General features: G+C 72.7%; 191 protein-coding genes, 3 tRNA genes, 3 pseudogenes and 1 riboswitch (1 of these 198 only partly in view). Of the genes and pseudogenes, 65 read left to right on the top strand and 132 right to left on the bottom strand.

From position 1 onward, the window contains the following. Positions 1–62 precede the first annotated feature (62 nt). The 6 genes from rlmN to rpsB all read right to left on the bottom strand — a co-directional run bounded on the left by rlmN (position 63) and on the right by rpsB (position 5774). Positions 63–1169 (bottom strand): 23S rRNA (adenine(2503)-C(2))-methyltransferase RlmN, encoded by a 1107-nt coding sequence (gene rlmN / locus ACH4TG_RS12020; RefSeq protein ID WP_398242055.1) that lies wholly within the window; start codon positions 1167–1169, stop codon positions 63–65. Positions 1170–1268: 99 nt separating this feature from the next. Further along, a complete protein-coding gene (locus ACH4TG_RS12015) occupies positions 1269–2249 on the bottom strand; it encodes a phosphatidate cytidylyltransferase (protein ID WP_398242054.1) in 981 nt (326 codons plus the stop codon). A gap of 78 nt (positions 2250–2327) precedes the next feature. Next, positions 2328–2885, bottom strand: a complete 558-nt coding sequence (gene frr / locus ACH4TG_RS12010; RefSeq protein WP_398242143.1) for a ribosome recycling factor — start codon at positions 2883–2885, stop codon at positions 2328–2330. Between the two features lie 102 nt (positions 2886–2987). Next, entirely contained in the window at positions 2988–3770 is a 783-nt protein-coding gene (gene pyrH / locus ACH4TG_RS12005; RefSeq protein WP_398242053.1) for a UMP kinase, read from the bottom strand. Positions 3771–3926: 156 nt separating this feature from the next. Further along, the gene (gene tsf / locus ACH4TG_RS12000; protein WP_398242052.1) at positions 3927–4763 is read right to left on the bottom strand and encodes a translation elongation factor Ts; all 837 of its coding nucleotides are present in this window, start codon (positions 4761–4763) and stop codon (positions 3927–3929) included. A gap of 96 nt (positions 4764–4859) precedes the next feature. After that, a complete protein-coding gene (gene rpsB, locus ACH4TG_RS11995; protein ID WP_398242051.1) occupies positions 4860–5774 on the bottom strand; it encodes a 30S ribosomal protein S2 in 915 nt (304 codons plus the stop codon). Between the two features lie 267 nt (positions 5775–6041). Between rpsB and ACH4TG_RS11990 the strand changes: the two are divergent. Further along, positions 6042–6527 (top strand): annotated as a pseudogene (locus ACH4TG_RS11990) (peptidoglycan DD-metalloendopeptidase family protein); the annotation flags it as partial. 149 nt (positions 6528–6676) lie between these two features. Here ACH4TG_RS11990 and ACH4TG_RS11985 read toward each other — a convergent pair. The 17 genes and pseudogenes from ACH4TG_RS11985 to proS form a co-directional block, all read right to left on the bottom strand. Continuing rightward, positions 6677–7240 carry a TetR/AcrR family transcriptional regulator gene (locus tag ACH4TG_RS11985; protein WP_398242142.1) on the bottom strand — a complete coding sequence of 188 codons (564 nt, stop codon included), beginning with the start codon at positions 7238–7240 and terminating at the stop codon, positions 6677–6679. A gap of 72 nt (positions 7241–7312) precedes the next feature. Beyond that, positions 7313–8146: an RNA polymerase sigma factor WhiG gene (whiG, locus tag ACH4TG_RS11980; protein WP_398242050.1), complete on the bottom strand. Its 834-nt coding sequence runs from the start codon at positions 8144–8146 to the stop codon at positions 7313–7315. A 320-nt stretch (positions 8147–8466) separates the two neighbouring features. Then, positions 8467–9759: a DNA-processing protein DprA gene (gene dprA / locus ACH4TG_RS11975; protein WP_398242049.1), complete on the bottom strand. Its 1293-nt coding sequence runs from the start codon at positions 9757–9759 to the stop codon at positions 8467–8469. After that, positions 9756–11381 (bottom strand): YifB family Mg chelatase-like AAA ATPase, encoded by a 1626-nt coding sequence (locus ACH4TG_RS11970; RefSeq protein WP_398242048.1) that lies wholly within the window; start codon positions 11379–11381, stop codon positions 9756–9758. The genes dprA and ACH4TG_RS11970 overlap by 4 nt, the downstream gene beginning before the upstream one ends. Beyond that, on the bottom strand, positions 11381–11743 hold the full coding sequence (locus tag ACH4TG_RS11965; protein ID WP_398242047.1) for a YraN family protein: 363 nt from the start codon (positions 11741–11743) through the stop codon (positions 11381–11383). The genes ACH4TG_RS11970 and ACH4TG_RS11965 overlap by 1 nt, the downstream gene beginning before the upstream one ends. A 112-nt stretch (positions 11744–11855) precedes the next feature. Continuing rightward, positions 11856–12182 carry a DUF2469 domain-containing protein gene (locus ACH4TG_RS11960; protein ID WP_109452549.1) on the bottom strand — a complete coding sequence of 109 codons (327 nt, stop codon included), beginning with the start codon at positions 12180–12182 and terminating at the stop codon, positions 11856–11858. Between the two features lie 76 nt (positions 12183–12258). Beyond that, positions 12259–12999 (bottom strand): signal peptidase I, encoded by a 741-nt coding sequence (gene lepB, locus ACH4TG_RS11955; protein WP_398242046.1) that lies wholly within the window; start codon positions 12997–12999, stop codon positions 12259–12261. A 34-nt stretch (positions 13000–13033) separates the two neighbouring features. Then, the gene (gene lepB, locus ACH4TG_RS11950; RefSeq protein ID WP_398242141.1) at positions 13034–13906 is read right to left on the bottom strand and encodes a signal peptidase I; all 873 of its coding nucleotides are present in this window, start codon (positions 13904–13906) and stop codon (positions 13034–13036) included. Between the two features lie 679 nt (positions 13907–14585). Beyond that, positions 14586–15299, bottom strand: a pseudogene (lepB, locus tag ACH4TG_RS11945) (signal peptidase I); the annotation flags it as partial. Beyond that, positions 15292–16008 carry a signal peptidase I gene (gene lepB, locus ACH4TG_RS11940; protein ID WP_398242045.1) on the bottom strand — a complete coding sequence of 239 codons (717 nt, stop codon included), beginning with the start codon at positions 16006–16008 and terminating at the stop codon, positions 15292–15294. The gene lepB (ACH4TG_RS11940) and the pseudogene lepB (ACH4TG_RS11945), both read right to left, overlap by 8 nt. Before the next feature lie 46 nt (positions 16009–16054). Further along, positions 16055–16405: a 50S ribosomal protein L19 gene (rplS, locus tag ACH4TG_RS11935; RefSeq protein WP_398242044.1), complete on the bottom strand. Its 351-nt coding sequence runs from the start codon at positions 16403–16405 to the stop codon at positions 16055–16057. 133 nt (positions 16406–16538) lie between these two features. Further along, complete coding sequence (gene trmD / locus ACH4TG_RS11930; RefSeq protein ID WP_398242043.1) at positions 16539–17360, bottom strand: tRNA (guanosine(37)-N1)-methyltransferase TrmD; 822 nt, start codon at positions 17358–17360, stop codon at positions 16539–16541. A gap of 1 nt (position 17361) precedes the next feature. After that, on the bottom strand, positions 17362–17952 hold the full coding sequence (rimM, locus tag ACH4TG_RS11925; protein WP_398242042.1) for a ribosome maturation factor RimM: 591 nt from the start codon (positions 17950–17952) through the stop codon (positions 17362–17364). Between the two features lie 131 nt (positions 17953–18083). Next, positions 18084–18323: an RNA-binding protein gene (locus tag ACH4TG_RS11920; RefSeq protein ID WP_398242041.1), complete on the bottom strand. Its 240-nt coding sequence runs from the start codon at positions 18321–18323 to the stop codon at positions 18084–18086. 2 nt (positions 18324–18325) lie between these two features. Then, on the bottom strand, positions 18326–18775 hold the full coding sequence (gene rpsP / locus ACH4TG_RS11915) for a 30S ribosomal protein S16 (RefSeq protein ID WP_398242040.1): 450 nt from the start codon (positions 18773–18775) through the stop codon (positions 18326–18328). A 212-nt stretch (positions 18776–18987) separates the two neighbouring features. Beyond that, positions 18988–19578, bottom strand: coding sequence for a hypothetical protein (locus ACH4TG_RS11910; protein WP_398242039.1), 591 nt, complete (start codon positions 19576–19578; stop codon positions 18988–18990). A gap of 233 nt (positions 19579–19811) precedes the next feature. After that, positions 19812–21224 (bottom strand): proline--tRNA ligase, encoded by a 1413-nt coding sequence (proS, locus tag ACH4TG_RS11905; RefSeq protein ID WP_398242038.1) that lies wholly within the window; start codon positions 21222–21224, stop codon positions 19812–19814. A 228-nt stretch (positions 21225–21452) separates the two neighbouring features. Between proS and ACH4TG_RS11900 the strand changes: the two genes are divergently transcribed. Continuing rightward, on the top strand, positions 21453–22328 hold the full coding sequence (locus ACH4TG_RS11900; protein WP_398242037.1) for an SAM-dependent methyltransferase: 876 nt from the start codon (positions 21453–21455) through the stop codon (positions 22326–22328). A 52-nt stretch (positions 22329–22380) separates the two neighbouring features. Continuing rightward, positions 22381–22974: a DUF402 domain-containing protein gene (locus ACH4TG_RS11895; RefSeq protein WP_398242036.1), complete on the top strand. Its 594-nt coding sequence runs from the start codon at positions 22381–22383 to the stop codon at positions 22972–22974. 27 nt (positions 22975–23001) lie between these two features. Here the strand turns inward: ACH4TG_RS11895 and ACH4TG_RS11890 are convergent, their stop codons facing one another. The 6 genes from ACH4TG_RS11890 to ACH4TG_RS11865 form a co-directional block, all read right to left on the bottom strand. Next, positions 23002–23517, bottom strand: coding sequence for a GNAT family N-acetyltransferase (locus ACH4TG_RS11890; RefSeq protein WP_398242035.1), 516 nt, complete (start codon positions 23515–23517; stop codon positions 23002–23004). Further along, on the bottom strand, positions 23517–25067 hold the full coding sequence (gene ffh / locus ACH4TG_RS11885) for a signal recognition particle protein (protein ID WP_398242034.1): 1551 nt from the start codon (positions 25065–25067) through the stop codon (positions 23517–23519). Before ffh ends, ACH4TG_RS11890 begins: the two co-directional genes overlap by 1 nt. An 85-nt stretch (positions 25068–25152) precedes the next feature. Beyond that, entirely contained in the window at positions 25153–27591 is a 2439-nt protein-coding gene (locus ACH4TG_RS11880; protein WP_398242033.1) for a [protein-PII] uridylyltransferase, read from the bottom strand. A 93-nt stretch (positions 27592–27684) separates the two neighbouring features. Next, entirely contained in the window at positions 27685–28023 is a 339-nt protein-coding gene (locus ACH4TG_RS11875; protein ID WP_398242032.1) for a P-II family nitrogen regulator, read from the bottom strand. Then, a complete protein-coding gene (locus tag ACH4TG_RS11870; RefSeq protein WP_398242031.1) occupies positions 28020–29363 on the bottom strand; it encodes an ammonium transporter in 1344 nt (447 codons plus the stop codon). Before ACH4TG_RS11870 ends, ACH4TG_RS11875 begins: the two co-directional genes overlap by 4 nt. A 281-nt stretch (positions 29364–29644) precedes the next feature. Beyond that, complete coding sequence (locus ACH4TG_RS11865; RefSeq protein ID WP_398242030.1) at positions 29645–31120, bottom strand: hypothetical protein; 1476 nt, start codon at positions 31118–31120, stop codon at positions 29645–29647. Positions 31121–31456: 336 nt separating this feature from the next. On the opposite strand from ACH4TG_RS11865, the gene ACH4TG_RS11860 reads away from it, so the two are divergent. Further along, positions 31457–32188 (top strand): bifunctional DNA primase/polymerase, encoded by a 732-nt coding sequence (locus ACH4TG_RS11860; protein ID WP_398242029.1) that lies wholly within the window; start codon positions 31457–31459, stop codon positions 32186–32188. Between the two features lie 121 nt (positions 32189–32309). Here ACH4TG_RS11860 and ftsY read toward each other — a convergent pair whose 3' ends face one another. The 5 genes from ftsY to ACH4TG_RS11835 form a co-directional block, all read right to left on the bottom strand. Next, positions 32310–33527, bottom strand: coding sequence for a signal recognition particle-docking protein FtsY (gene ftsY / locus ACH4TG_RS11855; protein WP_398242028.1), 1218 nt, complete (start codon positions 33525–33527; stop codon positions 32310–32312). A 79-nt stretch (positions 33528–33606) separates the two neighbouring features. Continuing rightward, entirely contained in the window at positions 33607–35022 is a 1416-nt protein-coding gene (locus ACH4TG_RS11850) for a sugar porter family MFS transporter (RefSeq protein ID WP_398242027.1), read from the bottom strand. Positions 35023–35271: 249 nt separating this feature from the next. Beyond that, on the bottom strand, positions 35272–39069 hold the full coding sequence (locus ACH4TG_RS11845; protein ID WP_398242026.1) for an AAA family ATPase: 3798 nt from the start codon (positions 39067–39069) through the stop codon (positions 35272–35274). A 256-nt stretch (positions 39070–39325) separates the two neighbouring features. Next, entirely contained in the window at positions 39326–39529 is a 204-nt protein-coding gene (locus ACH4TG_RS11840) for a hypothetical protein (RefSeq protein ID WP_398242025.1), read from the bottom strand. 301 nt (positions 39530–39830) lie between these two features. Beyond that, positions 39831–40112: an acylphosphatase gene (locus tag ACH4TG_RS11835; protein ID WP_398242024.1), complete on the bottom strand. Its 282-nt coding sequence runs from the start codon at positions 40110–40112 to the stop codon at positions 39831–39833. A 182-nt stretch (positions 40113–40294) separates the two neighbouring features. Between ACH4TG_RS11835 and ACH4TG_RS11830 the strand changes: the two genes are divergently transcribed. After that, complete coding sequence (locus ACH4TG_RS11830; protein ID WP_398242023.1) at positions 40295–41164, top strand: CAP domain-containing protein; 870 nt, start codon at positions 40295–40297, stop codon at positions 41162–41164. Between the two features lie 36 nt (positions 41165–41200). Here the strand turns inward: ACH4TG_RS11830 and mutM are convergent, their stop codons facing one another. The 9 genes and pseudogenes from mutM to ACH4TG_RS11785 form a co-directional block, all read right to left on the bottom strand. After that, complete coding sequence (gene mutM, locus ACH4TG_RS11825) at positions 41201–42067, bottom strand: bifunctional DNA-formamidopyrimidine glycosylase/DNA-(apurinic or apyrimidinic site) lyase (protein WP_398242022.1); 867 nt, start codon at positions 42065–42067, stop codon at positions 41201–41203. Between the two features lie 162 nt (positions 42068–42229). Further along, positions 42230–42982, bottom strand: a pseudogene (gene rnc / locus ACH4TG_RS11820) (ribonuclease III); the annotation flags it as partial. A gap of 7 nt (positions 42983–42989) precedes the next feature. Next, the gene (rpmF, locus tag ACH4TG_RS11815) at positions 42990–43163 is read right to left on the bottom strand and encodes a 50S ribosomal protein L32 (RefSeq protein WP_093787525.1); all 174 of its coding nucleotides are present in this window, start codon (positions 43161–43163) and stop codon (positions 42990–42992) included. Between the two features lie 2 nt (positions 43164–43165). Next, on the bottom strand, positions 43166–43771 hold the full coding sequence (locus ACH4TG_RS11810) for a YceD family protein (RefSeq protein WP_398242140.1): 606 nt from the start codon (positions 43769–43771) through the stop codon (positions 43166–43168). 153 nt (positions 43772–43924) lie between these two features. Continuing rightward, complete coding sequence (locus ACH4TG_RS11805; RefSeq protein ID WP_398242021.1) at positions 43925–45067, bottom strand: ATP synthase F0 subunit B; 1143 nt, start codon at positions 45065–45067, stop codon at positions 43925–43927. A gap of 10 nt (positions 45068–45077) precedes the next feature. Continuing rightward, on the bottom strand, positions 45078–45557 hold the full coding sequence (gene coaD, locus ACH4TG_RS11800) for a pantetheine-phosphate adenylyltransferase (protein ID WP_398242020.1): 480 nt from the start codon (positions 45555–45557) through the stop codon (positions 45078–45080). 64 nt (positions 45558–45621) lie between these two features. Further along, the gene (rsmD, locus tag ACH4TG_RS11795; protein WP_398242019.1) at positions 45622–46203 is read right to left on the bottom strand and encodes a 16S rRNA (guanine(966)-N(2))-methyltransferase RsmD; all 582 of its coding nucleotides are present in this window, start codon (positions 46201–46203) and stop codon (positions 45622–45624) included. A gap of 48 nt (positions 46204–46251) precedes the next feature. Beyond that, entirely contained in the window at positions 46252–48501 is a 2250-nt protein-coding gene (gene recG / locus ACH4TG_RS11790; protein ID WP_398242018.1) for an ATP-dependent DNA helicase RecG, read from the bottom strand. A gap of 122 nt (positions 48502–48623) precedes the next feature. Next, positions 48624–50375 (bottom strand): DAK2 domain-containing protein, encoded by a 1752-nt coding sequence (locus ACH4TG_RS11785; protein ID WP_398242017.1) that lies wholly within the window; start codon positions 50373–50375, stop codon positions 48624–48626. A 206-nt stretch (positions 50376–50581) separates the two neighbouring features. On the opposite strand from ACH4TG_RS11785, the gene rpmB reads away from it, so the two are divergent. Next, positions 50582–50767: a 50S ribosomal protein L28 gene (rpmB, locus tag ACH4TG_RS11780; protein WP_033173090.1), complete on the top strand. Its 186-nt coding sequence runs from the start codon at positions 50582–50584 to the stop codon at positions 50765–50767. Between the two features lie 117 nt (positions 50768–50884). Here the strand turns inward: rpmB and thiD are convergent, their stop codons facing one another. Together thiD and ACH4TG_RS11770 are read right to left on the bottom strand one after the other, a co-directional pair. After that, positions 50885–51664, bottom strand: a complete 780-nt coding sequence (gene thiD / locus ACH4TG_RS11775) for a bifunctional hydroxymethylpyrimidine kinase/phosphomethylpyrimidine kinase (protein WP_398242016.1) — start codon at positions 51662–51664, stop codon at positions 50885–50887. Between the two features lie 11 nt (positions 51665–51675). Further along, positions 51676–52641, bottom strand: coding sequence for a thiamine-phosphate kinase (locus ACH4TG_RS11770; protein ID WP_398242015.1), 966 nt, complete (start codon positions 52639–52641; stop codon positions 51676–51678). A gap of 161 nt (positions 52642–52802) precedes the next feature. Between ACH4TG_RS11770 and ACH4TG_RS11765 the strand changes: the two genes are divergently transcribed. Beyond that, entirely contained in the window at positions 52803–53036 is a 234-nt protein-coding gene (locus tag ACH4TG_RS11765; protein WP_205043521.1) for an Lrp/AsnC family transcriptional regulator, read from the top strand. 20 nt (positions 53037–53056) lie between these two features. Next, positions 53057–53536: a DUF3515 domain-containing protein gene (locus ACH4TG_RS11760; protein ID WP_398242014.1), complete on the top strand. Its 480-nt coding sequence runs from the start codon at positions 53057–53059 to the stop codon at positions 53534–53536. 26 nt (positions 53537–53562) lie between these two features. On the opposite strand, the gene ACH4TG_RS11755 is transcribed toward ACH4TG_RS11760, so the two are convergent. From ACH4TG_RS11755 to ACH4TG_RS11745, 3 genes are read right to left on the bottom strand one after another with little or no spacing between them, the layout of a single operon-like run. Continuing rightward, positions 53563–54705 (bottom strand): D-alanine--D-alanine ligase family protein, encoded by a 1143-nt coding sequence (locus tag ACH4TG_RS11755; protein WP_398242013.1) that lies wholly within the window; start codon positions 54703–54705, stop codon positions 53563–53565. Between the two features lie 12 nt (positions 54706–54717). Then, positions 54718–55719, bottom strand: a complete 1002-nt coding sequence (locus ACH4TG_RS11750; protein WP_398242012.1) for an NAD(P)H-dependent glycerol-3-phosphate dehydrogenase — start codon at positions 55717–55719, stop codon at positions 54718–54720. Continuing rightward, entirely contained in the window at positions 55716–56582 is an 867-nt protein-coding gene (locus ACH4TG_RS11745; RefSeq protein WP_398242011.1) for a lysophospholipid acyltransferase family protein, read from the bottom strand. The genes ACH4TG_RS11750 and ACH4TG_RS11745 overlap by 4 nt, the downstream gene beginning before the upstream one ends. Before the next feature lie 192 nt (positions 56583–56774). Here ACH4TG_RS11745 and cofC point away from each other — a divergent pair, with 192 nt between their 5' ends. Then, positions 56775–57443, top strand: a complete 669-nt coding sequence (gene cofC / locus ACH4TG_RS11740; RefSeq protein ID WP_398242010.1) for a 2-phospho-L-lactate guanylyltransferase — start codon at positions 56775–56777, stop codon at positions 57441–57443. Here the strand turns inward: cofC and ACH4TG_RS11735 are convergent. The 5 genes from ACH4TG_RS11735 to leuC form a co-directional block, all read right to left on the bottom strand. Beyond that, positions 57422–57640: a hypothetical protein gene (locus ACH4TG_RS11735; protein WP_398242009.1), complete on the bottom strand. Its 219-nt coding sequence runs from the start codon at positions 57638–57640 to the stop codon at positions 57422–57424. The two genes, cofC and ACH4TG_RS11735, sit on opposite strands and share 22 nt — an antisense overlap. A gap of 138 nt (positions 57641–57778) precedes the next feature. Then, positions 57779–58384, bottom strand: coding sequence for an HU family DNA-binding protein (locus tag ACH4TG_RS11730; protein ID WP_398242008.1), 606 nt, complete (start codon positions 58382–58384; stop codon positions 57779–57781). 133 nt (positions 58385–58517) lie between these two features. Continuing rightward, on the bottom strand, positions 58518–58742 hold the full coding sequence (locus ACH4TG_RS11725) for a hypothetical protein (protein ID WP_398242007.1): 225 nt from the start codon (positions 58740–58742) through the stop codon (positions 58518–58520). A 214-nt stretch (positions 58743–58956) separates the two neighbouring features. Continuing rightward, the gene (leuD, locus tag ACH4TG_RS11720; protein WP_398242006.1) at positions 58957–59550 is read right to left on the bottom strand and encodes a 3-isopropylmalate dehydratase small subunit; all 594 of its coding nucleotides are present in this window, start codon (positions 59548–59550) and stop codon (positions 58957–58959) included. Between the two features lie 5 nt (positions 59551–59555). Beyond that, positions 59556–60980 (bottom strand): 3-isopropylmalate dehydratase large subunit, encoded by a 1425-nt coding sequence (gene leuC / locus ACH4TG_RS11715; protein WP_398242005.1) that lies wholly within the window; start codon positions 60978–60980, stop codon positions 59556–59558. A 136-nt stretch (positions 60981–61116) separates the two neighbouring features. Between leuC and ndgR the strand changes: the two genes are divergently transcribed. Continuing rightward, positions 61117–61833, top strand: a complete 717-nt coding sequence (gene ndgR / locus ACH4TG_RS11710) for an IclR family transcriptional regulator NdgR (RefSeq protein ID WP_398242004.1) — start codon at positions 61117–61119, stop codon at positions 61831–61833. Positions 61834–61871: 38 nt separating this feature from the next. Here ndgR and ACH4TG_RS11705 read toward each other — a convergent pair whose 3' ends face one another. Then, the gene (locus ACH4TG_RS11705) at positions 61872–62447 is read right to left on the bottom strand and encodes a DUF4188 domain-containing protein (RefSeq protein WP_398242003.1); all 576 of its coding nucleotides are present in this window, start codon (positions 62445–62447) and stop codon (positions 61872–61874) included. 96 nt (positions 62448–62543) lie between these two features. Here ACH4TG_RS11705 and ACH4TG_RS11700 point away from each other — a divergent pair, with 96 nt between their 5' ends. Beyond that, the gene (locus ACH4TG_RS11700) at positions 62544–63188 is read left to right on the top strand and encodes a MerR family transcriptional regulator (RefSeq protein WP_398242002.1); all 645 of its coding nucleotides are present in this window, start codon (positions 62544–62546) and stop codon (positions 63186–63188) included. Positions 63189–63240: 52 nt separating this feature from the next. On the opposite strand, the gene ACH4TG_RS11695 is transcribed toward ACH4TG_RS11700, so the two are convergent. The 7 genes from ACH4TG_RS11695 to ACH4TG_RS11665 form a co-directional block, all read right to left on the bottom strand. Beyond that, positions 63241–63313 (bottom strand) — tRNA-Glu (locus ACH4TG_RS11695). A gap of 64 nt (positions 63314–63377) precedes the next feature. Continuing rightward, positions 63378–63450, bottom strand: a tRNA-Glu gene (locus ACH4TG_RS11690). A 19-nt stretch (positions 63451–63469) separates the two neighbouring features. After that, positions 63470–63541, bottom strand: a tRNA-Gln gene (locus tag ACH4TG_RS11685). Positions 63542–63628: 87 nt separating this feature from the next. After that, on the bottom strand, positions 63629–64348 hold the full coding sequence (locus ACH4TG_RS11680; protein WP_398242001.1) for an HAD family hydrolase: 720 nt from the start codon (positions 64346–64348) through the stop codon (positions 63629–63631). A 10-nt stretch (positions 64349–64358) separates the two neighbouring features. Then, complete coding sequence (gltX, locus tag ACH4TG_RS11675) at positions 64359–65846, bottom strand: glutamate--tRNA ligase (protein ID WP_398242000.1); 1488 nt, start codon at positions 65844–65846, stop codon at positions 64359–64361. Continuing rightward, positions 65839–66639, bottom strand: a complete 801-nt coding sequence (locus tag ACH4TG_RS11670; RefSeq protein WP_398241999.1) for a fumarylacetoacetate hydrolase family protein — start codon at positions 66637–66639, stop codon at positions 65839–65841. The genes gltX and ACH4TG_RS11670 overlap by 8 nt, the downstream gene beginning before the upstream one ends. A 65-nt stretch (positions 66640–66704) precedes the next feature. Beyond that, entirely contained in the window at positions 66705–66914 is a 210-nt protein-coding gene (locus tag ACH4TG_RS11665; RefSeq protein WP_398241998.1) for a hypothetical protein, read from the bottom strand. Between the two features lie 578 nt (positions 66915–67492). Here ACH4TG_RS11665 and ACH4TG_RS11660 point away from each other — a divergent pair. The 8 genes from ACH4TG_RS11660 (at position 67493) to ACH4TG_RS11625 (ending at position 78061) form a co-directional block, all read left to right on the top strand. Next, positions 67493–71404, top strand: coding sequence for a nitrate- and nitrite sensing domain-containing protein (locus ACH4TG_RS11660; RefSeq protein WP_398241997.1), 3912 nt, complete (start codon positions 67493–67495; stop codon positions 71402–71404). Between the two features lie 9 nt (positions 71405–71413). Beyond that, entirely contained in the window at positions 71414–71827 is a 414-nt protein-coding gene (locus ACH4TG_RS11655) for a roadblock/LC7 domain-containing protein (protein ID WP_398242139.1), read from the top strand. An 83-nt stretch (positions 71828–71910) separates the two neighbouring features. Further along, positions 71911–72318, top strand: coding sequence for a DUF742 domain-containing protein (locus tag ACH4TG_RS11650; protein ID WP_398241996.1), 408 nt, complete (start codon positions 71911–71913; stop codon positions 72316–72318). Next, on the top strand, positions 72299–72904 hold the full coding sequence (locus ACH4TG_RS11645; protein WP_398241995.1) for a GTP-binding protein: 606 nt from the start codon (positions 72299–72301) through the stop codon (positions 72902–72904). The genes ACH4TG_RS11650 and ACH4TG_RS11645 overlap by 20 nt, the downstream gene beginning before the upstream one ends. 465 nt (positions 72905–73369) lie before the next feature. Further along, entirely contained in the window at positions 73370–76444 is a 3075-nt protein-coding gene (locus tag ACH4TG_RS11640; RefSeq protein ID WP_398242138.1) for a nitrate- and nitrite sensing domain-containing protein, read from the top strand. A gap of 9 nt (positions 76445–76453) precedes the next feature. After that, entirely contained in the window at positions 76454–76867 is a 414-nt protein-coding gene (locus ACH4TG_RS11635) for a roadblock/LC7 domain-containing protein (RefSeq protein ID WP_398242137.1), read from the top strand. A 77-nt stretch (positions 76868–76944) separates the two neighbouring features. Then, on the top strand, positions 76945–77502 hold the full coding sequence (locus ACH4TG_RS11630; protein WP_398241994.1) for a DUF742 domain-containing protein: 558 nt from the start codon (positions 76945–76947) through the stop codon (positions 77500–77502). Then, on the top strand, positions 77483–78061 hold the full coding sequence (locus ACH4TG_RS11625) for a GTP-binding protein (RefSeq protein ID WP_398241993.1): 579 nt from the start codon (positions 77483–77485) through the stop codon (positions 78059–78061). Before ACH4TG_RS11630 ends, ACH4TG_RS11625 begins: the two co-directional genes overlap by 20 nt. A gap of 104 nt (positions 78062–78165) precedes the next feature. On the opposite strand, the gene ACH4TG_RS11620 is transcribed toward ACH4TG_RS11625, so the two are convergent. The 11 genes from ACH4TG_RS11620 to ACH4TG_RS11570 all read right to left on the bottom strand — a co-directional run bounded on the left by ACH4TG_RS11620 (position 78166) and on the right by ACH4TG_RS11570 (position 91093). Continuing rightward, positions 78166–78381, bottom strand: a complete 216-nt coding sequence (locus ACH4TG_RS11620) for an acyl-CoA carboxylase epsilon subunit (protein WP_398241992.1) — start codon at positions 78379–78381, stop codon at positions 78166–78168. 6 nt (positions 78382–78387) lie between these two features. Further along, positions 78388–79971 (bottom strand): acyl-CoA carboxylase subunit beta, encoded by a 1584-nt coding sequence (locus ACH4TG_RS11615; protein ID WP_398241991.1) that lies wholly within the window; start codon positions 79969–79971, stop codon positions 78388–78390. Between the two features lie 182 nt (positions 79972–80153). Next, a complete protein-coding gene (locus tag ACH4TG_RS11610) occupies positions 80154–81023 on the bottom strand; it encodes an HpcH/HpaI aldolase/citrate lyase family protein (protein WP_398241990.1) in 870 nt (289 codons plus the stop codon). After that, complete coding sequence (locus ACH4TG_RS11605) at positions 81020–82084, bottom strand: HpcH/HpaI aldolase/citrate lyase family protein (RefSeq protein WP_398241989.1); 1065 nt, start codon at positions 82082–82084, stop codon at positions 81020–81022. Before ACH4TG_RS11605 ends, ACH4TG_RS11610 begins: the two co-directional genes overlap by 4 nt. A gap of 66 nt (positions 82085–82150) precedes the next feature. Next, positions 82151–82681, bottom strand: a complete 531-nt coding sequence (locus tag ACH4TG_RS11600; protein WP_398241988.1) for a GNAT family N-acetyltransferase — start codon at positions 82679–82681, stop codon at positions 82151–82153. Positions 82682–82756: 75 nt separating this feature from the next. After that, positions 82757–83308 carry a hypothetical protein gene (locus ACH4TG_RS11595; RefSeq protein ID WP_398241987.1) on the bottom strand — a complete coding sequence of 184 codons (552 nt, stop codon included), beginning with the start codon at positions 83306–83308 and terminating at the stop codon, positions 82757–82759. Between the two features lie 186 nt (positions 83309–83494). Then, positions 83495–85105: a citramalate synthase gene (cimA, locus tag ACH4TG_RS11590; protein ID WP_398241986.1), complete on the bottom strand. Its 1611-nt coding sequence runs from the start codon at positions 85103–85105 to the stop codon at positions 83495–83497. 593 nt (positions 85106–85698) lie between these two features. Beyond that, positions 85699–86787, bottom strand: a complete 1089-nt coding sequence (locus tag ACH4TG_RS11585; protein WP_398241985.1) for a branched-chain amino acid aminotransferase — start codon at positions 86785–86787, stop codon at positions 85699–85701. 123 nt (positions 86788–86910) lie between these two features. After that, complete coding sequence (locus tag ACH4TG_RS11580) at positions 86911–87954, bottom strand: 3-isopropylmalate dehydrogenase (protein ID WP_398241984.1); 1044 nt, start codon at positions 87952–87954, stop codon at positions 86911–86913. 555 nt (positions 87955–88509) lie between these two features. Beyond that, the gene (gene pruA / locus ACH4TG_RS11575) at positions 88510–90141 is read right to left on the bottom strand and encodes an L-glutamate gamma-semialdehyde dehydrogenase (protein WP_398241983.1); all 1632 of its coding nucleotides are present in this window, start codon (positions 90139–90141) and stop codon (positions 88510–88512) included. A 22-nt stretch (positions 90142–90163) separates the two neighbouring features. Continuing rightward, positions 90164–91093 (bottom strand): proline dehydrogenase family protein, encoded by a 930-nt coding sequence (locus ACH4TG_RS11570; RefSeq protein WP_398241982.1) that lies wholly within the window; start codon positions 91091–91093, stop codon positions 90164–90166. A 144-nt stretch (positions 91094–91237) separates the two neighbouring features. Between ACH4TG_RS11570 and ACH4TG_RS11565 the strand changes: the two genes are divergently transcribed. Continuing rightward, a complete protein-coding gene (locus ACH4TG_RS11565; protein ID WP_398241981.1) occupies positions 91238–92575 on the top strand; it encodes a PucR family transcriptional regulator in 1338 nt (445 codons plus the stop codon). Between the two features lie 325 nt (positions 92576–92900). On the opposite strand, the gene serA is transcribed toward ACH4TG_RS11565, so the two are convergent. From serA to ACH4TG_RS11535, 6 genes are all read right to left on the bottom strand, one after another. Then, on the bottom strand, positions 92901–94493 hold the full coding sequence (serA, locus tag ACH4TG_RS11560; protein ID WP_398241980.1) for a phosphoglycerate dehydrogenase: 1593 nt from the start codon (positions 94491–94493) through the stop codon (positions 92901–92903). Positions 94494–94785: 292 nt separating this feature from the next. Continuing rightward, positions 94786–95784, bottom strand: a complete 999-nt coding sequence (gene ilvC, locus ACH4TG_RS11555; protein ID WP_398241979.1) for a ketol-acid reductoisomerase — start codon at positions 95782–95784, stop codon at positions 94786–94788. A gap of 126 nt (positions 95785–95910) precedes the next feature. Then, positions 95911–96438: an acetolactate synthase small subunit gene (ilvN, locus tag ACH4TG_RS11550; RefSeq protein ID WP_398241978.1), complete on the bottom strand. Its 528-nt coding sequence runs from the start codon at positions 96436–96438 to the stop codon at positions 95911–95913. Positions 96439–96479: 41 nt separating this feature from the next. Continuing rightward, complete coding sequence (locus tag ACH4TG_RS11545) at positions 96480–98354, bottom strand: acetolactate synthase large subunit (RefSeq protein ID WP_398241977.1); 1875 nt, start codon at positions 98352–98354, stop codon at positions 96480–96482. 225 nt (positions 98355–98579) lie between these two features. Then, complete coding sequence (locus ACH4TG_RS11540) at positions 98580–101453, bottom strand: putative bifunctional diguanylate cyclase/phosphodiesterase (protein WP_398241976.1); 2874 nt, start codon at positions 101451–101453, stop codon at positions 98580–98582. 261 nt (positions 101454–101714) lie between these two features. After that, positions 101715–102638: a 2-hydroxyacid dehydrogenase gene (locus tag ACH4TG_RS11535; RefSeq protein ID WP_398242136.1), complete on the bottom strand. Its 924-nt coding sequence runs from the start codon at positions 102636–102638 to the stop codon at positions 101715–101717. Positions 102639–102824: 186 nt separating this feature from the next. Here ACH4TG_RS11535 and ACH4TG_RS11530 point away from each other — a divergent pair, with 186 nt between their 5' ends. Together ACH4TG_RS11530 and ACH4TG_RS11525 are read left to right on the top strand one after the other, a co-directional pair. Then, positions 102825–103826 (top strand): aldo/keto reductase, encoded by a 1002-nt coding sequence (locus ACH4TG_RS11530; RefSeq protein ID WP_398241975.1) that lies wholly within the window; start codon positions 102825–102827, stop codon positions 103824–103826. A 178-nt stretch (positions 103827–104004) separates the two neighbouring features. Continuing rightward, positions 104005–105186 (top strand): PQQ-dependent sugar dehydrogenase, encoded by a 1182-nt coding sequence (locus tag ACH4TG_RS11525; RefSeq protein ID WP_398241974.1) that lies wholly within the window; start codon positions 104005–104007, stop codon positions 105184–105186. Between the two features lie 247 nt (positions 105187–105433). Here ACH4TG_RS11525 and ACH4TG_RS11520 read toward each other — a convergent pair whose 3' ends face one another. Beyond that, positions 105434–108589, bottom strand: a complete 3156-nt coding sequence (locus ACH4TG_RS11520; protein ID WP_398241973.1) for an AAA family ATPase — start codon at positions 108587–108589, stop codon at positions 105434–105436. Next, the gene (locus ACH4TG_RS11515; protein ID WP_398241972.1) at positions 108586–108798 is read right to left on the bottom strand and encodes a hypothetical protein; all 213 of its coding nucleotides are present in this window, start codon (positions 108796–108798) and stop codon (positions 108586–108588) included. The genes ACH4TG_RS11520 and ACH4TG_RS11515 overlap by 4 nt, the downstream gene beginning before the upstream one ends. 405 nt (positions 108799–109203) lie before the next feature. Between ACH4TG_RS11515 and ACH4TG_RS11510 the strand changes: the two genes are divergently transcribed. After that, positions 109204–111246 carry a protein kinase gene (locus ACH4TG_RS11510; RefSeq protein ID WP_398241971.1) on the top strand — a complete coding sequence of 681 codons (2043 nt, stop codon included), beginning with the start codon at positions 109204–109206 and terminating at the stop codon, positions 111244–111246. On the opposite strand, the gene ACH4TG_RS11505 is transcribed toward ACH4TG_RS11510, so the two are convergent. From ACH4TG_RS11505 to mnmA, 11 genes are all read right to left on the bottom strand, one after another. Further along, a complete protein-coding gene (locus ACH4TG_RS11505) occupies positions 111135–113453 on the bottom strand; it encodes an MMPL family transporter (RefSeq protein WP_398241970.1) in 2319 nt (772 codons plus the stop codon). The genes ACH4TG_RS11510 and ACH4TG_RS11505 overlap by 112 nt on opposite strands. A gap of 165 nt (positions 113454–113618) precedes the next feature. Further along, positions 113619–115127 carry an Asp-tRNA(Asn)/Glu-tRNA(Gln) amidotransferase subunit GatB gene (gene gatB / locus ACH4TG_RS11500; RefSeq protein ID WP_398241969.1) on the bottom strand — a complete coding sequence of 503 codons (1509 nt, stop codon included), beginning with the start codon at positions 115125–115127 and terminating at the stop codon, positions 113619–113621. Between the two features lie 15 nt (positions 115128–115142). Next, positions 115143–115367, bottom strand: coding sequence for a hypothetical protein (locus ACH4TG_RS11495; protein WP_398241968.1), 225 nt, complete (start codon positions 115365–115367; stop codon positions 115143–115145). After that, positions 115364–116857, bottom strand: coding sequence for an Asp-tRNA(Asn)/Glu-tRNA(Gln) amidotransferase subunit GatA (gene gatA, locus ACH4TG_RS11490; protein ID WP_398241967.1), 1494 nt, complete (start codon positions 116855–116857; stop codon positions 115364–115366). Before gatA ends, ACH4TG_RS11495 begins: the two co-directional genes overlap by 4 nt. Positions 116858–116954: 97 nt before the next feature. Further along, complete coding sequence (gene gatC / locus ACH4TG_RS11485) at positions 116955–117251, bottom strand: Asp-tRNA(Asn)/Glu-tRNA(Gln) amidotransferase subunit GatC (protein WP_398241966.1); 297 nt, start codon at positions 117249–117251, stop codon at positions 116955–116957. A 195-nt stretch (positions 117252–117446) separates the two neighbouring features. Next, on the bottom strand, positions 117447–119777 hold the full coding sequence (locus ACH4TG_RS11480) for a putative bifunctional diguanylate cyclase/phosphodiesterase (RefSeq protein ID WP_398241965.1): 2331 nt from the start codon (positions 119775–119777) through the stop codon (positions 117447–117449). A gap of 223 nt (positions 119778–120000) precedes the next feature. Continuing rightward, on the bottom strand, positions 120001–122250 hold the full coding sequence (ligA, locus tag ACH4TG_RS11475; RefSeq protein WP_398241964.1) for an NAD-dependent DNA ligase LigA: 2250 nt from the start codon (positions 122248–122250) through the stop codon (positions 120001–120003). Between the two features lie 14 nt (positions 122251–122264). Then, the gene (locus tag ACH4TG_RS11470; protein ID WP_398241963.1) at positions 122265–123275 is read right to left on the bottom strand and encodes a methionine synthase; all 1011 of its coding nucleotides are present in this window, start codon (positions 123273–123275) and stop codon (positions 122265–122267) included. A 132-nt stretch (positions 123276–123407) separates the two neighbouring features. Further along, positions 123408–124130 carry an SDR family oxidoreductase gene (locus tag ACH4TG_RS11465; RefSeq protein WP_398241962.1) on the bottom strand — a complete coding sequence of 241 codons (723 nt, stop codon included), beginning with the start codon at positions 124128–124130 and terminating at the stop codon, positions 123408–123410. Further along, positions 124127–124657 carry a TIGR00730 family Rossman fold protein gene (locus tag ACH4TG_RS11460; protein ID WP_398241961.1) on the bottom strand — a complete coding sequence of 177 codons (531 nt, stop codon included), beginning with the start codon at positions 124655–124657 and terminating at the stop codon, positions 124127–124129. Before ACH4TG_RS11460 ends, ACH4TG_RS11465 begins: the two co-directional genes overlap by 4 nt. After that, positions 124654–125760: a tRNA 2-thiouridine(34) synthase MnmA gene (mnmA, locus tag ACH4TG_RS11455; protein WP_398242135.1), complete on the bottom strand. Its 1107-nt coding sequence runs from the start codon at positions 125758–125760 to the stop codon at positions 124654–124656. The genes ACH4TG_RS11460 and mnmA overlap by 4 nt, the downstream gene beginning before the upstream one ends. 208 nt (positions 125761–125968) lie before the next feature. On the opposite strand from mnmA, the gene ACH4TG_RS11450 reads away from it, so the two are divergent. Together ACH4TG_RS11450 and ACH4TG_RS11445 are read left to right on the top strand one after the other, a co-directional pair. Continuing rightward, positions 125969–126829 (top strand): thioesterase family protein, encoded by an 861-nt coding sequence (locus ACH4TG_RS11450; RefSeq protein ID WP_398241960.1) that lies wholly within the window; start codon positions 125969–125971, stop codon positions 126827–126829. 110 nt (positions 126830–126939) lie between these two features. Continuing rightward, positions 126940–128106 (top strand): cysteine desulfurase family protein, encoded by a 1167-nt coding sequence (locus tag ACH4TG_RS11445; protein WP_398241959.1) that lies wholly within the window; start codon positions 126940–126942, stop codon positions 128104–128106. 171 nt (positions 128107–128277) lie between these two features. Here the strand turns inward: ACH4TG_RS11445 and ACH4TG_RS11440 are convergent, their stop codons facing one another. The 5 genes from ACH4TG_RS11440 to ACH4TG_RS11420 all read right to left on the bottom strand — a co-directional run bounded on the left by ACH4TG_RS11440 (position 128278) and on the right by ACH4TG_RS11420 (position 134514). Further along, entirely contained in the window at positions 128278–129324 is a 1047-nt protein-coding gene (locus tag ACH4TG_RS11440; protein ID WP_398241958.1) for an ABC transporter ATP-binding protein, read from the bottom strand. A 17-nt stretch (positions 129325–129341) separates the two neighbouring features. Beyond that, the gene (locus ACH4TG_RS11435) at positions 129342–130415 is read right to left on the bottom strand and encodes an ABC transporter ATP-binding protein (protein ID WP_398242134.1); all 1074 of its coding nucleotides are present in this window, start codon (positions 130413–130415) and stop codon (positions 129342–129344) included. A 116-nt stretch (positions 130416–130531) separates the two neighbouring features. Next, positions 130532–131542: an ABC transporter permease gene (locus ACH4TG_RS11430; RefSeq protein WP_398241957.1), complete on the bottom strand. Its 1011-nt coding sequence runs from the start codon at positions 131540–131542 to the stop codon at positions 130532–130534. Between the two features lie 105 nt (positions 131543–131647). Continuing rightward, entirely contained in the window at positions 131648–133423 is a 1776-nt protein-coding gene (locus tag ACH4TG_RS11425) for an ABC transporter substrate-binding protein (RefSeq protein WP_398241956.1), read from the bottom strand. A gap of 92 nt (positions 133424–133515) precedes the next feature. Continuing rightward, on the bottom strand, positions 133516–134514 hold the full coding sequence (locus tag ACH4TG_RS11420) for an ABC transporter permease (RefSeq protein ID WP_398241955.1): 999 nt from the start codon (positions 134512–134514) through the stop codon (positions 133516–133518). Positions 134515–134776: 262 nt separating this feature from the next. Here ACH4TG_RS11420 and ACH4TG_RS11415 point away from each other — a divergent pair, with 262 nt between their 5' ends. Beyond that, entirely contained in the window at positions 134777–136303 is a 1527-nt protein-coding gene (locus ACH4TG_RS11415) for a DUF885 family protein (protein ID WP_398241954.1), read from the top strand. 43 nt (positions 136304–136346) lie between these two features. On the opposite strand, the gene ACH4TG_RS11410 is transcribed toward ACH4TG_RS11415, so the two are convergent. Continuing rightward, on the bottom strand, positions 136347–137150 hold the full coding sequence (locus ACH4TG_RS11410) for an enhanced serine sensitivity protein SseB C-terminal domain-containing protein (RefSeq protein ID WP_398241953.1): 804 nt from the start codon (positions 137148–137150) through the stop codon (positions 136347–136349). 118 nt (positions 137151–137268) lie between these two features. After that, complete coding sequence (locus ACH4TG_RS11405; protein WP_398241952.1) at positions 137269–138009, bottom strand: enhanced serine sensitivity protein SseB; 741 nt, start codon at positions 138007–138009, stop codon at positions 137269–137271. Positions 138010–138179: 170 nt separating this feature from the next. Further along, a riboswitch (glycine riboswitch) is annotated at positions 138180–138278 on the top strand. 177 nt (positions 138279–138455) lie between these two features. Between ACH4TG_RS11405 and gcvT the strand changes: the two genes are divergently transcribed. From gcvT to ACH4TG_RS11375, 6 genes are all read left to right on the top strand, one after another. Beyond that, positions 138456–139595: a glycine cleavage system aminomethyltransferase GcvT gene (gcvT, locus tag ACH4TG_RS11400; protein WP_398241951.1), complete on the top strand. Its 1140-nt coding sequence runs from the start codon at positions 138456–138458 to the stop codon at positions 139593–139595. A 72-nt stretch (positions 139596–139667) separates the two neighbouring features. After that, on the top strand, positions 139668–140048 hold the full coding sequence (gcvH, locus tag ACH4TG_RS11395) for a glycine cleavage system protein GcvH (RefSeq protein WP_398241950.1): 381 nt from the start codon (positions 139668–139670) through the stop codon (positions 140046–140048). A 9-nt stretch (positions 140049–140057) separates the two neighbouring features. Further along, positions 140058–141317 (top strand): serine hydroxymethyltransferase, encoded by a 1260-nt coding sequence (gene glyA / locus ACH4TG_RS11390; RefSeq protein ID WP_398241949.1) that lies wholly within the window; start codon positions 140058–140060, stop codon positions 141315–141317. A gap of 87 nt (positions 141318–141404) precedes the next feature. Then, entirely contained in the window at positions 141405–142790 is a 1386-nt protein-coding gene (locus ACH4TG_RS11385; protein ID WP_398241948.1) for an L-serine ammonia-lyase, read from the top strand. Between the two features lie 92 nt (positions 142791–142882). After that, complete coding sequence (locus ACH4TG_RS11380) at positions 142883–143824, top strand: AraC family transcriptional regulator (RefSeq protein WP_398241947.1); 942 nt, start codon at positions 142883–142885, stop codon at positions 143822–143824. Positions 143825–143925: 101 nt separating this feature from the next. Then, the gene (locus tag ACH4TG_RS11375) at positions 143926–144786 is read left to right on the top strand and encodes a carbohydrate-binding protein (RefSeq protein ID WP_398241946.1); all 861 of its coding nucleotides are present in this window, start codon (positions 143926–143928) and stop codon (positions 144784–144786) included. Between the two features lie 474 nt (positions 144787–145260). Here ACH4TG_RS11375 and ACH4TG_RS11370 read toward each other — a convergent pair whose 3' ends face one another. Both ACH4TG_RS11370 and map read right to left on the bottom strand, forming a co-directional pair. Next, positions 145261–145923: a TlpA family protein disulfide reductase gene (locus tag ACH4TG_RS11370; RefSeq protein ID WP_398241945.1), complete on the bottom strand. Its 663-nt coding sequence runs from the start codon at positions 145921–145923 to the stop codon at positions 145261–145263. Between the two features lie 92 nt (positions 145924–146015). After that, positions 146016–146783 (bottom strand): type I methionyl aminopeptidase, encoded by a 768-nt coding sequence (gene map / locus ACH4TG_RS11365; RefSeq protein WP_398241944.1) that lies wholly within the window; start codon positions 146781–146783, stop codon positions 146016–146018. A gap of 54 nt (positions 146784–146837) precedes the next feature. On the opposite strand from map, the gene ACH4TG_RS11360 reads away from it, so the two are divergent. Continuing rightward, positions 146838–147107 (top strand): helix-turn-helix domain-containing protein, encoded by a 270-nt coding sequence (locus ACH4TG_RS11360; RefSeq protein WP_398241943.1) that lies wholly within the window; start codon positions 146838–146840, stop codon positions 147105–147107. A 486-nt stretch (positions 147108–147593) separates the two neighbouring features. On the opposite strand, the gene ACH4TG_RS11355 is transcribed toward ACH4TG_RS11360, so the two are convergent. Beyond that, positions 147594–149018, bottom strand: coding sequence for an MFS transporter (locus ACH4TG_RS11355; RefSeq protein WP_398241942.1), 1425 nt, complete (start codon positions 149016–149018; stop codon positions 147594–147596). 166 nt (positions 149019–149184) lie between these two features. On the opposite strand from ACH4TG_RS11355, the gene ACH4TG_RS11350 reads away from it, so the two are divergent. The 3 genes from ACH4TG_RS11350 to ACH4TG_RS11340 all read left to right on the top strand — a co-directional run bounded on the left by ACH4TG_RS11350 (position 149185) and on the right by ACH4TG_RS11340 (position 154177). After that, positions 149185–149859, top strand: a complete 675-nt coding sequence (locus tag ACH4TG_RS11350; RefSeq protein ID WP_398241941.1) for a TetR/AcrR family transcriptional regulator — start codon at positions 149185–149187, stop codon at positions 149857–149859. A 310-nt stretch (positions 149860–150169) separates the two neighbouring features. Continuing rightward, positions 150170–152572 carry an endonuclease/exonuclease/phosphatase family protein gene (locus ACH4TG_RS11345; RefSeq protein WP_398241940.1) on the top strand — a complete coding sequence of 801 codons (2403 nt, stop codon included), beginning with the start codon at positions 150170–150172 and terminating at the stop codon, positions 152570–152572. A 180-nt stretch (positions 152573–152752) separates the two neighbouring features. Continuing rightward, on the top strand, positions 152753–154177 hold the full coding sequence (locus tag ACH4TG_RS11340; protein WP_398241939.1) for a discoidin domain-containing protein: 1425 nt from the start codon (positions 152753–152755) through the stop codon (positions 154175–154177). 135 nt (positions 154178–154312) lie between these two features. Here ACH4TG_RS11340 and ACH4TG_RS11335 read toward each other — a convergent pair whose 3' ends face one another. The 5 genes from ACH4TG_RS11335 to ACH4TG_RS11315 all read right to left on the bottom strand — a co-directional run bounded on the left by ACH4TG_RS11335 (position 154313) and on the right by ACH4TG_RS11315 (position 159269). Continuing rightward, positions 154313–155239: an NADP-dependent oxidoreductase gene (locus tag ACH4TG_RS11335; RefSeq protein WP_398241938.1), complete on the bottom strand. Its 927-nt coding sequence runs from the start codon at positions 155237–155239 to the stop codon at positions 154313–154315. Between the two features lie 218 nt (positions 155240–155457). Next, positions 155458–156012, bottom strand: a complete 555-nt coding sequence (locus ACH4TG_RS11330; protein WP_398241937.1) for a hypothetical protein — start codon at positions 156010–156012, stop codon at positions 155458–155460. A 468-nt stretch (positions 156013–156480) separates the two neighbouring features. Continuing rightward, on the bottom strand, positions 156481–156972 hold the full coding sequence (locus ACH4TG_RS11325; RefSeq protein WP_398241936.1) for an ATP-binding protein: 492 nt from the start codon (positions 156970–156972) through the stop codon (positions 156481–156483). A 266-nt stretch (positions 156973–157238) separates the two neighbouring features. Then, positions 157239–158006, bottom strand: coding sequence for an enoyl-CoA hydratase/isomerase family protein (locus tag ACH4TG_RS11320; protein ID WP_398241935.1), 768 nt, complete (start codon positions 158004–158006; stop codon positions 157239–157241). A gap of 24 nt (positions 158007–158030) precedes the next feature. Then, positions 158031–159269: an Ig-like domain-containing protein gene (locus tag ACH4TG_RS11315; protein ID WP_398241934.1), complete on the bottom strand. Its 1239-nt coding sequence runs from the start codon at positions 159267–159269 to the stop codon at positions 158031–158033. Between the two features lie 299 nt (positions 159270–159568). Between ACH4TG_RS11315 and ACH4TG_RS11310 the strand changes: the two genes are divergently transcribed. Next, a complete protein-coding gene (locus ACH4TG_RS11310) occupies positions 159569–160468 on the top strand; it encodes an MIP/aquaporin family protein (protein ID WP_398242133.1) in 900 nt (299 codons plus the stop codon). A 127-nt stretch (positions 160469–160595) separates the two neighbouring features. Here ACH4TG_RS11310 and ACH4TG_RS11305 read toward each other — a convergent pair whose 3' ends face one another. Next, a complete protein-coding gene (locus ACH4TG_RS11305; RefSeq protein WP_398241933.1) occupies positions 160596–161657 on the bottom strand; it encodes an Ig-like domain-containing protein in 1062 nt (353 codons plus the stop codon). Between the two features lie 225 nt (positions 161658–161882). Here ACH4TG_RS11305 and glgX point away from each other — a divergent pair, with 225 nt between their 5' ends. Continuing rightward, complete coding sequence (glgX, locus tag ACH4TG_RS11300; protein ID WP_398241932.1) at positions 161883–164186, top strand: glycogen debranching protein GlgX; 2304 nt, start codon at positions 161883–161885, stop codon at positions 164184–164186. A 23-nt stretch (positions 164187–164209) separates the two neighbouring features. Next, entirely contained in the window at positions 164210–165601 is a 1392-nt protein-coding gene (locus ACH4TG_RS11295) for an MFS transporter (protein WP_398241931.1), read from the top strand. Positions 165602–165691: 90 nt separating this feature from the next. Here the strand turns inward: ACH4TG_RS11295 and ACH4TG_RS11290 are convergent, their stop codons facing one another. After that, complete coding sequence (locus tag ACH4TG_RS11290; protein ID WP_398241930.1) at positions 165692–167554, bottom strand: ABC transporter ATP-binding protein; 1863 nt, start codon at positions 167552–167554, stop codon at positions 165692–165694. Beyond that, positions 167551–169389, bottom strand: coding sequence for an ABC transporter ATP-binding protein (locus tag ACH4TG_RS11285; protein WP_398241929.1), 1839 nt, complete (start codon positions 169387–169389; stop codon positions 167551–167553). Before ACH4TG_RS11285 ends, ACH4TG_RS11290 begins: the two co-directional genes overlap by 4 nt. A gap of 178 nt (positions 169390–169567) precedes the next feature. On the opposite strand from ACH4TG_RS11285, the gene ACH4TG_RS11280 reads away from it, so the two are divergent. From ACH4TG_RS11280 to ACH4TG_RS11270, 3 genes are all read left to right on the top strand, one after another. Beyond that, positions 169568–170707: a peptidoglycan-binding protein gene (locus ACH4TG_RS11280; protein WP_398241928.1), complete on the top strand. Its 1140-nt coding sequence runs from the start codon at positions 169568–169570 to the stop codon at positions 170705–170707. 570 nt (positions 170708–171277) lie between these two features. Next, complete coding sequence (locus ACH4TG_RS11275; protein ID WP_398242132.1) at positions 171278–173620, top strand: M4 family metallopeptidase; 2343 nt, start codon at positions 171278–171280, stop codon at positions 173618–173620. Between the two features lie 232 nt (positions 173621–173852). Next, the gene (locus tag ACH4TG_RS11270; protein WP_069464908.1) at positions 173853–174056 is read left to right on the top strand and encodes a cold-shock protein; all 204 of its coding nucleotides are present in this window, start codon (positions 173853–173855) and stop codon (positions 174054–174056) included. Between the two features lie 131 nt (positions 174057–174187). Here ACH4TG_RS11270 and glgP read toward each other — a convergent pair whose 3' ends face one another. Then, positions 174188–176797, bottom strand: a complete 2610-nt coding sequence (gene glgP / locus ACH4TG_RS11265; RefSeq protein WP_398241927.1) for an alpha-glucan family phosphorylase — start codon at positions 176795–176797, stop codon at positions 174188–174190. A 392-nt stretch (positions 176798–177189) separates the two neighbouring features. Here glgP and ACH4TG_RS11260 point away from each other — a divergent pair, with 392 nt between their 5' ends. The 4 genes from ACH4TG_RS11260 to glgB all read left to right on the top strand — a co-directional run bounded on the left by ACH4TG_RS11260 (position 177190) and on the right by glgB (position 185627). Next, positions 177190–179172, top strand: a complete 1983-nt coding sequence (locus ACH4TG_RS11260) for an alpha-1,4-glucan--maltose-1-phosphate maltosyltransferase (protein ID WP_398241926.1) — start codon at positions 177190–177192, stop codon at positions 179170–179172. Beyond that, a complete protein-coding gene (treS, locus tag ACH4TG_RS11255) occupies positions 179169–180869 on the top strand; it encodes a maltose alpha-D-glucosyltransferase (protein ID WP_398241925.1) in 1701 nt (566 codons plus the stop codon). The genes ACH4TG_RS11260 and treS overlap by 4 nt, the downstream gene beginning before the upstream one ends. Before the next feature lie 296 nt (positions 180870–181165). After that, the gene (locus ACH4TG_RS11250) at positions 181166–182590 is read left to right on the top strand and encodes a maltokinase (RefSeq protein ID WP_398241924.1); all 1425 of its coding nucleotides are present in this window, start codon (positions 181166–181168) and stop codon (positions 182588–182590) included. 496 nt (positions 182591–183086) lie between these two features. Next, positions 183087–185627: a 1,4-alpha-glucan branching enzyme gene (gene glgB, locus ACH4TG_RS11245; protein WP_398241923.1), complete on the top strand. Its 2541-nt coding sequence runs from the start codon at positions 183087–183089 to the stop codon at positions 185625–185627. 90 nt (positions 185628–185717) lie between these two features. Here the strand turns inward: glgB and ACH4TG_RS11240 are convergent, their stop codons facing one another. After that, a complete protein-coding gene (locus tag ACH4TG_RS11240) occupies positions 185718–186947 on the bottom strand; it encodes a hypothetical protein (protein ID WP_398241922.1) in 1230 nt (409 codons plus the stop codon). 490 nt (positions 186948–187437) lie between these two features. Here ACH4TG_RS11240 and ACH4TG_RS11235 point away from each other — a divergent pair, with 490 nt between their 5' ends. Further along, entirely contained in the window at positions 187438–188520 is a 1083-nt protein-coding gene (locus tag ACH4TG_RS11235) for a chitinase (protein ID WP_398241921.1), read from the top strand. 120 nt (positions 188521–188640) lie between these two features. On the opposite strand, the gene ACH4TG_RS11230 is transcribed toward ACH4TG_RS11235, so the two are convergent. Both ACH4TG_RS11230 and ACH4TG_RS11225 read right to left on the bottom strand, forming a co-directional pair. Continuing rightward, a complete protein-coding gene (locus tag ACH4TG_RS11230; RefSeq protein WP_398241920.1) occupies positions 188641–189666 on the bottom strand; it encodes an ATP-dependent 6-phosphofructokinase in 1026 nt (341 codons plus the stop codon). A gap of 61 nt (positions 189667–189727) precedes the next feature. Continuing rightward, the gene (locus ACH4TG_RS11225) at positions 189728–190726 is read right to left on the bottom strand and encodes a 2-hydroxyacid dehydrogenase (protein ID WP_398242131.1); all 999 of its coding nucleotides are present in this window, start codon (positions 190724–190726) and stop codon (positions 189728–189730) included. A gap of 223 nt (positions 190727–190949) precedes the next feature. Here ACH4TG_RS11225 and pta point away from each other — a divergent pair, with 223 nt between their 5' ends. Genes pta through pyk form a run of 3 tightly spaced genes read left to right on the top strand, consistent with a single transcriptional unit; the run spans position 190950 to position 195732 of the window. Beyond that, a complete protein-coding gene (pta, locus tag ACH4TG_RS11220) occupies positions 190950–193031 on the top strand; it encodes a phosphate acetyltransferase (protein WP_398241919.1) in 2082 nt (693 codons plus the stop codon). Further along, positions 193028–194299, top strand: a complete 1272-nt coding sequence (locus ACH4TG_RS11215; RefSeq protein WP_398241918.1) for an acetate kinase — start codon at positions 193028–193030, stop codon at positions 194297–194299. Before pta ends, ACH4TG_RS11215 begins: the two co-directional genes overlap by 4 nt. Before the next feature lie 5 nt (positions 194300–194304). Then, positions 194305–195732 carry a pyruvate kinase gene (gene pyk / locus ACH4TG_RS11210; protein ID WP_398241917.1) on the top strand — a complete coding sequence of 476 codons (1428 nt, stop codon included), beginning with the start codon at positions 194305–194307 and terminating at the stop codon, positions 195730–195732. A gap of 170 nt (positions 195733–195902) precedes the next feature. Here pyk and ACH4TG_RS11205 read toward each other — a convergent pair whose 3' ends face one another. From ACH4TG_RS11205 to ACH4TG_RS11190, 4 genes are all read right to left on the bottom strand, one after another. After that, positions 195903–197186, bottom strand: coding sequence for a hydrogenase expression protein HypF (locus tag ACH4TG_RS11205; protein WP_398241916.1), 1284 nt, complete (start codon positions 197184–197186; stop codon positions 195903–195905). Then, positions 197176–197781 (bottom strand): DUF6114 domain-containing protein, encoded by a 606-nt coding sequence (locus tag ACH4TG_RS11200; RefSeq protein WP_398241915.1) that lies wholly within the window; start codon positions 197779–197781, stop codon positions 197176–197178. The genes ACH4TG_RS11205 and ACH4TG_RS11200 overlap by 11 nt, the downstream gene beginning before the upstream one ends. Before the next feature lie 98 nt (positions 197782–197879). Then, on the bottom strand, positions 197880–198509 hold the full coding sequence (locus ACH4TG_RS11195; RefSeq protein WP_398241914.1) for a DUF6230 family protein: 630 nt from the start codon (positions 198507–198509) through the stop codon (positions 197880–197882). A gap of 626 nt (positions 198510–199135) precedes the next feature. After that, complete coding sequence (locus ACH4TG_RS11190) at positions 199136–200098, bottom strand: co-chaperone YbbN (RefSeq protein WP_398241913.1); 963 nt, start codon at positions 200096–200098, stop codon at positions 199136–199138. A gap of 312 nt (positions 200099–200410) precedes the next feature. On the opposite strand from ACH4TG_RS11190, the gene ACH4TG_RS11185 reads away from it, so the two are divergent. Then, positions 200411–201067, top strand: coding sequence for a TetR/AcrR family transcriptional regulator (locus ACH4TG_RS11185; RefSeq protein WP_398241912.1), 657 nt, complete (start codon positions 200411–200413; stop codon positions 201065–201067). 6 nt (positions 201068–201073) lie between these two features. Here ACH4TG_RS11185 and ACH4TG_RS11180 read toward each other — a convergent pair whose 3' ends face one another. The 8 genes from ACH4TG_RS11180 to murJ form a co-directional block, all read right to left on the bottom strand. Further along, positions 201074–201241: a DUF397 domain-containing protein gene (locus ACH4TG_RS11180; protein WP_398241911.1), complete on the bottom strand. Its 168-nt coding sequence runs from the start codon at positions 201239–201241 to the stop codon at positions 201074–201076. Between the two features lie 138 nt (positions 201242–201379). Continuing rightward, positions 201380–203080: a methylmalonyl-CoA mutase gene (locus ACH4TG_RS11175; protein WP_398241910.1), complete on the bottom strand. Its 1701-nt coding sequence runs from the start codon at positions 203078–203080 to the stop codon at positions 201380–201382. Positions 203081–203152: 72 nt separating this feature from the next. After that, positions 203153–203497 (bottom strand): DUF3817 domain-containing protein, encoded by a 345-nt coding sequence (locus tag ACH4TG_RS11170; RefSeq protein WP_398241909.1) that lies wholly within the window; start codon positions 203495–203497, stop codon positions 203153–203155. Between the two features lie 155 nt (positions 203498–203652). After that, positions 203653–204159: a MarR family winged helix-turn-helix transcriptional regulator gene (locus ACH4TG_RS11165; RefSeq protein ID WP_398241908.1), complete on the bottom strand. Its 507-nt coding sequence runs from the start codon at positions 204157–204159 to the stop codon at positions 203653–203655. A gap of 75 nt (positions 204160–204234) precedes the next feature. Next, entirely contained in the window at positions 204235–205488 is a 1254-nt protein-coding gene (locus ACH4TG_RS11160) for an Ig-like domain-containing protein (protein ID WP_398241907.1), read from the bottom strand. 28 nt (positions 205489–205516) lie between these two features. Next, entirely contained in the window at positions 205517–206461 is a 945-nt protein-coding gene (locus ACH4TG_RS11155; RefSeq protein ID WP_398241906.1) for a hypothetical protein, read from the bottom strand. Next, positions 206454–207125: a SigE family RNA polymerase sigma factor gene (locus ACH4TG_RS11150; protein WP_398241905.1), complete on the bottom strand. Its 672-nt coding sequence runs from the start codon at positions 207123–207125 to the stop codon at positions 206454–206456. Before ACH4TG_RS11150 ends, ACH4TG_RS11155 begins: the two co-directional genes overlap by 8 nt. Positions 207126–208202: 1077 nt before the next feature. Further along, positions 208203–209726, bottom strand: a complete 1524-nt coding sequence (murJ, locus tag ACH4TG_RS11145; protein ID WP_398242130.1) for a murein biosynthesis integral membrane protein MurJ — start codon at positions 209724–209726, stop codon at positions 208203–208205. Positions 209727–210234: 508 nt separating this feature from the next. On the opposite strand from murJ, the gene ACH4TG_RS11140 reads away from it, so the two are divergent. Continuing rightward, complete coding sequence (locus tag ACH4TG_RS11140) at positions 210235–211371, top strand: lipid II:glycine glycyltransferase FemX (RefSeq protein WP_398242129.1); 1137 nt, start codon at positions 210235–210237, stop codon at positions 211369–211371. Positions 211372–211485: 114 nt separating this feature from the next. On the opposite strand, the gene ACH4TG_RS11135 is transcribed toward ACH4TG_RS11140, so the two are convergent. Then, on the bottom strand, positions 211486–212841 hold the full coding sequence (locus ACH4TG_RS11135; RefSeq protein ID WP_398241904.1) for an MFS transporter: 1356 nt from the start codon (positions 212839–212841) through the stop codon (positions 211486–211488). Between the two features lie 70 nt (positions 212842–212911). On the opposite strand from ACH4TG_RS11135, the gene ACH4TG_RS11130 reads away from it, so the two are divergent. Continuing rightward, a complete protein-coding gene (locus ACH4TG_RS11130; protein WP_398242128.1) occupies positions 212912–213943 on the top strand; it encodes a DUF5937 family protein in 1032 nt (343 codons plus the stop codon). Between the two features lie 76 nt (positions 213944–214019). Here ACH4TG_RS11130 and ACH4TG_RS11125 read toward each other — a convergent pair whose 3' ends face one another. After that, positions 214020–214313, bottom strand: a complete 294-nt coding sequence (locus ACH4TG_RS11125; protein WP_398241903.1) for an MTH1187 family thiamine-binding protein — start codon at positions 214311–214313, stop codon at positions 214020–214022. Then, positions 214310–214660 (bottom strand): DUF3817 domain-containing protein, encoded by a 351-nt coding sequence (locus ACH4TG_RS11120; RefSeq protein WP_398241902.1) that lies wholly within the window; start codon positions 214658–214660, stop codon positions 214310–214312. The genes ACH4TG_RS11125 and ACH4TG_RS11120 overlap by 4 nt, the downstream gene beginning before the upstream one ends. A gap of 219 nt (positions 214661–214879) precedes the next feature. Between ACH4TG_RS11120 and ACH4TG_RS11115 the strand changes: the two genes are divergently transcribed. The 5 genes from ACH4TG_RS11115 to ACH4TG_RS11095 all read left to right on the top strand — a co-directional run bounded on the left by ACH4TG_RS11115 (position 214880) and on the right by ACH4TG_RS11095 (position 218491). Next, positions 214880–215707: a DUF2127 domain-containing protein gene (locus ACH4TG_RS11115; protein WP_398241901.1), complete on the top strand. Its 828-nt coding sequence runs from the start codon at positions 214880–214882 to the stop codon at positions 215705–215707. Between the two features lie 2 nt (positions 215708–215709). Then, on the top strand, positions 215710–216348 hold the full coding sequence (locus ACH4TG_RS11110; RefSeq protein ID WP_398241900.1) for an AIM24 family protein: 639 nt from the start codon (positions 215710–215712) through the stop codon (positions 216346–216348). Continuing rightward, entirely contained in the window at positions 216348–216998 is a 651-nt protein-coding gene (locus tag ACH4TG_RS11105; RefSeq protein ID WP_398241899.1) for an AIM24 family protein, read from the top strand. Before ACH4TG_RS11110 ends, ACH4TG_RS11105 begins: the two co-directional genes overlap by 1 nt. Positions 216999–217092: 94 nt before the next feature. Then, positions 217093–217827: an AIM24 family protein gene (locus tag ACH4TG_RS11100; RefSeq protein ID WP_398242127.1), complete on the top strand. Its 735-nt coding sequence runs from the start codon at positions 217093–217095 to the stop codon at positions 217825–217827. Between the two features lie 178 nt (positions 217828–218005). Continuing rightward, positions 218006–218491 (top strand): MarR family winged helix-turn-helix transcriptional regulator, encoded by a 486-nt coding sequence (locus ACH4TG_RS11095; protein ID WP_398241898.1) that lies wholly within the window; start codon positions 218006–218008, stop codon positions 218489–218491. Between the two features lie 75 nt (positions 218492–218566). Here ACH4TG_RS11095 and meaB read toward each other — a convergent pair whose 3' ends face one another. After that, complete coding sequence (meaB, locus tag ACH4TG_RS11090) at positions 218567–219523, bottom strand: methylmalonyl Co-A mutase-associated GTPase MeaB (protein WP_398241897.1); 957 nt, start codon at positions 219521–219523, stop codon at positions 218567–218569. A gap of 60 nt (positions 219524–219583) precedes the next feature. Continuing rightward, entirely contained in the window at positions 219584–220795 is a 1212-nt protein-coding gene (locus ACH4TG_RS11085) for an acetyl-CoA C-acetyltransferase (protein WP_398241896.1), read from the bottom strand. Positions 220796–220936: 141 nt separating this feature from the next. Between ACH4TG_RS11085 and mce the strand changes: the two genes are divergently transcribed. The 5 genes from mce to ACH4TG_RS11060 all read left to right on the top strand — a co-directional run bounded on the left by mce (position 220937) and on the right by ACH4TG_RS11060 (position 228076). After that, entirely contained in the window at positions 220937–221374 is a 438-nt protein-coding gene (mce, locus tag ACH4TG_RS11080) for a methylmalonyl-CoA epimerase (RefSeq protein ID WP_398241895.1), read from the top strand. Between the two features lie 149 nt (positions 221375–221523). Beyond that, on the top strand, positions 221524–225114 hold the full coding sequence (gene scy / locus ACH4TG_RS11075; protein ID WP_398241894.1) for a polarized growth protein Scy: 3591 nt from the start codon (positions 221524–221526) through the stop codon (positions 225112–225114). A gap of 102 nt (positions 225115–225216) precedes the next feature. Further along, positions 225217–226155 carry a cellulose-binding protein gene (locus ACH4TG_RS11070; protein WP_398241893.1) on the top strand — a complete coding sequence of 313 codons (939 nt, stop codon included), beginning with the start codon at positions 225217–225219 and terminating at the stop codon, positions 226153–226155. Between the two features lie 111 nt (positions 226156–226266). Beyond that, positions 226267–227301 (top strand): ABC transporter ATP-binding protein, encoded by a 1035-nt coding sequence (locus tag ACH4TG_RS11065; RefSeq protein WP_398241892.1) that lies wholly within the window; start codon positions 226267–226269, stop codon positions 227299–227301. 1 nt (position 227302) lies between these two features. Beyond that, positions 227303–228076: an ABC transporter permease gene (locus tag ACH4TG_RS11060; RefSeq protein WP_398241891.1), complete on the top strand. Its 774-nt coding sequence runs from the start codon at positions 227303–227305 to the stop codon at positions 228074–228076. 39 nt (positions 228077–228115) lie between these two features. Here ACH4TG_RS11060 and ACH4TG_RS11055 read toward each other — a convergent pair whose 3' ends face one another. Continuing rightward, the gene (locus tag ACH4TG_RS11055) at positions 228116–228436 is read right to left on the bottom strand and encodes an ATP/GTP-binding protein (protein WP_398241890.1); all 321 of its coding nucleotides are present in this window, start codon (positions 228434–228436) and stop codon (positions 228116–228118) included. Between the two features lie 209 nt (positions 228437–228645). On the opposite strand from ACH4TG_RS11055, the gene ACH4TG_RS11050 reads away from it, so the two are divergent. After that, positions 228646–229674 (top strand): LLM class flavin-dependent oxidoreductase, encoded by a 1029-nt coding sequence (locus tag ACH4TG_RS11050; RefSeq protein ID WP_398241889.1) that lies wholly within the window; start codon positions 228646–228648, stop codon positions 229672–229674. 72 nt (positions 229675–229746) lie between these two features. Here ACH4TG_RS11050 and ACH4TG_RS11045 read toward each other — a convergent pair whose 3' ends face one another. Next, positions 229747–230139 (bottom strand): SCO5389 family protein, encoded by a 393-nt coding sequence (locus tag ACH4TG_RS11045; RefSeq protein WP_398241888.1) that lies wholly within the window; start codon positions 230137–230139, stop codon positions 229747–229749. Between the two features lie 242 nt (positions 230140–230381). Between ACH4TG_RS11045 and nucS the strand changes: the two genes are divergently transcribed. Beyond that, positions 230382–230686, top strand: the beginning of a protein-coding gene (nucS, locus tag ACH4TG_RS11040) for an endonuclease NucS (RefSeq protein ID WP_398241887.1). The gene runs 358 nt beyond the window's last position; the window shows 305 of its 663 coding nt (coding positions 1–305); its start codon is at positions 230382–230384; the stop codon falls past the right edge of the window.

The following is a 230686-nucleotide window of genomic DNA, read 5'->3' as shown; positions in this document are numbered from 1 at the left end:
CGGTGCGCATGCACCGTACCAGCAGCTTTGCCATCCGGTGCCGGCTGCTCCCCGGCGGCCGGTCAGCGCTCGGAAGCGGCGAGCTGCCCGCAGGCGCCGTCGATCTCCTGGCCGCGGGTGTCCCGCACGGTCACCGGGACGCCGTGTCCCTCCAGAGCGGCGACGAACGCCCGCTCGTCCTCGGGCCGGGACGCGGTCCACTTGGAGCCCGGGGTGGGGTTGAGCGGGATCAGGTTGACGTGCACGCGATGGTTCTTCAGCAGCCTGCCCAGCCGGTCGGCCCGCCACGCCTGGTCGTTGATGTCGCGGATCAGCGCGTACTCGATCGAGATCCGGCGGCCGGACTTCTCCGCGTAGTACCAGGCCGCGTCGAGCACCTCGCGGACCTTCCAGCGGGTGTTGACCGGCACGAGGGTGTCGCGCAGCTCGTCGTCCGGGGCGTGCAGGGAGACCGCCAGCCGGCACTTGAAGCCCTCTTCGGCGAACCGGTACATCGCCGGGACCAGGCCGACGGTGGACACGGTGATGCCGCGCTGCGACAGGCCCAGGCCGTCCGGCTCGGGGTCGGTCAGCCGGCGGATCGCGCCGATCACCCGCTTGTAGTTGGCGAGCGGCTCGCCCATGCCCATGAAGACGATGTTCGACAGCCGGGACTGCCCGCCGGGCACCTCGCCGTCACGCAGCGCCCGCATGCCGGCGACGATCTGGTGCACGATCTCCGCGGTCGACAAGTTGCGGTCCAGGCCGGCCTGCCCGGTCGCGCAGAACGGGCAGTTCATGCCGCAGCCGGCCTGTGACGAGATGCACATGGTGACCCGGTCCGGGTAGCGCATCAGCACGGACTCCACGAGCGTGCCGTCGAACAGCCGCCAGAGCGTCTTGCGGGTGTCCCCGCCGTCGCACTCGGCGTGCCGCACCACCGTCATCAGCTCCGGCAGCAGGTCGTCCGCGAGCCGCCCGCGGGCCGCCGCCGGGATGTCCGTCCACGCCGCCGGATCGTCGGCGTACCGCGCGAAGTAGTGCTGCGACAGCTGCTTGGCCCGGAACGGCTTCTCGCCGAGCGCGGCCACCGCCTCCCTGCGCTCCACCGGCGACAGGTCGGCAAGGTGCCGCGGGGGCTTCTTGGCCCCGCGCGGCGCGGCAAATGTGAGTTCTCCGGGTGCAGGCATGATGCCTACCAGTGTCGCAGACCCCCAGCACTCCCCCGTCCGCCCCGGTTTGCGGCCCGGTTGCGGCCCGGTTTGCGGCTGGTTTGCGGCCCGGGGGGGTCAGCCGTTGCCGACGAAGGCCACGAGGAGGAGCCAGACGACGGGGGCGGTGGGGAGGAGGCTGTCGAGGCGGTCCATGATGCCGCCGTGGCCCGGGAGGAGGGCGCCCATGTCCTTGATGCCGAGGTCGCGCTTGATCATGGACTCGCCGAGGTCGCCGAGGGTGGCGCTGGTGGCCGCCGCCAGGCCGAGCAGCAGGCCCTGCCACCACTGGCCGTCGTCGATGAGGTACTGCATCAGCAGGGCGCCGGCCACCATCGCGAAGGCCATCGCGCCGAGCAGCCCCTCGCGGGTCTTGCCGGGACTGATCCGCGGCGCGAGCTTGTGGCGGCCGAAGCGCCAGCCGACCGCGTAGGCGCCGGTGTCGCTGATCACGGTGAGCAGCAGGAACACCAGCACACGCCGCGGCCCGTCGTCCGCGGCGAGCATCATGACCACGAACGTGGCCAGGAACGGCACGTAGAACGCGGCGAACACGCCGGCCGTGACGTCCCGCAGGTAGTTCTCCGGCGGCTGGGCCATCCGCCAGACCAGCACCGCGAGCGCGGTCAGCGCCATGGCGATCCACGCGCCGTCCGCGCCGCGCAGATAGCCGAGCACGACCATCGCCGCGCCGCCGACCGCCAGTGGCACCAGCGGCGCGTGGATGTCCTTGCGCTCGGCCAGGCGCGACGTCAGCTCCCACAGGCCGGTCACCACGGCGGCCACCACGACGCCGACGAACACCGCCTTGACGATGAACAGGGACGCGACGATGACCACGCCCAGTCCGACGCCGACCCCTATCGCCGCCCGCAGGTTGCGTCCCGCGGACTTCTTCACCCGGGTCGGTTCCGGAGCCGGGTCCTGGGCGGGCGGGGGCTCGGCGGCCGGCGGCGGGGATGGCGGCATGGCGGGAGTCTTCCTGCTCGCCCCGGATTCCGTGGCGGAACCCGCCGCATGCGCGGCGCGTGGCGAAGCGCCCCAGGAAGAGTCGTTCACGGAGCTTCGCCTCGCGTCGTCGTCAGGTGGTGGTCGGCCGGGGAGTGTGCGGATGTGGCGCGGCGGGCGTGCCGGAGGTCAGACCTCCAGCAGCTCGGCCTCCTTGTGCTTGAGCAGCTCGTCGATCTGCGCCACGTACTTCGCCGTGGTGTCGTCGAGCTCCTTCTCCGCGCGGCGCACCTCGTCCTCGCCGGTCTCGCCGTCCTTGACGAGCTTGTCGAGCGTCTCCTTGGCCTTGCGGCGGACGCTGCGGATCGAGATCTTCGCGTCCTCGGCCTTGTGCTTGGCGACCTTGATGTAGTCGCGGCGGCGCTCCTCGGTGAGCTGCGGGAAGACCACCCGGATGATACGGCCGTCGTTGCTCGGGTTGACGCCGAGGTCCGAGTTGCGGATCGCCTCCTCGATGTTGCGCAGGCTGCTGCTGTCGAAGGGGGTGATCACCGCCATCCGGGGCTCGGGCACCGCGAAGGAGGCGAGCTGGTTGATCGGGGTGACGGTGCCGTAGTACTCGGCCACGATCTTGTTGAACATCGCCGGGTGCGCACGGCCGGTTCGGATCGCCGCGAAGTCGTCCTTGGCGACGGCCACGGCCTTCTCCATCTTCTCCTCGGCCTCGAGGAGGGTTTCTTCAATCACCATGTGCTCCTGGTCTTCAGAAGGCGGACGTCTGTGTGACGGCTTGTGACGGCGGACGCCATCGTGACGACGGTCGTGCGGCGGATGCGACGGCGGCGGCCGTCACGCCCGGGTGCCCTGGTCGTTGACCAGCGTGCCGATCTTCTCACCCTTCACGGCCCGCGCGATGTTCCCTTCCGCGAGCAGCTCGAAGACCAGGATCGGCAGCTTGTTGTCCTGGCACAGGGTGATCGCGGTGAGGTCGGCGACCCGCAGGTCCCGCGCGATGACCTCGCCGTACTCCAGCGCGTCGAACCTGACCGCGTCCGGGTTGTGCTTGGGGTCGGAGTCGTAGACGCCGTCGACCCCGTTCTTGCCCATGAGCATGGCCGCCGCGTCGATCTCCAGGGCCCGCTGGGCGGCGGTGGTGTCGGTGGAGAAGTAGGGCATGCCCATGCCGGCGCCGAAGATGACCACGCGGCCCTTCTCCAGGTGGCGGACCGCCCGCAGCGGGATGTAGGGCTCGGCGACCTGGCCCATGGTGATGGCGGTCTGCACGCGGGTCTCGATGCCCTCCTTCTCCAGGAAGTCCTGGAGGGCGAGGCAGTTCATGACCGTGCCCAGCATGCCCATGTAGTCGGAGCGGGCGCGGTCCATGCCGCGCTGCTGGAGTTCCGCGCCGCGGAAGAAGTTGCCGCCGCCGACGACGAGCGCGATCTCGTAGCCGTCCCTGACGACTGCCGCGATCTCGCGGGCGATGGCGTGCACGACATCGGGGTCGACGCCCAGCCCCCCTCCCCCGGCGAACGCCTCGCCGGACAGCTTGAGCAGGTAGCGGCGGGGGGCGATGCCGCCGCGGCCAGCGGTGGCGTGAGCCTTGGCGACGTGGTCGGCGCCTTCGTCCATGGGGTTCTCCTCGTGCACGTACAAAGGAGGCCATTGCCGCGGGTCCTCTGGGGTTCCCTCGACGGCAACGGCCTCCTCGTCACATCTGCGGCCGACGGGCGGCCGGCCGCGTACGACCCTAGCGGGGCCGCGGGTCTTTCGCTGCTCCGACGGCGATCAGACGCCGACGCGGAAGCGCGCGAAGCGCTTGAGCGTCACGCCGGCCTCGTCGAGCACCTTCTGGACGGTCTTCTTGGCGTCCTTGGCGAACGCCTGCTCCAGGACGACGTTCTCCTTGAAGAAGCCGTTGACCCGGCCCTCGACGATCTTCGGCAGCGCGCCCTCGGGCTTGCCCTCCTCGCGGGCGGTGGCCTCGGCGACGCGGCGCTCGTTCTCGACCGTCTCGGCGTCGATCTCGTCGCGGGTCAGGAACTTCGGGGCGAACGCGGCGATGTGCTGCGCGACGTCCTTGGCGGTCTGCGCGTCGGCCTTGTCCAGCTCGACCAGCACGCCGACCTGCGGGGGCAGGTCCGGGCTGGTGCGGTGCAGGTAGGACGCCACGTAGCCGTCGGTGAACTGGGCGAAGCGGTCGAGCACGATCTTCTCGCCGAGGGTCGCGTTCGCCTCGTCGACGTACGCCTGGACGGTCTGGCCGTCCTTGATCTCGGAGGCGAGCAGCGCCTCGAGGCCGGCCGGCTTGGTCGCGGCGACGTGCGCGGCGATCGCGTCGGCGACGGCGACGAACTTGTCGCCCTTGGCGACGAAGTCCGTCTCGCACTTCAGCTCGAGCAGGACGCCCTCGCTGTTGTCCGCGGCGATGAGCGAGACGACGGCACCGTTGGAGGCCGAGCGGCCCTCGCGCTTGGTGACGCCCTTCTGGCCCTTGACCCGGAGGATCTCGACGGCCTTGTCCAGGTCGCCTTCCGCCTCGGTGAGGGCGTTCTTGCAGTCCATCATGCCCGCGGCGGTCAGCTCGCGGAGCTTCTTGACGTCGGCGGCGGTGAAGTTCGCCATGGGTTTAATTCTCTTCCCGAATGGTCGGTGGATCTACGGGTGAACGGCGGGGGCGTGAGGCCCCCGCCGTCGTCACGCGTGGAACTGCTGAAGGCGTCAGGCCTGCGGGGCGTCGCCCTCGCCGGCGGCCGGGGCGTCCGCAGCCGGGGCGTCGGCGGCCGGAGCGTCAGCAGCCGGAGCGTCAGCGGCCGGGGCCTCGGCAGCGGCCTCGGCGGCAGGCGCCTCGGAGTCGGCCTTCTTCTCGCCCTCGAGCAGGTCACGCTCCCACTCGGCGAGCGGCTCGGCCGCACCCTCGGCCTTCTTGTCGCTCAGCGCGGCGCCGGAGCGGGCGATCAGGCCCTCGGCGACGGCGTCGGCGATCACGCGGGTGAGCAGGGTGACGGAACGGATCGCGTCGTCGTTGCCCGGGATCTTGTAGTCGACCTCGTCGGGGTCGCAGTTGGTGTCGAGGATGGCGACGACCGGGATGCGGAGCTTGCGCGCCTCACCGACGGCGATGTGCTCCTTCTTGGTGTCCACGATCCAGACGGCGCTGGGGACCTTCTGCATCTCGCGGATGCCGCCGAGGGTCTTCTCCAGCTTGTCCTTCTCGCGGGAGAGGACCAGGAGCTCCTTCTTGGTGAGGCCGGAGGCGGCCACGTCCTCGAAGTCGATCTCCTCGAGCTCCTTCAGGCGCTGGAGGCGCTTGTAGACGGTCGAGAAGTTGGTGAGCATGCCGCCCAGCCAGCGCTGGTTGACGTAGGGCATGCCGACGCGGGACGCCTGCTCGGCGATCGCCTCCTGCGCCTGCTTCTTCGTGCCGACGAACATGATGGAGCCGCCGTGCGCGACGGTCTCCTTGACGAACTCGTAGGCGCGGTCGATGTACGACAGCGACTGGAGCAGGTCGATGATGTAGATGCCGTTGCGCTCGGTGAAGATGAAGCGCTTCATCTTCGGGTTCCAGCGGCGGGTCTGGTGCCCGAAGTGGACGCCGCTCTCCAGCAGCTCCCGCATCGTGACGACGGCCATGGCCGTACTCCTTGAGGTACTCGGTTATCGCGGCCTCCGGATGGCTGCCGCGCCTGACGCCCCGACGCGCCGTGCCGCAAGGGACCGAGGAGCGCGGCCACCGCCCCTGTGACGGGGGTGAGTGGCGGGGCGTGCGAAGTCGACCCGGTGACCCGGATCGCCAGAGAAAGTGTACGGGACCCGCGGAGCGCCGGGCGACCACCGGGTTTTCCACAGGCCGGCGACCAAGATCATCGCGAGCGGCCCGCGGTCGTCCATCGTGGATCCATGATCTTCACGACGATGTGGTGGACGACGGTGGTGACGGCCGCACTGCTGGCCGCGGGCCCGGGCGGTACGGCGGGTGGCGGTGGGGCCGGCGCCTCGGGCGGCGGTGCGGCCGGTGCTGCGGGCCGGGCCGAAGCACCCGGTGCGGGCTGCGCCGGGCCGCCCGGCCCGGGGGCGCGGTGCTGGCCGGTGGCGGGACCGGGAGCGCGAGGGCGGCCGGCCGTGCTCCGGGCGTTCGACCCGCCGGCCGCGCCCTGGGCGGCCGGGCACCGCGGGGTGGACCTGAGGGCGGGTCCCGGTGCGGCGGTGCGGGCGGCGGCTCCGGGCAGGGTCGCGTTCGCGGGTGCCGTGGCCGGGGTGCCGGTGGTGGTGCTGGCGCTGCCCGGCGGGCTGCGCACCACCTACGAGCCAGTGCGGGCGGAGCTGCCGGTGGGCACGGAGGTGGCCGCTGGCCGGCGGGTGGGGGTGCTCGGCGGGGAGGTTCCGCACTGTCCCGGGCCGTGCCTGCACTGGGGGCTGCTGCGCGGAGACGTCTACCTGGACCCGCTGTCGCTGCTGCCTCCGGCGCTGCGCCGCTCGGGGCCGTCGCGACTGCTGCCGCTGTCCGGCCCGCTGCCCGCGGCCGCCGCCGCGAGTCATCCCCGCGGTGCGGGACCGCCCTGGCGGGTGACGCCGTGCAGCGCGATGCCGACGGCCGCCTCGACGATGGCGTCGGGGTCCTCCGCGGCACCCAGCTCGATGCGGCGGACCGCGGCGTCGACGATGCCCTGCAGCAGCATGGCCGTCAGCCGGGGCTCGGCGTGGCCGAGGGAGGACAGCGCGGCGACGACCATGGCGACCAGGCCGCCGTGCGCGGCGCGGATCTTCTCCCGGGCTCCGGCCTCCAGCTCGCCCGCGGAGATCGCCACCACGGCGCGGTGCCGGCGGTCGCCGACCAGGGTCAGCTGGCTGCGGACATACGCCTCGATCTTGTCCGCGGGCGTCTCCGCGGCCTGCATCGCGGCCTCGACCTCGGCGGCCCAGACCGGGAAGTCGACGGCGCACAGCTCCTCGACGACCGCCGCGCGGGAGCGGAAGTACTCGTACACCGAGGACCGGGCCAGGCCGGTGCGCTCGGCCAGCGCCGGGAAGGAGAGGGCGTCGGTGCCGCCCTCGGTCAGCAGGGAGCGGGCGGCGTCGAGCAGGGCGCGCCGCTGCATGGACCGGTGCTCGGCCACCGAGGCCGCTCGAATCCTGGGCATCCCCCCACTGTAGAAGGTCCCGCCGGCGGCTCAGCGGCCCACGTCTGCCAGCTTTGCCCGGAGTTGGAGGACGGACTTGGTGTGGATCTGGCTGACCCGGCTCTCGGTGACGCCGAGCACCTGCCCGATCTCGGCGAGGGTCAGGCCCTCGTAGTAGTAGAGCGTGACCACGGTCTTCTCCCGCTCGGGCAGGGTGTTGACCGCGCCGGCCAGCAGGCGGCGCAGCTCGCGGTCCTCGGCCACCTCGACCGGGTTGTCGGCGCCGGTGTCCTCCAGCGTGTCGACCAGGCTGAGCCGGTCGCCCTCGACACCGACGTGCAGCAGTTCCTCCAGGGCCACCACGTTGGCCAGCGACAGGGCGCTGAACACCCCGTGGAGCTCCTCGAGCGGGACGCCCATCTCGGCGGCGACCTCGGGCTCGCTCGGGGTGCGGCGCAGCGTCGCCTCCAGGGTGGCGTAGGCGCGCTCCACCGCGCGGGCCTTCTGCCGCACCGACCGCGGGATCCAGTCGAGGGCGCGCAGCTCGTCGATCATGGCGCCGCGGATCCGGGTGATCGCGTAGGTCTCGAACTTGATGGCGCGGTCCGGGTCGAACTTCTCGATGGCGTCGATCAGCCCGAAGACCCCGGAGGACACGAAGTCGGCCTGCTCCACGTTCGCCGGCAGGCCCACGCTGACCCGGCCCGCGACATATTTCACCAGCGGCGAGTAGTGCAGGATCAGCTGCTCGCGCAGCCGCTTGTCCCCCGTGGCCTTGTAGGTCCGCCACAGCGCGTCCAGGGACGTGGGGGCGGGGGGCCGAGCGGTGGCGCGGGCGGCGGTCGGTGCCGTCGCCCTTTCGGTCCCGGGGGTGTACTGGGGCATGCGTCGTGGTGAGCCGTTCTGGGGTGTCGTGGTCGATCGTGTGCGGGTCGATCGCGTGCTGGTGGGGTCGGCCGGGGAATCGAGCCTCCGCGAGCGTAGCGTGACCGCGGCGTCGCTGGCTGCTACGTCATCCGTCTGGGACATGCGCAGATACGTTCCTCTGCGGGTACGGGCCGGACAGGCCCGGTGGCGGTTCCCCGGTGGGGGTGAAGGGGCGGTCGTGTGCGCCATGATGCGGGTCCTGCGCGGGCGTTCTCGCAGGTCCTGTGATCACCCCAGGTCACGGCGTTTTCCTGTCACCTGATGGTGTGTCCATAGCGTCAACCGATCCGCCCCGACCGCCCGTCGTGATCGGTACGGACCAACATCCATCCGGCGTCCGTGCGTTCGACGAAGCCCAGGGCCCGCAATTCGTGCAGTCGTCCCAGCGTGTCGGGGACGCCGGCTCCCGCGGCGGCGGCGACGGCCTCGACCGCGGCTTCCCCGCGGGCGGGCAGCGCGTCCAGCACCTGCGCGGCCGCCGCGCCGAGGCGGTCGCGGGGCAGCGCGTGACCGCGGCGGGCCGGGGCGAGATCCGCGCCGATCTCGCCCACCATCTCCACCACTTCGGCCGCGTCGGTGACCACCACGGCCTCCTTGCGGAGGAGCTCGTGCACCCCTTCGGACAGCCCGCTGGTGCACGGCCCGGGAACCCCCATGGTGATCCGGCCGAGCGCCGCGGCCCGGCGGGCGGTGATCAGCGAACCGCTGCGGTAGCGGGCCTCGACCACCACGGTGCCGCGGGTCAGTGCGGCGATGACCCGGTTGCGGAGCACGAACCGGCTGCGGGTGGGGTGCTCGCCGGGTGGCAACTCGCCGATCAGCAGGCCGTGTTCGGCGATGGCGCCGATCAGGGGGGCGTTGCCCGGCGGGTAGGGCACGTCGACCCCGCTGGCCACCACGCCGATGGTGGCCCCGCCGGCGGCCAGGGCGGCGCGGTGGACCGCGCCGTCCACCCCGTAGGCGGCGCCGGAGACCACGGCCCAGCCGGCGGCGGCCAGGCCCGAGCCCAGCCGTACGGCCATGTGCACGCCGTAGTCGGTGCAGGCGCGGGCGCCGACCACGGCGACCGAGCGCAGCGCCCACAGCCGCAGCGAGGGCCCGCCGCGCACCCACAGCCCGTAGGGACGCTCGTCGCCGAGGTCGTCGAGCTGGGCCGGCCAGTCGCCGTCGCCCGGGCACACGAAGCGGCTCCCGGCCCGCAGCGCCGCCGCCAGGTCCGCCAGGGGGTCGGCACGCGGGGCGCGCAGCCGGTAGCCCTCGGTCCGCCGCGGGCTCGCCGCCGGCAGCCGCCGGCCCGCGCCGGCCGCCCGCAGCGCCTCCTCCGCGCCCAGCTCGCGCACGGCGCGCCCCATCACCGTGTCCCCGGGGTCCGCGATCCGGGTCAGGGAGACCCGTGCGAGCCGCTCGGGCCAGCCGGCCGCCGCGTCCAGCCCGTCCCGTCCCGCGCCCCCGCCGGAGGCGTAGTAGCGCCTCAGCTCCTCCTCGACGGCCCCGGGCCCGGCCGGTGCCTGCCCCTGGTCGCTCCCGCCCGGGGACGGGGTCCGCGGCGGGCCGGTCCGCCCGGCGGTCACGGGGTGCCGGCCAGGGCCGCGCCGCGGCTGAAGCCGCTGCGGAGCTGGAGGGCCTGCAGGACGTCGCCGGGGTCGGGGCGCGGGTGGCCGGCGAGGTCGGCGAGCGTCCAGGAGACGCGCAGCACCCGGTCGAGTCCGCGGGCGGTGAGCAGGCCGCGTTCCATGTCGCGTTCGGCGGCGTGCAGGGCGCCGGGGGCGACGTGCCAGCGGGTGCGGATCTCGTGGCCGGGGACCTCGCTGTTCATCCGCCAGGGCGTGTCCTGGTAGCGGGCGGCGGCGCGGTCACGGGCCTCCAGCACCCGGGCCGCGACGTCCGCGGTGGACTCGCCCCGGCCGTGGCCGATCAGCTCGGCGCGGCTGACCGCGTCCACCTCGACCCGCAGATCGACCCGGTCGAGCAGCGGCCCGGACAGCCGCGCCTGGTAGCGGCGCACCGAGGTGGGTGAGCAGTCGCAGCCGCCGAGGAGCGAGAAGCGGCCGCACGGGCAGGGGTTGGCGGCCAGCACCAGCATGAAGCGGGCCGGGAGCCGCATCACGCCCGCGGTGCGGGCGACGACCACGTGCCCGGACTCCAGCGGCTGCCGCAGGGCGTCCAGCGAGCGGACGCTGAACTCCGGCGCCTCGTCCAGGAACAGCACGCCCCGGTGAGCCAGCGAGACCGCTCCGGGGCGGGGCAGCCCGCTGCCGCCGCCGACGAGCGAGGGCATGGTCGCGGAGTGGTGCGGGGCGCAGTAGGGCGGGGTGTCGACCAGCGGGCGTCCAGGCGGCAGGATCCCGGCGACCGAGTGGACCGCGGTGACCTCCAGGGACTCCTGCCGGGTGAGCGGCGGCAGGATGCCCGGCAGGCGCTCGGCCAGCATGGTCTTGCCCGCGCCGGGCGGCCCCTTGAGGTACAGGTGGTGTCCGCCGGCCGCGGCTGCTTCCAGGGCCAGCCGGGCGGTGGGCTGGCCGGCGACGTCGGCCAGGTCGGGGCGGTCCACCGCTGCCGTGCCGCCGCCGAGGCTGCTGGCCAGCCCGCCGCCGAAGCCGCCCGGCATGGTGAGCCCGGCCAGCATGGGGTCGGGCCGGCCTTCCGGGTCCGCCCGCGGCTCCTCCTCCTCGGGCACGGGTTCGTCGTTGAGGACCGCGATGAGCTGGCGCAGCGAGCGGATCCCCAGGACGGAGACTCCGGGCACCAGCGAGGCTTCAGCGGTGGTGCGCTCGGGTACGACGACGTGCCGGTAGCCGGCGTCGGCGGCGGCCAGCACCGCCGGCAGCACGCCGCGGACCGGGCGCACCCGGCCGTCCAGGCCCAGCTCGCCGATCATCATCAGGTCGGCGATGGAGGACGGCGCGATCCGGTCGTTGGCGGCGAGCACGGCGCAGGCCACCGCGAGGTCGAAGCCGGAGCCTCCCTTGGGGACGGAGGCGGGGCTGAGCCCGACGGTGAGCTTCTTCTGCGGCCAGGTCTCGCCGCTGTTGACGATGGCGGCGCGGACCCGGTCGCGGCTCTCGGTGAGGCTCTTGTCGGGGAGGCCGACCAGGGCGAAGGCGGCCACTCCCGGTTCCAGGTCGGCCTGGACCTCGACCACGACGCCCTCCACACCGACCAGGGCGACCGAGCAGGTGCGGGCGAAGCCCATCACGCCACCCCCCTGGCGTGCTCGACGCGGGCGGCGCCGCGGGCGGGCAGGGTGACGCCGACCAGGTCGATGCGGACGCCGCCCGGCGGTGCGCCGCCGTGCTCGGCCGCCCAGCGTTCGGCCAGCGAGCGCAGCCTGGCCACCTTGGCGGCCGTCAGGGCGGCCATGGGCGCCTGGAAGACGCCCTCACGGCGTGTCTTGACCTCGCAGACCACCAGGGCGTCGCCGTCGACCGCCAGGATGTCGACCTCGCCCCGCCGCCCGCACCGCCAGTTCCTGGCCAGGACGTCGAGCCCGGCCTCCACCAGCGTCCGCGCGGCGACGTCCTCGCCGTAGCGGCCCAGCGCGCCTCGTGCGTTCATGGGAACCCCCTCTGTCACTCACGGTGAAATCCAGTGATCTCACTGTGACAGAGGGGGATCCCGCGGCGATGATCTTGAAAGCGGCCCTGTGGATAACTGTGGCGGGCCCGGCTCAGCCGTTGAAGCCGGAGTCGTCCGACGGCAGATCGAGATCGGACTTGTTCAGCTCCTCGATGTTCACGTCCTTGAACGTGAGCACCCGGACCTGCTTGACGAAGCGGGCCGGCCGGTACATGTCCCACACCCACGCGTCGGCCATGGACACCTCGAAGAACACCTCACCCTGCACCGAGTGCACCTGCATCTCGTAGTCGTTGGTGAGGTAGAAACGCCGTTCGGTCTCGATCACGTACTTGAACAGGCCGACGACGTCCCGATACTCCCGGTAGAGCTTCAGCTCCATCTCGGTCTCGTATTTTTCGAGGTCCTCGGCGCTCATGGCATGTTCCCCTTCAGCCGTACGTGCCCCCATTGTGCGTCACACGGTCTCACGAAGGAGGTGAAGTTCGACGTGGTCACCGCCGCCGCGTCACCAGCTTCGCCACCGGCTCGTACGCCGCACCGCCCAGGATCAGGGCGGCACCGGCGATGACCATGAAGACGATCCAGCGCAGCGGGCCCTGCGGCGACTGGCCGCCACCGGCCAGCGCGTCGAAGGCCGAGGTCGTGGGGAGCATGCCCATGTGGCCCGGCGGCCACGCCAGGGCGTCCACCCGGCCCTTCACGTCGCTCGCGGGCACCGAGCCGCCCTGGGCGTCGTCCAGGTGCACGCGCGAGTCCTCGGAGATCGACCGGTTGTCGCCGAGCATGAACAGCTCGCCCTTCGGCACCGTCGTGTGGAACGCGTCGAGCGAGGCCGGGCCGCCGCCGCGCACGTAACTCTCGTCGACCGGCTTGCCGTCGACCGTCATCCGGCCCTGCTTGTCGCAGCAGACGACGACGTCGCCGCCGACCGCGACCACCCGCTTGACCAGGGGCGCGTTGCCCCACAGCTTGTCCTTGAAGACCACCACGTCGCCGCGGTGCACGTCCGAGCCGGAGACCTTCTGCGCGAGCACCTTGTCGCCGGGGTGCACGGTCGGCTGCATGGAACCGGTCGGCACGGTGTACGGGCGGTACGTCAGGGCCGCCCAGCCGAATCCACCGAGGAACAGCACGCAGCCGAGGGCGATGGCCAGCCCGGACACCATTCGTCCGGACCGGCCCGCGCGGTCCCTGCGTATCGCGGCGGAGCCGCTGGTCGTCGTGGCGCTCATGGAGCCGAACCCTACCGGGCGGTACGAGCCGCGGTCAGCCCTTCTCAGGCGGGTTGTCACGCAACAGCCGCCTCCTGCGCACCAGGACCAGCGGCAGCGCGCCCGCCAGCCCCACCGCGGCCGGCACCGCGGTCCCGGCCGCGTTGATCCCCGGCTGCGAGAACGTGGACGGGATGGACAGCCAGTCCCAGCGGTTGATCGGCCAGGCGACCACGACGGCGCGGCCGACGACGTCGCTGTTCGGCACGAAGCCGTGGCCGGCTTCCTTGGTGTGGAAGCGCGAGTCCAGCGAGTCCTGGCGGTGGTCGCCCATCACCCAGATGTGGCCCTTGGGCACGGTGACCTTGAACGGCATCCCGGGGGTGCACGGCGTGTTGCCGGGGAACACGTACGGCTCGTTGAGCGCCTTGCCGTTGACGGTGACCGGACCGCTGCCGGTGCACGCCACGGTGTCGCCGCCGACCCCGATCACCCGCTTGATCAGGTCCTTCTCGTCCGCGGACGGCATCAGGCCGATGAAGCTGAGTCCCGTCTGGATCCCGCGGACCAGGGGGTTGCTGCTGGCCGGCGGGTTCTCCGGCAGCCAGCCGCCCGGGTCGTGGAAGACGACGACCTCCCCGCGGCTGGGAGTGGAGCCGAACCACGGGGTGAGCTTGTCGACCAGCACCCGGTCCCCGCGCTGCAGGGTGTTCTGCATCGAGTCCGAGGGGATGGAGAACGCCTGGACGAGGAACGTCTTGATCAGCAGCGCCAGCACCAGGGCGATGCCGATGAGCAGCGGCAGCTCCTTCCAGAACGACCGCTGCTTGCTGCCGGAGCTCGGTGCGGGACGGTCGCCGTCGACGTCCTTGTCGGCGCCGGGCGGGACCGCGGGGCCGCCGGTACCGGCGCGGTGGGCGCCGGCCATCGCGAGGCCGGGCGCCGGCTCCGGAGGAAGGCCGCCGGCGTTCGGCAGACCGTTGCCGTTCTGCAGGCCGCTGCCGGGCGCCAGTCCGTTGCCCTGGGCGGCGCCGTTGGCGGGCGGCGCCCCGTTGCCGGGCTGCACGCCGCCGCGCAGCGGGAGGCCGTTGCCCTGCGCCAGGCCGTTGCCGGCCGGCGGCTCGTAACCGGGAGCCGCGCCGTGCGCGGCTTCCCCTCCGGGACCGGGGACGATGCCGTCGGAATCCGCGTTGTCGACCGGGGGCACCTTGGCTTCCTCCTTCTCGGGCTCGCCGGATCCAGACCGCGCTCCGACCACCAGGTCCCCCACATCCACTCCTCACACCAGACCTCCGCCTGCCCCGTTTCCGGCGCAGGCCCACCACTCCCATAACGATCGGGAGTTCCGCAGGAGTCGGCAGCTGGTTCATCCTTTGACCGTTGTTGGCCGAGGCCACCCTAGTGGGCGTACCTGTGCCCATTGTCGTGCCAGTCGTGCCGTTCCTGCCCGGATCCGCGGGCGGTCCGGGGCCCGCCGCGGTCGTCCCGGCGGCCGTCGGGCCCGGCACCGAAGCGTACGTGCCCGGTTCCTGCAGGCGGCGCCAGTGGTCCAGCGGCCAGGCGATCACGAAGGCCCGGCCGACGACCAGGCTCTCCGGGATCGTGCCGCCGCCCGGTTCCTGCTCGTGGTAGCGCGAGTCCGCGGAGTCCGAGCGGTGGTCCCCCATCACCCACAGGCGTCCCTCGGGGATGGTGATGGAGAACTTGATCATCGACGGCGGGTTCCCGTCGTACACGTAAGGCTCCGTCAGCGGCGTGCCGTTGACGGTGAGGTGGCCGCCCTTGTCGCAGCAGGCGACGGTGTCGCCGCCGACGCCGATGACCCGCTTGATCAGGTCCTGCTCGCCGGAGGCCGGCAGCAGCCCGATGAAGGTGAAGAACTGCTTCACCTGCTTGATGACCACCGGGTCGGACTTGGGCTTGGGCTCGCCGCTGAGCCAGCCGCCGGGGTCCTTGAAGACCACGACGTCGCCGCGGTGCGGATGCGCGCCGAACCACGGGGTGAACTTGTCGACGAGCACCCGGTCGCCGATCTGGATGGTCTGCTCCATCGACCCCGAGGGGATGACGAACGCCTGGAGCAGGAAGGTCTTGAGCACCAGCGCGATGACCAGGGCCACCAGCACCAGTAGCGGCACCTCCCTGGCCAGCGAGCGGCGGCGCTTGCGCTGCACCTTGCGGGCGAGCTTGCGGCGCTCGACCCGGCTGCTGCCGGTGCGCAGCGGCGGCGCCTGCGGGGCGTCGGAGGGCTCGGCGCTCTCGGAGGCCGCGGCGGGAGCCGACGTGTGGTGTCCGTTGCGCGGTTTGCCCCGGTTACCCATGCCGGCCGGCCGAGGGCTGCGGGGCCGGCACGGCGGCGAAGTCGGCGGGGCGGTGCAGCCGGGTCCAGTGGCCGATCGGCCAGGCGATCCAGTCGGCGCGGCCGATCACCTTGCCGACGGGCACGGTGCCGCCGCCGGGATCGCCGAGGTGGTCACGGGAGTCGCGGGAGTCGTCGCGGTGGTCACCCATCACCCACAGCCTTCCCTCCGGGACCTCGATGTCGAACGGTACCCGGGACGGCAGGTCGCCCGGGTGGACATACGGCTCGTCGATCGGGTGACCGTTGATCATGAGCCGGCCCTGGGCGTCGCAGCAGGTGACACGGTCGCCGCCGACGCCGATCACGCGCTTCACGTAGTCCGTCCCGCCGCTGGTCGAGAAGGAGTCCTTGCCGTCGAAGACGATGACGTCACCGCGGCGCGGGGTGCCGCCGAAGCGGTAGGCGAGCTTGTTCACCAGCACCCGGTCGCCGACCCGCAGGGTGCTCTCCATGGATCCGCTCGGCACCTCGAACGGCTCCACCACGAAGTTGCTGACCAGGAGCAGGGCCGCCGTGCAGCCGAGGGCGAGCAGGACGGTGCGCCGCCACTCCGACCACCAGTGCGCGACGTTCGACCACCGGACGACGGAACGCGACCGCTCCTCCGGTTCCGCCTCGTCGGCGGGGAGGGAGCGGTCGCGTCCCGATGCCACTGCTTCGCTGTCCATTGCGGCGGCAAGCTTATCCGGCCTGCGCCAAGGACAGGTCAAGCGCTCAGTTCTCGCGCTTCTCCTTGATCTTCGCCGCCTTGCCGCGCAGCTCGCGCAGGTAGTACAGCTTGGCGCGCCGCACGTCACCGCGGGTCACGACCTCGATCTTCTCGACGATCGGGGTGTGCACCGGGAAGGTGCGCTCGACGCCGACGGAGAAGCTGACCTTGCGGACCGTGAAGGTCTCGCTGACGCCCGCGCCCTGGCGGCGGATGACGACGCCCTTGAACTGCTGCACACGGGAGCGGTTGCCCTCGATGACGCGCACGTGGACGTTGACGGTGTCGCCCGGGCGGAAGGCCGGGATGTCGGAGCGCACGGACGCGCTGTTGACGCCCTCGATCAGGTTGGTCACGGTGTTCTGCTTCCTCGCCGATGCCACAGGTCATCGACGGAACGTCGGTCGTTCGTCGGTTGGGGTGCCGTCCGGGTGCGGCGGGCGTCGTTCCCCCTGTGGCAGGGGCGCGCGCCGCACAGGCAGCAGCCGCTCATTCTTCCACGGCGTCGGGGTTCCGCCCAAATCGGCCGTCGGGGCCGGGCTGCCAGCCGAGGATGCTGAGCATCTCCCGGTCCTTCTTGTCGAACGCGGCGGGGTCGGCGCGCTCCAGCAGGTCGGGCCGGTGGGCGGCGGTACGGCGCAGCGCCTCGTCGCGGCGCCAGCGGGCGATCTTGCCGTGGTGGCCGCTGAGCAGCACGTCGGGGATGCCGCGGCCGCGCCACTGCGGGGGCTTGGTGAACACCGGGCCCTCCAACAGGTCGGCCATGGCGCCGGGCGCGAAGGAGTCGTCGGCGTGCGACTGCGCGTTGCCCAGCACGCCCGGCAGCAGCCGCGCGACGGCCTCGGTGACGACCAGGACCGCGGCCTCGCCGCCGGCGAGCACGTAGTCGCCGATGGACACCTCGTAGACCGGCAGCCGGGTGGCGTACTCGGCGGTGACGCGGCTGTCGATGCCCTCGTAGCGGGCAGGGGCGAAGATCAGCCAGGGGCGGCGTGCGAGTTCACCGGCCAGCTCCTGGGTGAAGGGCCGGCCGCTGGGCGTGGGCACCACCAGGGCTGGCTGGGACGCGCCGGCCTCGTACCCGTCGGCGAGGGTCGTATCCAGCGCCTCGCCCCACGGCCCGGTCATCATGACCATCCCGGGGCCGCCGCCGTACGGGGTGTCGTCGACGGTGTTGTGCCGGTCGTGGGCCCAGCCGCGCAGGTCGTGGACGCGTACGTCGAGCCGTCCCGCGGCCCGGGCCTTGCCGACGAGCGAGACGTTCAGCGGTTCGAGGTACTCGGGGAAGATGGTGACGACGTCGATCCGCATGTCAGGCGTCCCCGGCCGGCGCGCTGCCGGACTCCCCGGCCTGCTCGCTGCCGGCATCGCGGCTGCCCGCCACCTCGGCCTCGCCGTCGTCCAGCAGCCCGGGCGGCGGGTCGACCACCGCGCGCTGCTCGTCCAGGTCGATCTCCGGGACGATCTCGGTGACGAACGGGATGAGCACCTCGCCGCCCTCGGGCCGGGTCACGACCAGCAGGTCCTGGTACGGCAGGTGCGTGATCTCGGCGATCCGGCCGACCGTGCGCCCGTCGCGGGTCACCACGTCCAGGTCGATCAGCTGGTGGTCGTAGAACTCCTCGGGGTCGTCCGGCCGTTCCTCCGGGTCGACCTCGGCGATGAGCAGGGTGTTGCGCAGCGCCTCGGCGCCGGTGCGGTCGCTGACCCCCTCGAAGCGCAGCATCAGCCGGCCGCTGTGCACCCGCCCGGTGGCGATGGTGAGCGGGCCGGTGGACGCCGGGTCGGTGGCGAGCACCGCGCCGGGCGCGAGCCGCAGCTCCGGTTCGTCGGTGCGCACCTCGACGCTGACCTCGCCCTTGATGCCGTGGGCGCGGCCGATCCGGCCGACTACGAGCTGCACGGGAGACTCCTGCTCCTTCGGATGCTGCGGGATCACGCCGGCTGATCCCGGCGAAAAGCACGGGCCGGGGGCGGACTTGCCACCCCCGGCCCGTGCCGGTGTTCACATGTGCCGAGCGCCGGCCGGGTCCGTCAGTGGACCTGGTCCACGTCGACGAGGTCGACGCGTACGCCTCGACCGCCCAGGGCACCCACGACGGTGCGCAGCGCACGGGCGGTGCGGCCGTTGCGGCCGATCACCTTGCCGAGGTCGTCGGGGTGCACCCGGACCTCCAGCACGCTGCCGCGGCGCAGGTTGCGCATGCCGACCTGCACATCGTCGGGGTTGTCGACGATGCCCTTCACGAGGTGCTCAAGGGCCTCCTCGAGCATGCTCAGGCCTCGGTGGACTCGGCCGGGGCGGCAGCCTCGGCGTCGTCGGCCTTCTTCTCGGCCTTGTCCGCCTTCTTCGCCTTCGGGGTGATCGCCTCACCCTTCGGCTGGTCGGCGGTGTCCTTGGCGGCGGCCTCGAACAGGGCGCGCTTGTCGGCCTTCGGCTCGGCGACGAGCAGCGGGGCCGGGGCGGGCTCACCCTTGTACTTCTGCCAGTCGCCGGTCAGCTTCAGGATGGCGAGCACGGGCTCGGTCGGCTGCGCGCCGACGGAGAGCCAGTACTGCGCACGCTCCGAGTCGACCTCGATGCGCGACGGGTTCTGCACCGGGTGGTACAGGCCGATCTCCTCGATCGCCCGGCCGTCACGGCGGGTGCGGGAGTCGGCGACGACGATGCGGTAGTGAGGCGAACGGATCTTGCCCAGACGCTTCAGCTTGATCTTGACTGCCACGGGAGTGGGTTCTCCTGGTGTTGACGTGTTTGGGCGCGGCGAAATGCCACGTGGGGTGGTGGGAATCGGGCGCCCGGTGGACGCGTCAGCCGAAGGAGAGAGGGGTCCTGCACGGCTGTCGAGTTCTCAGCTGAACATTCTGCCACACCCGGCCGGGTGTCATGCACCCCGGCCGGGGATCGGCACGGCTCCACTCCCGGTCCACAGGACCGTCACGCGGCCCCCACGATCTCCGGGATGCGGAAGGGCTGCCCGCACGCGCCGCACATGATCGGCGCCTGGGCCAGCACGGAGGGGACGACCCGGACGTTGCGCCCGCAGTCGCAGACCGCCTTGACGCGCACGCCTCCGCCGGAGGAGCCGTGGCGGGCGGCCGGCCCGCGGAAGGCGCGGGTGGTGTCGGCGGTGGTGGCCACGGTGTGCGCCTTCAGGGCGCGCTGCAGCCGTTCGATGGTCACCCGATATCGCTTGCGGGTGTCGGGCCGCATGACCACCAGGGAGAACCCGCTGCTGGGGTGCGGCTCCTCGGCGTGGTCGAGGCCCATCTCGTCGGCGATCGCGAGGAAGCGGCGGTTGTGGTAGCGGCCGGCGCGCGAGGTGTCACGGATGCCGCGGGCGGCGGCGATGCCGTGCACGGCCTCGTGCAGCAGCCTTTCGAAGGAGAGCTCCGTGCCGCAGGCGGACGACGACTCTCCGATCAGGGACTCGGGGGCGGCCAGATCGGGCAGCTCGGGGTGGTGCCGTTGAATGTCGGCCCAGGCGACTGCCAGCTCGGCGGCGAGGACAGGTGGTGTCGTGCTCACGCCGTATCAACGAGCCGGACCGCCCTGGTGTTCCGATTCCGGGCCAGTCCAATTAATTTGCACTGATCGGTCAGTTCCGGATGATGGTGCATGACCGAGGGCGGGTGCGGAGGACCCCGGAGAAGCCGGAGAAGACCGGCGGATCCGGAGAAGCCTGCAGCACCCGCCCCAAGGCAGGATGTCCCGTGTTTTTTCCGGACGTCACCACGCCCGGCCGGACGATTTGCGGAGCGTCAGTACGCCCGGGCCACGATCGCCACGGTGCCCGGCTCGTCGTCCGCGGTGGGCACGGAGCCGTCCGCGGCGACCAGGCAGCGCACCGACACGCCCTGCTCGGCGAGCTTGGCCTCGCCCTCGGGGCCGAGGTCGGCCCACGGGATGCGGGCCCAGCCGGTGGCCGCGGCCTCGGCCGCCTCGTCGATGGTGGCGACGTCCACGGTCCTGGCGATCCGGCGCTCCCGGGCCTCCTGCAGCAGCCGCGCCTGGTCCTCCTCCAGCACCTTCGGCAGCAGGGTGTCCAGGCTGTCCAGCGCCACCGGCTCCTTGCCGCCGGGGATGCGGCGGGCCAGCATCGCGGTGCCGGCCTCCAGGTCGCGCGGGCCGACCTCGACGCGCAGCGGCACGCCCTTGAGCTCCCAGTCCACCGCGCGCCGGCCGAACGGGGTGTCGGTGCGGTCGTCCACGACGACCCGCAGCCCGGCCGCGCCCAGCTTGGCGCCGATCTCGCGCACCTTGGCCACGACCGCCTCGTCGTCCTTGATCGCGAGCACCACGACCTGGACGTGCGCCAGGCGCGGCGGGACGCGCAGGCCGTTGTCGTCGCCGTGCATCATCACCAGGGCGCCGATCATGCGGGTGGTGCTGCCCCAGGAGGTCTGCCAGACGAACTCCTGGTTGCCGTCCTTGGACAGGTACTGGGTCTGGAACGCCTTGGCGAAGTTCTGGCCCAGCTCGTGGCTGGTGCCCAGCTGCAGCGCCTTGCCGTCGCCCATCATCCCTTCCAGGGTGAGGGTGTTGATCGCGCCGGCGAAGCGCTCCTTGACCGTCTTGCGGCCCAGGACCACGTCCATCGCCAGGACGTTCTCCATGAAGTCGGCGTAGACGTCGCGCTGGATGCGGGAGGCGAACTCCTGCGCGTCGGCCCGGGTGGCGTGGGCGGTGTGCCCCTCCTGCCACAGGAACTCGGTGGTGCGCAGGAACAGCCGCGGACGCAGCTCCCAACGCACCACGTTCGCCCACTGGTTGATCAGCAGGGGCAGGTCGCGGTAGCTCTGCACCCACTTGGAGAAGTACTCGTTGATGATCGTCTCGGAGGTGGGCCGGACGACGATCGGCTCGTCGAGGTCCTTGCCGCCGGCGTGCGTGACGACCGCCAGCTCGGGGGCGAAGCCCTCGACGTGCTCGGCCTCCTTGGTCAGGTAGGACTGCGGGATGAAGAGGGGGAAGTAGGCGTTCTGCACGCCGGCCGCCTTGATCCGCGCGTCCATGTCCTGCTGCATCCGCTCCCACAGGCCGTAGCCGTACGGCCGGATGACCATGGTGCCGCGCACCGGGCCGTTGTCGGCCAGTTCGGCCTTGTTGATCAGGTCCTGGTACCAGCGCGGGAAGTCGTCCGCCTGGGGGGTGAGAACGGGAGCCTTAGCCATGGAGGCGATGGTACGGCCCGGCACCGCCGGAGCGTGAATCGGCCGGTGGTACCTGTCGGTAGCCGGAAGTTAACAAGAACGCCCCATCCAGACCCTGGACGCGGCGGCGAATCGGCAGTTGTCTGGCTTTCGGGGCCACCGGCGGCACTTCGCCGGAAAGTCCCCGAAAAGGATCACGGGGGGCACGGCGCACGGCAAGACGCTCGATCGCGGCTGATTGGGGCTTCCATGGCACCTACGCTCTATCGCGGATCCCGGCCCGGTGCGGAGGGCAGGGCGCGGGACTGGGCGGAAATCCAGGAACGGATGCTCGTTCCCCTGTACGAGACCGTGTACGACCGCCTCGAGGTCGGCACGGGAACCCGGCTGCTGGGCCTCGGCTGCGGATCGGGGCTGGCGCTGCTGCTGGCGGCGGCGCGCGGCGCGGCCGTGACGGGGTGCGAGTCCGACGCGCACCGGCTGGCGCTGGCCCGCCGCCGGTTCCGGCCGGAGCCGGGGTGGGGGCGCCGCGCACGGCCGGCCCCCGGGACGAGCCTGCTGGCCGGCTTCCCGGGCGGGAGCCCGCCGACGGCCGCTGGTGGTGGCGGCGGAGGTGACGGCGGGGGTCCCGACGGGCACGACGGTTTCGATGTCGTCACCGCGTTCGACCCGGCGGAGCCGGCTGCCGAACTGCGGCCCGCGCTGGCCGCGGTGGTCGCCGGTGCGCGGCGCGGCAGCGCGGTGGTGCTGGCCGGCTGGGGCCCGCCGGAGCGCTGTTCGGCCTCGCGGGTGCTGCGGGTCGCGGAGCGCCTCGCGGAGCCGCGCGGCCCGGCCTCGTTCGGTTACGGGATGCGGCTCAGCGGCCGGGACGACCTGGAGGACCTGGCCCGCGAGGCGGGTCTGCGGCCGGACGGTTCGGGGCGGGTGGCGTGCCCGTTCGGCTATCCGGATCTGGACAGCGCGGTCCGCGGGCTGCTGTCGACCGGGTTGTTCGACGCGGCGGTGGCGGCCACCGACCAGCAGCAGGTGGACAAGGAGATCGCCGAGGCCCTGCACCCCTACCGTCGCGCGGACGGCTCGGTCCGGATGGAGAACGTCTTCCGTTACGTGGTGGCGCGGGTCTGAGTGAAGCCGAAACCCGGTGGCCGCGGGGCGGGGGGTGCGCGAGGCTGGCTCCATGTCCGAGTCGTCCTCCCCGTCCGGTGCCGATTCCGACTCTCCGTCGGAATCCCCGTCCGGGCCGGGCTCCGTGCCCGGTCCCGCGTCCACCGTCCTGTCCCCCGGCGCCGTCACGTCCGTGCGGCTGGTCAAGGCCGGCCGCGAGAAGGTCCGCTACGACGCGACGGTGCTGAGCGACGACGGGGTGCGGGTGACCGTCCGGGCCCCGTGGTCGCTGCCGACGACACGGGACTTCGGGTTCGTGCGGTTCGAGCCCGGCGACGTGTTCACCGAGCACTACTGGCGCGACCGGTGGTTCGCGGTGAAGGAGGTGCGGGACGCGCAGGGCGGCCTCAAGGGCTGGTACTGCGACATCACGCGCCCGGTCCTGGCGACCGAGGACGGCGCGCTGGTCTCGGAGGACCTGGATCTGGACCTGTGGCTGTCGGCGGACGGCAGCGCCGTACTGCGGCTGGACGAGGACGAGTTCGCCGCGAGCGGTCTCGCCGAGCGCGATCCGCGGGCCGCCGGCCGGGCAGCACGGGCGCTGGACGAGCTGGAGGAGCTGGCGCACCGGGGCGGATTCCCGGCGCTGCTGGCCGCCCAGGGCTGACCCGGGCGGCCGCCGTGCCGCTGCGGCCTACAGGCCCGGCCACTCCTCGGCGGTCAGCGCGAACCGCTCGTGGTCGCGCCAGGCGTCGTTGATGTAGAGCATCCGCGGCGAGAAGCCCTCGTGGCGGAAGCCCAGGCGCTTGGCCATCGCTATGGAACGGCTGTTGTCCGGCTGGACGTTGATCTCCAGCCGGTGCAGCCCGAGGCCGTCCGGCCAGCTGCTGAAGCATCGGTCCACCACCTGCCGCATGCCCTCGGTCATCCGGCCGGTGCCGTTGTAGGGCAGGTAACTGTCGTACCCCAGCGCAGCGTTGCGGAAGCGGGCGCGCACGATGTTGGCGACGTTGCACTTGCCGACCAGGCCGCCGTCCTCCTCGTTGAAGATGAGGTACGTCTGCAGGTCGGGGCCCTGGCGGCGGAGCAGTTCGTAGAACCCGTCGGGGTCGACGGGGTTCCACGGGCTGAGGTGGTCCACGGAGCGCAGGATCGCGGCGCGGTGGGCGGCGTCGTCCTCGGGCCTGGGTGCCCGGATCGAGACCCGCATCAGTCCATGAACTTCTTGAACTCGTCGGGCAGTTCGAAGTCCTCGGGGGGCATGCCGAAGGCGTTGCCGTCCTGTCCCGGGCCCTGTGCCTGCTGCTCGCGGCGGGCGGCCGCGGCCGCGGCGTCCGCCTTGCGCTTCATCGGGTTGCCGGACTGGCGCTTGCCCTTGGCCTGCTTCTGCTGCTTCTTCTGCCGGCCGGGGCCGCCGCCCATGCCGGGCATGCCCGGCATCCCGGGCATGCCGCCGCCCTGCGCCATCCGCGACATCATCTTGCGGGCGTCGAAGAACCGCTCGACCAGGCTCTTGACCGCGCTGACCTCCACGCCCGAGCCCTTGGCGATACGGGCCCGGCGGGAGCCGTTGATGATGTGCGGGTCGGCGCGCTCGCCGGGCGTCATCGACTTGATGATGGCCGCGGTGCGGTCGACGTCGCGCTCGTCGAGGTTGTTGATCTGGTCCTTGATCTGGCCCATGCCCGGCAGCATGCCGAGCAGCTTGGACAGCGAGCCCATCTTCCTGACCTGCTCCATCTGCTGGAGGAAGTCGTCGAGGGTGAACTCCTTGGGGCCCTTGGCCAGATTGGCGGCCATCTTCTCGGCCTCGGCCTGGCTGAAGGTCTGCTCGGCCTTCTCGATGAGCGAGAGCATGTCGCCCATGCCGAGGATCCGGGACGCCATCCGGTCCGGGTGGAACGCGTCGAAGTCGTCGAGCTTCTCGCCGTTCGACGCGAACATGATCTGCTTGCCGGTGACGTGCGCGATGGACAGCGCGGCACCGCCGCGGGCGTCGCCGTCGAGCTTGGAGAGCACCACGCCGTCGAAGCCGACGCCGTCGCGGAAGGCCTCCGCGGTGTTCACCGCGTCCTGGCCGATCATCGCGTCGACGACGAACAGGATCTCGTCGGGGTGGACCGCGTCGCGGATGTCCGCGGCCTGCTGCATCATCTCCTGGTCGATGCCGAGGCGGCCGGCGGTGTCGACGACGACGATGTCGTACTGCTGGGACTTGGCGTACTCCAGCGAGTCCTGCGCGACCTTGACCGGGTCGCCCACGCCGTTGCCCGGCTCGGGGGCGAAGACCGCGACGCCGGCCCGCTCGGCGACCACGCTGAGCTGGTTGACGGCGTTGGGGCGCTGCAGGTCGCAGGCGACGAGCAGCGGGGTGTGGCCCTGCTTCTGCAGCCACTGGCCGAGCTTGCCGGCGAGGGTGGTCTTACCGGCGCCCTGGAGGCCGGCGAGCATGATCACCGTGGGCGGCTGCTTGGCGAACCGCAGCCGGCGGGTGTCCCCGCCGAGGATGGTGATCAGTTCCTCGTTGACGATCTTGATGACCTGCTGCGCGGGGTTCAGCGCCTGCGACACCTCGGCGCCGAGCGCGCGTTCCTTGACCTGCTTGATGAACGCGCGGACCGCGGGCAGCGCGACGTCGGCTTCCAGCAGCGCGATACGGATGTCGCGCGCGGTGGCGTCGATGTCCGCCTCGGAGAGACGGCCCTTGCCCCGGAGGTTCTTGAAGGTGGCTGCAAGGCGGTCGGAGAGGGTGTCGAACACGTCGGTCGCGGATCCTCGCGTCGGGAGTGGGAAGTATCGGCTCCCAGGGTACTGGGCCGGTCCCGGTGCGGTCTGCACCCAGGGTTCACCTCAGCGCCGCCTCCACCTGCCGCGCCACCTCCGCTGCCCGCGCCGCGGGCAGCGCCCCGCCGTCCTTGCCGACGACGTAGAAGGCGTCCACCGCGTCCGCGCCCAGCGTGGAGATGCGGGCCGAGCGCACGGTCACGCCGGTCGCGGCCAGCGCCAGGCCGATGCGGTGCAGCAGGCCGGGGGCGTCGTGCGCCCTGACCTCCAGCACCGTCGCGGTGTGCGAGGTGTGGCCGGGGGCGACCGTCACCCGGGGCGGCGGGGCGGTGATGCCGCGGCGCCGCGGGTAGGCCGCCTCCCGCTCGGCCAGCCGCGCCTCGATGTCCAGGGTGCCGTCGAAGGCCCTGGCCAGGTCGGCGCGCAGCCGGGCGGTCTCGGGCAGGGCCCCGTACTCCGCGGAGACCTGCCAGCCCAGCAGCGCCACCTGGCCCTCCCCGATCGGGTCGAAGGAGGTCAGGTCGGCGGCGCGGACGGTCAGCCGGTGCAGGGCCAGCACGCCGGCCGCCTGGGCGACCAGGCCGGGCCGGTCGGGCACCGCGAGCAGCAGCTCCACGCCGAGCGCCGGGGCCGGCTCGGCGCCCTCGGCGTCGGGCTCGGTGCGGGCGTGCAGCGCCAGGACGGGGCCGCGGGTGCGGGCGGCCTCGACGGCCAGCCGCTCCTCCTCGGCGGTGGGGTCGCGGTCGGTGCTGTCGGGCAGCTCGCCGGTGTCGAGGGCGCCGGCGACCCGGTCGACGAGGTCGGCGAGCAGCGAGGCCCGCCAGGTGCTCCAGGCGGCCGGCCCGGTGGCCAGCGCGTCGGCCTCGGTGAGGGCGGCCAGCAGTTCCAGCGTGGCGGTGTCGCGGACGGCGGCGGCCACGGTGCGGATGGTCTCGGGGTCGTCCAGGTCGCGCCGGGTGGCGGTGTCGATGAGCAGCAGGTGGTGGCGGACCAGGACGGCCAGGGTGTCGGTGTCGGCGCGGCCGAAGCCGATCCGGGCGGCGACGTCGCGGACGATGACCTCGCCGGCCTCGCTGTGGTCGCCCGGCCAGCCCTTGCCGATGTCGTGCAGCAGCGCGGCGGTCAGCAGCAGGTCGGGCCGGCCGACGCGGCGGGTGAGCGAGGCGGCCTGCACCGCGGTCTCGACCAGGTGCCGGTCGACGGTGAAGCGGTGCACGGCGTTGCGCTGCGGGCGGCAGCGGACCCGCTCCCAGTCCGGCAGCAGCCGGGTGACCAGCCCCTCGGCCTCCAGCGCCTCCCAGACCGGCACGGTGGCCTCGCCGGAGCCGAGCAGCGCCAGCAGGCACTCGCGGGCCTCCGGGGGCCACGGCACGGGCAGCGGCGCCGCGGCCGCGGCCAGCCGCCGCACCGCGTGCAGCGACAGCGGCAGCCCGGCCTGGGCGGCCGCGGCGGCGGCGCGCAGCGGCAGCACCGCGTCGCGTTCGGGCCGGGCGGTGAGGGCGAGCACCGCCTCGCCCTCCTGCTCGACGACGCCCTCGGCGAGCGGCACCCGCTCGGGCGCGGACTGCGGCAGGGGGGTGCGGCCGAGGCCCAGCAGCCCGCGGCGGCGAGGCCGGTTCCTGCGGGCGCGCAGCACCCGGGCGACCTCCCGCCAGGTGACGTCGGAGGCATAGGCGATGCGGCGGGCGGACTCGTAGACCTGGCGCAGCAGGGTGTCGGCGTCGAGCACGCCGAGGGCGGTGGCGACCTGGTCCTGCTCCTGGAGCGCGAGGCGGTCGGTGGCACGGCCGGTCACCAGGTGCAGGGCGTCGCGGGCGTCCAGCAGTCCGGTGCGGGCCTGCTCCAGGCCCTCGCGGGGGGCGTCGGCGAGCCAGGAGGCGGCGACGGCGCGCAGCGCGGTGGCGTCCCGCAGCCCGCCGCGGGCTTCCTTCAGGTCGGGTTCGAGCAGGTAGGACAGTTCGCCCTGGCGTTCGGCACGGTCCTGGCACATCTCGTGCAGGGCCGGCAGCCGGGTGGGGGCCTGGTTGCGCCAGTCGGCGAGGACGGCGCTGCGCAGGGCGGACGTCATCGCGGCGTCGCCGGCGACGTGGCGGGCGTCGAGCAGGCCGAGCTGGACCTTGAGGTCCTCGCCCGCGGTCTTCTGCGCCTCGGCCGGGGTGCGCACCGAGTGGTCCAGGGCCAGGCCCTGGTCCCACACCGGGTACCAGATGCGGTCGGCGAGCGCGGCGACCGGGCCGGCGCCGTCGTGCAGCAGGACCAGGTCGAGGTCGCTGCGCGGGGACAGCTCGCCGCGCCCGTACCCGCCGACCGCCAGCAGCGCCCAGCCGCCGGAGTCCGCGCCCGCGGAGTCGGCCGCGGCGCCGGCCAGCGAGGCCAGCCACCGGTCGGTCAGGCCGGCCAGGGCCGCACGGCGCGGCGGCCCGGACACCGCCTCCTCGGTCAGGAGGCGGAGCCGGGCCGCCGCGTAACTGCCGTCCTGCGCATCGACGCTGTCGGTCACTGGGTCTCCAGCACTGGGTGGATGGGGGTCAGGAACCGACGCGTCCGGGCCGGCCGGCCCGGCCCGGTACGGGCGCGGGCGGCCGGCGCGGGCTCACAGCGCGTCGGGACCGCGCTCTCCGGTACGGACCCGGACGGCCGTCTCGACCGGCAGGCTCCACACCTTTCCGTCTCCGATCTTGCCCGTCCTGGCGGCCTTCACGACGACCTCGATGAGCTGGTCGGCGTCCGCGTCCTCGACCAGGACCTCGATCCGGACCTTGGGCACGAGGTCGACGGTGTACTCCGCGCCCCGGTAGACCTCGGTGTGGCCGCGCTGGCGGCCGTAGCCGCTGGCCTCGGTGACGGTGAGGCCGTTGACGCCGAAGGCCTGCAGGGCTTCCTTGATCTCGTCGAGCCGGTGCGGCTTCACGACGGCGGTGATGAGCTTCACGCGTCCACCTTCTTGGCCGTGGAGGCGGACGCCTCACTGCGGGAGCCGGTCGCGTCGGCGGCGCTGCGCGCCCCGCCCACACCGGCGAAGTCGTAAGCGGTCTCGGCGTGCAGGACCTGGTCCACGCCGGTGATCTCCTCGTCCTCGGTGACCCGGAAGCCCATCACCAGGTCGACGACCTTGGCGAGGATCGTCGCGCACACCAGGGAGTAGCCGAGCACCGCGCCGACACCGATGAACTGCAGTCCCAGTTGGTGCCAGCCGCCGCCGTAGAACAGGCCCTTGGCGGTCTGGCCGACGCCGCCGGTGGCCAGGAAGCCGATGGACAGCGAGCCGACGATGCCGCCGACCATGTGGACGCCGACGACGTCGAGCGAGTCGTCGTAGTTGAACCGGTACTTCAGGCCCACCGCGGCGGCGCAGATCACGCCGGTGACCAGACCGAGCAGGATGGCGCCGAGCGGGGAGACCGAGCCGCACGCGGGGGTGATGGCGACCAGGCCGGAGACCGCGCCGGAGGCGGCGCCCAGGGTGGTGAAGGAGCCGTGCCGCAGCCGCTCGTAGATCAGCCAGCCGAGCATGGCGGTCGCGGTGGCGACCTGGGTGTTGGTGAAGGCGACCGCGGCGACGCCGTCGGAGCCCAGCCAGGAGCCGGCGTTGAAGCCGAACCAGCCGAACCACAGCAGGCCGCAGCCGAGCATGACCAGGGGCAGGTTGTGCGGCCGCATCGGGTCGCGCTTGAAGCCGTGCCGCTTGCCGATGACCAGGATCACGCCGAGTGCCGCGGCGCCGGCGTTGATGTGCACCGCGGTGCCGCCGGCGAAGTCGATGACGCCCTTCTTGAACAACCAGCCGTCGGACGCCCAGACCCAGTGCGCGACGGGGAAGTACACCACCGTCGCCCACAGGGTGATGAACAGCGCCCAGGCGGTGAACTTCACCCGGTCGGCGAGGGCGCCGCTGATCAGGGCGGGGGTGATGATCGCGAACATCAGCTGGAAGACCGCGAATACGTAGACGGGAATTCCGTATCCGGGCCAGAGTTCGGAGATCCCTATGTGGCGCATCCCGAACCAGTGGGTTCCGCCCATGAATCCGGAGCCGGAGTCGAAGGCGAAACTGAATCCGTACAGCGTCCACAGGACGGTGATGATGCCGAGGCTGATGAAGCTCATCATCAGCATGTTCAAGGCGCTCTTGACACGCACCATGCCGCCGTAGAAGAAGGCGAGACCGGGGGTCATCACCATCACCAGGGCGGCGCTGATCAGCATGAACGCCGTACTTCCAGTGTCGAGCTTGGGCGCATCCGCGGCCAGCGTCGTGATGGCTGGTGCCATCGGCGTCTCCTCGTCATCCGGACGGCCCGTGCGGGGCGGTGCAGGGTGTGGGCCGGTTATCGCCTTGAGGTTGGCTCAGCCGGGTTTCGGTCGATGCCGATCGGTGTTTCACCGCCGTGACGAAGAAGTCGTCCGTGTTACGGCACGGTGAACCGACCCGTGGAGACGGGGAGGATGTATACGGGTGGGAATACGGGGACGCACCGGTGATCCCGGTCCGTCAGGCGGCTTCGGGCGGTTACCGGCCGTGCTGAATCGGCTTCAAGCAGATTCAAGCCGATTCACGCGGATTCGGCGACCTCGGGGAGCTCCACCGACAGCCGTTCGGCGAGCCGGACGACCTCCGGGACGTCGCCGAAGTCGCGCAGCGCGGTGTGCGTGGTCTTGCGGATGCGGGTGTTGACCCGCTCCGAGCGCACCCGTTTGGCGATCGTGATGGCGTGGTCGGTGAAGTGCGCGGCCTGCTCGGGCTCGCGCATCAGCAGGTGGACGGTGCTCATGCCGACCAGGTTGAGGGCGTAGGCGCGCTGGTGGACCGGGTCGGCGGAGAATCCGTCGACGGCCTGGACCATCTCGGGGTGGGCCAGCGAGGCGTACGTGGGGCTGCGGCCGGCGACGTACGCCAGGTCGCGGTAGGAGTGGGCGTTCTCGGCGTGCAGTTCGGCCTCGGTGAAGAAGCCGATCCAGGCGGGGTCGTCCCCTGGGCGGGAGTCGGCGAAGGTGTCCTCGGCCATCCGGACCGCGCGGTGGCACTTGTTGACCTGGCCCATGTTGGCGTAGGCGCGGGCCTCCAGGGTGTGCAGCATCGCCTGGGTGGTCGCCGACGCCGAGTCGCGGCTGCCGTACTGGGCGAGGTGGATCAGTTCCAGGGCGTCGTCCGGCCGGTCCAGGTGGATCATCTGCCGGCTCATGGAGGACAGGATGAACGCGCCCAGCGGCCGGTCGCCGGCCTCCTTGGCCGCGTGCAGGGCCAGGACCAGGTACTTCTGCGCGGTGGGCTGCAGCCCGACGTCGTAGCTCATCCAGCCGGCCAGCGCCGCGAGGTCGGCGGTGATCCGGTACAGCCGCTGGGAGACGGCCTCGGGGTGCGGCTCCTGGAGCAGGTCGGTGACCTCGTGGAGCTGGCCGACCACGGCCTTGCGGCGCAGCCCGCCGCCGCACTGGCTGTCCCACTCGCGGAACATCACCGTGGTGGCCTCCAGCAGCTCCAGCTCCTGCTCGGACAGCCGTGACGGCCGGCCGGTGTCGCGCGGCGGCGGGCCGGCGACGGCCGGGTGGGCGCCGGGGCCGGTCGGCACCAGCCAGCGCTGCAGGGGTTCGAGCAGGGCGGGCCCGGCGGACAGGGCCAGCGAGGTGCCGAGGAAGCCGCGGCGGCCGAGCATCAGGTCGCTGCGGGAGAACTCGTTGATCAGCTGGACGGTCTGCGGTCCCGCCCACGGCAGGTCGATGTCGCCGCCGGCCGGGGGCTGGTGCGCGGAGCGCAGGCCGAGGTCCTCCACCGGGACGACGCAGCCGAAGCGTTCGGAGAACAGTTCGGACAGGATCCGCGGGATCGGCTCCCGGGGCTGCTCGCCGTCGAGCCAGCGGCGCACCCGCGAGGTGTCGGTGCTGACATGGTGGGCGCCGAGCTGGCGCGCCCGGCGGTTGACCTGGCGTGCGAGCTCGCCTTTGGACCAGCCGCTGCGCACGAACCAGGAGTTCAGCTGCGCGTTGGGCTGTTTCTCCGCTGTGGCGCCCACGGTCAAGCCCCCATCCACTTCTCTCAACCCCTTGGATACCAGGGTTGGTTGAGTCCTGTCGCCCGTATCACCGGATCTGTACCGCCGGATTGTGCGGCGCGGGTGTGCGCGGCGTGGGTGCCTCCGGCATACCCCGGTTCGTGCGCGGCCGTGGCGCCGCGGACTCACGAACCGAAAGTAACCCCACGATCACCCGTCCGGCGAGCACGGATGCGGAAACGCCACCATTCGCCACCCCATCGGATGAACTCACCTTCAGCAACAGGCGATTCACTTGACACATGCCGCTCGTACCAGGCCGGAAGGAACGGGCGCGAGCGTAACCATCCGCGGCGGCGATCCGTTGGAGGTGTCATGGTGTTCACGATCGGCAGCATGCGGGAGAACCGCGCACAGCGGGCCGGGGTGCTGGGCGCCGCCCGGACCGCCGTCCTCTCCGGAGCGCGGACCGGCGCGCGGCGCCGTACGCACGCCTCGGCGTGCTCCACTGTCGCCCAGTACACCGGGGCATTCGGCTGGGCGGTGGTGCCCGGGGCCCGCGCGGCCCGCGGCGGCACCGCGTGCTCCTGCGGCGACGTGCGGTGCAAGCGGCCCGGCGCGCATCCGCTGCCGTTCGCCGAGGAGGTCCCCGCGCAGTCCTCCCCGCAGGAGGCCGCGGAGGCATGGGCGCAGGTCCCGGGCGCCGCGGTGATGCTGCCCGCGGGGCGCGCCTTCGACGTGCTGGACGTGGCCGAGGAGCCGGGCCGCCGCGCGCTGGCCCGGCTGGAGCGGATGGGGCTGCGGGTGGGGCCGGTGCTGCTGGCGCCGACCGGGCGCGCGCAGTTCTTCGTCGCGCCGGGCGCCGCGGCCGAACTGCCGGCGCTGCTCTACCGGATGGGCTGGGACGACGCGCGGCTGGACCTGCGCTGCCTGGGCACCGGCGACCACGTCACCGCTCCCCCGTCGGATCTCGGCGGCCTCGGTCCGGTCCGGTGGCTGCGCGAGCCGCGCCCGTCGGGCCGCGACGGGCTTCCGCAGCCGCCGGAGGCGCGCCTGCTGCTCGGCACGCTGGCGTACGTCAGCCACCGGGCCCGCGTCTCCGCCTGACCGCGCCGCGCCACCGCGGCCCGCCACACCGGCGGATCACGCCCGGCCGGGCCCATGCGTAAGGGGCGCCCACTGAAGTGTGGGCGCCCCTTACGCATGGGCCGGTACGGCGGCTGGCCGCCTAGTCGCCGATCAGCGCGTCGACGAACGCCTCCGGCTCGAACGGGGCGAGGTCGTCCGCGCCCTCGCCGAGGCCGATGAGCTTGACCGGGACGCCCAGCTCGCGCTGGACCGCGACCACGATGCCGCCCTTGGCGGTGCCGTCGAGCTTGGTCAGCACGATGCCGGTGATGTCCACCACCTCGGCGAAGACCCGCGCCTGCACCAGGCCGTTCTGGCCGGTGGTGGCGTCGAGCACGAGCAGCACCTCGTCGACCGGGCCGTGCTTCTCCACGACCCGCTTGACCTTGCCCAGCTCGTCCATCAGGCCGGTCTTGGTGTGCAGCCGGCCGGCGGTGTCGACGAGCACGGTGTCCGCGCCCTCGGCGATGCCCTCCTTGACCGCGTCGAAGGCGACCGACGCCGGGTCGCCGCCCTCGGGCCCGCGCACGGTGCGGGCGCCCACCCGCTCGCCCCAGGTCTGCAGCTGGTCGGCGGCGGCGGCGCGGAAGGTGTCGGCGGCGCCGAGCACCACGCTGCGGCCGTCGGCGACCAGGACCCGGGCGAGCTTGCCGGTCGTGGTGGTCTTGCCGGTGCCGTTGACGCCCACGACGAGGACGACCGCCGGCGCCTCCTCGTGGCTCTCGGTGTGCAGGGTGCGGTCGAGGGCGGGGTCGATGAGGGCGACGAGCTCTTCGCGGAGCAGCCCGCGCAGTTCCTCGGGGGTGCGGGTGCCGAGCACGCGGACGCGGGTGCGCAGCCGCTCGACCAGTTCCTGGGTGGGGGCGACGCCGACGTCGGCGGTGATGAGGGTGTCCTCGATCTCCTCCCAGGTGTCCTCGTCGAGGCGCTCCCGGGACAGCAGCGTGAGCAGTCCCTTGCCGAGCGAGGTCTGCGAGCGGGACAGCCGGGAGCGCAGCCGCACCAGGCGCCCCGCGGTGGGCTCCGGCTGCTCGATCGGCGGCGCGGGGAGGACGTCGAGTTCCTCCAGCGCCTCGGGGGCGGCGGTCGCGCCGGCCGAGGGCAGGGGGATCTCTTCGATGGTCCTGCGGGTTTCCTCCCGCGGGGCCTCGGCTTCGTCCCCGACGTGGGGCTCGGCGGGAGGAGCGGTGATCGTCGGGGAGCTCGGCGGCGCGGTCGGCAGCTGCTGCTTCTTCTTGCGGCGGCTGCCGACCACCAGCCCGCCGGCCCCGAGGATCACGACCAGGGCGATGACGACGGCAAGGATGACGATTTCCATAACCCGACCAGTATCGCTGCTTTTCCCTCCGGCACGGTCCAGGCCGCGACCGGGACCGTGCGCGGAGGGCGGACAGCGGCTAGCCCATCTCCTCCAGTGTCTTGCCCTTGGTCTCCTTGACGAACTTCAGCACGAACGGGATCGAGAGCAGCGCGAAGCAGCAGTAGATCATGTAGGTGCCCGACAGGTTCCAGTCGGCGAGGCTGGGGAAACTGGCGGTGATCGCCCAGTTGGCGATCCACTGGGCGGAGGCGGCCACGCCCAGGGCCGCGGCGCGGATCTTGTTCGGGAACATCTCGCCGAGGAAGACCCAGACCACGACGCCCCAGGACAGGGCGAAGAACAGCACGAAGCAGTGGGCCGCGATCAGGGCGACGGTGCCCTGCGTGTGGGGCAGCGTGTCGCCGTTGCGGGAGGCGAACGCCCACGCCTCCAGGGCGAGGGCCACCGCCATGCCGGCGGAGCCGATCAGGGCGAGCGGCTTGCGGCCGACCCGGTCGACGAAGATCATCGCGATGACGGTGCCGACGATGTTCACGATGGACGTGGTGAACGAGTAGAAGAAGGAGCTGCTCGGGTTGATGCCGACGGACTGCCACAGCGTGGACGAGTAGTAGAACGCCACGTTGATACCGACGAGCTGCTGGAACGCGCTCAGCCCGATGCCGATCCAGACGATCGGCAGGAAGGAGTGGCGGCTGGCGAGCAGGTCGCTGAACCGGGACTTGTGCTCGCGGCGCATCGCCGTCTGGATCTCGTCGACCCGGGCGTCCAGGTCGCTGTCCTTTCCCTCGACGTCGGCGAGCACCGCGCGCGCGTCGTCGCGGCGGCCGACGCTCAGCAGGAACCGCGGCGACTCGGGGATGGCGAACGACAGCAGCCCGTAGATCACCGCGGGGACGACCATCACGCCGAGCATGACCTGCCATGCCTCGACGCCCAGCAGCTGCCCGCGCTGGTCGCCGTGCGCGGCGTTGAGGATGCCCCAGTTGACGAGCTGGGAGATGGCGATGCCGAGCACGATGGCCGCCTGCTGGAACGAGGCCAGCCGGCCGCGGTAGGCGGGCGGGGCGACCTCGGCGATGTAGGCGGGGCCGATGACCGAGGCCATGCCGATGGCGAAGCCGCCGACGATCCGCCAGAAGGCCAGCTCCCACAGGGAGAACGGCAGGGCCGAGCCGATGGCGCTGATAGTGAAGAGCACCGAGGCGATCTGCATGCAGCGGATCCGCCCGATGCGGTCCGCGATCCGTCCCGCGGTGGCCGCGCCGATCGCGCAGCCGATCAGGGCGATCGCCACGACCTGTGCCAGTGCTGCCGATCCGATGCTGTAGCGGGACCGGATGGCCTCGACGGCGCCGTTGATGACGGAGCTGTCGTAGCCGAACAGGAAGCCGCCCATCGCCGCAGCCGCGGTGATGAAGACGACATGGCCCAGGTGCTCGGAGCCGGCGGTATGGCCGGCCGTTCCGGTGTCGCGTGCGGTGCTCGTCAAGGTTCGTCTCCTCGGGCTCGGCGGTGAGCCCTCACAAGAGGGTTCTGGATCTTCAAGTGTTGGGTCACCCCCAGGCGCCCACCACTCGAACGTTTTGCCAACACCCGGGAGACTATGCCTTCAACTTTCGAAACCAAAAATGCACGATGTCGAGAAAACTGGACAGACGATCACCCGTGGTCGAAGCCATGGCCTTCACTTCTTGAAGACAGATCTCCCCTGCCGGCGGCGAGCGGGGAGGAGCAGGCGTCAGGCGCTCTGCTGCTTGCCGTTCCGCAACCGCTGGCTGATCACCTTGGACACGCCGTCGCCCTGCATGGACACGCCGTACAGGGCATCGGCGACCTCCATCGTGCGCTTCTGGTGCGTGATGACGATCAGCTGTGAACTCTCCTGGAGTTCCTCCATGATCCGGATGAGTCGCTGCAGGTTGGTGTCGTCCAGGGCCGCCTCGACCTCGTCCATCACGTAGAACGGGCTGGGCCGGGCCTTGAAGATCGACACCAGCATCGCCACCGCGGTCAGCGAACGCTCGCCACCCGACAGCAGCGACAGCCGCTTGACCTTCTTCCCGGGCGGGCGGGCCTCAACCTCCACGCCCGTGGTGAGCATGTTGCCGGGGTCGGTGAGCAGCAACCGCCCCTCGCCGCCGGGGAACAGCCGGGAGAAGACGCCCTCGAACTCCCGCGCCGTGTCGTGGAAGGCGGCGGTGAACACCTGCTCCACCCGCTCGTCGACGTCCTTGACGACCTGCAGCAGGTCGGCGCGGGTCTTGCGCAGGTCCTCCAGCTGCTCGGTGAGGAACTTGTGCCGCTCCTCCAGCGCCGCGAACTCCTCAAGCGCCAGCGGGTTCACCTTGCCGAGCTGCGCGTACGCCTTCTCCGCCGCCTTCAGCCGCTTCTCCTGCTCGGCGCGGACGAACGGGCGCGGCAGGTTGCGCGGGTGCTCCGGGTCCTCCGGCAGCACCTCCCCCTCGGCCGGCGGCGAGGGCGGGACGGGCTGGTCGGGGCCGTACTCGGCGACCAGCCCGGCCGGCTCCATGCCGTGCTCCTCCAGCGCCTTGGCCTCCAACTGCTCGATCCGCAGCCGCTTCTCGGCACCCAGCACCTCGCCCTTGTGGACGTCGCCGGTCAGCTTGTCCAGCTCGGACTTCAGCTCGCGGCCGCGCCGCCGCTCGACGCCCAGCTCCCCCTCGCGTTCGGCCCGCGCCGCCTCCGCCTCGGCGCGCTCGGCCTCCGCACGGGACACCGAGACCTGCACGGACTCCAGCAGCCCGCGGGCGCCGGCCAGCACCGCGGCGGCCACCGACGCCTCGTACTGCAGACGGGCCCTGCGGCGCTCGGCCCTGGCGCGCGTCTCGCGTTCCGCCCGGGCCGCCCGGTCGAGCCCGTCGGCCCGTCCGGCCAGGCCCTTGACCCGCTCCTCGTGGGTGCGGACCTGCAGCCGGGCCTCCATCTCGGTCTGCCGGGCGTTGGCACCGTCGGCGGCGAGGCGGTCGCGTGCGAAGGTGTCGGGCTCCTCCTCGCCCGGCTCCTCCTGCGCCTCACTCAGCCGGTACGACAGCTCCTCCAGCTCCTCGCGGGCGGCCGCCAGCGTCTCCTGCGCCCGCACCACCGCGGCCGCCGCCCGCTCCGCCTCGCCCACGGCCGCCCGGGCCTGGCCCGCGTACCGGCCGAGCTGCTGCGCGACGGAGGACTTCTCCTTCTCCGCCGCGCGCCGCCGCTGGCCCAGCTCGTCGACCGTGCGAGCGGCGGCGGACCTGCGGTCCTTGGCCTCCTGCTGCCGGTCGGCCAGGTCGGCGCACTGCTCCTCCAACTGCTGCAGCTCCGCCTCGGCCTCGTCGACCTGCGCCTGGACCTCCAGCAGGCTGGGCGCCTTGGCGGACCCGCCCTGCGCGGTGTGCGCGGCGAGCAGGTCGCCGTCCGCGGTGACGGCGGTCAGTTCCGGGTGCGCGGTGACCAGCGCCTCGGCCTCCTCCAGCGCCCCGACGACGACCACGTCGCGCAGCAGGCGGCGCACCGCGGGCTGCAGGTCGCCGTCCGCGGCGACGAGTTCGGCGGCCCAGCGCGCGCCGTGCGGCAGCGCCGTGGCGGCCGGCTCCGGCCGCGGGGCGGGGACGGCGCTCCCCTGCGGGGTGCCGCCGTGAACCTCCTGGCCGTGGCCGACCGCGACGCCGGCGGTGTGCGGGCCGGTGTGGCGTGCCGCGGCGTCCGGGCCGCCGGGGGCGGGGATGCCGCCGTGTCCTGCCGGGTGGGCAGGCGCCCCGTGCGGGCCGTCGGCGGGCGCTCCGGCCGGATGACCTGAACGGCCTTCGGATTCGGGGGCGTTGGCCAGCAGCAGGGCGGCCCGGCCGGCGTCCTCCTTGCGCAGCAGCCGCAGGGCCTCGGCCGCGGCCGCGGGCCCGCTGACCGCGACGGCGTCGGCGGCCCCGCCCAGGGCGGCCGCTATCGGGATCTCGTACCCGGCGGTGACGCGCAGCATGGTGGCGGCCGAGCCGAGGACCCCGGCGATCCTGGCCTCGCCCTCGCCGCCGAGCAGGGCGCCGCTGCCATCCTTGCGGCGCAGTGCCGGTGCCAGGGCGTCGCGGCGGGCGGCGACCGCGGCGCGCCGCCGCTCCGCCGCGGTGGCCGCGTCCCGTGCGGCGGTGAACTCGTCCTCGGCGGCGGCCTGTTCGGCGCGGGCGGCGTCGAAGTGCGCCTCCAGCTCCGAGTCGTCGGCGTCCAGGCCCTCGACCTGCGCCTGCAGTTCCTCGTGCTCGGCCTGCGCGGACTCGGCGCGGTCGCGGGCCTCGTCGCGGGCGGCGGCCAGTCGGCCGATCTCGGCCTCGGCCGCGGCGGCCTTGGAACGTGCGGCGTTGACCTGCCCGTTGAGCCGGGCCAGGCCCTCGCGGCGGTCGGCGATGGCACGGGCCGCGGCCCGCAGCCGGTTCTCCTCCTCGGCCAGCCGGCGCTCCAGCTCCGCGCGGTGGCCGATGGTGTCGTCGAGGGCGCGCTGCGCCGCGTCGAGCGCCTCGCTCAGCTCGGCCTCCTGCTCGCGGATGCGGGCGGCCTCGCGTTCCATGTCCTCCGGGTCGCGGCCGCGCCGCTCCTCGGCGGGCTGGCCGGTCACGTGCCGGTGGCGCTGCTCGGCCAGGCCGATGGTGCCGCGCACCCGCTCGGCGAGCTGGGAGAGTTCGTACCAGGTGGACTGCGCCTGGTTCAGCCGCGGGGTCAGCGCCCGCACCTGCTCCTCCAGCCGGGCCTCGCCCTGCACGGCCTCGGCCAGCTCGGCCTCCACCGCGTCCCTGCGCTCCTTGAGCGCGGCCTCGTCGGCGACCTCGGCGCGCAGCGCCTCGCGCAGCGCCACCAGGTCGTCGGCGAGCAGCCGCAGCCGGGCGTCGCGCAGGTCGGCCTGGATGACGGCGGCGCGCCGGGCGACCTGGGCCTGGCGACCGAGCGGTTTGAGCTGGCGGCGCAGTTCGCCGGTGAGGTCGGTGACGCGGGCGAGGTTGGCCTGCATCGCGTCCAGCTTCCGCAGCGCCTTCTCCTTGCGCTTGCGGTGCTTCAGGACGCCGGCCGCCTCCTCGATGAAGGCGCGGCGGCCCATCGGGTCGGCGTGCAGCACCGAGTCCAGCTGGCCCTGGCCGACGATGACGTGCATCTCGCGGCCGATGCCGGAGTCGGAGAGCAACTCCTGGATGTCCAGCAGGCGGCAGGTGTCGCCGTTGATCTGGTACTCGCTGCCGCCGTTGCGGAACATGATCCGCGTGATGGTGACCTCGGCGTACTCGATCGGCAGGACGCCGTCGGTGTTGTCGATGGTCAGCGACACCTCGGCGCGGCCCAGCGGGGGGCGGCCGGTGGTGCCGGCGAAGATGACGTCCTCCATCTTTCCGCCGCGCAGCGACTTGGCACCCTGCTCACCCATGACCCAGGAAAGCGCGTCCACCACATTGGACTTGCCGGACCCGTTCGGCCCGACGACGCACGTGATTCCCGGTTCGAAGCGCAGCGTCGTCGCCGAGGCGAACGACTTGAAGCCGCGCAGCGTGAGGCTTTTGAGATGCACCGTGCGACTCTACTCGCCGCCCGCGGTTTCACCCATGAATGTGCAGGGCACATCAGACGTTAAGAGCGGGCTGGGTGTGAGGCAGAACACGTGCAGAACACGTCAAGGGGAGGCAGCCGACGGGGGAGCCGCGCAATGACGAAGGGACGCCGAAGCGTCCCTTGCATGCCTGTACTGCAGAGGGAACTGCACATGCATAAGCTGCTGCAGTTCTCACACGGCGGTGTGGGATTCCTGTCCGGCGGATCGCGTCGGATCAGGCCAGCACGGGCTCCGCGTGAGTTACGTCGATGCTGCTGAGCAGCGACTCTTCGCGCGACGCGACAGTCAGCGCGTCATTCTCGGCCTGCATCCGGAGAAGCTCCGATTCCAGGTCCTGAACGCGCTGCTGCAGCCTTCGCATCTCGGCGAGGAGTCGCGGGTCGGGGCCGCCGACGTAACCGAGAAGCGCCTTTGCCATGATGGATGGTCCTCCACGCTGAGTGACCGACCGAGAGCGGTATGGGTCGTGGGTGAGGGGTATACGCTCCCGCGCACGGTGTGTGTACCGTGACCGCTACATAGCATCTGTGGAGCCACGATGCGCGGGGCTTCCAGCGTCTCACCAAATAAGGGGACGGTCAACACGATCACAGCTCAGCCGTCGGGTCCGCCTCAGAAAACACGGTGCTGACGGCTCCGTGGGCTGCCCGTTCCGGCTACGAGATCATCCTCGTGGGGGCAGCCTGACACGGCATCCGCCATATGGCAACAGTCTGTGCTCAGCGAATCTGGAAGCCTTCGTAGCCGCCGCGCGGGTCGCCCCATATGTCGGTCACCCCGTCGACCCGCCCGGGCGTGTCGCCGCGCCGCAGCCAGTCGAGCAGCCGTTCGCAGCTTGCGCGGTCGCCCTCGGCCACCACCTGCACCCGCCCGTCGGCGAGGTTGCTGACGTACCCGGTCATGCCGCCGGTCTCCAGCGCGGCGGCCCTGGTCCACCAGCGGAAGCCCACGCCCTGCACGCGGCCGCGGACCCACGCGGTGAGTCGGACATCTTCGTTCATGTACGCACGCTATCCCTCCGGTTCCGGGCGCACGGACGCGCACTCCGGCGGCATTCGCTACAGTCGCCCCCCAGCGGTACTTCACTCGTTCGGGTGAACGAATCGGGTGGGTGCCGTGCAGGCAGCCAGTGCCTGCGGTCAGTGCAGCCTTTGGCGAACGCAGCCAGTGAGGAGCGCGGCAGATGGGGCGTCACAGCCGTCATGCCCAGCCGGCGGCACCGCAGCCGGGCCCGCGCGGCCACCGCGGCCGCCGCAAGCACCACCCGGTCCGCACCGGGCTGCTGGCCTCCTCCGCGGCCATGGCGGCCGGCGCGGTCGCCGTCTCCTCGGGCCTGCTGTCCGGGGTGACCCACGGGCTCTCCCAGGTCGACGGCGGTCCCACCGGCACCCAGGCCGACGGCCCCGCGCCCCAGCAGTCGGGCAGTGACGTCCCCTCGCCGCTGGGCAGCGGCGACACGCCGACGACCGGCCGGACCACCACGCCGGCCGGCTCGCCCTCGGCGAGCGCGGCCCGCACCACGACCGCCGCCCCGTCCGCGCGCCCGACCCGCGCCGCGACCGGTCCGGCCGCGCCCTCCCCGACGCGGACCACGGCCGCGCCCACCCACCCGGTGAAGACCACGACGCCGGTGCGCACCACGCCGCCGCCGACCACCCCCGCGACGCTCGACACGGTGGCCGCGACCCGCGCCCAGATCCTCACCCTGGTGAACAAGCAGCGCGCCGACGCCGGCTGCCACCCGCTGACCGCCAGCTCCTCGCTCGACAAGCTGGCCCAGAACTTCAGCGACGACATGGCCGCCCGCGGCTTCTTCGACCACACCGACCCCGACGGCCACACCCCCTGGGACCGCGCCAAGGCCCTCGGCGTCACCAACCTCGGCGGCGAGAACATCGCCCGCGGCCAGGCCGACGCCCAGGCCGTGATGACCGCCTGGATGAACAGCCCCGGCCACCGCGCGAACATCCTCAACTGCGACTACACCACCCTCGGCGTAGGCATCCACTTCGGCCCCGGCGGCCCCTGGTGGACCCAGGACTTCGGCTTCTGAGCCACTCCCGCCCGAGCGGCGGGCAGGCGGGCGTGGCTACGCCGGAGTGCGGGGGGTGGGCTGGCAGCGGGGGCAGAAGTAGCTGGAGCGGTTCATCCAGGGGCGGCGGCGGATGGGGGTGCCGCAGCGGCGGCAGGGCTGGTCCTCGCGGCCGTAGGCGTCCAGGGAGCGGTCGAAGTAGCCGGACTCGCCGTTGACGTTGACGTAGAGGCTGTCGAAGCTGGTGCCGCCGGCGGCGAGCGCGTCGCCCATCACCTCGCGGACGTGGGCGAGCAGTTCGGCCGTGCGCGGGCGCGTCATGGTCGCCGTCGGGCGCTCGTAGTGCAGCTTGGAGCGCCACAGCGCCTCGTCTGCGTAGATGTTGCCGACGCCGCTGATCAGCGACTGGTCGAGCAGCGCGCGCTTGATGGTGGTGCGCTTGCGGCGCAGGGCCGCGTGGAAGGCGGTGTCGTCGAAGGCCGGGTCGATCGGGTCGCGGGCGATGTGCGCCAGCGGCGCGGGCAGTCCGTCCGGATCGCCGGGCACGGTCTCGTGCAGCGACAGCCCGCCGAACGTGCGCTGGTCGACGAAGCGCAGGTCGGTGCCCTGGTCGTCGTCGAAGGTGAGGCGGACCCGCAGGTGCGTCTCGTAGGACTCGCCCTGCGGGCGGACCAGGAACTGGCCGCTCATGCCGAGGTGGGCGACGAGGGCGGTGCCCTCCTCCAGCGGGATCCACAGGTACTTGCCCCTGCGGTGGGCCTCGCCGAGTGCGGCGTTCTTCAGGCGGGCGGTGAAGTCCTCGGGGCCGGCGGGGTGGCGGCGCACCGCGCGCGGGTGGAGCACCGTCGCCTCGGCGACGGTCCGCCCGGCGACCCAGCGGGCCAGGCCGCGCCTGACCACCTCGACCTCGGGCAACTCCGGCACGGCGTTCTCCCTCTCGGCACCGGCGCGCCCTCGGGCGCGGCGGGCTGCTGACGAGCGCGGGGTCCCCCGGGCGAACCCGGGGGACCCCGCGCACCGAATCCTCGGGCCCGTGGCACCGGCCCCTTGGCGGGACCCGCGCCGGGCCGAACCTCAGGTCGAGGCGGAGGACTTGCGGATGGAGCGCCACGCGGCTTCCGCCGCCTGCTGCTCCGCCTCCTTCTTGCTGCGGCCGGTGCCGGTGCCGTACTCGACACCACCGACGCGGGCGGCAGCCGTGAAGGTCTTCTCATGGTCCGGGCCGGATTCCGTCACGGCGTACTCGGGCACGCCGAGTCCTTCCGTGGCGGTGAGCTCCTGGAGGGAGGTCTTCCAGTCCAGTCCCGCACCGAGATTGGACGACTCCTCGATCAGCGGGTCGAAGAGCCGGTGGACGAGTTCGGAGGCTGCGTCGAGGCCCTGGTCCAGGTAGACCGCCCCGATCACCGCCTCGAGGGTGTCCGCGAGGATCGATGCCTTGTCCCTGCCGCCGGTCCCCTCTTCACCACGGCCCAGCCGGATGAACGCACCCAGATCCAGCCCGCGGCTGACCCCTGCAAGGGCCCGCGAGTTGACCACCGCGGCCCGCAACTTGGCCAGTTGGCCTTCGGGCAGGTCGGGATGGGTGCGGTAGAGGGTGTCGGTGACCACCAGGCCCAGCACGGAGTCCCCGAGGAACTCCAGCCGTTCGTTGGTGGGCAGCCCGCCGTTCTCGTACGCGTACGAGCGGTGGGTGAGCGCACGCACCAGAAGGGCGGGCTCGAGGCTGTACCCGAGCCGCCCTTCCAGGAGCGTGTGGGACGAGGCCTTGTCCGTCGCGGTCTTCTGCGATGCCGAGGCATCGCGCTGCGATGACGTGGAGGACATGAAGCCTGTCACCTGCCGATCAGACCTCGAGGACCTGACGACGGTTGTAGGTGCCGCAGCTCGGGCACGCGATGTGCTGGAGCTTCGGCTCGTGGCAGCGCTCGCACGCCACCAGGGTCACGGGCGCAGCCTTCCACTGCGAACGGCGGTGGCGCGTGTTGCTGCGCGACATCTTCCGCTTGGGAACAGCCACGGCTACTTCTCCTGGTTCTCGTCGGCGCCGTTCCCGGCGCCGTTCTGCTGGAATTCCTGCAGGGCCGCCCAACGGATGTCGGTGACCTCGTGGTGGTGGTCCGGGTCGTCCGCGAGCCGGGCTCCGCATTCGGAGCACAGGCCCGGGCAGTCGTCCCGGCACACCGGCTGCATCGGCAGTGCGAGCACCACCGCGTCGCGCAGCACGGGCTCGAGGTCGAACATGTCGTCCTCGAGCTGAAGCACGTCCTCGTCCTCGGCGTCGTCACCGGCTTCGTCCTTGCGGGCGGTCCGGGTGTCGGCGTCGGGGTAGGAGAACATCTCCTGGAAGTCCGCGTCGAGCTCGCGCTCGACCGGCTCCAGACACCTTACGCACTCCCCCGTGACCGGTGCATGGGCGGTGCCGGTGACCAGCACACCCTCCATGACCGACTCCAGGCGGAGGTCCAGCTCCACGTCCGCGCCCTCGGGCACCCCGATGACTCCGTCGAGTCCGAGGTCGACGGGCGCCGACACCGTCCGGGAGACCTTCTTCAGCGCACCAGGACGCCGACCCAGCTCGTGCGTGTCGAACACGAGGGGGTTGCGGTGGTCGAGGCGGGTGTTCAGGGCTTCCTCTTTCGAACGGGCGCTCAGTGCGGTCGAGCGCGGTACGCGGCCTTCCCGCACCGCTTGCGAGCGGGCAGGCCGAATCGCCGGTGGTTCACACGGCTGGAAACGACAGGATACTGGACTGCCGCCCCCGGCCCAAACGCGGCCTTTTCACCTGCCCTGTTCCAGCTCCCTGAGCCGGTTCAAGTCGATCATCCCGGTGTCGAAGAAGCTGGTCTCGTCCAGCGCCGCGGGCTGCTGCCCGTAAGCCTGCTGCTGGTTCTGGCCGGCGTCCTGCCGACCCTGCTGCTGCCCCTGCTGCTGGTACGGGATCTGCTGCGGGTACTGCTGCTGCTCGTAGCCCTGCTGCCCGTAGTCGTAGCCCGGGTCCTGCGGGTACTGCTGCTGGCCGTAGGGGTCGGTGTAGGCGGCGGCCTGCTGGGCGTACTCCTGCTGCTGGTACTCGTAGCCCTGCTGCTGGTAGCCGTACTCCGGGTCGCCCTGCTGCGCGGCGGCCGGCTGGCCCTGCGGGTCGTAGCCGTACCGGGACAGGTCGGCCTGCTCGGGGGCCGCGGGGGCGGCGAGCCCGGCCAGGTACTCCGCGTCGGACTGCCGGTGGACCTCGGAGCCGTCGACCGCGTCCGCGGCGGCCATGTGCGCGGCGAGGTCGTCGATCGGGTTGTGCCCGGTGAGCTTGAGCCGGCCGCGGCCGACCGCCTCCAGGGTCTTGCTGAGCACCGCCTCGAAGGCGCCGAGCTTGGTGTCCACGTAGGCGTCGGCGAGCTGCCGCAGGGTCTCCGGGTCGCTGCTGCGCTCGGGCGCGTCCGGGTCGTCCTCGACGTCGCCGCCGTAGCCGTCCGGGTCGTACGCGCCGCGGCCGAGCAGCTTCTCGCGGCCGCGGTCGACGGCGCCGATGGTCTTGGTCAGCACGACCTCGAAGTTGGCCAGCTTGCTGTCCACGTAGTCGTCGGCCTCGGCCCGGATCTCCTCGGCCTCGCGGCGGGCCTCGGCGAGGATCCGGTCGGCCTCGTCCTGCGACTGCCGGGCGATCTGGGTGTCGGAGACCAGCGAGCCGCGCTCGGCGTGCGCGGACTCGATGATCCGCTGCGCCTCGGCGTGGGCCTCGTGCACCATCTGCTCGCGGTCGCCGAGCAGTTCCTCGGCCTGGGCCAGCGAGGAGGGCAGCGCGGCGGACACCTCTTCGAGCATGGCCAGCAGGTCGGCCCGGTTCACCACGCAGGAGGCCGACATCGGCATGGACCGGGCATTGGCCACGGTCGCCACGATCTCATCGAGCTTCTTCTGGACGTCCACGACGAAGAGCCTAGCGCTGCTTCAGCTTTGCGTTGAGCGCCTCCAGGACCGGCCCGGGCACCAAGTGCGAGATGTCCCCGCCCCATTGGGCCACTTCCTTGACGAGGCTGGAGGACAGGAAGCTGTACGCGGGGTTGGTGGGGACGAAGAGGGTCTCCACGCCGGACAGGCCGATGTTCATCTGGGCCATCTGCAGCTCGTAGTCGAAGTCGCTGACGGCGCGCAGGCCCTTGACGATGGCGGGGATGTCGCGCTGCTTGCAGAAGTCGACGAGCAGGCCGTGGAAGGCCTCCACCTCGACGTTGCCGAGGTCGGCGGTGACCTCCTCGATCAGCGCGATGCGCTCCTCGACCGGGAACAGGCCCTTCTTGGACTGGTTGATCATCACGGCGACGTGCACCGTGTCGTACAGCCGGGCGGCACGGGCGATGATGTCCAGGTGTCCGTTGGTGATGGGGTCGAAGGACCCCGGACAGACTGCGCGGCGCAAGACTGTCTCCTCGCTCTGCGTACGGGCATGGCGGGTCATGGCGGGCTCACGTCGTTCGGCGGGCTCATGACCCCGCGGTAACTTGGGCGGCGCGACCGTACCAAAGAGTCGCTTCCCCGTACCGGCGGGCACGCAGGCCCTCGAACCCCTGCGGCCAGCCGAACTCACCGCCCCGGGTCCTGCGCTCCACGGTGACCAGCGCATCCCCGGTGAGCCAGTGGTTGGCCACGAGTGTGAGCAGGATCTCCCGCAGTTCGGCGTCGGGGACGTCGTACGGCGGGTCCAGGAACAGGACGTCGTAGGGCTGTGCGGGCGCGGGTCCTTCGGCGGTCTTCTCGGCCCGGCCGGGCCGGACCTCGGCGCCGGGCAGGCCGATCGCGGCGGCGTTCTCCCGGACGGTCCGTGCGGCGCGGGCGTCGGCCTCGACCAGCAGCACGTGGGCGGCGCCACGGGACAGCGCCTCCAGCCCGACCGCGCCGGAGCCGGCGTACAGGTCGGCCACCCGCGCGCCCTCCAGGGTGCCGCGCAGCGACTGCCAGGTGGAGAACAGCCCTTCCCTGGCCCGGTCCGAGGTGGGCCGGGTCCCGGTGCCCGGGGGCACGGCGAGGCGCCGCCCTCCGGCGGCACCGGCGATCACGCGGGTCATGAACTGCTCACGCAGCCGACACTACCGCCTGCCGCCCGGCCGCACCGGTCACCCCTTGTCGAGGAACTCCTCGCGGTCGGCGTCGAGCAGGCTCTGCAGGGCGCTGCGCAGGTCCGGGTGGCCGGTCAGTTCGGGGTCGGCGTCGACCAGCGCGGTGGCCTCCTCGCGGGCCGCCTCGATGACGTCCCGGTCGTCCATCACCGCCAGCACGCGCAGCGAGGAGCGGGCGCCGGACTGGGCCTGGCCGAGCACGTCGCCCTCGCGGCGCTGCTGGAGGTCGATCTCGGAGAGCGCGAAGCCGTCGAGGGTGCCGGCGACGGCGTCCAGCCGGGCGCGGGCCGGGCTCGCCTCGGGCGCCTCGGAGACCAGCAGGCACAGCCCGGGGGCGGAGCCGCGGCCGACCCGGCCGCGCAGCTGGTGCAGCTGGGAGACGCCGAACCGGTCGGCGTCCATGATCACCATCGCGGTGGCGTTGGGCACGTTGACGCCGACCTCGATGACGGTGGTGGCCACCAGCACGTCCACCTCGCCGGCCGCGAAGCCGCGCATCACCTCGTCCTTGGCGTCGGGCGCCATCCTGCCGTGCAGCACCTGGACCCGCAGGCCGCTCAGCGGCCCGGAGGCCAGCTGGTCGGCGACGTCGGTCACCGCGAGCGGCGGCCGGCGCTCCTCGTCGTCGGGCTGCTCGGCGGCCTTGCCGCCCTTCTTCCCCGCGCCCGCACGCCCGCCGCCCGCGGTCTCCGCCGGGTCCTCGGCGTCGCCGATCCGGGGGCACACCACGTACGCCTGGTGCCCGTTGCCGACCTCCTCGCGCACCCGCTCCCAGGCGCGGGCCAGGAAGTGCGGCTTCTCCGCGGCCGGTACGACATGGCTGGCGATCGGGGAGCGCCCGGCGGGCAGCTGGTCGAGCACGGAGGTGTCGAGGTCGCCGAAAACGGTCATGGCCACGGTGCGCGGGATCGGCGTCGCGGTCATCACCAGCAGGTGCGGCGGCTGCTTGCCCTTGCCGCGCAGCGCGTCGCGCTGCTCGACGCCGAAGCGGTGCTGCTCGTCCACCACGACCAGGCCCAGGTCGTGGAACTGCACCTTGTCCTCGATGAGGGCGTGGGTGCCGATCACGATGCCGGCCTCGCCGGTCACCAGGTCGAGCAGCGCGGCACGGCGGGCCGCGGTGCCCATCGAGCCGGTGAGCAGCACCACCTTGGTGCCGGTGTCGGAGCCGCCGAGCATGCCGGCCTCGGCGAGGTCGCCCATCATCTCGGTGACCGAGCGGTGGTGCTGCTGGGCGAGCACCTCGGTGGGCGCGAGCAGCGCGGCCTGGCCGCCGGCGTCCACCACGCCGAGCATCGCCCGCAGCGCCACCATCGTCTTTCCGGAGCCGACCTCGCCCTGCAGCAGCCGGTGCATGGGGTGTTCGGCGGCCAGGTCGGCGAAGATCTCGGCGGAGACGGCCTGCTGGCCCTCGGTGAGGGTGAACGGCAGCTTGGCGTCGAAGGCGGTGAGCAGGCCGTCGGCGGCGGGCCGGCGCGGCACCGCGGGCAGCGCGGAGTCGGCGGCCCTGCGGCGGGCCAGCGCGACCTGCAGCACGAACGCCTCGTCCCACTTGAGCCGGTGGCGCGCCTGTGCGATGTCCTGCTTGGAGCGCGGCCGGTGGATCTTCTCCAGGGCCTCGGGCAGCGGCGCGAGGCCGCGGTGGGAGCGCAACTGGTCCGGCAGCGGCTCGCCGACGCCCGCCCAGCCGGTGGCGGCCAGCGAGTTGAGCGCGGTGTCGACGGCCTGGGCGATGCGCCAGGAGGTGATCTGCTTGCAGGCCGGGTAGAGCGGGATCAGCCGGTTGGCGAAGGCGTCGACCGCCTCGCGGGCCTCGGTGCCGTCCTCGGCGTCCAGCAACTGGTAGTCGGGGTGGGCGAGTTGGCGCACCCGGTTGAAGACGGACACCTTGCCGGAGAACATCCCGCGGCGGCCGGGGATGAGCCGGTGGGCGTGGGCGTGCGCGGCCTTGCTGAAGAAGACCAGGGTGAGCGAGCCGCTGCCGTCGGTCACCACGACCTCCAGCCGGACGCCCTTGCCGCCGCCGTAGGTGCGCTTGTCGGCCTTGGCGATCTGGGCGACGACGGTGACGTACTCGTCGACGGGCAGGTCGGCGAGTCTGGTCAGCTCGCCGCGCTCGGCGTACCGCCGCGGATAGTGGTGCAGCAGGTCGCCGGTGGTGTGCAGGTCGAGATGCTCGCCGAGCACCTTGGCCGTGCGGTCGCCGACGAGATCGCGGAGCCGGTCGTCGAGGGGGTTCGCGGTCATCCCTGCCATCTTCGCGCACCCCACCGACATTCGGGGCCATGCGGCCCGTCGCGTCCCGTCCGCCGGGGCCCGCGGCCCCGGACGAGGGGGACGGGACGGGCGGTTCGGCGCAGGCCGGCGGGCTATTCGACGCCGATGATCAGCGGGGCGGCGCTCTGGCCGCCGTCGTAGGTGACGGTGTCCACCGCGAGGTGGCCCTCGCGCACGCGGGCCTCGATCCGGTCGCCGAGGCCGGGCGGCGCGGTGGCGCCGAGCACCAGCGTGACGAGTTCGCCGCCGGCGGCGAGCATCCGGTCCAGCACGACCTCGGCGGTCTCCGCCAGGTCGGCGCCGATCACGGCGACGTCCCCGTCGATCAGGCCGAGCACGTCGCCGGCCTGGCAGACGCCGGCCATGGTCCACGACCGGTGCTCGGCGACGGCCAGTTCCGCGTAGCGGGTGGCGCCGGCCGCCGCCGTCATGGCGACCACGTCCTCGTCGAAGCGGCGGGACGGCTCGTGGACGGCGAGCGCGGCCAGGCCCTGGACGGCGGACCGGGTGGGGATCAGCGCCACCCGGACCCCGTCGGTCCTGGCCTGCTCGGCGGCGGCGCCCGCGGCGTCGCGCAGGTCGGCGTCGTTGGGCAGCACCACCACCTCGCGGGCGTGCGCGCGCCGTACGGCCGCCGCGATCTCGCCGCTGGCGGTCGGCTCCCCCGGGCGCACCGCGACGACGGTGGCCCCGGCCTCGGCGTACAGACCGGCCAGCCCCTCGCCCTGGACGACCGCGACGACGGCCCTGCGGGCCCGCTCGCGGCCCGCCTCGCGCTGCGGGCCGCCGAAGTGGGTCACCCGGATCCGGTAGGGGCGGCCGGCCTCGATCCCGGCCTCGATGGCGGCGCCGACGTCGTCGACGTGCACGTGGACGTGCCACAGGCCGTCGCCGCCGACGACCACCAGCGAGTCGCCGAGCGCGTCCAGGCGGGACCGCAGCCGGGCCACCGGCGCGTCCCCGGCCGCCTCCAGCAGGAAGATCACCTCGAACGCCGGCCCGCCCTCCTCGGCGTGCCCGTCCTGCGCGCAGGACTCCCCGGCGGCGGCGTCCTGAGGCACCCCGGAGCCGTCCTCGGCGCCGGGGTGGGTGTGGCGGAAGGAGGTGCCGGTGCCGGCCGCGGTCCCGGCGGGCGCGAGCGGCGGCGCCTCGCCGGTCACCGCCTCGCACAGCGCGCCGAGGACGGTGGCCAGGCCGAGCCCGCCGGCGTCGACCACGCCCGCCCGCTGCAGCACGCCGAGTTGGCCCGGGGTGCCGGCGAGCGCGGCCAGCGCGCCGGTGTGGGCGGCGCGGACCACCTCGGCGAGGCCGCCCTCGGCGTCGCGGGCCGCGTCGGCCGCGCCGTTGGCGACGGTCAGCATGGTGCCCTCGACCGGCCGGGAGACCGCGGTGTATCCGGAGTCGGCGGCCGCCCGCAGCGCCCGGCGGACCGCGGCGGCCGCCGTGTGGTCCTCGTCACGCGCGGCGGGCCCGCCGGGAGCGTCCGGGACGTCGTGGGGGGCGGGCGGCGCGGAGAGCGAGGCGTTCATGCCGCGCAGCAGTTGGGCCAGGATCGTGCCGGAGTTGCCGCGGGCGCCGATGAGGGCGCCGTGGGACATGGCCTGGAACGCCTCGGCGAGGGTGGGGCGGCTGCCGTCGGCGTCACCGGTGGCCGCGTGGCCGTCGAAGGCCGCGTCGACCGACTGGGCCGCGGACTCCACGGTCAGGTAGAGGTTGGTGCCGGTGTCGCCGTCGGCCACCGGGTAGACGTTGATCGCGTCGATCTCCTCGCGGGCCCGGCCCAGCGCCCGCAGCGAGAGCCGGCACCAGGCGCGCACCGCGGAAGCGTCGAGCGAGGGCGGCAACAGGTCCTCCTGGGACACGGTGAACGGGGCGGCTGCCCGCGAGGGTAGCCGTGAGTCCGGTCACGCGCGCAGGGCGGGCGGGTCGGAGCGGCTCCCGGACCATGGTAGTTTCGTTGTACGGGAGCAGAGGTTGTATGCTGCTCCGGTTGCCCGGGGCTCTCTCGGGCATTTCATCGTAAATGCATCTGAAGTCTTTGGAGTGACCCGTGGCTGCCAACTGCGACGTCTGCGGCAAGGGGCCGGGCTTCGGCAACAGCATCTCCCACTCGCACCGCCGTACCCCGCGTCGTTGGAACCCCAACATCCAGCGCGTGCGTGCGGTCGTCGGGAAGACGCCGAAGCGCCTCAATGTCTGCACCTCGTGCATCAAGGCCGGCAAGGTCTCGCGCTAGTTCGAGCGCGTACGCACGCGTACGTCGTAGCAGCGCAGCCTTTGCGGCTACCGAAAGCCGGTCCACCTCGCGGTGGGCCGGCTTTTCAGCATGCCTGCGGCCGGACGGCCAGGGCGGTCAGGCCCGTTGGAGCCAGCCGTGGTCGACCGGGCCGATGCCCGAACCCAGCGGGAAGCCGGCGGCGATCGCGCCGGTGACGTACTGCTTGGCGCGGCCCACCGCGTCCGGCACGTCGTGGCCGAGCGCCAGATAGGAGGCCACCGCGCTGGCCAGGGTGCAGCCGGTGCCGTGGGTGTGCCGGTTGGAGTGCCGCGGCGCCCGGTACCAGTGCTCCCGCGTCCCGTCGGTCAGCAGGTCGACCGCGTCGGATCCGGCGCCCAGGTGCCCGCCCTTGATCAGCGCCCAGCGCGGCCCGTGCGCCAGCACCGCATCCGCGGCGGCCCGCATGCCCTCCTCCCCCGCGACGGCGACCCCGGTGAGCAGTGCGACCTCGTCGAGGTTGGGCGTCGCCACGGTCGCGGCGGGCAGCAGCCGGTCGCGGACCACGGCGACGGCCTCCGCGGCGAGCAGCGCGTCGCCGTGCTTGGAGATGCCGACCGGGTCGACGACGACAGGGACGTCGACGCCGGTGAGCAGCTCGGCGACCACCGCGGCCAGCCGCGCCGAGGAGAGCATGCCGGTCTTGACCGCCTGCACCCCGATGTCGTCGGCGACCGCGCGGAACTGGGCGCGCACCGCCTCCTCCGGCAGTTCCCACGAGCCGCTCACGCCCTGGGAGTTCTGCGCGGTGACGGCGGTGAGCACGCTCATGCCGTGCACGCCCAGCGCGAGCATCGTCTTCAGGTCGGCCTGGATGCCGGCGCCGCCCCCGGAGTCGGAGCCGGCGACGGTCAGCACCCGGGCGGGGGTCACTTTTCGTCGCCGAAGTGGTCCCAGCCGCCGGCCTTGTCCCAGGGCGAACCGTCCACGGTGACCTGGGGGGTGCGGCCGGCGGGGGTGCGGACCTCGCCGATCACCCGCCAGCGGGCAGGGAGCTTCACGTCCCGCGGGAACGCGGCGACTATCGCGTGGTCCTCGCCGCCGGTGAGCACCCAGTGCAGCGGGTCGACGCCGACCGCCTGGCCGATGTCCGACATCTGCGCGGGTACGTCGACGTCCGCGGACCGCAGGTCGATGTCCACCCCGCTGGCGGCGGCGATGTGGCCGAGGTCGGCCACCAGGCCGTCGCTGACGTCGGTCATCGCGGTGGCGCCGAGCTCGGCGGCGGCCGGGCCCGCGTGGTAGGGCGGCTCCGGCCTGCGGTGCGCCTCGACGAAGGCGCGCGGGGAGCGGAAGCCGCGGGAGAGCACCGCGTACCCGGCGGCAGACCAGCCGAGCCAGCCGGTGACGGCGACCACGTTGCCGGGGCGGGCTCCCGAACGGGTGACGGCGGCCCGGTTGCGCAGGTCACCCAGCGCGGTGACGGCGACGGTGACCACATCGCCGCGCACCACGTCGCCGCCGACCACCGCGGCACCCGCCACCTGGCACTCGTCGCGGATGCCGTCCATCAGCTCGACCGGCCAGGTCGCCGGCAGGTCGGTGGGCACCACCAGCCCGACCAGCACCGCGGTGGGCACCGCGCCCATGGCGGCGATGTCGGCCAGGTTCTGCGCGGCGGCCTTGCGGCCGACGTCGTAGGCGGTGGACCAGTCGCGCCTGAAGTGCCGGTTCTCCAGCAGGACGTCGGTGGTGGCCACCACCCGGCGGTCCGGCGCGGCGACCACGGCCGCGTCGTCCCCGGGGCCGATCTTCACGGCGGGGGTCGAGGTGAGACGGGAGGTCAGTTCCCTGATGAGCCCGAACTCCCCCAGCTCGCCCACAGTCCCCTTCATAGCGTCGTCCCCTTCGGTGTTTCCTGGCGCGGTTTCCGCCGGCTGTGTTTCCCGTCAATACAGGGGGGCAGGTACCGCGCGGGTCTCCCCGCTGCACGCGGCAACGCGATACCGTGGCGTCCCCCTTCCCACATGATCCTCGAAGCCGCCCTGGAGGTTCCGTGGTACAGGCGTACATCCTGATCCAGACCGAGGTCGGCAAGGCCTCGGCAGTAGCGGAGGTGATCTCCAAGATCGACGGTGTCATCCAGGCCGAGGACGTGACCGGCCCTTATGACGTGATCGTGCGCGCCCAGGCCGACACGGTCGACGAACTCGGCCGCATGGTGGTGGCCAGGGTCCAGCAGGTGGACGGCATCACCCGAACCCTGACCTGCCCGGTCGTGCATATCTAGCCCCCCACTATGCTCGCCCGGTGAGGATTCGTCGCCGGGCTGCGCTGATCGCCGTGTCCGCCGTCGCGTGCCTGTCAGCGGCGGCGGTATACGCCACCACTTCCGATACGGACGAGACCGTCGCCGTGCCGGTTCCTGACGCCCAGGTGGCCCGCTACTGCGCCGCGCTGCACGCACGGCTGCCGCAGCGGGTCAGCGGACTTCCCCGGCATGATCTCAAGCCGCGTTCCGAGCTGACCGCCGGGTGGGGGAATCCGTCGATCGTGCTGCGCTGCGGGGTGCCGCGGCCCGCAGCCGACAACGACTCGAGCGCCGACGCCGTCGAGGTGGACGGGGTCGGCTGGCTGATCGAGCCGCAGAGCGGCGGGACGTTCCGGCTCACCACGACGCTGCGCAAGGCGTACGTCGAGGTGACGCTGCCGAAGAAGTACGCCGGCGATGTCGGCCCGCTGACCGATCTCGCCTCGGCGGTCAAGCGCACCATCCCCGAAGGCGTCTGAGCCCGCGGGGAGGGTGCACCGGGCGGTCAGCGCAGGCCGGTCGAGCGGCGCAGCGCGGCCTGGATGAGCCGGTCGACGAGTTCGGGGTAGCCGATCCCGCTCTCCTGCCACATCCGCGGGTACATCGAGATGGGCGTGAAGCCCGGCATCGTGTTGATCTCGTTGATCACGAACTCGCCGTTGTCCAGCAGGAAGAAGTCCGCGCGCACCAGGCCCTCGCAGGACGCGGCCTCGAACGCGGCCACCGCGAGCCGCTGCACCTGCGCGGTCTGCTCGGGGGTGAGCGGCGCCGGCACCACGCCGTCGGCGGAGTCGATGTACTTCGCCTCGAAGTCGTAGAAGTCGTGGCTGCTGGTCGGCGGGATCTCGGCGGGCACCGAGGCGCGCGGGCCGTCCTCGAACTCCAGCACCCCGCACTCGATCTCGCGGCCGCGCAGCATCGCCTCGACGATGACCTTGGGGTCGTGCCGCCGCGCCTCGTCGATCGCCGCGTCGAGGCCCTCGGGGCCGTCGACCTTGGAGATGCCGAACGAGGAGCCGGCCCGGGCGGGCTTCACGAACAGCGGCCAGCCGTGCTCGGCGGCGAACGCGAGCACGCGGTCGCGGGCGGCGGCCGGGTCCCGCTCCCACTCGCGCGGCCGGACCACCACGTACGGGCCGACGGCCAGCCCGAACGAGGTGAAGATCCGCTTCATGTACTCCTTGTCCATGCCGACGGCGGAGGCGAGCACGCCCGCGCCGACGTACGGGACGCCGGAGAGTTCCAGCAGGCCCTGGAGGGTGCCGTCCTCGCCGTACGGGCCGTGCAGCATGGGGAAGACGACGTCGACCTCGCCGAGCGCCTTGGGCACCGCGCCGGCCTCGGTGTAGACGACCTCGCGGTTGCCCGGGTCCACCGGCAGGGCGACCGCGCCCTCGTGGTCGGTGACCTGCTCGACGGTCGGCATGCGGCGCTCCGCGATGGCCATCCGTTCGGGTTCGTCGGCGGTCAGCGCCCAACGGCCCTCGGTGGTGATGCCGATCGGCAGCACGTCGTACTTGTCGCGGTCGATGGCGCGCAGCACGCTCGCGGCGGTCACCACGGACACGCCGTGCTCGGAGCTGCGGCCGCCGAATACCACGGCGACCCGCGGCTTGCGGGGGCTCTGGGGAGAAGGCAGGTTGCTCATGTCACGGTGACCTTACCGTTCCGCCTTCGCGGAACGTGACATCAACTCCTTGACGGCCACGACGGGCGGCTTCCCGTTGTGCACGATGTCGACCACGGTCTCGGTGATCGGCATGTCGACGCCGTGCCGGCGGGCCAGATCCGCCACCGACTCGCAGGACTTGACGCCCTCCGCGGTCTGGCTGGTGACCGCGATGGTCTCGGCCAGGCTCATGCCGCGGCCGAGGTTGTGCCCGAAGGTGTTGTTGCGGGACAGCGGCGAGGAGCAGGTGGCGACCAGGTCGCCCATGCCGGCCAGGCCCGCGAAGGTGTGCGCGTCGGCGCCCATCGCCAGTCCCAGCCGGGTGGTCTCGGCCAGGCCCCGGGTGATGAGCGACGCCTTGGTGTTGTCGCCGAGCCCCATCCCGCCGGCGATGCCGACCGCGAGCGCGATGACGTTCTTCACCGCGCCGCCGAGTTCGACGCCCACCACGTCGGTGTTGGTGTAGGGGCGGAAGTAGGCGGTGTGGCAGGCGGTCTGGAAACGCCTCGCGACGTCCTCGTCACGGCAGGCCACCACGGCGGCGGCGGGCTGGCGGGCGGCGATCTCCGGTGCGAGGTTGGGCCCCGACAGCACCGCGATCCGCTCCTGGCCGGCCTTGGTGACGTCCTCGATGACCTCGCTCATCCGCTTCGCGGTGCCGAGTTCGACGCCCTTCATCAGGCTCACCAGCACTGCGTCGGAGCGCATCAGCGGCGCCCAGTCGGCGAGGTTGGCGCGCAGCGACTGCGAGGGCACCGCGAGGATCACGAACTCTGCGCCGGCCGCGGCCTCGGCGGGGTCGGCGGTGGCCGTGACGGCGGAGGGCAGTTCGAGGTCGGGGAAGTAGTCGGGGTTGGAGCGGTTGGCGTTGATGGCGTCGACGAGAGCGGGCCGGCGGCCCCACAGCGACACCTCGCATCCGGCGTCGGCGAGCACCGCGGCGAACGCGGTTCCCCACGAACCGGTGCCGAAGACCGCGCAGCGTGCCGTCATGCGCCCTCCCGCGTCTCTCCCGCGACCTCGCCGGACACGGCCTCGCCGGAGACGGGCCCGGCGGGCTCGGCAGGCGGCGCGGGCACCGCCGGCGCGGCGGGTTCGACGGGCTCGGCGCTCGCGACCGCGGCGGGCGCCGCACCGGAGAGGGTGACGCGGCGACGGGTGCGCGGGTCGTACAGGCCGGCCGGGGCGGGCTCGCCGCGCAGTTCGGCGAGCAGGTCCTTGACCGCTTCCATGATGGCCTCGGTGACCTCGCGCAGCACCTCGGAGGTCGGCTCCTTGCCGTAGAACGCGCTGAGGTCGACCGGCGGTCCGGCCAGCACCCGGTGGGTCTTGCGCGGCAGCAGGTTCAGCTTCTTCGCGTAGGGCGGGAGGAGTTCGTTGGCGCCCCACTGCGCGACGGGGATGACCGGGGCCTTGGTGAGCAGGGCGACGCGCGCGACACCGGTCTTGGAGACCATCGGCCACAGCTCCGGGTCGCGGGTCAGCGTCCCCTCGGGGTAGAACGCCACGCACTCGCCCTTGTTGACCGCCTCCACGGCCGCGCGGTAGGCGGCCGCGGCGTCCGCGGTGGCGCGGAACACCGGGATCTGCCCGGTGCCGCGCATGAAGGAGCCGATGAAGAAGGGCGTGAACAGCGACGCCTTGGCCAGGAAGCGCGGGACGCGGCCGGTGTTGTACTGGAAATGCGCGTACACCAGCGGGTCGAGGTACGAGTTGTGGTTGACCGCGGTGAGGAATCCGCCCTCGGCCGGAATGTTCTCGATTCCCCGCCAGTCCCGCTTGAACAGCACGATGAGCGGCGGCTTCGCGATCACAGCCGCCAGGCGGTACCAGAAACCGATTCTGCGGCGGGACACCCGGACTCCTCTTCGTTGCGCAGGCGCTGCGTGCTGCAGCACCCCTCCTGCCGCTCAGCATCGCGGCTACCAGAGACTAACGCCAGGAGTCCGCCCGGCGGGGGGCACCTCTGGCACCGTACGGGCACAGGACGGTGACAATAGGCGAGTACGGCGGTGCGGGGGTTGCGGCGGGTGCGGCAGGTGGTTCACGTGGAAGAGACCGGGAGCGGGTGGTCGCTCGTCGTCCCGTTGAAGCCGCTGGCCCTGGCCAAGAGCCGGCTCGCGGACGCGGCGGGCGAGGTGCGGCCGGCGCTGGCGCTGGCGTTCGCGCTGGACACGGTGGCCGCGGCGCTGGCCTGCCCGCGGGTCGCGGACGTCACCGTCGTCACCGACGACCCGGTGGCGGGCGGGCGGCTGGCGCAGCTCGGGGCGCTCGTGGTGCCGGACGTCCCGGCGGCCGGTCTGAACGCGGCCCTGCGGTACGGAGCGATGCGGGTACGGGAGCGCGGGGCGGCGGGCGGGGTCGCGGCGCTGAACGGCGATCTCCCGGCGCTGCGGCCGGCCGAGCTGTCCCTGGTGCTCCAGGAGGCCGCGCGCGCTCCGGAACGGGCGTTCCTGGCCGATGCGGCGGGTGTCGGGACGACGCTGCTGGCCGCGGCGCCCGGCGTCGCGCTGGCCCCCGCGTTCGGCGGCGCCTCCCGGGCGCGCCATCTCGCGTCCGGCGCCCGCGAGATCGCCCTGCCCCACGTCGGGTCGGTCCGGCAGGACGTGGACACCGCCGGCGATCTGCGGGCGGCCCACGCGCTGGGCCTCGGCCCGCGCACCGCCGCCCTCTTCGCCGCGCACTCCGCGGCGGTTCAGGCCCCCGGGTCCGGGTAGGTCTGCAGGGTCACGAAGACGACCCGCCGTTCGTCGCCCGCTCCCTCGGTGCGGATCCGCACCCGCTGGCCGACGCGCAGCAGCAGCAACCCGCCCGCGTCGAACGCCTCCGCGTCGAACGGCAGCGGTGTCCCGTCGTCCAGCAGCACGCTGCCGCCGCGGCTCACGGGATCAAAGGTGTACGCGGTCGCCTGCATGCCCCCATTATTGCCGTCCGCTCGCCCGCCGGCGCCCGAAAGCGGAGGCCGGCGCGGGCAGCGGCGCAGAAGAACAGCCGGGCCGGGCCCCGGGTGGGGCCCGGCCCGGCTGCGGGTGACGGCGGTGGGAGCCGGCTATCACCTGGCGGCGGCGCGCTTGCGGGTGGCGCGCTTGGCCGGAGCCTTCTTGGCGGTCGCCTTCTTGGCCGGGGCCTTCTTGGCCGCGGTCTTCTTGGCGGTCGCCTTCTTCGCGGTGGTCTTCTTCGCCGCGGTCTTCTTGGCGGAGGTGGCCTTCTTCGCCGTGGCCTTCTTCGCGGCGGTGGCCTTCTTCGCCGTGGCCTTCTTCGCCGCGGTGGCCTTCTTGGCCGCGGCCTTCTTCGTGGTGGTCCTGGCGGTGGTGGCGGCACCGCCGGTCAGGCTGCCCTTGGGGGCCTTCTTGACGGAGACCTCGCCGCCACGCGGAAGCTTCTTCGCCCCGCTGACCAGGTCCTTGAAGCCCTGGCCCGCGCGGAACCGCGGCACGGAGGTCTTCTTGACCCTGACCCGCTCCCCGGTCTGGGGGTTGCGAGCGTAACGGGCGGGACGCTCGACCTTCTCGAACGAACCGAATCCGGTGACCGACACCCGGTCTCCGGCGACCACCGCGCGGACGATCGCGTCGAGAACCGCGTCAACCGCGTCCGCGGCGTCCTGACGGCCGCCTACCTTGTCGGCAATCGCTTCTACGAGCTGCGCCTTGTTCACGTCTTCCCCTTCGGAAACTTGCCCGGCGAATGAGTGCGGGCTGATTTCGCACGCTAGGCGGATATATACCGCAAATCAAATACGAAACGGGCGAATCACCCTTGTGCCGCAACGAACTCGGGGCTCTCGACGATCAGCGATCAGGGATTCCGAGGTCGTCCAACTCAGCCGTCAACGCGTCCAGACGCCGTGCCGCGTCGGCGAGATCGTGCTTCGCGACGGCGGTCACCGCGAGCAACCGCCGACTCAACTCCCGCCTGGTCCCATCAGGGACTTCGGGATTCGCCACACGTGTGTGCGCCTGCTTCAGACGTGCGGCCACGACCCCGTAGAGCTCGAGTTGGCCGTCACGTCCCATGCGTCGATTGTGCCATCTGCGGCGAGTTGTCGGGAGCGACAGGGCCAACCGGGTGCTCCCTTGCTCCTCCGGTTGCCGGTCGGCGAAAAACCCGAAGCGCCCCTCGCCGGGCCCGTGCACGGGGCACGGGACGGCGAGGGGCGCTTCGGAGAGTGACGAAACCGCGGTACTCAGCGGCGGTCGGACCGCCGTCAGGACGCGGTCGCGCCCGCGGTCACACCTGGACGGTGCTCGGCTTGAACGACGGCCGGCCGGACTCGAACGCGGCGATGTCCGCCTCGTTGGCGAGCGTCAGGCTGATGTCGTCCAGCCCTTCCAGCAGCCGCCAGCGGGCGTTGTCGTCGAGTTCGAAGGGCGCGGTGACGCCCTCGGCGCGGACTTCGCGGGCCACCAGGTCCACGGTGATCTCCGCGGTGGGGTCGGCCTCGACGAGCTTCCACAGCTGCTCGACGGTCTCCTGCGGCAGGACGACCGTCAGCAGGCCGTTCTTCAGCGAGTTGCCGCGGAAGATGTCGGCGAACCGGGACGAGATCACGGTCTTGAAGCCGTAGTTCTGCAGCGCCCACACGGCGTGCTCGCGGGACGAGCCGGTGCCGAAGTCGGGGCCGGCCACCAGGACCGTGGCGCCCTTGCGCTCGGGCGCGTTGAGGATGAACGACGGGTCCTTGCGCCAGGCCTCGAACAGGCCGTCCTCGAACCCGTTGCGGGTGACCTTCTTCAGCCAGTGCGCGGGGATGATCTGGTCGGTGTCGACGTTGCTGCGGCGCAGCGGCACGGCCCGGCCGGTGTGCGTGGTGAAGGCTTCCATGGTGCTCAGACCTCCGCGGGAGCAGGGACGTCGGACAGGTCGGCGGGCGAGGCCAGCCGGCCCACCACCGCGGTGGCGGCGGCGACCTGGGGCGAGACGAGGTGGGTGCGGCCGCCCTTGCCCTGGCGTCCTTCGAAGTTGCGGTTCGAGGTGGACGCGGACCGCTCGCCGGGGGCGAGTTGGTCGGGGTTCATACCCAGGCACATCGAGCAACCCGCGTGCCGCCATTCGGCGCCGGCCGCGGTGAACACCTTGTCCAGGCCCTCCTCGACGGCCTGCAGCGCGACGCGTACCGAGCCCGGGACGACCAGCATGCGGACACCGTCGGCGACCTTGCGGCCCTGGACGACGGACGCGGCGGCGCGCAGGTCCTCGATCCGGCCGTTGGTGCACGAGCCGACGAACACCGTGTCCACCGCGACCTCGCGCAGCGGCTGCCCGGCGTCCAGGCCCATGTACTCCAGCGCCTTCTCCGCGGCCAGCCGGTCGCTGGGGTCGGCGAACGACGCCGGGTCCGGTACGGACGCGCTCAGCGGCGCGCCCTGGCCGGGGTTGGTGCCCCAGGTGACGAACGGCGTGAGCGCGTTCGCGTCGATCCGCACCTCGTGGTCGAAGACCGCGTCGTCGTCGGTGCGCAGCGTCTTCCAGTACGCGACGGCGGCGTCCCAGTCCTCGCCCTGCGGCGCGTGCACGCGGCCCTGCAGGTAGTCGAACGTGGTCTGGTCGGGGGCGATCATGCCGGCCCGCGCGCCCGCCTCGATCGACATGTTGCAGACGGTCATCCGGGATTCCATCGACAGCTTCTCGATGGCAGAGCCGCGGTACTCGATGACATAGCCCTGGCCGCCGCCGGTGCCGATCCGGGTGATCACGGCGAGGATCAGGTCCTTGGCCGTGACGCCGTCGGGCAGTTCACCGTCGACGGTGATCGCCATGGTCTTGAACGGTGCCAGCGGCAGCGTCTGGGTGGCCAGCACGTGCTCGACCTGCGAGGTGCCGATGCCGAACGCCAGCGCGCCGAAGGCGCCGTGGGTGGAGGTGTGCGAGTCGCCGCAGACCACGGTGGTGCCGGGCTGGGTCAGTCCCAGCTGCGGTCCCACCACGTGGACGACGCCCTGCTCGACGTCGCCCAGCGGGTGCAGCCGTACGCCGAACTCCGCGCAGTTCTTGCGCAGCGTCTCCAGCTGGGTGCGCGAGACCGGGTCGGCGATCGGCTTGTCGATGTCGAGGGTGGGGGTGTTGTGGTCCTCGGTGGCGATGGTGAGGTCGGTGCGGCGGACCGTCCGGCCGTTCATCCGCAGCCCGTCGAACGCCTGGGGGCTGGTCACCTCGTGGAGCAGGTGAAGATCGATGAAGAGCAGATCGGGCTCGCCTTCGGCGCGGCGGACGACATGGTCGTCCCAGACTTTCTCCGCGAGTGTCCTACCCATCGCTGTCCCTCCGGCCCGCGCCCTCGCGGGCTGCTCGGTGTGTGTGCTGCGCAGTGACTGCGCTGAACACCCAGCCTGACGCGTTCTCCGGAAAATTGAACTTGCGTTTCATACTCTGAGACGCGAGTATCGTTGCATGGACAACTCTAGCGGCGTCGGCGTTCTCGACAAGGCGGCTCTGGTGCTCAGCGCGCTGGAGTCCGGCCCGGCCACCCTGGCGGGGCTCGTGGGCGCCACGGGCCTCGCCCGCCCCACGGCACACCGCCTTGCGGTGGCCCTCGAACACCATCGCATGGTCGCCCGCGACATGCAGGGCCGCTTCATCCTGGGCCCGCGCCTGGCCGAGCTGGCGGCCGCCGCCGGCGAGGACCGGCTGCTGGCCACGGCCGGGCCGGTGCTGACCCACCTGCGGGACATCACCGGGGAGAGCGCGCAGCTCTACCGGCGCCAGGGCGACATGCGCATCTGCGTGGCCGCCGCGGAACGGCTGTCCGGACTTCGGGACACCGTGCCGGTCGGCTCCACGCTCCCGATGAAGGCGGGCTCCGCGGCCCAGGTGCTGATGGCCTGGGAGGAGCCGGAGCGGCTGCACCGCGGGCTGCAGGGGGCGCGGTTCACCGCGACCGCGCTGTCCGGCGTGCGGCGGCGCGGCTGGTCCCAGTCCATCGGCGAGCGCGAGCCGGGTGTCGCGTCGGTGTCCGCGCCGGTGCGCGGCCCGTCCAACCGCGTGGTCGCCGCCGTCTCGGTCTCCGGGCCGATCGAGCGGCTGACCCGGCACCCGGGCCGGATGCACGCGCAGGCGGTCGTGGACGCCGCGGCCCGGCTGAGCGAGGCGCTGCGCCGCACCGGCTGAGCCGCCGCGGCGGGCCGGAAGTCGCCGGCGGGGGCTGACTACTCCGCCCCCGCCGGCACCCCCTCCTCCTCCACCCCCGGCCCCGAGTCCGTCGCCGGCGCTTCCGCGGCCTGCGCCTGCGCCTGCGGGACGCCGTAGGACAGCCGCTCGCGCCCGGTCCCGCCGCGCGTGGCGAGCGGCACCACGCCGTGCGCCGCGGCGAGGCCGAACGGCGGCATGCCGTAGTAGATCGCCTCGTAGCCGCCGGCCGGCACCACGTACGTCTCGTGCCAGACGCCGACCGCCCGACCGCCGTTCCTGGCACGCCGGTTGAAGGCCGCCCAGGCAGGGCGGTGCAGCTTGTCCCGGTCCGCCGCGTAGGCGTAGAGCTTGTCCTTGGACTCCCAGTACTGCACCACGTAGTAGGTCCGCGGGGACCCGGTGAGCAGCACGTGGGACAGCAGCCCGGCGTCCTTGTCGCGGCCCAGTTCGCGCAGCATCCGCGGCATGGCGGTGAAGACCGGCAGCCACCGGTGCGGCGCCCAGAAGTGGTTGATCCGCATCCCGATCAGGAAGACGACCACCTCGCCCTCGGTGTCCGCGGTCGTGCGCTCGGGTGCCGGCCTGCGGGACATGGCGTTCCCCCTTCTTGGATAGCGACGCTATCCCCTTGTCCGTGGTTGGATAGTGCCACTCTCCAATTGGAGGGTCAAGGGGAAGGTGCGAGGGTTATGCGGCTGGCGGAGCTGAGCGAGCGCAGCGGGGTCTCGACGGCCACGATCAAGTACTACCTGCGCGAGGGACTGCTGCCCGCCGGCCGCCGGATCAGCGCCACCCAGGCCGACTACGACGACGCGCACCTGCGCCGGCTGCGGCTGGTCCGGGCGCTGATCCAGATCGGCCGGGTGCCGGTGGCCACCGCCCGCCAGGTGCTCGCGTACGTCGACGACGACTCGCTCGGGCAGACCATCCGGCTGGGCGCCGCCCTGTGGGAGCTGCCGCACGAGCCGGAGCCGGACGAGGAGGACCCTGCGACGGCCGCGGCCCGCGCGGAGGTGGACCGGCTGCTGGAGCTGCTCGGCTGGGCCACCGCGCGCGAGCTGGGCGCCCTCTCCCCCAACCACCGCGTCCTCACCGCGACGCTGGTCCGGCTGGGGCACCTGGGCTACCCGATGGACGCGGAGGCCCTGCTGCCGTACGCGCAGGGCCTCGGGCGGCTGGCGGAACTCGACCTGGACCGGCTGGAGACCCTGCCGACGCCGACCGAGAAGGTGGAGGCGGCGGTCGCCGCGGCGGTGCTCTTCGAGCCGGTGCTGCTCTGCCTGCGGCGACTGGCCCAGGAGGAGGAGTCGGCCCGCCGGTTCGGCCTGAGCTGACAGGGGGACGACGAAAGCCCGCCGCTGTCAGCGACGGGCTTTTCGTAGTGCGTACCCCCGACCGGATTCGAACCGGCGCTACTGCCTTGAGAGGGCAGCGTGCTAGGCCGCTACACAACGGGGGCCCTTGGCGATCCTCACCTCGTCCCGACCGGGTGCGACCCGGTGGGGACGGAACGAAAGGATCAGTACCCCCGACCGGATTCGAACCGGCGCTACTGCCTTGAGAGGGCAGCGTGCTAGGCCGCTACACAACGGGGGCGCGCACTTGAGAAGTGCTGCTGGGGTACCAGGACTCGAACCTAGACTAACTGAACCAGAATCAGTCGTGCTGCCAATTACACCATACCCCACCAAAACTCAACCCCCCGTGGGGGGCTTCGTTCGGCGTGCGCTCCGGCCCGGGCTTTTCGGCCCTCTCCGGCGGCGCAGGAAGAACATTACCCGATGCTGGACACCGCTCCAAAACGAGTATCCCCACGCAGGACAGCGGGCAGTTCCGCGAGACCGGTGATGCGTGTGAGGTCGGGCCGGGCGCCGCTGCCGCGGCGGTCCAGCCAGATGCCGAACAGCCCCGCGTCGGCCGCACCGCGGGCGTCGATGTCCGGCTCGTTGCCGACGTACGCCACCTCGTGCGGCGGGAGGTCCAGCGCCCGGCACGCGGCGTGGAAGGCCGCCGCCTCCGGCTTGGACACGCCGAGTTCGGCCGCGCACAGCAGCACCTCGAACCGGTCGCGTACGCCGAGCACCCGCAGCTTGCGGTCCTGGTGGTCGAAGGCGGAGTTGGAGAGCACCGCGTGCCGGTACTCCCCCGCGAGCACGTCCAGCACCGGCACGGTGTCCGGGAACAGCGACCAGGCGGCCTCGTAGTGGACGATGTGGCGCCCGAACCAGGCGTCCGCCTCCTCGTCGCTCAGCGGCCGGCTCAGGAAGTCCCGTACGCGGTCCCTGCGCTGGCCCTGGAAGTCGCACTCGCCGGCCGAGAACCGGGCCCAGTGCCGCTCGGTCAGCTCGGCCCACAGCCCGAGGGCCTGCTCGACGCTCGTGCAGCCGTCGGGCAGGCCCTCGTGGTCCAGATGGTTGCGCATGCCGATCCGGTCGGCGGCGCCGTAGTCGAAGAGAGTGTCGTCGATGTCCCAGAGCACCGCGCGGATCGCCATACCCGCCAGGCTAGTCCGCCAGTCTCGCGAGGGCGGCGTCGATCCTGGCCAGGGTGCGGTCGCGGCCGAGGACCTGGAGCGACTCGAAGAGCGGCAGGCCGACGGTGCGCCCGGTGACGGCGACGCGGACCGGGGCCTGCGCCTTGCCGAGCTTGAGGCCGTGCGCCTCGCCGGCGGCCAGCACGGCCTCCTTCAGCGACTCCGGGGAGCTCCAGTCGGCCGCGTCGAGCTTCTCCCGCGCGGTGCGCAGCAGGTCCGCCGAGCCCTCCTTCATCGCCTTGGCCCACGACGCCTCGTCCCGCACCGGCTCGGGCAGGAACAGGAAGTCGACGTTGGCGGTGATGTCGGAGAGCACGGTGAGCCGGGTCTGCGCGTGCGGGGCGATCGCCTGCCATGCCGCCTCGTCGAACTCCTCGGGCCGCCAAGGGGCGTGCGGGGCCTGCAGCCACGGCCGGCAGGCGTCGGCGAACGCCTTCGGGTCCAGCCGCCGGATGTGGTCGGCGTTGATCGCCTCGGCCTTCTTCAGGTCGAAGCGGGCCGGGTTGGCGTTGACGCCGGTGATGTCGAACCGCTCGACCATCTCGGCGACGGTGAAGACGTCCTGGTCCGCGGAGTACGACCAGCCCAGCAGCGAGAGGTAGTTGAGCAGTCCCTCGGGCAGGAAGCCGCGCTCGCGGTAGAGGTTGAGCGAGGACTCGGGGTCGCGCTTGGACAGCTTCTTGTTGCCCTCGCCCATGACGTAGGGCAGGTGCCCGAACCGCGGGACGGCCTGGGCCACGCCCAGTTCGATCAGCGCCTCGTAGAGGGCGATCTGCCGCGGCGTGGAGGACAGCAGGTCCTCGCCGCGCAGCACGTGGGTGATGCCCATCAGGGCGTCGTCGACCGGGTTGACCAGGGTGTAGAGCGGGGCGCCGTTGGCCCGGACGATGCCGAAGTCCGGCACGTTCTCCGGGGTGAACGTCAGCTCGCCGCGCACCAGGTCGGTGAAGGTGAGGGTCCGGTCGGGCATCCGGAAGCGGACGATCGACGGGCGGCCCTCGGCCCGGTACGCCGCGACCTGCTCCTCGGTGAGGGTGCGGCACCGGCCGTCGTAGCCGGACGGCCGGCCGGCGGCGCGGGCCTCGGCCCTGCGCTCCTCCAGCTCCTCGTTGGTGCAGTAGCAGTCGTAGGCGTGCCCGGCCTCCTTGAGGCGGGCGGCGACGTCGGCGTAGATCCCCATCCGCTCGGACTGCCGGTAGGGCGCGTGCGGCCCGCCGACCTCGGGACCCTCGTCCCAGTCCAGCCCGAGCCAGCGCAGGGAGTCCAGCAGCTGGCGGTACGACTCCTCGGAGTCGCGGGCCGCGTCGGTGTCCTCGATGCGGAAGACCAGGGTGCCCTGGTGGTGCCGGGCGAAGGCCCAGTTGAAGAGGGCGGTGCGGACCAGGCCCACATGGGGGTTGCCGGTCGGCGAAGGACAGAAGCGGACCCGTACGTCCGCGGAGGTTGCTGCGCTAGCCACGCGAGATCACCTTGTTGGTGAGAGTGCCGATGCCTTCGATGGTGACGGCGACCTCGTCACCGGGGTGGAGCGGGCCGACGCCGGCCGGCGTGCCGGTGAGCAGCACGTCGCCGGGCAGCAGCGTCATGGCCTCGGTGATGTTGACGATCAGGTCCTCGATGGAGTTGATCATCTGGCTGGTGCGGCCGGCCTGCCGCAGTTCGCCGTTGACGGTCGCGGTGACCGCGAGGTCGGACGCGGCCGCCAGGTCCAGGCCGGTCTCGATCCACGGGCCCAGCGGGCAGGAGGAGTCGAAGCCCTTGGCCCGGGCCCACTGCTTCTCGGCCTGCTGGGTGTCGCGTGCGGTCACGTCGTTGGCGCAGGTGTAACCCAGGATCACGTCCTTGACCCGCTCGCGGGGCACCTCGCGGCACAGCCGCCCGATGACGACGGCCAGTTCGGCCTCGTGGTGGACCTCGCGGGAGAACGACGGGTAGGCGATCGGGTCGCCGGGGCCGATGACGGAGGTGGAGGGCTTGAAGAACGCCCAGGGGGCGGTCGGCACCTCGTTGCCCAGCTCCTTGGCGTGCGCCGCGTAGTTGCGGCCGATGGCGACGACCTTGCTGGGCAGCACGGGCGGCAGCAGCCGCACCTTGTCCAGCGGCACCTTCGTCCCGGAGAGCTCGAACTCGGCGAAGGGCACGCCCTTGATGATGTCGACGACGAGCCCTTCGGTGCCGCCGGGCGTGGAGGGCTCGCCCTCCACCGCCCCGAAGGCGACGTTGCCGTCGATGGAGAACCTGGCGATGCGCATGGGTTCAGCCTATCCGGCTGCCACGGCACCGCAGACCTGCGCATCGCCGCAGGTCACGGGGTGGTTCAGGGGGCGACGGGCGCCTGGGGCAGCTCGTTGAGTACGGTACGGCGCGGGTTGGCGGTACGCGTCGGCAGCTGGCCGTCGCCCGCTCCGAGGTCGGTGCCGATCGCCACCGGGGACTCGCCGGCGCCCAGCTCGCTCACGTCCTTGAGGTGCGCGAGGGTGGTGCGGCGCGGGTTGGCGATCTGACGGAACATCATCGTGGTCTTCATCTGGCCGTCGGGACCTCGGGTGTCGGGCGCCCTCTGGGCGCGGAGCGGTTGACAGACTACGGTTTCTGTAAAGCACCAGGCTAGGCGGCCCATTCCCCGGGCGACGCGGCGCACTCGTCTGACGAGTTGTGATTTTGCTCACGAAGTGAGCCACGGATCGGCCATTTCCGACATATTTCAGCCGAACAGGAGTCGGGCATTCCGGGCCTCGCGGGAGATTCCCCCCGCCTCCGGTCCGAGCCGGGCACCGCGGACCCGCAGGTCCCGACCTCGGGCGCTGTCCGGAATCCTCCGGTATCACCGATTCCACCCCGCACGCTGCGTGCTGGTACCACTGCGCCGAGTGACACATTCCAACAGGTCGGCTACGGCCCTTGTTGTCGGATCCGGCACTGTGCTGGAATTCCCCGGACCGACGCATCACATCGAGCCGGCGCGCAGGGGGCGCGTACGAGCACCGAGCGGCGGTGAAGGGCAGATGGCCGCCTCGAGATCCGGGGAGGCCTGGGCCCCCATGACTCGACACCGTCCCTTCCGCTTCACTGCGGGGGACGCCTGGTCCAGAGGTTGCGACGCTAGTGCAGGGACGTTTCAAGAGGGACAGCGGCGCTGCGGGTGACCCGGAGCAGCAGCCCGGCGGGACCGCCAGCGGTTCGACGCAAGCGGCAGCCGACTCCGGACCCGCCACGCCGGGGACCGCTGCGGCCCCCGGACGGACGAGCACGCCCAGCGCCATCGAGACCGCGGGCCGGATCACCGGCCTGGACGGCAAGCCGGGCCCCCGAATAGCGATGCGCAACTGGCGCATCAGCACCAGACTCGTCTCGCTGCTCGCCCTCCCCGTCGTCACCGCAGGTGCGCTCGGCGGTCTGAGCATCAAGAGCTCGCTGGACAACATCAACCAGCTCGAGCGCATGAAGACGCTGACCGACATCACCGAGCACGCGACGGACCTCGCCGCCGCGCTGCAGGAGGAGCGGGACAGCTCGGCCGGCCCGCTGGCGTCCGGCCAGACCGGCAACGACGCGATCGCCGCGTCGCGCGAGACCACCGACCGCGAGCTGTCGCTCTACAAGAACGCGACCGACAACGTCCAGGCCACCGACTCGGTCTACAAGGGCGTCCGCGCGACCCTGGTGTCCATCGGCTCGCAGCTGTCCGACATCAAGCAGATCCGCGACCAGGCGTACACCGCGAACTCGGGCATCGCCCAGACCGTCTCGCAGTACGACGGCCTGATCCAGTCGCTGCTGTCGCTGTCGCAGGACATGGCGCAGGCGACGAACAACCACGAGATGATCCAGGCGACCCGCGCCCTGGCCGCGTTCTCCGCGGCCAAGGAGTACGAGTCGATCCAGCGCGCCGTGGTCAGCGCCGCGTTCGCCACCGGCGGCCACCTCAACGCGAACGACTACCAGACGGTCTACTGGTCGCACCTGAACGAGAAGACCCAGCTGGACCGCTTCCAGGCCATCTACGGCGGCTCGCAGAGCCAGGAGCTGCTGTCGCCGATCTACGGCGGCAACGACACCATCACCGCGCACAACGCGATCCTGGACCGGATCTTCCGCTCCCGCACGGGCATCGACAAGGTCGACATGTCGTACCCGGACTGGGACGACGCGGCGAAGACCAAGATCCAGGCGATGAACCAGATCGAGCGCTCGCTGCTCAACGAGATGCAGCAGAAGGCGCTCCAGCTGCAGAACGAGGCCAAGCGGTCCGCGCTGATCTCCGGCGCGATCATCCTGCTCGTGCTCGGCGTCGCCGTGGTCGGCGCCTTCGTCGTCGCCCGCTCGATGGTCCGCTCGCTGCGCCGGCTCCAGCAGACCGCCCAGGACGTCGCCCAGAAGCGGCTGCCCGAGCTGGTCAAGCAGCTCTCCGATTCCGACCCGCAGGACGTGGACACCTCGGTCGAGTCGATCGGCATCAACAGCCGCGACGAGATCGGCCAGGTGGCCCGCGCGTTCGACGAGGTCCACAGCGAGGCGGTCCGGCTGGCCGCCGAGCAGGCGCTGCTGCGAGGCAACGTCAACGCGATGTTCACCAACCTCTCGCGCCGCAGCCAGGGCCTCATCCAGCGCCAGCTGTCGCTCATCTCCGAACTGGAGTCCCGCGAGGCCGACCCGGACCAGCTGTCCTCGCTGTTCAAGCTGGACCACCTCGCGACCCGTATGCGCCGCAACGGTGAGAACCTGCTGGTCCTCGCCGGTGAGGAGCCGGGCCGCCGGTGGACCCGCCCGGTCCCGCTGGTCGACGTGCTCCGCGCCGCCGCGTCCGAGGTGGAGCAGTACGAGCGCATCGAGCTGACCTCAGTGCCGTCGGCCGAGGTCACCGGCCGTATCGTCAACGACCTCGTCCACCTGCTCGCCGAGCTGCTGGAGAACGCCACGTCGTTCTCCTCGCCCCAGACCAAGGTGCGCGTCACCGGCCACTCGCTGCCCGACGGCCGGGTGCTGATCGAGATCCACGACACCGGCATCGGCCTGTCCCCCGAGGACCTCGCCGACATCAACGAGCGGCTGGCCGCCCCGCCGACGGTGGACGTCTCGGTCTCCCGCCGCATGGGCCTGTTCGTGGTCGGCCGGCTGTCCCTGCGGCACGGCATCCGCATCCAGCTCCGCCCGTCGGACTCCGGCGGCACCACCGCGCTGGTCATGCTGCCGGTGGACGTCACCCAGGGCGGCGCGAACCAGAAGAACACTCCGGGTGCCCGTCAGGGCGCCGCACCGGCGGGCCAGGCCGGCACCGGCACCGGCATCGCCGGCGCCTTCGGCAACACGCCCCGGGTGGGCGGCACCCCGCAGCGCGGCCAGGTCGGCGGTGGCGCGCAGCGCCCGGCGATCGGCGCGGGAGCGGGAGCAGGCCGGCCGGGCGGTCCCGGCGGGCCCGGCGGCCCGCAGCAGGGCGGCGGCCCGCACTGGGCGGCCCAGGACAGCCCGCAGGGCGGCTTCCCCGACGACCGCGGCCAGGACACCCCGCGCGGCCACGAGGAGGTCGAGGCCCCGGCGTTCGACGCCTTCGAGGGCGCCGGCCAGGGCCCGCGCGGCGACTTCCCGCAGAACGGCCGCCCCGGCGGCCCGCAGCAGCAGGGCCAGCCGGCCGTGAACGGCATGGGCGGGCGCCCCGGCGGCCCGCAGGGCGGCGGCTTCCCGCCCCCGCAGCCGCAGAGCACCGGCCCGGAAGGCTTCCGTTCCGACGTGTTCGGCGGCCGTCCCGGCCCGACGCCGCGGCACGGCGGCCAGAACGGCCCGAGCGAGACCGGCCAGTTCCCGGTCCCGCAGGGCGGGCCCGGTGACACCGCGCAGTTCCCGCCGGTGCGCGACGACGACTACGCGCCGACCGGCCAGACCGGCCAGTTCCCGGTGCAGGGCCCGCAGCACGGCGCCCGCGGCCCGCAGGGCCCGCAGGGCGGCGGCTGGGCACCCGACGCCGGCCAGGGCCGTGTGCCGGACCACGGCCTCCAGGACTACCAGGACCCGTACGGCACCGGGCAGTTCCCGGTCCCGGCGGCCGGTCAGGGCGGCCCCGGCGACACCGCGCAGATCCCCGTGGTCCGCGGCGACGACACCGGCGAGTACCGGGCGCCGCAGGGCGGCCGTCCCGGTGGCCTGCCGCAGCGCGGCCCGCGCGGTCCGCAGGGCACCCCGGGCTGGGTCCCGGGCCAGGACCGGCCCGACCAGGCCGACCGCTCCTTCCAGCAGCAGCCCGCCCAGGACCCGTACAGCACCGGCCCGCAGCGGCTGTCCGACCTGACCGGTCCCGGTACCGGCCAGTACCCGGTGCCGCCGCAGCCGCAGGCCCCCGTCCAGCAGCCGGCGCCGCCGATGCAGCCGCGTCCGGCCGGCGCCGGGCGTCCCGAGCAGCTGCCGCCGGCCGCCGAGCCGATGGCACTGCCGCCGGCCCCGACCCGCGGGGACGAGCCGACGCCGATCTTCTCCTCGATCGAGTCGGACTGGTTCCGTACCGGGCAGGCCGAGCGGATGCAGCAGATCCACGTCGAGCCGGGTGCGCCCGGGGCGCAGGGGGTGCGCGGCCAGCAGGCCCCGCCGCCGCGCCCGGTCGGCCGCACCGCGCCGCCGCAGCGTCCGGTCCGCAACGACCGGCCCGCGCCGGCCGCGCAGCGCCCGACCGGCCCGCAGCCGGCCGTCCAGACGCCGGCGCCGCCCGCCGCGCAGCCGTTGCCGCGGGAGACGCCGAACTGGCGCACCTCGCCCAACGACGCGCTGCGCCAGCGGGCGGAGCAGGTCCGCGAGCCCTCGGCCGGCGGGGTCACGCCGTCCGGTCTGCCGCGCCGGGTGCCCAGGGCCAACCTGGTCGCCGGCGGGGCGACGCAGCAGCAGACGCCGGCGGAGGGGCCGCAGATCTCGCGGTCGCCCGACGACGTGCGCGGTCGTCTGACCAACCTCCGCAGGGGTATCCAGCAAGGCCGGCAGGCCGGCGGCAGCACTGACGGCCGTGGCTTCGGCACGAACCACCAGGAGCGCTAGTTGAGTGCGATGAGCCAGGCGGCACAGAACCTGAACTGGTTGATCACCAACTTCGTGGACAACACCCCCGGGGTGTCCCACACGGTGGTGGTCTCCGCCGACGGCCTGCTGCTCGCGATGTCCGACGGATTCCCCCGCGACCGCGCAGACCAGCTCGCAGCCGTCGCCTCCGGCCTGACCTCCCTCACGTCCGGAGCATCCCGCATCTTCGAAGGCGGCAACGTCAACCAGACCGTCGTCGAGATGGAACGCGGCTTCCTCTTCATCATGTCCGTCTCCGACGGCTCCTCCCTGGCCGTACTCGCCCACCCCGAGTGCGACATCGGCCTCGTCGGCTACGAAATGGCCCTGCTCGTCGACCGGGCAGGCGCCGTACTCACCCCGGACCTCCGCGCTGAGCTCCAGGGCAGCCTCATGCACTGACGGCCCGGCGCCAGCGCCGAGTCACCCGCACGTTCCCGTTTTTCCGCACCAGCGACAGCACTGCCCGGACACGGAGGACCCTCATGACCCCGCCACCCGCCTCGCCGGGCCCGTACGGCGCGTCCCACCACGCGCCGTACGGGGTGGAAGGCGACCAGCCGCTGGTGCGGCCCTACGCCATGACCGGTGGCCGCACCCGGCCCCGCTACCAGCTCGCCCTCGAGGCGCTGGTCAGCACCACCGCGGACCCGTCGCAGTACTCGGGACTCCTGCCGGAGCACCAGCGCATCTGCCATCTGACCCGTGAGATCAAGTCGGTGGCCGAGATCTCCGCCCTGCTGGCCATACCGCTCGGGGTGGCCAGGATCCTCGTCGCCGACCTGGCCGAGGCAGGCATGGTCGCCATCCACCAGCCGGGCAGCGGCGAGGCGGGCGGCCAGCCAGACGTGACACTGCTTGAGAGGGTGCTCAGTGGACTTCGGAAGCTCTAGGCCGCAGGCGCAGCAGGCGTACGGTGCGCCACCGATGCGGTCCACGACCTCCGCGAAGATCGTGGTGGCGGGCGGCTTCGGTGTCGGCAAGACCACGTTCGTCGGTGCCGTGTCGGAGATCAACCCGCTGCGCACCGAGGCCGTGATGACCTCGGCGTCCGCCGGGATCGACGACCTGAGCCACGTGCAGGACAAGACCACCACCACGGTGGCCATGGACTTCGGCCGCATCACGCTGGACGACGACCTCATCCTGTACCTGTTCGGCACGCCCGGGCAGGACCGGTTCTGGTTCATGTGGGACGACCTGGTGCGCGGCGCGATCGGCGCCGTGGTGCTGGTGGACACCCGCCGGCTGGCGGACTGCTTCCCGGCGGTGGACTACTTCGAGAACAGCGGCCTGCCGTTCGTCATCGCGCTCAACGGCTTCGACGGCCACCAGCCGTACCGGCCGGAGGAGGTCCGCGAGGCGCTGCAGATCGGCCCCGAGGCGCCGATCATCACCACCGACGCCCGGCACCGGGCCGAGGCCAAGAGCGCGCTCATCACCCTGGTCGAGCACGCCCTGCTCGCGCGCCTCAAGTAGGCTGTGCCTGCGGCAAGTTGCCAGCCCCAGCTGACAGGGGACCCGCTGTGTCGTCCGACACGCGGGTCCCCTTCTTCATAACGTTTCGGGCGAGTTTCCGCCCGGTGTGAACACGGCCCGCACTCGGCCGGTGTCACCACGTGTACGTCTGTCATAGGGTTTGCCCGGCCTTCGGGTTTATGCCGGGTTTATTCCGCACCCTCGGACATCCGTTCCCATATGCCGGACGTTTGGCGAGCATGCCAATGACGTGCTGAAATTCCCAGAACCCGAGAGTAGGAACGGCCGTCTTCGTGCCGTCGCCGAGAGGTTGTTGGTCCAGTGAGGAACACCAGGCGAGCAGAAGCGGGTACCCCACCGGGCCCGCGGGGGAACTTCACGCCGCCGCAGCGCCCTGCGGGCACCCCTTCGGCACCGCCCGCCGACGAAGCACCCGCCCTGCCCGATCCGGGCGGCCGGCTGAGCATGCGCAACTGGCGGGTGGCGACCCGCCTGAACGCGATCCTCCTCATCCCCGTGCTGGTCGCCCTCGTGTTCGGCGGCTTCCGCGTGAAGAGCTCAGTGGACACCTGGCATCAGGCCGACGACGCGGTGCGGACCGCCAACCTGGTGCGTGCCGCGGCGACCTACAGCAACGCCCTTGAGGACGAGCGGGACGTCACGGTGGTTCCGCTGATCGCCGGAAAGCGCACCGACTCCACGGTCAGCGCGGCCTACGCGGCCACCGACGCCGCGGCCCGCGCGTTCGACCAGGCCGCCCAGCACATACCGGACGAGGCCGACCTCAAGCGCAGGATGGCCAACTTCCGCTCGGTCGAGCCGCAGCTCGCCTCGCTCCGCAAGGCCGCGTTCACCCGCCAGCTGTCGGGTGTGCAGACCGAGGAGTGGTACGTCAAGATCCAGCACCCGCTGATGGAGCTGGCGAACGAGCTGGGCTTCGGCACCAGCAACGGCGCCGCCTACGGCCGCACGCTGTACGCGGCCTCGCTGGCCAAGGCCGCCGAGTCGCTGACCCGGTCGATCGGCATGCACATCCTGGTCGGCACGCCCGCCTCCGCGCAGGAGCTGGCGCTGCAGAAGACCGCCCTGGGTTCGTACCAGTACCTGCAGGGCATCGCGGTCGAGGAGTACGAGGGCGGCGGCACCGCGGCGGACCAGGCCCGGCTGAAGGCCGCTCAGGACCAGGCGGAGAAGAAGGGCCAGGACGCGATCACGCAGGCGCAGTCCCAGGCCGCCGCGGCCCACGCGCCCTTCGTCGTCCCGCCGGACCTGACCAAGATGGTCAACGACATCGCCAACCCGGTGATGACCACCAAGGAGCTGCGCGCCGAGGGCGTCACGCCCGAGTCGTACATGGCCGCCTCCACGCTGTCCTTCGACGCCTACCGCTCGGTCGAGGTGGCGCTGGCCGACCAGGCCGCCTCCGACGCCGCCAGGATCGCCTCGAACGCCAAGCGGGACGCGCTGGTCAACTCCGCGATCGTGGTGGTCGCGCTGATCCTCGCCTTCATCGTGGCCGGCATGATGGCGCGGGCGATGTCCCGCAGCATGCGGCGGCTGCGCGCGGCGGCCTTCGACATCGCCGAGACCCGGCTGCCCGGCCTGGTCGACCAGCTGTCGCGGACCGACCCGGGCCGGGTCGACACCCAGGTCGCGCCCATCCCGATCAACACCCAGGACGAGATCGGCGAGGTCGCCCGCGCCTTCGACCAGGTGCACCGCGAGGCGGTCCGGCTGGCCGCCGAGCAGGCGCTGCTGCGGGGCAACGTCAACGCGATCTTCACCAACCTCTCCCAGCGAAACCAGGGCCTCATCCAGCGCCAGCTGGAGCTGATCACCGACCTGGAGAACAACGAGGCGGACCCGGACCAGCTGGAGAACCTGTTCCGGATGGACCACCTGGCGACCCGTATGCGCCGCAACGGCGAGAACCTGCTGGTCCTCGCCGGCGAGGAGCCGGGCCGCCAGTGGAACCAGCCGATACCGCTGGTGGACGTGCTGCGCGCGGCCGCCTCCGAGGTGGAGGCGTACGACCGCATCGAGCTGGTCGGCATCCCGGAGACCGACATCCACGGCAGCGCGGTCACCGACCTGGTGCACCTGCTGGCCGAGCTGCTGGAGAACGCCACCACCTTCTCCTCCCCGCAGACCAAGGTGCGGGTCACCGCGACCCGGCTGCCGGACGGCCGGGTGATGGTGGAGATCCACGACCGCGGCATCGGGCTCACCGCGGAGGACTTCGCCGACATCAACCGCAAGCTCGCCGACCCGCCCACCGTGGACGTCGAGATCGCCAAGCGCATGGGCCTGTTCGTGGTCGGCCGGCTCTCCCAGCGGCACGGCATCCGGGTGCAGCTGCGGCCGTCCGGCGAGCAGGCCGGCACCACCTCGCTGGTGATGCTGCCCGAGCCGATCACCCACGGCGGTGGCGGCGAGGAACTCCTGGGCGACGACCAGGACTTCACGGTCTCCCGGATCGTCCCAGAGCACCCGGACGAGCAGCAGGGCTACGGGGGTCTGGACCACCGCAGCGCGGCCGAGCTGGGCTTCGACGACTCCCGCTACGAGCAGAACGGCGCCCTGCCGGGCGGCGGGCCCTCGCTGGACCCGGTGGGCCGCTCGCTGCTGCGCGAGGAGCGCAGGGCGCAGCTGGAGGCCGCCGCCGCGGACCGCCGCGAGGAGCCGGGCCTGCCCGGGCAGGAGCAGCAGGACGCGGCCGCCGGCTACGGGCAGGACGGGTATCCGGCCGGCTACGGCGCCCAGCCGGGCTACGAGCAGCAGAACGGCTACCCGGGCGAGTACGCAGCCCCGCAGGGCTACGAGCAGCAGGGCGGGTACGCGCCACAGGAGAACTACGCCGCGTCGGGCTACCCGGCGGGCACCCAGGAGCAGAACGGTTTCTTCGAGCAGCCGTACGAATCGGGTCAGAGCTACCCGAACAACGGCTACCCGGTCGCGGACTACGAACCGGCTGGTCACCAGGCGGAGTTCTCCGGTTACCAGCCCGCACACGACGACTGGCCCGTAACCGACGCACAGGTAACGGAATCCGCTCCGCCGCTCCCCCAGCAGCCGGAGGAGAGCGTAGTCTCGCCTTCGCTGACGGACGCCGGCCTGCCGCGCCGCGACCGCCGGCAGACCACCTCACCGCAGCCCCAGCCCGCTCAGGAGTCCCCGGAGCCCCAGCCACAGCCCACCGACCAGTCGCCGGACGAGCCGCTCGACGCCGCGCGGGACGACGACGACTGGCGGTCCACCAACGACGAGCACTGGCAGCGGGCCGAGCAGGTCCGTGAGCCCAAGGCAGGCGGAGTCACCCCCTCCGGCCTGCCACGGCGGGTCCCCCAGGCCAACCTGGTCCCGGGTACCGCGACGCAGACCCCGCAGGGCGGCCCACAGGTCTCCCGCGCACCGGAGGACGTCCGCGGCAGGTTGAGTAATCTGCGGCGTGGCGTCCAGCAAGGGCGCACTGCTGGAACTGACACGAACGGACAGGCCACCGACAGCCGATTCGGCGGCCCCCAGAACCAGGAGCGCTAGTTGAGTCCGATGAGCCAGGCGGCACAGAACCTGAACTGGTTGATCACCAACTTCGTGGACAACACCCCCGGGGTGTCCCACACGGTGGTGGTCTCCGCCGACGGCCTGCTGCTCGCGATGTCCGACGGATTCCCCCGCGACCGCGCAGACCAGCTCGCAGCCGTCGCCTCCGGCCTGACCTCCCTCACGTCCGGAGCATCCCGCATCTTCGAAGGCGGCAACGTCAACCAGACCGTCGTCGAGATGGAACGCGGCTTCCTCTTCATCATGTCCGTCTCCGACGGCTCCTCCCTGGCCGTACTCGCCCACCCCGAGTGCGACATCGGCCTCGTCGGCTACGAAATGGCCCTGCTCGTCGACCGAGCGGGCTCCGTACTCACACCCGATCTGCGGGCCGAACTGCAGGGCAGCCTGCTCAACTAACGCATGGGCAGGGGCGTGGGCCCGGACACCGGCCAGGGGTCCGGGCCGCCGCCGCAGCCGAACCAGGAGGAGGACTCGTGAGCACGTCGCCCGGCGGAGATCCGTACGGCGGTCAGCATCAGCCGCCTCTGAACCCGTACAACTTCCCCTCGGCGCCCACTCCTGAGCCCGGGTACCGGCAGCCGCGCGTCCAGCCGTACGCGCCGCCGCAGGCTCCGCCGCCCCAGGCCCCGCGCGGCCGGGCGGCAGCGGCGCCGGGCGGCCAGGGCACGGGTGCCGGACGCTCACGTACCCCCTCGGGCCTGGTGCGCCCGTACGCCATGACCGGCGGCCGGACCCGGCCGCGCTACCAGCTGGCCATCGAAGCGCTGGTCAGCACCACCGCCGATGCCGAGCGGCTGCGGGGGCAGCTGCCCGAGCACCAGCGGATCTGCCTGCTGTGCCGGGAGGTCAAGTCGATCGCGGAGATCTCCGCGCTGCTGACCATCCCGCTCGGCGTGGTGCGGATCCTCGTGGCCGACCTCGCCGAAGCGGGCCTGGTCGCCATCCACCAGCCGGGTGGGGACTCGGCGGCCGGCGGCCAGCCAGACGTGACATTGCTTGAAAGGGTGCTCAGTGGACTTCGGAAGCTCTAGCGGTCCGACCCGCGCCACCACCTCCGCGAAGATCGTGGTGGCGGGCGGATTCGGCGTGGGCAAGACCACGTTCGTCGGTGCCGTGTCGGAGATCAACCCGCTGCGCACGGAAGCCGTGATGACCTCGGCCTCGGCCGGGATCGACGACCTCACGCACGCGCCGGACAAGACCACCACCACGGTGGCGATGGACTTCGGCCGCATCACGCTCGACGAGGACCTCATCCTCTACCTGTTCGGCACGCCCGGGCAGGACCGGTTCTGGTTCATGTGGGACGACCTGGTGCGCGGCGCGATCGGCGCGATCGTCCTGGTCGACACCCGCCGGCTCGCGGACTGCTTCCCGGCGGTGGACTACTTCGAGAACAGCGGCCTGCCGTTCGTCATCGGCCTCAACGGCTTCGACGGCCACCAGCCGTACGGTCCCGAGGAGGTCCGCGAGGCGCTGCAGATCGGCCCCGAGGCGCCGATCATCACCACCGACGCCCGGCACCGGGCCGAGGCCAAGAGCGCGCTCATCACCCTGGTCGAGCACGCCCTGATGGCCCGGATGCGCTAGGACCGTGTTCCAGGGGCGGGCCTGCCCCCCTGGACGCAAACAGCAACAGGGCCCCGCACCGTGGACGGTGCGGGGCCCTGCCGTTGCTTGCGGCGCGGGTGTGCTCAGCCCTGCCAGGAGTGCGGCGCCCGGAAGCCCGGGGTGCGCTCCAGACGGCGCCAGCGGGCCGTGGAGCGGGCCGGCGCGGCCGGGGCCGCGGTCTCCCCCGCGGCGACGCGGGCGAGCAGGATCGCGGTCAGCGCGGCGAGCTCCTCGGGGTCGGCGTGACCCCGCTCGACGCGCACGATGGTATCGGCGGGAGTGCTCAAGGTGGTCTCCATGGGGAGTTACTGAGGGGGGTTGCCGTGCTTGCGCGAGGGCAGGTCCGCGTGCTTGGTCCGGAGCATGGACAGCGACCTGATCAGCACCTCGCGGGTCTCGGCGGGGTCGATCACGTCGTCGACCAGGCCGCGCTCCGCCGCGTAGTACGGGTGCATCAGCTCGGCCTTGTACTCCTTGACCATCTTCTGCCGCATCGCCTCGGGGTCGTCGGCCTCGGCGATCTGCCGGCGGAAGATCACGTTGGCCGCGCCCTCGGCGCCCATCACGGCGATCTCGTTGGTCGGCCAGGCGTAGGTGAGGTCGGCGCCGATGGACTGGCTGTCCATCACGATGTACGCCCCGCCGTACGCCTTGCGCAGGATCAGCGAGATCCTCGGCACGGTCGCGTTGCAGTACGCGTAGAGCAGCTTCGCGCCGTGCCTGATGATTCCACCGTGCTCCTGGGCGACGCCGGGCAGGAAGCCGGGGACGTCCAGGAGGGTGATGATGGGGATGTTGAAGGCGTCGCACATCTGCACGAACCGGGCGGCCTTCTCGGACGCCTCGATGTCGAGCACGCCCGCCAGGGACGCCGGCTGGTTGGCGACGATGCCCACGACCTGGCCGTCGAGCCGGGTCAGGGCGCAGATGATGTTGGTGGCCCAGCGCTCGTGGATCTCCAGGTACTCGCCGTCGTCGACGATCTCCTCGATGACCTTGTGCATGTCGTACGACCGGTTGCCGTCGGCGGGCACCAGGTCGAGCAGCACGTCGCTGCGCCGGTCGACCGCGTCGTGCGGCTCGACGGCCGGCGGGTTCTCCCGGTTGTTCTGCGGGAGCAGCGACAGCAGGTAGCGGACCTCCTCCAGGCAGGTCTGCTCGTCGTCGTAGGCGAAGTGCGAGACGCCGGAGATCCCGGCGTGCACGTCGGCGCCGCCCAGGCCGTTCTGGGTGATGTCCTCGCCGGTGACGGCCTTGACGACGTCGGGCCCGGTGATGAACATCTGCGAGGTCTCGCGGACCATGAACACGAAGTCGGTGAGCGCCGGGCTGTAGGCCGCGCCGCCCGCGCACGGGCCGAGCATCACCGAGATCTGCGGGATGACGCCGGAGGCGCGGGTGTTGCGCTGGAAGATGCCGCCGTAGCCGGCGAGCGCGGACACACCCTCCTGGATGCGGGCGCCGGCGCCGTCGTTCAGCGAGATCAGCGGGGCGCCGGCCGAGATGGCCATGTCCATGATCTTGTGGATCTTGGTCGCGTGGGCCTCGCCCAGCGCGCCGCCGAAGATCCGGAAGTCGTGCGCGTAGACGAAGACCGTGCGCTCGTGCACGGTGCCCCAGCCGGTGATGACGCCGTCGGTGTAGGGGCGCTTCTCCTCCAGGCCGAAACCCGTCGCGCGGTGCCGCCGCAGCGGCTCCACCTCGCGGAAGGAGCCCTCGTCGAGCAGCAGGTCGATCCGCTCACGCGCGGTGAGCTTGCCCTTGGCCTTCTGGGCCTCGGTCGCCTTCTCGCTGGGTCCGCGCCAGACCTCCTCGCGGATGGCGTGGAGTTCGGCCACGCGCCCACGGGCGTCGTTCGCCGTGACGGGCACCTCTTGCGATGTGGTCATGCATCGACAGTACGAGCGAAGGGCCGAAATGAGGGCCATCGACTTTGTACAGTGTCCGTCGGCTCTTCATGGTGGAACCCGACAGACGCGCACGGCTGCGGGCCCCCGCCCGTGGTGGGCGGGGGCCCGCAGCCGGTACGCCATCAGGGCCCCCGAGCAGGGCCCGGGCCGCGCCGCCGGGGTCAGCGCCCGGCGATCGCCTCGGCGAGGGCCAGCACCCGGCGGGCCTCCTCCACGTGCAGGTTCTCGATCATCCTGCCGTCCACCGTGACCACCCCGCGCCCCTGTGACGTGGCCTCTTCGAAGGCGGCGATGATCCGCCGGGACCGCTCGACGTCGGCCTGGGCGGGCGCGAAGATCCGGTTGCACGCCTCGAGCTGGCCGGGGTGGATGAGCGTCTTGCCGTCGAATCCGAGCCTGCGCCCTTGGAGGGTCTCCTCCTCGAAGCCCGCTGTGTCCTTCACGTCGTTGTAGACACCGTCCAAGATGACCCGGCCGGTGGCGCGGGCCGCGAGCAGCGCCAGGGACAGTCCGGTGAGCAGCGGGGCCCTGCCGGGGACGTGCTCGGCGTGCAGCTCCTTGGCGAGGTCGTTGGTGCCCATCACCAGCACGGTGAGCCGCTCGGAGGCGGACGCGATCAGGCGGGCGTCGAACATCGCGACCGGGGTCTCGATCATCGCCCAGATGGCGGTGCGGTCGGGTGCGCCGGCCGCCTCCAGCGCGGCCTCGACCGCGCGGACGGTGTCCGGCGAGTCGACCTTGGGCACGACGACGGCGTCCGGTCCCGCCTCGGCCGCGGCCCGCAGGTCGTCGGCGTGCCAGGGGGTGCCGGGGGCGTTCACCCTGATGGTCACCTCGCGGTGGCCGTAGGCGCCGCTTGCCGCGGCGGCCGCCACCCGGTCGCGGGCCCCCGCCTTGGCGTCGGGGGCGACGGAGTCCTCCAGGTCGAGGATGAGCGCGTCGGTGGGGAGGGTCTTCGCCTTCTCCAGGGCGCGCTCGTTGGCGCCGGGCATGTAGAGGACGGAACGGCGCGGGCGCAGGTCGCTGCTCATCGGGCCTCCTCCTGCGCGGCGGCGGCCGCGTAGGCCTCGGCGAGTTCCGGGTCGCGGGCGGCGAGCGCGTCCGCGAGGTCGGCGACGACCAGGCACTGCTTGTACGTGGCGTCGTCCTGCATCTTGCCGTCGATCATCACCGCGCCGGTGCCGTCGCCCATGGCCGCGATGACGCGGCGGGCCCAGGCCACGTCCTGCGGTGACGGGGAGAACACCCGCTTGGCGACGGCGATCTGGACCGGGTGCAGCGTCCAGGCGCCGACGCAGCCGAGCAGGAAGGCGTTGCGGAACTGGTCCTCGCAGGCGGTGACGTCCTGGATGTCCCCGAACGGCCCGTAGTACGGCAGGATCCCGTGCGCGGCGCACGCGTCGACCATCCGGGCGATCGTGTAGTGCCACAGGTCCTGCTGGAAGGTGGCCCGCGGCGCGTCGCCGTCGGGGTCGGCGCGCACCACGTAGCCGGGGTGGCCGCCGCCGACCCGGGTGGTCTTCATCCGGCGGCTGGCCGCCAGGTCGGCCGGGCCGAGCGAGATGCCCTGCATCCGGGGGCTGGCCCCAGCGATCTCCTCGACGTTCGCCACACCGCTGGCCGTCTCCAGGATGGCGTGCACCAGGATCGGCCGGGTGAGCCCCGCCTTGGCCTCCAGCTGGGCGAGCAGCCGGTCCACGTAGTGGATGTCCTGGGCGCCCTCGACCTTGGGCACCATGACGACGTCGAGCTTGTCGCCGATCTCCGGGACCAGGGTGAGCAGGTCGTCCAGCACCCAGGGCGAGTCGAGGCTGTTGATCCGGGTCCACAGCTGGGTGGCGCCGAAGTCGGTGGCCCGGGCGGTCTTCACCAACCCGTGCCGGGCGGCCTCCTTGCGGTCGGCGGGGACCGCGTCCTCCAGGTTGCCGAGCAGGACGTCCACCTGCGGAGCGAGGGACGGCACCTTGGCCGCCATCTTCTCGTTGCCGGGGTCGAAGAAGTGGATCATCCGCGAGGGCCGGAACGGCACCTCCCGCACGGGGGCCGGAGCCCCCACGGCCAGCGGGCGGAAGAAGTCCTTCGCCGAGCGCATGCGATCTCCCGGTTGTCGGTCGGGGTGAGGGTGTGCGCACACCTTATGGCGGCGCACCCTCGCCGGTTACCCGACAGTACGTGTGCCGTTCGTCACCGGTGACCAGCGCATCGCCAGGTCGGGTTCGCGTTCCATGTTGCCCGAGCCGTCGGTGGCCGCCGTGACGACGAAGCCGTGGCGCAGGTAGAAAGCGCGCGCGCCGGTGTTCTTCTGGAACACGAACAGGCCGAGCCCGTCCGGGCGGTGGGCCTTGGCGGCGGCCAGCAGCAGGGTGCCGATCCCGCGCCTGCGGACGTCGGCCAACAGGTAGAGGGCGTCCAGCTCGTCGTCCTCGACAGCGGCGTACCCGACCACCCGGCCGTCGAGTTCGGCCACCCAGACGGCGCTGCCCGGCAGCACGATGTCCCGCACCCATGCCTCGACCTCGGCGTCCGTGCGCTTGCGCGGCGGGAGGTAGGGCATGGTCGCCTCGCGGGACCTGATGTGCACCTGGGCGATGGCGGCGGAGTCGGCCGGCTGGGCGGGCCGTATCCGCGCGGGCTGCTCGGAGGACTGCCGCGGGATCTGCTGAGGGGACTGCTGAGGGGTCTCGGTCACCGGGGCACCCTACGGGCCCGCCACCCGCCCGGCCGAACGGTTTTCCGCCGGCCGGGCGGGTGGCGGGGCGGCGGCTCAGCAGCCGCCGCAGTTGTAGTACAGGACGTCCCAGTGGTTGCCCTCGTCGGTGTAGACGTTGCCGGCGCCGGACTGCCACATCGGGTAGCCGTCGCCGCGCAGGCCGATGTACGCGAAGACGTTGTGCACGTAGTTGTTCAGGCAGGTGTTCTTGCCGAAGTCGAGCTTGTAGCCGTTGTAGTGCGAGTAGGTGCCGCTGGCGTGGCCGACCTCGGTGCCGCCGGTGATGTTCAGGGCGCAGCCGCTGGCGTGCTTGAGGGTCACGGCGCCCTGCGCGGTGGCCTGGTTGAGGCCGTCGAAGGACGTGCACGTGGAGTTGTTGCGGTTGGTGCAGCCACCGGACGAGGACCAGGTGATGCCGGCGCTGCGGAACATGCTCTCGGCCTGGGCCTGCGTCAGCTTGGTGACCGCGAACGCGTCGTGGCTGCTGGCCAGGCCGACGCCGGGCGCGAAGAGCACGGTGAGCAGGAGCGTGAGGGCGGTGATCACGGCCCGGGTGCGGGGCCGCAGGCGCGCGGTGGGCGAGGACACAAGGGTGGTGCTGCTCATGCGATCTCCTCCTGCGGGGGCGGACGGTGCCGCCGGGATGGGGGATGTGCAGGTGGCGCAGGAGGAGTGTGCCCGAGGTCTACGCGCGTCCGCCAGGGTTCGGCCCAGATCCGCGGACGGGCCCGCAACCGTCGCCCGGCGGGCCCGCCGTGATCACCCCTGGGTCATCCGGCGGCAACGCCGGTGTCACTCCTGGGGTTCGAGGCCCGCCCGCAGCAGCCCGTAGGCGTAGGCGTCGTCCAGGGCCTGCCAGGACGCGGCGATGACGTTGTCGGCGACGCCCACCGTGGACCACTCGGCGGTGCCGTCGGTGGTGGTGATCAGCACCCGGGTGGTGGAGTCGGTGCCCGAACGGCCTTCCAGGATGCGGACCTTGTAGTCGACCAGCGCGAAGCCCGCCAGTTGCGGGTAGGTCTGCTCCAGGCCCACCCGCAGCGCGCGGTCCAGGGCGTTGACCGGGCCGTTGCCCTCGGCGGTCGCGACGATCCGCTCGCCCTTGGCCCACAGCTTGACCGTCGCCTCGTTGGCGTGGCTGCCGTCCGGGCGGTCCTCGATGATGGCCCGCCAGGACTCGGTGCGGAAGAAGCGGCGCGGGCTGCGCCCGCCGACCTGGTCCACCTCGCCGCGCACCAGCAGCGCGAAGGAGGCGTCGGCGGCCTCGTAGGTGTAGCCCTGGAGCTCGCGCTCCTTGACCCGGTCCACCACCCGCTGCACCAGCTCGCGGTCCCCGCCGAGGTCGATGCCCAGCTCGCGGCCCTTCAGCTCGATCGAGGCGCGCCCGGCCATGTCGGACACCAGCATCCGCATGGTGTTGCCGACGAGCTCGGGGTCGATGTGCTGGTACAGGTCGGGGTCGACCTTGATCGCCGAGGCGTGCAGCCCGGCCTTGTGCGCGAACGCGGAGACGCCCACGTACGGCTGGTGGGTGGACGGCGGGAGGTTGACGACCTCGGCGATGGCGTGCGAGATCCGGGTCATCTCGCCGAGCGCGCCCTCGGGCAGTACCCGGCGGCCGTGCTTGAGCTCCAGCGCGGCGACGATCGGGAAGAGGTTGGCGTTGCCGACCCGCTCGCCGTAGCCGTTGGCGGTGCACTGCACGTGGGTCGCGCCGGCGTCCACCGCGGCCAGGGTGTTGGCGACGGCGCACCCGCTGTCGTCCTGGGCGTGGATGCCCAGCCGGGCGCCGGTGTCGGCGAGCACCAGGCCGGTGACGGCCTGCACCTGGGCGGGCAGCATGCCGCCGTTGGTGTCGCACAGCACGACCACCGACGCGCCGGCCTCGTGCGCGGTGCGCACGACCGACGTGGCGTAGGCGGCGTTCGCGCGGTAGCCGTCGAAGAAGTGCTCGCAGTCGACGAAGACGCGGCGGCCCTGGGAGACCAGGTAGGAGACGGTGTCCCTGACCATCTCCAGGTTCTCCTCCAAGGTGGTGCGCAGGGCCAGCTCCACATGCCGGTCGTGCGACTTGGCGACCAGCGTGATCACCGGCGCTCCGGACTCCAGCAGCGCGTTGACCTGGGGGTCCTCCGCGGCGGAGGCGCCGGCCCTGCGGGTGGCGCCGAAGGCGACCAGGACCGCGTGGCGCAGCTCCAGCTCGGTGCGGGCGCGGGCGAAGAACTCGGTGTCGCGGGGGTTGGCTCCGGGCCAGCCGCCCTCGATGAAGCCCACCCCGAAGTCGTCCAGGTGCCGGGCGATCGTCAGCTTGTCGGCGACGGTGAGGTTGATCCCCTCACGCTGGGCGCCGTCGCGCAGCGTGGTGTCGAAGACATGGAAGCTGTCGTCTGGTTCCGCGGTCATAGCTGTCTAACTCCTGTCGGGTGGGTGGTGTCCCCCGGGCCTGGATCTGCCCGGGGGTTCCGACTCCACTTGCCCCCAGCCACCGCGTGCGGTGTCGCCTCCGGCGCGGATGGGCCGGGAAACGAAAAGACCCCTCGCGGATGCGAGAGGTCTGCACGCGGGTCTGGGACACGGTGGCGAGCCACTGGGGTCAGTGGGGCGTCACTGCGGACCGGCGTGCCTGCTGCCAATAATCATGACGTGCGAGGACACGTTCGCAGTGTGCCACACCGCGAGGGTCCCCCTCGCACCCGTCTCACATTCCGGTCCTCCGCGGACGGCGTTCGCCCTTGCGCGGGCGAAGGGCGCCCCTCAGGGGCACGGGGAACTGCGCGACCGGCCCCCGCGGCGCCGCGGGTCGTCACCGGCCCGAAGGGGCTGTTCGGTCCGTCCCGGACCACCGGCCGGCGGCCGGTTGCGCGCGCAGTTCCCCGCGCCCCTGAGGGTTGCCGTGTGCCCACAGGGGCACCCCCTGTCCGGGCAGGGACGAACGCCGCCCGTTCACGAATGAACCGCAGCCCGCGGGGGGGGCGGAAGGCAGGGAGAGGGGCGTCCTAGACGCCCAGGGGGTGCATCCAGGCGTGGGGGTCGGCGGCACGGCCGGTCTGGATGTCGAGCAGCGCGGAGCGCAACCGCATGGTGACGTCACCGGGCTGCCCGTCCGCGACGGACCAGTTCGCGCGGGTGGACTTCACGGACCCCACGGGAGTGATGACCGCGGCGGTGCCGCAGGCGAACACCTCGGTCAGGGAGCCGTCCTCGTTGCCCTGCTTCCAGTCGTCCACGCTGATCCGCCCCTCGCTGACCTCGTAGCCGAGGTCCGCGGCGATGGACAGCAGCGAGTCGCGGGTGATGCCCGGCAGCAGCGAGCCGGACAGCTCGGGGGTGACGATGCGGTCCCCGTACACGAAGTACAGGTTCATCCCGCCCATCTCCTCGATCCAGCGGCGCTCGATCGCGTCGAGCCACACCACCTGGTCGCAGCCGTGCTCGATGGCCTGCGCCTGGGCGACGAGGGACGCGGCGTAGTTGCCGCCGGTCTTGGCGGCGCCGGTGCCGCCGGGGGCGGCCCGCACGTACTCCTCGGACAGCCACACCGACACCGGCTTGACGCCGCCGGAGAAGTACGCGCCGGCCGGGGAGGCGATGACCAGGAAGGTGTACTCGTTGGCCGGGCGCACGCCCAGGCCCACCTCGGAGGCGAACATGAACGGCCGCAGGTAGAGCGACGCCTCGCCCTCGCTCGGCACCCACGCCTTGTCCTGGCGCACCAGCACGTCGCACGCCTCGATGAAGGTCTCGACCGGCAGCTCGGGCATCGCCAGACGGCGGGCGGATGCCTGGAAGCGGCGGGCGTTGGCCTCGGGGCGGAAGGTGGCGACGCTGCCGTCGGGCTGGCGGTACGCCTTGAGGCCCTCGAAGATCGTCTGCGCGTAGTGCAGCGTCATGTTGGCCGGGTCGACGGACAGCGGCGCGTAGGGCACCAGCTGGGCGTCGTGCCAGCCGCGGCCCTCGGTCCAGCGGATGGAGACCATGTGGTCGCTGAAGTGACGCCCGAACCCGGGGTTGGCGAGGATCGCGTTGCGCTCGGCGTCGGCGAGCGGGTGCGAGGAGGGCTTGAGTTCGATCGTGGGCGTCGTCATATGTGTTCCTTCACCGTCTTCCGCTGCCGTCCCGGATGCTAGGACGTCCAAGTGTCCCGCCGCACTGCGGCCCCGCCACCGATTATCGCAGCGGCGGGGCCGGGTACCTACCTCTGGGCTCGGTCAGCCCGACACGCGGGCGGCCAGTGCGTCGCCGATCTCCACCGTGGACCGGGCCGGACCGTCCGCGCGCTCGGCCAGGTCGGCCTGCACCGCGGCCTCGATCCTGGCGGCCTCGGCGTCGTAGCCGAGGTGCTGCAGGAGCAGGGCGACGGAGAGCACGGTCGCGGTGGGGTCGGCCTTGGACTGGCCGGCGATGTCCGGCGCGGAGCCGTGCACCGGCTCGAACATCGAGGGGAACGCGCGGCTGGGGTTGATGTTGCCGCTGGCCGCCACGCCGATGCCGCCGGAGACGGCCGCGGCGAGGTCGGTGATGATGTCGCCGAACAGGTTGTCGGTGACGATCACGTCGAACCGCTCGGGCTGCGTGACGAGGAAGATCGTCGCCGCGTCCACGTGCAGGTAGTCGGTGGTGACGTCCGGGTACTCGGCGCCGACGGCCTCGAAGATCCGGGTCCACAGCCGGCCGGCGTGCACCAGGACGTTGTTCTTGTGGACCAGGGTGAGCTTCTTGCGCGGGCGGGCCTGGGCGCGCTGGTAGGCGTCGCGCACCACGCGCTCGATGCCGTACGCGGTGTTGAGGCTGACCTCGGTGGCGACCTCGTGCGGGGTGCCGGTCCTGATGGTGCCGCCGTTGCCGGTGTACGGGCCCTCGGTGCCCTCGCGGACCACCACGAAGTCGATGGCCGGGCTGCCGGCCAGCGGGGTGCCCACGCCGGGGAACAGCCTGCTGGGGCGCAGGTTGACGTGGTGGTCGAAGGCGAAGCGGAGCTTCAGCAGGAAGCCGCGCTCCAGCACGCCGGAGGGGACGGACGGGTCGCCGATGGCACCGAGCAGGATCGCGTCGTGCGCCTTCAGCTCCTCGAGGTCCTCGTCGGTGAGGGTCTGGCCGGTCGCGTGGTACCGCTTGGCGCCGAAGTCGAACTCCTTCGTCTCCAGCTTCACGTCCTGCGGGAGCACGGAGGAGAGGACCTTGAGACCTTCGGTGACGACTTCCTGACCGATTCCGTCGCCGGGGATGACTGCGAGGCTGAGGCTGCGAGACATGTCCGCACCCTACTCCGCGTCCCATCCCGTGACATGCGCTGTCCGCATGCCGGACGGCGTGTCCGGCCGGGAAGGTCCCCCGGCCGGGGGTCAGGCGCGCTCGTGCCCGGTGCTGCCGCCGTTGTCGCGGCGGTCCATCGAGCGCTGCAGGGCGCGCTGGGCGTTCTGGCGGGCGTTCTCGTCCATGGGGATCAACTCCACTGGGAATCGGAGGAGATGGGGGTGCCATGGAACGCGGGCGGAGGGCCGGCGCGGCGGGGGGTGACCCGCGGTAGGAGCGCCGTGCGCACTTCCGCCGCTCGCTCGATCGAGCGGGACGTTCGGCTTGTCACCACGCTAGGTCAGTGGCTTCGTCCTGTCTCCACAATTACTCGGACTTCCTACTATCTGAGACGACGATCACTCCTGCGGGGTGCGGGTGCCCACCGGGGCGCCCATGGAAACCGCCCCCGCGTCCGGATGGGGGCCGGAGGCGGGGGCGGTGGCAGAAGGGCGGGAACGGCCCCGGGGGCGGGAGGGGTGACCTCCCCGGGGCCGTTCCCGCAAGGGCTGGGTTCAGCCCTGGTGCGGGTAGCGGTAGTCGGTCGGCGGGACCAGGGTCTCCTTGATCGACCGGGTGGACGTCCAGCGCATCAGGTTCTGCGCGGCGCCGGCCTTGTCGTTGGTGCCGGAGGCCCGGCCGCCGCCGAACGGCTGCTGGCCGACGACCGCACCGGTCGACTTGTCGTTGATGTAGAAGTTGCCGGCCGCGAACCGCAGCCGCTCCATCACGTGGGCCGCGGCCGCGCGGTCCCGGGCGACGACCGAGCCGGTCAGCCCGTACGCGGACACCGACTCCATCTGCGTGAGCATCGCCTCGAAGTCGGCGTCCTCGTAGACGTGCACGCCCAGCACCGGGCCGAAGTACTCCTCGCGGAAGATCTCGTTCTCCGGGTCGGTGGAGACCAGGACGGTCGGGCGGACGAACCAGCCCACCGAGTCGTCGTAGGAGCCGCCGGCCACGACCTCGACGGTCGGGTCGGCCGCGGCGCGGTCGATGGCCGCCTTGTTCTTGGCGAAGGCCCGCTCGTCGATGACGGCGCCGAGGAAGTTGGTGAGGTCGGTGACGTCGCCCATGGTGAGGCCGTCGATCTCGGCGGCGAACTCCTCCTTGAAGCCGTTCTCCCAGATCGAGCGCGGGATGTAGGCGCGGGAGGTGGCCGAGCACTTCTGGCCCTGGTACTCGAAGGCGCCGCGGGTCAGCGCGGTCTTGAGCACCGCCGGGTCGGCCGACGGGTGGGCGACCAGGAAGTCCTTGCCGCCGGTCTCGCCGACGATCCGCGGGTAGGACCGGTAGCCCTGGATGTTCTCGCCGACCGTGCGCCACAGGTGCTGGAAGGTCCGGGTGGAGCCGGTGAAGTGGATGCCCGCCAGCTCCGGGTGCTGCAGCGCCACCTCGGAGACGGCCAGGCCGTCACCGGTGACAAGGTTGATCACGCCGTCCGGCAGGCCGGCCTCCTTCAGCAGCCGCATGAGCAGCACCGCGGAGTGGGTCTGCGTCGGCGACGGCTTCCACACCACGACGTTGCCCATCAGCGCGGGCGCGGTCGGCAGGTTGCCGGCGATCGCGGTGAAGTTGAACGGCGTGATGGCGTAGACGAAGCCCTCCAGCGGGCGGTGGTCCAGCCGGTTCCAGACGCCGGGCGCGTTGGCGACCGGCTGCTCGGCGAGGATCTGCCGGGCGAAGTGCACGTTGAACCGCCAGAAGTCGACCAGCTCGCAGGGGCTGTCGATCTCCGCCTGCTGCGCGGTCTTGGACTGGCCGAGCATGGTGGAGGCGGCCACGGTCTCGCGCCAGGGGCCGGCCAGCAGCTCCGCGGCCCGCAGGATGATCGCGGCGCGGTCGTCGAAGGACATCGCGCGCCAGGCGGGCGCGGCGGCCAGCGCGGCGTCGATCGCGTCCTGCGCATCCTGGGTGGTGGCGTTGGCGAAGGTGCCGAGCCGGGCGCCGTGGTTGTGCGGCTGCACGACGTCGAAGCGCTCGCCGCCGCCCATCCGCTCCACACCGCCGACGAACATCGGCAGGTCGACCGGGTTGCCGGCCAGCTCCTTGAGCTTGGCCTCCAGCCGGGCGCGTTCCGGGCTGCCGGGGGCGTAGCCGTGCACCGGCTCGTTGACCGGCGCGGGGACCTGGGTCACAGCGTCCATGGAGCGTTCTCCTCGGGGGGTTTCAGCGGGCGGGGAGGAAGGAGCGGAGGAAGAAGGCGAGGTTGGCCGGGCGCTCCGCCAGGCGGCGCATGAAGTACCCGTACCAGTCTGCGCCGTAGGGCACGTAGATGCGCATCCGCTCGCCCTCGTCGGCCAGCCTGCGCTGCTCGGCGGTGCGGATGCCGTAGAGCATCTGGAACTCGTAGCTGCCGGCCGTGCGGTGGTTGCGGGCGGCGAGGTCCTGGGCGATGGCGATCATGCGCGGGTCGTGCGAGCCGACCATCGGGTAGCCGTCACCCTCGAAGAGGGTGCGCAGGGCGCGCACGTACGCCCGGTCGACGTCCTTCTTGTCCTGGAAGGCCACGCTCGCGGGCTCCTTGTAGGCGCCCTTGACCAGCCGGACGCGGGAGCCGGCCACGGCCAGCGCGCGGGCGTCCTCCTCGGTCCTGAAGAGGTAGGACTGCAGCACGGCGCCGGTCTGCGGGTGCGCGCGGCGCAGCTCGTGCAGGATCGCCAGGGTGGAGTCGACCGTGGTGTGGTCCTCCATGTCCAGGGTGACCGTGGTGCCGATCTCGGTGGCCAGCTCGGCGACCTCGCGGACGTTGGCCAGCGCGATGTCGTGGCCGCCGTCGGGGAGCGCCTGGCCGAAGGCGGAGAGCTTGACCGAGACCTCGGCGCGCGGGCCCAGCTGGTCCTTGCCCAGGGTCTCCAGCAGCCGCAGGTAGGCGTCGCGGGTGGCGCCGGCGGTGGCGCGGTCGGTGACGTCCTCGCCGAGGTGGTCCAGGGTGACGTCGAGCCCGCCGTCGGTCAGGCCGCGGACGGTGTCCATGGCGGGGTGCAGCTCGTCACCGGCGATGAAGCGCTTCACCACCGGACGGGTGACGGGTGCGGCGGCGACGACGCGGCGCATACGGTCGCTGCGCGAGGCGGCGAGCAACACGGGACCGAGCACGGTGGCTCCTTCGGGCATGCGGACACAAGCGGGATCTGCGGGGCGCGGCGGACGCGCTTCCCGTCACCGTGAATCTAGGTACCGGCTACCCCGTGGACCATCGACAGCTGTCACGCATCCGGGTGCGGTCCCTCATACATCTGTATGAGGGAGGTGCGCGACAATGGGCGGGTGGCCGGTGAGTACGGGGATTTCCAGGAGCTCGTCGACGAGGTGTCGGCGCTGCTCGGCGCGCCCGCGACGCTGGAGGACCGGGACTTCCGGCTGATCGCCTTCGGGGTGCACGACAGCGACGACGACGCGGCCATGGACCCGGTGCGGACCCGCTCCATCCTGACGCGCCGGTCGACCGCGGAGGTCCGCGCCTGGTTCGAGCGGTTCGGCATCGCCCGCGCGACCGGGCCGGTGCGCATCCCGGCCGCCCCGTCCGCCGGGGTCTTCCGCGGGCGGCTGTGCCTGCCGGTGCGGCACGGCGGCGTGGTCTACGGGTACGTCTGGCTGCTGGACGAGGCCGAGCACACGCAAGGCCAGCTGTCCGCGGCGATGGCGGTCGCCGCGCGGATCGGCGCCCGGCTGGCCGCCGCCGCCCGCGCCGGCTCGGCGGCCGGGCTCGCCCTGCGCGCGCTGCTCACCGCGGCCTCGCGGGCGGCCCGCGACGAGGCGGAGGACGCGCTGCGCGCCGCGCTCGGCGAGGACGCGGGCGAGCCGCACGCCCTGGTCTGCGTCCGCGGCGCCGAGCCCGGGAGAGCTGCCGATGGGGCTGCGGGTGCGGGTGCGGGTCCACGCACGGGTGCGGGTCCACGCACGGGTGCGGGTGCACGCACGGGTGCGGGTGCGGCTCGCGGCCCGGCTCCGGCCGAACCGGAAGCGCCGGAGCTGCCCGGGCTGCGGGCGCTGCCGGGGGCGGCGGCGATCGCGTACGTGCCGGCGGGCGCCGCCGGCGGGTCGCGGGCAGGCGGCCCGGGCTCGGCGGCGCGGCCGGAGCCGGTGGCCTGCCTGGTGCGGCTGCGCTCCCTCCAACTGCTCGCGCCCGCGCAGTCCGCGGCGCTGCGCCTGCTGGAGTCACTGGCGCCGGCCGTCGCCGGGGTCGGCGAGGGCCGTGAGGATCTGGGCGCGCTGCCGGAGGCGTGGCGGGAGGCGCTGGACGCGGCGCGCGCGGCGGAGGCGCAGCCCGGTCTCGGGCCGGTCGCCCGCTGGGCGGACCTCGGGGCCTACCGCCTGCTGACCGCGCTGCCCGCCGGCGCCCCGCCCGATCCCGCGGTGGCGCCGCTCCTCTCCCCCGACCACCGCGAGCTCGCCCGCACCGCGGAGGTCTACCTGGACCACGCGGGCCAGGCCGCCCGCACCGCCGCGGCCCTGGCCATCCACCGCCAGACCCTCTACTACCGGCTGTCCCGCATCGAGCAGCTCACCGGTCTCGACCTGGCCGACGGCCAGTCCCGCCTCCTCCTCCACATGGCCCTGAAGGCCTCCCGCCTCTGAGCCCCGGGGCTGCCTGCATGTCGTCGATCTCGGTGAGGTCGACATCGAGGGTGAAGGGCGCGGAGAGCTTCAAGCGGTCGTGGTGGATGCCGGTCAGTGCGTACTTCGCCCCGACCCGGTCGAGTTCGTAGGTGTGGATCGTTGGGCGGCCGTTGTCCATACGCTCCACCAGCCAGAAGTGGGGAATGCCGGCCCGTGCGTACAGCTGCGGTTCACGCTCCCGGTCGCGGGCCGTGGACTCGGTGTGCCGGGAAACGGCAGCGCCGCCATCCTTGCGAGTGAATGGCGGCGCCGTCATTTGACGCGGGGGCTCGTGCGGGTCGGGTCAGTCGACCAGGTTGACGGCGCGGGCCGAGGTGGCGCCGATCTCGTCGGCGATGTCGGCCAGGACGCCGGCCGGGATGGTGGTGTCGACGGTGAGGGCCACCAGGGCCTCGCCGCCGACGGCCGCGCGGGCGACCTGCATGCCGGCGATGTTGACGTCGACCTCGCCGAGGATGCGGCCGATGGTGCCGACCACGCCCGGACGGTCGGTGTAGCGCAGGAACGCCATGTGGTCGGCGAGCGCCAGGTCGACGTCCTCGTCGCCGACCGCGACGATCTTCTGCAGGTGCTTGGGACCGGCCAGCGTGCCGGAGACCGAGACCTCGGCGCCGTCGGCGAGCGTGCCGCGCACGGTGACCAGGTTGCGGTGGTTGGGCGACTCGCTGCTGGTGGTCAGCCGCACCTCGACGCCGCGCTCCTGCGCGAACAGCGGCGCGTTGACGTAGGACACCGTCTCCGCCACCACGTCCTCGAACACGCCCTTGAGCGCGCTGAGTTCGAGGATCTTGACGTCGTGCTGGGTGATCTCGCCGCAGACCTCGACATCGAGCCGGGCGGCGACCTCGCCGGCCAGCGCGGTGAAGATCCGGCCGAGCTTCTCAGCCAGCGGCAGCCCCGGCTTGACGTCCTCGGCGATCACGCCGCCCTGGACGTTGACCGCGTCCGGCACCAGCTCGCCGGCCAGCGCCAGCCGCACCGACCGGGCGACCGCGATACCGGCCTTCTCCTGGGCCTCGTCGGTGGAGGCGCCCAGGTGCGGGGTGGCCACCACGTTGTCGAACTGGAAGAGCGGCGAGTCGGTGCAGGGCTCCTTGGCGTACACGTCCAGGCCCGCGCCGGCGACCCGGCCCTCCTTGAGCGCGGAGGCCAGCGCCTCCTCGTCGACGATCCCGCCGCGCGCGGCGTTGACGATCCGGACCGACGGCTTGACCTTGTGCAGCGCCTCGTCGCCGATCAGGCCGAGCGTCTCGGGCGTCTTGGGCAGGTGCACGGTGATGAAGTCGGAGGTCTCGAGCAGCTCGTCGAGGGTCAGCAGCTTGACGCCCATCTGTGCGGCCTTGGCCGGCTGCACGTAGGGGTCGTAGGCGACGACCTTCATGCCGAAGGCGGCCATCCGCTGGGCCACCAGGACGCCGATCCGGCCCAGGCCCACCACGCCGAGGGTCTTCTCGCTCAGCTCGACGCCGGTGTACTTGTTCCGCTTCCACTCCCCCGCCTTCAGCGCCGCGTTGGCGGGCGCGATGTTGCGGGCGGTGGCGACGATCAGGCCGCAGGCCAGTTCGGCGGCGGTGACGATGTTGGACGTCGGGGCGTTGACGACCATCACGCCGGCTTTGGTGGCGGCGGCGACGTCGACGTTGTCCAGGCCGACGCCCGCGCGGGCGACGACGCGGAGTTTGCGGGCGGCCGCGATGGCCTCGGCGTCCACCTTGGTGGCGCTGCGGATCAGGATGGCGTCGACATCGGTGATCGCGGACAGCAGGTCGGCTCGGTCCGCTCCGTTGCAGTGCCGGATCTCGAAGTCCGGACCGAGCGCGTCCACCGTGGCGGGCGACAGCTCTTCTGCGATGAGTACGGCAGGCTTCTGGCTCACGTGGTCCTCACTTGTCCTTCGTGGGCGGCCGGTCCCGTGCGACCGCTCCAGGGAGGCGGGGTGGGCTGGGCCCACCAGGCGGGGGTGTGGCATGCCGCGGAAGACACACGACGCTGTGAGCCTGACGCGCTTGTTAAGGGAGTGTATCGGCGGGCTTACCGGGCGCCTTCGACGAAATGGAAGGATCACCCGCAAGGGTTGCGTCGCTTCGTACAAACCCCGTTCCGCATCGTGGTCGGACCACGGTGGCACGGTGCACGAAGCGACGCCTCCCGGCGCGTCCCCGTGGGGCTTACGCCTCCTCGTCCACCCAGCTCATCAGCTTGCGGAGCTTCTTGCCGGTGGTCTCCAGCAGGTGGTCCTCGTCGGCCTTCTTGTACTCGTTGTACTTCGGCAGGCCGGCGTTGTACTCGGCGATCCAGTTGTTGGCGAAGCTGCCGTCCTGGATCTCGGAGAGGACCTTCTTCATCTCCGCCTTGGTCTGGTCGGTGATGATCCGCGGGCCGGTGACGTAGTCGCCCCACTCGGCGGTCTCGGAGACCGACCAGCGCATCTTCTCCAGGCCGCCCTCGTACATCAGGTCCACGATGAGCTTGAGCTCGTGCAGGCACTCGAAGTACGCGATCTCCGGCTGGTAGCCGGCCTCGACCAGGGTCTCGAAGCCCGCCTTGACCAGCGCGGAGGTACCGCCGCACAGCACCGCCTGCTCGCCGAACAGGTCGGTCTCGGTCTCCTCGGTGAAGGTGGTCTTGATGACGCCGGCGCGGGTGCCGCCGATGCCCTTGGCGTAGGACAGGGCCAGCGCGAACGCCTTGCCGGTCGCGTCCTGCTCGACGGCCACGATGCACGGGACGCCGCGGCCCTCCTCGTACTGGCGGCGGACCAGGTGGCCCGGGCCCTTGGGGGCGACCATGCAGACGTCCACGCCGGCCGGGGGCTTGATGAAGCCGTACCGGATGTTCAGGCCGTGGCCGAAGAACAGCGCGTCGCCGTCCTTCAGGTGGTCCTTGATGGACTCCTCGTAGACGCGGGCCTGGATCGGGTCCGGCACCAGGATCATGATGACGTCGGCCTCGGTGGCGGCCTCGGCCACCGTCACCACGCGCAGGCCCTGCTCCTCGGCCTGCGCCCGGGACTTGGAGCCCTCGTGCAGACCGACGCGCACGTCGACGCCCGAGTCACGCAGCGACAGCGCGTGGGCGTGGCCCTGGCTGCCGTATCCGATGACCGCGACCTTGCGGCCCTGGATGATGGACAGGTCGGCGTCGTCGTCGTAGAACAGCTCGGCCACTTCGGGTCTCTCCTTGGTTCGGGTTGTACGGCCCACGTTACGACCGGTGGGCGGGGAAGGGTTCAGCGATCTCGCCATGCGGATCGGCGGCGCCGCTCCCGGTGCGGGTGCGGCGCCGCCGGGGGGTCACGCGGACCGATCCAGGGCGCGCAGCGAGCGGTCGGTGATGGAGCGGGCGCCGCGGCCGATGGCGATCGTGCCGGACTGGACCAGCTCCTTGATGCCGAAGGGCTCCAGCATCTTCAGCATGGCCTCCAGCTTGTCGGCGGATCCGGTGGCCTCGATGGTGACGGCCTCCGGCGAGACGTCCACGGTCTTGGCGCGGAACAGCTGGACGATCTCGACGACCTGGGAGCGCGTGTCGTTGTCGGCGCGCACCTTCACCAGGACCAGCTCGCGGGCGACGGCCGCGGACGGGTCCAGTTCGACGATCTTCAGCACGTTGACCAGCTTGTTCAGCTGCTTGGTCACCTGTTCCAGCGGCAGCTCGTCGATGACGTTGACCACGATGGTGATGCGGGAGATGTCGGGGTGCTCGGTGGTGCCGACCGCGAGGGAGTCGATGTTGAAGCCGCGGCGGGAGAACAGGGCGGTGATCCGGGCCAGGACGCCGGGCTTGTTCTCCACCAGGACGGACAGCGTGTGCTTGGACATGGGTGGTCTTCCTTAGCTCTGGTCTTCGCCGTTCCCGGTGGTCAGTCGTCCAGCCCGTCGCTGAAGTCAGGACGAACGTCCCTTGCGGCCATGATCTCGTCGTTGGAGGTGCCGGCGGCGACCATCGGCCACACCATGGCGTCCTCGTGGACGATGAAGTCCACGACGACCGGGCGGTCGTTGATGCCGTTGGCCTCGGCGATGACCTTGTCCAGGTCCTCCGGGGACTCGCAGCGCAGGCCCACGCAGCCCATCGCCTCGGCCAGCTTGACGAAGTCCGGCACGCGGGTGCCGCGGTTCTGGATGGAGCCGACCCCGCGGGTGGAGCCGGGGACGCCCTCGGCGCCGGCGTGCAGCACCGTGTTGGAGAACCGCTCGCCGTAGAAGAGGTTCTGCCACTGGCGGACCATGCCCAGGGCGCCGTTGTTGATGATGGCGACCTTGATCGGGATGTTGTTCAGCGCGCAGGTGACCAGTTCCTGGTTGGTCATCTGGAAGCAGCCGTCGCCGTCGACGGCCCACACCGTGGCGTCGGGACGGCCGGCCTTGGCGCCCATCGCGGCGGGCACCGCGTAGCCCATGGTGCCGGCGCCGCCGGAGTTGAACCAGGTGCCGGGCTTCTCGTACTTGATGAACTGCGCGGCCCACATCTGGTGCTGGCCGACGCCCGCGGCGAACAGGGTGCCCTCCGGGGCGAGCTGGCCGATCCGCTCGATGACCTGCTGCGGGGACAGACTGCCGTCCTCGGGCACCTCGTAGCCCAGCGGGTAGGTGTTCCGCCAGAAGTTCAGGTGCTCCCACCACTCGGAGTAGTCGCCCTTGTGGCCGGCCTCGTGGTCGGCCTGGACGGCGACGATCAGGTCGGCCAGCACCTCGCGGGCGTCGCCGACGATCGGCACGTCCGCGACCCGGTTCTTGGAGATCTCCGCCGGGTCGATGTCGGCGTGCACGATCTTGGCGTGCGGCGCGAAGGTGTCCAGCCGGCCGGTGACGCGGTCGTCGAAGCGGGCGCCGAGGGCGACGATCAGGTCGGCCTTCTGCAGGGCGGTGACCGCGGAGACGTCGCCGTGCATGCCGGGCATGCCGACGTGCTGCGGGTGGCTGTCGGGGAACGCGCCCAGCGCCATCAGGGTGGTGGTGACCGGGGCGCCGGTCAGCTCGGCGAGGATCCGCAGCTCGGCGGTGGCGCCGGCCTTGAGCACGCCGCCGCCGACGTAGAGCACCGGGCGGCGGGACTCGTTGATCAGCCGGGCGGCCTCACGGATCTGCTTGGCGTGCGGCTTGGTCACCGGGCGGTAGCCGGGCAGGTCCTGCTGCGGCGGCCAGGAGAAGCTGGTCTCGTTCTGCAGCGCGTCCTTGGCGATGTCGACCAGGACCGGGCCCGGGCGGCCGGTGGAGGCGATGTGGAACGCCTCGGCGATGGTCCGCGGGATGTCGTCCGCGTCGGTGACCAGGAAGTTGTGCTTGGTGACCGGCATGGTGATGCCGCAGATGTCCGCCTCCTGGAAGGCGTCCGTGCCGATCGCCTTGGAGGAGACCTGGCCGGTGATCGCGACGATCGGCACCGAGTCCATGTGGGCGTCGGCGATCGGCGTGACCAGGTTGGTGGCGCCGGGCCCCGAGGTCGCCATGCACACCCCGACCTTGCCGGTGGCCTGCGCGTAGCCGGTGGCGGCGTGGCCCGCACCCTGCTCGTGCCGGACCAGGACGTGGCGGACCTTCGAGGAGTCCATCAGCGGGTCGTACGCCGGCAGGATCGCGCCACCCGGGATGCCGAACACCGTGTCGGCGCCGACGGCCTCGAGGGAGCGGATGAGGGACTGGGCGCCCGTCATGCGCTCTGCGGGGGCGGCGGCGGGCGCCGTGCTGCGGGTCCGCGGCTGCGGATGGTGGGACCCGGTGGCCTGCTCGGTCATCTGCGTTCTCTTCTCTCGAAGATGAGGTGCTGAGGGTGGTGGGGGTGAGGGGGATCCGCTGCCCGAGGGCGGCCCGGGCAACAAAAAACCCCTCGTGCCGTGAGGCAAGCGAGGGGAGCGCGCCGGTGGGGTGCGAGGCGAGAGCCTCGGTCAGCCGACGCGCTTTCCAAGTACGAGAATTCGGGTGCGCATGGCCCTGACCTTCCTCCGGTCCCCCCTGGGGTGTCAAGCGGGTGGGACGGGCGTCTCATCATGTGAACGCCTGGGCCGGGGTGGCGGGCCGCAGGAACCGACCTGCTCACGGGCGGTTTCGGAAGCGGGGACGGGGTACTGGCCGCGGGCCAGCGAGCGGCGCAGCCGGTGCTCGTCCAGCGGTCCGGCGAAGGCCATGCCGACGCCCTGGGCGCAGCCCAGCTCCCGCAGCGCGTGCACCTGCTCCGGGCGGTCCACGCCGTCGGCGACGGTGCGGACCCCCAGATCCTGGGCGATCCGCAGCAGGGCGCGGGTGATGGTGCGGGCCCGGCCGGCCTCCCCCCCTCCCTTCGGCGGGGGGACGCCCAGGCCCTCGACGAAGCAGCGGTCGAGCTTGAGCACGTCCACGGGGAGGGCGCGCAGCGCCGCCAGCGCGCCGTGGCCGCGGCCGAAGCCGCCCAGCGCGATGCCCACGCCGCGGTGGCGCAGCCCGGACAGCCGGCGGCCCAGCTCCTCGTGCGGGACGTGCGGGTCGCCACCGGCCAGCTCCAGCACCAGGCAGCCGGCCGGCAGCTCGTGCCGGTCCAGCAGCGACTCGACGGTGCCGGCGGGCAGCTCGCGGTGGAACAGCCGCCGGGTGGACAGCCGGACGGTGACCGGCACCCGGTGGCCGGCGTCGTAGCGCAGCGCGGCCTGCTCGACGGCCTGCTCCAGCAGCCAGCGGGACGGTTCCAGGGCGCGCTCGCCGCCGTCCTCCGCGGTCTCCGGGCCGTGCAGGAAGTCCGCGGGCGTGCTGGCGAAACCCCCGGCCGAGCGCCAGCGCGGGTGGGCCTCGACGCCGGTGATCCGGCCGCCCGCCAGCTCGACCACCGGCTGGTGGAGCAGGGTCAGCTCGCCCTCGTGCAGCGCCTTGCGCAGCCGGCCGGCCAGCTCGGTGCGGCGGACCACCTCGGCCTGCAGCTGCGGCGCGTACAGCTCCACCCGGCCCTTGCCCGCCTGCTTGGCCCGGTACATCGCCAGGTCCGCGTTGCGCATCAGCTCGCTGGGGGTGTCGCCGGAGCGGGCCAGCGCGACGCCGATGCTGGCGCCGACCCGGACCTCGCCGCCCTCGACCCGGTACGGCCGGGACAGGGCGGTGCGCAGCCGGTCGGCGATCTCGCGGATCTGCTGCTCGCGGACCTCGTCGACGCGCGAGCCGCTGCCCGGGCCGCTGATCAGCACCGCGAACTCGTCGCCGCCGAGGCGGGCGGCGGTGTCGCCGGAGCGCAGCGTCTCCTGGAGCCGGCGGGCGGCCTGGGTGAGCAGGTCGTCGCCGGCCTGGTGGCCCGCGGTGTCGTTGACCGCCTTGAAGCCGTCGAGGTCGACGTAGAGGACCGCGGCCCGGCCGTCACCGGCCCGCCGGCCGCCGAGCGCCTTACCGAGGCGTTCGGTGAACAGCGCCCGGTTGGGCAGGTCGGTGAGCGGGTCGTGGGAGGCGTTGTGCTGCAACTGGGCCTGGAGCCTGACCCGCTCGGTGACGTCCCGGCTGTTGAAGATCAGGCCGCTCTGGTAGCGGTTGACGCTGGACTCCACGTGCAGCCAGCCCTCGCGGCCGTCGCGCGCGTGGCCGGAGCGGATCCGGCACTCGATGCGGGTGGCCGGCTCGTCGCCGGGCGGCGCGGCCAGGAAGCGGCGCACTTCGTGGACGACCCGGCCCAGGTCCTCGGGGTGGATGTGCGCGGCCAGCTCGGTGCCGACCAGTTCCTCCGGGTCGCGCCCGTAGACGCCCTGGGCGGCCGGCGAGACGTAGCGCAGCACCCCGCTGGGCGCGGCGATCATGATCACGTCGCTCGACCCCTGCACCAGGGAGCGGAAGTGGCTCTCCTTCTGGGCGAGTTCCTGGGTCAGGGTGATGTTGTCGAGCAGCATGATGCCCTGCCGGACCACCAGGGCCATGACGACGGTGCAGCCGGTGAAGAGCACCACGCGGTTGCACTTCTCGCCGGTGATGACGTCGTAGAGGATGCCGAGGGTGCAGACCGCGGCGGCCAGGTAGGGCGCCAGGGCGGTGAACGATCCGGCGACCTTGCGGGTGGTGGCGCCGGGCGTCCGGCGCGGCAGGTGGTGCTGGACGTGCGCGCCGACCCAGGGGGCGTACGCCATCAGCAGCGCGCCGGCGAACCAGCCGGCGTCCAGCACCTGGCCGGAGCGGTAGTGGGCGCGCAGAAGCGGGGAGGTGAACAGCGCGTCGCACAGCACGGTGAGGGCGAGCGCGGCGATCGCGGTGTTCACCGCCGCCCGGTTGGCCGCCGAGCGCCGGAAGTGCAGCGCCAGCACCATGCTGACCAGCACGATGTCCAGCAGCGGGTAGGCGAGCGACAGTGCGGTGCGGGCGGTGCTGGGCCCGTCGAGCTGTGCGGTGCGGGCCAGTGCCAGGCTCCACGACAGGGTGAGCAGCGAGCCGCCGATCAGCCAGGTGTCCAGCGCCAGGCAGACCCAACCGGCCCTGGTCACCGGGCGCTTGGCGAGCACCAGCAGGCCGATGACGGCGGGCGGCGCGAACATCAGGAAGCAGAAGTCGGCTGCGGAGGTGCGCGGTACCGGCTCGCGCAGCACCACCTCGTACCAGCCCCACACCGCGTTGCCGGCGGCGAGCATGGTGGAGGAGAAGGCGAACAGGATCCAGGCGGGGCGGTCGGGGCCGGGCCGCCTGCGGGCGTAGAGCAGGGCCGAGGCGGCGGCCGTGACGGAGGCCGCGGACAGTCCGAAGTCCCCCATGAACAGGGCGAGTTCGTCCGAGCCCCAGCCGAGGGCGGCGCCTGTGGTGTAGCCGCCGCAGAGCAGGGCGAGCATCAGCTGCGGCAGCAGGCCGGTGCGGGCCCCCGGGGGGTGCGCGGGTGCGAGCACCGCCGCCCCGGTGGCGCTCACGGCTTCGTCCGGTGTCGAGTTGTGGCTTCGGCGCACTGGGCTCGCGCGCCCGGAACCTTCGGTCCGCTGTGCATCGCCCGTCGCCCCCCTTGCTCGTGTCACTGGTTCGTCCGTTCACTCCCCGCTGCCCGCCGGTGTCCGGGCTGCGGCGCGTCCCCGCTCGGGACGATACACCAGATTCGTCACTCAGCGATAGGGCTTCTGTACTGAGCGTAATCGCTAGGGGGTTGGTGGCAACCCGCTGCAGTCACCCGGTGTCGCTCAGCTCACGGCGACGACGTTCTCCAGTGGCTCGCCCGCCGCGAACCGCTGCAACTGGGCGCGCACCAGCCGCTTGGCGCGCGGCAGGAACGCCGAGGTGCTGCCGCCCACGTGCGGGCTGATCAGGACGCCGGGCGCGTGCCACAGCGGGTGGCCGGCGGGCAGCGGCTCGGGGTCGGTGACGTCCAGTGCCGCGGTCAGCCGGCCGGACTCGGTCTCGGCGAGCAGCGCCTTGGTGTCGACGACCGGGCCGCGCGCGACGTTCACCAGCAGCGCGCCGTCCTTCATCGCGCCCAGGAAGGGCGCGTTCGCCAGCCCCCGGGTCTGCTCGGTCAGCGGTGTGGTCAGCACCACGACGTCGGCGGCCGGCAGCAGCCGCGGCAGGTCGTCCATCGCGTGCACCGGCCCGCGCGCGGTGGTCCGCGCGCTGCGGGCGACCCGGGTCACCTCGCACTCGAACGGCATCAGGCGGTCCTCGACGGCCGCGCCGATCGACCCGTACCCGACGATCAGCACCCGGCGGTCGGCCAGCGCCGGGTAGAACCCGGCGTACCACTTCTCGTTGTCCTGGCCGCGCACGAAGCGCGGGATGCCGCGCAGCGAGGCGAGGATGAGGGCGACGGTCAGTTCCGCGGTGCTCGCCTCGTGCACCCCGCGGGCGTTGCACAGCCTTACACCGGACGGGAGTTGGGACAGGTGCGGGGCGATGTGGTCGACGCCCGCGCTGAGCGTCTGGACCACCCGCACCCCGCTCATCCGCGGCAGCGGCAGGGCCCCGGCGGTCGGGCCCTTCATGTAGGGCACGACGTAGAACGCGGCCTCGGCGGGATCGGCGGGGAAGTCGGCGCTGGTGCCGTCCCAGTACACGTAGTCGAAGGCGTCCGGCAGCCCCTCGATCTCGGCGGGCGGCAGCGAGAGCCACACCTGCGGGCGGCCCGCGGAGGACGGGGACGGGGCCGCCGCGGAGGCGGCGGACGCGGGGCCGGGGGCGGCGGCGGACGGGGTGGACGTCGAAGGCGAACGCGAATCGGTCATGGTCAGGAGGCTACGACTTCTTCCCGCGGGCGGACCGTGTGGCACAGTAAGCCCGCGCGAGGGAGGTCGGGGTACGTGGAGTGCAGGACGGTCGGGGCGGCGGCTCTTGAAGTGGGCGCGGTGGGCCTGGGCTGCATGCCGATGAGCTGGGCGTACAGCACGTCGCGGCAGGACGGCGAGGAGTCGTTGCGGGCGGTGCACACCGCGCTGGACCGCGGCACCACCCTGCTCGACACCGCGGACATGTACGGGCCGTTCACCAACGAGCTGCTGCTCGGGCGGGTGTTGAAGGAGCGGCGGGCCGAGGCGTTCGTGTCGACGAAGTGCGGGCTGCTCGTCGGCGAGCAGCACATCGTGGCCAACGGCCGCCCGGGATACGTGAAACGGGCCTGCGACGCGTCGCTGCGCCGGCTGCAGACCGACGTGATCGACCTCTACCAGCTGCACCGCGTCGACCCCGAGGTCCCGATCGAGGAGACCTGGGGCGCGCTGGCCGAGCTGGTCGCCGCGGGCAAGGTGCGGGCGCTGGGCCTGTGCGCGGTCGGCGCACGCGGCGGCCGGTCGCGGGGGCGGCAGCGCGGCGGGCTGCACGCGGAGACCCTGCGCCACCTCGCCCGCGCCCAGCAGGTCTTCCCGGTCGCTTGCGTCGAGGCCGAGCTGTCGGTGTGGGCGCCGGAGGCGCTGGACGAGCTGCTGCCGTGGTGCGTGGCGCGCGGTGTCGGCTTCCTGGCCGCGATGCCGCTGGGCAACGGCTTCCTGACCGGCACCCTCACCCCGGGTGGCGGATTCGAGCCGGACGACCTGCGGGCGCGGCATCCGCGGTTCACCGCGGAGATGATGGCCGCGAACCAGCCGATCGTCGCCGGGCTGCGGCGGGTGGCCGAACGGCACGGCGCGACGACGGCGCAGGTGGCGCTGGCCTGGACGCTCGCGCAGGCGCCCTCGGTCGTCCCGGTGCCCGGTGCCAAGACCGCGCGCTGGACGGCGGAGAACGCCGGAGCGGCCGCGCTGCGGCTGACCGACGCGGATCTCGCGGAGATCGCCGAGCTGCCGCCGGCCCTGGGGTCCTGGGACTGAACCGTGATCATCACCCCGCGCGAACGCCGCGCGGGGTGGGGCGCGGGTGTGGTGTGCTGGGTCCGTGAGGACAGTCAGTCGTACCGGTGGACGCGCGGCGGGCGCCGCACAGGGCGGACGGCGCGCGGGCCGCCCGGAGCGCGGCTGGCCCGCCCGGCGTGCCGTGCGCACAGGGCGTGTGACGGGCGTCGGCGCCGTGGCCGCGGTCCTGGCACTGGTCCTGGGCGCGTGCTCCTCGGGCGGGGACCACGGGGTGTCGCCGCTGCTGTCGCCGAAGGCGAGCACGAAGGCGTCCGGCACGGCGTCCCAGCAGGCGGCACCCAGCGGGACCGCCTCGCCGACGGAGTCCGCGGCACCGGCCAAGGGCACCGCCAAGGTCACCGGAACCACCGTCACCGGCCTGGCCCAGCCCTGGGGTGTGGTCCAGCTCCCGGACGGCGCGCTGCTGGTGGGGTCCCGGGACAGCGGGAAGATCTCCCGGGTCGACCCGCAGAAGCACACGGCCACGCAGATCGGCGTGGTGCCGGGCGTCTCGCACACCCAGGGCGGCGAGGCGGGGCTGCTCGGGCTCGCCGTCTCCCCGGACTTCGGCTCGGACCACCTGGTCTACGCGTACTTCACCACCGAGTCCGACAACCGCATCGCGCGCATGCTGTACGACCCGACGCGGGCCCAGGGCGAGCAGCTCGGGGCGCCCGACACCATCCTGCGGGGCATCCCGATGGGCCTGGACCACGACGGCGGGCGGATCGCGTTCGGGCCCGACGGCATGCTGTACGCCGGGACCGGCGAGACCGGGCGGCCCCAGCTGGCCCAGGACATGTCGTCGCTGGCCGGCAAGATCCTGCGGATGACGCCGGACGGCCAGCCGCCGCAGGACAACCCGACCCCCGGGTCGCTGGTGTACTCCTCCGGCCACCGCAACGTCGAGGGGCTCGCCTGGGACGCCCAAGGGCGGCTGTGGTCCTCGGAGTTCGGGCAGGACACCTGGGACGAGCTGAACCTCATCAAGCCGGGCGGCAACTACGGGTGGCCGGTGGTCGAGGGGATCGCCCACCGGGCGCCGTACATCGACCCGGTCGTCCAGTGGCACCCCGACGTGGCGTCGCCCAGCGGCATCGCCTACGCGGCGGGTTCGATCTGGATGGCCGCGCTGCGCGGGCAGCGGCTGTGGCGGATCCCCCTCCAGGGCACGCGGACCGCCGCGGCGCCCCAGGCGTTCCTCACCGGCACGTACGGGCGCCTGCGGACGGTGGTCGCCGTCGACGATCACACGCTGCTGCTGAGCACGAGCAACACGGACGGGCGCGGCAAGCCGCACCCCGGAGACGACCGCATCCTCCAACTCACCGTCTCCTAGCTCCCGTTCCCCGCGGCCTGCCCCGCGCGGCCCGGCGGCCGCCGACGCCCCCGTCTGCCCCACTCCCCCGCCGGATCCCCGCGCCTCTCACCGTGGCTGGTCGCGCAGTTCCCCGCGCCCCTACGGGGCGCCCCCGGCGGCAACGCACCCCCGCCCGGCACGGCGGAACCCGAAAGGGGCGCGGGGAACTGCGCGACCAGCCGACGCGGCGGGGCAGACGGGAGCGCGGCCCGGCGGGGTGAGGGGGCTAGTCGGGGAAGAGGGAGAGGCGGTGGGCGAGGGCGGCGGCCTCGCCGCGGGTGGACACGGAAAGCTTGGCCAGGATGTTGGAGACGTGCACACTCGCCGTCTTGGGCGAGATGAAGAGCTCCTCCGCGATCTGCCGGTTCGTCCGCCCGTCGGCGACCAGCCTGAGCACGTCCCGCTCGCGAGCGGTGAGCCCGAGCGACTCCACGGAGGCGGCCCCGCCGCCCTCGTCCGCGGGAGCGGCGGCCTGGAGGGCGATCCCGGCCCGCCGCGCCACCGCCTCGATCCGCGCCACGAGCGGCTTCGCCCCGGCCCGCCCGGCCGCGGCGTGCGCCAGGACCACCAGGTCCGCCCCCTCCTCGCGCGCGCCCCGCGCCAGCACGCACTCCGCACGCCGCAACCTGATCCCGGCGAGTTCCACCGGCCGTTCCTCCGCCGCGAACGCGTCCTCCGCGGCGGCCCACAGCGCGGCGTCCCCGTCGCCCTGCGCCTGGACCAACTCGGCCTCGACGAGCAGCGCGTGGGCCGCGTCCACACCGGAGTGCCGCGGCAGCTGCCGGGCCGCGTCCCGGATCCGCTTCAGCACGTCGGGGTCCGCGGCGCCGGCCTGGGCCTGCGCGCCCTCGACCGCGGCGCCCGCGGCGAGCAGCGGCCAGCTGTAGCGCGCGGTGCCGGGCGGGAAGCCCACGTCGATGCCGGTCAGCAGCTCGCGCCGGGCGTCGTCGTACCGGCCCTGGGCGGCGGCCAGCCGCACCGCGAGCATGCGGATCGGGATGAGGTGCTGCGGCTGCGTGTCGTGCCGCAGCAGCTCCTGCGCCTCGGCGTGGTAGCGCGCCGCGCCGTCCGGGTCGCCGACGGCCAGTGCCCGCACGCCGAGCCAGGTCGCCATGCCGCCGCGAAGGAACGTCCGGTCGACCAGCCGCCGTGCCTGGTCCAGCGGGGCGAACGCCGCCTCGTAGCCGCCGGAGGCCAGCAGCGACTCGCCCTCGTTGGTGAGCAGCCAGGCCCGGGTCACGTTGGCGACCTTCTCCCCCAGCAGCGCCAGTCCCTCGCGGCTGACCCGCACGGCCTCCGCGGAGCGGCCCGCGCCCTCCAGCACGGAGGAGAGGTTCCCGAAGGTGCGGGCGATGATGTTCGGCGAGCGCAGGTCGCGGGCCACCCGCCCGACGTCCTCGACCTCGGCGATGCCGCGGTCGACTTCGCCGGCGTCGACCTGGAGCAGGCCGAGGGTGACGCGGGCGTGCAGTTCGGTGTCGCGGTCGCCGGAGGTCCGGGCGAGTTCGACGGCCCGGCGGGCGATGGAGATGCCCTCGGAGCCGGACTTGTGGACCATGATCCACGCCGCGATCATCGCCATCACCTCGGCGTGCGCGGCGGACGGCGGCAGCCCCCTGACCAGTTCGCGGGCGCGCGACAGCTCCTCCCAGCCGTCGCCGCGCGCCAGGTCCTCGGTGAGCCGGGACCGCTGGGCCCAGAACCAGGCGGCGCGCAGCGGCACCACCGTGCCGGTGCGCTCGATGAGGTGGGTGGCGCGCTTGGCGACGGTGTAGGCGCGTTCGCGCTCGCCGCTGAGCCGTGCGGCGACGGTGATCTCGGCGAGCAGGTCGAGGAAGCCGAGCGGGGTGTCCGGGTCGCTGCCGCCGGGATCCCCCATGCCGGAGGCCAGCGGCGGATAGGCCTCGGCGTAGTCGACGGGCCGCAGTTCGGCGCGGACGTCCTCGGGCGCGTCCTCCCACAGTTCCAGCGCCCGCTCCAGCAGGCGGTGCTGCTCGGCGTAGGCGTGCCGGTGCCGGGCCTCGACGGAGGCGCGCAGCACCGCGGGCAGCGCCCGGGCCGCGTCGTGCGCGTGGTACCAGTAACTGGCCAGCCGGGCGGCCCGCTCGTCGGCCCGCACCAGCGTGGGGTCGGCCTCGATGGCTTCGGCGTAGCGGCGGTTGATGCGGCTGCGCTCGCCGGGCAGCAGGTCGTCGCCGACCGCCTCACGGACCAGCGAGTGGCGGAACCGGTAGCCGTCGCCGCTGTCGGTGGGCAGCAGGATGTTCGCCCCGACGGCGGTGCGCAGCGCGTCGAGCAGCTGGTCCTCACCGAGCCTTGCGACGGCGTCCAGCAGCCGGTACTCGACGGTGTTGCCGCCCTCGGCCAGGATCCTGGCGACCCGCAGGGCGTCCTCGGACAGCGCCTCGACCCGCACCAGCAGCAGGTCGCGCAGGGAGTCGCTGATCCCGGTGGAGCACGCGCCGGTCAGCGAGCAGGCGAGTTCCTCGACGAAGAAGGGGTTGCCGTCGGAGCGGGCGAAGACCTGGTCGACGACGGCGTCCTCGGGTTCGACGCCGAGGATGGCGGCCAGCTGCCGGCCCACCTCGTCGTGGGTGAACCGGGACAGCTCGATGCGGTCGACGGTGCGCAGCCGGTCGGTCTCGGCGAGGAACGGCCGCAGCGGGTGGCGGCGGTGGATGTCGTCGGCCCGGTACGTGGCGGCGATCAGCACCCGGGCGCGCTGCAGCGAGCGGAAGAGGTAGGCGAGCAGTTCGCGGGTGGAGCGGTCGGCCCAGTGCAGGTCCTCGACGACGAGCACGAGCGTGCGGTCGGCGCCGAGGCGTTCCAGCAGCCGGACGGTGAGTTCGAAGAGGCGGACCCGGCCGTTCTCGTCGTGCGGGTCGTGCCGGGTGGCGCCCTGCTCACCGAGGTCCGGCAGCAGCCGGGCCAGCTCGGCCTCCTGGCCCGCGGCCGCGCCGAGCAGTTCGGCGCCGAGGGTGCCGTGCAGGTCGCGCAGCGCGGTCGAGATCGGTGCGAACGGCAGCCCGTCCGCACCGATCTCCACACAGGCCCCGACGGCGGCGACGGCCCCCGTGCCCCGCGCGGCCGTCAGGAACTCCTCGGTCAGCCGGGTCTTGCCGACCCCGGCCTCGCCGCCGATCAGCACCGCCTGCGGCTCGCCCCGGCCCGCCGCCGCGAGCGCCGCGGCCAGGCGTTTCAGCTCGGCGTCGCGGCCGATGAACACCGGGCTGAGGGACTGTGTCTGCACGCTGACGAGCATGTCATGCAAGCCCCCCGCGGCGACACCGGTTACCTGCGCCCTCCGGCTGCCGCCGGGTACGGCGGCCGGCGTCCCCGGGCTTGCGGACGCCGGCCGCGTCGGCGGCGCCTCGGCGGTCATGACGCGCTGTGCGGGTGCACGGCGCGGTGGATCCGGCCGAGCGAGGGCGCGGAGCCCTCCGTGTCGGTGCGTACCGCCGCCCGGGCCCGCGTCCGGCGCGCCCGGCGCTCGGTGCTGCGGGCCGCCTTCGCGTCCCGCACCAGCCGCCAGTGCTCGGCCTGGCGCTGGAGCTCGGTGCGGCGTTCCTGCTGGAGTTCGTAGCCGAACATGGTGTGTCTCCTTGGAAGTTCTGTCCTTTTCGCTGTACTCAGCTTCGTCTCCAAGGGGGGTCCGCCACATCGGGCACCTTCCCGAACTTCCGGGCCCGGGAAGGCCGGGAACCGCCTCAGCCGGGCACGCGGATGCCTTAGCCCGGCGCCTTCTTCCGGGGTCCGCCACCTCAGAGGTCCTTAGGGAGCCCGAGCAGGGCCTTAGACGCCTCAGGTGCCTTAGGCGCCTCAGGCCCGGGGCCCGTGACGGCGACGTGTCACAACGACGTCCCTCCTCAACGGCCGTGTCACGGCCGGGCAACGTCGCTTGACCGGTAAACACCGGTCGCGGGAACCTGAACCACCCCTGGACGCCGGTGTGTTGTGGGCCCACCGGCCAGGGCAAGGGGAGGGAATCACACGCTCGTGGACACCGGTCTCTACATCGGCCCGGACAACGCGCCCGATCGCTACCGTCTGCTCCGCTCGATCGGCCGAGGCGGCGAGGCGGTCCTGTATCTGGCCGAGCTGGAACTCGGCGGGGCGAAGGAACCGGTCGTCGTGAAGATGCTCGACGCCCGCCAGACCCTGTCGCAGGACCTGTTCGCCAAGATCAGCGGGAAGTGGCGGGAGCAGGCCGAACTGCTGCGCTTCGTCCACCGGCTGGGCGTGGTGGGCATCCGGGAGCACTTCGAGGGCCCGTCGGCGCATCCGGCCGGCGGCGCCGACGACACCGGCGCGGGCCGGGCGCTGTTCCTGGTGATGAACCACGTCGAGGGCCTGGACCTGCGCGACTGGCGGGCCGAGCGGGCGCTGGACGCCCCGGCCGAGCGCCGCGAGGCGGTGCGCTGCCTGGAACAGCTGGCCGACGTGCTGGACTGGCTGCACGGCGGTTCGGCGACGCCGTCCGGCCGCACGGTCGTGCACGGCGACCTGTCGCCCGGCAACGTCATGATCGACACGCACGGGCAGGCGACGCTCGTCGACTTCGGCCTGAGCAAGCTGACCGCCGACCACCAGACCGCGGAGGTGTGGTTCACCCCGGGGTTCGCCGCGCCCGAGGTCTTCGAGGGCAAGCGCAGCCCGGCCACCGACCGGTACGCGTTCGGCGCGCTGGCGTACTTCCTGCTCAGCGGGGACTCGCCGGCCACGATGCCGGAGACGCTGCGGGCCGCGCTGCTGGACCTGCCGGAACTGGTGGCGCTGGACACGGAGAAGGCGGCGCGCATCGCCACCATCTTCGCCACCGACCCGGCGGACCGCCCGGAGTCGCTGGCGGCGTGGGTGCGCGAGCTGCGGCCCGCCGTCATCTCGACGACGAGGCCGCCGGCGCCTCCCAAGCCCGCCGGTCCCGCGCCCGTGCCCGTTCCGGCGCCTGCCGCCCCGGCCGTGCCGCCGCCGCCCGCGCACGCGCCGGCCGCGGGCGCCGCCGACGCACCCGCCGCCCCCGTTCCGCCGCAGCCCGCGCAGGCCCCGCAGGGCGCCGCGGAGCCGGCCACCGTACCGCGGCAGGCACCGTCAGCCGCGCCGGCGGCTCCGGCCGCGGCCGGACAGGGCGCGCACCAGGCGGCCGGCCCGGCAGCCCGGCCGGATGCCGCGCAGGCCCCGCAGGCCGCCGCCGCGGAGGCCCCGGTCCTGCCGCCCTCCCCCTACGCGCCGAAGGAGCCCGCGGCCCCGCTGCCGCCCTCTCCCTACGCCCCGGAGGCCGCCCCGCCGGCGGGCCAGGGCGGCGGGGGCGCGGGCGGCACCGGGTCCACGGTGCCGCTGACCCAGCAGCCCGTTCCGGGGTCGGGCACGGGCGACGGCGGCGGGTCCGGGGACCGCAGGCGCAGCCGCAAGCCGAAGGTCGTGCTCGCGCTGGTCGTGGCGGCGCTGCTGGTCGGCGGCGGCGCCTACGCGGGCGTCGCGCTGTCCGGCGGCAAGGGCGACGACAAGCACGCCGACGGGCCGACCGGCACCCCGGCCACCAGCGCGCCGGCCACGCCGAGCGGCGTGCCCACGACGACGGCCCCGGCGGCGTCGGACGACCCGTCCGCGGACCCCAGCTCCACCGGGAACGCCACGTTCAAGCCGGGTGACACGGACTCGCTGACCACCATGCAGTCGGTCGACTCCAGCTACTACGGCCTGAACACCGGCACCGCGGAGGTCAGCGGCAAGCTGTACGACGACGTGCTGCGGACCGGCGACAACGAGTGCGACGCCGGGTACGTCGAGTACAACCTCGGCCGCGGCTACAGCACCTTCGACGTCCTGCTCGGGCTGGACGACAACAGGAAGGACCTGCCGATGACGTTCACGATCACCGTGGACAACAGCCGGCTGGCGCATGACCGGGTCAGCCTGGGCAACCCGCTTCACCGGGTCCTGAACGTCTCCGGGGCGCTGCGGCTGCGCGTCGACTGGTCCTCCGACAGCGACTCGGACTGCGGGGTCGGCGTGCTCGCCAATCCCAAGCTCGAGCGCTGATCGGGCGCGGGCGGCACCGGTAGGGCGGCGTCCAGCGCGGGCGCCGGCGGGATGGCGGTGGCGGTGGCGGGCGCCTCGATGCTCAGCCGCGGCAGCCGCCGTTCCAGCCAGCCCGGCAGCCACCAGTTGGCGCCGCCCAGCAGATGCATCAGCGCGGGCACCATCAGCGTGCGCAGCACGAACGCGTCGAGTGCCACCGCGGAGGCCAGCCCGATGCCGAACATCGACATGACGCGGTCGCCGCTGAGCACGAAGGCCAGGAAGACGGCGATCATGATGACCGCGGCGGAGTTGATCACCCGGCTGGTCTCGGCCAGCCCGACGCGCACCGCACGGCGGTTGTCGCGGGTCTCCCGCCACTCCTCGTACATCCGGCTGACCAGGAAGACCTGGTAGTCCATGGAGAGCCCGAAGAGCACCGACACCATGATCACCGGCAGGAACGGCTCGATCGGCCCTGCCCGGCCCAGCCCGAGCCACGAGATGCCCCAGCCCCACTGGAAGATCGCGGTGACCACGCCGAACGACGCGGCGACGGCCGCCACGTTCATCACCGCGGCCTTCAGCGGGACGCCGAGCGAGCGGAAGGCGAGCAGCAGCAGGATCCCGCCGAGGCCGACGACGCAGCCGACGAACAGCGGGAGCTTGCCGACGATCACCCCGGCGAAGTCGTCGTAGCTGGCGGTGGTGCCGCCGACGTACACGTGCAGGCCGGTGCCGTGCTCGGCGGCGGGCAGCACGTCATGGCGCAGGTGCTCGACCAGGGCCGAGGTGGACCGGGACTGCGGGGCGCTGTCGGGGACGACGGTGATCACGCCGGTGCTGCCGGCCCGGTCGAAGGAGGCCGGGCTGACGCTGGCCACGCCCGGGGTGTGCCGGAGGGTCTGCGGCAGGTCGTCCATCGCCACCCGGGCGGCGGCGCCGTCGGTGGTGCCGACGAGGGTGAGCGGGCCGTTGGTGCCGGGCCCGAATCCGTCGGCGAGCAGGTCGTACGCCTGGCGGGTGGTGGCGGTGGCCGGGCCGTTGCCCTGGTCGGAGGTGCCGAGGTGCAGGGAGAAGGTGGGCAGCGCCAGCACCACCATCACCACCGCGGCCAGCCCGCCGAGCAGCTTGGGGCGGCGTTCCACGAACGCCGACCAGCGGGCGGCGAGCCCGCCCGGCATCTCCGGCTGCGGCCCGTGCTCGGCCAGGGCGCGCCGCTCACGGCGGCTGAGGGCGCGGTGCCCGATCAGGCCGAGCAGCGCGGGCAGCAGGGTGATCGAGGCGGCCACGGTGAGCAGGACGGTCAGCGCGGAGGCGACGGCCACGCCGTTGAGGAAGCCGAGCCGCAGGATGAACATCCCGAGCAGCGCGGCGCACACCGTGCCGCCGGCGAACACCACCGCCCTGCCGGTGGTGGCGACCGCCTCCTCGGCGGCCTGGGCGACGGTCAGGCCGCGTTTGAGTCCTTTGCGGTGCCGGGTGACGATGAACAGCGCGTAGTCGATGCCGACGCCCAGGCCGACGAGCATGCCGAGCATGGGCGCGAAGTCCGCGACGGTCATGCCGTGGCCGAGCAGCACCGTGCCCATGTAGGCGGTGCCGCAGCCGACCAGGGCGGTCGCGATGGGCAGCAGCATCGCGGCGAACGAGCCGAACGCCAGCAGCAGCACGACGGCGGCGACGGCGACGCCGACGATCTCGCTGAGGTGGGCGCTGGTGCCCTCGGTGTTGCCGACCGCCTGGCCGCCCAGCGCCACCTGCAGATCGGGGGTCTGGGCGGACTTCGCGGTGTCGACCAGCGCCTGGGCCTGGGCGGAGCTGATGGTGTCGGCGCTCTGGCCGTAGGAGACGGCCGCGTAGGCGGTGTGCCCGTCGCGGCTGATCTGGGATGCGCCGGCGGTGTCGTAGGGGCTGACGACCGAGGTGACGCCGGGCAGCGTGCGGGCCTTGTCGAGGACCTTGCCCATGGACTGCTCGACGGCGGCGGCCCGGACGGTGCCGTGGTCGGTGTGCCAGACGATGGTGTCGCTGTCGCCGGCCTGCTCGGGGAACGCGTCCTTCAGCAGGGTCGCCGCGTGACCGGACTCGGTGCCGGGTGCCTCGTAGCTCTTGGAGTACGCCGACCCCGCGGCGCCGGCGGCAGCGGTGAGGCCGACGAGGACGGCGAGCCACAGGAGCACGACGGTGATGCGGCGGTTGAGGCACCACCTGGCGAGTGCGGCCATGCGCAGTTGTCTCTCCTGTGAGGCTGCCCGAAGGGTCCGCTTCACTGTGCCAGCTAAAAGTGATCGATTGGGACTTTCGTGCCCTTCCTCACAAGCGGTAAAAAACATGTAAGGACGGCACCTGACCTGCGGTGCCGTCCTTACGAACGCCTTACAAGGCGAGGGTCAGCCCTGGACGCCGAGCTTCTCCAGAACCAGTTCGCGCACCCTCTTGGCGTCGGCCTGGCCGCGGGTCAGCTTCATGACCGCGCCGATCAGCGCGCCGGCCGCCGCGAGGTTGCCGCCGCGGATCTTGTCGGCGACCGCCGCGTTGTCCGCGATGGCCTGGTCGACCGCCGCACCGAGCGCGCTGTCGTCGGAGACGACCTTCAGCCCGCGCTTCTCCACCACGGTGTCCGGCTCGCCCTCGCCGGCCAGCACGCCCTCGATGACCTGGCGGGCCAGCTTGTCGTTGAGGTCGCCCGCGGCCACCAGGGCCGAGACCCTGGCCACCTGCACCGGGGTGATCGGCAGCGCCGACAGCTCGCTGCCGGACTCGTTGGCGTGCCGGGCCAACTCGCCCATCCACCACTTGCGGGCCGAGGCGGCGTCCGCGCCGGCCTCGATGGTGGCGACGATCAGGTCGATCGCGCCGGCGTTGAGCACCGACTGCATCTCGTGGTCGGAGATGCCCCAGTCGCTCTTCAGCCGCTCGCGGCGCAGGCGCGGCAGCTCCGGCAGCCCGGCCCGCAGCTCCTCGACCCACTCCCGCGGCGGCGCGACCGGCACCAGGTCGGGCTCGGGGAAGTAGCGGTAGTCCTCCGCCTCCTCCTTGATCCGGCCCGAGGTGGTGGAGCCGTCCTCCTCGTGGAAGTGGCGGGTCTCCTGCACGATGGTGCCGCCGGACGACAGCACCGCGGCGTGCCGCTGGATCTCGAAGCGGGCGGCCCGCTCGACGCTGCGCAGGCTGTTGACGTTCTTGGTCTCGCTGCGGGTGCCGAACGCCGCCCGGCCCTGCGGGCGCAGCGACAGGTTCACGTCGCAGCGCATCTGGCCCATCTCCATGCGGGCCTCGGACACGCCCAGCGCCTTGATCAGCTCGCGCAGCTCGGCGACGTACGCCCGGGCCACCTCGGGGGCCCGCGCGCCGGCGCCCTCGATCGGCTTGGTGACGATCTCGATCAGCGGGATGCCGGCCCGGTTGTAGTCCAGCAGCGAGTACGTCGCGCCGTGGATGCGGCCGGTCGCGCCGCCCACGTGGGTGGACTTGCCGGTGTCCTCCTCCATGTGGGCGCGCTCGATCTGTACCCGGAAGACCTCGCCGTCCTCCAGCTGGACGTCCAGATAGCCGTTGAAGGCGATCGGCTCGTCGTACTGCGAGGTCTGGAAGTTCTTCGGCATGTCCGGGTAGAAGTAGTTCTTCCGCGCGAAGCGGCACCACTCGGCGATCTCGCAGTTCAGCGCCAGGCCGATCTTGATCGCCGACTCGACGCCGATCGCGTTGACCACCGGCAGCGAGCCGGGCAGGCCCAGACAGGTCGGGCAGGTCTGGGAGTTGGGGTCGGCCCCCAGCTCCGTGGAGCAGCCGCAGAACATCTTCGTGCGGGTGCCCAGCTCCACATGGACCTCAAGGCCCATCACCGGGTCGTACGACGCCAGCGCATCCTCGTAGGACAGCAGGTCCGTGACGGTCACAGCTCGCTCTACCTTTCAGTCCGTCAGGACGTCGTCGTCGTGCTGGCGCAGCTCGCGAACGAGCAGGGCCACGCCGGTGGCCACCGCGGCGACCCGGATCAGGCCGTCGACCAGCTGCAGGGTGTCCTCGTCGCCGCGGGCGCTGCGCACCTTCTTGATGTTGCTGAAGGCGGCGAACAGGGTGGTGCCGATCGCCAGGTAGGTGCCGGCCTTGCTCTTCTTGCCTTTGTTGGTGCTCACAGCTGCGGTGCCTCCTCAAGCAGCGGGTGGCCCCACTTCTTCACGAAGGCGGCCTCGACGGCGGCGCCGACCCGGTAGAGCCGGTCGTCCTGGAGCGCGGGCGCGATGATCTGCAGACCCACCGGGAGACCATCCTCCGGGGCCAGACCGCAGGGCAGCGACATCGCCGCGTTGCCGGCCAGGTTGACCGGGATGGTGCACAGGTCGGCCAGGTACATCGCCAGCGGGTCGTCGGCGCGCTCGCCGATCGGGAACGCGGTGGTGGGGGTGGTCGGCGACACGATGACGTCGACCTTCTCGAACGCCCGCTCGAAGTCGCGGGAGATCAGGGTGCGGACCTTCTGCGCGGAGCCGTAGTAGGCGTCGTAGTAGCCGGAGCTGAGCGCGTAGGTGCCGAGGATGACGCGGCGCTTGACCTCGGGGCCGAAGCCCGCCTCGCGGGTCAGCGCGGTGACCTCCTCCGCCGAGTGCGAGCCGTCGTCGCCGACCCGCAGGCCGTAGCGCATCGCGTCGAAGCGGGCCAGGTTGCTGGAGCACTCCGACGGCGCGATGAGGTAGTACGCGGCCAGCGCGTAGGTGAACGACGGGCAGGACAGCTCGACGACCTCGGCGCCCAGCTCGCGCAGCATCTCGACGGACTCGTTGAAGCGCTGCACGACGCCGGCCTGGTAGCCCTCGCCGCTGAACTCCTTGATCACGCCGATCCGCAGGCCCGCCACGCTGCCGCTGCGGGCCGCCTCCACCACCGGGGGCACCGGGGCGTCGATCGAGGTGGAGTCCATCGGGTCGTGCCCGGCGATCACCTCGTGCAGCAGCGCCGCGTCCAGCACGGTGCGGGCGCAGGGGCCGCCCTGGTCCAGGGAGGACGAGAAGGCGACCATGCCGTACCGGGACACCCCGCCGTAGGTCGGCTTGACGCCGACGGTCGCGGTGACGGCGGCGGGCTGCCGGATGGAGCCGCCGGTGTCGGTGCCGATGGCCAGCGGCGCCTGGTAGGAGGCGAGGGCAGCGGCCGAGCCGCCGCCGGAGCCGCCGGGGATGCGGGTCAGGTCCCACGGGTTGCCGGTCGGGCCGTACGCGCTGTTCTCGGTCGAGGACCCCATGGCGAACTCGTCCATGTTGGTCTTGCCGAGGATCACCACGTCGGCGTCCTTCAGCCGCTTGGTGACGGTCGCGTCGTACGGCGGGATCCAGCCCTCGAGGATCTTGGAGCCGACGGTGGTGGGCACGCCCTCGGTGGTGAAGATGTCCTTCAGCGCCAGCGGGACGCCGGCCAGCGGGCCCAGCGGCTCGCCCGCGGCGCGCTTGGCGTCCACGGCGCGGGCCTGGGCCAGGGCGCCCTCGCGGTCCACGTACAGATAGGCGTGCACCTTCTCGTCGACGGCCTCGATGCGGGCCAGGTGCGCCTCGGTCACCTCGACGGCGGTCAGCTCGCCGGAGGCGATCTTCGCGGCGGTCTCGGCGGCGGTCAGCCGGATGATGTCGATCACTTGTTGCTCGCTTCTCCGCCCGCGCGGCGGGACCGCGCCTCCGTCATCGTCTGCGGCCCACCGGCCGCGTGTGCGTCGCTCGCGGTCGTGGCCATGGTCAGTCCTCCCCCAGGATCTGCGGCACCTTGAAGCGCTGCTGCTCCTGCGCGGGCGCGCCCGACAGGGCCTGCTGCGGGGTCAGCGACGGCCGGACGGCGTCCGGGCGCATGACGTTGGTCAGGGGCAGCGGGTGCGAGGTCGGCGGAACGTCCTCGCCGGCCACCTCGGCTACCCGGGCTACGGCACCGATGATGTCGTCGAGCTGCTCCGCGAAGTGGTCCAACTCTTCGCCGGAGAGCTCCAGTCGTGCCAGCCGGCCGAGGTGGGCGACCTCCTCGCGCGTGATGCCAGGCATGCAGCGATCCTCTGGGGGGTGAGATGTCGATTGTGGCCCCAATCCTACGGGCCCGGCCGTCCGCACCCGAACCGCATTACACCCCGGCCGGACCGGGCGCCCGCGACGGGCCGGGGTGGAGCGGCTCCGGCCTGCGGGGCACGGCCCCGGGCGCCGGGCGTGGGGCCGTGCTTCGTGGCGCGCCCGGCCGCCCTCCTAGGTGGTCGCGGCGCTGCCCGAGGGGCGGGAGGCGTCCGCGACGGCGGCGTGCCCGGGCTCCGCCTCGGCGGCCGCGGTGAGCGCGGGCGGGCCCACCGGGGCGGCGGCGGTCGCCGCGGTCGTGGCCGCGGGGGCAGTGGCCGTGGTGGTGCTGCTCGTGCCGGCGGTGGCCCCGGCGGCCGTGGTGTTGGCGACCGTGGCGCGGCCCGGGCGCTGCCAGCCGCGCTCGCCGCGGGCGCGCAGCCAGCTGGTGGCCTCGTCCGGGGGCATCGCGGCGGCGACCAGCCAGCCCTGGACGGCGTCGCAGCCCAGGTCGCGCAGCCGCTCCCAGGTCTCGTCGTCCTCCACGCCCTCGGCGACGACCATCAGGCCCAGCGAGTGGGCCAGGTCCACGGTGCAGCGGACGATCTCGGCATCCTCGGGGTCCACCACCAGCCGGGCCACGAACGAGCGGTCGATCTTCAGCTCGCTGACCGGCAGCCGGCGCAGGTGCACCAGGGAGGAGTAGCCGGTGCCGAAGTCGTCCAGCGACATCTTCACGCCGTGCCCGGTGAGCCCGTTGAGCGTCTCGGCGGCCCGCTGCGGGTCCTCCAGCAGGACGTGCTCGGTGATCTCCAGCTGCAGGCAGCCGGGCGGCACCCGGTGGTGGGCCAGCCGGGCGGCGACCGCGCCGGCGAAGCCGGGGGTGTGCACGTCGCGGGGCGAGACGTTGACGGCGACGGGCACGTCGAGTCCGGCCTCGCGCCAGCGGGCGATCTGGGCCAGCGCGGTGTCCAGGACGTACTCGGTCAGCTGCGGCATCAGGCCGGACGTCTCGGCCATGGCGATGAACTCGTCCGGGTTGACCCGGCCGCGGTCCGGGTGCTCCCAGCGGACCAGCGCCTCCAGCCCGGCGACCTGCCCGTCGAACCGCACCTTGGGCTGGTAGTGCAGCTCCACCTCGCCGGCGTCCAGGGCGCGGCGCAGGTCGCCGAGCAGCCCGAGCCGGTCCGGGGTGTTGCCGTCCCTGCTGACCTCGTAGACCTCGACGCCGCTGCGGTCCCGCTTCGCCTGGTACATCGCCACGTCGGCCCGCCGCAGCAGGCCCTCGGCGTCCAGGGCGTGGTCCGGGAAGACGGCGACCCCGGCGCTGGCCTCCAGCACCAGGGTCAGCCCGTCGAGCCCGATCGGGGAGCCGAGGGCGGCGACGAGCGCCCGGGCGACGCGCTGCGCCTTGGTCGGCGAGTCGCAGGCCGGCAGCAGTACGGCGAACTCGTCGCCGCCGAGCCGGGCCGCCTCGGCGCCGCGCGGCAGGGCCAGCCGCAGCCGGTCGGCGATCTGCAGCAGCAGCCGGTCGCCGGCGAGATGGCCGAGGGTGTCGTTGACCGAGCGGAACTTGTCCAGGTCGATGAGGATCAGCCCGACCCGGCCGCCGGGGGCCGGCACCTGGCCGCCGGCCGCGGCGGACTCGGGCTGCTTGGCGCGGTCCTGGGCGACGTCCAGCGCGGACCAGGCGCGCTCCAGCAGCCACTGGCGGTTGGGCAGGCCGGTCAGCGGGTCGCGCAGCTGCTCCTCTGCGCGGGCGTGCGCGATCCACAGCGTGGAGTCCAGGGCGATCAGCGGCACCGAGAACAGCGGCAGCAGCGAGGGCTTGTCGCAGGCCACCACCAGGATCAGCGGGGAGATGCCGAGCAGCGCGATGCCGACCATGCCCTGGCGGACCAGGGCGGTGCGGGCGACGGTGGGCAGCCCGCCGGCCCGGGGCGCGAACGCCCACCACAGCAGGGCGCGGGTGGCGGCCAGATAGGCCAGTCCGGTGACGCAGACCGTCACCGCGGCCGTCGGCGACCAGGCGGCGGGCAGCCAGGGGCTCTCGACCGAGGGGCGGGTGCCGAACAGGGCGAGGGTCAGCGCGCCGGCGCCGATGCCCAGGATGTCGATGGCGCCGTGCAGCAGCGCCTGCCGCCAGCGGTGCCGGCGGGCGCCGCCGACCAGGACCACCACGGCCAGGCTGACCAGCACCGCGGGCACCCAGCCGTAGAGCATCAGCATGGCCAGGGTGAGGGCGGCGCCGGAGCCGGTGCCGCCCCACCAGCGGTCCCGGCCCATGGCCACCAGGTGGCCGACGATGATGCCGGTGAGGAACGCGAACGACCAGCCCACGGTGCCGCCGGGGAACAGCGCATGACCGTCGCTCAGCACCCGGACCACGCCGGCCAGCAGGGCGACGCCGGCGACCCCGGTGACCACCCGGCGGGCGAGCGCACCGGGGTGGGCGGGGAGGACGGACGGGGACGCGGCAGGGCTGCTGAGCAGCGGCGCCGCTCGGGCGCTGTCCGTCGATTCCATGCCCGTCCCTCTCACAGCCCGTCGCACACACAGGTGCCTCGCGCCGGTGCCGTCGGCGGCGTCCCGCTGGGGTTCCGCCGCACGGCCGTTGCCGGGCCGGCGCGCCTTTCCACAGTAGGCCGCAAGGCGGCGGCGCGGGCACCGAACAGCAGCCATTGCCGAATGCGACCAGGGCAGTCACCGTATTCAGATATGGGCTGATCGGGTGACATCTTCCGCTAGTTCAGTCGGAATCGGCGGCCGATTCCCCGTCACCTTCCGCCGGTTCACCCGTGGCTTCCGCCGGGTTCACCGCGGCGTCGCGTGCGGCGTCGGCCCCCTGTTCGAGCAGGACCGCGAATCCGTCCTCGTCGAGTACCGGAACCTTCAACTGGACGGCCTTGTCGTACTTCGAACCCGGGTTGTCGCCGACGACCACGAAGTCCGTCTTCTTGGAAACGGAACCGGTGACTTTCGCGCCGCGGCTGCCCAGGGCCTCCTTTGCGCCATCCCGGGTAAAGGACGTGAGGGTTCCGGTCACCACCACGGTGAGCCCTTCGAGGGGCCGGGGGCCCTCGTCCGAACCCTCCTCGGTGAAGCGCACGCCGGCCGCGCGCCACTTCTCGATGATCTCCAGGTGCCAGTCCTCGGCGAACCACTGCTTGACGGAGGCGGCGATGGTCGGCCCGACCCCGTCGACCGCGGCCAGGTCCTCCTCGGCGGCGTCCTTGATCCGGTCCAGGTCGCGGAACTCGCGGGCCAGCGCCTCGGCGGCGACCGGCCCGACGTGACGGATCGACAGGCCGGTGAGGACGCGGGCGAGCGGGCGCTCCTTGGCGGCGGCGATGTTGTCGAGCATCGCCAGGGTGTTCTTCTTCGGCTCGCCCTTCTGGTTGGCGAAGAAGCTGACGACCTTGGGCTCGCCGGTGGCCGGGTCCCGCTTGGGCAGGCCGGTGTCCTGGTCCAGCACGTGGGAGCGGATGGGCAGCAGGGTCTCGAGTTCGAGGGTGAACAGGTCGCCCTCGTCCTTCATCGGCGGCTCGGCGTCCAGCGGCTGGGTCAGCGCGGTGGCCGCGACGTATCCGAACGCCTCGATGTCCAGGCAGCGGCGGCCCACCAGGTAGTACAGCCGCTCGCGCAACTGGGCAGGGCAGAAGCGGGCGTTGGGGCACCGCAGGTCGATGTCGCCCTCCTTCATCGGCTGGAGGGCGGTGCCGCAGTCCGGGCACTCGGCGGGCATCACGAACTCCCGCTCGGTGCCGTCGCGCAGGTCGGCCACCGGGCCGAGGATCTCGGGGATGACGTCGCCTGCCTTGCGCAGCACCACGGTGTCGCCGATCAGGACGCCCTTCTTCTTGACGACCTCCTGGTTGTGCAGCGTCGCGAACTCCACCTCGGAGCCGGCCACCGTCACCGGCTCCACCACCGCGTACGGGGTGACCCGGCCGGTGCGGCCGACGCCGACGCGGATGTCGACCAGCTTGGTGTTGACCTCCTCGGGCGCGTACTTCCAGGCGATGGCCCAGCGCGGCGCGCGCGAGGTGGAGCCGAGCCGGCCCTGCAGCGGGATCTCGTCGACCTTGACGACCACGCCGTCGATCTCGTGCTCGACGTCGTGCCGGTGCTCGCCGTAGTAGGCGATGAACTCCCGTACCGCGGCGAGGGAGTCGACGACCTTGTTGTGCTGGGCGGTGGGCAGGCCCCACTCGCGCAGCAGGTCGTAGGCGTGCGACTGGCAGTCGATGTCGAAGCCGCGGCGGGCGCCGATGCCGTGCACGACCATCCGCAGCGGGCGGGTCGCGGTGATCCGCGGGTCCTTCTGCCGCAGCGAACCGGCCGCGGCGTTGCGGGGGTTGGCGAACGGCTTGTCGCCGCCCTCGACCAGCCGGGCGTTCAGCTCCTCGAACTTCTCCCCGGGGAAGTACACCTCGCCGCGGATCTCGACCAGTTCCGGCACCCGGTCGCCGGCCAGCCGGTCGGGGATGTCGGCGATGGTGCGCACGTTGGGGGTGATGTCCTCGCCGGTGCGGCCGTCGCCGCGGGTGGCGGCGCGGGTCAACCGGCCGTTCTCGTACGTGAGGTTGACGGCGAGGCCGTCGACCTTGAGCTCGCACAGGAAGTGGTACGGGCTGCGCTCGTTGTCCGGCGGGCCGAGTTCGGCGGCGACCCGGTCGGCCCAGGTGGACAGTTCCTCGTCGCTGAAGGCGTTGTCGAGGGAGAGCAGCCGCTCGATGTGCTGGACGCTGGCGAAGTCCGTCGCGTACGCGCCCGCCACCTTCTGGGTCGGCGAGTCCGGGGTGCGCAGCGGCGGGTACTGCTCCTCCAGCGCCTCCAGGCTGCGCAGCAGCCGGTCGAACTCGGCGTCGCTGACGATCGGCGCGTCGTTGACGTAGTAACGGAAGCGGTGCTCCTCGACCTGCTCGGAGAGGCGGGCGTGCTGCTCTCGTGCCTCCGCGGGGATCTCCGCGGGCGCTGCGTCCTCAAGGGCTGCCACGGTTCCGTCCTTCCTCACTCTGGGTTGTCGACGAGCGAGCGTGCCGCCTTCGCGCAGTGCGCGAGCGCGGCACGGGCGTAGGCCGGCGAGGCCCCCGCCAGGCCGCAGGACGGGGTCACGGCGACGGAGGACCCCAACGCCCCCGGTGCCAGTCCCAACCTGCGCCACAGCGCCCGAACACCACTGACGCTACCGGCAGGGTCTGACAACGGGGCATCCTTGCCGGGTACGACACCGGCGAAGAGCGCGGTGCCGGCCTCGGCCGCCTCACCGAAGGCGTCCCAGTCACGCTCGGTGAGCAACGCGAAGTCGAACGAGATGCCCGCGACGCCCGCCCGGCGCAGCAGCGCGAACGGCACGTCCGGCGCGCAGGAGTGCACGGTGACCGGCACGCCGGCCGCGGAGGCGATGTCGCGCAGCGCGCCCTCGACGACCGCCCGGTCCACCGCGCGGTGGGTGCGGTAGCCGCTCGCGGTCCGGATCCGGCCCTCCAGCACGGCGGTCAGCGACGGCTCGTCGAGCTGCAGGACGAGGCGGGCGCCGGGGACCCGGCGGGCGGTGTCGGCCAGGTGCGCGCGCAGGCCCTCGGTCAGCGAGGCGACCAGGTCGCGGCAGGCGCCGGGGTCGCCCAGCGCGGCCTCGCCGCCGCGCAGTTCCACGCCGGCGGCGAGCGTCCACGGGCCGACCGCCTGGACCTTGAGCGGCCCTTCGTAGCCCTGGGTGAACTCCTCCAGCGCGTCCAGGTCCTCGGCGAGCCAGGAGACCGCGCGCCGGGTGTCGCGGCCGGGCCGGTCGCCGAACCGCCAGCCGCTGGGCTCCACCCGCGCGTACAGCTCCACGAGCATCCCCAGGGTGCGGCCGATCATGTCGGCGCCGGGTCCGCGGGCGGGCAGTTCGGGCAGGAACGGCAGCCCGGCCACCGCCTCGACGGCGACGCGTGCCGCCTCGCGGGCGTCCCCGCCGGGCATCGACCCGATCCCGGTCGCGGCACCTTCGGGCAGGCTGAACTCCGTCTCGCTGCTCACCCCGCCAGAGTAATGGCCCAGCCCCTCTTAACCGCGCGCCGAGGTCCCGCCGGCACGTTCACCCGGCGTCCTGCATCAGCCGTTGCCGCAGGAGAAGGAGCGCCCGGAGGCGGGAGGCCGGCAAGAAGGGGGTCAGGCCGGGCCCGGGCGCACCCGCACATCGGTGATCTCCGCGTCCCGCGGCAGGTCGATGGCGGTGAGCACGGTGGTGGCCACCGACTCGGGGTCCATCAAGCGGGCGGCGTCGTAGCTCCTGCCCTCCTGCTGGTGGACCTTGAGCTGCATGGGCGTGGCGGTACGGCCCGGGTACACGGTGGTGACCCGCACCCCGTTGTCGCGCTCCTCCTCGCGGAGCGCGTCGGCCAGCGCCTTCAGGCCGTGCTTGCTCGCCCCGTACGCGGCCCACTCGCCGCGGGCGGCCAGCCCGGCACCGGAGTTGGCGAACACCACGTGCCCGCGGGAGAGCCGCAGTTGGGGCAGCATCAGCCGGGTCAGCTCGGCCGGGCCGACCAGGTTGGCGGCGAGCGTCTCCTGCCAGATCTTGGGGGTGAGGTCGCCGACGGTGCCGAGTTCGACCACGCCGGCGATGTGCAGCAGCGTGTCCAGCCGGTCAGGCGGCGCCTGGTGGCCCAGGGCCCAGGACAGCCGCCCGGGTTCTCCGAGGTCGCCGACCAGGGTCCTGGCGCCGGGGAACGCGGCGGCCAGCTCGCGGGCCCGGCCCGCGTGCCTGGCCAGCAGCCAGACCTCGTCACCGCGCTCCAGCAGGCGCCGCGCGAGGGCCGCGCCGATGCCCGAGCCGCCGCCGGTCAGCAGGTGGACGCGGGGCTCGGCTCGGGCGGACGGGGTGGTGCTCACACACGATCCTGCAGGTACGCCAGGGCGGCGGCGCCGTCGTCGGCGAAGTGGACCAGGTCGGCCAGCGGCACCGGCAGGAAGCCCTCGGACTCCATCCGCCGGAACTGCTGCTCCAGGCCGTCGTAGAAGCCGGCGCTGTTGAGGACGACGACCGGCTTGGTGTGCTTCCCGTGCTTCTTCAGCTCCAGGATCTCGGTGGCCTCGTCGAGGGTGCCGGTGCCGCCGACCATGACCACGATCGCGTCGGAGCGCTGGAGCAGTTCGGCCTTGCGGTGCGCGAGGTCGCGGGTGATCACCATCTCGTCCGCGTTCTTGCGGGCGACGTCCTGGAGGAACTCCACGGAGACGCCGACGAGCCGGCCGCCGGACGCCTGGACGGCGTCCGCGACCACCTTCATCAGGCCGGACTCCGAGCCGCCCCACACCAGGCTGTGCCCGCCTTCGCCGATCAGCCGCCCGAACTCCTTGGCGGGGACGGTGTACTGCTCGCCGAGGTCGGCCGCGGACAGGAAGACGCCGATGTTCATACGGTCACCGGGGGTTTCTCCTCGAGGTGGCGGGTGGTGGTCGCGATCGTCGCGGAACCGACGACGCGGGTGCCGTCGTAGAGCACGACGGCCTGGCCGGGGGCGACGCCGCGCACCGGCTCGGTGAAGGCCACCCGCAGCTCGTCGCCGACGAGTTCCGCGGTGACCGGGACGTCCTCGCCGTGGGCGCGCAGCTGCGCGGTGTACGGGGCGGGGCCGGCCGGCGGGGTGCCGCACCAGCGCGGGCGGATGGCGGTGAGGGCGTGCACGTCGAGCGCCTCGGCGGGGCCGACGGTCACCGTGTTCCGCACCGGGGAGATGTCCAGCACGTAGCGCGGCTTGCCGTCGTCGGCGGGCACGCCGATCCGCAGGCCCTTGCGCTGGCCGACGGTGAAGCCGTAGGCGCCGGAGTGGCCGCCGAGCCGGTTGCCGTCCTCGTCGAGGATGTCGCCCTCCTCGGTGCCCAGGCGGCGGGCCAGGAAGCCCTGGGTGTCGCCGTCGGCGATGAAGCAGATGTCGTGGCTGTCGGGCTTGCGGGCGACGGCCAGTCCGCGCCGCTCGGCCTCGGCGCGGATCTCGTCCTTGGTGGTGAGGGTGTCGCCGAGCGGGAACATGGCGTGGGCGAGCTGCCGCTCGTCGAGCACGCCGAGGACGTAGCTCTGGTCCTTGGCCGCGTCGCTGGCGCGGTGCAGCTCGCGGGTGCCGTCGGGGCGCGGCACGACGGTGGCGTAGTGGCCGGTGCACACCGCGTCGAAGCCCAGCGCGAGCGCCTTGTCGAGCAGCGCGGCGAACTTGATCTTCTCGTTGCAGCGCAGGCAGGGGTTGGGGGTGCGGCCGGCCGCGTACTCGGCGACGAAGTCCTCGACGACGTCCTCCCGGAAGCGCTCGGCGAGGTCCCACACGTAGAAGGGGATGCCGATCACGTCCGCGGCGCGCCGGGCGTCCCGGGAGTCCTCCACGGTGCAGCAGCCGCGGGCGCCGGTGCGGAAGCTCTGCGGGTTCGCGGACAGCGCGAGGTGCACACCGGTCACGTCGTGCCCCGCCTCGGCGGCCCGGGCGGCGGCGACCGCGGAATCCACCCCGCCGCTCATCGCGGCGAGCACCCGCAGCCTGGTGCCGGGGGTGCTCTCAGGGTTCTCGTTCACCTGTCCAGGGTAACGGCCGGGCCCGGAGGCTCTTCCGCCCTTTTCCGGGCGGTGCCGCGGGGCCGGATGACTGAGGGGGGCGGCCGCCGGGAAGGCTGAGCGGGCGCTTAGTGTTGAGCCTGTGAGGCTGGACAACTGGTGACTACTGACGGGTAACATGACGACCATGGCAACTGCAGCGGCCCGCGCGGCCATCGGGGACAGCGAGTTCGACCGCGACACGGCGGTCGTGGCCAGGCCCGGCGAGCCCGGGACGTACGACATCGACCTGTCGGCCGGCTGGACGATCATCGCCGCGGTCAACGGCGGCTACCTGCTGGCCGTGCTCGGGCGGGCGCTGCGCGAGGCGCTGCCGCACCCCGACCCGATCACCATCACCGCCCACTACCTGACCGCCTCCCAGCCGGGGCCCGCGGTGGTCAGGACCGAGGTGGTGCGCGCCGGGCGGACCATGTCCACCGGCCAGGCGTCGCTGTTCCAGACCGACGCCGAGGGCCGCGAGGTCGAGCGGATACGGGTCATCGCCGGCTACGGCGACCTGGACGCGCTGCCCGACGAGGTCCGCACCTCCGCCGCCCCGCCGGCCATGCCTTCCTACGCGGACTGCGTCAGCTCGGACGACGCCCCCGACGACGGCCCGGTCACCGGCTCCACCGCGATCCTGCAGCGCCTGGACCTGCGGCTGGACCCGGCCACCGCGGGCTGGGCGATCGGCGCACCGTCCGGGACCGGCGACATGCGCGGCTGGCTGGGGCTGGCCGACGGCCGCGACCACGACGCCCTGTCGCTGCTGCTCGCGGTAGACGCCCTGCCGCCCACCGCGTTCGACCTCGGGCTGAAGGGCTGGACGCCCACCCTGGAGCTGACCGTGCACCTGCGCACCCGGCCGGCGCCCGGCCCGCTGCGGGTCTCGCTCACCACCAGGAACCTGGCCGGCGGGCTGATGGAGGAGGACGCGCAGGTGTGGGACAGCGCGGACCGGCTCGTCGCCCAGTCCCGGCAGCTGGCCCGGGCACCGCGCGGCTGACCCCGCGGGCCCCCGGCCCGGTGCGGGAGGGCGGCGACGCGGGCGGCCCGGCGGCGAGCGCGCCCGGGCGGGGCGGCACGCCCAGCGGAGGACCGTAGAATCGCTGAACCATGGCCTACTTCGACCACGCCGCCACCACGCCCATGCTCCCGGAGGCGGTCCAGGCGATGACCGCGCACCTGACGGTGACCGGCAACGCCTCCTCGCTGCACGCGGCAGGACGGCAGGCCCGGCGTACCGTCGAGGAGTCCCGCGAGGCCCTGGCCGCGGCGCTCGGCGCCCGGCCCAGCGAGATCGTCTTCACCGGGGGCGGCACCGAGTCCGACAACCTGGCGGTCAAGGGCCTGTTCTGGGAGCGGCGGGCCGCCGACCCGCGCCGGGTCCGGGTACTGGCCAGCCCGGTCGAGCACCATGCGGTGCTCGACGCGGTGTACTGGCTCGCCGACCACGAGGGCGCCGTCGTCGAGTGGCTGCCGGTCGACGCGGTCGGCCGGGTCCGGCCCGAGACGCTGCGCGCGGCCATCGAACGGCAACCCGACGACGTGGCGCTGGCCACCGTGATGTGGGCCAACAACGAGGTCGGCACGATCATGCCGGTCCGTGAACTGGCCGAGGTGGCCGCGGAGTTCGGGGTGCCGATGCACTCCGACGCGGTGCAGGCGTTCGGGCAGGAGGACGTCCGCTTCGCGGACAGCGGGCTCGACGCGATGACGGTGACCGGCCACAAGATCGGCGGGCCGTACGGCGTGGGCGCGCTGGTGCTGCGGCGCGAGGAGACGCCGGTGCCGCTGCTGCACGGCGGCGGGCAGGAGCGGAGCCGGTCGGGCACGCTCGACGTGCCTGCCATCGCCGCGTTCGCCACCGCGGGCACGCTGGCCGCCGAGCGGCGGGACGAGTTCGTCCGCACGGTGGGGGCGCTGCGGGACGAGCTGGTGCGGGGGGTACGGGCGGCGGTGCCGGACGCGGTGCTCAACGGCGACCCTGCGCCGCAGGGGCGGCTGGCCGCCAACGCGCACTTCACGTTTCCCGGGTGCGAGGGGGACGCTCTGCTGCTGCTTCTGGATGCGCAGGGGATCGCGTGCTCGACCGGGTCGGCGTGCACGGCCGGGGTGGCCCAGCCGAGCCATGTGCTGCTCGCCATGGGGCAGCCGGCGGCGGCCGCGCGGGCGACCCTTCGCTTCTCGCTGGGCCACACCACGACACTCGACGAGGTCTCCGACCTCGTGGCCGCCATCGGGCCCGCGGTGGCCCGTGCGCGGGCTGCCGGCCAGCCCTGACCCGAGCCTTCCGGAATGGCTCCACCCCCAGAGCGCCCTACCTCCGCCTTCCGGGGCAGCGTTCACCTCTGAACGGCCCGCGTTCCGCCCTCCGCGGGCCGCGTTCACCTTGCGGTGTGCGGCAACTTTCCGGGGGCTGGACGCAGGCCGTTCAGAGGCGGGGGTCCGGGGTCATCCGGCCGCGGGGGCGTTCTCGGGGTGGTGGCAGGCGACCTGGTGGCCGCTGGCGAGGGCGGCGAGGGGCGGCTCCTGCGTCTTGCAGAGGTCCGTCGCCTTCCAGCAGCGGGTGTGGAAACGGCACCCGGGCGGCGGCGCGATCGGCGACGGCACGTCCCCGTTGAGCAGGATCCGCTCGCGCTGCTGCTTCCGCTTGGGGTCCGGCACCGGCACCGCGGACAGCAGCGCGTTGGTGTACGGGTGGAACGGCGTGCCGTACAGGTCCTCGCGGTCGGCGATCTCCACGATCTTGCCGAGGTACATGACCGCGATCCGGTCGGAGACATGCCGGATCACCGACAGGTCGTGCGCGATGATCACGTAGGTCAGGCCCAGCTCGCTCTGCAGGTCGTCCAGCAGGTTGACGACCTGCGCCTGGATCGACACGTCGAGCGCGGACACCGGCTCGTCGGCGACGACCAGCTTGGGCTTGAGGGCCAGCGCCCGGGCGATGCCGATGCGCTGCCGCTGGCCGCCGGAGAACTCGTGCGGGTAGCGGTTGTAGTGCTCGGGGCTCAGGCCCACCAGCTCCAGGAGGTTCTGCACCTCCTTCTTCACGCCGCCCTCGGTCCGCACCTTCTGCAGCCGGAAGGGCGCACCCACGATCGTGCCGATCGTGTGCCGCGGGTTCAGCGACGAGTACGGGTCCTGGAAGATCATCTGCACGTCGCGCCGCATCGGGCGCATCGCCCCGGTGCTCAGGTGCGAGATGTCCCGGCCCTCGAACTCGATGCTGCCGCCGGTCGGTTCGAGCAGCCGGGTGATCAGCCGGCCCATGGTGGACTTGCCGCAGCCCGACTCGCCGACCACGCCCAGCGTCTCGCCGGCCCCGACCTCGAAGTCGATGCCGTCGACCGCCTGCACGGCGCCGACCTGGCGGCGCAGCAGGCCCTTGGTGATCGGGAAGTGCTTCACCAGTCCGGTGACCTTCAGCAGCGTCTCCCGGTCCCGAGTCCGGGGCGCGCCCTTCTCCAGCGAGGTGTTCGCCGACGGTGCAGTCACGGCTTCGTCCTGGCCCTTCACAGCTTCGGTTCTATCTCTTCGGTCCAGATCCGGGACCGGTCGGCCTCGGCCAGATGGCATGCCGCGACGTGGCCGGGGGCCATCTCGCGCAGCTCGGGGACGACGGTCTCGGAGGAGCCGCCGGTCAGCGAGGCGTACGGGCAGCGCGGGTGGAAGGCGCAGCCGGACGGCACGTTGATCAGGCTGGGCGGGCTGCCCTTGACCGGGTTGAGGCGGTCGGTGCGCTCCCGGTCCATGCGCGGCATGGAACCGAGCAGACCCCAGGTGTAGGGGTGCTGGGGCTTGGTGAACACCCGCTCGGAGGTGCCGCGTTCGATGACCCGGCCGGCGTACATCACCAGCAGGTCGTCGGCGACCTCGGCGACCACGCCGAGGTCGTGGGTGATCATGATGACCGCGGAGCCGAACTCCTTCTGCAGGTCCCGGATCAGGTCCAGGATCTGCGCCTGCACGGTCACGTCGAGCGCGGTGGTCGGCTCGTCCGCGATCAGCAGTTCGGGGTTGTTGACCAGGGCCATCGCGATCATCGCGCGCTGCCGCATGCCGCCCGAGAACTGGTGCGGGAAGTCGTGGAACCGCTTGCGCGGCTCGGGGATGCCGACCCGGTCGAGCATCTCCACCGCGCGCTCGGCGGCGACCTTCTTGCTGACCTTGTGGTGCACCCGGTACGCCTCGACGATCTGCGCGCCGATCTTGTAGTACGGGTGCATCGCGGACAGCGGGTCCTGGAAGATCATGGCCATCTTGCGGCCGCGCAGCCGGCGGACCCGCTCGGGGTTGGCGGCGACCAGCTCCTCGCCGTCCAGCCAGACCTCGCCGCTGATCCGGGCGCGCGACGTGCGGTGCAGCCCCATGATGCCCAGCGACGTCACGGACTTGCCGGAGCCGGACTCGCCGACGATGCCCAGGGTGCGGCCGCGCTGCAGGTCGAAGCTGAGCCCGTCCACCGACTTCACCAGACCGTCGTCGGTCTGGAAGTGGATGTGCAGGTCACGCACCGACAGATAGGCGTCGCCCGCGGGCGGCGCGGCGACGGGCTCGCCCACCGCCGCGGCCGGAGGTTTCTGCATCGGCACCTGTGCCTGGGCGGCCGGCTCCTCCGCGTCCTTCTGCGCCGGCACCTGGGCCCCGGCCGCCGGCTCGCCGTCGTCCTTCTTCAGCGCGTCGCTGCTGCCGTTGTCGGTGCTCACGAGTACCTCACGCGGGGGTCGATGGCGGCGTACAGCAGGTCCACCAGGAGGTTGCAGATGACGATGAAGGTGGCCGCGACCATGGTCACGCCGAGCACCTTCGGCAGGTCGTTGTCCGTCACGGCCTGCACCGCATAGGCACCGATGCCCTGGAACGAGAAGACCTGCTCGGTGATGATCGCGCCGCCGATGAGCAACCCGAAGTCCATACCGAAGATGGTGACGATGGGGGTGAGCGCGGCCCGCAGGCCGTGCTTGCCGACCACGGTGCGCTCGGGCAGGCCCTTGGCGCGCGCGGTGCGGATGTAGTCCTCACCCATGGTCTCCAGCATCCCGGCTCTGGTGAGGCGGGCGTAGAGCGCGGAGTAGAGGAACGCCAGGCTGACCCACGGCAGGATGAGGTTCCAGGCCCATTCACCGGGATTGCTGGTGAAGCTGTGGTACTGGACGTTGTCCCAGATGGTCCACTTGTAGGAGAACAGGCCGAGCAGCAGCATGCCGGTGAAGAAGATCGGCAGCGAGACGCCGGCCAGGGCCACGCCCATCGAGAAGCGGTCGAACAGCGTGCCCCGCTTGAGCGCGGAGACGACGCCGATGGCCACACCGGAGATGACCCAGATCACCGCGGCGCCGATCGCCAGCGAGAAGGTGACCGGGATGCGGTCCTTGATCTCCGGCCACACCTCGACGTGCGACTTGAAGGAGTAGCCGAAGCAGGGCCGGTGGCAGTACGCGGCGTCCGGGCCGAACTTGTAGTGCGCGCCCATGACGATGGCCTTGATGAAGTGCCAGTACTGCTGGTAGATCGGCAGGTCCAGGCCCAGGTTCTTCTTGACCGCCGCGATCGACTCGGGGTTGGCGTCCTTGCCGACGTACTGGGTCGCCAGCTGGGCGGTGGTCTGCCCGCCGAGCTTCGGGACCAGGAAGAAGATCGCGAAGGTGACCGCGCTGACGACCAGCACCAGGACTATCGCGGCGATCACGCGTCGAATGATGTACGCAGTCACAGCGGGTCGGCGCCGGGTCCGCCGGGCCGGGTGTCACCCGGCCCGGCGGACGCCGATGCCTTCACCTGCCTTCCGGTGTTCGTATGCCTTCTGTGCTTACTGGGCTTACTTGGAGGAGCCGAGCAGCAGGTAGTCGTACATGCCCAGGTACGCCTGGGTGACGGTGACGTTGGTCGCCGCGTCCGGACGGTAGAGCAGGTTCTTGCGGTAGATCAGCGGCACCACGGTGGCGGTGTCGACGACCATCTTGTCGATGTCGCCCCACGCCTTGGTGCGGGCCGCGGCGTCGGTGTTGGCGATCGCGGCCGCCAGGGCGGCGTTGATGTTCTTGTCGTTGAGCTCCTGGAGGTTGTTGCCGCCGGACGGCTTGATGGCGCTGCCGTCGACGATCTGGTCCAGGAAGCCGTAGCCGGTCGGCCAGTCGGCGCCCCACGCGGTGAGCATCAGGCCGAGCTGGTGGCTGTGCACGTAGCTCGGGACACCGGCGAAGTTCGAGAAGTACTTGCCGGCCGGGAAGCTCTTGATGTTGGCGGTGATGCCGACCTGCTTGAGCGAGTTCTGGATCGCGGTCGCCTCGGCCATCTCGGCCGGGCGGTCGCTGCGCGCCGTCAGGGTGGTGGTGAAGCCGCCCGGCTTGCCGCACGCGGCCAGCGAGGCCTTGGCCTTGGCCTGGTCGCCCTTGTTGTCCGGCGTCGGGAACGAGTCGAACTTGGTGTAGCCGTTGACGGTCGGCGGGAGCAGCGTGGTGGCCACGTCACCCTTGACCGGGCCGCCGATGGCGGTCTGCACCGAGACCTTGTCGATCGCGTACTCGATCGCCTTGCGGCAGTCGGGGTTGCTGTACGGCGCGACGTTCGGGTTGATCGCCAGGTACGAGGTGGCACCGGCGTACGAGTCGTCGGTGTTCTTCGCGTACTTGGGGCCGATGACCTTCGCCTGGGTCTGCGGGGTCACGCCGGTGCCGCCGGAGTCGACGGTGCTGTTGCCCGCGAGCAGGTTGTTGTCGATCGTGTTCGCGTTGACCTTGAACTTGATCTTGATCTCGTTCGGCAGCGCCTTGCGGACCGGGTCGTCCGCCTGCGACCACTGCGGGTTGCGCACCAGGTCGGCGGAGGCGCCGTCCTGGTAGGAGGCGAACTTGTACGGGCCCGAGGACACGATGTGCTTCACATAGCCCGCACCGTCGTCCTTCGCCGCCGGCACGGGGGCCGTCTGCGAGAACGTCGCCAGGTAGTCGAAGTCCGCGAAGGGCTTCGCCAGGTGGAAGATGATCGTGGTGTCGTTCGGGGTCTCGATCGACGCGATCCCGTTCGGGTTCTTGTCCTTGTAGGGACCCTTGTACGCGTCACCGCCGGCCAGGTACGCCTTGAAGTACGTCGGGCCGTTGGACAGCGCCTCGGGCGCGAAGTTGCTGCGCTCGATCGCGTACTTGATGTCCTTGGTGGTGATCGGCGTGCCGTCGTCGTACTTCAGACCGGAACGGATCGTGTACGTCCAGGTCTTGGCGTCCGGGCTGGCCTTGCCGAGGCCGGTGGCCAGGTCGGGGACGACGGTCAGGCCGTCCTTGCCGGCGGCCGGCTTGAAGGTGAGCAGCGTACGCGCGTAGAGGCGCGAGAAGTTCTGCACCCAGCCGTAGTACGTGTTACCCGGGTCCAGGGAGTCCGGCACGTCGGAGTTCTCCATGACGACCGTGCCCCCCTTCTTGTCCGAGGCGTTCACGATGCCGGTGAGCGCGGCGTCCTTCGCGGCGGCGGTTCCCTGGCTGTTGGAGCTGCCGGTCTTGTTCTTGTCGGTGCTCTTTGAGTCGCTGCTGCACGCGGATGCTCCCAGGGCGAGTGCCGTGGCAAGCGCCAGCGCGGCTGTCGCTTTTCTGCTGTTCATGCCGAGGAAGGCCTCCCGGTTCGACGGTGTTCTGCAAGGCCGGGCGCGGGGACGCGTCCGGCGGTTCAGCTGGGTGGGTGAAGAAAGCTCGGTCACTTGCTGCGCGGATCGAGGGCGTCCCGCAGCCCGTCGCCCAGCAGGTTGAAGGCGAGGACGGTGATGAAGATGGCCAGGCCCGGCACGACCATGTACTCCGGATCCGCGTAGAACAGGTCGATGGCCGAGTTGAGCATGCCGCCCCACGAGGCCTGCGGGGGCGCGATGCCGACGCCCAGGAAGCTCAGCGCCGCCTCGAAGAGGATGTTGGTCGGGATCAGCAGCGTCGAGTAGACGAGGATCGGGGCGACCAGGTTGGGCAGCAGCTCGCGGAAGAGGATGAACGGCCCGCGGGCGCCCAGGCTGCGCGACGCCTCGACGAACTCCCGCTCCCGCAGGCTGAGCGTCTGGCCGCGCACGATCCGGCCCATGTAGGGCCAGTTGAAGAAGCCGATGACGAAGATCAGCACGCTGATCCGCAGCGGCAGTCCGTTGAGGCCGAAGGCGCCGTCCTGCAGCGAGGCGGAGATGGAGATCGCGAACAGCAGCAGCGGGAAGGCCAGGAAGATGTCCATCAGACGGCTGATCAGGGTGTCGATCCAGCCGCCGTAGTAGCCGGCGATCAGACCCATGACCGAACCGATGGCCACCGACAGCACGGTCGCGCCGGTCGCCACGATCATCGACACCCACGAGCCCTCGATGATGCGGGCGAGCAGGTCGCGGCCGTACTGCGGATCGACGCCCAGCAGGTGATGCAGGCTCATCCCGCCCCAGCCGCCCTTGGGGACGGTCGTGGAGGGGTCGATCAGGTCCTGGTGGAAGGCGTTCGGATCGAGGTTGAAGATGCTCTCGATCGGCTTGGCCAGGATCGCGAGCAGCACGAGCAGGATGACCACGACGCCACCGGCCACCGCCACCTTGTCGCGACGGAAACGCATCCACGCGATCTGACCGAGGGATCTGCCCTCGATCGCCTTGCGGCCCACCCCGGCGAGGATGGCCTCCGGCTGTGCCTCGGCCTGCCCCTGGGTGGTCTCTATAGGTGCGGTCATGGTGAAGCTGACCCCTCTCGCCGGCGGGTAACCGGCGCGCGCCCGCCGCTGTAGCGGCTTTACTCATCAGTCGTGCTGCGGTGCGTCATACAGGTATTGAGGATTTTTCGGACCACGGTGAACCGAAACAGCTCCCCTGTTGCTGCTGGATTCTTCTGTGCGCCCGCGATCACCCGCCAGCCCTCATCTCGAAGGGATGCGCAACTGTGATGTGGTGATTCTTAGTCCGTTACCCGCGCGTACCTCGGGGTACGGTCAGGCCGTGGACGAACGGCTGCGCGCGGTGTGCGACCTGATGATGCCCCAGGCCAGGGAGATGGCGGGGCTGCACGAGTACGACGGGAGGGTGCAGGATCTGTCGCCTTCGGGCGTGCAGGCGGCCCTGGCCCGGCTGGAGCACACGCGGCGCTCGGCCGGGCCCCTGGACAGCCCGCACGACGAGGCCCATCTGGCGGTGTTCGAGGAGTCGGTACGGGTCCAGTACGAGGACCTCGCGCTGCACCGGCGCGACCCGTACCCGCACCTGTCGAACCTGGAGTTGGCCTGCTACGACCGGGAGTACGCCTCCCGCAAGGAGCGCGCCGCGGCCCGCAGGAAGCACCTTGCGCTGTGGCCGGAGGCGATCGAGGCGTCCCTGGAGTCGCTGGACCGGGTGAGCGCGCCGGTCGCCGAGGCGCTGCTGGGCACCGCGTACGGGCTGGCCGTCGACCTGGACGCGGAGCACGGCAGGGAGGAGGAGCAGGCGCTGCGCGCGCACTCCCGGCTCGTCGCCCGGCTGGAGGACGCGGCACGGCACGGCGACCCCGACCCGCGCCTCGGCGGCCCGGCGCTGGCCGCGCTGATGGGCGCGCAGGAGGGGCTGCGGGTCGACCTGGGGGCGCTGGCCGAGGAGGCCGAGCGCGAGCGGGCCCGGCTGACCGGGTTGCTGGCCGACGCGTGCGAACGCCTGGACCCGCACCGGCCGGTGGACGAGCTGATCCCGGCGCTGCTGGCCGACCACCCGGACGCCGACGAGGTGATCGCCGAGGCGGCCCGGCTGACCGACGAGGTCATCGACTTCGCCCGGGACCGCGGTCTGGCACCGTTCCTGGACGGCGAGTGCCTGGTGGGCCCGGCACCGCCGTCGCGCCGCTGGTCGATGGCGATGATGACGTGGGCGGCGCCGGCCGAGAAGGACTCGGTGCCGTCCTGGTACCACGTCACGCCGCCGGAGCCGGAGTGGCCGCGCGAGGAGCGCGAGGAGTGGCTGACCGTCTTCAGCCGGACGAGCCTGCCGTCGATCACCGTCCACGAGGTCGCCCCCGGCCACTTCGCGCACGGCCGCGCGCTGCGCCGGGCGGCCGGTCCGGTGCGCCGGGTGCTGCACAGCCTGGCGTTCGCCGAGGGCTGGGCGCACTACGTGGAGGAGGTCTGCCTGGAGGAGGGATTCCGGGCCCGCGACCCGCGGTTCGCCATCGGTGTCGCGCTGGAGGCGCTGGTCCGGGTCACCCGGCTGACGTGCGCCATCGGGCTGCACACCGGGGCGATGGATCTGGAGGAGGCGACCCGGCTGTTCATGCGGGACGCGCACCTGGCGCGGGCCAGCGCGCTGTCGGAGGCCCGGCGCGGCACCTTCGACGCGGGCTACGGACGGTACACCTGGGGCAAGTTGGAGATCCTGCGGCTGCGGGAGCGGGCGCGCCGCCGGTGGGGCCGGGAGTTCACCCTGTCCCGCTTCCACGCCGCGCTGCTGTCGCTGGGCAGCCCGCCGCTGGGCCTGCTCCCGCACGTGCTGGAGCTGGAGGGCTGACGCCGGGCGCCGGCCGGGAGGCCGGCGCCCTGAGCGGTGGGCCTCAGCGGGCGGGGCCCCAGGCGGGGCCGGCCGTGTAGGCGTCGCGGTCGAAGAACGCGGAGGCGTGCACCCGCATCCACAGCGCCACCGGGTCGTAGGCGTCGCCCATGGCGACGGTGGACACGGCCAGCCCGTCCGGCACCCCGCCGACGGCCTGCTGCATCATCATCCGCACGGCCTCGACGGCCTGCGGCACGCCCTCGTAGACCTCGACGCCGACCGCCAGGTACGGCTCGCCGAGCGCCGGCTGCACCCAGGCGCGGCGCAGCGAGCGCACCGCCGGGGTGCGGTGCGCGGCCTGGGTCAGCAGGGCGTAGAACTGCGGGATCTGCAGGGCGGGTTCGGCGATCTGCAGCGGTCCGGCCGGCAGCAGGTCCAGGCCGACCGCGATCCGCCGCAGGTCCGGCCAGGGCACCCCGACGCCGCCGCCGGAGGCGTGCGGATTGAGCCACAGCCCGCACCGGTCCGGGTAGAGGGTCTGCGCGATGTCCCGCCCGGACACCACCTCGTGGTCCCGGGTCCAGCCGCTGGCGGCGAGCTCGCGCGGCGAGGTGAAGCAGGGCGCGTAGGCGTGCCCGCCGACCTCCATGCTCCCGTACTGCGCGTCCGCCGAACCCGGCGTGCCGTGCCACAGCAGCATCCACACCTGGCCGCCGGCCACTGACGCGAGCAGGTTCTCGTATGCGTCGAAGCGGCCCGGTGCCACCTGGAGCAGCATCTGCTCCACATGGCCGGCCGCCGCAGCGCCGCCTTGCGCGCCCGCGATCACGTGGGACCGCCCCTTCTCCTCGTCCGTTCCCGCCATCAAATCAGGTCGAGTGTTCCCGGTGGAACGCCCGACGACTCAAGCGGCGCTGTCTATATGTCGTCTAAACAACGCGTATACCGCCTCTCCGCAGCCGTCCGGCCACGTTCCGTGACGGTCAGTCCCGGCTGAAGAAGGGCTGGACGGTCTCCAGCATCCAGTCCGCGACCGGGTCCTGGGCCACGTCCAGCAGGATCAGGTGGACCGGCAGCGCCATCGGGGCGCCGCCCAGCGCGCGGCCGAGCGCGTCCATGGTCGCGGCCCGGTCGTGGTCCTGCCAGGAGTCCAGCTCCACGCCGACGTACAGGGCGGGCGGCTCGTCCTCGACCGCGGCCAGCGCCCGCCGGGCGGTGAGCACCACCGGGGTGACCGCGAACTCGGCGGCGGCGATCGCCAGGAAGTCGACCGGCTCGTCCTCGTGCGAGGGCTCCCACAGCCGCACCCGGCCGCCGGAGGCGGCGTGCTCGCCGCCGCGCTCGGACCGGCACAGCTCGGCGACGGCGGCCGGCGGCAGCGGCACGCCGACGGCGCCGCCGGGGTTCACCGCGATCCCGACCGTCGGCGGCAGGCCGCGGGCGAACTCCTGCACCGGCGCGACCGTCCAGGACATCCCCTCGGCCGCCTGCCGGAACTGCTGCTCGGAGCTGAAGACCGGAACGTAGGTGGCGCCGTCGAGCTGGACCGTCGGCAGGTCGAGGTCGGCCGCGTCCGGGTGGCCTCCGTTGGGCAGCGGCACCCACACCCAGGACCGGCCGAGGACCTCCAGCAGCCGGGGACCGGCGGCGGGGTTGCCGACGCTGGCGGAGAGGACCTCCTCCAGCTCGTTGGCCGGCCATATGTACGATGCCGGGTTCTCCATGTGCGTCGTCGTCCACCCTCGTCCGCGGATGTGCCGGTGCGGCACTGCCTGCTGCCCTGCTGCCCTGCTGCCCTGGAATCTTAGGGCCTGGGGACGACAGCGGGCCCGGAGTCCGGCATGCGTCACACGGGCGTGCAATGATGGCTGCCACAACTTGCATACCGGCCGTTGGAGGCCGCGCGGGAGAGTTCCGACCCCTGTCCGGGGCCGGGCGCCGAAGGAGCAAGCCCTCCCTTGAATCTCTCAGGCACAGATACCGCGCGGGCGAGGCAGATCTGAAAAGCGGAGGGGCCGCACGGCTCCTCCCACCCAAGGTGCAAGCCGCGGGCCCCGTTCCGGGGGTCACGGTGAACCTCTCAGGTTCCGATGACAGATGGGGAGGCCGCAGTGGCCTCGTCCTGGTACATCCGTCCTGTTCACCGTCCTCTCCTGGGAGCCCGTTTCCGATGAGCGAATCCCCGAGCCAGCCCACCGGCGCGCCGCGCCGTACCGCGCTGGACGCGCTGCACCGCGCGCTCGGCGCCACCATGACCGACTTCGCCGGCTGGGACATGCCGCTGCGCTACGCCAGCGAGCGCGAGGAGCACCAGGCGGTGCGCACCCGGGCCGGCCTGTTCGACCTGTCGCACATGGGCGAGATCGCCGTGACCGGGCCGCAGGCCGGCGCGCTGCTGGACCACGCCCTGGTCGGCCACCTGTCGGCGCTGGCCGTGGGCCGGGCCCGCTACACCATGATCTGCGCGGCCGACGGCGGCATCCTGGACGACCTGATCGTCTACCGGCTCGGCGACCAGGAGTTCATGATCGTCGCCAACGCCTCCAACGCGCAGATCGTGCTGGACGCGGTGACCGAGCGTGCCGCGGGCTTCGACGCGGCGGTCCGCGACGACCGGGACGCCTACGCGCTGCTCGCCGTCCAGGGCCCGGAGTCCCCGGGCATCCTGAAGTCGCTGACCGACGCGGACCTGGACGGGCTGAAGTACTACGCCGGGCTGCCCGGCACGGTCGCCGGGGTGCCGGCGCTGATCGCCCGCACCGGCTACACCGGTGAGGACGGCTTCGAGCTGTTCGTGGCCCCGGCCGACGCCGAGCGGCTGTGGCAGGCGCTGACCGAGGCGGGCGCGGCGGCCGGCCTGGTGCCGTGCGGCCTGTCCTGCCGGGACACCCTGCGCCTGGAGGCGGGCATGCCGCTGTACGGGCACGAGCTGACCACGGCGCTGACCCCGTTCGACGCCGGTCTCGGCCGGGTGGTGAAGTTCGACAAGCCGGGCGACTTCGTCGGCCGCGAGGCGCTGGCGGCGGCCGCGGAGAAGGCGGCCGCGACGCCGCCGCGCAAGCTGGTCGGGCTGGTCGCCCAGGGCCGCCGGGTGCCCCGGGCGGGCTACCCGGTCACCGACGCCTCGGGCGCGGTGGTCGGCGAGGTCACCTCGGGTGCCCCCTCCCCCACCCTCGGGGTGCCGATCGCCATGGCCTACGTCGACGCGGCGCACGCCGCGCCGGGCACGGCCGGGGTCGCGGTCGACATCCGCGGCGCCCAGGAGCCGCACGAGGTCGTGGCCCTGCCGTTCTACAAGCGCGAGCGCTGACACTCCTTCCACCGCACCGCACGTCCCTCGCGCCGCGCGCGAGCACCTGCAACCATCCGGGAGAATTCCGACATGAGCATCAACCCTGAGCAGCTGCGTTACAGCAAGGAGCACGAGTGGCTCTCCGCCCCCGAGGGCGGGATCGCCACGGTGGGCATCACGTCGCACGCCGCGGACGCCCTCGGCGACGTCGTGTTCGTCCAGCTCCCCGAGGTCGGCGCGACCGTCTCCGCGGGCGAGACCTGCGGCGAGCTGGAGTCCACCAAGTCCGTCAGCGACCTGTACTCGCCGGTGTCCGGCGAGGTCACCGAGATCAACCAGGACGTCGTCGACGACCCGTCCCTGGTGAACTCCGCTCCGTTCGAGGGCGGTTGGCTCTTCAAGGTGCGCGAGTCCGCGGAGTCGGCCGATCTGCTGACCGCCGCCGAGTACGACGCGTTCATCGCGGGCTGAGGGCGGACGATGTCGCTTCCGATCCTGAACCAGTCCCTGCACGAGTTCGACCCGGACGTGGCGGCCGCGGTCGACGCCGAGCTGCACCGCCAGCAGTCCACGCTGGAGATGATCGCCTCGGAGAACTTCGCTCCGGTGGCGGTCCTCGAGGCGCAGGGCTCGGTGCTGACCAACAAGTACGCCGAGGGCTACCCGGGCCGCCGCTACTACGGCGGCTGCGAGAACGTCGACGTCATCGAGCAGCTGGCGATCGACCGGGTGAAGGCGCTGTTCGGCGCCGAGGCGGCGAACGTCCAGCCGCACTCGGGCGCGCAGGCCAACGCGGCCGCGATGTTCGCCCTGCTCAAGCCGGGTGACACCATCCTGGGCCTGGACCTGGCGCACGGCGGGCACCTCACCCACGGCATGCGGATCAACTTCTCCGGCAAGCTCTACAAGGTCGCCGCCTACCACGTGGACGAGCAGACCAACCTGGTCGACATGGCCGAGGTGGAGAAGCTCGCCAAGGAGCACCGGCCGCAGCTGATCATCGCCGGCTGGTCGGCGTACCCGCGGCAGCTGGACTTCGCCGAGTTCCGGCGGATCGCCGACGAGGTCGGCGCGTACCTGATGGTCGACATGGCGCACTTCGCCGGTCTGGTCGCGGCCGGGCTGCACCCCTCCCCCGTGCCGTACGCGGACGTGGTCACCACCACGACCCACAAGACCCTCGGCGGGCCGCGCGGCGGCGTGATCCTGTCCCGGGCGGACCTGGCGAAGAAGATCAACTCCGCGGTGTTCCCGGGCCAGCAGGGCGGCCCGCTGGAGCACGTGATCGCGGCGAAGGCGGTCGCGTTCAAGGCCGCGGCGACGGACGAGTTCAAGGACCGCCAGTCCCGTACGCTGGAGGGCGCGAAGATCCTCGCCGAGCGGCTGACCGGGCCGGACCTCGCGGAGGTGGGCGTCTCGGTGCTGTCCGGCGGCACGGACGTGCACCTGGTCCTGGTCGACCTGCGCGACTCCGCGCTGGACGGCCAGCAGGCCGAGGACCGGCTGCACGCGGTCGGCATCACCGTCAACCGCAACGCCATCCCGAACGACCCGCGGCCGCCGATGGTCACCTCGGGCCTGCGGATCGGCACCCCGGCGCTGGCCACCCGCGGTTTCGGCGCGGAGGACTTCCGCGAGGTCGCCGACATCATCGCGCAGGCGCTGAAGCCCGTGCACGACGCGACGGTCCTGCGGGAGCGGGTCACCGCTCTCGCCGCGAAGCACCCGCTGTACACGTAAGTCCCCGAACGGGGGTGCGCCCGCCCGGGCGCACCCCCGGCCCCGGGGGGACAACGGCGTCCCCCCACCAGACAGGAGCCCCCGCACATGGCAATCTCGGTCTTCGACCTGTTCTCGATCGGCATAGGCCCGTCGAGTTCGCACACCGTGGGCCCGATGCGCGCCGCCGGCATCTTCGCGCACCGGCTGAAGAACGAGGGCCTGCTCGCCCACACCGCGTCGGTCCGCGCCGAGCTGTTCGGCTCGCTGGGGGCCACCGGGCACGGCCACGGCACGCCCAAGGCGGTGCTGCTGGGCCTGGCCGGCCACGCGCCGCGCACGGTGAACGTGGAGACCGCCGACGACGAGGTCGCGGCCGTCCACGCCACGCGGAAGCTGAGCATCCTCGGCGCCCACGAGATCGACTTCGACCCGGACACCCAGCTGGTGCTGCACCGCCGCAGGTCGCTGCCGTACCACGCCAACGGGATGACGCTGGCCGCGTACGACGCGGCCGGCGAGGTGCTGCTGGAGAAGACCTACTACTCGGTCGGCGGCGGCTTCGTGGTGGACGAGGACGCCGTGGGCGAGGACCGGATCAAGCTGGACGACACGGTGCTGCGGCACCCGTTCCGCACCGGCGACGAGCTGCTGCGGCTGTCCCGCGACACCGGGCTGTCGATCTCCCAGCTAATGCTGGAGAACGAGAAGGCGTGGCGCACCGAGGCCGAGATCCGGGCCGGGCTGCTGGAGATCTGGCAGGTGATGCAGGCGTGCGTGTCGCGCGGGATGTCCCGCGAGGGGATCCTGCCGGGCGGCCTGAAGGTGCGCCGCAGGGCCGCCCAGTCCGCCCGCCAGCTGCGCGCCGAGGGCGAGCCGGCCACCCACGCGATGGAGTGGGTGACCCTCTACGCGATGGCGGTCAACGAGGAGAACGCGGCCGGCGGCCGGGTGGTGACCGCGCCGACCAACGGCGCCGCCGGCATCATCCCCGCGGTGCTGCACTACTACCTGAACTTCGTGTCGCCGAAGAACGCCCCGGTGGAGGAGCAGGAGGACGCCATCGTCCGCTTCCTGCTGGCCGCGGGCGCCATCGGCATGCTCTTCAAGGAGAACGCCTCGATCTCCGGCGCCGAGGTCGGCTGCCAGGGCGAGGTGGGCTCGGCCTGCTCGATGGCCGCGGGCGGCCTGGCCGAGGTGCTGGGCGGCACCCCCGAGCAGGTGGAGAACGCCGCCGAGATCGGCATGGAGCACAACCTCGGTCTGACCTGCGACCCGGTCGGCGGCCTGGTGCAGATCCCGTGCATCGAGCGCAACGGCATGGCCGCGGTCAAGGCCGTCACCGCCGCCCGGATGGCGATGCGCGGCGACGGCCGCCACCACGTCTCCCTGGACAAGGTCATCAAGACCATGAAGGAGACCGGCGCCGACATGAAGATCAAGTACAAGGAGACCGCCCGCGGCGGCCTCGCGGTGAACGTCATCGAGTGCTGACCGGGCGGGCGCGCCGCCCCGCCGCATAGGGGGAACCCTAGGAACCCCGCGGGAGGTGTGTTCCCGGGGAGGCGGCGGGGGACGGTGACTCCATGCCCGATCCGGCGGCCGCAGCCGTGGAACTGCACAGTCTGGACGTGGACCGTCCGGGCGTCCTGCCGTTCGCGATCGGCTCGTTCGCGGCGGTCGGGCCGCTGGCCCGGGCGGGCGTCCCGCACCGGCACAGCTTCTACGAGATCGGGCTCGTCACCCGCGGCCGCGCGACCCACGTCGTCGATCTGGAGCGGCATGACGCGGCTCCGCCGTACCTGTACGCGATGGTCCCCGGCCAGGTGCACCACTGGGAGGACGCGCGGGACATGGCCGGCTGGCTGGTGCTGTTCGACGAGGACTTCCTGCTGCCGCATCCCGCCGACGCCGGCGCCCTGCGGACGCTGAGCGCCCGCGGCGGGCTGCGGCCGGGCCGCGGGCCCGCGGCCGAACTGCACCGCGTGCTGCGGGAGATGGACCGGGAGCGCCGGGCGGCGGGCTGGGGGCACGCGGACGTGCTGTCGTCGCTGCTGCACGTCTTCCTGCTGCGCGCCGTCCGCGTCTGCCCGATCGCCCCGAACGCCGCACCGACGGCGCCGGCGGCCGCCGCGCACGAGGGCGGTCGCCCTGCGGAACTCGTGGCGTGCTTCCGCGAGTTGGTCGCCCGGGGGGACCTGAGGCTGCGGACGGTCGAGAGGTACGCCCGGGAACTCGGCGTGTCCCCCAGCCATCTGCACGACGCGGTCAAACGCGGCACCGGCCGCACGCCCGGCCAGCTGATCCGGGCCCGGCAGGTGCTGGAGGCCAAACGGCTGCTCGTCGCAACGGACTTGACGGTCGCCCAGATCGCTTCGGCGTCCGGCTTCGCCGACCCCGCGTACTTCTGCCGCTTCTTCCGGCGGGAGACCGGGACGGCGCCCGGCCGGTTCCGCGCGGAGTGGTCGGCGAAAAGCACCACGAAGCCGCAGGACCGTCCCTCGTCCGGGGCCTCCCGCCCCGCCTAGATTCGCCGCAGGTCCGGACGCCGGCCGCACACCCGGCGCCGGCCCCGCGGGCGCCCTTCCGCGCGCCCGCGGCCGACTTCGGAACCCCGAGGGAGTTCGCCGTGTCCACCCCCCACCACGACGCGGACGGCGCCGCCGTCCCCGAGGAGAGCCGCGGCATCAGCCGCAAGAACCTCATCAAGGCCGCGCTGCTCGCCGGCACCGTCCCGCTGGTCACCGGCGGCGGTGTCGCCCTGGCGCGCGACCGGGCGGCCGCCGCGCCCGCGCGCGGCCTGTCCGCGACCCCCGCGTGCCAGGACGGCGACGAGCCGACCGTCCCCAACATCGAGGGCCCCTACTTCAAGCCGGACTCCCCGCTGCGCACCGACATCACCGGCGGCGGCATGCCCGGCACCCCGCTGGCGCTCAGCGGCTACGTCTTCGGCCGCGACTGCCGGCCGGTCGCCGGCGCGCTGCTCGACTTCTGGCAGGCGGACGACAGCGGCGCCTACGACATGACCGGGTTCACCCTGCGCGGTCACCAGTTCAGCACCCCGCTGGGCGCGTTCACCCTGACCACCGTCGTGCCCGGCCTCTACCCGGGCCGCACCCGGCACATCCACGTCAAGGTCCAGGCGCCCGGCCAGCCCCTGCTCACCACGCAGCTGTACTTCCCCGGCGAGCCGCGCAACAGCACGGACGCCTACTACGATCCGCGGCTGGAGATGAACGTCCGGGCGGCCGGGTCCGGCGAGCAGGCCACGTTCGACTTCGTGCTGGACGTCGACGGCACGCCGCCCTCGACGCCGCCGTCGACCCCGCCCACCACCCCGCCGGGCAGCGGCACCTGGGCCCCCGGCACCGCCTACGCGGCCGGCGCCGTCGTCACGTACAACGGCGTGACCTACCGCTGCGTCCAGGCCCACACGTCCATGGCCGGCTGGGAACCGCCCAACGTCCCCGCCCTCTGGCAGCCCGCGTAGCCGCCCGCGTCCGGCCGCCGCTCCGGGCGGTCAGGGCTCGAAGCGGCTGCCCGTGCCCGGCTCGGTAAGCGGGTGGCGGGAACGGCGGGAGCGGGCCGGGGCCGGCATGGGCCGGCCGCGGCCCGCTCGGGTGAGGCGGGGCGGCTGCGGACCGCAAAAGGGGGGGGAGGTCGTAGAGTTTCAGCTCGCCCGCGCGACAGGGAGGGGTTGGCCTGGCCGCTTGCGGCCAACGACCGCGAGCGGCCAGCCATTTGACGCACCGAACCCGCTCAAGTCCTTCCCAAGGAGACGCGACCCGGGAGCCGAGCGGCCTGGACGGGTGGCCGGACGGGGCGTACCGGGTGCCGCTCGGGACGCGGAACCGGAATCCGCGCCGGACCCCGCGGGATCGCCGGCGCGCGGGGAGCACCGGGTCAGCCCGGTCGCCCGGAACGCCGCTGAGACAGCGCGCGTTGGGGAACCAGCCGGCGGGCGTCAGGCCGAAGGGGCGCCGCCGGACGGGCGGTTGCCGGTGCCGGCGGAGGCCGGCGGCTGTTCCGCGAGGACGGGGGCGATCATGGCGCGCAGGCGCTGCTCGTCGAGGGCGCCCAGGTAGTGCGCGGCGATCCGGCCCTGGCGGTCGAGGACGAGGGTGGCCGGGATCGCCTGCGGGGCGAGGCTGCCGCGCGGGAAGCGGAGCAGCAGGGTGCCCCGCGGGTCGTACAGGCTCGGATAGGGCAGGCCGTAGCGCCGCTCGAAGGCGGCGGCGCTCGCCTTCGACAGGTCGCGGGAGTCGACGCCGAGGAAGCTCACGCCCTGCGCGTCGAGGTCGCGGGCCACCCGCGCCAGGCCCGGGGCCTCGACCCGGCACGGCCCGCACAGCGAGCCCCACACGTTGACCACCAGGATCCGGCCCCGGTGGCGGGCGGTGCCGTCGCGGCCGCCGGAGACGGTGGGCCCGGACACGTCCGGCACCGCGCCCCGGTCGGCCGGGGCGATCCGCACCGGGCCGGGCAGGCCCGCGTTGTCCGGGTCGGCCCAGCCGGACGCGGCGGGGTGTCCGCCGCACCCGGTCGCGGCGGGCGCGACCGCGAGGGCGAGGACCAGGAGGGCGGCGGCGCGCAGCTGGTGCGGCCGCCGGGCGCGCGGCTCGGGCATGCGAGGAGTCTCGCACCCGCACGCGCCCGCCCAACGACCGGGCACGCGGTGGTGGTTGGGCACGCCTCCGGGGCCGCCCCGCCGGCAACCGGTCAGGGCAGGGTCAGGATGCGGGGGCCGTCGGCGGTGATCGCGATGGTGTGCTCGAAGTGGGCCGCACGGGAGCCGTCGGTGGTGCGGAGGGTCCAGCCGTCGGGGTCGGTGCGGTAGGAGTTCCGGCCGCCGGACATCAGCATCGGCTCGATGGCCAGCGTCAGGCCGTGCCGCAGCGGGAAACCCCGGCCGGGGCGGCCGAAGTTGGGCACGTGCGGGTCCTCGTGCATGCGCCGGCCGATGCCGTGGCCGCCGAAGTCCTCGGGCATGCCGCAGGCGGCGCGCCGGGCGACCCGGCTCACCGCGTGCGCGATGTCGCCGAGCCGGTTGCCGACGGTGGCCGCGGCGATGCCGTCCTCCAGGGCCTGCCGGGTGGCCGTGATCAGCCGGACGTCCTCCGGGCGGGGCGTGCCCACGGTGAAGCTGATGGCGGCGTCGCCGGTCCAGCCGTCGAGTTCGGCGCCGCAGTCGATGCTGACGAGGTCGCCGTCGCGCAGCCGGTAGCCGTCCGGGATGCCGTGCACCACGGCGTCGTTGACCGAGGCGCAGATCACGGCGGGGAACGGGGTGGGGGCGAACGAGGGCTGGTAGCCCAGGAACGGCGAGCTGGCGCCGGCGGCCGTGAGCACCGCCCGCGCGGCCTCGTCCAGGGCCTGCAGCGTCACCCCGACGGCGGCCGCGTCGCGCGCGGCGGCGAGGGCGTCGGCCACGACGCGGCCCGCCTCGCGCATCGCGTCCAGCGACGCGTCGCTCTTGATCTCCACCATGTTTCCGCACCCTCCCGGTCGACCAATTCTTATACCGGTATTAGTATCACGGCCATGGTACGGAATCCGCTCACCCCCGAGGAACGCGAGCGCGGAGAGCGCCTGGGCACGCTGCTGCGGGAGGCTCGCGGCGATCGGACGATGACGGAGGTGGCCGCGGCCGCGGGCATCTCCGCGGAGACGCTCCGCAAGATCGAGACAGGGCGGGCGCCGACCCCGGCTTTCTTCACTGTCGTGGCGCTGGCCGCGGCGCTCGGGTTGTCCACCGACACCTTGGCCTCGGCCTGCGCCCACCCCTGCGAACCCCAACCACTCTCGGCCTAGGCACCCCCACCCGCCGCCACCCCGGGACGCTCCCCCTCGCCCCTCCCGGCCTCCGGGCTGCCCCTTCGGGCGCGTTGCCGTCCGACGGTTCGCTGTGGCTGGGCGCGCAGTTCCCCGCGCCCCTGCGGGGGTGACCCCCGTCCCAAGTCCCTCCCGCAGACGGGGGCCAGCCCGGGAGGGGACGGTGCGGGAGTGTCCCCGCAGGAACTGTGCACACACCCGGCCCACCCCACGAAAAGACCCGCACGCACAGTTCCGAGGAGACACTCCCGTGGCGGCCCCGACCCCACCCACCGAACGTGCACCGCCAGGGGCGCGAGGAACTGCGCGCTCAGGCGGGACGATCCCGTTCGACGGCAAAGCAGGCTCGGGGGCACCCCGGAAACCGAGGGCAACCCGGATGCGGACCAGCCGCGACGAGACCACCAGACGGCCACGCGCAGCGCGAGGCACCCCGGACGCCGGGACCCGGGAGAAAGAGAAGGGCTACGCCGTGGCCGCGGCCTCGGCGATCTGGGACTGGGTGGGCGCCAGCCGGGGAGAAGCCAGGGTGACCAGGACCGTCGCGACAGAGAAAGCCGCCGCGACCAGGAGCCCCCGGTGGAACCCCGCGGTGAACGCCTGCGCGGGCGCGTCCCCCGACGCGAGCGCGGCCGTCGCGCGCGACGTGGACAGGGTCGAGACGACCGCCAGCCCGAGCGCACCGCCGACCTGGTAGAAGGCCGTGACCACTCCGGAAGCGGCCCCCGCCTCCCGCGCGGACACGTCGACCACCGCCGCGATCTGCCCGGGCACGGCCACCCCGATGATGCCGGTGCCGAACAGCAGCAGCCCGGGCAGCAGTTCGCTCGCGTACGAGCCGTGGACGCCGGCCCGGGCGAGCAGCAGCAGCCCGGCCACGTTGAGCGCCGCCCCGGCGAACTGCACCGGCCGCGTGCCGAACCGCGTCACCAGCGGCGTGGTCGCGACCGCCGCGGCGATCGCCGCGCCGCCCATCGGCAGGAACTCCACGCCGGCCCGCAGCGCCGAGCCGCCCCGCGCCTGCTGCAGGAACAGCGCGGTCAGGAAGAACATGGACAGGAACGCGGCCCCGTTCAGGGCCAGCGCCCCGCCCGCGGTGCTCAGCGCCCGGTTCCGCAGCAGCCGCAGCGGCACCAGCGGCGCGTCCACGCGGGCCTCGACTGCGACGAACGCGACCAGCAGGACGACGCCCGCGGCCAGGCAGCCGATCACCTCGGCGGAGGACCAGCCGGCCGGCTCCGCGCGGACCACCCCGTAGACCAGGGCGAGCAGCCCGCCGGTGCCGAGCACCGCGCCGAGCAGGTCGAAGCCGCGGTCGCCCGCGTGCACGACGGCCCGGCGGACGAAGACCGGGGTGACGGCGACCAGCGCGACGACGATCGGCACGTTGACGATGAACACCCAGCGCCAGCTGAAGGAGTCGACGAGCAGGCCGCCGGCCACCACACCGAGGGTGCCGCCGAGCCCGGCGAGTCCGCCCCACACGCCCATCGCGATGTTGCGGCGGCGGCCGTGCTCGAAGGTGACGGTGAGGATGGACAGCGCGGCCGGCGACAGCAGCGCGCCGCCCAGGCCCTGCACCGCGCGGGCCGCGATCAGCAGCCCGGGCGAGCCGGCCAGGCCGCCGAGCAGCGAGGTGGCGCCGAACAGCACGAGCCCGGCGACGAACACCCGCCGGGCGCCGAACAGGTCTGCGGCCCGCCCGCCGAGCAGCAGGAAGCCGCCGAAGAGCAGGGTGTACGCGCTGATCACCCACTGCAGCCCGTCGGCGGTGAAGCCGAGGTCCTGCTGGATGTCGGGCAGCGCGACGTTCACGATCGTCACGTCGAGCACGACGATGAACTGGGCGAGGGCCAGCACCGTCAGCGTGGCCCAGGGACTGCGTCGCATGGTGGTCTCCCCATACGTAGGTATACGACGTATGCTTTCGGCGTCCACCATACACACCTGCCGTGTACGTCGTATACCTTCAGCCTCCGCCGGCCGGCGGGACCGCGAGGCCCGCCGCCCCATTGCGTACGCTGTACACACGACACCGGGACGGAAAGGCGTGCAGATGCCCGCACAGAGGCGCTTGAACAGGGACGAGCTGGTCGCCACGGCCATGTCCGTGGCCGACGCCGAGGGCCTGGACGCGGTCACGGTGCGGCGGGTCGCCCAGCAGCACGACGTGACACCGATGGCGCTGTACCGGCACTTCGCCGACAAGGACGGGCTCCTCGAAGCCCTCGCCGAGAGCGTGCTGGACGACGTCCGGCCACCGGCCGCAGACGACCGGGCGTGGCACGAGCAGATGCACGACCTGCTCACCGCGTTCCTCGCCGCGATGCGGCCGCACCCGAGCACCGCCCCGCTGCTGTTCGACCGCATGCTGGCCTGCGAACCGGGACTGGCCCTCACCGAACGCGCCCTGTCCCTGCTGGGGGACGCGGGGATGGACCTGGAGCAGAGCGCGGAGGCCGCCTGCCAGGCCCTCAACTTCCTTGTCACGCTGGTGGTCACGGAGCCCGGCCGGACCCGGCACCCCGATCCCGCGGTGCAGGACGAGCAGGTGCGGGTCCGGCGCGCCCGGCTGCTCTCGCTCGACCCGGCGCGCTACCCGCACCTCGTCGCGGCCGCCGAACCGCTCACCGAATGCCCCAGCACCGACGAGTACTACGGACGCGGAATCGACCTCATCGTGACCGGAATGCGGGGGCAGTGCGCCACCGCGCCGGTGCCCGCGCACTGATCGTCCGCGGCACCGGAAGGCCCCTCGAAGGGCCGGCCGGACGGCCCGCCGGACAAACCACCCGTCTGTGGAGACAGTTCACCTTCGGCACCCAGATTTAACCTCGGAACTCCTTCTCGGCCTCGTTCTACGCGCGTATCTTGAGGCCCGTTCGCGCTCCCCCGCACCGCGGGACTGATGTCGCGTCATGTCATAGTGCCGTCCCGCACGAAGGAGAGACCCTCAGGTGTCGCACTCTTCCGAGGCCACCCCCTCCCAGCCCGCGAGACCCCGTTCCACGGGTCCTGCCCGTTCCCAGATCCTCCGCCGCATGCTGCCGATCGGCATAGCCGGCGCGGTCGTCCTGGCCGGTGTGACCGTCCACTCCGCCTTCGCGACGCCGTCCTCCGACGGCCTGATCGCCGAGGTCTACGGGGGCGGCGGCAACTCCGGCGCCACGTACACCAACGACTTCGTCGAGCTGGCCAACGCCGGTGCCGCGCCGCTCGACATGAGCGGCTACACCGTCCAGTACCTGTCGGGCAGCCCGTCCGGCACCTCCAAGTGGCAGGTCACCACGCTCGGCGGCACGCTGTCCGGCGGCGGCCGCTACCTGGTGGCCGAGGCCGCCGGCACCGGCGGCACCACCGCGCTGCCCACGCCCGACGCCACCGGCACCATCGCCATGTCCGGCACCAGCGGCACCATCGCGCTGGTGTCCGGCGCCGACCCGCTGACCTGCCTGACCGCCGCGGACTGCGCGGCCGACCCGCGGGTGAAGGACCTCGTCGGATACGGCACCGCCGTCGTGCACGAGGGCAGCGGCGCCGCGGCCGGCGCGAGCAACACCGACTCGGTGACGCGGGCCGCGAACCTCGCCGACACCGACGACAACGCCGCCGACTTCACCGCCGGCGCGCCCACCCCGCAGAGCTCCGGCTCCGGCACCGGCACCACCCCGCCGACCACGCCGCCCACCACGCCGCCCACCACCACGCCGCCGGCCGCGGCCCGGATCCACGACATCCAGGGCGACACCCGGGTCTCCCCGCTGGACGGCAAGGCGGTCGGCGACGTCCCCGGCATCGTCACCGGCGTGCGCAGCACCGGCTCGTCCAAGGGCTTCTGGATGCAGGACCCCAACCCGGACGACAACCCCCGTACCAGCGAGGGCATCTACGTCTTCACCAGCTCCACCCCGACCGTCGCGGTGGGCGACTCGGTGACCGTCACCGCGACGGTCTCCCAGTACTACCCGGGCGGCGCGACCGCCGGCGGCCAGGCCGTCACCGAGCTGACCAAGCCCACGGTGACCAAGGTCTCCAGCGGCAACCCGCTGCCCGCCCCGGTGGTGCTGAACGCGAACTCGGTGCCGGACGCCTTCGTGCCGAGCGCCGGCGGTGGCAGCATCGAGAACGTGCCGCTGCGGCCGAGCGAGTACGCGCTGGACCTGTACGCCTCCCTCGAGGGGATGAACGTGCAGATCGCCAACACCCGGGTGGTCGGCGCCACCGACCCGTACTCCGAGCTGTGGGTGACGGTCAAGCCGGACCAGAACCCGACCAAGCGCGGCGGCACCCTGTACACCGGGTACGACCAGCCCAACTCCGGCCGTCTGATGGTGCAGTCGCTGATCCCGGCGGCCACCCAGGCGTTCCCGGTCGCCAACGTCGGCGACACCCTGACCGGCACCACCGCCGGCCCGCTGGACTACAACCAGTTCGCCGGCACCTACGCCATCCAGGCGCGGACGATCGGGGCGGTCAAGAGCGGCGGGCTGCAGCCCGAGGTGACCGACAAGGCCAAGGACAACCAGGCGTCCGTGGCCACGTACAACGTGGAGAACCTGGCGCCGGACAACCCGCAGTCGAAGTTCGACCGGCTGGCCAAGGGCCTGGTCACCAACCTGCGCTCGCCCGACATCGTCGCCCTGGAGGAGATCCAGGACAACAACGGCGCGACCGACGACGGCACGGTGGCCGCGGACAAGACGCTGAACAAGCTGGTCGACGCCATCGCGGCGGCGGGCGGCCCGCACTACCAGTGGCGCGAGATCGACCCGGTCAACGACAAGGACGGCGGCCAGCCCGGCGGCAACATCCGCCAGGCGTTCCTGTTCAACGCGGACCGGGTGGGCTTCGTCGACCGCCCGGGCGGCGACTCGACCACCGCGGTCGGCATCACCGGCACCGGTGACCAGACGGCGCTGACCGCGTCCCCCGGCCGGATCGCGCCCAACGACCCGGCGTGGAACACCAGCCGCAAGCCGCTGGCCGGCGAGTTCACCTTCCGTGGCAAGAAGCTGTTCGTGATCGCCAACCACTTCGACAGCAAGGGCGGCGACCAGGGCATCGACAGCCGCTTCCAGCCCCCGGTGCGCAGCTCCGAGGTGCAGCGGGTGCGCCAGGCCGTCATCGAGCACGACTTCGTCGAGCAGCTGGAGAAGGCCGACCCGAAGGCCAACGTGGTGGTCCTCGGCGACCTGAACGACTACCAGTTCTCGCCGGCCGTGCTCAGCCTGACGGGCAACGGCAAGGTCCTCACCGACCTGGTCAACACCCTTCCGGTCAAGGAGCGTTACTCCTACGTCTACGAAGGCAACTCGCAGGTGCTCGACCACATCCTGGTCAGCCCGAACATGAAGCACGTCGAGTACGACGTGGTGCACATCAACGCCGAGTTCGCCGACCAGACCAGCGACCACGAGCCGCAGGTGGTCCGGCTCCAGCCGTGACCTCCCACCGGTGAACTCCCGTACGGCGGGCCCGGGTCGAGATGACCCGGGCCCGCCGTCGTGCGCGCCGGGGACCTTGACGTGTGACGGATGGGGCTATAGACAACTCGGTGACCAGAGAGCGCTCTCAAGAGCGCCGGACGCCTCGACACGGTCCCCCCACCCGGTCAGGAGAACGTCATGCCCGTCACCCCCGCACACCCGCCGGCCGAGCACCCGGGCGCTCCGCCGCGCGGCCACCGCGCCCGCCGCTCCCGCACCCGGCTCGGCATGGCCGCCCTCGCGGTCGCCGCGCTGAGCGTGGCCGGAATCACCGCGGCCACCGGCACCGGCGGCGCCGCCACCCCGGCGGCCGCCCCCGCGGCGCCGGCCGCGGCCCCGCACGCGGTGCCAGGCCCGCCCGCCGGCTTCACCACCACCTGGAGCGACGACTTCGGCGGCACGGCCGGCACCGGCGTCAACGGCGCCGACTGGAAGTACGACACCGGTCCCGGCAGCAGCTTCGGCACCGGCGAGATCGAGACGATGACCAACAGCACCTCCAACGTCTACCAGGACGGCAACGGCCACCTGGTGCTCAAGGCGCTGCACTCGGGCAGCGATCCGCGGGCGGGCTGGACCTCCGGCCGGATCGAGACCCAGTCCTCCTCGTTCGGCGCGCCGCCCGGCGGCGTGGTGATGATGCAGTCCTCCATCCAGCAGCCGAACCTGACGACGGCCAACGGCGCCGGGTACTGGCCGGCGTTCTGGATGCTGGGCTCGACGCTGCGGACCGGGACCACCTGGCCGACGTCCGGCGAGGTCGACATCCTGGAGGACATCAACTCCCGCAGCTCGGTGTTCGGCACGCTGCACTGCGGCACCAATCCGGGCGGCCCGTGCAACGAGAGCACCGGCATCGGGTCCGGTGAACACGCCTGCTCCGGCTGCCAGACCGGCTACCACACCTACGCGGTGCAGATCGACCGGTCGGTGTCGCCCGAGCAGATCCGCTGGTACCTGGACGGCGCCAACTACTTCACGGTGAAGGCGAACCAGGTGGACGCCACGACATGGGCGAACGCCGTCGACCATCCGTTCTTCATCATCTACGACCTGGCGATGGGCGGCGGCTTCCCGGACGCCTTCGGCGGCGGTCCCAACGCCTCCACGGTCTCCGGCGGCCAGATGAACATCGACTACGTGGCCGTCTACAACAAGGCGCCGGTCGGCGGTTCCGCCGCGCCGCTCTCGCAGGGCCGGCCCACCACCGCGTCGTCCACCGAGAACACCGGCACCCCGGCGTCCGCGGCCACCGACGGCAGCACCGGCACCCGCTGGTCGAGCGCGTTCAGCGACCCGCAGTGGCTGCGGGTGGACCTCGGCGCCACCCACGCCATCAGCCAGATCAGGCTCGACTGGGAGGCGGCGTACGCCAAGGCGTTCCAGATCCAGACGTCGAACGACGGCACGAACTGGACGACGATCTACTCGACGGCGTCGGGCACCGGTGGCGACCAGACGCTCGCGGTCTCCGGTTCCGGCCGCTACGTGCGGATGTACGGCACGCAGCGGGCCACCGCGTACGGCTACTCGCTGTGGGAATTCCAGGTGCTCGGCACCTGAGGCGCCCGAGGTGGCGGGCGCGCCGCCGGGCACCGTCCGGCGGCGCGCCCGCTGCGGCGTATCCCCGGCCGCGCACCACCTCGCGCGGGGCGGGCCGGACCCGGTGTCCGGCCCGCCCCTGCCGCGCTCCGGGGCTCAGACGGTGAGCAGGAGCTTGCCGGACAGGTGCCCGGCCTCGCTCAGCCGCTGCGCTTCCGCGGCCTCGGCGAGCGGGAGGACGCGGTGCACGGGCAGGTCCAGCTTGCCGGCCGCCAGCAGCGCCAGCGCCTCCTCGAAGGCCGGTCCGCCCCGGTACTGGCCGGGCCCGCCGGAGGTGAACCGGACGCCCTGCTTGGCGGCGCCCACCGCGTCGGCGATGGAGACCACGCGGTCCGTGCCGCCGGTCAGCTCGATGGACGCGGCAACGGCACCGCCGCGGCCGGCGGCGTCCAGGGCCGCGTCGACGCCCTGCGGGGCCACCGCGCGGACCCGGTCCACCAGCCCGTCGCCGTAGGCGACCGGGATCGCGCCGAGGGCGCGCAGATGGTCGTGGTTGGCCTCGCTCGCGGTGCCGACGACGGTCAGCCCGCGGGCGACGGCGACCTGCACGGCCACGCCGCCGACCGCGCCGGCCGCCGCGTGCACCAGCAGCGTCTCCCCGGGCTTGAGGTCCAGCAGTTCCAGCGCCCGGTAGGAGGTCTCGTCCGCCACCGGGATGGCGGCAGCCTGCTCCCAGGTCACGCTGTCGGGCTTGCGGACGACCTTGGCCGCGTCGGCGAGCGCGAACTCCGCGTAGGAGCCGGTGTCGGTCGGGCCGAACACCGCGTCGCCGACGGCCAGCCCCTCGACGCCCTCGCCGAGCGCGTCGACCACGCCGGACGCCTCGACGCCGGGGACGTGCGGCAGCGTGACGGGGAAGACCTGGCTCATCGAGCCGGACCTGATCTTGCTGTCGAGGGCGTTGACACCGGCGATCTTCACGGCGATGCGCACCTGGCCGGGGCCCGGCTGCGGGGCCTCGACGTCCTGGAGGCGGAGGACGTCAGGGGAGCCGAACTCGGCGAAGACGATGGCCTTGGGCATGGGATTCACGGTCCTTACGACGATGGGTCGGTGGGTCGGTGGATCTGCGCGCGTCGTGTGCGTCTGCCGGCGTGTCCGGGCGGTCCGGGCACCCGGCCGGTCCTGCGGCAGGACCGGTCCGGCCGCGGAACGGTCCGGCCGCGGAACGGTCCGCACGTTCCATCGTCGCCGCACCGCCGTGCCCGTGCAGACCGAACCGCGGAGCCGGCGCGCGAGCGTCACGCCGCCGCGGCGGCCGGTCGCGCCTGCGGGACCGCCCGCGGTCGTGTGCGGAGTCGCGCCTGCGCGCGCGCCTGCCCTCGTGCGGCGGGACGGCCCTGCGCGAAGACGACGTACCGCAGCAGCAGGAAGCGGGCCAGCCCGGCGAGCGCGGAGGCGGTCAGGTAGACGCCCTGCCGCAGCAGGGCGCCGCCGCCCGGGTGGACGCCGTCGAAGGCCAGCAGGGCGCCGGTGGTGAACAGGTACGACATCAGGACGGTCAGCCCGCTCGCCGCGTGGTCGCGCCAACTCGCCCCGCCGCGGCCGAAGGTGAACCGCCCGTGCAGTTCGGTGGCCAGCACCGTGGAGGCGACGGTGAGACCCGCGTTGGCCACGGCGAGCGGCACCCGGTCACCGATCAGCAGCAGCGCCCCGGAGGCCAGCAGGGTGACGCCGCCTCCGCAGACGACGAACCGGACGAAGGAGAGCAGGGCCGACCGGGGCGCGGCGGGGACCGCGGCGAGGGCTGCTGCTGCCGGGTGCGCGGCCGGCGCGCTGCCTGCGGTGCGAGTCATCGGGCGGTCTCTCCTCGGGAGTTTCGGCGTCCACCCGACTCTCGCGCACCCAACTCACCCAGCCCATCCGGCCTTTCCCCGATCCGGGGTGGGGGCTACCCCCACCCCCCCTCAGGGACACCCCCCGGAATGCCCTTACCGATCTTTTACATGAGAAGGCTATGAGGATATTCGGCCATCATTTAGAAGGCGAGTGGCCCATCTCACCCTTGCATTCACCGACCTCACGCCCATTTTGTGGGCAAATGCCACGATGCTTCGATTTGCCCCCGACCCCCGTGCTGTGCGAGAGTCGATTCCAACGGCGCCCAGACCCGGGCTCGGCCGTTCCACAGACGCCGCGGACACACCCCCCCTGCTCCGCGGCGGAACCGAAGAGGCCCTCTCGCTGTCACCCCCCCCCCGACGCGGAGGGCCTCTTCTTGTCCCCGATCAGGGCCGCCCGGCCACCTCGCGCCGGTGGCGTGCTCAGCGCTCGCCGATCCGCAGTTCGAACCAGGTGGTCTTGCCGCGTGGCTGCAGGTCCACACCCCAGCGGTCGGAGAGGGTGTCCACGAGGAACAGTCCGCGGCCGCTGACGTCCAGGTCCCGCACCGGCAGCAGGCAGGGCAACGCCCGCGAGGGATCCCGCACTTCGATTCTGATCCAGCCCCTGCGGCGCTGCATCCGCAGCCCGAACGTCCGAGCGCCGGTGTGCCGTACGGCATTGCCGACGAGTTCCGAGACGAGCAGTTCGACGGTGTCCCCGTGCGAGGTGAGCCCCCACATCCTGATCACGGACAGTGCCAGCCGGCGGGCGGTGGACGCGGACTCCGGCCGCGACGTCAGGTGCACCTCCCGGGCCGACGGGTCGCCTAACAGGTCGAGCACCCCGGCCGCGGGGTCGTCCGGCAGGAGCGGGGCAACGGCCGCCGCGGGTTCCGCCCGCTGCGGCTGCTCCGATGCACCCCGGCCCGCCATGCCCCTCATGATGGCTGCAACCACGGGGTTCCGGGGAGTAACCCCGGGAATTCACCACCCCAGAACGGGGGGAGGGCGCGCTGGTTTCGGCATATTCGCCCGGCATAAAACATCCCCGAACACCCCCACCCGCCTGCGGAGTTGAGCCATCCTCCGCAGACGCGGAGGGTGAGCGGCCGGCAATCCCTTAAGGTTCACTTAAGGTTGCCTTAAGGCAGACCGCGCACCCTCCGTGATGTTCACCCCGCCACTCAACGGCTCCTGGCTCAGGCGAACTTCGCCTTGCCAGGGCCCTCCTCGACGAAGCTGCGCATCCCCGTCTCGCGGTCCTCGGTGGCGAACAGGCCGGCGAACAGGGTGCGTTCGATGGCCAGGCCGGTGTCCAGTCCCGCGTCGAGGCCGGCGTCGACCGCCTCCTTGGCGGCCCGCAGGGCGTAGGCCGGTCCGCGGGCCAGCCGGGCGGCCCAGGCGTGCGCCTGCGCGTACACCTCGCCGGGGGGCACCACCCGGTCGACCAGGCCGAGGGTCAGCGCCTCGTCGGCGGCGACCATCCGGCCGGTGAAGATCAGGTCCTTGGCGCGGGACGGGCCGATCAGCCGGGACAGCCGCTGGGTGCCGCCGGCGCCGGGGATCAGGCCGAGCAGGATCTCCGGCTGGCCGAGCTTGGCGTTCTCCGCGGCGATCCGGAAGTCGGCGCACAGCGCCAGCTCGCAGCCGCCGCCCAGCGCGTACCCGGTGACCGCGGCGACCACCGGCTTGGGGATCCGGGCCACCGCGGTGAACGCGTCCTGCAGGTCACCCGACCGGTCCACCATGTCCTGGTAGGACATGGCCTGCATCTCCTTGATGTCCGCGCCGGCGGCGAACACCTTCTCGCCGCCCCAGACCACCACGGCTCGCACGTCGGGGCGCCGGGAGACCTCCTCCGCCAGCGCCTTCAGCCGGTCCTGCGTGGCGCTGTCCAGCGCGTTCATCGGCGGCCGCTCCAGCCGGAGGGTGCCGACGCCTTCGTCGACTTCCAGGGTCACAGTCATGGTCCGGAGCGTACGCGACCGGATTCAGGACGCCAGCCACTGGCTCCAGCTGAGGTTCCAGCCGTTCAGGCCGTTGTACCACTGGACCGTGCGGTCCTTGGAGTTGACCACCTGGACGACGTCGCCGATCAGCGAGTTGGCGTAGAACCAGGCCGCCGGGGTGCTCGGGTCGCCGGCGCCCTGGACGTCGTGCAGGCCCACGCAGCCGTGGCTGGTGTTGCTGTTGCCGAACACCGAGGAAGCGGCCCAGTAGTTGCCGTGGATGAAGGTGCCCGAGTTGGTCAGCCGCATGGCGTGCGGCACGTCCGGGATGTCGTACTCCCCGCCGAAGCCCACGGTGTCGCCGTTCATCCGGGTCTTCAGGTACTTCTCGGAGATCACCATCTTGCCGTTGTACGTGGTGTGGTCGGGGGCGCCCGAGGAGATCGGGATGGTCCGAAGGACCTTGCTGTCCCGGTACACGGTCATGGTGTGCTTGGCCGCGTCGACGATGCTGACCTGGCGGCGGGCGACGGTGAAGTGCACGGTCTTGTGCTGCTTTCCGTACACGCCGGGGGCGCCCTCGACACCGTTGAGGTTCAGGCCCAGCGTCACCTTCGTGCCGGCCGCCCAGTACTCGGCCGGGCGGATGTACAGGTCCTGGTCGCCGTTCCACTTCGCGGCCACCTGCACGGCCGGGGAGGCGGTGACGGTCAGCCCGCGCTCGACCGCCTTCTTGTTGCTGATGGCCCGGTTGAAGTGCAGGTAGACCTCCATGCCGACGCCGACGGTCGAGCCGTCCTCGGGCGTGAAGAACCCGACGAAGCTGTCCTTGGGCACGACCGTGGTGAACGAGGCGTGCTTGTCGGACTCGCGGCCCGCGCCGTCCTTGGCGACGGCGTCCACGGTGTACTGCGTCGAGGTGTCCAGGTGGTCGTCCGGGGTCCAGCCCAGGCCGTCCGCGGAGATGGTGCCGGGCACCGCCGTGCCCTTGTCGTCCTTGACCACGACCGACGACAGCCTGCCACCCGACGCGGTGACCTTCAGGGAGCCGGTGGTCGGCACGTTCGAGGCGCCGTCCTTCGGCAGGATGGACACGACCGCGGTGGACACCGCGGCGGTCGGCGAGCCACTGCCGCCCGCGCCGCCCTTCCCGCCGTCGTCGGCGCCGGCCTTGTTCCCGTCGTCCGGCCCGCAGGCCGTTGCCAGCACCAGCAGACCGCCGAGCACGAGCGCGACCGCGCTCCTCCTGGCACCCGGCCGCCGTAGGCCTTTCGGCTTCACCTTCTCCGCTCCCCTGATTCCGCTTGCGCACACGGTGTGTGCACGAACACCCGGTCTCCCCCCTGCCACCGCAAGACAACCACATCGACGGCACCGTCAAGGCCGATGGATTGTCACCGTTCCGTCCCAGTTCTCCCGCCCGGTTCCACGGCCGGCGCTACCGGCAGGAACCCCGGCCGAGCGGGTTCCGCCGACCGGCACGCCGGGCCGTTCACCCCGATGGACTTGGTGCGGTCCGCAATGTCCGTCATGCGGTGATAAGTCTGTTCTCACTACCGACCAAGGAGAGACCGATGGCGATGGCTGAGCGCGCTCCCGCGCGTCGACGCGGTTATCGAGAGGGTCTCGGCGGTGAAATGATCGCCGAGTTCCTGGGGACGTTCGTACTGATTCTGTTCGGCGTCGGTTCGGTTGCTGTCGCCGTCGTGGGCCTGCCGGGCTCAGGACGGCAGGTAGTGCCGTTCGGTGCCCCCAACTGGCTCATCATCTCGTGGGGCTGGGGTCTGGCCGTGGTGTTCGGCGTCTACGTCGCGGGCGGGGTCAGCGGCGCCCACCTCAACCCGGCAGTGACCCTCGGCTTCGCCGTGCGCAGGGACTTCCCCTGGCGCAAGGTCCTGCCCTACTGGCTGGCCCAGGTCTTCGGCGCCTTCGTCGCCGCGGCCCTCGTCTACGCCTCGTACCACTGGGCGATCGAGTTCTTCGACACCAAGTCGGGAACCCCACGTGACAAGTCGCTCAACACCTATTCGATCTTCGCGACGTTCCCGGCCCAGTACTTCGGGAACTCCTGGTGGGGCCCGTTCCTCGACCAGATGATCGGCACCGGGATCCTGCTGCTGCTGATCTGCGCGCTGATCGACCTGCGCAACACCGCGCCGGGCGTCAACCTGCACCCGTACCTGATCGGCCTGGTGGTCGTGGCGATCGGCCTGAGCTTCGGCACCAACGCCGGGTACGCGATCAACCCCGCCCGCGACTTCGGCCCCCGGCTGTTCACCTACTTCGAGGGCTGGGGCTCCATCGCCCTACCGGGCAAGTTCACCTGGTTCGACCATTATTGGTGGATCCCCATCGTCGGCCCACTGGTCGGCGGCGTGATCGGCGTCCTGGTCTACGACACGCTCATCTCGCCGATCATCAGGGCCCGCGCGGTCGCGGCGGAGGCGAGGGAGGAGGGCCCCGCCACCGAGGAGATCTGACCACCGCGGGGATCCCTTCCCTGAAGGTCCCGGCGCCGTGCGACCGCACGGCACCGGGACCTCCGCACGTCGGGGGCCGGACCCGGCGCGGGGCTCTGCGCGGCCGGTCCCGGTGCGGGGCCGGGTCTCAGTGCAGGGCGGAGCCGGCCAGCCACTGCGGCCAGCTCAGGTTCCAGCCGCCGAGGCCGTTGTCCGGGTCCACGACGCGGTCGTCGGAGTCCACCACCCGGACGGCGTCACCGATGAGGGAGTTGTCGTAGAACCAGCCGGCCGGGGTGTCCTCGCCGCCGCCCTTGAGGTCCTGCAGCCCGATGCAGCCGTGGCTGACGTTGTCCTCGCCGAACACCCCGGGCGGCGACCAGTAGTTGCCGTGCACGAAGGTGCCCGAGGTGGTCAGCCGCATCGCGTGCGGCACGTCCGGGATGTCGTACTCCCCGCCGAAGCCGACCGTGCGCCCGTTCATCCGGGTCACCCGGTACTTGTCGAAGATCACCATCACGCCGTTGTAGGTGGTGTGCTCGGGACTGCCGACGGTCACCGGCAGGACCCGCAGCAGATGCCCGCCGCGCACCACGGTCATGGTGTGCTCCACCGCGTCCACGGTGCTGCGCTGGTCGCGGCCGACGAGGAAGGCGACGTCCTTGGACTGCGTGCCGTAGGTGTGCGGGGCGCCCTGCACACCGCGCAACCGGAGCGACAGGGTGATCCGGGTGCCCGCCGGCCAGAAGTCGGCCGGGCGCAGGTCGAGCCGCTCGTCGCCGAACCAGTGGCCGGCGACGGGCAGCGCCGGGACGCTGGTGACGGTGATGCCGCGCTCGACCGCGGGCCGGTCGGTGATGTGCCGGTTGAACCGCAGCGAGATGATCATTCCGGTCCCGACAGTCGACCGGTCCTCGGGGCTGAAGTAGCCGATGAAGGTGTCGTGCGGGGGTTTCGGGGCGTCGGCCCCCTTGGGGTGGCTGCCGCCGGAGCAGGCGCCCGCCAGCAGCAGCACGGCTGCCGTCAGCGCTCCGAGTACCGTTCGCGCCCCCGTCGTGCGCCTGGCCGATGTGCTCACGATCCCCGTAACGACGCCACCGCCCCGGGGCAACGCGTCCGCCCCGAAACCCATCCCGTCGGCCGTACGCCGGCCCGCGTCACCCCCCGGTTGGCCCCGTGCCGGCCGGCTGCCGCCCCTCCCCCGGCTCATCGGGAACGGCGAGGCGGACCGCGGGCGGACGGCGGGTGACTGGGAACCGCCAGGTGGGAAGGATGGGAGGAAGGACAGAAGCACGGGACCGCGTACGAGCACGCAGCAGCACGTTCGAGGACGCACGACGAGAGACGCCGAGAAGCACTGACAGACGAGGACGGACGCAGCCGCCCGGGCACGGGAGCCCGGCAGCGCCGTACCGGAGCCGCGGGAGGATGACACGTGTCCGAGACACGCGAGTTCGGCGTCGCCGGACCGGCACAGGCCTCCCCCCGGCCTGCCCCGGCCGCCGCGCCCCCGCGCCCCCGCGCCGCTCCCGGCGAGCCGGGCGGCGCGCCCGTCCCGGCCACCGCGACGGTGTGGCCCGGCACCCCGCACCCGCTCGGCGCCCGCTTCCGCACCGGTCCCGACGGCCGTCCCGGCACCAACTTCGCCCTGTGGGCGGGCGGTGCCGAGTCCGTGGAGCTGTGCCTGTTCGACGCCGACGGCACCGAGACGCGGGCCCCGCTGACCGAGCTGACCCATGAGGTGTGGCACGGCTTCGTCCCCGGCGTGCTGCCCGGGCGGCGCTACGGCTACCGGGTCGGCGGCCGCTGGGACCCGTGGACCGGCGCCCGCTGGAACCCGGCGAAGCTGCTGCTCGACCCGTACGCGCGGGCGGTGGACGGCGAGTTCGTGCTCGCCCCCGAGATGTACGGGCACGTGCCGAACTGGCCGGAACCGGAGGTCGCGGACACCGTGCGGGACAACCGCGACTCGGCCCCGTTCGTCCCCAAGGGCGTCGTCGTCGACGATGACGACGACTGGGAGGACGACCGCCGGCCGAAGACGCCGTGGTCGGACTCGGTGATCTACGAGCTGCACGTGCGCGGCTTCACCCGCCGCCACCCGGACATCCCGGCGCAGCTGCGCGGCACCTACGCCGGGCTGGCCCATCCGGCCGCCGTCGCCCACTTGACCGGGCTCGGCGTGACGGCCGTGGAGCTGCTGCCGGTGCACCAGTTCGCGCACGAGGACCATCTGCAGCGCCGGGGCATGCGCAACTACTGGGGCTACAACTCGATCGGCTACTTCGCGCCGCACGCCGCCTACAGCTCCAGCGGCACCCGCGGCGAGCAGGTCGGCGAGTTCAAGCGGATGGTGCGGGCGCTGCACGCGGCGGGCATCGAGGTGATCCTGGACGTCGTCTACAACCACACCGCCGAGGGCGGGCAGGGCGGCCCCACGCTCTCGCTGCGCGGCATCGACAACCGCGGCTACTACCGGCTGGCCGGCGACCCGCGCGGCTACGCCGACTACACCGGCTGCGGCAACACCCTCAGCGTGGTGCAGCCACACGTGCTGCGGCTGATCACCGACTCGCTGCGGTACTGGGTGACGGAGATGGGCGTGGACGGCTTCCGCTTCGACCTGGCCGCGGCGCTGGCCCGTTCGATGCACGACGTCGACATGCTCTCGCCGTTCCTCGCGGTGATCGCCCAGGACCCGGTGCTGCGCCGGGTCAAGCTGATCGCCGAGCCGTGGGACGTGGGCGCGGGCGGCTACCAGGTCGGCGCGTTCCCGCCGCTGTGGACCGAGTGGAACGACCGGTTCCGGGACACCGTGCGGGACTTCTGGCGGGGCGCGGCCGGCGACGTGCGCGATCTCGGCTACCGGCTGTCGGGCTCCAGCGACCTGTACGACTGGGGCGGCCGCCGCCCCTACGCCTCGGTCAACTACGTGACCGCGCACGACGGTTTCACGCTGCGCGACCTGGTCAGCCACAACGCCAAGCACAACGAGGCCAACGGCGAGGACGGCCGGGACGGCACCGACGACAACCGCTCGTGGAACTGCGGCGCCGAGGGCCCGACCGAGGACCCGGAGGTGCTGGCGCTGCGCGGCCGCCAGCTGCGCAACCTGATGGCCACCCTGCTGCTGTCCACCGGCGTGCCGATGCTGGTGGCCGGCGACGAGATGGGCCGCACCCAGGGCGGCAACAACAACGCGTACTGCCAGGACAACGAGACGAGCTGGGTGGACTGGTCGCTGCTGGACGACCCGCGGTGGCGCGGGCTGCGCGAGCTGACCGCCCGGCTGGTCGCGCTGCGCCACGCCCATCCGGTGCTGCGGCGCGGCGGGTTCTTCTCCGGCACGCCCCTCGCGCCCGAAGGGCTGCGCGACGTGGCCTGGTTCGAGCCCGGCGGGCGGGAGATGACGGACGCGGACTGGTTCGCGGCGTCCTCGACGCTCGGGATGTTCCTGTCCGGCCGGGACATCCCGCAGCGCGACGCGCGCGGCGAGCCCGTCGTCGACGACAGCTTCCTGCTGCTGGTGCACTCCGGGCACCGCCCGATCCCGTTCGTGCTGCCCGGCAGGCCCTGGGCGGCCGCGTACGAGCCGGTGCTGGACACCGCCGCGGAAGAGCCCTGGACGGCCGGGGAGGAGGCCCTGCCGGCCGGGGAGCCGGTGACCGTGGCGGCCCGCTCGGTGCGGTTGTTCCGGGCGCGGGATGTCTGCGATCCGGAATCGCCTGGACGGCACTGAGTGGTCCAGTCCATATTGGCCGCGTGAGTTCACCCTCGTCCGGTCACGACGCCGCCCTGCCCTGTCCAGGTCCCGACGACACCGCCAGTACCAGCAAGAACACCGGCACCGGCGCGGGTCCGGGCACCGGTGCACGTACCGGCCCCGGCGCGGGGAGCGGCACGGGAAGGCGCACCGGGCGCGGCACCCGCTGGACCGCGGGCGGCGGGTCGGGGGGACGCCTGTGGTCGCCCAACTTCCGGCTGTACTTCATCGCCCGGACCGTCGCGATGCTCGGCGACACCATGCTGCCGGTCGCGCTGTCGGCGGGGCTGCTGACGTACGGCTACTCGGCAGGCGACATCGGTCTGGTGATGGCCGCGTCCACCGCGTGCTTCGCCGGATTCGTGATCTTCGGCGGGGTCTTCGCCGACCGCTTCAACGCGCGGGCCCTGATGATCGGCGCGGACTCGGTGCGGGTGGTCACGCAGACGCTCGGCGCGGTGCTGTTCCTCACCCACCACATCCGGTTGTGGGAGGTCGTGGCCATCGCCGTGGTCAACGGCACCATGGCCGCGCTCTTCCAACCGGGCGTGGCCAGCACGCTGGTGCGGGTGGCCAGCGACGTGCAGGGCGCGAACGGGGTGACCAGGACCGCGGAGTCGACCGCGGCGCTGCTCGGCCCGGCCTTCGCCGGCCTGCTGATCGGGCTCACCTCCCCGGGGATGGTGTTCCTGGTGCACGCCTCCACCTACGCCACCAGCGCGGTGTGCCTGATGCTGCTGCGGCTGGCCCCGGAGGCCCCGCGGCTGGCGAAGGCCGTCAACGGCTTCCGCACCGATCTGGTCGAGGGCTGGCGGGAGTTCAGGGCCCGCACCTGGATGTGGGCGGTGATCGTGGTGTGGATGGTGCTCATGGTCTGCACCACCGGCCCCTACGTCCCGCTGTCCGCCGGGCAGATCATCCCGGCGCACGGCGCCGGCGCCTACGGCCTGGTCAACTCGGCGATGGGCGGCGGCACCGCGGTGGGCGCGCTGCTGGCGATCCGGCTGCGGGCGCAGCGGCAACTGCGCGCCGGGTCGTGCGCCCTCTTCCTCACCGCCCTGATGCCGCTCTCGGTCGGCCTCGCCCTGCCGGTCGGGGCGATCTGCGCCTGCGTCTTCGCGGCCGGCGTCGGCTCGGCCTACTGGGGCGTCAACTGGGCCACGTCCGTGCAGACGCAGGTGCCCGGGGACATCCTCAACCGCATCCACGCCTACGAGGTCGCCGGCTCGGTGGCGATGCTGCCGGTCGGCCAGGCCCTGGCCGGCCCGGCCGCGGCGGCCTTCGGCGCCCGCCACGTCCTGCTGGCCGGCAGCGTCGTCGCCGTGGCCGTCGCCTCGACCCTGCTCTCCGTCCCCGCGGTCCGCAACCTCCGCCGCGCGCCCAACCACTAGGCCGGCGGCCGGGTCCCTCCCGCGGGCGGGCGGGACCCGTTTCGGCCCTGGCGCGCCCCGCCCGCCCGATCCGCCCCCGGAGGGGACCGGTCAGACCAGGCTGTCCCGCCAGGCCTGGTGGAGGCCGGCGAAGTGGCCGTCGCTCGCGACGAGTTCGGCGGGGGTGCCGTCTTCGACGATGCGGCCGCCCTGCATCACCAGCACGCGGTCGGCGATCTCCACGGTGGACAGCCGGTGGGCGATGATCACCGCCGTACGGCCGGTGAGCACGGTGGCCATGGCGTGCTGGACGGCCCGCTCGCCGGGGATGTCGAGCGACGACGTCGCCTCGTCGAGGATCAGCACCGCCGGGTCGGCGAGCAGCGCCCGGGCGAAGGCGACGAGCTGCCGCTGGCCGGCGGAGATCCGGCCGCCGCGCTTGCGGACGTCGGTGTCGTAGCCGTCCGGCAGCGCCGTGATGAAGTCGTGCGCGCCGATCGCCTTGGCCGCGGCCTCGATCTCCTCCCGGGTGGCGTCCGGCCGGCCGATGGCGATGTTGTCGGCGACCGTGCCGGAGAACAGGAACGCCTCCTGGGTCACCATGACCACGCCGCGCCGCAGGTCGGCCAGGGCCATGTCGCGCAGTTCCACGCCGTCCAGCGTCACCCGGCCCGACGTCGGGTCGTAGAAGCGGGCCAGCAGCTTGGCGAGGGTGGACTTGCCGGCGCCGGTCGCGCCGACGACGGCGACGGTCTGGCCGGCCGGCAGCCGCAGGTCGAAGCGCGGCAGCACCTCGCCGCCGGTGCGGTAGGCGAACCGCACGTCCTCGAAGGCGACCTCGCGCCCGGGGATGCCGCCGGTCCGCTCCGGCAGCGGCACCGGGTGGGCGGGTTCGGGGACGGCCGGCGCCTGCGCCAGCAGCCCGGCGATCTTCTCCAGCGAGGCGGCCGCCGACTGGTAGGAGTTGAGGAACATGCCCAGCCGGTCGATGGGGTCGTACAGCCGCCGCAGATAGAGCACGAACGCGGCGAGCACGCCCAGCGCCATCCCGCCCTCGGCGACCCGGTAGGCGCCCCAGAGCACGATCGCGGCGATGGTGACGTTGGCGATCAGCCGGGAGCCGACGACGTAGCGGGCCATCTCCAGGATCGCGTCGCCGTTGGCCCGCTCGTGGCGGTGGTTGAGGGCGGCGAACGCCGCGTCGTTGGGCTCCTCGCGGCGGAACGCCTTGACCGGGCGGATGCCGTTCATGGTCTCGGTGAACTTCACGATCACCGCGGCGATGGCCGTGGACCGCTTGCGGTAGGCCACCATCGAGCGCCGCTGGAAGACCCGGATCGCCCAGTACAGCGGCACGTAGCTGACCAGGGTGGCCAGGCCCAGCTTCCAGTCGAGGAACATCAGCAGCGCGGTGATGTACACCGCGGACAGCACGACGCCGACCAGCTCCTCCAGGCCGTCGGTGAGCAGTTCCCTGATGGCCTCGACGTCGGAGGTGGCGCGGGCGATCAGCCGGCCCGAGGTGTAGCGCTCGTGGAAGTCCAGGCTCAGCGACTGCGCGTGCCGGAAGATCCGCCCGCGCAGGTCGATCAGCACGTCCTGGCTGACCCGGGCGGCCACCCGGATGAAGCCGCGCTGCAGGATGCCGGAGGCCAGGCCGCAGCCGAGGTAGCCGATCGCGACGGCGATCAGCGCGCCGTGCCGGCCGTGCCGCACCTGCGGGATGGCGTGGTCGATGGCGTAGGCGACGAGCAGCGGCCCGGCCTGCACCGCGGCCTGCTGGATCAGCAGCAGCACGGCGGCGGTCCACACCCGGGCCCGGTGCGGGCCGAGCAGCGAGCCCAGCAGCGTGAGCTGGGCGTTCTTCGGCGCCGGCAGCACGTCCCGGTCGAACGGGTCGGGGGCGCCCGGGGCGACGGCGTCGGGAGCGCCGGGCGCCGGCGCCTGTTCCTCGTGGTCGGCCACGGAGGTCATCGGGCGTCGCTCCTCTCCAGGTCGGCGGTCTCGTGGCGGTCGTGGTCGCGGCTGCCGTCGTCCTGTCCGGTCCCGGACATCAGATGGCGGTACTCGGCGCTGTCCCGCAGCAGTTCGGTGTGGGTGCCGACCGCGGTGATCCGCCCGTCGGACATCAGCGCGACGCGGTCGGCGAGCAGCACGGTGGACGGCCGGTGGGCGACGACCAGCGCGGTGGTGTGCTGCAGCACCTCGCGCAGCGCGCCCTCGACCAGCGCCTCGGTGTGCACGTCGAGCGCGGACAGCGGGTCGTCGAGGACCAGGAACGGGGGGCGGCCGACGACCGCGCGGGCCAGCGCGAGCCGCTGCCGCTGGCCGCCGGACAGGCTCAGGCCCTGCTCGCCGACCTGGGTGTCCAGGCCGTCGGGGAGCCGGTCGACGAAGTCGCACTGGGCGATGTCCAGGGCCCGGCGCACATCGGCGTCGTCCGCGCCGCCGGGGCCCGCGCCCATGGCGACGTTCTCGCGGACCGAGGCGGAGAACAGCGTCGGCTCCTCGAAGGCGACGGCGACCAGTTCGCGGACCCGGCCGACCGGCAGCTCCGCGATGTCCGCGCCGTCCAGGGTGATCCGGCCGCCGGTGGCGTCGTGCAGGCGCGGCAGCAGCGCGGTGAGGGTGGTCTTGCCGCATCCGGTGGCGCCGACCAGGGCCATCGTCTCGCCGGGGTGGATGTGCAGGTCGACGCCGGTGAGCAGGTCGGGGGTGCCGGCCGGGGCGTCGGGGTAGCGGAACCGCACGCCGGCCAGCCGGACGCCGTCGCCGCGCAGCGCCGCCTGCCGGCCGTCGGTGTCGGCCTCGGGCGTGTCCAGCACCTCGAAGTAGCGGTCGGCGGCGGTCGCCGCCTCGTTGCTCATGGCGAGCAGGAAGCCGATGGACTCGACCGGCCAGCGCAGCGCCATTGCGGTCGACAGGAACGCCACCAGGGTGCCCGCGGACAGCTTGTCGTCGGAGACCTGGAGCACGCCGACCACCAGCGCCGCGCCGATGGCCAGTTCGGGCAGCGTCATGATGACGGCCCAGATGTCGGAGAGCAGCCGGGCCTTGCGCATCTCGGTGCCCCACAGGCCCTGCGCCTGGTTGCGGAAGGAGCGCGCCTGGCTGCGGTGCCGTCCGAACGCCTTGATGATCCGGATGCCGAGCACCGACTCCTCGATGACCGTCGCCAGGTCGCCGGCCTGGTCCTGGGCCTTGCGGGCGGCCAGCGCGTAGTGGGTCTCGAAGTACGAGCAGAGGATCATCAGCGGCACGACGGGGACCAGCAGCACCAGGCCGAGCAGCCACGACTGGGCGAACAGGATCGCGAAGCCGATGAGCACGGTGGCGGCGTTGACCACCAGGAAGACCAGCGGGAACGCCATGAACAGCCGGAGGATCTGCAGGTCCATGGTGGCCCGGGACAGCAGTTGCCCCGACGCCCAGCGGTCGTGGAACTCCACCGGCAGCCGCTGGAGGTGCCGGTACAGGTCGGACCGCATCCGGGCCTCGACGCCGGCCAGCGGGCGGGCCACCAGCCAGCGGCGCAGGCCGAACAGGCCGGCCTCCAGTAGTCCCAGCAGCAGCACCAGACCGCCGCCCAGCCACACCCCGTTCGGGTCGTGGTCGGTGACCGGGCCGTCCACCATCCACTTCAGCACCAGCGGGATGAGCAGCGCCATCAGGGAGGCGGCCACCGCCACCACCGCGGAGATCCCCAGTCTGGCCCGGATCGGTCTGACGTACGGCCCCAGCCGCAGCAGCGATCGGGTGGCGGATCGGGAGCGGACGGGGGGCGCGGGGTCCGGGGCGGCGGCAGGCATCACCAGACGACCCTAGGCGGCACCACTGACAGCTCTCACCTGGTTTTCGCTGCTGGCATGACACGTACGCGCCAGATTTTGCCGGCGCAGATATCTGGCACCCCGTCAACTCCTGGAAATATCCTCCGTCTGCCCAGTGGTAGCCGGAAGAAGCTGCCACGTTGCCCGCGGAGCACGCATGGCCATGCACGAGCACGAGGTCGACCGCCGCACGCTGTTCAGGGTCGGCCTGGGTACGGCGGTCGCCGCCGTCGTCGGGACGGAGATCGCGTTCCCGGTCGCGGCCGGTGCGACCCCTTCACCGGAGTTTCCCTGGATCATCGACTGCGACACCTGGGGCGCCCGCCCGCCGTCCAGCCCGATCCAGATCACCGGCAACACCACCAACAAGATCATCCTGCACCACATGGCGTTCCCCAACGTCACGGACTACTCCCGCGAGCACGCCGTGCAACTGGCCAAGGACTGCCAGAACCTGCACATGGACACCAACGGCTGGGCGGACACCGGGCAGCACTTCACGGTCAGCCGCGGCGGCTACGTCCTCGAAGGCCGGCACCGCAGCCTGGAGACCCTCGACGCCGGCCAGCACCAGGTGATCTCGGCGCACTGCCCGGGTGAGAACGGCAACGCCATCGGCATCGAGAACGAGGGCACCTACATCACCGAGACGCCGCCGCAGGCGCTCCTGGACTCCCTCGTCGAGCTCTGCGTCGCGGTCTGCCAGAAGTTCCGCCTCAACGCCTGGGACATCTTCGGCCACTGGGACTTCCGACTGGGCACCGACTGCCCGGGCATCGCCTTCTACGCGCAGTTCCCGCAGGTGCGCTCGCGGGTGCTGAAGGCCATGGGCGTACCCGCGTCGGCCGCGCCCGCGCGGCGCTGGCCGGACATCTGGCGCTTCGTGGACAGCCAGGTGGTGAAGGTGGCGCAGTACCTGCTGGTGAACGCCGGTTACACCGACCTGGCGGTCACCGGCGTGTTCGGCACCGACATGAACGCGATCGTGGCCGACTTCCAGACCACGCACGGCATCCCGGTCACCGCCGACGCCACCTTCGACACCGCCACCTGGGAGGCGCTGGCGCCGGCCGTCTACCAGGACGCCACCGGGCCCACGGTGGAGGCCGTGCAGTACATGCTGGCGATCAAGGGCTACGCCGACACCGTGAGCGTCACCGGCGCGTACGACCGCAGCACGATGAAGGCCGTCCAGGACATGCAGCGCCTGCACGGGCTGCGCCCCACCGGCAAGGTGGACCTGAGCACCTGGTGCGCGGTGGTCGGCGGCACCGTCCGCGAGTCCCTCTGCGTCTGACCCGGCAGCGCACGTACGACCCGCAGGAGCCGGCCCCCGCACCCGGGGGGCCGGCTCCTCGCGTTCGGTCGGCGGTTCGGTTGGCGGGATCTGCCCCATGGCAAACAGCGTCCCCCGCGCGGGCAAAGGATCCGGCCGCCGGCTTTTCCGCCGACTTCAGGCGCCCGTCTCACACCGTGAGTTGACAGAACAGGCGCCGGCCACCCCGGTGCACCGCCTCACCCGCCCGGTTATGTGCGGTTTCATACCGGAATTTTGTTTGCATCGACGCAACACGGGGCTCACATCCGCCCGCTATGCGGATGCCGGAGACCGAACAACGAACTGGTTTCAGCCAATTCACCGCCACGGGTCTGGCATGAACAGGTAAAGGATGCCACTCTGTGGCCCGTTCCACAGCGCGCAGCAACACCGCTGTGCCCGCAACACCCAGCTCTACCGGGCAGCCCACCATCCCCACCTGCCCGTACTGTCCCGGCCGCCACACGCGGTCGCCGCAGAAGGAGTCCAGGAGTGCGCAGATCCCCCCGCACAACAGCCGCCGCAGGAGCGCTGATCGCCGGCGCCGCCATGATCGCCGTGACGCTGCCCGCCACGGCCGCGTCGGCCAGTCCCGCGGCCGGCAACGGCGCCGCCGCGTCGCACGCCCAGCCCAGGGCCGGCGCCCTGCCCCTGACACTGTCCGCTTCCCAGCACGCCTCCCTGATGTCCCAGGCGCGGTCCGACACCGCGGCCACCGCGTCCTCGCTGCACCTGGGCGCGAAGGAGAAGCTGGTCGTCAAGGACGTCGTCAAGGACGCGGACGGCAGCACCCACACCCGCTACGAGCGCACCTACGAGGGCCTGCCGGTGCTCGGCGGCGACCTCGTGGTGCACCAGAGCGCCGCCGGCGCCACCACCGGCGTCGACAAGGCCACCAACGCCCAGCTGGCGGTGGCCACGACGACGGCCGCCAGGAGCGCCGGCTCGGCGCAGTCCTTCGCGCTGAACCGGGCGAAGGCGGACGGCGCCGTCGCGCCGGCCGCGACGGCCGCGCCGCGCAAGGTCGTCTGGGCCGCGGGCGGCGTCCCGGTGCTGGCGTGGGAGTCCGTGATCGGCGGCCTCCAGGACGACGGCACCCCGAGCCAGTTGCACGTCGTCACCGACGCGACCACCGGTGCGAAGCTCTACGAGTACCAGGGCATCGAGACCGGCGTCGGCAACAGCGAGTACAGCGGCCAGGTGAACATCACCACCACGCTGTCCGGCAGCACGTACCAGATGGTCGACAACACCCGTGGCGGCCACAAGACGTACAACCTCAACCACGCCACGTCCGGCACCGGCACGCTGTTCACCAACTCCACCGACACCTGGGGCGACGGCAACGGCGCCACGGCGCAGACGGCCGGCGTGGACGCGGCGTTCGGCGCCCAGGAGACCTGGGACTTCTACAAGAACACCTTCGGCCGCAACGGCATACGCAACGACGGTGTGGGCGCGTACTCCCGGACGCACTACGGCAACAACTACGTGAACGCGTTCTGGGACGACAGCTGCTTCTGCATGACCTACGGCGACGGCAGCGGCAACAGCCACCCGCTGACCGCGCTGGACGTGGCCGGCCACGAGATGAGCCACGGCGTCACCTCCAACACCGCCGGCCTGAACTACTCCGGCGAGTCCGGCGGCCTGAACGAGGCGACCTCCGACATCTTCGGCACCGGCGTGGAGTTCTACGCCAACACCACCGCCGACCCGGGTGACTACCTCATCGGCGAGAAGATCGACATCAACGGCGACGGCAGCCCGCTGCGCTACATGGACAAGCCGAGCAAGGACGGCGCGTCCAAGGACTACTGGGACTCCAGCATCGGCGGCGTGGACGTCCACTACTCCTCCGGCCCGGCGAACCACTTCTTCTACCTGCTCTCCGAGGGCAGCGGCGCCAAGGTCATCGGCGGGGTGAGCTACAACAGCCCGACCAAGGACGGCCTGTCGGTGCCCGGCATCGGCCGGGACAACGCCCTCAAGCTCTGGTACAAGTCGCTCACCGAGCGGTTCACCTCCACCACCAACTACGCGGCGGCGCGCACCCAGTCGCTGCAGGCCGCGGCCGACCTGTGGGGCGCGGGCAGCGCGACCTACAACACCGTCGCCAACACCTGGGCGGCGATCGGCGTCGGCAGCCGGGTCAGCACCTCGGGCGTGACGGTGACGCAGCCGGCCAACCAGTCCACGGTGGTCAACACCGCGGCCAGCCTGCAGATCCAGGCCAGCTCGACCAACGGCGGCTCGCTGACCTACTCGGCCACCGGCCTGCCCGCGGGTCTGTCGATCAACGCCTCCTCCGGCCTGATCTCCGGCACCCCGACCGCGACCGGCAGCTCCAGCGTGACGGTCACCGCCAAGGACTCCACCGGCGCGACCGGCTCGGCGAGCTTCACCTGGGCGGTCACCGGCACCGGTGGCGGCGGCTGCACCGCCGGCCAGCTGCTGGCCAACCCGGGCTTCGAGTCCGGCAGCACCGGCTGGACGACCAGCTCCGGCGTCGTCGACAACAGCACCGGCGCCCCGGCGCACTCCGGCTCCTACAAGGCATGGCTGGACGGCTACGGCAGCACCCACACCGACACGCTGTCCCAGTCGGTGACCATCCCGGCCAGCTGCACCAGCGCCAACCTGACGTTCTACCTGTACATCTCCACCCAGGAGACCACGACCACCTCGGCGTACGACAAGCTGACGCTGGCCGCGGGCAGCACCACCCTGGCCACCTACTCCAACCTCAACCACACGACCGGCTACGTGCAGAAGTCGGTCAGCCTGGCGCCCTACATCGGGCAGACCGTCACCCTGAAGTTCACCGGCACCGAGGACTCCCTCTACGCCACGTCGTTCCTCATCGACGACACCGCGGTCAACGTGAGCTGACTCCGTCCGGGTGACCCTGGAGGCCACCCGAACGGCCCACGGCGGCGGACCCCTCCGGGCGGGTGGGGTCCGCCGTCGTTGCGGTGCCGGCCCACTCGACATCACCCGGATGATTGCAATACGGGTGCACTTTTGGCTTTTGCCGGAATTTACCGGTGTGGGGTGATCATCTCCGGCGATCCCGGTCCGTACAGTGCGGATCTGAAACTGCCCCACCAGTAGGAGATGGATTATGGCAACCGGAACCGTGAAGTGGTTCAACTCGGAAAAGGGCTTCGGCTTCATCGAGCAGGACGGCGGCGGCTCCGACGTCTTCGCGCACTACTCGAACATCATGGCGCAGGGCTACCGCGAGCTGCTCGAGGGCCAGAAGGTCGAGTTCGACGTGACGCAGGGCCAGAAGGGCCCGCAGGCAGAGAACATCCGCACCGTCTGACCGCACGCCCCCGGGCGGCATCCAGCCCGTTCGGCAGCAGAGAGGCCCGCACCCACCGGTGCGGGCCTCTCGCCGCCTCTGCAAGCGGAACCGGTCGGCGGGCCGCCGGACCGGTTCAGGGGGCACCGCCGCTAGCGCAGCACCCCCGCCGTCATCCCCTGCGCCTCGGCCGGGACGGCGACCAGGCCGACCTCGGCCGGCGAGGCCAGCAGCGGATGGGCGGGCAGCACCCGCACCGTGTAGCCGAACGCGCCGGTGCGGTCCAGCGTCAGCGGTCCCTCGTAGTTGTGCCGGCCGGAGATGTCCGGCCGGCCGGTCGGCTTGAGGGACAGCACCGCCGGCGCGGCGAGCCGGTCGGCGGCGTCGACCCGCCCGGACAGCAACTGGACGTCGACGTCCGCGGGGTCGAGGTCGCCGAGCGAGACCTGCGCGCGCAGGGTGAGCGTCGAGCCCAGCTCGGGCGTGCCCTCCACCGACGAGGTCTCCACGTGCTCGACGCCGACCTGCGGCCACTGCTGGCGCACCCGCTTCTTCCAGGCGGCCAGCTCCTCCGCGGCAGGACCCTGTATGGCGCGGTGCCCGCGGGCGGCCGGCGCGTACAGCTGCGTGACGTAGTCCCTGACCATCCGCCCGGCCGGCACCTTCGGCCCGAGGGTCGTGAGGGTGTGCCGGACCATCTCGATCCAGCGGTGCGGCAGGCCGTGCGCGCCGGTGTCGTAGAACCTCGGCGCGACCTGGTTCTGCAGCAGGTCGTAGAGCGCGGCGGCCTCCAGCGCGTCCCTGCGGTCCTCGTCGGCCAGACCGTCGGCGGTGGGGATCGCCCAGCCGTTGTCGCCGTCGAACCACTCGTCCCACCAGCCGTCGAGCACCGACAGGTTGAGGCACCCGTTCAGGGCGGCCTTCATCCCGGAGGTGCCGCACGCCTCCAGCGGGCGCAGCGGGTTGTTCAGCCAGACGTCGCAGCCCGGGTAGAGCAGCCGGGCCATCCGCATGTCGTAGTCGGGCAGGAAGACGATGCGGTGCCGCACCCGCGGGTCGTCGGTGAACCGCACCAGCTCCTGGACCAGGCGCTTGCCGCCGTCGTCGGCCGGGTGGGCCTTGCCGGCGACCACGATCTGGATCGGCCGGTCGGGGTGCAGCAGCAGCTCCATCAGCCGGTCGGGGTCGCGCAGCATCAGGGTGAGCCGCTTGTAGGACGGGACTCGGCGGGCGAAGCCGATGGTGAGCACGTCCGGGTCCAGGACGTGGTCGGTCCAGCCCAGTTCCGCGTCGCCCGCGCCGCGCTGCCGCCAGGACGCGCGCAGCCGGTGCCGCACGTCGTCCACCAGCTGCTCGCGCAGCGTCCTGCGCAGCTCCCACAGGGCCGCGTCCGGGATGCGGGCGCAGGACTCCCAGCGCTCCGCGCCGCCGACGCTCAGCGCGTCCTCGGCGACCTGCTGGCCGGCGTGCGCGGCGCACAGCCGCTGCACCTCGGGCGCCACCCAGGTGGGGGCGTGGACGCCGTTGGTGATCGAGGTGATCGGCACGTCCTCCGGGTCGAAGCCGGGCCACAGCCCGGCGAACATCTCCCGGCTGACCGCGCCGTGCAGGGTGGACACGCCGTTGGCCCGCTGGGCCAGCCGCAGGCCCATGACGGCCATGTTGAACAGGTTGGGGTCGCCGCCGCGGTAGGTCTCCATCCCCAGTTCGAGGATCCTGGCGATGTCGACGCCCGGCAGCTCGCCGCCGTCGCCGAGGTGCCGGCCGACCAGTTCCCGGTCGAACCGGTCGATGCCCGCGGGGACGGGCGTGTGGGTGGTGAACACGGTGCCGGCCCTGACCGCCTCCAGGGCGGCGTCGAACTCCAGCCCCTCCAGCGCCAGCTCCCTTATCCGCTCCAGGCCCAGGAAGCCGGCGTGGCCCTCGTTGGTGTGGAAGACCTCAGGCTCGGGGTGGCCGGTGATCCGGCAGTAGGTGCGGACGGCGCGGACGCCGCCGATGCCCAGCAGCATCTCCTGCAGCAGCCGGTGCTCGCTGCCGCCGCCGTAGAGCCGGTCGGTGACGTCGCGCTCGGCCGGTTCGTTGCCCTCGACGTCGGAGTCGAGCAGCAGCAGCGGGACCCGCCCGACCTGGGCCTTCCAGATCCGGGCGTGCAGGGCGCGGCCGCCGGTCAGCTGCAGGGTGACCTGGGCCGGGACGCCCTCGGCGTCGCGCAGCGGCGTGACCGGCAGCGAGTTGGGGTCGAGCACCGGGTAGTGCTCCTGCTGCCAGCCCTCACGGGACAGGGTCTGGCGGAAGTAGCCGTGCCGGTACAGCAGGCCGACGCCGACCAGGGGCACGCCCAGGTCGCTGGCGGCCTTGAGGTGGTCCCCGGCGAGGATGCCGAGGCCGCCGCTGTACTGCGGCAGGGCGAAGGTGATGCCGAACTCGGGTGAGAAGTAGGCGATGGCGGCCGGCAGGTCGCTCTGCTCCTGGTACCAGCGGGGGTTGGCCGTGTAGTCGGCCAGGTCCTCCGCGGCCGACACCAGCCGGCGCAGGAAGCGACGGTCGGCTGCGAGGGCGGCGAGCCGTTCCTTGGAGACGGCGCCGAGCAGCCGTACCGGGTCTCCCTGGGCGGCCCGCCACCCTTCGGGATCGACGTAGCGGAACAGCTCCCTGGTCTCCTGATGCCAGGACCAGCGGAGGTTCTGGGCCAGTTCCCCCAGCGGGCGCAGAGGTTCCGGCAGGACGGTGCGCACGGTGAATCGACGGATTGCCTTCACCTTCCGACCGTAGCTCCGATGGCCGCGGGGCCGCGGGGTGCTGTCCGCAAACCGGTGGCTCAAACGCTCGAACGGCGGCTCACGGAGGCGAGCGTTCCCCCTCCGCCGGCGCGGGCGCGCGGTCCCGGAATCGGGTCGCGCTCCCGAAACGCCGTCAGGTCGTGCGTTCTCCCGCCGATCGCTGGGAAGGCTCCGCTGTGTCCGCGCGACGGAGGCATCCACCCGGGTGAACGCGTACCCGGGGGGCCGTGCGGGCAGGCCGGCACCGCCAGGAACAGTTAAAAAGAGCGTGAGCCCGTGTCGCCGGTCCGCTGACCACGATGGCACCGCCGAAGCGCGTCGCGTGCACCCGCCCACCCCGTTGTCCGGTAACCGAGCTGCCAGGTGAGGAAATGATCGGTCGTATTCCTGTCGTCGATGTCCGTCCCGCCGTGGAGTGCGGCCGCCGGCCGGCCAAGGCGGTCGTCGGTGAGACCTTCGAGGTGACGGCCACGGTGTTCCGCGAGGGGCACGACGCGGTCGCCGCCAACGTGGTGCTGCGCGACTCGGCCGGCCGGTCGGGACCGTGGACGCCGATGCGCGAGCTGAGCGAGGGCAGCGACCGCTGGGGGGCCAGGGTGACGCCCACCGCTGAGGGCCGCTGGACCTACACCGTCGAGGCGTGGTCGGACCCGGTGGCCACCTGGCGGCACACCGCGGGGATCAAGATCCCGGCGGGCATCGACACCGAGCTGGTGCTGGCCGAGGGCGCGCAGCTGTACGAGCGGGCGGCGACCGGCGTGCCGAAGAACGACGGCCGGCCGGCCGTGCTGGCCGCGGTGGACGCGCTGCGCGACGCCAAGCGGCCCGCGGCGGCCCGGCACGCGGCGGCGCTGGCCCCGGACGTGGTGGCGGTGCTCGACCGGCACCCGCTGCGGGAACTGGTCAGCGCCTCCCGCCCGATGCCGCTGCACGTGGAGCGCGAGCGGGCGCTGTTCGGGTCCTGGTACGAGCTGTTCCCGCGCTCGGAGGGCGCGGTCACCTCCGGCCGGAAGGTGCGCTCGGGCACCTTCCGCACGGCGGCGGAGCGGCTGCCCGCGGTGGCCGCGATGGGCTTCGACGTGGTGTACCTGCCGCCGATCCACCCGATCGGCACCGCGTTCCGCAAGGGGCGGAACAACAGCCTGGAGGCCGGCCCGGACGACGTCGGCTCGCCGTGGGCGATCGGCTCGCCGGAGGGCGGGCACGAGGCGGTCCACCCGGACCTGGGCACGCTGGAGGACTTCGACCACTTCGTGGCGCGGGCCCGGGAGCTGCGCCTGGAGGTGGCGCTGGACTTCGCGCTGCAGTGCTCCCCCGACCACCCGTGGGTGGCCAAGCACCCGGAGTGGTTCGCGCACCGCGCCGACGGCACGATCGCCTACGCGGAGAACCCGCCGAAGAAGTACCAGGACATCTACCCGATCGCCTTCGACCGGGACTTCGCCGGCATCGTCCGGGAGACCCTGCGGGTGCTGCGGCACTGGATGGCGCACGGCGTGCGGATCTTCCGGGTGGACAACCCGCACACCAAGCCGGTGGTGTTCTGGGAGAAGGTCATCGCCGACATCAACCGCACCGATCCCGACGTGATCTTCCTGGCCGAGGCGTTCACCCGCCCGCCGATGATGAACCTGCTCGCGCAGGTCGGGTTCCAGCAGTCGTACACCTACTTCACCTGGCGTAATGACAAATCGGAACTGACTGATTACATGCGGGAGTTGAGCGGGACGACGGCAGGCTGGATGCGCCCGAACTTCTTCGTCAACACCCCCGACATCCTGCATGCCTACCTTCAGCACGGCGGCCGCCCGGCGTTCGAGACCCGGGCCGTGCTCGCCGCCACCCTCTCCCCCAGCTGGGGCGTCTACGCGGGCTTCGAGCTGTGCGAGGGCACCCCCGCGCACCCCGGCAGCGAGGAGTACCTGCACTCCGAGAAGTACGAACTGCGGCCGCGCGACTGGGCCGCCGCCGAGGCCCAGGGCCGCTCGCTGGCCCCGCTTCTCACCACCTTGAACCGGCTGCGCCGGCGTCATCCGGCGCTGCAGCAGCTGCGGGACATCACCTTCCATCCCGTGGACAACGACGCGTTGCTCGCGTACTCGAAACGCCGCGGCGACGATGTCGTACTGGTGGTCGTCAACCTGGACCCGTTCCACACCCAGGAGGCGACCGTGTCGTTGAACATGCCGGAACTCGGCCTCTCCTGGCACGAGTCGTTCCCGGTGCGCGACGAGCTCACCGGCGACACCTACCACTGGGGCAGGGACAACTACGTGCGTCTTGAGCCGGGCCGTGCCCCCGCGCACGTCATGTCCCTGCGACCGTCTCCATCGATCGGAGGGTCACTCAGTTGATCGTCAACGAACCCGTCCCTGACAAATTCGAGGACACCCCTGCCAAGGACCGTGATCCCGATTGGTTCAAACGGGCGGTGTTCTACGAAGTCCTCGTCCGTTCCTTCCAGGACAGCAACGGCGACGGCGTCGGCGACCTGAAGGGGATCACCGCCAAACTCGACTACCTGCAGTGGCTGGGCATCGACTGCCTCTGGCTGCCGCCGTTCTTCGCCTCACCGCTGCGCGACGGCGGCTACGACGTCGCCGACTACACCGCGGTCCTCCCCGAGTTCGGCGACCTGGCGGACTTCGTGGAGTTCGTGGACGCCGCCCACCAGCGCGGCATGCGCGTCATCATCGACTTCGTCATGAACCACACCAGCGACCAGCACCCGTGGTTCCAGGCCTCCCGTGCCGATCCGGAGGGGCCCTACGGCGACTACTACACCTGGGCGGACGACGACAAGCAGTTCCCCGACGCCCGGATCATCTTCGTCGACACCGAGACGTCGAACTGGACCTTCGACCCGGTGCGCAAGCAGTACTACTGGCACCGGTTCTTCGCCCACCAGCCGGACCTGAACTACGAGAACCCGCAGGTGCAGGAGGAGATCCTGGCCGCCCTGCGGTTCTGGCTGGACCTGGGCATCGACGGCTTCCGGCTCGACGCGGTCCCGTACCTCTACCAGGAGGAGGGCACCAACTGCGAGAACCTGCCGCGCACCCACCGGTTCCTCAAGCGGGTGCGGGAGGAGATCGACGCGCACTACCCGGACACCGTGCTGCTCGCCGAGGCCAACCAGTGGCCCGAGGACGTCGTCGACTACTTCGGCGACTACGCGGCCGGCGGCGACGAGTGCCACATGGCGTTCCACTTCCCGGTGATGCCGCGGATCTTCATGGCGGTGCGCCGCGAGTCCCGCTACCCGGTGTCCGAGGTGCTCGCCAAGACCCCGGCGATCCCGTCCGGCTGCCAGTGGGGCATCTTCCTGCGGAACCACGACGAGCTGACCCTCGAGATGGTGACCGACGAGGAACGCGACTACATGTACGCGGAGTACGCCAAGGACCCGCGGATGCGGGCCAACATCGGCATCCGCCGCCGGCTCGCCCCGCTGCTGGACAACGACCGCAACCAGATCGAGCTGTTCACCGCGCTGCTGCTGTCGCTGCCCGGCTCGCCGGTGCTGTACTACGGCGACGAGATCGGCATGGGCGACAACATCTGGCTCGGCGACCGGGACGGCGTGCGCACCCCCATGCAGTGGACGCCCGACCGCAACGCCGGCTTCTCCTCGTCCGACCCCGGCCGGCTGTTCCTGCCGACGATCATGGACCCGGTCTTCGGCTACCAGGTCACCAACGTCGAGGCGCAGATGAGCTCGCCCAGCTCACTGCTGCACTGGACCCGGCGGATGATCGAGATCCGCAAGCAGAACCGTGCCTTCGGCGTCGGCTCGTTCACCGAGCTGCCGTCGAGCAACCCGGCGGTGCTGGCCTTCCTGCGGGAGGACGGCGACGACCTGGTGCTGTGCGTGAACAACTTCTCCCGGTTCGCCCAGCCCACCGAGCTGGACCTGCGGCAGTTCCGGGGCCGCCATCCGGTGGAGCTGATCGGCGGGGTGCGCTTCCCCGCGATCGGCCAGCTGCCGTACCTGCTCACCCTCGCGGGGCACGGCTTCTACTGGTTCCGGCTGCGGCGCGACCCGTCGTGACGTCGGGGGGCCGGCCGTGCCGCGAGCCGCCGGCCCCCGCGGTGACCTGCGGACTCCGCGCGGACCGCGTGAGGCCGTGGCCAAGGCCCCTCCCGAGGTGCGGCCTTGACGCACCTTTGGCAGTATCCGTACATATCCAGCAGTAATCCCGCAGCAGCCCGTACGGCGGTTTCCTGTCACCCGCCCGGGGCAGGCTCCACGTGTCGCCGGACAGCCCGAACCCGTGATCCGGGAGGCTGGCGCCCCCGCCGTTCGCCGTAGCGGCCGGGTGCGCGACTCCCCGGGGAAAGGACGTCATGTCGGACAGCTCCTGGACCCGTGTTCCGTCCACCCCTCCCGCACCGACCGCCCCTGGGCGCGACCTGGTGCCGGGCCTGCTGCGCTCGCTCGATCCCCTGTTGCGCAGCTGGCTGCCCCGGCAGCGGTGGTTCGCCGGGAAGGGGCTGCCGGTCGGCGAGTTCCGCCTGGCCGCCGCGACGGAACTGGTGCCGCCCGGCGGTCGCCTCGGCCCGCTGGGCCTGCTCCACCTGCTCGTCGACGTGGAGCAGCCCGGCCGGCCGGCCGACTGCTACCAGCTGCTGCTGGGCGCCCATCCGCTGCTGCCGCCGGCGCTGGTCCGCGCCGCCCTGGGCCCCGCGGTGGGCGGCCCGTACGACGGGCTGACCCTGTACGACGCCCCGCACGACCCGCGGCTGGCCGCGCTCCTGCTGGAGCGACTGCGGCTGCCGGGCCGCAGCGGGCGGCTGCGGTTCACCACCGAGCCGCAGGCCGCGTTCCCGCCGGGGCTGGCGCCGCGGGTGTCCACCGCCGAGCAGTCGAACACCTCGGTGGTCTACGGGGACGCCTACATCCTCAAGCTGTTCCGCCGGGTCTCCCCCGGCACCAACCCGGACCTCGAACTGTCCCTGGCGCTGGCCCGGGCCGGATCCACCCGGGTGGCCGAACCCGTCGCCTGGTTCGAGGCGGACGACCCGCGCGGGCCGTCCGCGGGCGAGCCGGTCACCCTGGGCGTGCTCCAGCGGTTCCTGCCGGGGTCCGAGGACGGGTGGGCGCTGGCCCTGGCCTCGGTCGCCGAGGACGGCGACTTCCGTCCCGAGGCCGCGGCGCTCGGCCGGGCCACCGCGGAGGTGCATGCCTCGCTGGCCGCCGCGCTGCCGGCGCGGACGCTGGGCGGCGGCGCGCTGGAACGTATCGCCGCGGGCATGGCCCGGCGGCTGGACGAGGCGGCGGCCGAGGTGCCGGCGGTACGGCCGTACGCGGGCGCGCTGCGGGCCGCGTTCGACGACCTGGCGAAGATGGGCGCGGGCGGGGCCGGCGGCGACGTCATCGCCCAGCGCATCCACGGCGACCTGCACCTGGGGCAGGCGCTGCGCCGGGCCGACGGCGAGTGGGTGCTGATCGACTTCGAGGGCGAGCCGGCCCGGCCGCTGGCCGAGCGCCGCAGGCCGGCACCGCCGGTCCAGGACGTGGCCGGGATGCTGCGGTCGTTCGACTACGCCGCCCACCACAGCGGGAACGGCCCCTGGGCGGACCGGCACCGCGACGCCTTCTGCTCCGGTTACGCGGAGGTCGCCGGCCTGGACCCGCGGGACCAGCCCGTCCTGATACGGGCCTTCGAGACCGACAAGGCGGTGTACGAGGCGCGCTACGAGGCCCGCCACCGCCCCGCGTGGCTCCCCATCCCCCTCTCCGCCCTGGCCCGCCTGGCGAGCACACCGTGACCCCCGGAGTCGTTCCGGGTGCCGCGTCCCCCGCCCGATCGGCGCGCCCGGCCACCCACCGGCCGTGCGACGGCCGCGATGCCTCGCGGGGCGGCACGGGCCCGGCAACGCACCCCGCCCCGCCAGGGGCGCGGGGAACTGCGCGACCAGCCCGCGCGGCGCAGGGGCCGGCACCGCACCCCGGCCCGGCAGGACGTGCCCCGTCAGGGGCGCGGGGAACTGCGCGACCAGCCCGCGGGGCGTGGCGGGTCGTCACCGGCCCGAAGGGGCTGATCGGTCCGTCCCGGACCACCGGCCGGTGGCCGGTTGCGCGCGCAGTTCCCCGCGCCCCTGATGGTTGCCCTTCGCCCGTGCAGGGGCGAACCGTGGGCCCGCACCACGGCAAACCCCAGGCCCGGCCAGGGCGAACCGTGGGCCCGCATCACGGCAACCCCAGCCCGGCCAGGGCGAACCGCACTTCGCAGAAGACCCCGCCAACTTCGAGGAGAGGCCGACCGTGAGCCCGCGCAGTGAAGAGACACCGAACGGCCGAGCGCCGAAGGGCGCCACCCCTGAGGCCGCTGCGCGCGGCTACGACGTGTCCACGCCGCACCCCGCGGCCTCGGGCACGGCCCCGCAGTCCCCGGAGCGCGGCACGTCCACGAGCAGGACGGCGGACCGGCCCGCGGCCGAGGACACCACGGTCGCCAAGGTCGCCGAGGAAGCGAAGAAGGCCAAGGAGACCAAGGAGGCCAAGGACGCCCCGAGCACGAAGAGCACGAAGAGCGCCGAGGCCGCGAAGGCCGGCAAGAACGGAAAGAACGGCGCCGGCGCCCAGGGGAAGACCGCGCCAAGCCGGCCGCAGGCCACCGGCCTGGACCCGGGCGAGCGCTGGCGCCTGCTCAACGGCGCCCACCACGACCCGCACGCCCTGCTCGGCGCGCACCGCGAACCCGGCGGCGTCCGCTTCCGCGTGCTGCGGCCCTTCGCGCGGTGCGTGGCCGTGCTGGTGGACGACCGCCGCATCGAACTGGACGCGGAGGGCGACGGCCTGTTCTCCGCGCTCGCACCGCTCGCCGACGTCCCGGAGTACCGGCTCGCGGTGGTGTACGACGGCCCCGAGCAGGTGGTGGACGACCCGTACCGCTTCCTCCCCGCGCTCGGCGAGCTGGACCTGCACCTGATCCGGGAGGGCCGGCACGAGGAGCTGTGGAAGGCGCTCGGCTCGCAGCCGATGACGCACGGCGGCGTGGCGGGGACGCGGTTCGCGGTGTGGGCACCGAACGCCCAGGGGGTGCGGGTCGCCGCGGACTTCACGTTCTGGGACGGCAGCGCGTTCCCGATGCGCTCGCTCGGCGCGTCCGGCGTGTGGGAGCTGTTCCTGCCGGGTGTGGGCCCCGGCACCGCGTACAAGTTCGAGATCACCCGGCGGGACGGCTCCCGGCAGCTGAAGGCCGACCCGATGGCGCGGGCCGCCGAGGTCCCGCCGAACACCGCCTCGATCGTCACCGAGTCCGACTACTCCTGGCGCGACGAGGAGTGGATGGCGCACCGCGGCGACGTGCCCGTGCACCGCGCGCCGTTCTCGGTGTACGAGGTGCACCTGCCGTCGTGGCGGCCGGGCGTCGGCTACCGCGAGCTGGCCGAGCAACTGCCCGCGTACGTCAAGGACCTGGGCTTCACGCACGTGGAGCTGATGCCGGTCGCCGGGCACCCGTTCAGCGGCTCGTGGGGCTACCAGGTCACCTCGTACTACGCGCCGATGCCCCGGCTGGGCACGCCCGACGACTTCCGGTACCTGGTGGACGCGCTGCACCGGGCCGGCATCGGCGTGATCATGGACTGGGTCCCGGCGCACTTCCCCAAGGACGACTGGGCGCTGGCCAGGTTCGACGGCGAGCCGCTCTACGAGCCCGGCGACCCGCGGCGGGCCGAGCATCCCGACTGGGGCACCCTGGAGTTCGACTTCGGCCGCACCGAGGTGCGCAACTTCCTGGTCGCCAACGCCGTGTACTGGTGCGAGGAGTTCCACATCGACGGCCTGCGGGTCGACGCGGTGGCGTCCATGCTGTACCTGGACTACTCGCGGGAGGGCGGCGACTGGCTGCCGAACGTGTACGGCGGCCGGGAGAACCTGGACGCGGTGGCGTTCCTGCAGGAGATGAACGCCACGGTGTATCGGCGCTGCCCGGGCGTGGTGACGATCGCGGAGGAGTCCACCGCGTGGGACGGCGTCACCCGCGCCACCCACCTCGTGGGTCACACCGGCTTCGGCGGCCTCGGCTTCGGCCTGAAGTGGAACATGGGCTGGATGCACGACTCGCTGGGCTACGTCGCCCACGAGCCGGTGCACCGCAAGTACCACCACAACGAGATGACGTTCTCGATGGTGTACGCGTACAGCGAGAACTACGTGCTGCCGATCTCGCACGACGAGGTGGTGCACGGCAAGCAGGCGCTGGTCAGCAAGATGCCCGGCGACTGGTGGCAGCAGCGGGCGAACCACCGCGCCTACCTGGGCTTCATGTGGGCCCACCCGGGCAAGCAACTGCTCTTCATGGGGCAGGAGTTCGCGCAGGGCGGCGAGTGGTCGCACGAAAGCGGCCCGGACTGGTGGCTGGTCGACCCGGCCTACTCGGCGGCGGGCGACCACCGCGGGGTGCGGGACCTGGTGCGCGAGCTGAACACGGTGTACACGGCGACGCCCGCGCTGTGGCAGCGGGACACCGACCAGGGCGGCTTCGAGTGGATCGACGGCGGCGCGGCGGAGGACAACGCCTTCTCGTTCCTGCGCTACGGCACCGACGGCAAACCGCTGCTGTGCGTCAGCCACTTCTCGCCGGTGGTGCGGCAGGACTACCGGCTCGGCATCCCCGAGTCGCTCGCCCACACCGTGTGGACGCCGGTGCTCAACACCGACGACGAGCGGTTCGGCGGTAGCGGCGTCCCGGTGGACGGCGCGCTGAAGACCGAGCCGACGCCGTGGCACGGCCGCCGGCACAGCATCGGGCTGACGCTGCCGCCGCTGGCGACGGTGTGGCTGGCGCCGCTGGCCTGACGCCGGCCGGAACGGACGGGGTGGTCCTGCCGCACGACCGCGGCGGGACCACCTTCATGTCCGTTGTCCGGCAGGGGACTTGGCGTGAGGTCAGCCGCGGCGGCGGCGCAGCCCGACGTAGCCGATCGTGGCCCCGCCGGCGATGACCAGGGCGGCCGCCGCCGCGGCGGTCGTCGACGTCCCGTCGCTGCCGGTGTGGGCGAGCTGCGTGGGCGCCCCCGACGTCCCGGACGTCCCGGAGGTGGTGGCACCCGTCGTGGTGCCGGTGGTGCTGCCGCCCGTCGTCGCGCCGGTCGTGGTGGACGAGGGCGTGGGCGTCGGGGTGGCGGTCGGGGTCGGCGTGGATCCGCCGGAGCCGTGCGCCTTCACCGTGATCGAGGCGAACGCCCCGCACTCGGCCGTGCCGAGGAACGGCTTCGCTTCGTTGATGATCGCGCACGGGTTCACGGTGGTGGTCCCCGTGGGCGCGTCCTCGCGGTAGGTCAGGCGGACGGTGACGGTCGTGCGGCTGTGCGGCGCCAGGGAGGCGTCCTTGCCGATGATGTCGTACCCGTACACGTCGGGCTCGTTGCCGGCGGTGATGTGCGGCAGTTCGGTCCACCGGCCGGAGCGCAGTACCTCGACGGTGGTGTGGCGGTTGGTGAACAGCACGTCGGTGAGGTTCGCATACGCCGAGGCGCTCGGGTTGGCGACGGTGGCCTTGAAGGTCACGCCGGGCCCGCCGGCGATCGCGGTGCGGGGCACACCGGACAGCGTGACGTCCAGGCCGTCGACCTTGACGGTGTCGACGTCCTCGCCGGTGGCGGCGCCCGACGCGCCGGAGGTCACCAGCGTGGTCATCTTCAGGCGGTCGGTGCCGCCGTTGCTGTCGCCGTTGTGCGGCGTGCCCATGGGCAGGCCGAGGCGCATCTGCACGGTGCGGGACTTGCCGGAGGCGAGCGGGAAGCTCTCGGGCACGTCACCGGAGAACACCCCGTCGGCGAAGGACAGCGGGACCTTCTTCCACACGCTGCCGCTGAGCCGGTACTCCAGGCTGACGGCGTTGGGCTCCACGCCGGTGCCGGAGTCGATGCGGTAGTGCAGCCACGCGAAACTGGTGTCGTACACGCCGACGTTGGTGACCTTGGTGGTGAAGTCGACCGGCAGGCCGGCGAATCCGATCTCCTTGGGCGCGGCGGAGGACACCGCCAGCGAGGCCGGCCCGGAGTCGGCGGGCGCGGCCGTGGCGGCCGGTGCGAGGACGGCCGCGGCGGCGGCGAGCAGGAGCGCGCCTCCTGCCGCGGCGGCGGACGAACGGGCGGTGCGTACGGTGGTGTTCAACGGATCCCCCCTGGATGCGTGGTGCCGCGGCCGGTCGGCCGCGCCCGGTGGAGGCGACTGGTCGGGCCCCTCACGCACAGTTGGACCGCCGATCACGGCAACCCGTTGTGTCCGGTTGTGTGACGGTTCTGCGACGGAAGCGTCCAGGATTCGTACCGGCGATCCGGCGCGGGCGGTGAGCCGCGGCCGGCAGCGCTGACGCGGCGGGCGGTGACGCGGAAGAGGGCGCGGAGCGGTGCGGCCGACGGGACGTCAACTCACCGCAGCCGAGGGATCGTTCGCCCGGAGGACCATCCGCGGTCCGCCTCGCGCCCGGCGCCGCAGCCCGGGCCGGACCGCCTCCGCCGGCATCCCCGTCAGAAAACAGGAAACTTTCCTAACCAACCTCTTGCCGGGCCGCGCCGGAGGCCACTAGCGTTCCCGCCACGCCCTTCGAGGCGCCCGCATCCCGCTCCTTCCCCCTCCCCCTCCGGCACAAGGAGTCCCCCCCATGCGCCTGTTCACCGACCGCCGTGCCCGCAGGACCGCACTCGCCGCCGCCACCGGCCTGACCGCCGCCGTCGCCCTGGGCGCGACGGCCGCGGCGAACAGCGCCGGCGCCGCGCAGCCGGCGACCGTCCAGCCGGCCGCGGCGAACAGCGCGGGCGCCGCGCAGCCGGCGACCGTCCAGCCGGCCGCGGCGCTGCCCAGCGGCATCGCCGCGCCGTACCTCTACCTCGGCTGGGGCAACCCGCCGTCCGCGACGTCCGTGATGTCGGCCACCGGCATCAAGCAGTTCACGATGGCGTTCGTCCTCTCCGACGGCGGCTGCAACCCGAAGTGGGACGGCTCGCGTGCGCTGACCGGCGGCACCGACCAGTCCACGATCGGCAAGATCCGCGCCGCGGGCGGCGACGTGACCGTCTCGTTCGGCGGCTACAGCGGCAACAAGCTGGGCCAGAAGTGCAGTTCGGCGTCCGCGTTGGCCGGTGCCTACCAGAAGGTGATCAACGCCTACCAGCTCAAGTCCATCGACGTCGACATCGAGGCGGGCGAGTTCAGCTCGTCCACGGTGCGGCAGCGCGTGGTGGACGCGCTGAAGACCGTCCGCGCCAAGAACGCCTCGCTGAAGATCTACGTCACCTTCGGCACCACTCCGACCGGCCCGGACGCGGCCGGCAAGGACCTGATCAAGAAGGGCGCCGCGGCCGGGCTGAACATCGACGCCTGGGCGGTCATGCCGTTCGACTACGACCAGGGCTCCACGGACATGCTGGCCACCACCAGGACCGCGGTCGACGGCCTGAAGAACGCGGTGGCGAGCGCGTACCACCTGTCGTCCGACGCCGCCTACCGCAAGGTGGGCCTGTCCTCGATGAACGGCAGGACCGACAGCAGCGGCGAGACGGTGTCGCTGTCGAACTTCAAAGCGATCATCTCCTACGCCAAGTCCCACCACCTGGCGCGGGTGTCGTTCTGGGCGCTGAACCGCGACCGCACGTGCCCCTCCGGCCAGTCCGCGGGCGACACCTGCAGCGGCATCAGCCAGGGCACGTACGACTTCACCAAGGCCCTGGCCACCTACACCGGCTGACCCGGCGGAAGTCCCGGGCGAGGCGGAGCCGTTCACCACGACCGGCTCCGCCTCCCGCACGCCGCCGACGGTCCGGCTGAGCGGACGGCGGGTCCGGCGACCGCGCCCGGGAGGCCCGGCTCAGAAGACCGACTCGGCCTCCTCCATGCGGTCCTCGGGCACGGTCTTGAGGTGGGTGACGGCGTCGGCCAGCGGGACCATCGCGATGCGGGTGCCGTGCAGGGCGGTCATGTGGCCGAACGCGCCCTCGTGGGCGGCCTCCACGGCGTGCCAGCCGAAGCGGGTGGCCAGCACCCGGTCGTAGGCGGTGGGCACGCCGCCGCGCTGGACGTGGCCGAGGATGACCGGCCGGGCCTCCTTGCCCATCCGCGCCTCCAGCTCCCGGGCGAGGGTGGTACCGATGCCGGCGAACCGCTCGTGGCCGTACTTGTCGATCTCGCCGACCCCGTAGTCCATGGTGTCCTTCGCCGGGTGCGCGCCCTCGGCCACGCAGACCACCGCGAACTTCTTTCCGCGGGCGAAGCGCTCCTCGACCACGCCCACCAGGTCGGCCGGGTCGAAGGGCCTCTCGGGCACGCAGATGGCGTGGGCGCCGCCGGCCATGCCCGCCTCCAGCGCGATCCAGCCGGCGTGCCGGCCCATCACCTCCACCACCATGACCCGCTGGTGGGACTCCGCGGTGGTCTTCAGCCGGTCGATCGCCTCGGTCGCCACGGTGACGGCGGTGTCGAAGCCGAAGGTCCGGTCGGTGCCGTTGATGTCGTTGTCGATGGTCTTGGGCACCCCGACGACCGGCATCCCCGCCTCGGAGAGCATCCGCGCGGCGGTCAGCGTGCCCTCGCCGCCGATCGGGATGAGCACGTCCAGGCCGTACTGGGCGGACAGGTCCTGGGCGTTGTCGGCGGCCTCGCGCAGCCGGGCGCGCTCCAGCCGGGCCGAGCCGAGCACGGTGCCGCCGCGGGCCAGGATGCCGCTCACCGAGTTGAGGTCCAGCGGCCGGAACCGGCCCTCCAGCAGGCCGACGAAGCCGTCCTCGAAACCGATCACCTCGTCCCCGTGGCCGGTCAGCGCACGGTGCACGACGGACCGGATGACGGCGTTGAGCCCGGGGCAGTCGCCGCCGGCGGTGAGGACTCCGATACGCATGGGACTTCGTCTCCAGAGGATCCGTACAGGGGGTCGGGCGAACCCTGGACCGGTCGGCCGGTCAGGGCGACTTCGGGACCAGCGTGCACTCCGTGATCCGCCCGGCGAGATAATCGTCCACATTGCGGACGGTGGCGGCGACGATCTGCTCGACCGCGTCCACCGTGTAGTACGCCTGGTGGGAGGTGACCAGCACGTTGCCGAAGGTCATCAGCCGGGCCAGGACGTCGTCGGTCATGACCTCCAGGGACTTGTCGTAGAAGAAGATCCCGGCCTCCTCCTCGTACACGTCCAGGCCCACCCCGCCGAGCCGCCCCTGGCGCAGCGCGTCCACCAGGGCGCCGGAGTCGATCAGGGCGCCGCGGCTGGTGTTGACCAGCACCACGTCGTCCTTCATCTCGGTCAGCCGCCGGGCGCCGATGATGTGGTGGGTGGACGGCATCAGCGGCACGTGCAGGGTGATCACGTCGGCTTCCCGGCAGAGCCTGTCCAGCTCGACGTACTCCATGCCCAGCTCGACGCACTCCGGGTTGGCGGTGATGTCCCAGCCGAGCAGCCGCATGCCGTAGCCGCGGGCGATCGAGGTCACCGCGGTGCCGATCCGGCCGGTGCCGATGATGCCGGCGGTGCGGCCGTGGAAGTCCCGGCCGAGCAGGCCGTCGAGCCGGAAGTCGAAGTCGCGGGTGCGGCCGGCGGCCCGCACGATCCGCCGGTTGAGGGCCGACGCCAGCGTCCAGGCGAACTCGGCGACCGCGTACGGAGAGTACTCGGCGACCCGGGCCACGGTCAGGCCCAGCCGCTCGGCGTGGTCCAGGTCGATGTTGTTGTAGCCGGTCGAGCGCTGGGTGATCAGCCGGGTGCCGCCGCGGACCAGGCTCTCCAGCACGGGCGCGTCCAGCACCGCGTTGACGCTGGTGGAGACCGCCTCGTACCCCGCGGCCAGCGGCAGCGTGTCGGCGGTGAGGGTCGTCTCCAGGCAGCGGACGTCATGGCGTGGCGTGAACGCGCGCTCCAGCAGGGGCCGCTCGTCGCGCTGCACTCCGGTCGCGAGGATCTCCACCGCACCACCCTCCTTCTCCGCTGCGTTCACCCTACGTGCACTGTGCGGGGAAGGCCGGGAGCCCGCACCCGGACGGCGGCCCGCCCCTCGTCGGGCGCCGCCGGGACGGGGGCGCTAGCGTCGTGGGTGTGTGCGCGCGGTCGGGGGGGCGTGGCGTGCGACCGACACGCGGGGAGAGCGGGCGACCCGGCCGTTGGGGCGCCTCGGGAGAACAGGAGTGCAGGTGACGCGCAGCGTCTACGTGACGGGGGTCGGCCGCGGTGACGGCCGCCAGGTCGTGGAGCTGGGGGTGATGGAGCTGCTCACCCGGCAGGTGGACCGCGTCGGGATCTACCGCCCGCTGGTGCACGACACCCCGGACCGGATCTTCGAGCTGCTGCGCAGCCGCTACCGGCTGACCCAGGATCCGGCGACGGTCTTCGGCATGGGCTACGAGGAGGCCGCGGCGCTCCAGGCCGAGGAGGGGCAGGGCGCGCTGACCGCCCGGCTGGTCGAGGGCTACCTGCGGGTGGCCGAGGACTACGGCACGGTGCTGATCCTCGGCTCCGACTTCGCGGAGACCAACCTGCCGGCCGAGCTGGGCGTCAACGCCCGGCTGGCCAACGAGTGCGGGGCCTCGGTGCTGCCGGTGATCGGCGGCCGGAACCAGAGCGCGGACGCGGTGGTGGCCGAGGTCCGCAACGCGCTGCACGCGTACACCAACCTCGGCTGCGACGTGATCGCGATGGTCGCCAACCGGGTCGCCCCGGACGTGGCGGAGGACACCGCGGCCCAGCTGCGGCGGACCGTCCAGGTGCCGGTCTACGTGCTGCCCGACGACCCGGCGCTGGCCGCGCCCACGGTCCGGCAGATCGTGGAGACGCTCGGCGCCGAGGTGCTGCTCGCCGACGACGCGGGCCTGTCCAGGGACGCGCTGGACTTCGTCTTCGGCGGGGCGATGCTGCCGTCGTTCCTGCCGAAGCTGACCCCCGGCTGCGTCGTGGTGACCCCGGGCGACCGCGCCGACCTGATCATCGGCGCGCTGGCCGCGCACTCCGCGGGCTCGCCGCCGATCGCCGGCGTGCTGCTGACGCTGGACGAGAAGCCGGGCCCCGACATCCTGGCGCTGGCCAACCGGCTGGCGCCCGGCACCCCGGTGCTGGCGGTGCCGACCGGCTCGTTCCCGACCGCGGCCGAGCTGTTCGGCCTGGACGGCAAGCTCGGCGCGGGCACGCCGCGCAAGGCGGAGACCGCGCTCGGCCTGTTCGAGACGCACGTGGACACCGCCGAGCTGACCGACCGGCTGTCGGTGTCCCGCTCGGAGCGGGTCACCCCGATGATGTTCGAGCACACGCTGCTGGAGCGGGCCCGCACCCACCGGCGGCGGATCGTGCTGCCGGAGGGCACCGAGGACCGGATCCTGCGCGCGGCCGAGGTGCTGCTGCGCCGCGGGGTGTGCGAGCTGACGCTGCTGGGCGACGAGGACGCGGTCCGCAAGAAGGCCGGCGACCTGGGCATCGCCCTGGACGACCCCGGCCTGGTGATCACCGACCCGCAGACCTCCCCGCTGCGGGAACGGTTCGCCACCCGGTACGCCGAGCTCCGCGCGCACAAGGGCGTGTCCTACGAGCTGGCCTACGACGTGGTCGCCGACGTCTCGTACTTCGGCACCCTGATGGTGCAGGAGGGCCTGGCCGACGGCATGGTCTCCGGGGCGGTGCACTCCACCGCGGCCACCATCCGGCCGGCGTTCGAGATCATCAAGACCCGCCCGGACGCGGCCATCGTCTCCTCGGTGTTCTTCATGTGCCTGGCCGACCGGGTCCTGGTGTACGGCGACTGCGCGGTGAACCCCGACCCGGACGCCGAGCAGCTGGCGGACATCGCGATCCAGGCGGCGGCCACCGCCGCCCGGTTCGGCGTGGAGCCGCGGGTGGCCATGCTGTCGTACTCCACCGGCACCTCGGGCAGCGGCGCCGACGTGGACAAGGTGCGCACGGCCACCGAGCTGGTCCGCGAGCACCGGCCCGACCTGCTGGTGGAGGGGCCGATCCAGTACGACGCGGCGGTCTCGCCGGTGGTGGCGGCCGCCAAGCTGCCGGGCTCGGCGGTCGCCGGCCAGGCGACGGTGCTGATCTTCCCCGACCTGAACACCGGCAACAACACGTACAAGGCGGTGCAGCGCTCCGCGGGCGCGGTCGCCGTCGGCCCGGTCCTGCAGGGCCTGCGCAAACCGGTCAACGACCTGTCCCGGGGCGCGCTGGTGCAGGACATCGTGAACACGGTCGCGATCACCGCGATCCAGGCGCAGGAGGGGGAGGCGTGAACGGCACGGGCGGTACGGACGGCGGCGAGCCGACGCGGGTCCTGGTGCTCAACTCCGGCTCGTCGTCGGTGAAGTACCAGCTGCTGGACATGGCGGACGAGAGCCGGCTCGCGTCCGGCCTGGTGGAGCGGATCGGCGAGGAGGGCGGGGTCGCCGACCACACGGCCGCACTGGACCAGGTGGCCCGGGAGCTGAAAGAGCGCGGCCTGGGCCTGGACTCCCCCGCGCTGGCCGCGGTCGGGCACCGGGTGGTGCACGGCGGCACCCGGTTCACCGAGCCCACCCTGATCACCGACGAGGTGCTCGACGAGATCCGCCGGCTGGTCCCGCTGGCGCCGCTGCACAACCCGGCCAACATCACGGGCATCGAGGTCGCCCGCGCACTGCGCCCGGACCTGCCGCAGGTGGCGGTCTTCGACACCGCCTTCCACGCGACCATCCCGGAGGCCGCCGCCCGGTACGCGATCGACGCGGGCACCGCCGACCGGTACGGCATCCGCCGCTACGGCTTCCACGGCACCTCGCACGCCTTCGTCTCGGCCGCCGCGGCCGAACTGCTCGGCCGCTCCCCCGCCGACGTCAACGTGATCGTGCTGCACCTGGGCAACGGCGCCTCGGCGTCCGCGGTGCGCGGCGGGGTGTGCGTGGACACCTCGATGGGACTGACGCCGCTGGAGGGCCTGGTGATGGGCACCCGGTCCGGCGACGTCGACCCGGGGGTGATCGTCCATCTGCAGCGGGTGGCGGGCCTGGACACCGACGCCATCGACCAGCTGCTGAACAAGGAGTCGGGCCTGCTGGGCCTGTGCGGCGCCAACGACATGCGGGAGATCGGCCGCCGGATGGCCGAGGGCGACGAGCGCGCCCAGCTGGCCTTCGACGTGTACGTGCACCGGCTGCGCCGCTACGTGGGCGCGTTCACCGCGGTGCTGGGCCGGGTGGACTCCGTGGTGTTCACCGCCGGGGTGGGCGAGAACTCCGCCGCGGTGCGGGAGGCGGCGCTGAGCGGCCTGGGCGCGCTGGGCATCGAACTGGACTCGGTGCGCAACGCCGTTCGGGCCTCCGGCCCGCGGCTGATCTCCACCCCGACGTCCCCGGTCGCGGTCGCGGTGGTCCCCACCGACGAGGAGCTGGCGATCGCCCGGGATACTTACCAGCTGGCTCTCCGCACCACGCCCCGGGAGGGCCGACCAGGGCAGGGCGGTCGGCCGTCCCACCGACCACAGAGCCCCAGGAATATTCCGGAGCGGAACAAACCGATAGGATAGCGCCCATGCGCCGAGCCAAGATCGTCTGTACCCTGGGCCCCGCCGTCGACTCCTACGACCAGCTGAAGACGCTGGTCGAGGCAGGCATGAACGTGGCCCGCTTCAACTTCAGCCACGGCAGCCACGCCGAGCACCAGGAGCGCTACCAGCGTGTCCGCAAGGTCGCGGCGGAGACCGGCCGGGCGGTCGGCGTCCTCGCCGACCTCCAGGGCCCGAAGATCCGCTTGGCCAAGTTCGCCGACGGACCGGTGGAGCTCGTCGCGGGCGACGAGTTCACCATCACCACCGAGGACGTGCCGGGCGACAAGTCCGAGTGCGGCACGACCTACAAGGGCCTGCCCGGGGACGTCTCCCAGGGCGACCCGATCCTCATCAACGACGGCAACGTGGCGCTGCGCGTCATCGAGGTCCACGGCCAGCGGGTGCGCTGCCTGGTCGTCGAGGGCGGCGTGATCTCCGACCACAAGGGCATCAACCTGCCGGGCGCGGCGGTGAACGTGCCGGCGCTGTCCGAGAAGGACATCGACGACCTGCGGTTCGCGCTGCAGATGGGCGTCGACATGGTCGCGCTGTCCTTCGTCCGCGACGCCAAGGACGTCCGCGACGTGCACCGGGTGATGGACGAGGAAGGCCGCCGGGTCCCGGTCATCGCCAAGGTGGAGAAGCCGCAGGCGGTGCACAACATGGAGGACGTCGTCATGGCGTTCGACGCCGTGATGGTCGCCCGCGGCGACCTGGCGGTGGAGTACCCGCTGGAGCAGGTGCCGCTGGTGCAGAAGCGCCTGGTCGAGCTGTGCCGGCGCAACGCCAAGCCGGTGATCGTGGCGACCCAGATGATGGAGTCGATGATCACCAACTCCCGTCCCACCCGCGCCGAGGCGTCCGACGTGGCCAACGCGATCCTGGACGGCGCGGACGCGGTGATGCTGTCCGCCGAGTCCTCGGTCGGCAAGTACCCGATCGAGACGGTCAAGACGATGTCGCGCATCGTCGAGGCCGCCGAGGAGGAGCTGCTGTGCCGCGGCCTGCAGCCGCTGGCGCCCGGCAAGAAGCCGCGCACCCAGGGCGGCGCGGTGGCCCGTGCCGCCGCCGAGCTGGCCGACTTCCTGGACGCCAGGACGCTGGTGGCCTTCACCAAGTCCGGTGACACCGCCCGCCGGCTGGCCCGCTATCGCGTGCCGGCGCCGATCCTGGCCTTCACCACCGACCCGGCGACCCGCAACCAGCTCGCGCTGACCTGGGGCGTGGAGTCCGTGGTGATGGAGCACGTCGGCACCACCGACGCGATGGTGGAGCAGGTGGACCAGGAGATGCTCAAGCTCTCCGACTACGCCCCCGGCGACACGGTCATCATCACCGCCGGCTCGCCCCCCGGCGTGCCCGGCACCACCAACCTGGTGCGCGTGCACCACCTCGGCGACGTCACCGGCTGACGCCTGCTGACACCGGCTCACACCGGCCCGCACAGCAGAACGCACGGCCCGGCCCGGAACGCACGCACCCGCACAGCAGAACGCCGCGCGGTCCGCACCCCCAACGGGGTACGGGCCGCGCGGCGTTCGCGCGTCGCGCTCCGGCGTCCGGCCCGGTCGGGGCCGGACGGTCAGGACTGGCCGGGCAGCACCTGCATGCCGGGGACGTGCAGATCGCCGCCGAACTGGCCGGCGTTGACGACCGTGGCGTTGGTGAAGAACAGCTCCGGCAGGGTCAGCGGCGGCGGCGCCTTCGGGGTGAACGTCACCGGGATCAGACCGAGCAGGTTGCCGCTGAGCGACTCGGTGTAGAGGGTGACCGTCCCGCCCGTGAAGGTCGAGGTGGAGCCGGCCCGGGACTTGACCCAGGTGTGGCCGCCACCGGGAGCCTCGACGATCTGCCACAGGTCCTTGATGTCGATCCCGGTGGCGGTGAACTTCAGGACGTCCTTGGTCTGGCCGCTCCAGGTGCGGACCTGGACGATGCCGTCGTAGTTCAGGCCGTGCAGCGTGAGCTTGGTGGTCTTCAGGGTGAACGGCGCGTCCGGCAGCAGGGGTATGCCGCCCTCGGTCGTGGCGTCGGCGAGCGCCTTGGCGTCGTACGTCGGGCACGGGTAGCCCTGGGAGCCGTCCAGAGGCGTTGTGGCGGCCTTGGAGGCGCTGTCCGACCCTGTTGTCTTGGCGGGGTCCGTCAGGCCCTTGGTGGCCTTCTTGAGCGTGTCCGTGGTGCCGCCGACGACCTTCTTGACGGTCCCCGTGACGCCGCTGTCCGCCGCGGGCTTGGACGGCGTCGCGCTCGGACTGGCCGACGGCTTCGGTGTCGCCGTGGTGCTCGGCGACGGCGACGGCGACGCGGTGGTGGGCGTCGGCGACGGCGTGGGGTTGGTGCCGAGCAGACCGCCGAGCAGCTTGCCCAGGCCCAGCGGGTCCAGCGGGTCGGTGGACGCCGTGGGGCTCGGCGACGGCTTGGGCGTCGCCGGGGCAGTGGTCGCGGTCGACTTCTCCGGCGTCTTGGCGACCGGGTCGGCCGACGCGGTCGGCGAAGGCGTGGGCGACGACGTCGGCTTGGGCTTCGCCGCCGTGCCGCCGGACTTCGCGGTCGTGCCGGTCTTCGGCTTCGTCGTCGCCTTGGTGCTGTCCTTGGCCGTGGACGAGGTCGACGGGGTGTCCGGCTGGCTGACGCACGGGCCCGGCTTGAACGGGCTCTTGGGCATCTCGTCGGCCTGCGCGAAGTGCGGCGTGAACCCCATGCCCATCAGCACCGCCGTGGGCATCGCGGCGAGCGCCACCGCCTTCCCCGCGGGCACGTGCAGCTTGGTCAGCAGCGACTTGCGGGGCGCCGCGTGGCGCGGACCCGAAGTGGCCCTGTTGCGGGAACCGTCGCTCTCGGCCGGCTGAGCAGCGTCACCCAGCACGGTGCCTCCCGTTCTTCTCGATGGTCTCGTCGTCGGTGCCCGCTCCCGCGTGCACCGGCTCGGGCTGCGCATACGGGTCGCCCGGCTGAGCGGGGACGGCAGGCGCATCGGTCAGCCCGGGGACGGGCTCGTACCCGTCGTCGCCGGCGCCGGGGGCGCCGTCGGGCAGTTCCGCCTTCTCGCCCGGCTCGTCGGCGGCCGGGGTGCCCGGCGCCCACGAGACGGCCAGCGCGCCGCCGAGCAGCGCGCACAGGAAGCCCAACAGGAAGCCGCCGAAGTTGGAGACCACGAGCGAGACCAGGGCGAGCAGGATCGCGGCCACACCGGCGAAGATCCGTACCGCGGACTGGAACCACATGGTGAGGCCCAGCACGAACAGCAGGACGCCGATGATCAGCGAGCCGGAGCCCGCGGTGGTCGCCATCCGCACGGTCAACTGGCCGAGCGTGAGGTTCGCGTACGGGAAATAGGCGATCGGCACGCCCGCCACGAGGGTCAGCAGGCCCGCCCAGAACGGGCGGCCCCACCGCCAGTGGCGGAACGTCAGGCGGCCGTAGCGGATGCGGGCACGCAGTCCTGTCGACTCGGCGCTCATGGAAAACAGCTCCCTGGGACTGGCATGGCGGAGAAGTTCGTCGGTGGCCCGGGCGAGCCGCATCCCGCGCGGCTCGCCCGCTGCCACTCAGTCGGTGCCTAGTAGCACTCGACGCCGGGGCCGGAGCCCTTGTGCAGGCGCAGGCTCAGGCCCGCCAGTTTGAACGTGCCCGCGCTGGTCGCCCAGGCGGTCTGCTTCACACCGGTGAGGTCCGCCGACTCCGCCTCCTGGGCGAAGGTGTTCGGGGCACCGGCCTTGACCTTGCCCTCCACCGCCGCGTAGTTCGGGTCGGTGGCACCGGCCGCGACACCGATGTTGATCTTGTGGAACGTCGCGTCGGCGTCCAACTGGTCAAGGTCGATGTACAGGTTCTTGGCGGTGACCGTCTTGCTGCCATTGCCCGCCGTCAGCTTGAGCGTCACGTCGCCGATCGGCGTCGGGACGACCACCGACTGGCACAGGCCCTTGATGGTGGCGTCGGTGAACGCCGAGACGGCCACCGCGTGCGGCGTGCCGTTCTGCTCCACGTCGACGGTGCCGTACTGGACGAACCCGTCGCCGTGCAGCGTGTCGGCGGTGACCTTGAACTGCTGGCCGGACACGCTGAAGGACGCGGCAAGCGCGCCCTGCGCCAGGGCCACGCCTATCGCGGCCGTGGCCGCAACCGACGGCACCATGACAACGGCGAACCGCTTCCATCTGGTACCGCCACGAACGTGCGACTCCATACTTCCTCCTTCTCGGACGTACATCTCCGGCCGGGTTCTCTCGGGCCCGGCCTGGGATGGGAGAAGTGCTACGTCCTCGGGAAGGAGAGCGCCGGTGAGCGGTGGGCCGTCCCTCCCTGGGGAGTCACGGACGGCGGTGTCCGAACGTCGGCGATCACCCCCGAGCGACAACCACTGGCCACGCTCTCGCGCAACCTGCGGGACAGGCTCCAACCGGCTGGTTCCATCCAGCGGACGGAGACCCCCCTGTCCCGGGGTGGCGGCACATGTCGCGCACCCCCGCTCGGCGGGGACCCGCGACCGGAGCGCCGACTGGATGCCGGGCTGTGGCTGCGGACCGAGCTTGGCCGATCGTGGTCCATTCCCGGCCCGCGCACAAGGGGGTTCATTACCAGCGAGTAACGGAAGTGTGGACAAGCCATGATCGCCACAGGGAGTGACGTGACACTGAGTGAGCGGTTCCGCCCGGCGAAAAACCGACATCTCGTGTGATGGACGAACAAAGGCGGGTGCGCTTCTTACCTGAAGTAACAACAGGCGCGCACTGTCACGTTTTGATAAAGAGCGGTCGCCGTGTCGCTAAATCTCTGAGCAGAACGGCGCCCGCCCGCGCACCCGACGGGACGTCAGAAGAGCACCCGCGCCAGCGCCGTGCGCGCCGCGATCACCCGCGGGTCGTCGGGACCGATCACCTCGAACAGCTCCAGCAGCCGCACCCGGGCCGCGTCCCGGTCGTCACCAGCCGTGCGCCGCACGGCGTCCACCAGCCGCCCGAAGGCGTCCTCGACATGACCACCGACCAGGTCCAGGTCGGCCGCCGCGAGTTGCGCGGCCACGTCACCCGGCGCGTCGGCGGCCGCGGCGCGCACCGCCTGCGGGTCGGCGCCCTGCACCCGGCTCAGCAACTCGGCCTGCGCCAGGCCCAGCTTGGCCTCGACGTTGCCCGGCTCGTCGGCCAGCACGTTCTTGTACGCCTGCATGGCGCCGCCCAGGTCGCCGGCGTCCAGCGCGGCGTGCGCCGCGGACAGGGCCAGCTCCTGCGGGGTGGCGGGGCGCTCCGGCGCCGGCTCGGCCGGCTCGGCAACACCCGGCTCCAGCTCGGCGCCGACGATGCCGAACCGCTGCTCGGCCACCAGGATCAGCTGGTCGAGCACCTCGGTGATCTGGTCCTCGGGCGCGCTGCCCTGGAAGAGCGGCATCGCCTGGCCGGCGAGGACCGCGAAGACCGCCGGTACGCCCTGCACGCCGAACTGCTGGAAGAGCAGCTGGTTGGCGTAGACGTCGGCGGTGGCCAGCACGAAGCGGCCGCGGTACTGGGCGGCCAGCCGCTCCAGGGTGGCGTTGAGCTGCTTGCTCTGCTCGGCCTGGTCGGCCCAGAAGCTGATGACGACCGGGACCTCGGCGGAGAGCTGCAGGACATCGCTCTCGAAGGTCTCCTCGGTCACCTCGATGACGAGCGGGGACGCGGCGGTGTCACCGGCCTCCTGCCGCTGGGCCCTGGCCTGCTCGGCCTTCGCCTTGGCCTCACCGGCCGCCTTCAGGGCGGCGAGGTCGACCACACCGCTCATGGACATGTTCCGTGGCTGCATGAGGCCAATCCTCCCCCCTCGTGGAGCAAAGCGTGCACAGACCCCGGATCCCCGCCGGCTTGCGGGCGCCCGGGAGGGCCGTCGCCGTGTGTCGTCGCGCGTTCGGTGCGCGGATCCCCATCCGCGCGCGTGGTCGTCGCTTCCCTCTTCCGGGTGAATTTGACCGGGAGAAGGCCACTGGTTTCGCTACGGGTCGTAGCGTAACTGGTCGGTAGCCGGTCGGCGGGGAGGTGGAGTGTGACTCCGGTCACTTCGCAGGGAGCTATGAAGCCGGTCACTCCGTGCGAAGCTACCGGCCGGTATGGTCCGTCCATGGACCCCCACACCTCGGCCCCGGACGTCGCGCCACCCGGACGTGGGGGCAAACGCACGGGGCGGCCGAGAAGTGCCGCGGCGGACCGGGCGATCCTCCAGGCCACCCGCGACGCGCTGGCCGAGCAGGGCTGGGGCCAGCTGGCGCTGGGGGACGTGGCGGCCAGGGCGGGCGTGGCCAAGACCACCCTCTACCGCCGCTGGGCGGGCAAGAACGAGCTGGTGGTGGACGCGATCGCGGCCCTCTTCGAGGAGCAGCTGGAGCTGCCGGACCTGGGCAGCCTGGACGCCGACATCGAGGGCGTGGTGCTGCGCTTCGCCGAGCTGATCGAGCGGCCGGAGACCAGGACCGCACTGATGGCGGTGGTCGCCGAGGCCACCCATGACGAGGCCCTGCGGCTGCGGATCCGCGACGCGATCGTCGACCGCCAGAAGCACCTGGTGCTGCTCGGCCGCGAGCGGGCCCAGCAGCGCGGCGAGCTGGCGGCGGACGGCGTGGCCGACCCGGCGCGCGACGATCTGATCTTCGACGTCATCGCGGGGACCGTGGTCCACCGGGTGATGGTCAGTTCCGGGCCCGTCGACCGGGAGTGGGCGCGGCAGCTCGCCCGCCTCCTGGTCGGCGGGCTCGGCGCGCTGCACCTGCCGCCGCCGTAGTGCGGCTCAGGCGTCGGCCTCGACGCCCGCCACGAAGTGGTCGAACTCCCCCGCCTTGACGCCCTTCACGAACGCCTCCCATTTGGCGGGGGTGGTCACGGCCACCACCTCCGGCTGCTCCGACTCGCGAATGTAGATCATCCCGTCGTCGCCGACGGTCGCCTCGAGGGCCACGAAAATCCTTCCTGGAGAGGCCGGTTAAGTGACTACGAGGGTACGAGCAGTGGTGCACGGCGGTGATCGGGCGGCGACCGCCGGGGGCGGGAGCCGGCCACCCCGCGGAGGCCAGGCGGCCGCCGCGGGGTGGTGCGGTCAGAACCTGGCGGGCTCGGTGTAGGTGCCCCACTCCTCCCGCAGCGCGTCGCAGATCTCGCCGAGGGTGGCCTCGGCGCGGACCGCGTCCAGCATCGGCGCGATCATGTTGCGGCCCTCGCGCGCGGCGGCGAGCATCGCGTCCAGCGCGGCGCGCACGCCCGCGTCGTCCCGGGACCCCCTGCGGTCGGCCAGCACCCGCACCTGCTCGCGCTCCACCTCATGGCTGACCCGCAGGATCTCCAGGTCGCCGGTGACCGAGCCGGTGTGCCGGTTGACGCCGACCACGCCCTTCTCGCCCTTCTCCAGGGAGCGCTGGTAGCGGAACGCGGACTCGGCGATCTCTCCGGTGAAGTAGCCGTCCTCGATGCCGCGCAGGATGCCGGAGGTGATCGGGCCGATCGGGTGCTCGCCGCTCGGCACCGCCCTGGCGGCCAGCTCCTTGATCCGGTCGAAGATCTTCTCCGCGTCCGCCTCGATGCGGTCGGTGAGCGCCTCGATGTACCAGGAGCCGCCGAGCGGGTCGGCCACGTTGGCCACCCCGGTCTCCTCCATCAGCACCTGCTGGGTGCGCAGCGCGATCTCCGCGGCCTGCTCGCTGGGCAGCGCCAGCGTCTCGTCCAGGGCGTTGGTGTGCAGCGAGTTGGTGCCGCCGAGCACCGCGGACAGCGCCTCGACGGCGGTGCGCACCACGTTGTTGTACGGCTGCTGGGCGGTGAGCGAGACCCCGGCGGTCTGGGTGTGGAAGCGCAGCCACTGCGCCTTGTCCGAGGTGGCGCCGTACACGTCGCGCATCCAGCGGGCCCAGATCCGGCGTGCGGCGCGGAACTTGGCGATCTCCTCGAAGAAGTCCAGGTGCGCGTCGAAGAAGAACGACAGGCCCGGCGCGAAGGTGTCGACGTCCAGGCCGCGGCTGAGGCCCAGCTCCACGTAGCCGAAGCCGTCGGCGAGGGTGTAGGCCAGCTCCTGCGCGGCCGTCGCCCCCGCCTCGCGGATGTGGTAACCGGAGACCGACAGCGGCTTGTAGGCCGGGATGGACGTCGCGCAGTGCTCCATCAGGTCGCCGATCAGCCGCAGGTGCGGGTCCGGCGCGAAGAGCCACTCCTTCTGCGCGATGTACTCCTTGAAGATGTCGGTCTGCAGGGTGCCGTTGAGCACCGCGGGGTCGACGCCCTGCCGCTCGGCGGCGACCAGGTACATGCAGAAGACCGGGACCGCCGGGCCGGAGATCGTCATCGAGGTGGTGACGTCGCCCAGCGGGATGTCCTTGAACAGGACCTCCATGTCGGCGGCCGAGTCGATGGCGACGCCGCAGTGCCCGACCTCGCCGAGCGAGCGGGCGTCGTCGGAGTCGCGGCCCATCAGGGTCGGCATGTCGAAGGCGACGGACAGCCCGCCGCCGCCGGCCGCCAGGATCATCTTGTAGCGCTCGTTGGTCTGCTCGGCGTTGCCGAAGCCGGCGAACTGCCGGATGGTCCAGGTGCGGCCCCGGTAGCCGGTGGCGTGCAGTCCCCGGGTGAACGGGTACTCCCCGGGCCAGCCGATCCGCTCGAACCCGGGCACGTCGGCACCCGGTGGCGGACCGTAGACCGGCTCCACGGGGTCGCCCGAGAGCGTGGTGAAGTCCGCGTCGCGCTTGCGCGCGGCGTCGTAGCGTGCCTGCCAGCGCTGGCGGCCTGTCTCGATGCCGTGGGCGTCCATACCCTCGAATTTACTTGGACGTCCTAGTAAATGTCGATGGGAAGACGGCCCACCGGGTGAGTGAGCCGGGTCTCAGGCGGCCTTGACCGGCTCCCCCGCGCCCTGCGCGACGACCTTCGGGGCCAGCTCACGGGTGACGCGGCGCTCGACGAAGAAGGCGGCGGTGGGCACGGTGCCGGCGAGCAGCACCCAGGCCATCCGGCCGATCGGCCACTTCGCCTTGGAGCACAGGTCGAAGGCGAAGATCAGGTAGACGACGTAGAGCCAGCCGTGGGCGAAGCCGACGGCCGTGGTGAAGGTGCCCGCGCCGTTGATGTCGAGCACGTACTTGGCGATGACGCCGAGGGTGAGGGCGATCAGCAGCACGCCCGTCACATAGGCCATCACGCGGTAGCGGGTCAGCACGCTGGATTTCATGGCCGGAAGCCTATCCGGCCCCGTTTCGCCCCGTGATGTCACCCCTCCCCCGCCAGGGACAAGGGAGGAGCCCGCCCCTTCCAGGCTCGGTCTTCCTGCTCACTCCCTCCGCGGACGGCCTCGTGCCTCAGCCGGCCACTGCGGGAGCTCGGGCGTCAGCCCTCGAAATCCCCCGCGGCTATCCGCAGCGGCCTGAGCAGGGCGAAGATCTCCCCGCACTCCTCCTCGTCGTAGACGCTGAGGCCGAAGTCCATGGCCATCAGGTCACGGGTGGCGGACTCGACGATCTCGCGGCCCTTGTCGGTGATGGAGGCGAGGGTGCCGCGGCCGTCGTTGGGGTTGGGGCGCTTGGCCACCAGCCCGGAGCCGACCAGCCGGTCGACGGTGTTGGTCACCGAGGTCGGGTGCACCATCAGGCGCTCGCCGATCTTGGACATGGGCAGCTCGCCGCCCTTGGCGAAGGTGAGCAGCACCAGCGCCTCGTACCGGGCGAAGGTCAGCCCGTACGGCTTGACGACCGCGTCGACCTGGCCCAGCAGGATCTGCTGGGCGCGCATGATCGAGGTGATCGCGCTCATCGACGGCACGCCGCCCCAGTGGCGGGTCCACAGCTCGTCGGCGCGGGCGATGGGGTCGAAGGGCAGGCTCAGGGGCTTGGGCACGCGCCCGAGCCTACCCGTCGGTCACATACTGGGCACCGATGTCCAGCTATTGGTCGGACCCGGTTCTCACCGCGGTCATCCGAGCGCGCTCAGCGCACGCCACTGGTCGACGCTGAGGTTCCACTCCCCGTAGCCGTTGCCCTTGTCGACCGTCGCCCGGGTGGAACCCGAGGTGATCACCAGGTCGCCGCGGGTGGCGCGGTCGAAGAACCAGCGGGCGTCCGCGGTGTCCATGCCGATGCAGCCGTGGCTGGCGTTGCTGACCCCCATCACGGCCGCGTTCCAGGGGGCCGCGTGCACGAAAGTGCCCGAAGTGGTGATCCGCACCGCGTCCTTGACGTCCTCGTCGTAGAAGTCCGCGGAGTCCTTGGAGGTGGCGATCGCCACCGACGCCGAGGTCATCCGGACCGTGGACTGCTTCTCCATCACGACCATCCGCCCGTTCCAGGTCGGGTAGGCGGGCCGGCCGGCGGAGATCTTGAACGTCTTCACCGTGCGGCCGTTCTCGGTGACCCGCAGGGTGTGCGCGCGCAGGTCGGCGTACGAGATCCGGGCGGTGCCGATGCGGAAGGTGTCGTGGATGTCGCGGCGCAGGTAGCGGCCGCCGCCGGTGTCGATGCCGCTGAGCCTGGCGGTCAGGGTCACGGTCGTGCCCGGCTTCCAGTAGTTGTCCGGACGCCAGTCGACCCGCTGGATGCCGGTGGTGGGATCGGTCAGCCAACCCCAACTCCCCTGCACCGGAGGGCTGGTGGTGATGCGCAGCGCCCGCTCGACGGCGGCCCGGTCGACCACCGGCTTGTCGAAGGCCAGCGAGACGGGCAGGCCCACGCCGACCACCGCGTGGTTCAGCGGCGTCGGGGTGACGCCGTTGACCCGGGCCGCGGCGGCGGTGGCGAAGGTGCTGGTGGTCTGCGTCCGGTGGCCCGCGGCGTCGGCCGCGGTGACCTTCACCGTGTACGAGGTCCCCGGCGTCATGGTGCGGTCGGAGGTCCAGGTGTGCCGGGCCTGGTCCAGCGCGCCGGTCACCGCGACCGGGGACACGCCGTCGGAGGCCGGGCCGTCGGGCGTGACGGTCACGGCCGCCAGCGTCCCGCCGGTGACCGCCACGGTGACCGGGGCGCCCGGGGCGACGCCGGTGCGGTGGGCGGCCGGGGTGACGTTGACGCGGGCGCCGGCCGGCGCGGCGGACGCGCCCTTCCCGGGGGCGCCGCCGCGGTCGTCGCTCGTACCGCCGTCGTGGCCGCCGCACGCGGCGGCGCCCAGGACGACGGCCAGCAGGACGGCGGGCAGGGCGAGCCCGCGGGAACGGAGGATGCGTATCTGGGACACGGGTGCGGGTTCCTTGTCGGTGGGCACGTCAGCAATGGTTCGTGGCGTTCGGGTCGGGCAGCCCGGCCTTGCCCGCGGACGGGTCCGCGGCCGTGTCGGCGCCCGCCCCGGAGGCGCTGCCCCCTGTCGGGGCGGCGGGGGCGGACGGCGAACCGCCCGCCAGGGCACTTCCGGTGGGGGCGTCAGCTGCGGCCAGCCGGCCGAGGGACCCGTTGATGCACGCGCCCGGCCAGGGGTCGGCGGCGAAGAGACCGTCGGTGCCCTTGCCTTCCGCGGAGGAGAGGTCGAGGAGGGCGATGTACGTGCCCCGGCGCTCCAGCATCACGGTGCTGTGCAGGCCGCGGTACTCCGAGCCGGTCCAGGGGTTGCCACGGTCGGGTGCGCTGCTCGAGCCGATGCCTTCGGCCCAGCCGCACTTGGCCTTGATCAGCACGTCCAGCGTGTTCCACTGATCCCGGGCCGCCGCGTCGGACGGCATGGCGTACAGGTGGTAGTGGGCGATCGTCCCGTCCACCGCGCGGTAGACCCGGCCGGCCTCGGCCAGCGACCCGCGGCGCAGGCCCGAGACCGGGCATGTCTCCGGGTACTTGGCGGCGGCCAGCGGGTCGGGCACGGCCTCCCACTGGAGCTTGGGGTACATCGGCAGCGCGCTGGGCGGCAGCAGTTCGGCCTGCAGCCGGGCGGCGGGCGCCACGCCGGACGTCGGGGCGGGGACGGTGGCGGCGGGGAGGGCCCCGGAGCCGTCGCCGCCGAGACGCGGCAGCAGCTGCCACGATCCGATGCCCAGCGCGAGCGCGGCGACCGCGCCCACCGCGGCGGTACGGCGGCGCGCGGTGCGGCGCTCCCCGCGGCCGCGGGCGGCGGCCGGCCCGGCCAGGATGACCAACGGCTCGGTGTCGCGGGCCAGTTGCCGCAGCCGCTCGTCGATCGGGTCGGGTTCGGCCGGTGTCGTCGGGCCGAACTCGTCAGCCATGGAGGGGCACCTCCTCGGTGCGGCGCCGCGCGGGGCGGGCGGGGTGGTGGGGGGCGGCGATCCGGGACGCGGTGGTGGCGGACGGCGGACCCGACCGACCGGTTCCGCCGGCGGTCCCGGCCCCGCCGGTGGGTCCGGCGGGTTCTCCGGTGTCGTCGTCGGCGTCCTGCAGCCGGGCCCCGAGCGCCTTGCGGCCGCGGCTGAGCCGGGTGCGGACGGCGGCGCTGGACACGCCGGTCTCGCGGGCGATCTCCTCGACCGGCAGGTCCAGGAGGTGGTGCATGACGACGGCCGTGCGCTGGTCGTCGCCCAGCGCGCGCAGCGCCTCGACCAGGGCGACCCGGTCGGGCGCGAGCGCCGGGGCGTCCGGCGGCGGGCCGTGCCGGAAGTGCGCGCGCATCCGGTTGCGGGCCTTGCGCCAGGTGCTCACGGCCAGGCGCAGGGCGACCGTGCGCACCCACGGGGTGGGGTCGCCCTCCTCCGTCAGCCGTGCCCAGCGCTGCCAGGCCCGGGCATACGCTTCCTGGACGGCGTCCTCGGCCTCGCCCAGGTCGCCGGTGACGGCGTACACGACGGCGACCATCCGTTTGGCGGTCGCCGCGTAGAACTCGTCGAAGTCGGCCGTTCGTCGGCGGGTCGCCTCGCCGGCCGGGTGTGCGGTCATCTGTTCACGTCCCTCCCACCCCTCTCCACGCCCGACCCCCACTCCAGGTGACACCTCGCCCCGAAAAATTCTCCGCTCCGCCGTCTGCGACGTGCTTTTCTGCCTGGCCGCACCAGGATCGCCTCCCGGGCGAAGCCCTGACGAACCCGGGCCTCCGTTGCCGCCTGCCGCACCGTCGTGGCTGCTCGCGCAGTTCCCCGCGCCCCCGGATTCCGGGGTACCTCGCGCTGCACGCGGCCGTCCGCCGCTCCCGTCGTGGCTGCTCGCGCAGTTCCCCGCGCCCCTGACGGCATCCGGGCAGCCCCCGCAGGTCCTTTGCCGTCTGCGACGTGCGTGCATGGCTGGGCGCGGAGTTCCCCGCGCTCCTGGAGCATCGCCCCTCCGGGGGCGGGGGTCCGGGGTGCCCCCGGGCCCGCGTTGCCGGGTGCGCGGTGCGTGGGTGGCTGGTCGCGCAGTTCCCCGCGCCCCTGCGGGGTCTGGGGTCCCCCCCTCGGCGTCGCGGCCGTCTGTCGGACTCGTCGTGGCTGCTCGCGCAGTTCCCCGCGCCCCTGACGGCATCCGGGCAGCCCCCGCAGGTCCTTTGCCGTCTGCGACGTGCGTGCATGGCTGGGCGCGGAGTTCCCCGCGCCCCTGGAGCATCGCCCCTCCGGGGCGGGCAGCCGGGGTGCCCCCGGGCCCGCGTTGCCGGGTGAGCCGTGCGTGGGTGGCTGGTCACGCTGGGGGCACCTCCCAGGCGAAGCGCTGGGGGACCCCGCGCCCCCATGGGCGACCCCCGTCCCCATTCCTCCCGCAGACGGGGGCCGGCCCGGGAGGGGACGGTGCGGGAGTGTCCCCGCAGGAACTGTGCACACACCCGGCCCACTTCGCGGAGGGAGCCGCACGCACAGTTCCGAGGAGACACTCCCGTGGCGGCCCCGACCCCACCCACCGAAGGTGCACCGCCAGGGGCGCGAGGAACTGCGCGACCAGCCGAGACGGCGCGGCAGGCGGCAGAGCAGACCCGGGGGCAGCCCGGACCCCGCAAGGGGGCGCGGGCAGCGATGCCACGGCAGGCGGGAAGCCAGGGAAAGGGCGGGCTCAGCGCAGCGAGAGGGGCCGAGCCAGTACGAGAGCGGGGAGTACAAGCAGAACCCCACCCCCGACAAGCCCCACAAAATCACCGGCCAGCCCAGTCCCGAAGCGAGCCCCGAGAACATGCGCCGCCACCGCCGCCAGCACGGCACCAGGTGCGAACGCGACCACCAGCCGCACATGGTGCCCCAGCACCCGCGGCCGCCACCCCAACCTCCGCCGCAGCAGAAAAGTCGTGCAGGCAAGCCCCACCGTGCACGCCACCGCGTACCCCGCGGCCATCCCCGTCACCGCCCACCGCGACGGCAGCAACGCGTAACTGGCCGCCGCCAGCCCCGCGTTGACCGCGGCGATGACCACGTTCAGATAGAACGGCGTGCGCGTGTCGGACAGCGCGTAGAAGCCGCGGGCCAGCAGGTACTGGCCCGCGAACCCGGGCAGCCCCAGCGCGAAAGCCGCCAGCATCCCGGCGATCGCGGCCGCATCCGCCTCGCTGGTCGCCCCGTGCTGGAAGACCACTCCGGTGATCTGCGGCCCGAGGACGAGGAACGCGAGCACGGCCGGCACGATCGCCGTGCCGGACAGCCGCAGCCCGCGCGACAGGTCCTCGCCGATCGCCGCGTGGTCCCCGTCGGCCGCGGCCCGGCTCATCCGCGGCAGCATCGCGGTGACCAGCGACACCGTGACGATGCCCTGCGGCACCACCCACAGGCTGTACGCGTTGCTGTAGGCCGCGTAGCCGACGCCCGCCCGGTGGCCCGCGGCCAGCGCCTGGTGGCCGGCGGACGTGGACAGCCGGGTGACCACCCAGTACGCGATCTGGTTGACCAGGACGAGCGCGAGCGTCCACACGCCGGCCCGCAGCGGCGCGGTGAGCCCCCAGCCGCGCCAGTCGAACCGTGGCCGCCACCGGAAGCGGGCGGCGCGCAGCGCGGGCAGCAGGCCGAGGGCCTGCACGGCGATCCCCGCGGTGCTGCCGGCACCGAGCAGCAGCGCGTCGCGGTGCGAGATCCCGCCGTGCGCGGTGGCCAGGTACAGGCCGAACACCCCGATGACGACCAGGTTGTTGAGCACCGGCGACCACATCATCGCGCCGAACCGCTCGCGGGCGCCGAGCACCTGGCCGAGCAGCGTGAACAGGCCGTAGAAGAGGATCTGCGGCAGGCAGTACCGGGCGAGCGCGACGGTCAGGCTGCGCTGCCCGCCGCTGAAGTCGGGCGCGTAGGCGCTCACCAGCAGGGGCGCGGCCAGGACGGCGAGGACGGTGATGCCCAGCAGCGCGACCGTGCACAGGGTGAGCAGCCGGTCGGTGTAGGCCCGCCCGCCGTCCGCGTGCTCCTTGGCCGCCCGGACGAGTTCGGGCACGAACACGGACTGCAGGGCGCCGCCGATCATCAGCGCGTAGATGATGTTGGGCACGGTGTTGGCGACCCCGTAGGCGTCACCGCCCGCCGCGGTGCCGACGGCGGCGGTGATCACGGACAGCCGGACGAAGCCGGTGGCCCGCGACACGAGGGAGCCGGCCACCATCAGGCCGCCGCTGCGCCGCAGCGAGGGCGGCCTGGCGTGGGCCCGCCGCCCCCGTCCCGTGGTCTGCACTGCCGAACCCACCCCGACGCCCTCCCCTGGCTCCCGCGCCCCCGGCCGGGCGGCGCCGCCCATGCCGGGCCGGCGCGGCGCCGGGCCCGTCCGCCGGTCCGCGGTGCGCTGCCGCGCAAGTCTGCCCTGCGCCGCGGGCCGGGGAACAGCCGGGCGGCCTGTCGCGAACCTCTCTGTCACCTGCGGGGCCGCACAGGCGTGACACAGGTGAGCGGACCGTCCCGGGACCGCCCGGCAGCGCGGAGGCGACGCCTTGACGATGACCACCCACCAGCCCACGGGCCGCGGGCCCGCCCGACCGCCTGCGCCGCTCCCCGCCGAACTGCCCGCGGCCCGGCGCCCCGCGGATCCGCTCGCGGCCCGAACGGGCGCCGAGGCGACCGCGCCCCGGCGCCCCGCGGACGCGCCCGCCGCCGTGCCGGGCGGCTCCCCGCGCCTGATGCCGATCCCGCCCGAGGTGCACGCGGCCTTCCAGAGCGGCGCCTTCCAAGCCGCCGCGCGGCCGTGCCCGGTGAGCTTCCTCCAGACGCCGGCCTGGGCGCGGGTGAAGGAGGGCTGGGACGCGGAGCACCTGGGCTGGTTCGACGGTCAGCGGCGGCTGGTGGGCACGGCGCTGGTGCTGTACCGCCAGCTGCCGGGCGTGCGGCGGTCGTTCGCGTACCTGCCGGAGGGCCCGTGCCTGGACTGGGCGGACCCGCGGCTGGACCGCACCCTGGAGCCGCTGCTGGACCACCTGCGCGGCACGGGCGCGTTCGCGGTGCGGATGGGGCCGCCGCTGGCGTACCGGCGGTGGACGGCCCGCACGCTGAAGGCCGCGACCGGGCCGGGGCAGCGGATCGGCGACGTGCTGCCGGACCTGGTGGAGCCACTCGGCGCGGCCGTCGCGGACCGGCTGCGGGACGCCGGCTGGCGGCGCTGCGGCGAGGACGGCCAGGGCGGCGACGCGCAGCCGCGGCTGGTCTTCGAGGTGCCGCTGGCCGGCCGGAGCCTGGACGACCTGTGGACCGGGCTGAACCAGGAGTGGCGGCGCAACGTGAAGAAGGCCGCCAGGGCGGGGGTGTGGACCGGCACCGAGGGGCCGGAGACGCTGCCGGCGTTCCACGAGCTGCTGCGGATCACCGAGCGGCGCGACGGCTTCGACCTCGGCCGCGGTCTGGAGTACTACCAGCGGCAGTACGCGGCGCTGAACGCCGAACGGCCGGGCGCGATGCGGCTGTACACCGCGCGGCACGCCGGCGAGCTGCTGGCCGCCCACACCCTGATCACGGCTCCCGACGGGCAGCGCGTCTGGTACCAGACCGGCGCGTCCGCCGACCACCGCCGCGAGGTGCGGCCGAGCAACGCCCTGCAGTGGCGGATGCTGTGCGACGCGCAGGCGTCGGGCGCCGCGGTCTACGACATGCGCGGGGTGCCGGACGACATGGACCCCGCGTCCCGGGCGCACGGGCTGCTGCGCTGGAAGCTGGGCACCGGCGGCGAGGCGGTGGAGACCGTCGGCGAGTGGGAGCTGCCGCTGCAGGGCGCGGTCAACAAGGCCCTGCACCGGGCCATGCACGCCTACCTCACGCGCCGCTGACCCCGTTCCCGTCCCGGCCCCGCCGGTGGTCGGTCCCGTCCCGGCCCGGGGAGGGCGGTCCCGTCAGCCGGCCGTGCGGGCCGCGGTCACAGCGCGCCCCGCGGGCCGTTCACCTCACGCGCCGCTGACCCCGTTCCCGGTGACGCCGCCGGCCGCGTCCGCGGTGGCGGCCGCCGGGCGCGGGGCGGGCAGCCGCGTCCTGCGGACCGTGCGCAGCACCGGCAGCAGGGCCAGCGTGCCCAGCGCGCCCGCGCCGCAGATCACCGCGTACGGCGGCGTCCACTCGGCGAGCAGGCCGCCGATGGTCATGCCCAGGCCCTGCAGCGTCATGATGCCGGCGCCCAGCAGGGACATGGCGCGCCCGCGCATGTCCTCGGGCACCTCCTGCACGAACCACTTGTCCATGCCGAGGGTGTAGGCCGCGCACAGCCCGGTGAGCAGCAGCAGCACGATGCCCAGCGGCAGCCCCGGGTGCACCGCGAAGGCCACCATCGGCAGCAGGCTGACCGCGGCCAGCGGCAGGGCGATCCGCTCGCGGGCGGCGGGGCCGAGGAGGGTGCCGGCGAGCATCTCGCTGACCACCGTCCCCGCGGGCATGGCGGCCAGGAAGAAGCCGAACCCGGCGGACCCGGCGCCGGCGGCGTCCGCGTAGGGCGCGGCGACGCCCTCGGCGACGACGAAGAACATCGGCGGGATCCACCACATCAGCAGCAGCGCGCGGATCCGCGGGTGGGCCAGCAGCCGGCCGCTGGAGGCCAGCGACTGGCGCATCATGGCGCCGCCGCCGGTCACCCGGGCCGGCCGGTCCCTGGTGCCGAAGCGCAGCAGCAGCGCCGAGCTGAGGAAGGTGCCGATGGTGACGATCAGCGCGTGGCGGGGCGTCAGCCACACCAGCACCAGGCCGCCGAGGCCGTAGCCGGCGATCTGGGCGGTCTGGGAGACGATCCTGATCAGCGAGCGCCCGAGGATGAAGACGTCGCCCTGCAGGATGTCGGCCAGGCTGGCGGCCCGGGTGCCGGTGAACAGCGGCGCGATCATCGCCTGCACGGCGACGAGCACGAAGAGCACGGCCAGCGGGGTGCCGGGCAGCACGATGACGACGACGCACGCGGCGGACAGCAGGTCGCAGCTGACCAGCACGCGGCGGGCCGGGTAGCGGTCGGCGATCCCGGACAGCAGGACACCGCTGAGCGCGTACGGCAGGAAGGACAGCGCGAAGACCAGGGCGGTCAGGAACGACGAGCCGGTCCGGTCGAAGACCAGGACGGCCATGGCCACCTGGGAGAACACATAGCCGAGAACGGAGAGCACATGGGCGGCGAACAGCGGCCGGAACTCGGCGACCGCGAACACCGCGCTGTACTTGCTGCCCGCGTTCTCCTCGTCCCCGGGGGTGGTGGAGACGTCGTCTGGACCGGCCGGCGAAGGAGGGTTTCCGCCGTGTGGCGGGTGTTCGCTGTCCGTTGTCATGACATCACACTGGTGGCATTGGCCCCACCCGTCGTAGTCTTTCGGCCCCAGCCGAATCTTGGGGGTCGTGATGTCGTTTCGCATGCGGTTTGCGGCAGAGGATCTGCTGCGCTGCCGTTTCGCGATCTCGCCGCTGCGGGAGACTCAGGGAGCCGTCCGTACCCTGTCACGCCCGGACCGGCACGGCTACCACCTGCCCTGGTTGCGCCAGGCCCGGACCATCGCGGCCGGGCTCGATCTCGCGCCGCTGCGGCTGCTGGTGCCAGAGGGCGGGTACGGCCCGGACTTCCTGCACCCGACCGCCGAGGTGCCGCTGGCGGCGCTGGAGGACGAGCTGGCCGCGGTGCGCGCCGTCGACCCCGACGAGGCGCGTCTCCAGATCGCCGCCGCGCTGGCGCGGACCCCGGGCGCCGACCGCAGCCGCCGGGGGCGGGCCATGCTCGCCGACCCGGCCGGCACCGTACGGCAGCTGGCGGGGCTGTACGAGCATGTGTGGGCGGCGCTGCTGGCCCCGCACTGGCCGCGGCTGCGCGCGGTGCTGGAGGCCGACGTGGCGTACCACGCGCGGCGGCTGGCCGACGGCGGCATGCAGCGGCTGTTCACCGGGCTGCACCCGCAGCTGAGCTGGGTGGACGGGACGCTGATCACCACCGGCCCGCCGGCCCAGCCGGAGCCGCCCGGGCTCGACGGCGGGCGCGCGGACGCGGGGCCGGACGGCTCGGGCGCGGGCCCCGGTCTGGTGCTCGTGCCCAGCGTCTTCTTCTGGCCGGAGGCGGGCAGCCCCTTCGACCCGCCGTGGCAGCCGACCGTGGTGTACCCGGCGCGCGGCATCGGCGGGCTGTGGGAGGAGTCGGGGCCGACCGCCTCGACGGCGCTGGTCCGGCTGCTGGGCGCCAACCGCGCCGCGATCCTGTCCGGCCTGGACGCGCCCACGACCACGACCGCGCTCGCCCACCGGCACGCGATGGCGATGTCGTCGGTCTCCGCGCATCTGGCGGTGCTGCGCGACGCCGGCCTGCTGGCGTCGCGCCGCTACGGGCACCAGGTGCTGTACGAACGCACGCCGCTGGGGATCGCGATGGCCACCGGCGGGCTCGTCTGAGGGCGGACGCCACCGGGTCGCCCGGCGCGGCGCGCAGCGCCTCCACCAGGCCCCGGGGGGAGCCCTGCGGCAGCCCTTACGGCGCCAGGTAGCGCTCGACGGTCTCGACCTTGGAGGTGAGCCCGTCCGTGACGCCCGGCCGGATGTCGGCCTTGAGCACCAGCGACACCCGCGGTGCGCGCGCCTCGACGGCCGCGACGGCCCGCTTCACCACGTCCATCACCTCGTCCCACTCGCCTTCCAGCGAGGTGAACATCGCGTCCGTGCGGTGGGGCAGACCGGAGTCGCGCACCACCCGCACCGCGTCCGCGACGTACTCGCCCACGTCCTCCCCGACGCCGAGCGGGGTGACCGAGAAGGCGACGATCATGCCGCGCTCACCCCGGCGTCCGCGTCGGCCTCGCGGGCGGCGGCCACCGCGGCCTCGCACTCGCGGGACAGCTTGCGCTCGGCGAAGAAGCCGCCGGTGGGCAGCACGGACAGCACGCCGTACAGGGCGCCGCGGCCCAGCGGCCAGCGGGTGCGGTTCCAGGCGTCCAGCCAGAAGATCACGTAGAGGATGAACAGGACGCCGTGGATCATGCCCATCACCGGGACGGCGTTGAAGTCCGTGGTGCGCTTGAGCACCGAGCAGACGAGCAGCAGGAGGAAGGACACCGCCTCCGGGGCGGACACCAGGCGGAGCCGGCGCAGGGCGGCGGCGGTCTTCAGGTCCACGGGAACCTCATCTGTCGGGCGCGCTGCGGGACGCAGCGGGGCGAGATCGTCTCGGTGGCTTGCCGTCACGTCTTGTGAACGTGATCACAAGCTCGTCCTCCATTATCACCGGACCGTATCGATGGCCCGTACCGGGGGTCGGCAACCGCGCGCCGGACGGTAGCGTCCCCTTGCACGTAGCGTCCGTCCACCCACCACTCACAGGGATCGCCAACACCGATGAGCATCGACTGGGATCGCCGGCACTGCGCGCGCAAGGGCCACATCACCTACGCGCCGGACGAGCCGCGCCTGAAGGAGAAGCTGCACGCGAGCACGGCGGTGGGCACCGTGTGGCGCTGCCTGCGCTGCGGGGACTTCGCGCTCGGCGAGCCCCACGGCTCCGGCCCGGCCGACCGGGCGCCGCTGGTGCCGCGGGGGCGGGCGCTGCGGGACCTGTTCATCCTGCGCTTCCTGGCCGTCGAGCGGGTGCTGCGCGGGCTGCTGGTGATCCTCGCCGCGTGGGCGGTGTGGAGGTTCAGCAACTCCCAGGACTCCGTGCGCCGGCTGTTCGACACCGACCTGACCGTCTTCCGCCCGGTGGCCCGCCACTTCGGTTACGACCTGGACCACTCGCCGGTCGTCGACACCATCCAGAAGACCTTCGACTACAAGAAGTCCACGCTGCAGAAGGCGGCCGCGGGACTGGGCGTGTACGCGCTGATCGAGGTGGTCGAGGGCGTCGGCCTGTGGTTCGGCAAGCGCTGGGCGGAGTACCTGGCGGTGGTGGCCACCGCGGCCTTCCTGCCCATCGAGATCTACGAGCTGACCGAGAAGATCAGCTACTTCAAGATCGGCACGCTGGCGCTGAACGTCGTCGCCGTCCTCTACATCCTCATCGGCAAGCGGCTGTTCGGGCTGCGCGGCGGCCATGCGGCGTTCGAGGCCGAGCGGCGCGGCGAGTCGCTGCTGGAGGTCGAGCAGGCGGCCGGCGAGCCGGTGCACGCCGGCACGGCGCCGGCCAAGGAGCCGCTGCCGGTGCGGCAGCGCCCGGCGGACCAGCTCTGACCATGGCGACGTTCCGGCTGCACGGCTCGCGGGTGCTCGCCGTCGACCTCGCGGGCGACGCCGTCAAGGCGAAGAACGGCGCGATGGTCGCCTACGACGGCGAGATGACGTTCAAGAAGATGACCGGCGGCGGCGAGGGCCTGCGCGGCCTGGTGACCCGGCGGATCACCGGCGAGGCCATGGCGGTGATGGAGGTCAAGGGCCAGGGCACCTGCTACTTCGCCGACCGCGCCACCGAGGTCAACCTGGTGCGCCTGACCGGCGAGAAGCTGTACGTGGAGGCGAGCAACCTGCTGGCCACCGAGCCGTCGCTGCGCACCGGCACGACCTTCACCGGGCTGCGCGGCGCCTCCCAGGGCAACGGCCTGTTCACCACGACCGTGGAGGGCAGCGGCCAGGCGGCGATCATGTCCGACGGCCCGGCGATCGTGCTGCGGGTCTCGGCCGCCTACCCGCTGACCGTCGACCCCGGCGCGTACGTCGCGCACACCGGGCAGTTGCGGCAGCAGCTCCAGTCCGCGGTGGGCTGGCGCACCCTGATCGGTGAGGGCTCCGGCGAGAGCTTCCAGATCCGGTTCGAGGGCGAGGGCCTGGTGTACGTGCAGCCGAGCGAGCGCGACACCATCGGGGGGCAGCTCTGATGGGGTTCACCCGGATCAACTCGAAGATGGTCGAGGCGCAGATCGTGCCCGGGCAGCGGCTGTTCAGCCAGCGCGGCGCGATGCTCGCCTACCGGGGGCAGGTGACGTTCACGCCGAACATCACCGGCGGGCAGGGCGGCGTGATGTCGATGATCGGCCGCCGGCTGGCCAACGAGGCGACGCCGCTGATGACGGTGGAGGGCAGCGGCTCGGTGATGTTCGGCCACGGCGGCCACCACATCCACACCGTGGACCTGACGGGCGAGACGCTCTACGTCGAGGCCGACCGGCTGCTGGCGTTCGACGGCTCGCTGCAGCAGGGCACGATGTTCATGGGCTCGCAGGGCGGCGTGATGGGCGTGATCCGCGGACAGGCCACCGGCCAGGGCCTGTTCACCACCACGCTGCAGGGCAAGGGCTCGGTCGCGGTGATGGCGCACGGCGGGGTCATCGAGCTGCCGATCACCCCGCAGCGCCCGGTGCACGTCGACCCCCAGGCGTACGTGGCGCACCGCGGCGACGTCCGCAACAAGCTGACGGCGGCGCTGGGTTGGCGCGAAATGGTGGGCCGCGGCTCGGGCGAGGCCTTCCAGCTGGAGCTGTCGGGCCAGGGCATGGTCTACGTCCAGGCGTCGGAGGAGAAACCGTGAGCGACGCATGCGAGGCCGCCGGACCGCAGACGACGACGATGGCCCGACCGCTGCGCCGAGCAGGCGGAGAAGCGAACAGGGAGAAACCGTGAGCATGCCCATGCAGGGGGCGGGCGGGCCCGTCGTGTACGACCCCTACTCGCTGCCGTCGAACGACAACGTCAACCCGTACGCGTTCAGCGTGGAGTTGGACGGCCAGTGGTTCCTCCAGAAGGGGAAGATGATCGCCTACTACGGGCAGGTCGACTTCCACGGCATCGGCCACGGCCCGCTGGACCGGCTGGTCGCCGCCAACTTCCACTCGCCGATGCACGCCGCCGACTGGGTGGTGGCGCAGGGCCGCGGCAAGATGCTGCTCGCCGACCGGTCGTACGACATCAACTCCTACGACCTGGACGAGGGCAACCTGACCATCCGGTCGGGCAACCTGCTGGCCTTCCAGCCGGGCCTGGCCCTCAAGCAGTCGATCATCCCCGGCTTCCTGACGCTCATCGGCACCGGCACGTTCGTGGCCGCCTCCAACGGCGCAGTGCACTTCGTGGAGCCGCCGGTCCGGGTGGACCCGCAGGCGCTCGTCGGCTGGGCGGACTGCCCGTCGCCGTGCCACCACTTCGACCACGCGTACATGCGCGGCGTGCTCGGCGGGATCCGGGGGCTGACCGGCATCGGCGGGGCCTCGGGCGAGGAGCACCAGTTCGAGTTCACCGGCGCCGGCCAGGTGCTGCTGCAGTCCACCGAGACGCTGCTGGCCGCCAAGGACACCGGGGGCGTGCCGGGACAGGCGGGCCCGGGTGTTCCGGGCGCGGGCGCAGGCGCGAACCGGAGCTAGCCGGCCGGGCCGGGTCCGTTGCGGGTCTGGTCCGGACCAAATCTTGCCCTGGCCGCACCCGCCCGGGTGGTGGACCTGACCCGATGCGTAACCATACGCACCCCAGCATCGTTTCTCACGGTGACCGTTCGGCTACCCTGGCGATCATCCGTGATTCAACCGCCGGTAGGATTCCCTCATGGAGACCGACACCGCCGAGCGCGCCGCGACCTGGCTCAGCGAGGACGAGCAGCGAGCCTGGCGCGTCCACCTCGACGTCAGCCGCCTGCTGATGTACCAGCTCGAACGCGACCTTCAGCCGTTCGGACTGACCAACAACGACTACGAGATCCTGGTCAACCTCTCCGAGGCGGACGAGCGCCGCATGCGGATGAGCGACCTGGCGCGCTCGACACTGCAGTCCAAGAGCCGCCTCTCGCACCAGATCACCCGCATGGAGGCGGCCGGGCTGGTCCGCCGGGAGAACTGCGAGGAGGACCGGCGCGGGCTGTACGCGGTCCTCACCGAGCAGGGCTGGGAGACGATGCGCGAGGTCGCCCCGCGCCATGTCGCCTCCGTGCGCGCCCACTTCATCGGCCTGATCTCCCCCGAGGACCTCGCGTCGTACCACCAGGCGATGCTGCCGGTGGCCCAGCACCTGCGCGAGGAGCGCAGCCGGGTCTGACGGGCCGCACCGTCCGGCGCGGCAGAGCCGGGCCGGAGCGCGGGCGCTGTGGCGCGCCCGTCCGCCGGGCGGGGGTCAGCCGCGGGTGAGTTCCGCGATCAGCTCGTCCGCCGCCGCGTACGGGTCCAGCACGCCCTCGGTGACCTTGGCGGCCAGCGATGACAGGTGCTGGTCGCCGTGCACGTCCCCGATGCGGGCGCGCAGCGCGGTCAGCGCGATGGTCTCGATCTCGCCGGCCGCACGCCGGGCCCGGCGTGCGGCGAGCTCCCCGCCGGCCTCCATCCAGGCGCGGTGCTTCTCCAGCGCCTCGACGACCTCGTCGATGCCCTCGCCGCGGGCGGCGACGGTCTTGACGATGGGGGGCCGCCAGTCGCCCGGGGCCCGGGACTCCCCCAGGCCCAGCATGTGGTTCAGCTCGCGGGCGGTGGCGTCCGCGCCGTCGCGGTCCGCCTTGTTCACCACGTAGATGTCGCCGATCTCCAGGATCCCGGCCTTGGCCGCCTGGATGCCGTCGCCCATGCCGGGGGCCAGCAGCACCACCGAGGTGTCGGCCTGCGCGGCGATCTCGACCTCGGACTGACCGACGCCGACGGTCTCCACGAGGATCACCTCGCAGCCCGCGGCGTCCAGCACCCGGATGGCCTGCGGGGCGGCCCAGGCCAGGCCGCCGAGGTGGCCGCGGGTGGCCATCGAGCGGATGTAGACGCCCGGGTCCGAGGCGTGCTCGGACATCCGGACCCGGTCGCCGAGCAGGGCGCCGCCGGAGAACGGCGAGGAGGGGTCGACGGCCAGCACCCCGACCCTGCGCCCCGCCTTGCGGAAGGCGGTGACCAGGGCCGAGGTCGAGGTGGACTTGCCGACGCCGGGAGAACCCGTGAGGCCGACCACGTACGCCCCGCCGGTCAGCGGCGCGAGCGCGGCCATCACCTCCCGCAGTTGCGGGGAGGCCCCCTCGACCAGGGAGATCAGCCGGGCCACCGCCCGCGGCCTCCCCGCCCGCGCTTCGCGAACCAGCGTGTCGACGTCCACCATCGAAGTGATACTCCGTTTCCGTCCGGCCCGGTTCTCCCCCAAGCCCTTACTTGCAAGCCCTTACTTGCCGGGCACGTGGACGATCAGGGCGTCGCCCTGTCCGCCGCCGCCGCAGAGGGCGGCCGCTCCGGTGCCGCCGCCGCGACGCTGGAGTTCCAGTGCCAGGTGCAGCACGATACGGGCGCCCGACATGCCGATGGGGTGGCCCAGCGCGATGGCCCCGCCGTTGACGTTCACCTTGTCGGCGGTGACGCCCAGGTCCTTCATCGACTGGACGGCGACCGCGGCGAACGCCTCGTTGATCTCGATCAGGTCCAGGTCGTCCACGGCCAGCCCGGCCTTGTCCAGGGCGTGCCGGATCGCGTGGGACGGCTGGGACTGCAGCGAGTTGTCGGGGCCGGCCACGTTGCCGTGCGCGCCGATCTCGGCGATCCAGTCCAGGCCCAGCTCCTCGGCCTTGGCCCGGCTCATCACCACGACGGCGGCGGCGCCGTCGGAGATCTGCGAGGCGGTGCCCGCGGTGATGGTGCCGGCGCCGGACGCGTCGGGGAACGCCGGCCGCAGCCGGCCCAGGCCCTCGGCGGTGGTCTCCGGGCGGATGCCCTCGTCCTCGCGGACCACCACCGGCTCGCCCTTGCGCTGCGGGATCTCGACCGGGACGATCTCCGCCTCGAACAGGCCCTTCTTCTGGGCCGCGGCGGCCCGCTGGTGGGACAGCGCGCCGAACTCGTCCTGCGGGGCGCGCTCGATGCCCAGCCGGGTGTTGTGCTTCTCGGTGGACTCGCCCATCGCGATGTGCTCGAAGGGGTCGGTGAGGCCGTCGTTGGCCATCGCGTCCAGCATCTCGATGGCGCCGTACTTGTGGCCCTCGCGGGCCTTGGGCAGCAGGTGCGGCGCGTTGGTCATGGACTCCTGGCCGCCGGCCACCACGATGTCGAACTCGCCGGCCCTGATCAGCTGGTCGGCCAGCGCGATGGCGTCCAGACCCGACAGGCACACCTTGTTGACCGTGAGCGAGGGGACGCTCATCGGGATACCGGCCTTGACCGCGGCCTGCCGTGCGGGGATCTGGCCGGCGCCGGCCTGCAGCACCTGGCCCATGATCACGTACTGCACCTGGTCGCCGGCGATGCCGGCCCGGTCGAGGGCGGCCTTGATCGCGAAACCGCCGAGGTCCGCGCCGGAGAAGCTGCGCAGACCGCCGAGGAGGCGGCCCATCGGCGTGCGGGCGCCGGCGACGATCACGGACGTGCGTGCTGCCTGGCTGGTCATGGTGCGGCCCCTTCGAGCGAAGAGAGGATGTTAACGAGGGTTACCATCAATGTACTGACGCCGGGACGCAACGGTCACCGGGCCCAGCGTGTGATGGCGCGCACGTTGCGTGACCACATGTTCATGGGGTGCACTGTGTGCATGCTGACCCGCATCGACCACATCGGCATCGCCTGCTTCGACCTCGATGCCACCGTCGCCTTCTACCGGGCCACGTACGGCTTCGAGGTGGCCCACACGGAGGTCAACGAGGAGCAGGGCGTCCGCGAGGCCATGCTCAGGATCAACGGCACCTCCGACGGCGGCTCCTCCTACCTGCAGCTGCTGGAGCCCACCCGGGAGGACTCGGCCGTCGGGAAGTGGCTGGCCAAGAACGGCGAGGGCGTGCACCACATCGCGTTCGGCACCGCGGACGTGGACGCCGACTCCGAGGCGATCAGGGACAAGGGCGTCCGGGTCCTGTACGACGCCCCGAGGTCCGGTTCCATGGGCTCGCGCATCACGTTCCTGCACCCCAAGGACTGTCACGGAGTGCTCACCGAGATCGTGACCTCCGCCTCGGCCTCCGAGGACCACTGACCCAACCCCCTCCACGGCCGGTAGAGTGGCCGGGTCCGAGGGGCGGGCTGCCGGCAGCGGTCTCCCGCTCCCCGATGTTGATCTGACACCATTCCTCGTACAACTCCGTCCCGCCGACGGAGTGACGGAGAATCTCACCCGGTGGGCGGGTGAGCACACCAGGAGACCGATGGGACCGCGGAGTGCGGGGCAACGACAGCTACCGGGCTGACGACCACCTCTCCCTGCTCGAAGCCGAGATGGAACGGCTGCGTACCGAGCGGGGCAAGGCGGTCGACCATGCCGACGACCTCGGGTACCAGGTCGAGGTACTGCGCGCCAAGCTGCACGAGGCGCGCCGCGCCCTCGCGACCCGTCCTTCCTACGACAACCTCGGCCATCAGGCCGACCAGCTGCTGCGCAACGCCCAGCTGCAGGCCGACCAGCTGCGCGCGGACGCCGAGCGCGAGCTGCGCGAGGCGCGGGCGCAGACCCAGCGGCTGCTGCAGGAGCAGGCCGAGCACCGGTCCCGGTTCGAGGCGGAGTGGCACGCCGAGGCGATCGCCCGCCGCCGCCAGCTGGACGAGGAGCTGGCCGAGCGGCGCAGCACCGTCGAGAGCCACGTCAACGAGAACGTCGCCTGGGCCGAGTCGCTGCGGGCCCGCAGCGAGTCGCAGGCCCGCCGGCTGCTGGACGAGACGCGGGCGGAGTCCGAGCGCGCGGTGGCCGCCGCGCAGGCCGAGGCCACCCGGGCGGCCGAGCAGACCAACCAGCGGCTGACCGCCGAGGCGCAGGCCGCCAGGACCGAGGCCGAGCAGCTGCTGCGCCGGGCCAGGACGGACGCCGAGCGGCTGCTGACCGCCGCCTCGTCGCAGGCCAGCGAGGCCACCACCGAGGCCGAGCAGCTGCGCACCTCCAGCCGCAGCGAGTCGGACGAGGCCCGCGCCCGGGCCGCCGAGCTGTCCCGCCTGGCGGAGGAGCGGCTGCGCGAGGCCGACGAGGCGCTGCGCACCGCGCGGGCCGAGTCCGAGCGGCTGCGCGAGGAGGCCGCGGCGGGCGCCGCGAAGCGCCTGGCCGCCACCGAGACGGAGACCGAGCAGCGCACCCGCACCGCCCGCGCGGAGATCGCCCGCATGGTCGGGGAGGCCACCAAGGAGGCGGACGCCGCCAAGGCGGAGGCCGAGCAGGTCGTCACGGACGCGCGGGCGCAGGCCGAGCGGATCCGCGCCGAGGCCCAGGAGACCGCGCGGGCCAAGGCCACCGAGGACGCCGCCGCGCAGCTCGCGCAGGCCGCCAGGTCGGCCGAGGAGATCCTCACCAAGGCGTCGCAGGACGCCCAGTCGACGACCAAGGCCGCCGCGGAGGAGGCCGAGCGGATCCGCCACGAGGCCGACACGGAGGCCGACCGGCTGCGGGCCGAGGCCGAGGAGTCGGCGCAGGAGCTGCGCGGGGCCGCGCAGGACGACACCAAGGAGTACCGCGCCAGGACCGTCGAGCTGCAGGAGGAGGCCCGGCGGCTGCGCGGCGAGGCCGAGCAGCTGCGGGCCGACGCCGTCGCCGAGGGCGAGCGGATCCGCGGCGAGGCCCGCCGCGAGGCCGTGCAGCAGATCGAGGAGGCCGCGAGCAGGGCCGAGGAGCTGCTGGCCAAGGCCACCGCGGACGGCGACGAGGTGCGGCAGAACGCCGCGACCGAGTCCGACCGGATGCGCACCGAGTCGGTGGACCGGGCCTCCGCGCTGCAGGTCAAGGCCGAGGAGGCGCTGCGCACGGCCCGTGCGGAGGCCGAGGAGCTGCGGGCCGAGGCGGAGCGGCAGGGCGCCGCGGTGCGCGAGGAGGCCGAGCAGGCCGCCGCCGAGCAGCGCGCCGAGGGCGAGACGATAGTGGCCCGGATGCGCGAGGAGGCCGGGGCCGACCTGGCCCGGCTGCGCGAGGAGGCCGAGACCCGGGTCGGCACCGCGGAGCAGACGCTGCGCGAGGCGAACGACGAGTCGGACCGGATCCGCGGCGAGGCCGCGGAGGAGGCCGAGCGGCTGCGGCAGGAGACCGCCGAGCGGGTCCGCGCCCTGCAGGAGCAGGCCGAGGCCGAGGCGATGCGGCTGCGCGACGAGGCGGCCGCGGACGCGGCGCAGTCGCGTGCCGAGGGCGAGGCGGTGGCCGTACGGCTGCAGGCCGACGCGACCACCGAGGCCGAGCAGCGGCGGGCCGAGGCCCAGCAGACCGCGGACCGGCTGCGGGCGGAGGCCGCGGCGGCGGCCGAGCGCACCGGCGTGGAGGCCGCGGAGGCGCTGGGCGCCGCCCAGGAGGAGGCGGCGCGCCGCCGGCGCGAGGCCGAGGAGCTGCTGGAGTCGGCCAGGGCCGAGGCCGGGCAGGAGCGGGAGCAGGCCCGCCGGGAGAGCGACGAGCTGCTGGCCGGTGCCCGCAAGCGGGTGGAGGACGCGGCCGCGGAGGCCGACCGGCTGGCGGCCGAGGCGGAGCAGCGGGCCACCGAGCTGGTGGGTGCGGCCGAGAACACCGCGCAGCAGGTGCGGGACTCGGTGGCGAACCTGCACCAGGAGGCCGAGGAGGAGATCGCCGGGCTGCGGGCTGCCGCCGAGCACGCCGCGCAGCAGCTGCGCGCCGACGCCCAGGGCGAGGCCGACCGGCTGCACGCCGACGCCAACTCCGAGCGGGAGCGGGCTTCTGAGGACGCCTCACGTCTGCGCCGGGAGGCGCAGGAGGAGGCCGAGGAGGCCCGCCGGCTCGCCGACCGCACGGTCAGCGAGGCGATCGAGGAGTCGGACCGGCTGCGCGCGGAGGCCCGCGAGGACGCCAACCGGATGCGCGGCGACGCCGCGTCGCAGGCCGACCAGCTGGTCACCAAGGCCCGCGAGGAGGCGGCCCGGCTGGACACGATGTCCCGCGAGGCGCTGGACTCCGCCGAGCGGGACGCCGAGCAGACCCGTGCCGACTCGCAGCGCATCCTGGACGAGGCGCGGGAGGCGGCCAACAAGCGGCGAAGCGAGGCCGCGGAGCAGGCCGACGAGCTGATCGGCGGGGCGCAGGCGGAGGCGGTGAAGACCGCGGCGGCCGCCGAGGAGCAGGCCGACACGATGGTCGGCGCGGCCCGCGCGGAGGCCGAGCGGATCGTCGGCGAGGCCACCGCCGAGGGCAACGGCTACGTCGAGCGGTCCCGCAACGACGCCGACACCATGCTGTCCGAGGCCCGGTCCGACGCGACCGCGATCCGCGAGCGCACCGACGAGCTGCGGCGGCGCGTGGAGGCCGAGGTCGAGGAGCTGCACGAGCGGGCCCGCAAGGAGGCCGCCGAGGCCATGAAGTCCGTCGGGGAGCGGGTCGACAAGCTGGTGGCCGCGGCCACCGAGCAGCTCGCCGAGGCGGAGGCGAAGGCCGCCGAGATCAAGTCCACGGCCACGTCGGAGGCGAGCAAGGTCAGGATCGCCGCCGTCAAGAAGGTCGAGGGCCTGCTCAAGGAGGCCGAGCAGAAGAAGGCCGACGTCGAGCGCGAGGCGGAGCGGGTCACGGGGGAGGCACGCGCCGAGGCCGAGCGTATCGTCGCGGAAGGCAGACGAGAGCTGGAGACGTTGGTGCGCCGCAGAGAGGACATCAACACGGAGATCTCCCGCGTCCAGGACGTCCTGGAAGCTCTGGAGTCGTTCGAGGCGCCCAGCGGCGGGGGGGCGAAGAGTACGGTCGCCGCAGGCGCGGGCGCGGGCACCGCTCGGACGAGTGGCAAGCGTATCGACGATGCTCCACTCGATTGAGCGGACATTCTCCATACCGAATCCTCAATGGCTCGGTGACACGCCGCAAAGGCCAATAGGATTCCCCCTATCACCTCACCGGTCTGAATCGACAGGAACCCCATGAGCGACACTTCCTCCCCCTTCGGCTTCGAGCTCGTGCGGCGCGGATACGACCGCGGACAGGTGGACGACCGCATCACCAAGCTCGTCGCCGACCGTGACAGCGCCCTGACCCGGATCACCGCGCTGGAGAAGCGCATCGAGGAGCTGCACCTCGAGACCCAGAACGCCCAGGCCCAGGTGAACGACGCGGAGCCGTCCTACGCCGGTCTCGGCGCGCGTGTGGAGAAGATCCTCCGCCTCGCCGAGGAGGAGGCGAAGGACCTGCGCGAGGAGGCCCGCCGGGCCGCCGAGCAGCACCGTGAGCTGGCCGAGTCGGCCGCCAACCAGGTGCGCAACGACGCGGAGACCTTCGCGTCCGACCGCAAGGCCAAGGCGGAGGACGAGGGCGCGCGGATCGTCGAGAAGGCGAAGGGTGACGCCACCCAGCTGCGCGCGGACGCGCAGAAGGACGCGGCGGCCAAGCGTGAGGAGGCCGACGCGCTGTTCGAGGAGACCCGCGCCAAGGCCGCCCAGGCCGCCGCGGACTTCGAGACCAACCTGGCCAAGCGCCGCGAGCAGTCCGAGCGCGACCTGGCGTCCCGTCAGGCCAAGGCGGAGAAGCGGCTGGCGGAGATCGAGCACCGCGCGGAGCAGCTGCGCCTGGAGGCCGAGAAGCTGCGCACCGACGCGGAGCGCCGGGCCCGCCAGACGGTGGAGACCGCGCAGCGCCAGTCCGAGGACATCGTCGCGGACGCGAACGCCAAGGCCGACCGGATCCGCAGCGAGTCCGAGCGCGAGCTGGCGGCGCTCACCAACCGCCGCGACAGCATCAACGCCCAGCTGACCAACGTCCGCGAGATGCTGGCCACGCTGACCGGTGCGGCGGTCGCCGCGGCCGGCGCCCCCGCCGACGACGAGCCGCTGTCGCGGGGCGTCCCGGCGCAGCAGTCCCGCTGACCTCAGCCGGAGCACCACGACCGGCGCGGCGGTAGCTCTTCACCCGTATTTCCACGGAACCCCCGTCCCTCCTCGGGCGGGGGTTCCGCCATGCTTGCTAGCCTCGCCCCCATGATTGAGTTGCAGGGGCTCACCAAGCGGTACGGGGACAAGACCGCAGTCGACCATCTGACCTTCACCGTGCGCCCCGGCGTGGTGACGGGCTTCCTGGGGCCGAACGGCGCCGGCAAGTCGACGACCATGCGGATGCTGCTCGGCCTGGACGCGCCGACCAGCGGTGACGTGCGGATCGACGGCAAGCGCTACGCGCAGCTCAGCGAGCCCTTGAAGTACATCGGCGCGCTGCTGGACGCCAAGGACGTGCACGGCGGCCGGACCGCCTACAACCACCTGCTGTGCCTGGCGCAGTCCAACCGGATCCCTCGGCACCGGGTGGACGAGGTGCTGGAGACGGTCGGCCTGACCGCGGTGGCCAAGAAGCGCTCCAAGGGGTTCTCGCTCGGCATGGGCCAGCGGCTGGGCATCGCGGCGGCGCTGCTGGGCGATCCGGAGATCCTGATGTTCGACGAGCCGGTCAACGGCCTCGACCCCGAGGGCATCCACTGGATCCGGAACCTGATGAAGGGCCTGGCGGCGCAGGGCCGCACGGTCTTCGTCTCCAGCCATCTGATGAGCGAGATGGCGCTGACCGCCGAGCATCTGATCGTGATCGGCCGCGGCCGGCTACTGGCGGACACCTCGATGGCGGACTTCATCGAGAAGAACTCCCGCTCCTACGTGCGGATCCGCACCCCGCAGCCGGAGCGGCTGAAGGACGTGCTGGCGGCGGCCGGCCACACCGTGGTGACCACCGCGGACGGCGCGTTCGAGATCCAGGACACGGATGCGGCCGTCCTCGGCACGCTGGCCGCGCAGCACCAGCTGGTGCTGCACGAACTGAGCCCGCAGCGGGCATCGTTGGAGGAAGCGTTCATGCAGTTGACCGCGGAGTCGGTGGAGTACCACGCAGGGGGGCCGGTGGGGTCCGGTCCTGCCGGGGTGGGGGCGCTGCCGCACGGCGTGCCCGCGGGCCAGGCTCCCGGGCAGCCCCCGGCGCAGGAGTGGGGCGCGCAGTGGCGCAACCCCGGCTCCGGGAAGGGGCGCTGACATGGCGAGCCCCTCTGCCGTCGTGCAGTCGGAGTGGACGAAGATCCGGTCGGTGCGCTCCACGGTGTGGACGCTGGCGCTGGCCTTCCTGGTGACCGCGGCGCTGGGCGCGGTCATCTGCCTGGTGTTCAACAACAACTGGAGCTCGATGTCGCCCAGCGACCGGGCCACCTTCGACCCGACGAACACCAGCTTCTTCGGGATGACGCTGGGCCAGCTGGCGCTGATCGTCTTCGGTGTGCTGGTGTTCGCCAGCGAGTACAGCACCGGCATGATCCGCACCTCGCTGGCGGCGGTGCCGCAGCGCGGGTCGTTCTACACCGCGAAGGTCGCGGTCGCCGGACTGCTGGCGCTGGTCGTCGGCATGGCGACCAGCTTCATCACGTTCTTCCTCGGCCAGTCGCTGCTCGGCTCGCACAAGGCCCACATCGGCGACACCCACGTCTTCCGTGCGGTGTTCGGCGCCGGGCTGTACATGACGCTGCTGGTGCTGTTCTGCGTGGGCGCCGCGGCGATGCTGCGCAGCCCGATGCTGGGCCTGGGCATCCTGATGCCGTTCTTCTTCCTGGTCTCGCCGATCCTGTCGGCGGTGCCGAAAGTGAAGAACGTGGCCAAGTACTTCCCGGACCGGGCCGGCCAGAAGATCATGGAGGTCGTGCAGACCTCCGACAACCACACCCCGTACGGCCCGTGGGGCGGCATCCTCATCATGGCCGCGTGGGTGGTCGCGGCGCTGCTCGGCGGATTCCTGGTGCTCAAGAGCCGGGACGCCTGAGGCGCCGGAACGACCGGGCGCCGGCGCCTTTGAGGCGCCTCAGTAGCGCGGAGCGTTACGGGACCGCTGCACCTTGCTGGTGCGGCGGTCCCTTGCGTTCCAGCACGCCCGGTGCCAGTGCCGCCGGTCGTCCACTCCCCCGTGCTCGCGCCAGGCCACCACGTGGCCGACGCCGGGCGGGATCTCCTGGTCGCAGCCGGGGCAGCGGTAGTGCTTGCCGCTCGCGCCGCCGGCGACCTGCCGCACGATCCACTCCTCGCCCTGCCAGGGCTCGGTGTCCTGGAACCCGCCGCCGGGCTCGCGCTCGTCGTCGTCCCGGGCGTGCGCCGGCTTGTGGGGGCGGTTGCGTCGCGGCGACACGGTCACCTCACGGGCTGTTCGGTCTGGTCGGGCTGCTCGGGCCGCGGGGAGTGCGGGGTTGCGGAGCGTTCTCCCAGACTACGCGCCGTCTCCGGCACCGGCCGAACTCCGCCGACTTCCGGACAGCTGGCGAAAATCATGAAAACGTCGCCGCAAGCCGTGCCTTTGGCACGTGCCAACCGTTAGACCCGGCAAGGAGGGAGTGAGCGATGCGCGTGGGAGTCTTCGTCCTCGCGGCCCAGTTCCCCGGACAGGGCCAGGGTGAGGCGCTGCACCGGGCGATATCCACCGCCGACGCGGCGGAGGCCGCCGGTCTGGACGCGGTGTGGCTGGCCGAGCACCATTTCGTGCCCTACGGGGTGTGCCCGTCGGCGGCCACCCTGGCGGGGGTGCTCCTCGGACGGACGTCCAGGATCGGGGTGGGCACCGCGGTGAGCGTGCTGCCGACCGCGCACCCGGTGGCGCTGGGCGAGCAGGCCGCGCTGCTGCACCTGGCGTCCGGCGGCCGGTTCACCCTCGGGGTGGGGCGCGGCGGCCCCTGGGTGGACCTGACGGTCTTCGGCGCCGGGATAGCGGCGTTCGAGAGCGGCTTCCCGGAGTCCCTGGACCTGCTGCTGCGCTGGCTGCGCGAGCCGGCGGTGGGGGCGGACGGCCCGCGGTACGCCTTCCCGGAGGTCCCGGTGGTGCCGCGGCCGGACGAACTCGACGGCGGGGGGCCGCCGGTGGTGGTGGCCTGCACCTCGCCGGCCACCGTCCGACTGGCTGCCGAGCGGGCGCTGCCGATGATGCTCGGCATGCACTGCGGGGACGAGGACAAGGCGGGGATGGTCGCGTTGTGGCGGCGCACCGCGCTGGCGGCGGGCCACTCCCCCGACGCCGTGGCGGCGGCCGCCGCGGGCCATGTGTCGGCCGGCGTGGTCCAGGTCGCCGACACCCGCCAGGACGCCGTGGAGACCCTGCTGAAGGCCATGCCGGACTGGCTCCAGCAGGGTCTCGCGGCGCACCGCACCTACGACGGCAGCCCGCGCGCGATGCGCGACCCGCACGCCTACACCGAACTGCTCTGCGAGCTGCACCCGGTGGGCTCGCCGAGGCTGTGTGCGGACCGGCTGGCGGCGACCGCGGAGGCCACCGGCATCACCCGCTTCGCCCTGCTCGCCGAGGGCTCGGGCGACCTGGACGCCACGGAGGTGAACGTCGCCCGGCTGGGCTCCGACGTGCTCCCGGAACTGGCCTGAAAAAGCAGGTGTGGCCTACCGGTTCGGCAGCACGCCGGGTGGTCGCGGGTGCCCGGACGGCCCCCGCGCGGGTCAGCAGTCCCTCAGCTCGGGGGACTGGTTGAGTAGCTGCGAGCGGATGGACGTGAACCGGCCGTAGGTCTCATCGACCGCCGGGTCCAGCGGGAAGACCGCCACCCGGTGGCAGTTCTGGAAGGCGAGCCGCACCCCGAAGTGCCGCTGCAGGGCACCGCGTATCGCGTCGCTCGCGAGCGCGCGCAGCAGCTGCCCGCGCTCCTTCTCGCTCGGCGGCGGCACCTGGTTGTCTGCGAACTTCCCCCCGTCAACCTTGAGTTGCGCCACCAGCGAACTGATCATCTCCCAGGCGTACGGGAGGGACGTCCGGACGCAGTCGACGAATTCCTGCTCGTCGACCTCGCCTCGCTCGGCCTGCTCGAGAAGGGCCGGTGAGACGTCGAGCGACATGGGTACTCCTCTCGTGACCCCGCAGCGCGACGGGGCCGAACCGACGGATGACCCCGGAGGCGGCGGCCGTGGGGACGCTCGCCGGATCCGGGCTTCAACCGTAGGCGCCCTGCGCGCGGCGGCACTAGGCGGCGACGTCCACAACCGGCCATTTTTCCTGGGTCGCGGCGAGTTGGCCGTACTTGGCCCTGCTTGGCCCCGACGTCCCGGCGGGCCGCCGGCTCCTGCTAGCGTTGCGCACCATGCGTCTCGTGATCGCCCGCTGCTCCGTCGACTACGCGGGCCGGCTCTCCGCCCATCTGCCCTCGGCCACCCGGCTGCTGCTGATCAAGGCGGACGGCAGTCTCTCCGTCCACGCGGACGACCGCGCGTACAAGCCGCTCAACTGGATGTCGCCGCCCTGCTCGATGAAGGAGGGCGAGGACGGCGTCTGGACGGTCACGAACAAGGCGGGCGAGCAGCTGATCATCTCGATCGAGGAGATACTGCACGACTCCTCGCACGAACTGGGCGTCGACCCCGGGCTGATCAAGGACGGCGTCGAGGC

It is taken from the genome of Streptomyces sp. NPDC020917 (assembly GCF_044333795.1).
Taxonomy (GTDB): domain Bacteria; phylum Actinomycetota; class Actinomycetes; order Streptomycetales; family Streptomycetaceae; genus Actinacidiphila.
This window is presented reverse-complemented; position numbering and strand designations above follow the sequence as displayed.

Excerpts from the sequence above, each read along its gene's own strand:
- rlmN (WP_398242055.1), bottom strand. The coding sequence starts at position 1,169 with ATGCCTGCACCCGGAGAACTCACATTTGCCGCGCCGCGCGGGGCCAAG.
- pyrH (WP_398242053.1), bottom strand. The coding sequence starts at position 3,770 with ATGGACGAAGGCGCCGACCACGTCGCCAAGGCTCACGCCACCGCTGGC.
- tsf (WP_398242052.1), bottom strand. The coding sequence starts at position 4,763 with ATGGCGAACTTCACCGCCGCCGACGTCAAGAAGCTCCGCGAGCTGACC.
- rpsB (WP_398242051.1), bottom strand. The coding sequence starts at position 5,774 with ATGGCCGTCGTCACGATGCGGGAGCTGCTGGAGAGCGGCGTCCACTTC.
- ACH4TG_RS11985 (WP_398242142.1), bottom strand. The coding sequence starts at position 7,240 with ATGCAGCGGCGCGCCCTGCTCGACGCCGCCCGCTCCCTGCTGACCGAG.
- whiG (WP_398242050.1), bottom strand. The coding sequence starts at position 8,146 with ATGCCCCAGTACACCCCCGGGACCGAAAGGGCGACGGCACCGACCGCC.
- ACH4TG_RS11970 (WP_398242048.1), bottom strand. The coding sequence starts at position 11,381 with ATGGGCTTCGCCCGCACCTGCTCGGTCGCCCTGGTCGGTGTGGAGGGC.
- ACH4TG_RS11965 (WP_398242047.1), bottom strand. The coding sequence starts at position 11,743 with ATGAACGCACGAGGCGCGCTGGGCCGCTACGGCGAGGACGTCGCCGCG.
- ACH4TG_RS11960 (WP_109452549.1), bottom strand. The coding sequence starts at position 12,182 with ATGAGCGCCGAGGACCTCGAAAAATACGAGACCGAGATGGAGCTGAAG.
- lepB (WP_398242046.1), bottom strand. The coding sequence starts at position 12,999 with ATGAGCGCCACGACGACCAGCGGCTCCGCCGCGATACGCAGGGACCGC.
- lepB (WP_398242141.1), bottom strand. The coding sequence starts at position 13,906 with ATGGCCGGCGCCCACCGCGCCGGTACCGGCGGCCCCGCGGTCCCGCCC.
- lepB (WP_398242045.1), bottom strand. The coding sequence starts at position 16,008 with ATGGACAGCGAAGCAGTGGCATCGGGACGCGACCGCTCCCTCCCCGCC.
- trmD (WP_398242043.1), bottom strand. The coding sequence starts at position 17,360 with ATGCGGATCGACGTCGTCACCATCTTCCCCGAGTACCTCGAACCGCTG.
- ACH4TG_RS11920 (WP_398242041.1), bottom strand. The coding sequence starts at position 18,323 with ATGCTCGAGGAGGCCCTTGAGCACCTCGTGAAGGGCATCGTCGACAAC.
- proS (WP_398242038.1), bottom strand. The coding sequence starts at position 21,224 with ATGGCTAAGGCTCCCGTTCTCACCCCCCAGGCGGACGACTTCCCGCGC.
- ACH4TG_RS11900 (WP_398242037.1), top strand. The coding sequence starts at position 21,453 with ATGGCACCTACGCTCTATCGCGGATCCCGGCCCGGTGCGGAGGGCAGG.
- ACH4TG_RS11895 (WP_398242036.1), top strand. The coding sequence starts at position 22,381 with ATGTCCGAGTCGTCCTCCCCGTCCGGTGCCGATTCCGACTCTCCGTCG.
- ACH4TG_RS11890 (WP_398242035.1), bottom strand. The coding sequence starts at position 23,517 with ATGCGGGTCTCGATCCGGGCACCCAGGCCCGAGGACGACGCCGCCCAC.
- ACH4TG_RS11870 (WP_398242031.1), bottom strand. The coding sequence starts at position 29,363 with ATGGCACCAGCCATCACGACGCTGGCCGCGGATGCGCCCAAGCTCGAC.
- ACH4TG_RS11860 (WP_398242029.1), top strand. The coding sequence starts at position 31,457 with ATGGTGTTCACGATCGGCAGCATGCGGGAGAACCGCGCACAGCGGGCC.
- ftsY (WP_398242028.1), bottom strand. The coding sequence starts at position 33,527 with ATGGAAATCGTCATCCTTGCCGTCGTCATCGCCCTGGTCGTGATCCTC.
- ACH4TG_RS11840 (WP_398242025.1), bottom strand. The coding sequence starts at position 39,529 with ATGGCAAAGGCGCTTCTCGGTTACGTCGGCGGCCCCGACCCGCGACTC.
- ACH4TG_RS11835 (WP_398242024.1), bottom strand. The coding sequence starts at position 40,112 with ATGAACGAAGATGTCCGACTCACCGCGTGGGTCCGCGGCCGCGTGCAG.
- ACH4TG_RS11830 (WP_398242023.1), top strand. The coding sequence starts at position 40,295 with ATGGGGCGTCACAGCCGTCATGCCCAGCCGGCGGCACCGCAGCCGGGC.
- rsmD (WP_398242019.1), bottom strand. The coding sequence starts at position 46,203 with ATGACCCGCGTGATCGCCGGTGCCGCCGGAGGGCGGCGCCTCGCCGTG.
- recG (WP_398242018.1), bottom strand. The coding sequence starts at position 48,501 with ATGACCGCGAACCCCCTCGACGACCGGCTCCGCGATCTCGTCGGCGAC.
- ACH4TG_RS11770 (WP_398242015.1), bottom strand. The coding sequence starts at position 52,641 with ATGAAGGGGACTGTGGGCGAGCTGGGGGAGTTCGGGCTCATCAGGGAA.
- ACH4TG_RS11755 (WP_398242013.1), bottom strand. The coding sequence starts at position 54,705 with ATGAGCAACCTGCCTTCTCCCCAGAGCCCCCGCAAGCCGCGGGTCGCC.
- ACH4TG_RS11750 (WP_398242012.1), bottom strand. The coding sequence starts at position 55,719 with ATGACGGCACGCTGCGCGGTCTTCGGCACCGGTTCGTGGGGAACCGCG.
- ACH4TG_RS11735 (WP_398242009.1), bottom strand. The coding sequence starts at position 57,640 with ATGCAGGCGACCGCGTACACCTTTGATCCCGTGAGCCGCGGCGGCAGC.
- ACH4TG_RS11725 (WP_398242007.1), bottom strand. The coding sequence starts at position 58,742 with ATGGGACGTGACGGCCAACTCGAGCTCTACGGGGTCGTGGCCGCACGT.
- leuD (WP_398242006.1), bottom strand. The coding sequence starts at position 59,550 with ATGGAAGCCTTCACCACGCACACCGGCCGGGCCGTGCCGCTGCGCCGC.
- leuC (WP_398242005.1), bottom strand. The coding sequence starts at position 60,980 with ATGGGTAGGACACTCGCGGAGAAAGTCTGGGACGACCATGTCGTCCGC.
- ndgR (WP_398242004.1), top strand. The coding sequence starts at position 61,117 with ATGGACAACTCTAGCGGCGTCGGCGTTCTCGACAAGGCGGCTCTGGTG.
- ACH4TG_RS11705 (WP_398242003.1), bottom strand. The coding sequence starts at position 62,447 with ATGTCCCGCAGGCCGGCACCCGAGCGCACGACCGCGGACACCGAGGGC.
- ACH4TG_RS11700 (WP_398242002.1), top strand. The coding sequence starts at position 62,544 with ATGCGGCTGGCGGAGCTGAGCGAGCGCAGCGGGGTCTCGACGGCCACG.
- ACH4TG_RS11680 (WP_398242001.1), bottom strand. The coding sequence starts at position 64,348 with ATGGCGATCCGCGCGGTGCTCTGGGACATCGACGACACTCTCTTCGAC.
- ACH4TG_RS11670 (WP_398241999.1), bottom strand. The coding sequence starts at position 66,639 with ATGCGCATCGCCAGGTTCTCCATCGACGGCAACGTCGCCTTCGGGGCG.
- ACH4TG_RS11665 (WP_398241998.1), bottom strand. The coding sequence starts at position 66,914 with ATGAAGACCACGATGATGTTCCGTCAGATCGCCAACCCGCGCCGCACC.
- ACH4TG_RS11655 (WP_398242139.1), top strand. The coding sequence starts at position 71,414 with ATGAGCCAGGCGGCACAGAACCTGAACTGGTTGATCACCAACTTCGTG.
- ACH4TG_RS11650 (WP_398241996.1), top strand. The coding sequence starts at position 71,911 with ATGACCCCGCCACCCGCCTCGCCGGGCCCGTACGGCGCGTCCCACCAC.
- ACH4TG_RS11640 (WP_398242138.1), top strand. The coding sequence starts at position 73,370 with ATGCGCAACTGGCGGGTGGCGACCCGCCTGAACGCGATCCTCCTCATC.
- ACH4TG_RS11635 (WP_398242137.1), top strand. The coding sequence starts at position 76,454 with ATGAGCCAGGCGGCACAGAACCTGAACTGGTTGATCACCAACTTCGTG.
- ACH4TG_RS11620 (WP_398241992.1), bottom strand. The coding sequence starts at position 78,381 with ATGGAGACCACCTTGAGCACTCCCGCCGATACCATCGTGCGCGTCGAG.
- ACH4TG_RS11615 (WP_398241991.1), bottom strand. The coding sequence starts at position 79,971 with ATGACCACATCGCAAGAGGTGCCCGTCACGGCGAACGACGCCCGTGGG.
- ACH4TG_RS11610 (WP_398241990.1), bottom strand. The coding sequence starts at position 81,023 with ATGAGCAGCGACCTGCGCCCGCGCCGTTCCGTCCTCTACATGCCCGGC.
- ACH4TG_RS11605 (WP_398241989.1), bottom strand. The coding sequence starts at position 82,084 with ATGCGCTCGGCGAAGGACTTCTTCCGCCCGCTGGCCGTGGGGGCTCCG.
- ACH4TG_RS11595 (WP_398241987.1), bottom strand. The coding sequence starts at position 83,308 with ATGAGCAGCACCACCCTTGTGTCCTCGCCCACCGCGCGCCTGCGGCCC.
- cimA (WP_398241986.1), bottom strand. The coding sequence starts at position 85,105 with ATGACCGCGGAACCAGACGACAGCTTCCATGTCTTCGACACCACGCTG.
- ACH4TG_RS11585 (WP_398241985.1), bottom strand. The coding sequence starts at position 86,787 with ATGACGACGCCCACGATCGAACTCAAGCCCTCCTCGCACCCGCTCGCC.
- ACH4TG_RS11580 (WP_398241984.1), bottom strand. The coding sequence starts at position 87,954 with ATGTCTCGCAGCCTCAGCCTCGCAGTCATCCCCGGCGACGGAATCGGT.
- pruA (WP_398241983.1), bottom strand. The coding sequence starts at position 90,141 with ATGGACGCTGTGACCCAGGTCCCCGCGCCGGTCAACGAGCCGGTGCAC.
- ACH4TG_RS11565 (WP_398241981.1), top strand. The coding sequence starts at position 91,238 with ATGAGGGAGGTGCGCGACAATGGGCGGGTGGCCGGTGAGTACGGGGAT.
- ilvN (WP_398241978.1), bottom strand. The coding sequence starts at position 96,438 with ATGTCCAAGCACACGCTGTCCGTCCTGGTGGAGAACAAGCCCGGCGTC.
- ACH4TG_RS11545 (WP_398241977.1), bottom strand. The coding sequence starts at position 98,354 with ATGACCGAGCAGGCCACCGGGTCCCACCATCCGCAGCCGCGGACCCGC.
- ACH4TG_RS11520 (WP_398241973.1), bottom strand. The coding sequence starts at position 108,589 with ATGACCGCCGAGGCGCCGCCGACGCGGCCGGCGTCCGCAAGCCCGGGG.
- ACH4TG_RS11515 (WP_398241972.1), bottom strand. The coding sequence starts at position 108,798 with ATGTTCGGCTACGAACTCCAGCAGGAACGCCGCACCGAGCTCCAGCGC.
- ACH4TG_RS11505 (WP_398241970.1), bottom strand. The coding sequence starts at position 113,453 with ATGGCCGCACTCGCCAGGTGGTGCCTCAACCGCCGCATCACCGTCGTG.
- gatC (WP_398241966.1), bottom strand. The coding sequence starts at position 117,251 with ATGCCTGGCATCACGCGCGAGGAGGTCGCCCACCTCGGCCGGCTGGCA.
- ACH4TG_RS11480 (WP_398241965.1), bottom strand. The coding sequence starts at position 119,777 with ATGGAATCGACGGACAGCGCCCGAGCGGCGCCGCTGCTCAGCAGCCCT.
- ACH4TG_RS11460 (WP_398241961.1), bottom strand. The coding sequence starts at position 124,657 with ATGAACATCGGCGTCTTCCTGTCCGCGGCCGACCTCGGCGAGCAGTAC.
- ACH4TG_RS11450 (WP_398241960.1), top strand. The coding sequence starts at position 125,969 with ATGGCAACTGCAGCGGCCCGCGCGGCCATCGGGGACAGCGAGTTCGAC.
- ACH4TG_RS11445 (WP_398241959.1), top strand. The coding sequence starts at position 126,940 with ATGGCCTACTTCGACCACGCCGCCACCACGCCCATGCTCCCGGAGGCG.
- ACH4TG_RS11435 (WP_398242134.1), bottom strand. The coding sequence starts at position 130,415 with ATGCAGAAACCTCCGGCCGCGGCGGTGGGCGAGCCCGTCGCCGCGCCG.
- ACH4TG_RS11425 (WP_398241956.1), bottom strand. The coding sequence starts at position 133,423 with ATGAACAGCAGAAAAGCGACAGCCGCGCTGGCGCTTGCCACGGCACTC.
- ACH4TG_RS11420 (WP_398241955.1), bottom strand. The coding sequence starts at position 134,514 with ATGACCGCACCTATAGAGACCACCCAGGGGCAGGCCGAGGCACAGCCG.
- ACH4TG_RS11410 (WP_398241953.1), bottom strand. The coding sequence starts at position 137,150 with ATGGCGGGAACGGACGAGGAGAAGGGGCGGTCCCACGTGATCGCGGGC.
- ACH4TG_RS11405 (WP_398241952.1), bottom strand. The coding sequence starts at position 138,009 with ATGGAGAACCCGGCATCGTACATATGGCCGGCCAACGAGCTGGAGGAG.
- gcvT (WP_398241951.1), top strand. The coding sequence starts at position 138,456 with ATGAGCGAATCCCCGAGCCAGCCCACCGGCGCGCCGCGCCGTACCGCG.
- gcvH (WP_398241950.1), top strand. The coding sequence starts at position 139,668 with ATGAGCATCAACCCTGAGCAGCTGCGTTACAGCAAGGAGCACGAGTGG.
- glyA (WP_398241949.1), top strand. The coding sequence starts at position 140,058 with ATGTCGCTTCCGATCCTGAACCAGTCCCTGCACGAGTTCGACCCGGAC.
- ACH4TG_RS11385 (WP_398241948.1), top strand. The coding sequence starts at position 141,405 with ATGGCAATCTCGGTCTTCGACCTGTTCTCGATCGGCATAGGCCCGTCG.
- ACH4TG_RS11380 (WP_398241947.1), top strand. The coding sequence starts at position 142,883 with ATGCCCGATCCGGCGGCCGCAGCCGTGGAACTGCACAGTCTGGACGTG.
- ACH4TG_RS11370 (WP_398241945.1), bottom strand. The coding sequence starts at position 145,923 with ATGCCCGAGCCGCGCGCCCGGCGGCCGCACCAGCTGCGCGCCGCCGCC.
- map (WP_398241944.1), bottom strand. The coding sequence starts at position 146,783 with ATGGTGGAGATCAAGAGCGACGCGTCGCTGGACGCGATGCGCGAGGCG.
- ACH4TG_RS11360 (WP_398241943.1), top strand. The coding sequence starts at position 146,838 with ATGGTACGGAATCCGCTCACCCCCGAGGAACGCGAGCGCGGAGAGCGC.
- ACH4TG_RS11355 (WP_398241942.1), bottom strand. The coding sequence starts at position 149,018 with ATGCGACGCAGTCCCTGGGCCACGCTGACGGTGCTGGCCCTCGCCCAG.
- ACH4TG_RS11350 (WP_398241941.1), top strand. The coding sequence starts at position 149,185 with ATGCCCGCACAGAGGCGCTTGAACAGGGACGAGCTGGTCGCCACGGCC.
- ACH4TG_RS11345 (WP_398241940.1), top strand. The coding sequence starts at position 150,170 with ATGCTGCCGATCGGCATAGCCGGCGCGGTCGTCCTGGCCGGTGTGACC.
- ACH4TG_RS11340 (WP_398241939.1), top strand. The coding sequence starts at position 152,753 with ATGCCCGTCACCCCCGCACACCCGCCGGCCGAGCACCCGGGCGCTCCG.
- ACH4TG_RS11335 (WP_398241938.1), bottom strand. The coding sequence starts at position 155,239 with ATGCCCAAGGCCATCGTCTTCGCCGAGTTCGGCTCCCCTGACGTCCTC.
- ACH4TG_RS11330 (WP_398241937.1), bottom strand. The coding sequence starts at position 156,012 with ATGACTCGCACCGCAGGCAGCGCGCCGGCCGCGCACCCGGCAGCAGCA.
- ACH4TG_RS11325 (WP_398241936.1), bottom strand. The coding sequence starts at position 156,972 with ATGGCGGGCCGGGGTGCATCGGAGCAGCCGCAGCGGGCGGAACCCGCG.
- ACH4TG_RS11320 (WP_398241935.1), bottom strand. The coding sequence starts at position 158,006 with ATGACTGTGACCCTGGAAGTCGACGAAGGCGTCGGCACCCTCCGGCTG.
- ACH4TG_RS11310 (WP_398242133.1), top strand. The coding sequence starts at position 159,569 with ATGGCTGAGCGCGCTCCCGCGCGTCGACGCGGTTATCGAGAGGGTCTC.
- ACH4TG_RS11305 (WP_398241933.1), bottom strand. The coding sequence starts at position 161,657 with ATGAGCCGGGGGAGGGGCGGCAGCCGGCCGGCACGGGGCCAACCGGGG.
- ACH4TG_RS11290 (WP_398241930.1), bottom strand. The coding sequence starts at position 167,554 with ATGACCTCCGTGGCCGACCACGAGGAACAGGCGCCGGCGCCCGGCGCT.
- ACH4TG_RS11285 (WP_398241929.1), bottom strand. The coding sequence starts at position 169,389 with ATGCCTGCCGCCGCCCCGGACCCCGCGCCCCCCGTCCGCTCCCGATCC.
- ACH4TG_RS11280 (WP_398241928.1), top strand. The coding sequence starts at position 169,568 with ATGGCCATGCACGAGCACGAGGTCGACCGCCGCACGCTGTTCAGGGTC.
- ACH4TG_RS11275 (WP_398242132.1), top strand. The coding sequence starts at position 171,278 with ATGATCGCCGTGACGCTGCCCGCCACGGCCGCGTCGGCCAGTCCCGCG.
- ACH4TG_RS11270 (WP_069464908.1), top strand. The coding sequence starts at position 173,853 with ATGGCAACCGGAACCGTGAAGTGGTTCAACTCGGAAAAGGGCTTCGGC.
- ACH4TG_RS11260 (WP_398241926.1), top strand. The coding sequence starts at position 177,190 with ATGATCGGTCGTATTCCTGTCGTCGATGTCCGTCCCGCCGTGGAGTGC.
- ACH4TG_RS11250 (WP_398241924.1), top strand. The coding sequence starts at position 181,166 with ATGTCGGACAGCTCCTGGACCCGTGTTCCGTCCACCCCTCCCGCACCG.
- ACH4TG_RS11235 (WP_398241921.1), top strand. The coding sequence starts at position 187,438 with ATGCGCCTGTTCACCGACCGCCGTGCCCGCAGGACCGCACTCGCCGCC.
- ACH4TG_RS11230 (WP_398241920.1), bottom strand. The coding sequence starts at position 189,666 with ATGCGTATCGGAGTCCTCACCGCCGGCGGCGACTGCCCCGGGCTCAAC.
- pyk (WP_398241917.1), top strand. The coding sequence starts at position 194,305 with ATGCGCCGAGCCAAGATCGTCTGTACCCTGGGCCCCGCCGTCGACTCC.
- ACH4TG_RS11200 (WP_398241915.1), bottom strand. The coding sequence starts at position 197,781 with ATGAGCGCCGAGTCGACAGGACTGCGTGCCCGCATCCGCTACGGCCGC.
- ACH4TG_RS11195 (WP_398241914.1), bottom strand. The coding sequence starts at position 198,509 with ATGGAGTCGCACGTTCGTGGCGGTACCAGATGGAAGCGGTTCGCCGTT.
- ACH4TG_RS11190 (WP_398241913.1), bottom strand. The coding sequence starts at position 200,098 with ATGCAGCCACGGAACATGTCCATGAGCGGTGTGGTCGACCTCGCCGCC.
- ACH4TG_RS11185 (WP_398241912.1), top strand. The coding sequence starts at position 200,411 with ATGGACCCCCACACCTCGGCCCCGGACGTCGCGCCACCCGGACGTGGG.
- ACH4TG_RS11175 (WP_398241910.1), bottom strand. The coding sequence starts at position 203,080 with ATGGACGCCCACGGCATCGAGACAGGCCGCCAGCGCTGGCAGGCACGC.
- ACH4TG_RS11170 (WP_398241909.1), bottom strand. The coding sequence starts at position 203,497 with ATGAAATCCAGCGTGCTGACCCGCTACCGCGTGATGGCCTATGTGACG.
- ACH4TG_RS11155 (WP_398241906.1), bottom strand. The coding sequence starts at position 206,461 with ATGGCTGACGAGTTCGGCCCGACGACACCGGCCGAACCCGACCCGATC.
- ACH4TG_RS11150 (WP_398241905.1), bottom strand. The coding sequence starts at position 207,125 with ATGACCGCACACCCGGCCGGCGAGGCGACCCGCCGACGAACGGCCGAC.
- murJ (WP_398242130.1), bottom strand. The coding sequence starts at position 209,726 with ATGGTGGCCGGCTCCCTCGTGTCGCGGGCCACCGGCTTCGTCCGGCTG.
- ACH4TG_RS11140 (WP_398242129.1), top strand. The coding sequence starts at position 210,235 with ATGCCGATCCCGCCCGAGGTGCACGCGGCCTTCCAGAGCGGCGCCTTC.
- ACH4TG_RS11135 (WP_398241904.1), bottom strand. The coding sequence starts at position 212,841 with ATGACAACGGACAGCGAACACCCGCCACACGGCGGAAACCCTCCTTCG.
- ACH4TG_RS11130 (WP_398242128.1), top strand. The coding sequence starts at position 212,912 with ATGTCGTTTCGCATGCGGTTTGCGGCAGAGGATCTGCTGCGCTGCCGT.
- ACH4TG_RS11125 (WP_398241903.1), bottom strand. The coding sequence starts at position 214,313 with ATGATCGTCGCCTTCTCGGTCACCCCGCTCGGCGTCGGGGAGGACGTG.
- ACH4TG_RS11115 (WP_398241901.1), top strand. The coding sequence starts at position 214,880 with ATGAGCATCGACTGGGATCGCCGGCACTGCGCGCGCAAGGGCCACATC.
- ACH4TG_RS11110 (WP_398241900.1), top strand. The coding sequence starts at position 215,710 with ATGGCGACGTTCCGGCTGCACGGCTCGCGGGTGCTCGCCGTCGACCTC.
- ACH4TG_RS11105 (WP_398241899.1), top strand. The coding sequence starts at position 216,348 with ATGGGGTTCACCCGGATCAACTCGAAGATGGTCGAGGCGCAGATCGTG.
- ACH4TG_RS11100 (WP_398242127.1), top strand. The coding sequence starts at position 217,093 with ATGCCCATGCAGGGGGCGGGCGGGCCCGTCGTGTACGACCCCTACTCG.
- ACH4TG_RS11095 (WP_398241898.1), top strand. The coding sequence starts at position 218,006 with ATGGAGACCGACACCGCCGAGCGCGCCGCGACCTGGCTCAGCGAGGAC.
- meaB (WP_398241897.1), bottom strand. The coding sequence starts at position 219,523 with ATGGTGGACGTCGACACGCTGGTTCGCGAAGCGCGGGCGGGGAGGCCG.
- ACH4TG_RS11085 (WP_398241896.1), bottom strand. The coding sequence starts at position 220,795 with ATGACCAGCCAGGCAGCACGCACGTCCGTGATCGTCGCCGGCGCCCGC.
- mce (WP_398241895.1), top strand. The coding sequence starts at position 220,937 with ATGCTGACCCGCATCGACCACATCGGCATCGCCTGCTTCGACCTCGAT.
- ACH4TG_RS11070 (WP_398241893.1), top strand. The coding sequence starts at position 225,217 with ATGAGCGACACTTCCTCCCCCTTCGGCTTCGAGCTCGTGCGGCGCGGA.
- ACH4TG_RS11065 (WP_398241892.1), top strand. The coding sequence starts at position 226,267 with ATGATTGAGTTGCAGGGGCTCACCAAGCGGTACGGGGACAAGACCGCA.
- ACH4TG_RS11060 (WP_398241891.1), top strand. The coding sequence starts at position 227,303 with ATGGCGAGCCCCTCTGCCGTCGTGCAGTCGGAGTGGACGAAGATCCGG.
- ACH4TG_RS11050 (WP_398241889.1), top strand. The coding sequence starts at position 228,646 with ATGCGCGTGGGAGTCTTCGTCCTCGCGGCCCAGTTCCCCGGACAGGGC.
- ACH4TG_RS11045 (WP_398241888.1), bottom strand. The coding sequence starts at position 230,139 with ATGTCGCTCGACGTCTCACCGGCCCTTCTCGAGCAGGCCGAGCGAGGC.